179 protein-coding genes, 1 tRNA gene, 5 pseudogenes and 1 CRISPR repeat array (1 of these 186 cut by a window edge) are annotated in these 230686 nt (G+C 71.8%); of the genes and pseudogenes, 101 read left to right on the top strand and 84 right to left on the bottom strand.

What is annotated here, in order from left to right; genetic code table 11:
* A protein-coding gene (locus tag WMF22_RS00925; protein ID WP_438034537.1) for a hypothetical protein crosses the window boundary here: on the bottom strand, positions 1-1239 show its 5' portion. The gene continues 324 nt to the left of window position 1, outside the view; 1239 of the gene's 1563 nt are visible here — the first part of the coding sequence; its start codon is at positions 1237-1239; its stop codon lies beyond the left edge, outside the window.
* A 707-nt stretch (positions 1240-1946) separates the two neighbouring features.
* Between WMF22_RS00925 and WMF22_RS00920 the strand changes: the two genes are divergently transcribed.
* Positions 1947-2858 carry a LysR family transcriptional regulator gene (locus WMF22_RS00920; RefSeq protein ID WP_437297230.1) on the top strand — a complete coding sequence of 304 codons (912 nt, stop codon included), beginning with the start codon at positions 1947-1949 and terminating at the stop codon, positions 2856-2858.
* A gap of 95 nt (positions 2859-2953) precedes the next feature.
* Here the strand turns inward: WMF22_RS00920 and ilvE are convergent, their stop codons facing one another.
* Both ilvE and WMF22_RS00910 read right to left on the bottom strand, forming a co-directional pair.
* The gene (gene ilvE, locus WMF22_RS00915; protein ID WP_438034536.1) at positions 2954-3844 is read right to left on the bottom strand and encodes a branched-chain-amino-acid transaminase; all 891 of its coding nucleotides are present in this window, start codon (positions 3842-3844) and stop codon (positions 2954-2956) included.
* Positions 3845-3849: 5 nt separating this feature from the next.
* The gene (locus tag WMF22_RS00910) at positions 3850-4563 is read right to left on the bottom strand and encodes an IclR family transcriptional regulator (RefSeq protein WP_437297228.1); all 714 of its coding nucleotides are present in this window, start codon (positions 4561-4563) and stop codon (positions 3850-3852) included.
* Between the two features lie 248 nt (positions 4564-4811).
* Here WMF22_RS00910 and WMF22_RS00905 point away from each other — a divergent pair, with 248 nt between their 5' ends.
* From WMF22_RS00905 to WMF22_RS00895, 3 genes are all read left to right on the top strand, one after another.
* Positions 4812-5504 (top strand): alpha/beta hydrolase, encoded by a 693-nt coding sequence (locus WMF22_RS00905; protein ID WP_438034535.1) that lies wholly within the window; start codon positions 4812-4814, stop codon positions 5502-5504.
* A 210-nt stretch (positions 5505-5714) separates the two neighbouring features.
* On the top strand, positions 5715-6122 hold the full coding sequence (locus WMF22_RS00900; RefSeq protein ID WP_438034534.1) for a cupin domain-containing protein: 408 nt from the start codon (positions 5715-5717) through the stop codon (positions 6120-6122).
* A gap of 177 nt (positions 6123-6299) precedes the next feature.
* The gene (locus tag WMF22_RS00895) at positions 6300-6848 is read left to right on the top strand and encodes a hypothetical protein (protein ID WP_438034533.1); all 549 of its coding nucleotides are present in this window, start codon (positions 6300-6302) and stop codon (positions 6846-6848) included.
* Between the two features lie 96 nt (positions 6849-6944).
* Here the strand turns inward: WMF22_RS00895 and WMF22_RS00890 are convergent, their stop codons facing one another.
* The 8 genes from WMF22_RS00890 to WMF22_RS00855 form a co-directional block, all read right to left on the bottom strand.
* The gene (locus WMF22_RS00890) at positions 6945-8255 is read right to left on the bottom strand and encodes a hypothetical protein (protein WP_438034532.1); all 1311 of its coding nucleotides are present in this window, start codon (positions 8253-8255) and stop codon (positions 6945-6947) included.
* Positions 8255-8893, bottom strand: a complete 639-nt coding sequence (locus WMF22_RS00885) for a peroxiredoxin (protein WP_272097229.1) — start codon at positions 8891-8893, stop codon at positions 8255-8257. The genes WMF22_RS00890 and WMF22_RS00885 overlap by 1 nt, the downstream gene beginning before the upstream one ends.
* A gap of 161 nt (positions 8894-9054) precedes the next feature.
* The gene (locus WMF22_RS00880) at positions 9055-10377 is read right to left on the bottom strand and encodes a S41 family peptidase (protein ID WP_438034531.1); all 1323 of its coding nucleotides are present in this window, start codon (positions 10375-10377) and stop codon (positions 9055-9057) included.
* A 444-nt stretch (positions 10378-10821) separates the two neighbouring features.
* Entirely contained in the window at positions 10822-12189 is a 1368-nt protein-coding gene (locus WMF22_RS00875; protein ID WP_438034530.1) for an LLM class flavin-dependent oxidoreductase, read from the bottom strand.
* Positions 12186-12974 (bottom strand): ABC transporter ATP-binding protein, encoded by a 789-nt coding sequence (locus WMF22_RS00870; protein ID WP_438034529.1) that lies wholly within the window; start codon positions 12972-12974, stop codon positions 12186-12188. Before WMF22_RS00870 ends, WMF22_RS00875 begins: the two co-directional genes overlap by 4 nt.
* Positions 12950-13858 (bottom strand): ABC transporter permease, encoded by a 909-nt coding sequence (locus WMF22_RS00865; RefSeq protein ID WP_437297220.1) that lies wholly within the window; start codon positions 13856-13858, stop codon positions 12950-12952. Before WMF22_RS00865 ends, WMF22_RS00870 begins: the two co-directional genes overlap by 25 nt.
* Positions 13855-15231, bottom strand: a complete 1377-nt coding sequence (locus WMF22_RS00860; RefSeq protein WP_438034528.1) for an ABC transporter substrate-binding protein — start codon at positions 15229-15231, stop codon at positions 13855-13857. Before WMF22_RS00860 ends, WMF22_RS00865 begins: the two co-directional genes overlap by 4 nt.
* A gap of 102 nt (positions 15232-15333) precedes the next feature.
* Positions 15334-16254: a LysR family transcriptional regulator gene (locus WMF22_RS00855; RefSeq protein ID WP_437297218.1), complete on the bottom strand. Its 921-nt coding sequence runs from the start codon at positions 16252-16254 to the stop codon at positions 15334-15336.
* Between the two features lie 234 nt (positions 16255-16488).
* On the opposite strand from WMF22_RS00855, the gene WMF22_RS00850 reads away from it, so the two are divergent.
* Positions 16489-17289, top strand: coding sequence for a dioxygenase family protein (locus WMF22_RS00850; RefSeq protein ID WP_438034527.1), 801 nt, complete (start codon positions 16489-16491; stop codon positions 17287-17289).
* Positions 17290-17310: 21 nt separating this feature from the next.
* Positions 17311-17970, top strand: coding sequence for a YceI family protein (locus tag WMF22_RS00845; RefSeq protein ID WP_438034526.1), 660 nt, complete (start codon positions 17311-17313; stop codon positions 17968-17970).
* A 77-nt stretch (positions 17971-18047) separates the two neighbouring features.
* On the opposite strand, the gene WMF22_RS00840 is transcribed toward WMF22_RS00845, so the two are convergent.
* From WMF22_RS00840 to WMF22_RS00820, 5 genes are all read right to left on the bottom strand, one after another.
* A complete protein-coding gene (locus WMF22_RS00840) occupies positions 18048-19007 on the bottom strand; it encodes a protein phosphatase 2C domain-containing protein (protein WP_438034525.1) in 960 nt (319 codons plus the stop codon).
* A gap of 22 nt (positions 19008-19029) precedes the next feature.
* Entirely contained in the window at positions 19030-19521 is a 492-nt protein-coding gene (locus tag WMF22_RS00835) for a ClpX C4-type zinc finger protein (RefSeq protein ID WP_438034524.1), read from the bottom strand.
* Positions 19522-19536: 15 nt separating this feature from the next.
* Entirely contained in the window at positions 19537-20355 is an 819-nt protein-coding gene (locus tag WMF22_RS00830) for a hypothetical protein (protein WP_438034523.1), read from the bottom strand.
* Between the two features lie 113 nt (positions 20356-20468).
* Positions 20469-21080, bottom strand: a complete 612-nt coding sequence (locus tag WMF22_RS00825) for a hypothetical protein (RefSeq protein WP_438034522.1) — start codon at positions 21078-21080, stop codon at positions 20469-20471.
* Between the two features lie 152 nt (positions 21081-21232).
* On the bottom strand, positions 21233-21754 hold the full coding sequence (locus tag WMF22_RS00820) for a GNAT family N-acetyltransferase (protein WP_437297212.1): 522 nt from the start codon (positions 21752-21754) through the stop codon (positions 21233-21235).
* A gap of 200 nt (positions 21755-21954) precedes the next feature.
* On the opposite strand from WMF22_RS00820, the gene WMF22_RS00815 reads away from it, so the two are divergent.
* From WMF22_RS00815 to WMF22_RS00795, 5 genes are all read left to right on the top strand, one after another.
* Entirely contained in the window at positions 21955-23217 is a 1263-nt protein-coding gene (locus tag WMF22_RS00815) for an alpha/beta hydrolase family protein (RefSeq protein ID WP_438034521.1), read from the top strand.
* A 248-nt stretch (positions 23218-23465) separates the two neighbouring features.
* Positions 23466-24890 carry a M20 family metallopeptidase gene (locus tag WMF22_RS00810; RefSeq protein WP_438034520.1) on the top strand — a complete coding sequence of 475 codons (1425 nt, stop codon included), beginning with the start codon at positions 23466-23468 and terminating at the stop codon, positions 24888-24890.
* A 152-nt stretch (positions 24891-25042) separates the two neighbouring features.
* Positions 25043-25690 carry a lamin tail domain-containing protein gene (locus tag WMF22_RS00805; protein ID WP_437297209.1) on the top strand — a complete coding sequence of 216 codons (648 nt, stop codon included), beginning with the start codon at positions 25043-25045 and terminating at the stop codon, positions 25688-25690.
* 173 nt (positions 25691-25863) lie between these two features.
* Entirely contained in the window at positions 25864-26859 is a 996-nt protein-coding gene (locus tag WMF22_RS00800; protein WP_438034519.1) for a hypothetical protein, read from the top strand.
* 128 nt (positions 26860-26987) lie between these two features.
* Positions 26988-27755, top strand: coding sequence for a thaumatin family protein (locus WMF22_RS00795; protein WP_438034518.1), 768 nt, complete (start codon positions 26988-26990; stop codon positions 27753-27755).
* 13 nt (positions 27756-27768) lie between these two features.
* On the opposite strand, the gene WMF22_RS00790 is transcribed toward WMF22_RS00795, so the two are convergent.
* The 4 genes and pseudogenes from WMF22_RS00790 to WMF22_RS00775 all read right to left on the bottom strand — a co-directional run bounded on the left by WMF22_RS00790 (position 27769) and on the right by WMF22_RS00775 (position 30392).
* Positions 27769-28161: a hypothetical protein gene (locus WMF22_RS00790; protein WP_438037356.1), complete on the bottom strand. Its 393-nt coding sequence runs from the start codon at positions 28159-28161 to the stop codon at positions 27769-27771.
* A 195-nt stretch (positions 28162-28356) separates the two neighbouring features.
* Positions 28357-28782 (bottom strand): annotated as a pseudogene (locus WMF22_RS00785) (hypothetical protein); the annotation flags it as partial.
* Positions 28698-30245, bottom strand: a pseudogene (locus WMF22_RS00780) (RNA repair domain-containing protein); the annotation flags it as partial. The pseudogenes WMF22_RS00785 and WMF22_RS00780, both read right to left, overlap by 85 nt.
* A gap of 9 nt (positions 30246-30254) precedes the next feature.
* A complete protein-coding gene (locus WMF22_RS00775) occupies positions 30255-30392 on the bottom strand; it encodes a hypothetical protein (protein WP_438034517.1) in 138 nt (45 codons plus the stop codon).
* A 598-nt stretch (positions 30393-30990) separates the two neighbouring features.
* Here WMF22_RS00775 and WMF22_RS00770 point away from each other — a divergent pair.
* On the top strand, positions 30991-31992 hold the full coding sequence (locus WMF22_RS00770) for a DNRLRE domain-containing protein (RefSeq protein WP_438034516.1): 1002 nt from the start codon (positions 30991-30993) through the stop codon (positions 31990-31992).
* 525 nt (positions 31993-32517) lie between these two features.
* On the opposite strand, the gene WMF22_RS00765 is transcribed toward WMF22_RS00770, so the two are convergent.
* The 8 genes from WMF22_RS00765 to WMF22_RS00730 all read right to left on the bottom strand — a co-directional run bounded on the left by WMF22_RS00765 (position 32518) and on the right by WMF22_RS00730 (position 39448).
* Entirely contained in the window at positions 32518-34308 is a 1791-nt protein-coding gene (locus tag WMF22_RS00765; RefSeq protein WP_438034515.1) for a hypothetical protein, read from the bottom strand.
* Between the two features lie 409 nt (positions 34309-34717).
* Positions 34718-35356, bottom strand: a complete 639-nt coding sequence (locus WMF22_RS00760) for a hypothetical protein (RefSeq protein ID WP_437297201.1) — start codon at positions 35354-35356, stop codon at positions 34718-34720.
* 335 nt (positions 35357-35691) lie between these two features.
* The gene (locus WMF22_RS00755) at positions 35692-35835 is read right to left on the bottom strand and encodes a hypothetical protein (RefSeq protein ID WP_437297200.1); all 144 of its coding nucleotides are present in this window, start codon (positions 35833-35835) and stop codon (positions 35692-35694) included.
* 190 nt (positions 35836-36025) lie between these two features.
* Positions 36026-36202 carry a hypothetical protein gene (locus WMF22_RS00750; protein WP_438034514.1) on the bottom strand — a complete coding sequence of 59 codons (177 nt, stop codon included), beginning with the start codon at positions 36200-36202 and terminating at the stop codon, positions 36026-36028.
* 96 nt (positions 36203-36298) lie between these two features.
* Positions 36299-36865 carry a hypothetical protein gene (locus WMF22_RS00745; RefSeq protein WP_438034513.1) on the bottom strand — a complete coding sequence of 189 codons (567 nt, stop codon included), beginning with the start codon at positions 36863-36865 and terminating at the stop codon, positions 36299-36301.
* Entirely contained in the window at positions 36862-37764 is a 903-nt protein-coding gene (locus WMF22_RS00740; RefSeq protein ID WP_438034512.1) for a DUF692 domain-containing protein, read from the bottom strand. Before WMF22_RS00740 ends, WMF22_RS00745 begins: the two co-directional genes overlap by 4 nt.
* The gene (locus WMF22_RS00735) at positions 37761-38537 is read right to left on the bottom strand and encodes a hypothetical protein (protein ID WP_437297197.1); all 777 of its coding nucleotides are present in this window, start codon (positions 38535-38537) and stop codon (positions 37761-37763) included. The genes WMF22_RS00740 and WMF22_RS00735 overlap by 4 nt, the downstream gene beginning before the upstream one ends.
* Before the next feature lie 2 nt (positions 38538-38539).
* Positions 38540-39448 carry a hypothetical protein gene (locus WMF22_RS00730; RefSeq protein WP_438034511.1) on the bottom strand — a complete coding sequence of 303 codons (909 nt, stop codon included), beginning with the start codon at positions 39446-39448 and terminating at the stop codon, positions 38540-38542.
* 277 nt (positions 39449-39725) lie between these two features.
* Between WMF22_RS00730 and WMF22_RS00725 the strand changes: the two genes are divergently transcribed.
* The 5 genes from WMF22_RS00725 (at position 39726) to WMF22_RS00705 (ending at position 44408) form a co-directional block, all read left to right on the top strand.
* Positions 39726-40169, top strand: coding sequence for a hypothetical protein (locus WMF22_RS00725; protein WP_437297195.1), 444 nt, complete (start codon positions 39726-39728; stop codon positions 40167-40169).
* 141 nt (positions 40170-40310) lie between these two features.
* Positions 40311-40565 (top strand): YdeI/OmpD-associated family protein, encoded by a 255-nt coding sequence (locus tag WMF22_RS00720; protein ID WP_437297194.1) that lies wholly within the window; start codon positions 40311-40313, stop codon positions 40563-40565.
* 1 nt (position 40566) lies between these two features.
* Entirely contained in the window at positions 40567-41154 is a 588-nt protein-coding gene (locus tag WMF22_RS00715; RefSeq protein WP_437297193.1) for a hypothetical protein, read from the top strand.
* A gap of 223 nt (positions 41155-41377) precedes the next feature.
* Positions 41378-42490, top strand: coding sequence for a hypothetical protein (locus WMF22_RS00710; protein ID WP_438034510.1), 1113 nt, complete (start codon positions 41378-41380; stop codon positions 42488-42490).
* 49 nt (positions 42491-42539) lie between these two features.
* The gene (locus tag WMF22_RS00705) at positions 42540-44408 is read left to right on the top strand and encodes a hypothetical protein (RefSeq protein WP_438034509.1); all 1869 of its coding nucleotides are present in this window, start codon (positions 42540-42542) and stop codon (positions 44406-44408) included.
* Positions 44409-44429: 21 nt separating this feature from the next.
* Here WMF22_RS00705 and WMF22_RS00700 read toward each other — a convergent pair whose 3' ends face one another.
* Positions 44430-45446, bottom strand: coding sequence for a zinc-binding alcohol dehydrogenase family protein (locus WMF22_RS00700; protein ID WP_437297190.1), 1017 nt, complete (start codon positions 45444-45446; stop codon positions 44430-44432).
* Between the two features lie 524 nt (positions 45447-45970).
* Between WMF22_RS00700 and WMF22_RS00695 the strand changes: the two genes are divergently transcribed.
* Positions 45971-46333 (top strand): hypothetical protein, encoded by a 363-nt coding sequence (locus WMF22_RS00695; RefSeq protein ID WP_438034508.1) that lies wholly within the window; start codon positions 45971-45973, stop codon positions 46331-46333.
* Positions 46334-46391: 58 nt separating this feature from the next.
* Here the strand turns inward: WMF22_RS00695 and WMF22_RS00690 are convergent, their stop codons facing one another.
* Both WMF22_RS00690 and WMF22_RS00685 read right to left on the bottom strand, forming a co-directional pair.
* A complete protein-coding gene (locus WMF22_RS00690) occupies positions 46392-46901 on the bottom strand; it encodes an RDD family protein (protein WP_438034507.1) in 510 nt (169 codons plus the stop codon).
* Positions 46902-47231: 330 nt separating this feature from the next.
* A complete protein-coding gene (locus tag WMF22_RS00685) occupies positions 47232-49376 on the bottom strand; it encodes an FG-GAP-like repeat-containing protein (RefSeq protein ID WP_438034506.1) in 2145 nt (714 codons plus the stop codon).
* Between the two features lie 278 nt (positions 49377-49654).
* On the opposite strand from WMF22_RS00685, the gene WMF22_RS00680 reads away from it, so the two are divergent.
* The 4 genes from WMF22_RS00680 to WMF22_RS00665 all read left to right on the top strand — a co-directional run bounded on the left by WMF22_RS00680 (position 49655) and on the right by WMF22_RS00665 (position 56337).
* The gene (locus WMF22_RS00680; RefSeq protein ID WP_438034505.1) at positions 49655-51289 is read left to right on the top strand and encodes a DUF1552 domain-containing protein; all 1635 of its coding nucleotides are present in this window, start codon (positions 49655-49657) and stop codon (positions 51287-51289) included.
* Between the two features lie 239 nt (positions 51290-51528).
* The gene (locus WMF22_RS00675) at positions 51529-52392 is read left to right on the top strand and encodes a DUF6209 family protein (RefSeq protein WP_437297185.1); all 864 of its coding nucleotides are present in this window, start codon (positions 51529-51531) and stop codon (positions 52390-52392) included.
* A 55-nt stretch (positions 52393-52447) separates the two neighbouring features.
* Entirely contained in the window at positions 52448-54520 is a 2073-nt protein-coding gene (gene metG, locus WMF22_RS00670) for a methionine--tRNA ligase (RefSeq protein WP_438034504.1), read from the top strand.
* Between the two features lie 410 nt (positions 54521-54930).
* Positions 54931-56337 (top strand): hypothetical protein, encoded by a 1407-nt coding sequence (locus WMF22_RS00665; RefSeq protein ID WP_438034503.1) that lies wholly within the window; start codon positions 54931-54933, stop codon positions 56335-56337.
* 67 nt (positions 56338-56404) lie between these two features.
* On the opposite strand, the gene WMF22_RS00660 is transcribed toward WMF22_RS00665, so the two are convergent.
* The 3 genes from WMF22_RS00660 to WMF22_RS00650 form a co-directional block, all read right to left on the bottom strand.
* The gene (locus WMF22_RS00660; RefSeq protein ID WP_438034502.1) at positions 56405-58051 is read right to left on the bottom strand and encodes a glycoside hydrolase family 43 protein; all 1647 of its coding nucleotides are present in this window, start codon (positions 58049-58051) and stop codon (positions 56405-56407) included.
* Positions 58052-58163: 112 nt separating this feature from the next.
* Positions 58164-60002, bottom strand: coding sequence for an SLC13 family permease (locus tag WMF22_RS00655; RefSeq protein ID WP_438034501.1), 1839 nt, complete (start codon positions 60000-60002; stop codon positions 58164-58166).
* Positions 60003-60156: 154 nt separating this feature from the next.
* Complete coding sequence (locus tag WMF22_RS00650; RefSeq protein WP_438034500.1) at positions 60157-61158, bottom strand: universal stress protein; 1002 nt, start codon at positions 61156-61158, stop codon at positions 60157-60159.
* A 211-nt stretch (positions 61159-61369) separates the two neighbouring features.
* Here WMF22_RS00650 and WMF22_RS00645 point away from each other — a divergent pair, with 211 nt between their 5' ends.
* Positions 61370-61798: a MarR family winged helix-turn-helix transcriptional regulator gene (locus tag WMF22_RS00645; protein WP_438037225.1), complete on the top strand. Its 429-nt coding sequence runs from the start codon at positions 61370-61372 to the stop codon at positions 61796-61798.
* A gap of 30 nt (positions 61799-61828) precedes the next feature.
* On the opposite strand, the gene WMF22_RS00640 is transcribed toward WMF22_RS00645, so the two are convergent.
* Complete coding sequence (locus tag WMF22_RS00640; protein WP_437301513.1) at positions 61829-63046, bottom strand: cytochrome P450; 1218 nt, start codon at positions 63044-63046, stop codon at positions 61829-61831.
* Positions 63047-63860: 814 nt separating this feature from the next.
* Between WMF22_RS00640 and WMF22_RS00635 the strand changes: the two genes are divergently transcribed.
* The 3 genes from WMF22_RS00635 (at position 63861) to WMF22_RS00625 (ending at position 70514) form a co-directional block, all read left to right on the top strand.
* On the top strand, positions 63861-65711 hold the full coding sequence (locus tag WMF22_RS00635) for an OmpA family protein (RefSeq protein ID WP_438034499.1): 1851 nt from the start codon (positions 63861-63863) through the stop codon (positions 65709-65711).
* Entirely contained in the window at positions 65708-69859 is a 4152-nt protein-coding gene (locus tag WMF22_RS00630; protein ID WP_438034498.1) for a hypothetical protein, read from the top strand. The genes WMF22_RS00635 and WMF22_RS00630 overlap by 4 nt, the downstream gene beginning before the upstream one ends.
* A gap of 241 nt (positions 69860-70100) precedes the next feature.
* Complete coding sequence (locus tag WMF22_RS00625) at positions 70101-70514, top strand: PilZ domain-containing protein (protein ID WP_438034497.1); 414 nt, start codon at positions 70101-70103, stop codon at positions 70512-70514.
* A 63-nt stretch (positions 70515-70577) separates the two neighbouring features.
* Here WMF22_RS00625 and WMF22_RS00620 read toward each other — a convergent pair whose 3' ends face one another.
* The 4 genes from WMF22_RS00620 to WMF22_RS00605 all read right to left on the bottom strand — a co-directional run bounded on the left by WMF22_RS00620 (position 70578) and on the right by WMF22_RS00605 (position 75386).
* Entirely contained in the window at positions 70578-71273 is a 696-nt protein-coding gene (locus WMF22_RS00620; protein ID WP_438034496.1) for an acetoacetate decarboxylase family protein, read from the bottom strand.
* Positions 71270-72967: an amidase gene (locus tag WMF22_RS00615; RefSeq protein ID WP_437297176.1), complete on the bottom strand. Its 1698-nt coding sequence runs from the start codon at positions 72965-72967 to the stop codon at positions 71270-71272. The genes WMF22_RS00620 and WMF22_RS00615 overlap by 4 nt, the downstream gene beginning before the upstream one ends.
* A 172-nt stretch (positions 72968-73139) precedes the next feature.
* Positions 73140-73409, bottom strand: coding sequence for a hypothetical protein (locus WMF22_RS00610; RefSeq protein WP_438034495.1), 270 nt, complete (start codon positions 73407-73409; stop codon positions 73140-73142).
* 1401 nt (positions 73410-74810) lie between these two features.
* A complete protein-coding gene (locus tag WMF22_RS00605) occupies positions 74811-75386 on the bottom strand; it encodes a Uma2 family endonuclease (protein WP_437297174.1) in 576 nt (191 codons plus the stop codon).
* Positions 75387-75728: 342 nt separating this feature from the next.
* On the opposite strand from WMF22_RS00605, the gene WMF22_RS00600 reads away from it, so the two are divergent.
* From WMF22_RS00600 to WMF22_RS00545, 12 genes and pseudogenes are all read left to right on the top strand, one after another.
* Positions 75729-77282 (top strand): DUF2169 family type VI secretion system accessory protein, encoded by a 1554-nt coding sequence (locus WMF22_RS00600; RefSeq protein WP_438034494.1) that lies wholly within the window; start codon positions 75729-75731, stop codon positions 77280-77282.
* Positions 77283-77444: 162 nt separating this feature from the next.
* The gene (locus WMF22_RS00595; protein WP_438034493.1) at positions 77445-78905 is read left to right on the top strand and encodes a type VI secretion system Vgr family protein; all 1461 of its coding nucleotides are present in this window, start codon (positions 77445-77447) and stop codon (positions 78903-78905) included.
* Positions 78902-81607, top strand: coding sequence for a type VI secretion system tip protein TssI/VgrG (tssI, locus tag WMF22_RS00590; RefSeq protein WP_438034492.1), 2706 nt, complete (start codon positions 78902-78904; stop codon positions 81605-81607). The genes WMF22_RS00595 and tssI overlap by 4 nt, the downstream gene beginning before the upstream one ends.
* A 56-nt stretch (positions 81608-81663) precedes the next feature.
* On the top strand, positions 81664-84021 hold the full coding sequence (locus WMF22_RS00585) for a DUF2169 family type VI secretion system accessory protein (protein ID WP_438034491.1): 2358 nt from the start codon (positions 81664-81666) through the stop codon (positions 84019-84021).
* Positions 84018-86030, top strand: a complete 2013-nt coding sequence (locus WMF22_RS00580; RefSeq protein WP_438034490.1) for a pentapeptide repeat-containing protein — start codon at positions 84018-84020, stop codon at positions 86028-86030. Before WMF22_RS00585 ends, WMF22_RS00580 begins: the two co-directional genes overlap by 4 nt.
* A 44-nt stretch (positions 86031-86074) precedes the next feature.
* Positions 86075-86842 carry a DUF3540 domain-containing protein gene (locus WMF22_RS00575; RefSeq protein WP_438034489.1) on the top strand — a complete coding sequence of 256 codons (768 nt, stop codon included), beginning with the start codon at positions 86075-86077 and terminating at the stop codon, positions 86840-86842.
* Positions 86843-86854: 12 nt separating this feature from the next.
* Positions 86855-87268 carry a DUF4150 domain-containing protein gene (locus tag WMF22_RS00570; protein WP_437297167.1) on the top strand — a complete coding sequence of 138 codons (414 nt, stop codon included), beginning with the start codon at positions 86855-86857 and terminating at the stop codon, positions 87266-87268.
* Positions 87269-87298: 30 nt separating this feature from the next.
* Positions 87299-88174: a transglutaminase family protein gene (locus WMF22_RS00565; RefSeq protein WP_438034488.1), complete on the top strand. Its 876-nt coding sequence runs from the start codon at positions 87299-87301 to the stop codon at positions 88172-88174.
* Positions 88175-88682: 508 nt separating this feature from the next.
* Positions 88683-89666: a TauD/TfdA dioxygenase family protein gene (locus tag WMF22_RS00560; RefSeq protein ID WP_438037224.1), complete on the top strand. Its 984-nt coding sequence runs from the start codon at positions 88683-88685 to the stop codon at positions 89664-89666.
* Positions 89663-90514, top strand: a complete 852-nt coding sequence (locus WMF22_RS00555; RefSeq protein ID WP_438034487.1) for a dienelactone hydrolase family protein — start codon at positions 89663-89665, stop codon at positions 90512-90514. Before WMF22_RS00560 ends, WMF22_RS00555 begins: the two co-directional genes overlap by 4 nt.
* 284 nt (positions 90515-90798) lie before the next feature.
* Positions 90799-91611, top strand: coding sequence for a dienelactone hydrolase family protein (locus tag WMF22_RS00550; protein WP_438034486.1), 813 nt, complete (start codon positions 90799-90801; stop codon positions 91609-91611).
* 127 nt (positions 91612-91738) lie between these two features.
* Positions 91739-92181, top strand: a pseudogene (locus WMF22_RS00545) (alpha/beta fold hydrolase).
* 32 nt (positions 92182-92213) lie between these two features.
* On the opposite strand, the gene WMF22_RS00540 reads toward WMF22_RS00545, so the two are convergent.
* The 3 genes from WMF22_RS00540 to WMF22_RS00530 all read right to left on the bottom strand — a co-directional run bounded on the left by WMF22_RS00540 (position 92214) and on the right by WMF22_RS00530 (position 94698).
* The gene (locus WMF22_RS00540; protein WP_437743609.1) at positions 92214-92690 is read right to left on the bottom strand and encodes a DUF2059 domain-containing protein; all 477 of its coding nucleotides are present in this window, start codon (positions 92688-92690) and stop codon (positions 92214-92216) included.
* A gap of 123 nt (positions 92691-92813) precedes the next feature.
* Positions 92814-93632 carry an MOSC domain-containing protein gene (locus tag WMF22_RS00535; protein WP_437548563.1) on the bottom strand — a complete coding sequence of 273 codons (819 nt, stop codon included), beginning with the start codon at positions 93630-93632 and terminating at the stop codon, positions 92814-92816.
* Positions 93633-93714: 82 nt separating this feature from the next.
* Positions 93715-94698, bottom strand: coding sequence for a hypothetical protein (locus WMF22_RS00530; protein WP_438034485.1), 984 nt, complete (start codon positions 94696-94698; stop codon positions 93715-93717).
* A 79-nt stretch (positions 94699-94777) separates the two neighbouring features.
* On the opposite strand from WMF22_RS00530, the gene WMF22_RS00525 reads away from it, so the two are divergent.
* From WMF22_RS00525 to WMF22_RS00515, 3 genes are all read left to right on the top strand, one after another.
* Positions 94778-95434, top strand: coding sequence for a ferritin-like domain-containing protein (locus WMF22_RS00525; RefSeq protein WP_438034484.1), 657 nt, complete (start codon positions 94778-94780; stop codon positions 95432-95434).
* A gap of 372 nt (positions 95435-95806) precedes the next feature.
* Positions 95807-96145, top strand: coding sequence for a four-helix bundle copper-binding protein (locus WMF22_RS00520; RefSeq protein WP_437297157.1), 339 nt, complete (start codon positions 95807-95809; stop codon positions 96143-96145).
* Between the two features lie 199 nt (positions 96146-96344).
* Positions 96345-97466, top strand: a complete 1122-nt coding sequence (locus WMF22_RS00515) for a DUF4185 domain-containing protein (protein WP_438034483.1) — start codon at positions 96345-96347, stop codon at positions 97464-97466.
* Between the two features lie 448 nt (positions 97467-97914).
* Here WMF22_RS00515 and WMF22_RS00510 read toward each other — a convergent pair whose 3' ends face one another.
* Positions 97915-98835 (bottom strand): transposase, encoded by a 921-nt coding sequence (locus WMF22_RS00510; protein WP_437297155.1) that lies wholly within the window; start codon positions 98833-98835, stop codon positions 97915-97917.
* Positions 98836-99201: 366 nt separating this feature from the next.
* Between WMF22_RS00510 and WMF22_RS00505 the strand changes: the two genes are divergently transcribed.
* The gene (locus WMF22_RS00505) at positions 99202-100167 is read left to right on the top strand and encodes an AraC family transcriptional regulator (protein ID WP_438034482.1); all 966 of its coding nucleotides are present in this window, start codon (positions 99202-99204) and stop codon (positions 100165-100167) included.
* Between the two features lie 215 nt (positions 100168-100382).
* The gene (locus tag WMF22_RS00500) at positions 100383-101927 is read left to right on the top strand and encodes an IMP dehydrogenase (protein WP_438034481.1); all 1545 of its coding nucleotides are present in this window, start codon (positions 100383-100385) and stop codon (positions 101925-101927) included.
* A 124-nt stretch (positions 101928-102051) separates the two neighbouring features.
* Here the strand turns inward: WMF22_RS00500 and WMF22_RS00495 are convergent, their stop codons facing one another.
* On the bottom strand, positions 102052-102963 hold the full coding sequence (locus tag WMF22_RS00495; protein WP_438034480.1) for a LysR family transcriptional regulator: 912 nt from the start codon (positions 102961-102963) through the stop codon (positions 102052-102054).
* 231 nt (positions 102964-103194) lie between these two features.
* Between WMF22_RS00495 and leuC the strand changes: the two genes are divergently transcribed.
* The 3 genes from leuC (at position 103195) to WMF22_RS00480 (ending at position 107645) form a co-directional block, all read left to right on the top strand.
* The gene (leuC, locus tag WMF22_RS00490) at positions 103195-104604 is read left to right on the top strand and encodes a 3-isopropylmalate dehydratase large subunit (RefSeq protein ID WP_437297151.1); all 1410 of its coding nucleotides are present in this window, start codon (positions 103195-103197) and stop codon (positions 104602-104604) included.
* A 27-nt stretch (positions 104605-104631) separates the two neighbouring features.
* Positions 104632-105249, top strand: a complete 618-nt coding sequence (gene leuD, locus WMF22_RS00485) for a 3-isopropylmalate dehydratase small subunit (protein ID WP_437297150.1) — start codon at positions 104632-104634, stop codon at positions 105247-105249.
* A 122-nt stretch (positions 105250-105371) separates the two neighbouring features.
* Positions 105372-105643: direct repeats of the CRISPR family, unit length 25 nt; unit sequence AACCTCAACCTGGGTCGGGTCATCC.
* Between the two features lie 598 nt (positions 105644-106241).
* Positions 106242-107645 carry a hypothetical protein gene (locus WMF22_RS00480; protein WP_438034479.1) on the top strand — a complete coding sequence of 468 codons (1404 nt, stop codon included), beginning with the start codon at positions 106242-106244 and terminating at the stop codon, positions 107643-107645.
* A 194-nt stretch (positions 107646-107839) separates the two neighbouring features.
* Here the strand turns inward: WMF22_RS00480 and WMF22_RS00475 are convergent, their stop codons facing one another.
* From WMF22_RS00475 to WMF22_RS00460, 4 genes are read right to left on the bottom strand one after another with little or no spacing between them, the layout of a single operon-like run.
* Positions 107840-108583: a lycopene cyclase domain-containing protein gene (locus WMF22_RS00475; RefSeq protein ID WP_437297148.1), complete on the bottom strand. Its 744-nt coding sequence runs from the start codon at positions 108581-108583 to the stop codon at positions 107840-107842.
* Between the two features lie 14 nt (positions 108584-108597).
* Entirely contained in the window at positions 108598-109515 is a 918-nt protein-coding gene (locus WMF22_RS00470; RefSeq protein WP_438034478.1) for a prenyltransferase, read from the bottom strand.
* Positions 109512-110246, bottom strand: coding sequence for a ferrochelatase (locus WMF22_RS00465; RefSeq protein WP_437297146.1), 735 nt, complete (start codon positions 110244-110246; stop codon positions 109512-109514). Before WMF22_RS00465 ends, WMF22_RS00470 begins: the two co-directional genes overlap by 4 nt.
* Positions 110243-111202: a prenyltransferase gene (locus WMF22_RS00460; protein ID WP_438034477.1), complete on the bottom strand. Its 960-nt coding sequence runs from the start codon at positions 111200-111202 to the stop codon at positions 110243-110245. Before WMF22_RS00460 ends, WMF22_RS00465 begins: the two co-directional genes overlap by 4 nt.
* 252 nt (positions 111203-111454) lie before the next feature.
* Here WMF22_RS00460 and WMF22_RS00455 point away from each other — a divergent pair, with 252 nt between their 5' ends.
* Both WMF22_RS00455 and WMF22_RS00450 read left to right on the top strand, forming a co-directional pair.
* Positions 111455-115195: a UvrD-helicase domain-containing protein gene (locus tag WMF22_RS00455; RefSeq protein ID WP_438034476.1), complete on the top strand. Its 3741-nt coding sequence runs from the start codon at positions 111455-111457 to the stop codon at positions 115193-115195.
* Positions 115196-115271: 76 nt separating this feature from the next.
* Positions 115272-115898, top strand: a complete 627-nt coding sequence (locus WMF22_RS00450; RefSeq protein WP_438034475.1) for a Uma2 family endonuclease — start codon at positions 115272-115274, stop codon at positions 115896-115898.
* A gap of 365 nt (positions 115899-116263) precedes the next feature.
* Here the strand turns inward: WMF22_RS00450 and WMF22_RS00445 are convergent, their stop codons facing one another.
* Both WMF22_RS00445 and WMF22_RS00440 read right to left on the bottom strand, forming a co-directional pair.
* Complete coding sequence (locus WMF22_RS00445; protein WP_437297142.1) at positions 116264-116881, bottom strand: hypothetical protein; 618 nt, start codon at positions 116879-116881, stop codon at positions 116264-116266.
* A 418-nt stretch (positions 116882-117299) separates the two neighbouring features.
* Positions 117300-117827, bottom strand: coding sequence for a hypothetical protein (locus WMF22_RS00440; protein WP_438034474.1), 528 nt, complete (start codon positions 117825-117827; stop codon positions 117300-117302).
* A 154-nt stretch (positions 117828-117981) separates the two neighbouring features.
* Between WMF22_RS00440 and WMF22_RS00435 the strand changes: the two genes are divergently transcribed.
* Positions 117982-118830 carry a GNAT family N-acetyltransferase gene (locus WMF22_RS00435; RefSeq protein WP_438034473.1) on the top strand — a complete coding sequence of 283 codons (849 nt, stop codon included), beginning with the start codon at positions 117982-117984 and terminating at the stop codon, positions 118828-118830.
* 24 nt (positions 118831-118854) lie between these two features.
* Here WMF22_RS00435 and WMF22_RS00430 read toward each other — a convergent pair whose 3' ends face one another.
* Complete coding sequence (locus WMF22_RS00430) at positions 118855-119166, bottom strand: hypothetical protein (RefSeq protein ID WP_438034472.1); 312 nt, start codon at positions 119164-119166, stop codon at positions 118855-118857.
* A 602-nt stretch (positions 119167-119768) separates the two neighbouring features.
* On the opposite strand from WMF22_RS00430, the gene WMF22_RS00425 reads away from it, so the two are divergent.
* Complete coding sequence (locus tag WMF22_RS00425) at positions 119769-120770, top strand: N-acetylornithine carbamoyltransferase (protein ID WP_438034471.1); 1002 nt, start codon at positions 119769-119771, stop codon at positions 120768-120770.
* Positions 120771-120775: 5 nt separating this feature from the next.
* Positions 120776-122110: an acetylglutamate kinase gene (locus tag WMF22_RS00420; protein WP_437297137.1), complete on the top strand. Its 1335-nt coding sequence runs from the start codon at positions 120776-120778 to the stop codon at positions 122108-122110.
* 45 nt (positions 122111-122155) lie between these two features.
* Here WMF22_RS00420 and WMF22_RS00415 read toward each other — a convergent pair whose 3' ends face one another.
* On the bottom strand, positions 122156-122947 hold the full coding sequence (locus tag WMF22_RS00415; RefSeq protein ID WP_437297136.1) for a GNAT family N-acetyltransferase: 792 nt from the start codon (positions 122945-122947) through the stop codon (positions 122156-122158).
* 106 nt (positions 122948-123053) lie between these two features.
* Complete coding sequence (locus tag WMF22_RS00410) at positions 123054-123665, bottom strand: superoxide dismutase (protein ID WP_012232705.1); 612 nt, start codon at positions 123663-123665, stop codon at positions 123054-123056.
* A 347-nt stretch (positions 123666-124012) separates the two neighbouring features.
* Here WMF22_RS00410 and WMF22_RS00405 point away from each other — a divergent pair, with 347 nt between their 5' ends.
* From WMF22_RS00405 to WMF22_RS00395, 3 genes are all read left to right on the top strand, one after another.
* Entirely contained in the window at positions 124013-125839 is a 1827-nt protein-coding gene (locus WMF22_RS00405; protein ID WP_438034470.1) for an OmpA family protein, read from the top strand.
* Positions 125840-125852: 13 nt separating this feature from the next.
* A complete protein-coding gene (locus tag WMF22_RS00400; RefSeq protein WP_438034469.1) occupies positions 125853-130106 on the top strand; it encodes a hypothetical protein in 4254 nt (1417 codons plus the stop codon).
* A 190-nt stretch (positions 130107-130296) separates the two neighbouring features.
* Complete coding sequence (locus WMF22_RS00395; protein WP_438034468.1) at positions 130297-131163, top strand: Hsp33 family molecular chaperone HslO; 867 nt, start codon at positions 130297-130299, stop codon at positions 131161-131163.
* 46 nt (positions 131164-131209) lie between these two features.
* On the opposite strand, the gene WMF22_RS00390 is transcribed toward WMF22_RS00395, so the two are convergent.
* Positions 131210-131845, bottom strand: coding sequence for a TetR/AcrR family transcriptional regulator (locus tag WMF22_RS00390; protein ID WP_437297132.1), 636 nt, complete (start codon positions 131843-131845; stop codon positions 131210-131212).
* A 68-nt stretch (positions 131846-131913) separates the two neighbouring features.
* Positions 131914-133548, bottom strand: a complete 1635-nt coding sequence (locus WMF22_RS00385; protein ID WP_438034467.1) for an FAD-dependent monooxygenase — start codon at positions 133546-133548, stop codon at positions 131914-131916.
* Positions 133549-134056: 508 nt separating this feature from the next.
* Here WMF22_RS00385 and WMF22_RS00380 point away from each other — a divergent pair.
* On the top strand, positions 134057-134521 hold the full coding sequence (locus tag WMF22_RS00380; RefSeq protein WP_049876125.1) for an SRPBCC family protein: 465 nt from the start codon (positions 134057-134059) through the stop codon (positions 134519-134521).
* A 463-nt stretch (positions 134522-134984) separates the two neighbouring features.
* Here WMF22_RS00380 and WMF22_RS00375 read toward each other — a convergent pair whose 3' ends face one another.
* Positions 134985-135827 carry a hypothetical protein gene (locus tag WMF22_RS00375; protein ID WP_438034466.1) on the bottom strand — a complete coding sequence of 281 codons (843 nt, stop codon included), beginning with the start codon at positions 135825-135827 and terminating at the stop codon, positions 134985-134987.
* Between WMF22_RS00375 and WMF22_RS00370 the strand changes: the two genes are divergently transcribed.
* On the top strand, positions 135826-136221 hold the full coding sequence (locus WMF22_RS00370; protein ID WP_437297129.1) for a cellulose binding domain-containing protein: 396 nt from the start codon (positions 135826-135828) through the stop codon (positions 136219-136221). The genes WMF22_RS00375 and WMF22_RS00370 overlap by 2 nt on opposite strands.
* 353 nt (positions 136222-136574) lie before the next feature.
* Positions 136575-137711, top strand: coding sequence for a PLP-dependent aminotransferase family protein (locus WMF22_RS00365; protein ID WP_438034465.1), 1137 nt, complete (start codon positions 136575-136577; stop codon positions 137709-137711).
* 184 nt (positions 137712-137895) lie between these two features.
* Here the strand turns inward: WMF22_RS00365 and WMF22_RS00360 are convergent, their stop codons facing one another.
* The gene (locus tag WMF22_RS00360) at positions 137896-138636 is read right to left on the bottom strand and encodes a hypothetical protein (protein WP_049876124.1); all 741 of its coding nucleotides are present in this window, start codon (positions 138634-138636) and stop codon (positions 137896-137898) included.
* A gap of 216 nt (positions 138637-138852) precedes the next feature.
* Between WMF22_RS00360 and WMF22_RS00355 the strand changes: the two genes are divergently transcribed.
* From WMF22_RS00355 to WMF22_RS00330, 6 genes are all read left to right on the top strand, one after another.
* A complete protein-coding gene (locus tag WMF22_RS00355; protein WP_437297127.1) occupies positions 138853-139527 on the top strand; it encodes a dienelactone hydrolase family protein in 675 nt (224 codons plus the stop codon).
* Positions 139528-139647: 120 nt separating this feature from the next.
* On the top strand, positions 139648-141003 hold the full coding sequence (locus WMF22_RS00350) for a cyclic nucleotide-binding domain-containing protein (protein ID WP_437297126.1): 1356 nt from the start codon (positions 139648-139650) through the stop codon (positions 141001-141003).
* 278 nt (positions 141004-141281) lie between these two features.
* Positions 141282-142823: a protein kinase domain-containing protein gene (locus tag WMF22_RS00345; protein ID WP_437297125.1), complete on the top strand. Its 1542-nt coding sequence runs from the start codon at positions 141282-141284 to the stop codon at positions 142821-142823.
* An 8-nt stretch (positions 142824-142831) separates the two neighbouring features.
* Positions 142832-143824: a tetratricopeptide repeat protein gene (locus WMF22_RS00340; RefSeq protein WP_437297124.1), complete on the top strand. Its 993-nt coding sequence runs from the start codon at positions 142832-142834 to the stop codon at positions 143822-143824.
* Positions 143824-145512 (top strand): SBBP repeat-containing protein, encoded by a 1689-nt coding sequence (locus tag WMF22_RS00335; protein ID WP_438034464.1) that lies wholly within the window; start codon positions 143824-143826, stop codon positions 145510-145512. The genes WMF22_RS00340 and WMF22_RS00335 overlap by 1 nt, the downstream gene beginning before the upstream one ends.
* Before the next feature lie 527 nt (positions 145513-146039).
* Positions 146040-146660, top strand: a complete 621-nt coding sequence (locus tag WMF22_RS00330; RefSeq protein ID WP_437297122.1) for a hypothetical protein — start codon at positions 146040-146042, stop codon at positions 146658-146660.
* 161 nt (positions 146661-146821) lie between these two features.
* On the opposite strand, the gene WMF22_RS00325 is transcribed toward WMF22_RS00330, so the two are convergent.
* The gene (locus tag WMF22_RS00325) at positions 146822-150154 is read right to left on the bottom strand and encodes a lamin tail domain-containing protein (protein WP_438034463.1); all 3333 of its coding nucleotides are present in this window, start codon (positions 150152-150154) and stop codon (positions 146822-146824) included.
* 37 nt (positions 150155-150191) lie between these two features.
* Complete coding sequence (locus tag WMF22_RS00320; protein WP_438034462.1) at positions 150192-151442, bottom strand: hypothetical protein; 1251 nt, start codon at positions 151440-151442, stop codon at positions 150192-150194.
* Positions 151443-151597: 155 nt separating this feature from the next.
* On the opposite strand from WMF22_RS00320, the gene WMF22_RS00315 reads away from it, so the two are divergent.
* The 4 genes from WMF22_RS00315 (at position 151598) to WMF22_RS00300 (ending at position 157238) form a co-directional block, all read left to right on the top strand.
* Positions 151598-153295, top strand: a complete 1698-nt coding sequence (locus WMF22_RS00315) for a hypothetical protein (protein ID WP_438034461.1) — start codon at positions 151598-151600, stop codon at positions 153293-153295.
* 102 nt (positions 153296-153397) lie between these two features.
* Entirely contained in the window at positions 153398-154207 is an 810-nt protein-coding gene (locus WMF22_RS00310) for a hypothetical protein (protein WP_438034460.1), read from the top strand.
* Between the two features lie 44 nt (positions 154208-154251).
* On the top strand, positions 154252-155145 hold the full coding sequence (locus WMF22_RS00305; RefSeq protein WP_438034459.1) for a hypothetical protein: 894 nt from the start codon (positions 154252-154254) through the stop codon (positions 155143-155145).
* 146 nt (positions 155146-155291) lie between these two features.
* A complete protein-coding gene (locus WMF22_RS00300; protein ID WP_438034458.1) occupies positions 155292-157238 on the top strand; it encodes a CBS domain-containing protein in 1947 nt (648 codons plus the stop codon).
* A 189-nt stretch (positions 157239-157427) separates the two neighbouring features.
* Here WMF22_RS00300 and WMF22_RS00295 read toward each other — a convergent pair whose 3' ends face one another.
* Both WMF22_RS00295 and WMF22_RS00290 read right to left on the bottom strand, forming a co-directional pair.
* Positions 157428-157634, bottom strand: coding sequence for a hypothetical protein (locus WMF22_RS00295; protein ID WP_437297115.1), 207 nt, complete (start codon positions 157632-157634; stop codon positions 157428-157430).
* Positions 157631-157843, bottom strand: a complete 213-nt coding sequence (locus tag WMF22_RS00290) for a hypothetical protein (RefSeq protein WP_157906336.1) — start codon at positions 157841-157843, stop codon at positions 157631-157633. The genes WMF22_RS00295 and WMF22_RS00290 overlap by 4 nt, the downstream gene beginning before the upstream one ends.
* A 258-nt stretch (positions 157844-158101) precedes the next feature.
* Here WMF22_RS00290 and fadI point away from each other — a divergent pair, with 258 nt between their 5' ends.
* From fadI to WMF22_RS00235, 11 genes are all read left to right on the top strand, one after another.
* Positions 158102-159412, top strand: coding sequence for an acetyl-CoA C-acyltransferase FadI (gene fadI, locus WMF22_RS00285; RefSeq protein WP_437297114.1), 1311 nt, complete (start codon positions 158102-158104; stop codon positions 159410-159412).
* Positions 159409-161631: a fatty acid oxidation complex subunit alpha FadJ gene (gene fadJ, locus WMF22_RS00280; RefSeq protein WP_438034457.1), complete on the top strand. Its 2223-nt coding sequence runs from the start codon at positions 159409-159411 to the stop codon at positions 161629-161631. The genes fadI and fadJ overlap by 4 nt, the downstream gene beginning before the upstream one ends.
* 248 nt (positions 161632-161879) lie before the next feature.
* Positions 161880-162860 carry an SDR family oxidoreductase gene (locus tag WMF22_RS00275; RefSeq protein WP_437297112.1) on the top strand — a complete coding sequence of 327 codons (981 nt, stop codon included), beginning with the start codon at positions 161880-161882 and terminating at the stop codon, positions 162858-162860.
* Positions 162861-163074: 214 nt separating this feature from the next.
* On the top strand, positions 163075-163584 hold the full coding sequence (locus WMF22_RS00270; protein ID WP_437297111.1) for a GNAT family N-acetyltransferase: 510 nt from the start codon (positions 163075-163077) through the stop codon (positions 163582-163584).
* A 12-nt stretch (positions 163585-163596) separates the two neighbouring features.
* Positions 163597-164376 (top strand): lysophospholipid acyltransferase family protein, encoded by a 780-nt coding sequence (locus WMF22_RS00265; RefSeq protein ID WP_437297110.1) that lies wholly within the window; start codon positions 163597-163599, stop codon positions 164374-164376.
* A gap of 8 nt (positions 164377-164384) precedes the next feature.
* Positions 164385-165389 (top strand): agmatinase, encoded by a 1005-nt coding sequence (gene speB, locus WMF22_RS00260; RefSeq protein ID WP_438034456.1) that lies wholly within the window; start codon positions 164385-164387, stop codon positions 165387-165389.
* 172 nt (positions 165390-165561) lie between these two features.
* Complete coding sequence (locus tag WMF22_RS00255; protein WP_437297108.1) at positions 165562-166554, top strand: M14 family metallopeptidase; 993 nt, start codon at positions 165562-165564, stop codon at positions 166552-166554.
* Positions 166555-166680: 126 nt separating this feature from the next.
* Positions 166681-168096 (top strand): serine/threonine-protein kinase, encoded by a 1416-nt coding sequence (locus tag WMF22_RS00250; protein ID WP_437297107.1) that lies wholly within the window; start codon positions 166681-166683, stop codon positions 168094-168096.
* On the top strand, positions 168083-169090 hold the full coding sequence (locus tag WMF22_RS00245) for a tetratricopeptide repeat protein (protein WP_437297106.1): 1008 nt from the start codon (positions 168083-168085) through the stop codon (positions 169088-169090). The genes WMF22_RS00250 and WMF22_RS00245 overlap by 14 nt, the downstream gene beginning before the upstream one ends.
* Positions 169091-169219: 129 nt before the next feature.
* Complete coding sequence (locus tag WMF22_RS00240) at positions 169220-169927, top strand: hypothetical protein (protein ID WP_438034455.1); 708 nt, start codon at positions 169220-169222, stop codon at positions 169925-169927.
* Between the two features lie 159 nt (positions 169928-170086).
* Complete coding sequence (locus WMF22_RS00235) at positions 170087-171373, top strand: alkaline phosphatase PhoX (protein ID WP_437297104.1); 1287 nt, start codon at positions 170087-170089, stop codon at positions 171371-171373.
* 11 nt (positions 171374-171384) lie between these two features.
* On the opposite strand, the gene WMF22_RS00230 is transcribed toward WMF22_RS00235, so the two are convergent.
* The 5 genes from WMF22_RS00230 to WMF22_RS00210 form a co-directional block, all read right to left on the bottom strand.
* Positions 171385-172716 (bottom strand): RNA polymerase sigma factor, encoded by a 1332-nt coding sequence (locus WMF22_RS00230; RefSeq protein ID WP_437297103.1) that lies wholly within the window; start codon positions 172714-172716, stop codon positions 171385-171387.
* A 2-nt stretch (positions 172717-172718) separates the two neighbouring features.
* Complete coding sequence (locus WMF22_RS00225; protein WP_437297102.1) at positions 172719-173072, bottom strand: YciI family protein; 354 nt, start codon at positions 173070-173072, stop codon at positions 172719-172721.
* The gene (locus WMF22_RS00220; RefSeq protein ID WP_437297101.1) at positions 173069-173401 is read right to left on the bottom strand and encodes a hypothetical protein; all 333 of its coding nucleotides are present in this window, start codon (positions 173399-173401) and stop codon (positions 173069-173071) included. The genes WMF22_RS00225 and WMF22_RS00220 overlap by 4 nt, the downstream gene beginning before the upstream one ends.
* Positions 173398-174069: a glutathione S-transferase family protein gene (locus WMF22_RS00215; protein ID WP_438034454.1), complete on the bottom strand. Its 672-nt coding sequence runs from the start codon at positions 174067-174069 to the stop codon at positions 173398-173400. Before WMF22_RS00215 ends, WMF22_RS00220 begins: the two co-directional genes overlap by 4 nt.
* Before the next feature lie 190 nt (positions 174070-174259).
* Positions 174260-176806 (bottom strand): penicillin-binding protein 1A, encoded by a 2547-nt coding sequence (locus WMF22_RS00210; protein WP_438034453.1) that lies wholly within the window; start codon positions 176804-176806, stop codon positions 174260-174262.
* A gap of 143 nt (positions 176807-176949) precedes the next feature.
* Here WMF22_RS00210 and WMF22_RS00205 point away from each other — a divergent pair.
* Positions 176950-177096, top strand: a pseudogene (locus tag WMF22_RS00205) (hypothetical protein); the annotation flags it as partial.
* A gap of 169 nt (positions 177097-177265) precedes the next feature.
* On the opposite strand, the gene WMF22_RS00200 reads toward WMF22_RS00205, so the two are convergent.
* Positions 177266-178471 (bottom strand): serine/threonine-protein kinase, encoded by a 1206-nt coding sequence (locus tag WMF22_RS00200; protein WP_437297098.1) that lies wholly within the window; start codon positions 178469-178471, stop codon positions 177266-177268.
* An 86-nt stretch (positions 178472-178557) separates the two neighbouring features.
* Here WMF22_RS00200 and pgeF point away from each other — a divergent pair, with 86 nt between their 5' ends.
* Both pgeF and WMF22_RS00190 read left to right on the top strand, forming a co-directional pair.
* On the top strand, positions 178558-179370 hold the full coding sequence (gene pgeF, locus WMF22_RS00195; protein ID WP_437297097.1) for a peptidoglycan editing factor PgeF: 813 nt from the start codon (positions 178558-178560) through the stop codon (positions 179368-179370).
* Positions 179371-179379: 9 nt separating this feature from the next.
* A complete protein-coding gene (locus tag WMF22_RS00190) occupies positions 179380-180642 on the top strand; it encodes a bifunctional nucleoside/nucleotide kinase/histidine phosphatase family protein (RefSeq protein WP_272097082.1) in 1263 nt (420 codons plus the stop codon).
* Positions 180643-180700: 58 nt separating this feature from the next.
* Here the strand turns inward: WMF22_RS00190 and WMF22_RS00185 are convergent, their stop codons facing one another.
* The 3 genes from WMF22_RS00185 to rpoN form a co-directional block, all read right to left on the bottom strand.
* Entirely contained in the window at positions 180701-181699 is a 999-nt protein-coding gene (locus WMF22_RS00185; RefSeq protein WP_437297095.1) for a hypothetical protein, read from the bottom strand.
* 40 nt (positions 181700-181739) lie between these two features.
* On the bottom strand, positions 181740-182750 hold the full coding sequence (locus tag WMF22_RS00180) for a hypothetical protein (protein ID WP_438034452.1): 1011 nt from the start codon (positions 182748-182750) through the stop codon (positions 181740-181742).
* Positions 182751-182812: 62 nt separating this feature from the next.
* Entirely contained in the window at positions 182813-184333 is a 1521-nt protein-coding gene (gene rpoN, locus WMF22_RS00175; RefSeq protein WP_437297093.1) for an RNA polymerase factor sigma-54, read from the bottom strand.
* Between the two features lie 344 nt (positions 184334-184677).
* On the opposite strand from rpoN, the gene WMF22_RS00170 reads away from it, so the two are divergent.
* Positions 184678-185445 carry a Crp/Fnr family transcriptional regulator gene (locus WMF22_RS00170; protein WP_437297092.1) on the top strand — a complete coding sequence of 256 codons (768 nt, stop codon included), beginning with the start codon at positions 184678-184680 and terminating at the stop codon, positions 185443-185445.
* Here the strand turns inward: WMF22_RS00170 and WMF22_RS00165 are convergent.
* The gene (locus tag WMF22_RS00165) at positions 185399-186019 is read right to left on the bottom strand and encodes a response regulator (RefSeq protein ID WP_437297091.1); all 621 of its coding nucleotides are present in this window, start codon (positions 186017-186019) and stop codon (positions 185399-185401) included. The two genes, WMF22_RS00170 and WMF22_RS00165, sit on opposite strands and share 47 nt — an antisense overlap.
* Positions 186020-186562: 543 nt before the next feature.
* On the opposite strand from WMF22_RS00165, the gene WMF22_RS00160 reads away from it, so the two are divergent.
* The 5 genes from WMF22_RS00160 (at position 186563) to WMF22_RS00140 (ending at position 191780) form a co-directional block, all read left to right on the top strand.
* Positions 186563-186647 (top strand) — tRNA-Leu (locus WMF22_RS00160).
* A gap of 320 nt (positions 186648-186967) precedes the next feature.
* The gene (secA, locus tag WMF22_RS00155) at positions 186968-190003 is read left to right on the top strand and encodes a preprotein translocase subunit SecA (protein ID WP_437297090.1); all 3036 of its coding nucleotides are present in this window, start codon (positions 186968-186970) and stop codon (positions 190001-190003) included.
* 137 nt (positions 190004-190140) lie between these two features.
* Positions 190141-190791 (top strand): fructose-6-phosphate aldolase, encoded by a 651-nt coding sequence (gene fsa / locus WMF22_RS00150; RefSeq protein ID WP_437297089.1) that lies wholly within the window; start codon positions 190141-190143, stop codon positions 190789-190791.
* On the top strand, positions 190763-191407 hold the full coding sequence (gene ybeY / locus WMF22_RS00145; protein WP_438034451.1) for an rRNA maturation RNase YbeY: 645 nt from the start codon (positions 190763-190765) through the stop codon (positions 191405-191407). The genes fsa and ybeY overlap by 29 nt, the downstream gene beginning before the upstream one ends.
* A gap of 64 nt (positions 191408-191471) precedes the next feature.
* Positions 191472-191780, top strand: a complete 309-nt coding sequence (locus WMF22_RS00140) for an HU family DNA-binding protein (RefSeq protein WP_272097071.1) — start codon at positions 191472-191474, stop codon at positions 191778-191780.
* Here the strand turns inward: WMF22_RS00140 and lnt are convergent.
* Positions 191767-193542: an apolipoprotein N-acyltransferase gene (gene lnt / locus WMF22_RS00135; protein WP_438034450.1), complete on the bottom strand. Its 1776-nt coding sequence runs from the start codon at positions 193540-193542 to the stop codon at positions 191767-191769. The two genes, WMF22_RS00140 and lnt, sit on opposite strands and share 14 nt — an antisense overlap.
* Positions 193543-193654: 112 nt before the next feature.
* Positions 193655-194569 carry an outer membrane beta-barrel protein gene (locus WMF22_RS00130; protein ID WP_437297086.1) on the bottom strand — a complete coding sequence of 305 codons (915 nt, stop codon included), beginning with the start codon at positions 194567-194569 and terminating at the stop codon, positions 193655-193657.
* Between the two features lie 236 nt (positions 194570-194805).
* Here WMF22_RS00130 and WMF22_RS00125 point away from each other — a divergent pair, with 236 nt between their 5' ends.
* The 3 genes from WMF22_RS00125 (at position 194806) to WMF22_RS00115 (ending at position 198937) form a co-directional block, all read left to right on the top strand.
* Positions 194806-196005 carry a class I SAM-dependent rRNA methyltransferase gene (locus tag WMF22_RS00125; RefSeq protein ID WP_437297085.1) on the top strand — a complete coding sequence of 400 codons (1200 nt, stop codon included), beginning with the start codon at positions 194806-194808 and terminating at the stop codon, positions 196003-196005.
* A gap of 10 nt (positions 196006-196015) precedes the next feature.
* The gene (locus WMF22_RS00120; protein ID WP_438034449.1) at positions 196016-196864 is read left to right on the top strand and encodes an HAD family hydrolase; all 849 of its coding nucleotides are present in this window, start codon (positions 196016-196018) and stop codon (positions 196862-196864) included.
* Between the two features lie 183 nt (positions 196865-197047).
* Entirely contained in the window at positions 197048-198937 is a 1890-nt protein-coding gene (locus WMF22_RS00115) for a serine/threonine-protein kinase (protein ID WP_437297083.1), read from the top strand.
* 105 nt (positions 198938-199042) lie between these two features.
* On the opposite strand, the gene WMF22_RS00110 is transcribed toward WMF22_RS00115, so the two are convergent.
* Complete coding sequence (locus WMF22_RS00110) at positions 199043-199366, bottom strand: CxxC-x17-CxxC domain-containing protein (RefSeq protein WP_437301700.1); 324 nt, start codon at positions 199364-199366, stop codon at positions 199043-199045.
* A gap of 138 nt (positions 199367-199504) precedes the next feature.
* Positions 199505-199645, bottom strand: a pseudogene (locus WMF22_RS00105) (zinc-ribbon domain containing protein); the annotation flags it as partial.
* 368 nt (positions 199646-200013) lie between these two features.
* On the opposite strand from WMF22_RS00105, the gene WMF22_RS00100 reads away from it, so the two are divergent.
* From WMF22_RS00100 to WMF22_RS00090, 3 genes are read left to right on the top strand one after another with little or no spacing between them, the layout of a single operon-like run.
* Positions 200014-201435 carry a hypothetical protein gene (locus WMF22_RS00100; protein WP_437297082.1) on the top strand — a complete coding sequence of 474 codons (1422 nt, stop codon included), beginning with the start codon at positions 200014-200016 and terminating at the stop codon, positions 201433-201435.
* Positions 201436-201466: 31 nt separating this feature from the next.
* Positions 201467-203263, top strand: coding sequence for an ABC transporter ATP-binding protein (locus WMF22_RS00095; protein ID WP_437297081.1), 1797 nt, complete (start codon positions 201467-201469; stop codon positions 203261-203263).
* Between the two features lie 29 nt (positions 203264-203292).
* The gene (locus WMF22_RS00090) at positions 203293-205215 is read left to right on the top strand and encodes an ABC transporter ATP-binding protein (RefSeq protein ID WP_438034448.1); all 1923 of its coding nucleotides are present in this window, start codon (positions 203293-203295) and stop codon (positions 205213-205215) included.
* Between the two features lie 11 nt (positions 205216-205226).
* On the opposite strand, the gene WMF22_RS00085 is transcribed toward WMF22_RS00090, so the two are convergent.
* From WMF22_RS00085 to WMF22_RS00075, 3 genes are all read right to left on the bottom strand, one after another.
* Entirely contained in the window at positions 205227-205802 is a 576-nt protein-coding gene (locus tag WMF22_RS00085) for a hypothetical protein (RefSeq protein WP_437297079.1), read from the bottom strand.
* Between the two features lie 3 nt (positions 205803-205805).
* Positions 205806-206789, bottom strand: coding sequence for a porphobilinogen synthase (gene hemB, locus WMF22_RS00080; protein WP_438034447.1), 984 nt, complete (start codon positions 206787-206789; stop codon positions 205806-205808).
* Positions 206790-207017: 228 nt separating this feature from the next.
* On the bottom strand, positions 207018-207395 hold the full coding sequence (locus WMF22_RS00075; protein ID WP_438034446.1) for a DUF4339 domain-containing protein: 378 nt from the start codon (positions 207393-207395) through the stop codon (positions 207018-207020).
* Positions 207396-207598: 203 nt separating this feature from the next.
* Here WMF22_RS00075 and cobA point away from each other — a divergent pair, with 203 nt between their 5' ends.
* Positions 207599-209206, top strand: coding sequence for a uroporphyrinogen-III C-methyltransferase (gene cobA, locus WMF22_RS00070; RefSeq protein ID WP_438034445.1), 1608 nt, complete (start codon positions 207599-207601; stop codon positions 209204-209206).
* Positions 209207-209536: 330 nt separating this feature from the next.
* Here cobA and WMF22_RS00065 read toward each other — a convergent pair whose 3' ends face one another.
* Both WMF22_RS00065 and WMF22_RS00060 read right to left on the bottom strand, forming a co-directional pair.
* Complete coding sequence (locus tag WMF22_RS00065) at positions 209537-212359, bottom strand: ArnT family glycosyltransferase (protein WP_438034444.1); 2823 nt, start codon at positions 212357-212359, stop codon at positions 209537-209539.
* 97 nt (positions 212360-212456) lie between these two features.
* Positions 212457-213341, bottom strand: a complete 885-nt coding sequence (locus WMF22_RS00060) for a response regulator transcription factor (protein WP_438034443.1) — start codon at positions 213339-213341, stop codon at positions 212457-212459.
* Between the two features lie 299 nt (positions 213342-213640).
* Between WMF22_RS00060 and WMF22_RS00055 the strand changes: the two genes are divergently transcribed.
* Positions 213641-214600, top strand: a complete 960-nt coding sequence (locus tag WMF22_RS00055) for an RluA family pseudouridine synthase (RefSeq protein ID WP_438034442.1) — start codon at positions 213641-213643, stop codon at positions 214598-214600.
* Here the strand turns inward: WMF22_RS00055 and hrcA are convergent.
* Positions 214593-215636 (bottom strand): heat-inducible transcriptional repressor HrcA, encoded by a 1044-nt coding sequence (hrcA, locus tag WMF22_RS00050; protein WP_438034441.1) that lies wholly within the window; start codon positions 215634-215636, stop codon positions 214593-214595. The genes WMF22_RS00055 and hrcA overlap by 8 nt on opposite strands.
* Before the next feature lie 357 nt (positions 215637-215993).
* Here hrcA and WMF22_RS00045 point away from each other — a divergent pair, with 357 nt between their 5' ends.
* The 3 genes from WMF22_RS00045 (at position 215994) to WMF22_RS00035 (ending at position 218531) form a co-directional block, all read left to right on the top strand.
* A complete protein-coding gene (locus WMF22_RS00045; RefSeq protein ID WP_437297070.1) occupies positions 215994-216788 on the top strand; it encodes a hypothetical protein in 795 nt (264 codons plus the stop codon).
* Between the two features lie 70 nt (positions 216789-216858).
* The gene (locus WMF22_RS00040) at positions 216859-217920 is read left to right on the top strand and encodes a hypothetical protein (protein WP_437297069.1); all 1062 of its coding nucleotides are present in this window, start codon (positions 216859-216861) and stop codon (positions 217918-217920) included.
* A gap of 98 nt (positions 217921-218018) precedes the next feature.
* Positions 218019-218531 (top strand): Fur family transcriptional regulator, encoded by a 513-nt coding sequence (locus WMF22_RS00035; RefSeq protein ID WP_080598730.1) that lies wholly within the window; start codon positions 218019-218021, stop codon positions 218529-218531.
* Between the two features lie 51 nt (positions 218532-218582).
* Here the strand turns inward: WMF22_RS00035 and WMF22_RS00030 are convergent, their stop codons facing one another.
* Positions 218583-221030: an HAD family hydrolase gene (locus WMF22_RS00030; RefSeq protein WP_437297068.1), complete on the bottom strand. Its 2448-nt coding sequence runs from the start codon at positions 221028-221030 to the stop codon at positions 218583-218585.
* Between the two features lies 1 nt (position 221031).
* Positions 221032-222294: an aspartate aminotransferase family protein gene (locus WMF22_RS00025; protein WP_438034440.1), complete on the bottom strand. Its 1263-nt coding sequence runs from the start codon at positions 222292-222294 to the stop codon at positions 221032-221034.
* 275 nt (positions 222295-222569) lie between these two features.
* On the opposite strand from WMF22_RS00025, the gene grpE reads away from it, so the two are divergent.
* The 3 genes from grpE to WMF22_RS00010 all read left to right on the top strand — a co-directional run bounded on the left by grpE (position 222570) and on the right by WMF22_RS00010 (position 229233).
* Positions 222570-223154, top strand: coding sequence for a nucleotide exchange factor GrpE (grpE, locus tag WMF22_RS00020; RefSeq protein WP_437297066.1), 585 nt, complete (start codon positions 222570-222572; stop codon positions 223152-223154).
* Positions 223155-223341: 187 nt separating this feature from the next.
* On the top strand, positions 223342-225204 hold the full coding sequence (gene dnaK / locus WMF22_RS00015) for a molecular chaperone DnaK (protein ID WP_012232637.1): 1863 nt from the start codon (positions 223342-223344) through the stop codon (positions 225202-225204).
* Positions 225205-225315: 111 nt separating this feature from the next.
* Positions 225316-229233: a serine/threonine-protein kinase gene (locus tag WMF22_RS00010; protein ID WP_437297065.1), complete on the top strand. Its 3918-nt coding sequence runs from the start codon at positions 225316-225318 to the stop codon at positions 229231-229233.
* Between the two features lie 37 nt (positions 229234-229270).
* Here the strand turns inward: WMF22_RS00010 and dnaA are convergent, their stop codons facing one another.
* Positions 229271-230686, bottom strand: a complete 1416-nt coding sequence (dnaA, locus tag WMF22_RS00005) for a chromosomal replication initiator protein DnaA (protein ID WP_438034439.1) — start codon at positions 230684-230686, stop codon at positions 229271-229273.

Below are 230686 nucleotides of genomic sequence, written 5' to 3'. Positions count from 1 at the left end.
TGCGAGGTCGAGGTTGAACGCGGCGTTCAGCACGCGAAGGAACCGCCCGATCTTGATGATGTCGGTGTCGGGGAACTGAACGGGGCTGCCGAACCGCGCCTCGAGCTCCAGGCCGGCCGGCGAATCCCTGAAGAAGTTCGACACATAGAACGCCACCGCGCCCTCGATGTCGTTCCCGAAGGCGTTCGTGTGGAAGAACGGCGGCGTGTCCACGGCCTCGATGAGGGGCGGGGTGCTGAACGTGCCGTCGCCGAACCCGTTGAGAAAGCCGATGTCGAGGACATCGATGTTGGGCGAGGCCAGCCCGGAGCCGCCGAAGCCGCCGTCGAACGCGCCGATGGTGCCGGTCGCGGGGGCCTTCCGGGTGCCCGTGTCCAGGTTGCGGTTGCGCCCCGTGTCCAGGTGGTTCGCGCCCGCGTTCGAGTGGCACACGTTGCAGCGGCCCCGCGCAGGGTCGAGGAACGCCTGCCGCCCGTCGTTCGCCTCGGTATCGGCGAGGTTCACCTGCGTGAGGTCGAGCTCGTTCGTCCGGCCAAGGCTCATCTGGTAACCGAGCGTCAGATCGAGCTCCTCCTCCGTCGGGAGCCGGAAGGCGACCCCCGGCTCGCGGCCGAGATCCGTCGGGTAGTGCTGGGTGATCGCCCCGGTGAGGAACTCGCGCAGCGAGCCGGTGCCCGGGGCGCCGTCGCCCGACCAGCCCGTGCGATGGACCGGCGGGCTCGCTATCCCGTCCACCGGATCCGGCGTGATGCTCGTCGCCAGCGAGAGCGTGTGGGGGACCGCGCGCATCGAGAACTTGTTGTCGAGATCGTCGAAGCCGTCGATGTTCTCGCGGATCAGGCCGAGCGTCTTCAGCTCGGGCGTCTCGAGATCGGTCAGCCCCGGGTCCTGCTCGAAGACGAACAGCGGGTCGAGCGGGTTATCCACGAGCAGCGCGTCGATGAAAGGGATGTCAATCGTGAAGTTGTTTCCGACAGGATGGCACGTCCCGCAGGAGCGGCCGTTGCCCTCGAAGGTCTCGCGAAAGAAGATGTCGGCGCCCGCGCAGATCTCCCGCGTGACGAGCCCGGCGATCACGCGAGGATCCTGGTCGCACGCCGCGAGCCGCTGCTGAGCCGTGAGCGCGCTCGACGCCGCGCCGAGGGTTTCTACCTCGCCCTCGCCCTCCGGCGCGGACTCCGGCGCGGACGGCGCGCACGAGGCGAGGAGAGAAACAGAGACGATGGGAGCGAGGATCAAGGAACTCAATCTCGGACTTGGCATGACGCTCTCTCTTCCTGTTACGGGGTGTTCGACACCGATTTCGAACCACGGCGTTCATGGATGCGGCGCGCCGTTCGGCGGCAGCGCCGGGGAAACACAGGTGAAACCGACCTGGCGATACGCCGACGACCGACGACCGACGGCCGGCGGCCGACGCGCCGCCGGCGCTGCGGACGAGAGCCGGGGCGAGATGGCCGATCCAGGCCATCCGCGCGGCTTTGGAGGCACGCCGGAGGCTCGACGCCCGGTCCTCGCGCGCTCCATGCGACAAGCGCGCTCGGGCCGCTCCGCCTCGATACGACCCCCTGGCGGGGATCGCGCCACAGGCGATCTCAGGCGGCGATTACTTAGCGGACCGGACCAGACATGGCAACGTTCACAGACGTTCGCAGCACAAATCTGACTTCTTAACGAACCTTTACAAACAAGACCAAGAGACGACGTTCCCCGGCGGATCGGCCTGTGGCATCGCCGGGTATCGCCATGACGGCGGGCGGAGCGGGCGCGAGGAGGAGCCGTGAGCCCGGCTCCGCGGGCGTGCTCGGGAGATCGAAGCGGGACATGGGCGAAGGCCGGCGGCATCCCCCCACCGCTCTCGGTGAGGTCAGTGACCGTGCCGGCTCAATGGCCAACCTTTAGGTCGGCCGATGGCGCCCTTCCAACTCATTAGTAGCATGGGCCCCATGCATCCCGTGCATCTCGCTTCCATCGACCTGAACCTGCTCGTCGTCCTCGACGCCCTGCTGGCGGAGGGGAGCGTCACGCGCGCGGCGGCGCGCGTCGGGCTGAGCCAGTCGGCGATGAGCCACGCCCTCGGGCGCCTCCGCGTGTTGATCGACGATCCCGTCCTCGTGCGCACGCCGCGGGGGATGATCCCGACGCCGCGCGCGCAGGAGCTCATCGGCCCCATCCGCGAGGCCCTCACCAAGATCGAGGCGACGGTCGCGCGCAGCCCTCGCTTCGAGCCCGCGACGGCGCGCCGCTCGTTCACCGTCGCCACGGTCGATTACGTGGAGCTCATCCTGCTGCCGCGGCTCGTGCAGAAGCTCGTCTCCGAGGCGCCCTTCATCGACCTCGTCGCGCGCCCCTACGACAGCGAGATGTGGAGCGCCATGGAGACAGGCAAGGTCGATCTCGCGATCGGCCTGCTCCCCGCCTTGCCCGCGGGGTTTTACCGGCAAAGGCTCATCGAGGAGCGCTACATGTGCGTCGTGCGGAGGAGCCACCCCGCGGTCCGGGGCAAGCTCACGCTCAAGACGTACACGAGCTTGCCGCACGCGCTCATCAGCCCGCGCGGCGAGGGCGGAGGCCGGGTGGACGAGGTCCTCGCCGAACGAGGGCTCTCGCGCCGCGTGGCGCTGCAGATCCCGCATTTTCTGGTGGCGGCCCACATCGTGGCCCAGACCGATCTCGTGCTGACCGTGCCGGCGCGCATCGCGCGCGTGTTCGCGGAGATGGAGGAGCTGCACGTCATGAAGCCGCCCGTGGAGCTCGGCGGGTTCTCGGTGGATCAGGTGTGGCACGAGCGGCACGCGAAGGACCCGGCGCACACCTGGCTGCGCGGCGTCTTCGCGGAGATCGCCCGCGACAGCTGACGCGCTCTCCCGCGCGGCGGCCAGGCCTCGCGGGAGCACGGGCGAGCCGACGTGCCGAGCAGCGCAGCAATGAGCCGGTCAACCCGGGCTTCCGCTCAGCCCGGATCGCCGGGCGCGGCGATGAACGGGGCGCCCTCGGTCTCGGCGAGCTGCCGGTGGAGCGAGGTCAGGCGGGCCGTGACGGGGCCGCGCTCGCCGCGGCCGATCGTGCGCCCGTCGAGGCTCCTGACGGCGATCACGCCGGCGCCGGTGCCCGTCAGGAACGCCTCGTCGGCGGCGAAGAGGTCGAGCCGCCCGATCGAGCGCTCCACGACCGTGAGCCCGATGCCGCGCGCGAGCTCCATGACGGCCGCGCGGTTGATGCCCTCGAGGCACCCGTCGGTGGCCGGCGGCGTCGCGAGCACGTCGCCGCGGAGCGCGAACACGTTGGCCACGGTGGCCTCGGCCACGTGGCCCCGCGTGTTCAGGAGCAGCGCGTCGTCGGCGCCGCGCTGCCTCGCCTCGAGCTTCGCGAGCGCGGAGCCGAGGTAGTTCAGGCTCTTGATCCGCATGTCGAGCGCGTCCGCGTCGGGCCTCCTGTGGCTCGACGTGATGAGCTCGAGGCCGCGCCGCCGCTGCTCGTCGTCGAAGAGGCGGATGGCCCCCACGATGCAGAACAGCCCCGGCCGCTCGCAGGTCGTCGGGTCGACGCCGAGCGGGCCCACGCCGCGCGTCACCACGAGGCGCACGTAGGCCTCGGGCTGGCCGTGCGCGCGCGCCGTCTCCTCGACGACGGCGCGGAGCCCGTCGAGCGAGCGCGGGAGCGCGATGCCGAGCGCCCTCGCGCCGATCTCGAGCCGCGCGAGGTGGCGCTCGATCCGGAAGACGCGCCCCGCCGCGACGCGCATGCCCTCGAACACGCCGTCGCCGTAGAGCAACCCGTGATCGGTCACGTTCACGGTCGCGTCCGCAGCGTCGACGATCCGCCCATCGATCCATGTCTTCATGCCGTTCACCTCCTGCCCTCGCCCTGGAGGGCGCGCGCGACCCGCTCGGCGGCGTCGCGCGTGTGGTTCACCGCGGCGTCACGACGATCGCCGCGCAGGCTCTGGGCGGCCGCGGCGCAGGCGACGCAGCCGTGCAGGCCGCCGCGCGCGAGCACCGGGGCCGCGATGACGGTGAGCCCGTCGATCCACGCGCCCTCGTTGACGTCGTAGCCGCGCTTCGCGGCGCGCCGCGCGGCGCGGAGCGTGGCCGGGTCCGCGCCCGAGGCGCCCACGAGCTCGGGCGCGTGCGCGAGGTAGAGCCGGCCGCTCGCGGTGACGTCGATCGGCACCTCGGCCCCGACGGTGGGCGCCGCGCGCAGGAGGCCCGTGCCCTCCGCCTTGTCGAGCACGACGAGCCTGCCGGCGCGCGCGGCGACGAGGAAGAACGTCTCGCCGAAGGCGCGCGCCGCCCGCTCCAGCTCGGGCCTCGCGACGCGCGCGACAGCGTCGAGCCCCTGCGCCCCGAGCCCGAGCCGGATGAGGCCGACGCCGAGCCGGTAGCGCCCCTCCCCGTCCTGCTCCACCAGCGCGTGCGCGGCGAGCGACGCGAGCAGCCGGTGCAGCGTCGCCTTCGGCATGCGGAGCCGCTCCGCGAGCTCCGAGAGCGAAGCGCTGCCGCCCCCCTCGCCCAGCGCCTCGAGGGCGCGCACCGCCTTGTCGACCGTCCCGGATCGCTCCATGCTCGTTCCACTATTCGGAATTACGTTCCGATTATTGGTATACATCCATCCAGGGCCGCGGTCGAGGGCGCGCCTCGGGCGCGGCGCGGCGCCCCGGGATCCTCGCGGGATGGCGGGCGGAGGCGCGCGGGTGCCGGCGGAGGCGCGGGGAGAGCGGGCTCAGCGCTCGGGGCGACGCGCGCTGGTGTCGCTCGAGGGGGTCGGATAGCGTCTTCGGTCCCGCCGTGAGCTGCGGAGGAGAGGAGCACATGCGCAAGATCTCATCGGTCGTACTCGTCCACGGCGCCTGGCACAGCCCGTCCTGCTGGTCCCAGGTCGCGTGTCGGCTGCTCGGCAGCGGGCTCGACGTCCGGGTGCCAGAGCTGCGGAGCGTCGGGCCCACCGCGGGCGGCCTCGCGGCGGACGCGGAGGTGGTGCGGGCGGCGCTGGCCGACGCGCCCGGCGAGGCCGTCGTGGTCGCGCACTCCTACGGGGGGTTGCCGGTCACGGAGGTGGCGGCCCGCGCGGGCAACGTCGCCCACCTCGTTTACCTGTGCGCGTTCATGCTCGGCCCGGGGGAATCCCTGCTCTCGGCGATCGGAGGCCAGGAGCCGCCGTGGTGGATCACCTCCACGGATGGCCGGACGATGCTGCCCGACCGCGCGCGCGACATCTTCTACAACGACTGCAGCGACGAGGTCGCGGCCGCCGCGGCAGCGGCGCTGCGGCCTCAGTCCAGGGCGTCCTTCGCGGAGCCGCTGGGGGCCGCGGCCTGGCAGGAGCTGCCCTCCACCTACGTGATCTGCGAGCGCGACAACGCCATTCCGGTGTTCGCGCAGGAGGCGATGGCGCGGCGCGCGAGGGACGTGCGGCGCCTCGACGCGGGCCACTCTCCGTTCCTGTCGCAGCCGGACGAGGTGGCCGCGCTCGTGTGCGACATCGTCGCGGCCGCGGCCGGCTGAGCCGACGCCGGCGCGCGGCGACCACGCCGACGCGCGGCGACGTCGGGGCGGCGATCGCCCGCGCCCGGCCCCCGGAGCCGCATCGACATTTCGGCTCGGCCAGCGAAACGGCGGCGGAGGGCTGCCGTATCCAGCGAGCAGGGCGGCCTGTCGCGACGGCCTGTCGCGATGGGCAGACCCGCGCCCGACGCCGCCGTGGAGGATCAAGCCATGACTGTCCTGAACATCGCCTCGATCGAGAAGCTCAGCCTGCCCGGGCTCGCCCACCAGACCCTCGCCGGCCCTCGCGACGGCCTCCGGACGCTCGAGGTGTGGATGCAGACCGTTGCGCCGGGCGCGCAAACGCCGCGTCACCGGCACGCATGTGAGGAGGTGATCGTCGTCCTCCGCGGCTCCGGGACATGCGAGATCGATGGAGTGGCCCTCACGTTCGGCCCGGGCTCGACGCTCATCGTGCCGGCGGGCGTCCCGCACCAGATCGCGAACACGGGTGAGGAAGAGATGCACGTCGTCGCCGCGCTCGGCGCGGCGCCGGTCACCGTGGAGACGCCTGCCGGCGAGCGCATCGAGCTGCCGTGGGATCAGCACCGCTTCGCTCGCAAAAAGTGCGAGGCCTGACATTCATGCCGCTGCGCAGGCCGAGCCAGGCCGCACGCCGCGCTCCGGCGAGCTCGCCTGCCTCGCGCAACCGGGCGGGCGTGCAGCCTTGTTCTGCCCGGCCGCAGACCGCTGCCCGCACCGGAGCCATACGCGGTGTCCTGGCTCGTGGCACAGCGGTTGCCATCTGGCGCCGGCATGAAACCGAACACGCTCTTCAAGGTCCTTGCGCTGGTCGCTAGCTTCCCGTTCGCCGCCGGCTGCGCTCTCGGCTCCGAGGAGGAGGCAGCGCCCGAGCAACAGTCCCTCGGAGCTTCGTCCGAGGCCGAGGGGATCTGGCTCTCCACGAAATACTCCTTCGGTCTCTGCGCCGGCGAGTGCATCACGACGGTGTCCCGCGACGGCGCGGAGCTCTCGCTCACGGCCTGCACGCACGCCAAGAGCTGTCCCCGCTCGAACCTGGCGACGCTGACGGACGAAGGCGCGCGAAAGCTCGACGAGATCGAGGACGCGCTCTCGAGTGTCGCCCTCGACGACCGCTACGGCTGCCCTGACTGCGCCGACGGCGGCGCAACGTCGGTGCGCCTGCGCCGCGAGGGTCTCGAGACGTCGCACATCTACGAGTACGCCGGGGCGCCGGCGCCTCTTCTGGCGCTCGATCACCTGGTGGCCGACCTCCGGCTCGGCCTGGACTCCTGCACATCGGGACCGCTCCTGAAGCTCTCGTCGGGGTGCACGCCCAAGTGAACGCGCTCGACCGGAGGCTCCGCCGTGTGGGCTCGTCTGGGTGAGACCGCCGCCGCCGGAGCCGCGCCCGGCCAGCGCCGCCCGCCGGAGCGGGCGCTACCCGTCGTCCGGCAGGTAGAGCTTCACGTCGTCGAACTCGGCGGTGCCCTCGTAATAGTTGATGTGCGGATCACCGAAGAAGAAGTGATCCGGGTAGGCCGACCCCGCCGGCCAGGTCTCGAAGGTCTTGCCGAAATCGACGGTCTCGTTGGGGTGTTCCGCCTCGATCTCGTCGGGGCGCTGGTTGTAGTGCCACGTCACCGGCGGCTCGCGAAAATCCCTCCGCGCCGCGTACGTCGTGCGGCCGCCGTGGTGGAACCTGCCCGCCGCGGACATCGCATACCCCCGGCCGTCGCGCTCGACGGTGAAAAGGTAAGACTCCCTGTCGAGGTACTTGTCCACGAAGATGGGGCCGTCCTTCCACCCGCCGGCGGTGTACGACGTGAACCCATTTCCGGTCCACGGGCTCCCGAACGCGTCGCCGCGGAGCCAGATCATGCTCACATAACGTGATCCGTCCTGCTCGGCGCGGCCGGTCGAGGGGTTCCAGACCCGCGACCAGGGGCCGTCTTCGCCGAAGTTGCTGTCCGTGTCCATCACGACCTTCCGGTGGTGATGGATGAAGACGTTGTTGTGAGGGGCCGGCCGCGGATAATCGGTGATGCAGAGAAAGTAAACACCGTTACCGAACGTCGCCGACTGCGGCGCGGTGCTGCGATCGCTGAACCGCCAGGGGTCGGCCAGCTCGTCCCCGTCGTAGCCGTTGGTCTTGCCCCCGTGCGTCCAGCTGCCCTCGCGCAGGCCGCCGAAGTCGATGTTCGAGACCGTCACCTCCACGCGGTACCGCGCGGGCAGCGGCGCGGTCGAGCGGAGGATCGCGCCGTCGTAATGGCGGGTGGAGACGAGCCTCGCCTTGCCGCCCGCCGCCTCGAAGCGGCCGCCTGTCTCGGGGACGCCGTCGCGGTCGCTGTCGCGGCCATACAGCTCGACCGTGAGCCAGCCGCCCTCGCCATACGTGAAGAATTTCCGGAACGATCGGAACCTCCGCAGCCCTTCCCGGAACACCTCGCCGCCCCGCGCGGAGAAGAACTCACCATCTTCGTCGAAGACATCGACGTGATAGGGGCTCTCGTCGCCGTACCGATCCTCGGTCCACGCGGCGGGCTCCTGGAACGGCGCATCGAAGGTCTCGTGGTGGACGAGCTTCCAGCCGGCGCCGGCGGCCCGCGCCGCCGGCTTCGACCCGCCGCCGCTCGCCCCGAGCGCCTCGGGCGCGGGCGCGCGCGAGCACGCCGCCGGCAACACGAGGGCGAGCGCGGCGAGGCGTCGCGTCGACGCCTCGCGCGCGCGGGCGGCGCCACGCCGCATCAGCGGTTGGGCTGCGGGGTGAGGCGCAGGTACGGGCGGACGGCGTTGTACCCCTTGGGGAACTTCTGCGCGAGGACGGCGGGGTCCTGGAGCGAGGGGACGATCACCACCTCATCGCCGTCCTTCCAGTTCGCGGGCGTCGCCACGGAGTGGCTGTCCGTGAGCTGGAGCGAGTCGATGAGGCGCAGGATCTCGTCGAAGTTGCGCCCCGTGCTCGCCGGGTACGTGAACGTCGCGCGGATCTTCTTGTTCGGATCGATGACGAACACCGAGCGCACCGTGAGCGTGTCGCTCGCCTGCGGGTGGATCATCCCGTAAAGGCCCGACACCTTCCGGTCCACGTCGGCGAGGATCGGGTAGTTCAGCTTCGTTCGCTGCGTCTCCTCGATATCCACCGACCAGCGCTTGTGCGAGTCGACGTCGTCGACGCTGAGCGCGATGGGCTTCACGCCGCGCTTGTCGAACTCCGCCTTGAGGTTGGCGACCGCGCCGAGCTCGGTCGTGCACACCGGGGTGAAATCCTTCGGGTGCGAGAACAGGATCACCCACGAGCTCCCGGCCCACTCGTGGAATCGGATGGTCCCGTGCGTGGACTCTTGCTCGAAATCAGGCGCGATGCTTCCGAGTTGCAGGCTCATGACATTCCCTCCTGGCCGTAGCCTGGTCTCCGCTATGGCGGAGGAATCTCCGTCAAGCCGCTCAGCGTGTCAAGCCGGGAGCGGCGGTGTTTCGTGCCGGGACGCCGAAGGCGCGCTCTACCGCACCGCACCGCGCCGCGCCTGGCCGGCGCGGCCGCGCCTCAGAGCGCGCCGACCTCGCGCCGGAGGCCGCGCCACGGGATCTCCCGCGGCGGCGAGGCGCGGCGCTCGCCCGCCCCGTCCGGCTGCGCCGCGGTCGAGCACGCGCCGTGCTCCAGCAGGTGCAGGGCCTCGGCGAGGCACGTCTCGCCCGCGTCGCCGAGCTCTGCGCCGAGCGTGTCGTCGGCGGCGCAGTCGGGGGGGAGGCCATCGTAGAAATCGCCCTCTTCCTTGGCGTTGAGCACCCGGAACGCGATCGGGTGCACGACCATGTCGCAGTTGTCCCATCCGTACATGCCGACGGGCTTGCCGTGCGTGGTCGAGCCGACGATCTTCACGTCCATGTAGGCGCGCAGGCTGTTGATCAGCGACTCGCTCGCGGAGGCCGTCCCGCCGGACGTGATGACGACCAGCCGGGACAGGGGGAGCGGCGGCTGGTCGAGGTCGTCGAACGTCTCCCGCTTGTCCCAGTCGACGTGCCTGTCGTTGTGCGCGGTGATGTCGAGCAGCGCGCCGGGCTCCGCCGGCCGGTGGATCAGGCTCGCGAGGTGCCTCTCGACGGAGAGGCGCCCACCGCCGTTGTAGCGCAGGTCGAGCACCAGCTCGTCGACCTGGCTCTCCCTGAACAGCGCAAAGGCGCTGTCGAGCTCGCTCACCGAAGGCTCGATGAAGGTGGTGAGCATGAGATATCCGACGGTCGCGGACCCTGTTTGCAGGACACGCGGGCTCACGACCGTGGTGATGCCATACCACGCCTTCCGGAGCGCGACCGTGAAGGCCTCGACGTCCGCGCGCTCGATCGTCAGCGACATCTCGTACCCTTCCTCGTCGGGGCCCGCGAGCTCCTCCCAGAGGTCGTCGCTCACGACCTGCTCGACGTCGATGCCGTTGATCGCCACCACCGCGTCGCCCCGCCGGAGGCCGGCCTCTCCGGCAGGCGAGCCCGGCTGGATCAGCGCGAGCCGGAGGCTGGACTCCTGGTCGAAGCTCCACCGCATGCCGAACCCGAGGGTCTGCCCTTCCCGGAAGAACGCGTCGTCGACGCTCTTGGTCGAGATGTAGCTCCAGCGGTCTCGCGGCTCGGTGACGAGATCCACGAGCAGCGCCTCGGGCGAGGGGTACGCCCGGTAGTCCAGGTCGGGTACGCCGTCGTACCAGAGATAGGCGTCCTTCATCAGCTCGAACAGGAACTGGTTCTGTCCCTGCGGTGAGCAGTCTGCTTTTGGCTCTGCATCACCGTCCGAGGCGGTGCAGCCTCCCGTCGCGGCAGCGGCCAGCGCGAGGGCGCATGTGGAGAGGACCGCGACGAGCTTCGAGGCGACCATGCGCCTCAGCTCACCACGAAACGGAAAGGGCGAGCAACGGGGTTGGGTTGGCTGGCGGTTCGACCCGGTTCGACCCGACCGGGGTTGGGTTTGCCGGCATCCCGACCGGGGTTGCGGGACGATCCCCGACCGGGGTTGGGTTGGCTGGCGGTTCGGTTCGACCCGACCGGGGTTGGGTTTGCCGGCATCCCGACCGGGGTTGGGTTCGCGATCCCCGACCGAGGTTGGGTTCAGAGCGGCCTCGGTCCCCCGGTCCCCCGACCGGGGTTGCGGTCCACTGTAACCCATCTCACTCTGTCGCCGCGACCAGATCCCGACCGGGGTTGAGGTTTATCGGAGGTTTATCGGAGGTTTACCCCGACCGAGGTTGAGGTTTATCGACCGGGGTTGCGGTCCACTGGGTTGAGGTTTATCGACCGGGGTTGCGGTCCACTGTAACCCATCTCACTCTGCCGCCGCGACCAGATCCCGACCGGGGTTGGGGTTTGCCGGGTTGAGGTTTGCCGGCCGCGGCAGCCCATAGTTGTCCCGCAACGTCTTCCCCGCATATTCCGTCCGGAACAGCCCACGCTTTTGCAGGATCGGGACCACGTGCTCGACGAACGCCTCGAGCCCCGACGGCAGCACCGGCGGCATCACGTTGAAGCCATCGGCCGCCCCCTGCTCCCACCAGTGCTCGATCGCGTCCGCCACCTGCTCGGGCGCGCCGGCGAACGTCCGGTGGCCGCGGCCGCCGCCCAGCCGCCCGATCAGCTGGCGCACCGTCAGCCGCTCCCGCCGCGCCAGGCTCACGATCAGCGTGTACCGGCTCTTCGCCCCCTCGATCTGATCCTCGCTCGGAAGATCCCGCGGCAGCTCCGCGTCGAGGTCGAGCTCCTCCGGCTTCACCCGCAGCGTCTGCGCGAGCTGGCGCTTCGCATACTCCGGCTTGATGAGCCGATCGAGCTCGGCGTCGAGCGCGTGCGCCTCGGCCTCCGTGGCGCCGATGACCGGCACGATCCCCGGCAAGATCTTGATCGACCCCGGATCACGCCCCAGCGCGCGCGCACGCCCCTTCAGATCCACATAGAACCGCTGCGCGTCCTCCAGCGTCTGCTGCGCCGTGAACACCGCCTCCGCGTACCGCGCCGCCAGCTCCTTGCCGTCGTCCGACGAGCCGGCCTGCACGAGCAGCGGATACCCCTGCGGCGAGCGAGGCACGTTGAGCGCCCCCTCGACCTTGAAGTACCGACCCACGTGCCGCGGCGGGTAAATCTTGCGGTCATCGCCCCAGACGCCGTTCTCCTTGTCGCCGAGCGGCGCGTCGTCGCCCCAGCTGTCCCACAGCTTCAGCGACACATCGATGAACTCCGCCGCCCGCGCGTACCGGTCGCTGTGCGCCGGCAGCTCGTCCAGGTTGAAGTTGCGCGCTGCGTCCACGCCCGCCGTCGTGACGATGTTCCAGCCCGCCCGACCCCCGCTGAGGTGGTCCAGCGAGGCGAACCTCCGGGCCAGGTTGAACGGCTCGTTGTACGTCGTCGAGGCCGTCGCGATCAGCCCGATGTGCTCGGTCACCCCGGCGAGCGCCGCGAGCAGCACCGTCGGCTCGAGCGTCCCGGCCGGCCTCCGACCGACGTTGTTCCACAGCACCGGGCTGTCGGCGAGGAACACCGAGTCGAGCTTCCCCCGCTCCGCGATGCGGGCCAGGTTCTTGAAGTGCGCGACGCTCGTGTTCGCGAACGGATCGCTCTCGGGCAAGCGCCACGAGGCCTCGTGGTGGCCGACGCTCATGAGAAACGCGTTGAGATGCAGCTGTCCGGGTCGTTGGGTCACGGGGAACTCCGTTCCAGTTCAGGGTTCGCGTCAGGATCTCCGGCAGCGGCCGCGCCCGGCGCGACCCCCAGCGCCGAAAGCAGCGACTCGCGGTGGGCGAGGAACCGCGGATCGCGCAGCGGGCGCGGCGCCGGCAGATCGATCCGCCGCTCCTCGGCGATGCGGCCGCCCTCGAGCACCAGCACCCGATCGGCGAGCGCGATCGCCTCGTCGACGTCGTGGGTGACCAGCAGCACCGCCGGTCGGTGCCGCGCGCACAGCTCGCGCAGCAGGTCGTGCATGCGCGCGCGGGTCAGCGCGTCGAGCGCGCCGAACGGCTCGTCGGCCAGCACGAGCTCCGGATCGCGCACCAGCGACCGCGCCAGCGCCACCCGCTGCTGCTCGCCGCCGGACAGCTCGACGGGCCACGCGCGCTCCCGCCCGGCGAGCCCCACCTCCGCGAGCGCGTCCAGGCCGCGCTCCCGGGCCTGCGGCGCGTCGAGCCCCAGGATCACGTTGTCGAGCACCCGCGCCCACGGCAGCAGCCGCGTGTCCTGGAACACGACCGCCCGGTTGTCCGGCACGTGCAGCTCGCCCGAGCCGGTCACCTCGTCGTCCAGCTCGGCGATCGCCCGCAGCAGCGTGCTCTTGCCCGATCCGCTGCGGCCGAGCAGCGCGACGAACTCGCCCCGCTCGATCGTGAGATCGATCCCGTCGAGCACCACGCGGGCGCCGAAGCGGCGGATCAGGCCGCGGATCCGCACCGCGGGCGGGGCCGCCGTCAGCCGGCCAGGATGCGGCGCCATGACAGGGCCTTTCGCTCGATGAGCCGCACGGCCGAGTCGGAGGCCAGGCCGAACAGCCCGTACACGACGAGGCCGAGCAGGATGATCTCCGTCTGCCCGTACGAGCGCGCCAGCGACATCATGTAGCCGATGCCGCTCGTGGCGTTGATCTGCTCGACCACCACGAGCGCCAGCCACGCGCCGGTCACCGCCAGCCGCAGGCCCATCAGGAAGCCCGGAAGCGCCCCCGGCAACGCCACCTTCCGGATGAACTGCCACCTCGTCAGGCGGACCGTCTCGGCCAGCTCCACGTAGCGCGCGTCGATGGTGCGCAGCGCCGCGTGGGTGTGGACGTAGACCGGGATGACGACGCCGAGGGCGATGGTGAGCACCTTCATCTGCTCGCCGATGCCGAACCAGAGGATCAGCAGCGGGATGAGCGCCAGCGTCGGGATCGCGCGCTTGATCTGCACCGGCCCGTCGAGCAGCGCCTCGCCGACGCGCGTCAGCCCGGCGAGGAGCGCCAGCACCGTGCCCAGGCCGGCCCCGAGCGCGAGCCCCAGGAAGGCCCGCTGCGCCGACGTGAGCAGGTTGGACAGGAGCCGCCCGTCGGCGATCAGCTCGTGGGCCGTGGTCACCACGGTCCACGGCGCGGAGAGCACGCGCGCGTCGAGCGCGCCCGTCGCCGAGGCGGCGGCCCAGAGCGCGAGCAGCAGCGCCGGGCCGAGCGCGAGGCCGTACGGGATGCGCCGCCCCGGGCCCAGGCGGCGCCGCAAGCGGCGGCTGGACACGCGGCGGCCTGTCGGGGCGCCGGACGGCGGCGCGGAGACGTCCGCGCTCGCGGTGAGATCCGGGAAGCTGGCGAGGCGCGGCGAGCCGGCGCTCGTGGGCAGTGCGGTCGTCATGGAGTGCTCCTGTCGGCCGTCGCCGGCCGGTCCGTCGGTCCGGCGCCCTCGGCGGCGCCGGCCACCTCCGCTCCGATCGTCTGGAATCGGAGGTCGAAGATCGTCCTGGCCTCGAACCGCTTCTGGCCGGAGGCCTCGGCGAGCAAGTCGGCGGTCTCCTGGGTCAGCGCGATCGCCTCGGACCAGTCGCGCGGAACCTGCGGCTTGCCGGCGGCCTCGATGAGGAACCGCCCTTCCTTCGCCGAGAGGCCCTGATCCTTGACGTAATACGCCTCGATCCAGGCCTCCGGGTGCGCATAGGCCCACAGCTGGGCCCTGGCCCGCCACTTCGCGTAGTCGTACAGCGCGGCCGCCTTGTGAGCGTCCTTGAGCGCCTCGGCGCGCACATGAAGGAAGCCGAGGTTGTCGCGGACGCCGTGCGCGATCGACGAGGCGCCCTCGGCGCGGTACTCGTTGAGATAACGCATCAGGGTGACGCCGGCCAGCGGCGCGACGTCGACCTGGCGGCTGGTGAGCGCCTCCTTGAACTCGGTGCTCCCGAGCTGGACGAGCGTCACGTCCTTCTGCGACAGCCCGGCCTTCTTCAGCACGCGCAGGACGAGCGCGCCCTGCGCCTGCCCCGGCGAATACGCGATCTTCTTGCCGCGGAGATCGCCGATGGACGCGACCTGCGCGCCCGGCGCGGTGGCCAGCTCGTAGATGGGCTTCTCTCGCACCTGCACCGTGAGGATCTTCACGTCGACCCCGGTGAAGGTGGCGTGGATGGGCGGCGTGTCGCCGACCGCGCCCGCGTCGAGCACCCCGGCGCGGAACGCCTCGATGGTCTGCGGTCCCCCGCTGATGTTCTGCCAGTCGACGCGGAACGGCAGCCTGTCGATGTCGCCGGAGAGCTGGAGTTGCTTCTGCACCGTCGGATCACCGATGCTGAGCCGCGTCTCGCGCGGGATCTCGGCCGGGATCGGGGCGTCCGGGGCCAGCGTGGCAGCCGCGCTCGCCTCGCCGTCGCGCTTGCACCCGGACGAGGCAATCAGCGTAGAGAGCGCAGAGAGCGCGGAGAGCGCCGCGAACGTCGCGAGTGAGCGAATCCTGTCGATGAACGGGCGCAGATGGACCTCGGTGCGCGGCTGGAAGCGGTGCCGTTTCGCGGATGCCCGGGCGCCGCCCCGCCCGCCGCCCAGCCGGCGGGGAGAGGAGCGCTCGGGAGACGCCGGGATGGGCCTCGCGGAGCCGATGGCTCGCGGCCCGTCCTCGGGATCGTCTCGCCACGACGAGCAACGCCCATGCCGCCGCGCCGCTCGCCCGTGGACGGCGCGGTCCAGCGGCCCGCGCCCGCCGTCGCGCGGCGCCCGCCGGCCGCGGGACGGCCGGGCCAAGGCCGCGCTGCTTCCCCAGCAACAGCCGGTGGTGATCCGCTGCTCCGGCGCGAGCACGGCCCGCCTCCCTCCGGCGGGGGCAGGCGCGGAGGGGGCGGCCCGCTACCGCGCCGCGGCGGGGGCCTCGCGCCGCCCCTGGACGCCGAACGCGTCGAGCAGGTAGTCGCGGAAGGCGCGGATCTTGGACGGCAGGAAGCGCGTCCCGGGGTGGACGAGGTACAGGGAGGCGGCGCCGTGGATCGCGTAGTCCTTGAGCACGGGCACGAGCCGCTTCGCGTCGAGGTCGCCCCGCACGTTGATCGCGGGGACCAGCGCGATCCCGCCCCCGGCCAGCGCCACCTCGCGGCAGAACGAGAAATCGGAGGCCGAGATCGCCGCGCGCACCCGGAGCTCCGCGCGATCGCGGCCGTCGCGCGCCGAGAGCGCGATCGTCGCGTGCCCGCGCGCGGTCTGGGCGAGCAGCAGCCGGTGCCCCTCGAGGTCCTCGGGCCGGCGCACGGCCCCGTGCTTGCGGAGGTAGGACGGCGCCGCGAACAGGCCGACCTCGATGTGCTGCAGCTTGTGGGCGATGAGCGACGAGTCCGGGAGGCTCGAGGTCGCGCGCAGGGCCACGTCGACCTGGTGGGCGTCGAAGTCGAGGAGCGCCTCGGTGAGCAGCAGCTCCAGCGAGATCTCGGGGAAGCGCTCCGCGAAGCCGGCCGAGAGCGGCGCCAGGATGCTCAGCCCGAGATCGAACGGCGCCGTCACGCGCAGGTGCCCGCGCGGCCTCGAGCGCGCCTGCTGCACCGCCACGTTCGCGTCCTCCAGCAGCTCGAGCGCCCGGCCGACGCGCATCCGGTAGGCGAGCCCGTCCTCGGTCGCCTGCACGAGCCGCGGGCTGCGGCGGAGCAGCTCCACCCCGAGCGCGTGCTCCAGGCGCGTGATGCGGCGGCTGACGCTGCCCTTCGTCTCGCCCAGCGTCCTCGCGGCCGCCGTGATCGACCCGAGGTCGACCACCAGGCAGAAGGCCCGCAAATCGGTCACATCCGCGTCGACCGTTTCCGTTTTGGCAACCTGGCGTTTCATTGCAGGGTCATTGTACCACTCCCGGAAACGACCTAGGGTGGGCTCATCATGGATCGCCGGGCTGCATTGAGGCTCCTCCTTGCCGCGGGCGGGGCCGCACCGATCGCCGGCGCCTGCGGGCGCTCGACGCCGACCGCGCCCGGCGCGGCTCCTGCGTCGAGCGCCACGTCCGCCGCGGCCGAGAGAGGTTCGATGTCCGACACCCAGCACGAGGCGCGCGAGGGGCGCATGCCGGCCCTGTTCCTCGCGCACGGCTCTCCCTTCCTGCTCGACGATCGCGCGTGGGTCGCCGAGCTCGCCGCCTGGGCGCAGGCGGTGCCGCGCCCCACGGCGGTTCTCATGATCTCGGCCCACTGGGTGGACGCGCCGGTCACGCTCGGCGCCACCGAGGCCGTGCCCCTCGTCTACGACTTCTACAACTTCCCCGAGAAGTACTATCAGGTGACGTACCCCGCGCCCGGCGCCCCCGCGCTCGCGCGGCGCGTCCGGGAGCTGCTCGGCCCGCTGGGGCCGGTCGCCGAGGCGCCTCGCCGCGGGCTCGATCACGGCGCCTACGTGCCGCTCCTCTGCATGTACCCGGGCGCGGACGTCCCGGTGCTCCAGATCTCTTTACCGACGCTCTCTCCAGCGCCGCTCCTCGAGATGGGACGAGCGCTCGCGCCGCTCCGCGACGAGGGGGTGTTGATCGTCGGCAGCGGTTTCTTGACCCATAACCTCCGCGCGGCAGACTGGCGCGGAGATGCGGTCGCGCAGCCCTGGGCCACGGAGTTCGACGCATGGTGCGCCGAGGTCCTCTCGCGGCGCGACGTGGGCGCGCTCATCGAGTACCGCGCCCGCGCGCCGGGCGTGCGGATGGCGCTCCCGACCCACGAGCATTTCGTGCCGGTCGTCGCCGCCATGGGGGCGTCGATCGACGTGAGCGAGCCTGTGCAGTTCCCCATCACGGGGCTCACCTATGGCTCGTTCACGAGACGTTCTGTGCAGTTTGGCTGACCAATAAGGAGATTGTCTCTCATGTTCACCGCTCGTTTCGCTCGCATCGCCCTCCCCGCCGCGCTCTTGCTCTCGCTCGCGGGGTGCGAGGACCCGACCAAGGACAAGCCCAAGGCGACCATCTCGACCGCCGCGCCCGCGCAGACCCAGGCCGCCGCCGCGCCCTCGGGCCCCGCCGAGGCGCTGCCCCTCGACGCGGCCGCCTCGACCATCGGCTTCGTCGGCTCGAAGGTCACGGGCAAACACGAGGGCAAATTCGAAAAGATCTCGGGCTCGATCACGCTCGCCGGCGGCAAGGCCGCGGGCGGCAAGCTCACCGTCGAGGCCGACGCGTCGTCGGTGAAGACCGACGCCGAGAAGCTCGACGGCCACCTGAAGTCGCCGGACTTCTTCGACGTCGAGAAGTACCCGAAGGCGACGTTCACCTCGACCGAGATCAAGGCCGGCGGCGAGAAGGGCGCGACGCACACCATCACGGGCGAGCTCGATCTGCACGGCGTGAAGAAGACGATCACCTTCCCGGCGACCATCACCGAGGGCGCCGATGCCGTCTCGGGAAGCGCCGAGTTCGTGATCAACCGCAAGGACTTCGGCATCGTCTATCCGGGCAAGCAGGACGATCTGATCCGCGACGACGTGCTGCTGAAGCTCTCGCTCAAGGCGCCCCGCAAGCAGGGCTGAGCGACGGCCGGACAACCGGCGGTCGTGAGGGAGGACTATCCTCCCGTGATCCTGCCGCGCAGCGAAGCGGCGCCAGGTCAGCCGACGCGCTCGCCGAGCACCACCGCGACATCGTCCGGCAGGTTGCCGGAGGGGAGAGTCACCGCCTGGATCAGCGCCTCGACCGCCGTTTTCACGTTGCCCGTACCCGCAAGAGCGTTGATGGTCGCAAGCGACGTGTACTTCAGCAGGCCGTCGGTGGCGACCAGGAGGCGTCCCGAGAGCGGCTGGCGGGGAATGATCGCAGGCTTGCACGCGCCGCTGCCGACCAGCGGCTTGCGGCGCTGCCCCGCCGTCAGCTCGATCGGTCCGTCGGGCGTGACGAGGAGCGCGCCCGAGTCCCCCACGCTGGCGCCCCAGAGCTCGCCTCGGCTCACCTGGACCACGACGAGCGTCGTCTCGCCACATCTCGGCTCTGCTTCGAGCTCACGGTCGAGCTGGCTGAGGCGCTCGCACCAGCCGTCCGCGTCGAGCTCCCTCTCGGCGCCGAGCGCCGCCATCGCACTCGTCGCCGCGCGGGCGGCGGCCGCACCGCCCGACAGCCCACCAGCCCCGTCAGCGACGGCCACGGTCCACCGATCGCCGCGGCAGCTCAGCTCGAGGCGATCCTCGTTCGCGCTACCTGCCACGCGGCGTGACCAGAAGCGCATCCAGCCAGACGAAGGTTCGAGCCGCTCCCACTCGCCGCTGCCTTCCGAGAGCGTGATCTGTATCGCGTGAACAACGTTGTCCCGGAACCAGAGGGCTGCCCCCTCGCCGAGGCCGCAGTTCGAGCAGCCGCTTTCGACGAACCCGGGCACCGCGAGGAGTCCGCCCACGTTCTCGCCATGATCGCCGAGCGGCGCCGGGCGCCCCGGCGGATCGAACCAACAAATTCGGTCACCGAGCCTGTACTCGTGCTGCCAGCAGTAGCCGTACTTGTACTGGACGCGCCACTCCTGGGAATGTCCACAGCTGGGGCAGTCCGCGCGAGCGATGACGATGTCGAACAGTCCCATGACGCTTAGTTTGGCTGACTGATCACGGATGTCTCTGCACCAGCATCACCGTGTGCGCGCAGGAAACCAGCGCCAGCGCGAACAGGTGCACGATGCCGAAGCGCTCCAGATTCCCATCGAGCCCGCCGTAGGCCTTCCGGACCACGAAGAGGGCGATCGCAGCTACCGCGTGGACGCCTCCCAGGAGGCCGGTCGGGATTCGCAGCAGAGACCCGACGCCGAACACGGTGAGGGCGAGGCCGCACAGCAGGAGAACGCTGAGCCCGGTCCGCGTCTTGCTCGGCTCGCCGTCCTTCCAGAATCGCCACCAAGGGCGCCATCCGAGGACGTTACCGCGGCGAAGACGGCGGGCACACTCCTGAACGCACGCGCTGCAAATGCTGACATTCGCGGCAGCGATGAGGCGCTCGAGGAGGGCCACCTCGCGCCGGCAGAACGAACACTGAGAACGCGCGTCAGCGACGCCGTCGCTGGCTGCCACTCGATCCGACAGATCAATCCAGATGCCCGACATAACAGCAAGCTCTCATCACACCTCGAGCTGTAGCTTGTCGTCGTAGGGCCATAGATCGTCGTGCGGTTTCGTCGTAAAAATGAAACAGCGATTGGTGACCAACTCGACGCGCTCCTCCCGCGTCAGGCCATCGTCATCTTCGATCGTTGACTCCAGCGTGCCCAGATCGCGCTTACCGTCGACGTTGTAGTACAGCCTTGGGCCCACTCGATAGTCCCTGCGGAAGGCGGTACGCCACTGCGAGTTGCTGCCCCAGCCATCGGAAAGGTCCTTCTCGGGGCGGTTCTTCCGCCGGTACGTCCAGTACATGGTAGATGATTCGGCGATGTCCTTGCGGATGATATCGCTGCCGCCGCGCACGCGCGCTCCGGCCCGAGAGAAGAGCATGTCACCGAGCATCAGGCACGGCCAGGAGCAGCTGACGAGCGATACCGGCTGACGGCGGTCATCGGCGTACTCGACCTCGACGATCTCGTGATAGAACGGCGAGAACGAGGACGTCTCGGCGATGGTGAGCCCCAGCGCCTCCGCGAACGTTAGGTACTCGGCCTGCGAGATCAATGGCCCCGGCCAATCCGATCCGTCCGCCGTCCCGCGCTGAAACCGCAACAGCAATGTATCATTGACGCGACTCAATGCATACAGCCGCCACAGGTCCTCGACGTCCGCGGATGGAATGGGGCTCCCGCGCCGGGAAGCGAAGGAGCGGAGCCAGATCCGCTCGTCGGCATTCGCCGTGAGCCAGGGTACGAGCACATCCGGATAGAGCGAGCCACCGTCGTAGTCGAGGAGCGATTCATAGAGCTCACGGTAGGTTGCTTGTGCGCTGTGCATTGCGTTCCCCGATGGTCCTGACGATGCTGGCGTTCAGCCGCGGGTGCCAGACCGAGCATGTCGAGCGAGCGCGCCGTCATCCACCAACGGCTCGCTGGGCGGCGTCACCAGCGTCACGTCGGCTCCTGTCCTCGCGGGCGAAATACTTCGTCTATGCGGGCCTGGAGTAGCCTCTTGGCGTCGCCACGAAGCGGCTCACCATGAGCGCTGATGAGATGGTGAAACGGCAGGTCGGCGAGGCGGCGAAAATCGGAAACGTCGGGGGCGCACGCATCTCGCCAGGTCGCGGGGATGTTCGCTGCGCCGATCAACCCTTGGGCGACGAACAGCGCGCCCGTTTCTTCGGAGAAGAAGGGGTCGACGTGTGACCAGTTCTGGACAGCATCGCAGGTAATGAGGATTCCGCCCTCCAGCGGGAGCAAGACGGCCGCTTCCGGAAACCGCGCCGTCGTGAACTCGAATACGGAGCCTCCGTGCGCCGGGAACGGGCCCCCTGCTGCGAGCGCTCGGTCGGCAGGCCGGCCGTCGGCCGCCACCGCCTCGGGGAGCGCCCACAGGGTGGCGCCGTAACGGTCGCGATAGAAGGGATCATCTCGGCCGTGGAATGCTCCGAGCCGCACGATGTGGCGGACCTGGCCGAGGGCGTCGAGCTGGCGCAGCCCTTCCTCGGTCAGGCGCACGGTGTTCACGAGCGTGAGGTCTCGGTCCTGTCGGAGCACGGTCATCGTGCGGCTCGTCTGGAGATCGATCCCGGCGTGGTGAGTCCTGTTCGTACCCACGACATAAAAGACCTCTGGGAATGCGTCCTGTACCTCGCCATGCGGCCATGCGGGGCTGTGTTCGAGCATCTGGAAGGCTCCGGCGAATGATCTGGCGCTCAGCGGGGGCGCGAAGCGCTGCCCGATGGAACACCTTGTTGAACTGCGTCTTCGGTCAGGGGGGTCAGCTCCCTGGTCATCATGATCCGCGGCGAGACCTTGAACCCCTGCCCCTCATACAAAACGATCGCTCGCTGATTGTCCGGTCGCACCATGAGATGGACGGCGTTCACGCTGCGCTCCCGCAGGTGTTGTACGGTCGATTCCAGCAGGGTCCGCCCGAGGCCCCTCCGTCGGGACCCAGGCTCCACGAAGATTTCCGTCACGAAGGCATCACGCCCCGCGAACTCGAGATCATACCCGAACGTGGCCAGGCTATAACCGACGAGGAGGCGACGCGCGCCGACACGCGCAACCAGGATCAGCCCGAGGTCCTTGTCGTTGAGCACACGGTGCAGAGCGGGAATCATGGCCTCGGGCCTCCAGGGAATGCCCTCGGCCTCGTTGAAGGCGACCATCAACGGAAGGATGTCGTGCGCGTCTTCACTCCTGGCGAGCGCTATTTCTTCGGGCTCTTCCATGTTCGTTCACCCGCGCCGCTGTCTTGGTCCGCACGGCGCCGCGCCTCGGCCGCGCCTCCAGAGCTGCCCGCACGTAACCGATACTACAGGGATCTGCGGCTTCTGTCAGGCCGAGCCTTGCATCTGCCGAGCGCGGTCCTTCCGCGCCACGATCGTGCTCGCCGCGCCGGTCTCGGCCAGGGCGTGAGAACGATGCGCGCATGGTCCACAGCGACGTCTCTCGACACGCCCTCTGCCTGCTCGCAGCCTTCTCCGCCTCCGCGCTCCTCGCCGGGTGCAGCGATCACGACGCCGTGCCGCCGCACGAAGGCGATCCGGTCTGCGCCGGCTGGGGCGACGAGGCGCCCGCCGACGGCGTCCTCGAGCTGCCCCGCCCGACCGGCCCGCACCCGGTCGGCACGCAGATCCGGGCCCTCACCGACGGCGCGCGTGGAGAAGAGGCGACGGAAGATCCCGACGACCGCCGGGAGCTCATGGTGCAGCTCTTCTACCCGGCCGATCCTTGCGGCACAGGGCAGCTCGCGCCGTACCTGTCGCCGGAGGAAGGCGACACCCGCCGCACGACCGGCGGCCTCCCGGCCGAGGACGGCTTCGAGGCGAGCATCCTCACGCACGCGCGCGTGGGCGTGCCGCTCGCCGAAGACGGCGCGCCCTACCCGGTGCTCCTCTTCTCGCACGGGTTCGGGATGCTCCGCGCCGACTACACGAGCCTCCTCGAGGACCTGGCGAGCCACGGGTTCGTGGTGGCCGCCATCAGCCACACCTACGACACCGAGCTCACGGTGTTCCCCGACGGCCGCGCCGTGCCCTTCGGCTCGGTCGTCCTGACGCCGGCGATGGACGCGCCGCCGGAGGAGATCGAGGCCTTCACGCAGGCGATGGGCGAGCACGTCGGGGTCTGGGTCGACGACGCGCTCTTCGTGCTCGACGAGCTCACGGCCGCCGCGCAGGACGACCCGGGCGGCCTGCTCACGGGCCGGCTCGACCTCGATCGGCTCGGCGTGCTCGGCCACTCCTACGGCGGCGCGATGGCTGCCCAGGCGTGCGCCCGCGACGACCGCTTCGACGCCGGCCTCGACATCGACGGCAGGCTCTTCGGGCCGCCGGACGGCGCCGGCGGCAGGGGCCTCGCGCAGCCCTTCTTCATCCTGCTCGCGGCAGACCACCCCGACGATCCGAGCATCGACGAGACCTACGGCGCGCTGAACGGCCAGGGCTACCGGGCGCGGGTCGAAGACACCGCCCACCTCACGTTCTCGGACCTGCCGCTGGTCGTCGAGCACTTCGTCGGCGAAGGCGCCCTCCCGGAGCTGCTCGGCACGCTCGATCCGGCCCGCGCGGTCGAAATCACGAACGCGTACACGCGCGCCTTCGTCCAGGCGCACGTGCGCGGCGAAGCGGCCCCGCTGCTCGACGGCCCCTCACCGGAGTACCCGGAAGTGACCTTCGAGAAGCGGCCCTGACGCGAGGCGAACCTGCTGAGTCCGCCCGTCCGTCCACGCAACGCGCCACGTTCGCCCGCAGACCCCCGCGCCCGCCCGCAGACCCTGCGCCCACGCGCCGCGCCCGCCCGCCGGCCCCGCGCGCCTCGCCTCGGCGCCCTGGAACGTCGAAGATGTCAACCCCCCATGTCCGCGGTACACCCACGTCATGGGCGCTGTAGAGTCGGTCCCCGGAGACCGCCGCCGTCCTCAAGCCCCTGGAGAGGTTCATGCTGACGAAGCTCAACGAGCGTGAAGCCGTCGCGTCTTGCGAGCGCTGCTGGGAGCAGGAGATCGTCCCCGCGCTGCACGACTACATCCGCATCCCCAACAAGTCGCCCGCCTTCGACCCCGCCTGGCGCGAGAACGGCCACATGGACAGGGCGGCGTCGCTCATCGCGGCCTGGTGCGAGGCGCAGCCGATCCCCGGGCTCACGGTGGAGGTCGTGCGCATCGGGAACCGCACGCCGGTGATCCTGATGGAGGTGCCGGGCACGCGCGACGACACGGTGCTCCTCTACGGGCACCTCGACAAGCAGCCCGAGATGACGGGGTGGCGCGAGGGGCTCGGCCCCTGGGAGCCCGTGCGCGAGGGCGACAAGCTCTACGGCCGCGGCGGCGCCGACGACGGCTACTCGGCCTTCGCGTCGCTCGCGGCGCTGCGCCTGCTGCACGAGCAGGGGATCCCGCACGCGCGCTGCGTGATCCTCATCGAGGGCTGCGAGGAGAGCGGCAGCCCGGACCTGCCGGCCTACATCGACGCGCTCGCGGGGCGCATCGGCAAGCCGAGCCTCGTCGTGTGCCTCGACTCCGGCTGCGGCAACTACGACCAGCTCTGGACCACGACGTCGCTCCGCGGGCTGCTCCAGGGCACGCTCGACGTGAACATCCTGCGCGAGGGCGTCCACTCGGGCGTGGGCAGCGGCGTTGTGCCCTCGAGCTTCCGGATCCTGCGGCAGCTCCTGTCGCGCATCGAGGACGAGCGGACCGGGCGCGTCCTCGTGGACGCGCTGCACGTGCAGATCCCGGAGGAGCGCGCGGCGCAGGCGCGGGCCGCGGCCAACGTGCTGGGCGCGTCGGTCGTGAGCGAGCTGCCGTGGGTGAAGGGCGCGGGCCCGGTGACCGGCGACACGGCGGAGCTCCTCCTGAACCGCACCTGGCGCCCCGCGCTCTCCGTGACGGGCGCCGACGGCCTGCCGCCCATCGCGGGCGCGGGCAACGTGCTGCGCCCGTTCACGAGGGCGAAGCTCTCGATGCGCCTGCCGCCGCGCGTCGACCCGAAGAAGGCGGCGGCGGCCCTGAAGGAGGCCCTGGAGAAGGACCCGCCGTACGGCGCGGAGGTCCGGTTCCACGTGAGCGAGCCGTCCGCCGGATGGGACGCGCCGGCGACGGCGCCCTGGCTCGAGGCCGCGGTGCGCAAGGCGTCGAAGACGTTCTTCGACCGGCCGGCGATGGGGATCGGCGAGGGCGGGACGATCCCGTTCATGGCGATGCTGGGAGAGAAGTTCCCGGAGGCGCAGTTCCTGATCACCGGCGTGCTCGGGCCGCAATCGAACGCGCACGGCCCGAACGAGTTCCTGCACCTCGGCATGGGGAAGAAGCTGACCTGCTGCGTGGCGAGCGTGATCGCGGACCACGCGGCGCGGGCGCGCTGAGGGGCGCCGCGGCGCGCTTTGCAGACGCGCGCGACCGCGGGCGGGGGCGGTCGCGAACGGGAGCCCGCGCGCGCCGCCCGTTGCCACACTGTTGCCACACCGTTGACACACCGCCAAAATCGCCGTGTGCTGGTGCCGAGGAGAACATCGTGATGGCACAATTTCGATATGCCGCGCTCTGCCTCGCTGCGCTCTGCGCGGCAGGCTGCGGCTCGAGCGACGAGCCCGGAGATACTACGGGCACGCCGGGCTCGGGCGCGACCACCACGTCCCAGAGCTCGAGCTCGAGCGGCGCAGGCGGCGACCCAGGGGGGACGGGCGGCGGGACCGCGACGACGACCGTCGTGGTGAACGAGATCTCGGCCAAGGACGGCGACTGGATCGAGCTCGGCAACCCGGGCCCGGGCTCGGCCGACCTCGGCGGGCTCGGCCTGTGCGACTCCGACGACAGCGGGGAGCCCAACACGGCCGACGCGCTCAGGTTCCCCGAAGGCACGCAGCTCGCCCCCGGCGCGTACCTGCTCATCGTCGGCGACCAGCTGCCCGAGGACGGCCCTGGGCCCCACACAGCGTGCCTGCAGGACGGCGGCCCGAGCAGCTGCTTCTACACGACCTGGAAGGTGAGCTCCTCCAGAGGCGAGACCGTCTACCTCATCTCCGAGAGCGACCAGGTGCTCGCCGAGCTCAAGTACCCGATCGAGGCCGCAGCAGATGGGGAGACGTGGGGCAGGTTGCCCGACCTGACCGGCGAGGGCGCCGTCACGGCGCCGACCCCCGGAGAAGCGAACGCGGCGCCCTAGCTCGGCCCGCTGGGAATCCGGAGAGAGAGAGAGAGAGAGAGAGAGAGAGAGAGAGTCAACGCAAAGGCGCAAAGGCGCAAAAAGGAAAAGGAATGAGTATGGGACATCTTTGCGTCTCTGCGCTCTTGGCGCCTTTGCGTTCAACTCTCTCTCTGCACCGAACCGCGATGCGCGTGTCACTGACGTCCGCGATCGAGGTCCTCCGCGCCCCGCGGCCGCTGCCGGATCGCCTCCGGGCGTCCCGTCCGTGCGGCGGACCTGCACCAGACGCCTTGGCGCGCTGGGCGGCGCCGGCGCTCGCGCTGCTCCTGTCGGCTTGCGGCACCTCGGATCCGCCGGCGGTGCGGGAGACGGGCTGCCCTCGTTGCACCGGAGCCGCGCGGGTCGGCGCGCTCCCGAAGGGCGACATCGACGAGTGCTCCGGTGTCGTCGCCAGCGGGCTGCACCCGGACACGCTCTATGTTCACAACGACCACGGCGATGACGCCCGGTTCTTCGCCATCGGGTTCGGCGGCGCGCTGCGGGCCGAGGTGACCGTGGCCGGCGCGGCCGCGGTCGACTGGGAGGACATCGCGCGCGGGCCCTGCCGTTCGGGCGGGGGCAGCTGCCTCTTCCTCGCGGACATCGGCGACAACGACGGCGAGCGCGACAGCTATACGATCTACGGCGTGCCGGAGCCGGACACGCTCGGAGGAGGGCCGCTCGCCTCGAACGCCGAGGTGTTCGTGCTCTCGTACCCCGACGGACGCCACGACGCGGAGACGCTGCTCATCCACCCCGCCACCGGAGCGCTCACCGTCGTGACGAAGGTCAACAAGGGCACCTCGAGCGTCTACGAGCTGCCAGCGCTGCCCGCCGCGGGCGCGCCGGCGACGCTCGTCCGGACGGGCTCCATCGAGCCGCCCGCCGGGAGCGCGCGCTTCACCAGCGGCGACGTCCACCCGGACGGCACGGGCGTGCTGCTGCGCACCTCATCCCACGTGCTCTACTACCCCATGACACCGGATCAGACGGTGGCGCAGGCGCTGGCCGACCTGCCCTGCGTGCTGCCGTCGCCCGACGAGGAGCAGGCCGAGGCGATCGCGTGGGTGCCCGGCGGATGGGACTATATGACGGTCGGTGAAGGGAAAGAGGAGCCGATCCACCGCGTGTCCTGCCAGGCACCCTGAAGGACGCCCGAGGCGCCGAGTCCGCGCGGGTCGGCGCTCGCGGCCCGATGAGGACACGGCTTCTCGGTGGACGAGGCTTTCTGTATCCTCATCCTCCTCCCGCCACCGAGTCCGCAAGGAGGACCATCATGTCGCGACATGGGAAGACCGCGGCCGCGCTGCTCGCGATAGCGCTGCTCGACGCCGGCTGCGGGTCCTCCGAGCAGGACACGTCCTCCGGCGCGACGGGCGGCGGATCCACCTCGGTCAGCTCCGCGTCCAGCGCGACCGGCGGAGCGTCGTCGAGCGACGCCAGCAGCGCGTCGACAGGCCAGCCGCCCGTCAATCCGGGCGAGGTCGACTGCCGCACCCCAGGTGACGGGAAGTCCACCCTGGCCTTCGTCAACAAGTGCGACAAGCCGCTTCAGTTCCTGGGGAGCCTCATCGACGGCGGGGAGCTCGGCCCGGGGCAGTTCGCGTGCCGCGACGTGGGCACCAGCGAGGAGCCGCTGTCGTCCCTGCGCTACTGGGCATACGCCGGGTCGGACCCCGGCGGGGGCCGGCACACGCTGGCCGAGATGACCCTCAACACCGATTTCAACGACTTCGATTGGTACAACATCAGCCACGTGGACGCGCACAACCTCCCGATGGCGATCGTGCCCGTCGGCCTGCCGGACTGCCGGACGCTGTCGTGCCCGACGAGCCTGCTCGCGCAGTGCCCGGACGAGGGCCGCTACAAGGACGAAAGCGGCGCGACGATCTCCTGCGTGAGCCCTGACCGGGACGATCCCGCGACCCCCGTGGCCGCGTACTTCGAAGAGCAGTGCAAGGACGCGTATTCGTGGTCCGGGGACGACCAGGAGTCGATGGCCGCCTGCGCCGGGGAAGACTACGACATCGTGTTCTGCCCCTGATGTGCGGAAGCGCTCACGCGCCCTGTTCAGCGCGCAGCGTCGGCCCCCCGCCGCCCTCGACCCACGCGACGTGCACCCCGTGCAGGCCCGCAGCCCAGGGAGCCGCGAGCTTCTCGAGGGCCGCGGCCACAGGCGGGCTCTTGCCCAGCCCGATGGCATGGCGGGCGAGGCGCGGGCCCCTGTCGAATGCATGAGGCCAGGCCCGCAGATCCCTGACCCCGGCGCGCTCGAAGGACGAGAGCAGCGCGCGGATCCGGCCGCGCACCCAGCCGAGGCCGGAAGCCAGGCCCTCGGGTTCGGGCGCCTCGACGGTGATCACGGCCCAGGCGGCGTGGTGCCGGTGCAGCGGCGGGGGCGCGAGCAGATCGGGCAGCGGATCGCGGCCGTCGGCCAGGGCCGACTCCACGGCTTCCCAGGCGGAGTACAGCTCGTCGGACAGCGTCGCGAGGGCGGCGGCGCCGACGGTATCGCTGCACGAGCGCACGGGCGCCGTCGGCGTCGCGATGCGCACGGGATCCCCGGGCGTGCCGACCGCCGGAGCCGAAGGATCCAGCGCGATGGGCCGGCGAAAATCCCAGGCTGCCCAGGTGGCGAAGAAGCGGGACAGCAGGGGCCCGGGCTCCAGGTCCGGGGCGTCGCAGACGACCCGCGCGGCCAGGACGAGCCATGCGATGCCCGGCAGACCACCGAACGGCGCAGCGTCGATGCCCTTTGCGCGAGCCCATGCCTTGACGGCGCGGGCCAGCGCCAGGAATGCCTCGCGGCGCCGAGGAGCGGCGGAGGGAGCGGACGCCGGGGGGACGCGGCCGGCGCGGGCTCGGCCGCCCAGCGCACCGAGCCGCTGCCCAGCGCGATCGAGGCCCGCACCTGCATCGGCTCGGCGCCGCGCCGCGACAGCAGGACCAGCTCGCCGACCGCGGCCTCGCGGCGGCCGAGCTGCGCGGCCCAGCCGGGCTGCACGCGCGCCGGGTCGTCCGCGCGGCCCAGGGTCAGGTGGGGCGTATAACCCTCGGCGCGCCCCACGCACCGCGGAAAGCGGCGCGCCAGCGCCTGATGCAGCCGCGCCCACGGATCCTTGCCGCCCGCGGCGGGGTCGAACCAGACGGTGGCGTCCGCGCCGTGCCGGAACGAGCGCGTGCCCTCCAGCACCGCGGGGAACGGGCCGACCTCGCGCGCGGCGGCCGACAGGAGCGGGAGCGCCGCCTCGAAGCTCGACTCGGGCACGAAGCCGAACAGGAGGTTCACGTGCGGCGGCCAGCGGTCGATCTGCGGGTCGTGGAGCGCGCGGATGGCCTGGATCTCGGGCCAGAGCGGCTCGGGCGGTACCCACGCGAGGGCCGTGCGCGCGGTCGTCGCCACGTCGAGGACCTCGTCCGGCGCCTCGCCGGCGGAGAGCTCGACACGGACGCCGTAATGGTCGGACAGGAACAGGCCATCCGGCGGAAGCGGCGTCGTCCCTTCCAGATCGGCGGTGATCGGGCGCAGCGCCGCCCCGCGAAACATCACGCGATCCAGCCGGGAGGCGCGGCCGGTCAGCGACGAGACGGCGGCCAGCGGGTTGACGGTGGGATCGAACGTGGGCGCCTCGTCCCCGCGGGCCTCCAGCCAGGCGTCCACGAGGCCGAGCTTCGACGCGGGACCCGGCCCGCCGTCATTGAGGTCGCCCAGCAGCACCAGATCGCCCTCGACGGCGGAGAGGCCCACGGCGAGCTCTTCCAGCTCGGCCGCGCGTTTCCGTGCCCCCTCCTCCGCGTGGTCGCTCGTGAGGTGCGTGGTCACCACGACGAGCGGCTCTCCCGCGAGCGCCAGCGTCATCGCGACGGCGGCCTTGTACTTCCCCAGGGCGTGCCACCCCACCTCGAGCACGGGCAGCCGGCTCAGGAGCAGGAGGTGGCAGGTCTCGACGTCGCGCCCGCGCGGCCCGTCGCTGGCGGTGTAGCCGGCGCGGACCCAGCCGGCGCCGAGCAGGAGATCGAGCAGCGGCAGCTCGACCTCCTGCAGCGCGATCACGTCGGCGTCGGCGCGGCCGAGCGCCTCGACGAGCAGCGGCCGGCGCCGCGCGGTGTGGATGCGCTCGGCGTCGTGGCGGTCCCAGAGCGTGTTCCACGAGAGGACGCGCAGCCGCGCGCTCGCTCCCGGCGTGAACCGGGGCGCCGCGGCCTCGGCCGGCGCCCAGCGGCCCTCCGCCGCCTCCCAGCGCATGGCCGCGCGCGGCGTGAAGAACGGCGGCCGCAGCCGCTGCGGCGCGCGCACCCGGCCGGCCTGCGTCGTGTCGAGGGAGTCGAGGCCCGTCTGACGATCCCAGACCCTCTCGCCCTCGGCCTCGATGTACACGACCCGATGCCAGGGCAGATCGCCCCCCGGCACGAAGGCCGGCAGCGGGACGCGCTTGGGCTCCGCCGCGTGCACGTCGATGCCCATCACGAAGCGCGCGGGATCGAGGCGCGCATCCCAGCGGATGCGGTGGTAGATCTCCTCGCTCGTACGCATGGCGTTCTCTCAGGGCTCCTCGTCGAGGAGCTTGCCTTGAGCGTCTGCGATGCGGCCCTCGGCGTCAACGTCCCAGAGGCGGCGCGCCTCGCCCGGGCAGCGCAGCGCGAACCGCTCGATCTGCATCGCGCATCGCGCATCGCGCATCGCGCACCGCGCACCGCCTGCGCCGTGAGCAGCGCCAGGGAGATGGAGGGCCCCCGGGCGCTTTTCGCCAGCGCCGCGGGCCGCAGCGCGGGACGTGCCATGAACACGCGCCGTCGAAAGGCAATCGACGACTCACTCCGACGCAGACTCATCGCCTCACGACAAGAAGGCCGCTATTGGTTCGCCGTTCGCGACGCGACGGACCGACGGGGGTCTGGGAGGTCGCCTGCGAAGACCAAAGCGGCCTTGCGCGACCATCAGGGCGGCCCTTTCCGCGCCAGGCGGCGCCGTACACCGCTCCTGTCGGGCCGAGACATCTGCGGCTCGCGGCTCGCAGCTCGCAGCTCAACCGAACCGATTCCACCAGGTCGCGATATTAGCAGTCCACATGGATACACCCGTCGACTTCTCTCTCACGACGCCTCGACGTGCTCGTTGACACAGCGCCATGGGCGTTGGTACGTTGAATGTTGCCGCTCTGTGTTCCGTTCACGAATCTCGGCAATCGAGGTCGCGCGACATCGTTTGGTGTTCCGCGTCGGGGAGGCAGGCAGCGGCATCAGGGGACGGATCCGCCTTTGGGCGAAGGAGCGCTGGGATGAAAAATACCATCAAAATCACGATTCTCGGGGCCATTTCGACGCTGAGCCTCGCCGCGTGCGACGCGAGCACCGCCGGTGAAACAGCAGACTTCGGCGGCGAGCCCGGCGAGCGCGTGGGCCGGGCGACGCAAGCGCTGTCGGTGTGCGTGGACGTCCAGCGCGGGCTGCCCGGCAGCGCTGTCGAGGACACGTTCATCGACGCCGCGGCGCCGAATTACACGGGCGGCGCCGGCCTGCTGCTGTACAGCGGCCTGTCGAGCGGCAGCGAGAAGCGCTCGCTCCTCAAGTTCGATCTCGGGTTCATCCCCGCGGACTCGGTCATCGACTCGGCCACCCTGCAGCTCTACCAGGTCTGGAGGGACGGCGAGAGCGCGGTGCGCGTGCACCAGGTGACGGCGCCCTGGTCGGAGGCGACGGCGACGTGGGAGAGCTCGGCCAGCGGCTACGACGCGGCCGTCGCGAGCACGATCACGGCGCGCAGCCAGCTCGCCGGCTTCGTCACGGCCGATCTGACGGCGCTCGTCCAGGGCTGGTCCGACGCCGGCGACAACCATGGCATCGCGCTCGAGGAGGATCTGGTCCTGAAGACCGAGTTCAAGAGCAGCGAGGAGCCGAACGCGGCGAGGCGACCCCTGCTGAGCGTCTGTTATACGGCGCCGACCTGCGACGACGGCGTCCAGAACCAGGGGGAGTCCGGCGTCGACTGCGGCGGCCCCTGCGCCGCCTGTCCCCCGGAGGGCGTGATGATCACCACGCCAGGGGAGGCCTACGGGCATCACGGCATGTGTGAAGGCTGGAACGGCTGCGGCGACGCGGCCACGTGCGCGCTCTGGGCGTGTGAGGTCAACGGCTACTCCCAGCTCGTGTCGTACGGCGCGGACGCGCCGTGCACCGAGTTCGACAATTGCCACCTGTTCCACTACCGCGGGAGCATCGATCGGAACTGGGGCGACGGGTGCGCGGTCCGCGGCGTCACCGACGTCGTCTGCGCGAACTAGCGACCGCGAACCGTCGACCTAGCCGACCTGGCGCAAGGCCCCCTCTGACCGGGTTCCGGCGGGTTTCGGGGCGTGCTCCCCCGCGTCCAGCGCGACCGGCGGAGCCTCGTCGAGCGAAGCCAGCAGCGCGTCGACAGGCCAGCCGCCCATCAATCCGGGCGAGGTCGACTGCCGCACGCTCGGTGATGGGAAGTCCACCCTGGCCTTCGTCAACAAGTGTGACCAGCCGCTCCAGTTCCTGGGGAGCCTCGACGATCCCGCGAGCCCCGTGGCCATGTACTTCGAAGAGGCATGCAAAGACGCGTATTCGTGGTCCGGGGATGATCAGGAGTCGATGGCCGCCTGCGCCGGGGAAGACGACGACATCGTCTTTTGCCCCTGACGTGCTCCCTCACATCGCGTGCTGCACCCGCACGTCAGGGTCAGCGCACCGCGGATTGGCACCCGAAAGGCCGCTCAGAGGGTGATCCAGAGGGCCGGCGACTGCGTGCTGCCGCACCCCGACGCCGCGGGGCGCCGGGCGGGTCACGGCACTGCGTGGCCGTCGACCCGGAGCTGGAACAGGAAGTACGGCGGGATGCAGGCGCCCTCGCCCGAGCTCGTCCTGGCGCACACGTAGTCCTCGCGGCAGGGCGCCTCGCTCGAGCAGCGCCGCAGGCCCGCGGGCGTGACGTGGCGGCTCAGGCACTCGGTGAACACCGTCCCGCGGGCGAGGCAGCGGTTGAACGGGTCGAGCACGGCGATGGCGCCGCAGACGCCCTCCTCCGGGAGCGCGACGCAGCTGCTCGTGCACATGCCGCCGGGGAACCCGACGGGGCTCGTGTTGCACACCGCCGCGCGCGGGCACGCCCCGGGCTGCGCCGCCGCGGCGCGATCGCGGTGCGGGTCGGCGTGGGGGACGACGGCGCCGACCTGGCACGGGTCGCCGACCTCCGGCGCCGCCGGCAGGCAGACGCCGACGGTCGCGCGGTCCTCCAGGGGCGCGTCGTACGCGGAGCACACGAGCCCTTCCGCGCAGGCCCAGCCCGCGAAGCTCGGATCGCCCAGCCCGCAGCGCGCGCCGTACCCGCCGCGCGCGCCGTCGCCTCGCTCGGGATACGGCACCTCGTGGTCCGGGGCGGCGCCCCGCGCGATGGCCTCGACCACCGCCCGCCGGCGCGGGAGATCGCCCGCGAGGTGCGCGGACTCGACGGTGAACAGCGCGTCGTGGACGCGGCCGGGTGGCTCCTGCCCGAGCAGGTGGAAGCCGGCGACGGACCCGCTCTGGTGGCACCCGGGGCAGGTCATCTGGTCGAGCCGCCGGAGCAGCCCCTCCGGCGAGCGGACGCGCGAGAGGCCGCCGAAGTCGACGCCGGCGAAGTCGCGGGGCTCGAACAGGACGCGAAAGGGCCGGTTGGCGCGGCGCGCGAGCCCGTGGGGCGTCGCCGACAGCGCCTTCGTGGCGAGGAACTCCTCGGGCAGGAGCGCCGTGCCCTCGTCGAGGCGCGCGAGGTTCTCGGGGGCCGATAGCCAGGCGCGCAGCCGCTCGCGCCGCGCCGGGTCGCGCGAGAGCCGGGCGACGTCGGGGGTGTTCTCGAGGGCGAGCGGCGCGTAGCGCCCGGCGCGGGCGTCCCAGCGGAAGGCGCGGAGCACGTACTCCGCGTGCCCGCCGAGGTCCGGGCGCACGGTGGAGGGCCAGCGGACGCTCTGCAGGTTCACCACGAGCCGCGCGAGGTGCGCGCGATCCGTGGCCGGGCGCGCGAGCGGGCCGTCGCTCGAGGTGAGCCAGCGGGCGAGCGCCGGTCCGGAGAGCTCCGCGGCGCGCGACCAGGCCTGCGCGAGGCGGCGGCACGAGAGGGCGTCGCCGCCGGGCGCGAGCAGCTCGAACGACGCGGTCATCGGGAGGCGCGACGTGGCGGCGGGGGCGGGCGTTGCGGGGGCGGGCGTTGCGGCGGGAGCGCCCGCTGCGGGCGTGGCTCCCGCCGCGCCGCCCGGGGTCTTCGCGGCATAGGCCAGCCGGTACACGAGGCGGGTCTCACCACACGAGGAGGCGTGGAACGGGCCCCGATCCATCCGGTTCACCACGCCGATGAGCTCGAAGCGGGCGCTCTCCGCGGAGAGCCACCGCTCGTCGAAGAGGCGATGCGCATGGCGGGCGATGCTGGTCCCGCTCCTCGGATCGGCGCGCTGGACCTGCCGCAGATCCTCGGTGAGCACCCGCGCGACCGAGGCGAGCTCGGCGGTGCGGGACAGGGCGGAGAGCGGGGCCGGCGCGCGCGGCGCCCCGGTGAGCACCGAGCCGAAGTCGAGGCCCGCGGCCTCGAGCTCGGCGAGCACGGCAAGGTCCGTGATGAGCAGGAGAGGCCGCCCTGGCGGCGGGGTTTCCTGCGGCGCAGCGGCAGGCGCCGGCGCGCCCGCGGCCGAGCCGGCGGAAGAGGCCGCGGAGGACGACGGGGCGGACGGCCCCCCTGCCCTCCCGACATCCTGGCGCGGCGCGGAGGGGCCCTCGGACGGCCACCACGAGCACCCGGCGATTCCGGCGCTGGCCGCCAGCGCGGCAAGGGCGAGGGCATGACGGAGGCGGCGGGCGCACACGCTGCCAGGCTACACCAGCGCGCGCGGCAGCGCGCAGCGCGGCGTTTGGGGCAGCCAGCACGCTGAAGCGTGGAGCGACGGGTCGTCGACGCGTTCCACCTGCTCGTGGGCGTGCCGTAGGCCCCGCGGAGATCATGACGACAGCGGAGCGTCAACGCACCGGCTCGTACTCGAATGTGGCTGTTGAACCAGCGGCATTATACGAATCACCCAGCACCCGGAGTCGGTAGAGCGCAGCATGCTCAGCATCCCACACCAGCAACCCGAGCCCGATGCGGTACGACTCGTCGTTCTCATGGGTCGATATATGACTCAGATTTACGAACGGCCACCACTCGGAGCAAGCTGTCGCGTCCGTCGGGACGTCCGCCAGCTTGGCAAAGGACTCTCCCACCGTACAGACTGACCCGTCCACCGGAGACCGAAGACGAACAAACCTCGTAAATTCGACACCAAGGTCTCCAGCATCAGAGACGGCCCCATCTGAAAGGCGCACCTGTTCGCCGACCTCACCCATGTTCTGCACCGCCAACGTGACCGTCTTTGGCCACACGCCAATATCAGAGGGTGATGTCGCCCCGGCATCGTCCTCTCCCATGGTCCCGGTATCGTCCTCTCCCATGGTCCCGGTATCGTCCTCTCCCATGGTCCCGGTATCGTCCTCTCCCATGGTCCCGGTATCGTCCTCTCCGATCACGGCCCCTCCACACCCCACGGTCACCGCCAGCAGCGCGAGGCATGCGCCAGTGCACAGCCGTCTGGCGTATGGCCTCAAACCGGGTTTCATCATCGGCATCTCCATTTCTCTTCAGGACAGCTCGGTCCGTCCAGGTTTGTTGGTGGTGACGAAACAAACACAGCCTTCGCATGGGCCCCGGGTCCGGGGGCAGCACGCGAGGAGAGCGCTACGTCGAGCTCCGCCCCCATCGCGTCGTTCCGCGACGACGCATCGCATCGCGGAGAGACAGCGTAATGGACGGCCGCCCCGCACTGTCAAGGAGACCAGCACAGTTGCGTACGGCCTACACGCCGAGCGATCGCGCGGGCGGGCCCTCGGTCCCCTGACTGGATTACAGGGCCGGCCTCGGCCTGAGCTCGACGAGCACCACCAGGCAACGCGGCGCGCTAGCCCGCCTGGTCAAGCAGCGCGCTGGCCCTGGCCAGGCCGAGCCGCGCCCAGTCACCGGCCGCGACGACCTTTGAATTGCGCCATCGAACGTGCGCGTCGCACAGCCCCGTCGCGTCCGCCGCGCGGCTGGTGCCGTTCATCGACTCCTGGAGGGGCTAGGAGATCCAAAAGCGATCCGAAATCCAAGCTCCTCGAGGTGGCCGTCCCACCGTACAGCCACGCGGCACGCGCGAGACCCGGGCGGGCGAAAGGATCGCGGTCGTGCTGCCATTCCGCGCCCACCTTCCCTCACTCCAAAGATGGGCAGATCCCCGGACGGCCGGACCGCCGTCACCCTTGACGCTTGTCCACCTGGTTGCCCTGCTTCGTGGTGCGCGGCGGCATTTGCACCGGCGCCCCGCCCGGATCGCGCACCCTTCGGACCAACCCCGCGAGCGCCTCCGCGGAAGGAGCAAGGTTGCCTCGAAACAACAGCTGCCCGACCTGGTTCTTCAAAGAAGACGCCATCCTAAGCAATCGCGTCATAGCGTAAATTTGAATTGAGGGCTGGCTCCGCCGCGCCAGCGGGCGCCGCTGCGCCCGCGAGCCTCTGGACGACGGCATTCAAGGCGAGCTGCATCTGCCCGGGGTCGACCTGCTCGGCAGGCCGGATTGCGCCTCGATCCAGCCGCGGAACAGGCGGGCCTCGCCCGGAGGGAAGAACGCCGTGGGCGGCACCTCGGCGTGGTAGCGCCGGAACGCGGCGCTGAACTCCGCAGGATCGCGGTCGAACCACGCCTCCGCCTCGGGCGATCCGCGCAGGAGCCGCTCGAAGCGCAGCCGCGCCACGAGCAGCGCCGACATCCTCACGCCGTCCTCGTCCGCGCCGAGCAGCGCCTTCCGGAGCGCGGACGGCAGCGCCGGATCCTCGGCCGCGGCGCGCAGCGCGGCCACGGGATCCTCGGCGGTCATCGCGCGGGCCACGAGCGCTTCGTAACGCGCGTGCGCCTGCGCCGCGCTCAGCCGCGCCGGCCGCGCCGCCGCGCCCTCCGCTGCCCCGCCGCGGGCCTCCGCTGCCCCGCCGCGGGCCTCCCCGGCCCCGCCGCGGGCCTCCCCGGCCCCGCCGCGGGCCTCCCCTGCCCTGCCACGCGCCGCGCGCCCGCCGCCCCCGCCCCGGGCCGCGCGCGTCACCCGCGCCTCCCGCGCCGGCCGAGCGCGCGCCGCGCGCGGCGGAGCTCCTCCCGCACGGCGGCCGCGTCGTCCGCGCCGTGCACCGTGCCCTCCATGCGCTCCAGGGTCACCCCGCGGAGGTTCGGGCAGCGCGGCGCGACCTCGTCCAGGAGGCGCCACACCGGCTCCGGCACGGCGTCGTCGTGGCCGTCGAGCCGCAACACCCGGCCCGAAGGCAGCCAGCCCGGATCGCTCGGGCCGCCACCCGAGAGGTGGATCTCGATCACCCGGGCGAGATCGAGCCGCGCCACGTACTCGGCCGGATCGAAGCCGAAGTTCTCCGCCATGGTGTGGACGTTGTGCAGGTCGAGCAGCAGGTGCGTCCGCGGCGCCCTCAGGATGCGCTCGAGGAAGCGCGGCTCGTCCAGCGGATCGCCGAGCACGAAGTAGCTGACGCTGTTCTCGACGCCGACGTCCTCCACGACGGCCTGCATCGCCCGGAGCGCGCGGCGGGCGACCGCGGCGCCATGCGCGCTCATGGGCATCGGGAGCGGCAGCCCGGTCGAGAGCCCGGCGGGCGCGCTGATCCCGAGGTGATCGGTGTACCAGCGGAACTGGAAGATCGCGTTGTCGCGCCGGAGGGCCGCGAGCCAGCGGGCGCGCCGGCCCGCGTCGGCAGCCGAGGCGCCGCCAAGCGACCAGCCGACGCCGTGGGCGACGAACGGCCGGTTTGACCGGCGCGCGAGCTCGGCAAAGCGGCGGTGAAAGCCGTTCTCCTGGAGATCGGCCTCGGCGGCGTCCGGCGCGCGCCAGAGCGTCTCGGGCGCCACCTCGTAGTAATCGGCGTCGCGCAGGATCACCTCGGCCAGCAGGTCGAGGAACGCCGCGTCGGGCTGGAGCGTGAGGCCGACAGGGATCAACGCGTGGATGCCCCGCGCCCGTCGACCGAGAAGAAGTACAGGAAGCGCCGTGACTTGGAGGGCACATGCCCCATGCCGCAGGCCATGAGCCCGCTGTCCTCGGCCCCCTCGACGTCGATCCCGCAGCCGCTGGCGATCGCCCAGCGCGCGCCCGCGGGCGGCGCCTTCACGAGCCGCGCGCGCACGCTCGCGGCGCGGGCCTCCACGTCGCGCGCGTCGGCGCCAAGGCCCTTCCGGAGCAGCGCCCCGAGCGCGCCGATCCGCTGCGCGGCGACCTTGTCGTCGTGCTTCAGCTGCTCCTCCCGGCCGCCGCCCGCCATGCGGCGCATTCCGTCGTAGCTCGGGATCGCCACGTCGAGCTGCGTCGCGACGACAGGCACCTTGTCGGTCCTGACCACCACCAGGAGCGGCTCCCCGGTGCCGGCGCCGGGCACGAGCTTCTTCAGATCGGCCATGGTCGCGCAGACGACCTCGACGCCCGCGAGCGGGGCGAGATCCCCGTCCGCGCCGAAGTTGAGCAGCTCGCCGAACGCGTGGCCGCGCTCCCACTTGGCGCTGTCGTCGGCGGGGATGACGAAGACGAGCAGCGCCCTGCTCGCCTGCCGGGCGCGGCGGAACGCGGCCGAGACCTGGACCAGCGACCCCGCGGCGGCCGCCGGCTTGCCCGTCTCGTCGCACGCGGCGCCGTCGCCGAACGCGTCGCGGATGAACGCGGGCCACGCGGTGGCCGCGAGCCCCGCTGCAGTCGCTCCCAGCAAATGCCTGCGCTTCATGGTCACTCCTCACCGCCGTTCCCGAGCAGCTCGCTCTCCGCCTCGCCGCGCCCCGAGGGCTCGGGCGCGAGCGGCACGAAGGCCTCCCAGCCCAGCTGCATCAGCCTATCCCGATCCCGGCCCAGCACGATCGGCGCCGCCCCCGCGGATCGCAGCATCACGCGATCGCCCGCGGCCGAGTACTCGCCCGTCGCGACCACCTCCCCGGTGCAACGGTCCTCGAGCGTGAAGCCCCCGGACGCATCCAGGAGGAGCGTCCGCGGCCCCGCGGCGTAGAGGCCGACAAGCTCTGCCTCCGCGCTGCCAGGCTCCAGCGCGCCGCCTCTGGCGGCCGCTGGCACCGCGGCGAGCGCGTCCAGGGCGTCCTGCGCCGCCGAGAGCGCGAACGCGGCGGGATCGCCGGGATCGCGCCGCGCGTCGGGCAGGGCCTCGATCACGCCCTCGGGCGGATCGAGGAAGGAGCCACGCTCCAGCAGATCCGGCGCTGTGAGCGTCCACATGCCGTCGCGGCGCGGGGAGATCTCGCCGCCGACGAGCGCCGCGAGCGCCGCCGCGGCCGCTTTGCTCGCGTGCAGCGTCAGGCGGTCGTCCCGCGCCTCCTCCCCCAGCGCGAGCCATCGGATCTCGCCCTCGGCGCCGCGGACGTGCGCGAGCATGCCCCCGCGCAGCGCGATCCGCTCCGCGCCCTCGGGGCCGCGCAGCACGGCCGTCTCTTCCACGTCGAAGGCGACCGGCAGGATCGGCGCGCCTTCCCAGCCGTCGCTGGCCACGGTCCAGCGAGCGCGCGCCGCGGGATCGAGCAGCACGTACGCGGTCGCGCCCGGAGCGTCGATCGGCTGGGCACACCCGGCGGAGAGCAGCGCCGGGCAAAGAAGGGAGAACGTAAACAAGACACCACGACGTCGGAGCATCGGGCGGAACCTCCGGGGAGCTGAGACGCCCCAGGGCGGTGAAAGTTTCATCGACCACCCCGGGCGCGTCCGACCGGGGTGTCCCTCGGGCATCGGCCCCACAGGTGCGCTCTGCCGTGTTCTCCGCGGGATGTCAGCGGCGGCGGTGGCCGCGCATAGACCCGAATCGACAGCGGCGAGGTGCCCGGGGCGAGCCCGGAACGGCGCGAGCCGACCGATAGCGCTCGTGGAGCCGTGCATCACACGCCAGCGCGGTACACAGAAAAGGACAGACCTCATGAAGACCATCACCAGCATCGCACTCATGGGAGCTCTCATCAGCGCTTCCGCCGTCGCCGACGCGGCGGTCCAGAACCACCACGGCGGGATCTGCCGTGCCCAGGCCCCCGAGCACGCCAATCGGGTGTACTATCCGGCCATGGGCATCGAGGCGCTGCAAGGCGTCAATGTGGCCTGCCCGCTCGTCACCACCGGGAACAAGATCAATGATGTCGAGGTCAACGTCAGGGACACCACCCGGCCCGCCACCCTGTGCTCCGTGACGGCCACCAACTGGGATGGCACGGAGCTCGGCAACCTCAACTTCACCATCGCCCAGGGCGCGAACTGGAAAGCCGTGACGGTGCCCGACTCCATGAAGGGCTCGTACGTATCGTACCTGGTCACCTGCTCGCTCCCGAAGAATCAGATCCTCACGAGCATCAACGTCGGCACGCCGTGAGCGTCGGGGGCTGCGGCCCTCGATCCCGCTCCCAGGAGGGCCCGGCCGCGACCTGCGCGGCCGGGCCCTCGCGCGACGAGCCCGACGGGCGCCCCTGATTCGCTTCACCTCCACGCCGGGCGCCGGTATAACGAGGAGGCCATGAGCGCCGATTCGTCAGCCCTGAGGCGGCCCAGGTACCCGATGCCGGATTTCATCGAGAGCGCGCTGAACGAGCGTGGCTTGATGGACGCTTACAAGCAGCGCCCTGCCTACCAGCAGAACGATTACATCGGGTGGATCAACCAGGCAAAGCGCCAGGAGACCAGGGAGAAGCGCCTACGCCAGATGCTGGACGAGCTCGAGGCAGGCGGTGTTTACATGAACATGAAGCACCCGGCGTCGGAGAGGGCCTGAGATGCTGGCCTACGTGTTCTGGCACTGGAGGCAGCCGCAGGCCGCCGCGGGCGAGTACGAGCGCCGGCAGCGCGCCTTCCACGCGGCGCTCGCCCGAGCGCCCGCGCCGGGCTTTCTCCGGTCGTTCAGCGTCGGGCTCTCCGGGGCCCCGTGGGCGGCCGGCGGCGGCGACGTCTACGAGGACTGGTATCTCGTACAGGATTTCGGTGCGCTCGGCGCCTTGAACGAGGCCGCGGTCTCCGCCAGCCGCTCGGCGCCGCACGACGCGGCCGCCGCGGTCGCCGGCGGCGGGGCCGGGGGCCTCTATCGCCTGCGGGGCGGGGTTGCGCTGGACGCGCCCGGCTACGCCCACTGGTTCGGCAAGCCCGACGGCGTGTCCTACGGTGAGCTGTTCGCCCGGCTCACGCCGATCCTGGAGCAAGCGAGCGCCGGCCTGTGGATGCGCCAGATGGTGCTCGGGCCCGGCCGGGAGTTCTGCTTGCACGCGGCGACCTCCGTATCGCTGCCCGCGCCGTTCGATGCGCTCGTCCTCCCGCTCCGGCCAGCCTGGCCGGCGCTCGACGACACGGGCATGACCCCGGCGCGCTGAGGCCCGCGCCCGCCGCAGACAGGGTGCTCATGCGAGGCGGCGTTCGATCGCGTCTGGCTCGAGCGCTTCTCCCTCGTGCGGCCGGCCCTTGTCGACCTCGGCATGCCCGAGTCGCTCGTCGCGCTGGCCCGCTGATGCGACAGCGCCCGACAGCAGCGATCGGCACGAGCGCTCCGAGGCAGGCTTGCCGACGTGCTCCCGCGTTCCGTGTACACTACGCGCCATGAACCGCTTTCTCCTGATGAGCGTGCTTGCTTTGTCCGCGTGCAGCCCCGAAGCTCGGGACTTCGCTCCTGGGAGCTCCGACGCCACGAGCTCGGGGACCTCCGGCGGGGGCGGAGGCGGCGCCGTGGCCGCGGCGGGGACCGGAGGCGACGACGCGCCCGGCTGCCAGGACGGCCTGTCCTTCTGCGGCGGCGCCTGCGTGGACAGGACGTCCGATCCGGAGCACTGCGGCGCTTGCGGCCATTATTGCCTGGGAGCGCCGTGCGTGGCGTCGCGCTGCCAGCCCCTCCTCCTGGCGTCGGGCGGCGTCGAGCCGACGGACATCGCGGTCGACGACACCACCGCGTACTGGGTCGATCCCCTCGCTCGACAGGTGATGACGGTGCCTGTCCGCGGCGGCAATGCGGAGTTCCTCTTCATGGGAGACCCCCCCTTCGCCCCCCAGAGCATCACGCTCGACGCCGCTGGCCAGATCTATTTCACCGACTCCGGCCTCGAGATCATCATGCAGGCGACGTACGAGGGCGATTCCACGATCCTCGCGGACAGGCAGACATACGCCATGGGCATCGCGGTCGACGCCGAGAACGTCTACTGGACGAGCGCCGACCAGGGCACGGTCATGAAGGTGCCCGTCGCGGGAGGCGCGCCGGTCGCGCTCGCGGAGGGGCAAGACTCCCCGCTCGGCATCGCCGTCGACGCGACCCACGTCTACTGGGTGAACGAAGGAGGCACGGTGATGAAGGTGCCTGTCGCGGGCGGCGCCCCGAGCGCGCTCGCGGACGAGCAGGTCAGGCCGCAGGACATCGCCGTGGACGCCGCCGCCGTCTACTGGACCAACGACGGAGGCACGGTGATGAAGGCCCCGCTCGAGGGCGGCACCCCCGTCGCGCTCGCGGAGGGGCAGCGCAACCCGCGGAAGCTCGCGATCGACGCCGAGAGCGTGTACTGGACGAACGACGACGGCACCGTGAAGAAGGTGCCCATCCGAGGCGGCGATCCCGAGACGCTCGCGACGGGGCAAGATCATCCGCTGGGCATCACCGTGGACGCGACAAGCGTCTACTGGACGAACAGCGCCGCAGGCACGGTGATGAAGCTCCCGAAGTAACACCCCGCTTGCCAGGGGCCCGGTTCGAGCGCGACGATCGGCGCCCTCCATGAAGCGCGCCGCCCTCCTCCCCATCGCCCTCCTCACCGCGTGCGCCGGCGCCCCGGCTCCCCAGCGTGCTCCCGTCGCGTCGCTGCCCGTGGCGCCGCGCCCGGCCGCCGCCGCGCCCGCGGTCGCGGCGGCGCAGCCCGCGAGCGCACCGGCAGAGCTCGCCTTCGTGCTGAGGATCGCCCATCCGAAGCGGACCTGGGCCAACGCCGCGCAGCTCCTGCCGAGCAGCGCGCTCGTGTTCACCATGGGCTCGACGGACCCCACGAAGATGCTCGAAGCAGCGGTGGGCCCGGACCTCGCCGAGATCGTCGATCTGGACAGGCCGATCGACGTCGCCTTCCTGGGCACCACGGGCGATCACGTCGTGGCCTCCCTGTCGGTCGCGGAGCAGGAGGTGCCGCGGCTGGCCGATCGCTTCGTGCTCAAGGAGCTCGAGAGGCACCCGGGCCTGCTGCGCGTCGAGCGCGCGCGCAACGCCGAGCCCGACGAGGAGGCGCCGCCCTGGGCCTGCGCGTTCGATCCGGGCGAGCGGCGGGACGGCGCGCGCCTGCTCTGCAGCGCGGACGTGGAGGACATCGAGACCGCCGCGGCCTACCTCGTCCAGGTCGTGGCCCGGGAGCCGCTCGACGCGGACGCGCGGATCGAGCTCTCGGAGCGGACCCTCCGCCAGGCCGTGGAGGAGGCGAGCGCCGCGGGCGACGCGGACGAGGACGACGGCCGCGCGGGGGCGCTGGGCGAGGAGCTCGCCGCGGGGTTCCTGCGCGACATCGAGCGGTTGAACGTCGACCTCACGTGGGGCCGCGCGGACGTCGAGGTCGGCCTCACGCTGCGCTTCGCGGGCCGGCGCTCGCCCCTCACGCTGGCCCTCGCGCCGGCCGCGGCGCAGGACGCCGCGCCGCCGCCGGCGTTCTTCCGCCTCCCGGCCGACACGGCGGTCGCGTTCCACACGCAGGGCGCGTCGCGCGCCGAGCTCACCCCGCTGCGGGAGGCCGTCTTCAAGGCGCTGCGCGACGACATGATCGACGACGGCTACGACGAGGCGCGGCTCGATCAGGTCCTCGATCGCCTCGAGACGCTGGTCCTCACGGGCGGCCCCCTCGTCGTCGGCGCGGGCGCGAAGGGCGCGGCGGCGGAGAAGGCGCTCGCGGCCTACCAGCGCGACATGGGCGCGCCGCGCGCGCGAAAGGCGGCGCGCCTCGCGCTCCAGGGGTGGGTGCTGGCCTCGGTCGAGGAGCCGGCGCAGACCTGGATCTCCGGGGTGAAGGAGCTCCTCCAGCGCGGCGATGAGCTCGACAGGTTCAAGCGGAGCGCGCCGAAGGACGGCGCTCGCAAGGACGACGACGACAAGCAGAACACGACGCACGCGATCGTCCGCGCGCCCGCCTCGCTGCCCGCGGGGACGCTCCATGTCGAGCTCCGCTCCAGGCCGCTCACGAAGGACGCCCCGCCCGCGCACACGACCCACTTCTATGTCGTCCCCGCCGGCCAGCGGACGTGGCTCGGGATCAGCGAGGACGACGCCGCCCTGGTGGCCCGGCTGCGCGTCGCGGTGGATCCGGGGCGCGACGAGGGCACGCTCGGCGCGGCGCCGGACATGGACGTGCTGCGGAGGCGCGGGGCGCTGGCCGGCGGGCTCTTCTCGCTGGCTGGCTTGACGCTGCTCGCGGCGAACGGCGACGCGCCGGAGGCGCTGGACGAGGCCGCCAAGGACCTCGCCGCGCTCGCGGCGCTGCCGGCGCGGGGCGGGGTGGCGATCCCGCTCGCCGTCACCTCCGAGGTGCTCGGCTCCGGCGGGGCCCGCGTCGACGTCCGCGTACGGCTGACCCACGCCGGGATCCAGGACGCGATCGCGCTCCTCGCCCGCTGACGTGCCCGGCGCGCCTCGCGGTCAGCCCCACCCCTCCAGCACCAGCTTGCCCACCGCCTGCCCCGACTCGATGCGGGCGTGGGCGGCGCGCAGGTTCGCCGCGCTGATCCGGCCGAGGTGCTCGCGGCGCGTCGTGCGGACCCGCCCCTCGTCGACCCACGCCGCCACGCGCGTGAGGATCGCCCGCTGCGCGGCCATGTCCGCGGTCTCGTAGAGGGACCGCGTGAACATCAGCTCCCACGCGAAGGTCGCGCTCTTCGACATGAGCCTCCCGAGATCGAGCGGCGCCTTCGCCTCGACGATCCCCACGATGCGCCCGCGCGGCGCCACGAGATCGGCCATCGTGTCCCACCACGCCTCGGTGCTCTGCGTGTCGAAGATGAGCTCCACGTGCTGTATCCCCGCGGCCTCGAGCTGCGGCCGGAGCGGCGCGCGGTGGTCGACGAGGACGTCCGCGCCGAGGGAGCGCGCCCACGCCCGGCTCTCCTCGCGCGAGGCGGTCGCGACGACCCGCAGCCCTGCGGCCTTGGCGAGCTGCACCACCATCGAGCCCACGCCGCCGGCGCCGCCGAGGACGAGCACGGAGCTCCCCGCGTCGCGCCCCTCGGGGTCGACGCCGAGGCGCTCGAAGAGCCCCTCCCACGCGGTCAGCGAGGTGAGCGGCAGCGCCGCCGCGTCGGCGAACCCGAGCGACCGCGGCATCGGCGCGGCGAGGCGCTCGTCGACGAGGTGCACCTCCGCGTTGCTGCCCGGCCGCGCGATGCTGCCGGCGTAATAGACCTTGTCTCCCGGCCGAAACACGGTGACATCCGCGCCGACCGACTCGACGACGCCGGCGGCGTCCCAGCCGAGGATGCGCGGCGGGTTCTCGACCCGGGGCTTCGGCGCGCGGACCTTCACGTCGACCGGGTTCACGGCCACCGCGCACACCCGCACGCGCAGATCGCGCGGCCTCGGCGCCGGCTCCGGCAGCTGGAGATCGAGCAGGCTCTCGGGGTGCTCGATGGGAAGGTAGCGGTGGACTCCTACGGCATGCATGGCGTTGCTCCTCTGCGGGACCGGCAAGAGGCCCCGTCACGCGCCGCAAGGTGACTCTCGCCTGCGCGACGGACAATCCACGCGCGGCGACGAAGATCTGTGAATGCCGTTCACAGCTCGACCCGGTCGCAACCTTGTCACTGCCACTCTCCGCAGGTTGCGTCTGTTACTTCTACGGCATGAGAAGAGGCTTACTCCAGTTTCTCTTGTTCATGAGCGCTGGCCTCGCGTGCCAGCCGCGGCCGACGGCGGCACATCGCGCGAGGTCGATGATCGATCTCACGCCTAGAGCGACAAACGGGTCAAAACCACGAGAAGAAGCAGAAATTTCACAGGGAGGCGGGGAGGCGGGGAGCGAGCGACGCCGAGAGGGAAAAATTCATTTCTTCTTCCTCCCCGCCTCCCCGCCTCCCTGTGAAATTCTCCGGGTTTCAACGTGCTCGGTGCTCTAAGTTCACCGGCACGTGACCGAGGCGGCCCTGTCTTCTTCCTTGCATGTGAAAGCCGCCACAACGTACTTCTTGGTGCGAGAGCCGTCTCCGCTCGAACAGCTCGAGGAGATCACCATGCCCTGGTATGTCTATGTCGCGTACTTCTTCGGCGGGGCGTTCCTCGCCAATGCGCTCCCCCACTTGATCGCCGGCGTGTCCGGCCAGCCGTTGCAGACCCCGTTCGCGTCACCGCCGTTCAAGGGGCTGTCGCCGCCGCCGGTGAACGTCGCCTGGGCGCTGGCCAACCTCGCCGTCGCGTACCTCTTGCTTGTGCGCGTCGGAGCCCTCGACCTCCGGAGCTGGTCTGACGTCGGTGTCTGTTTTCTCGGGTTCGGCGCCATGGTCCTCCAGTGCTCTCGCTCTCTCGCTCGCATTCGCAAGCAGGCCGTCCCCTGACCTGCCCCGTCGCGAGGCGACCACCGCTCGTCCCTACAGGGGCTCGGCGCACCGCCTCTCAACGTGCGTCGTCAGCGCCGCGCACGAGGATGACGCGCGTCTTCGACAGCCGGTCGTGCAGACCCACGGGCGCGCCGCCCCGCCGCGTCAGAAACGTGAACGCCTCGAAGGGGATGAACCGGCACAGCGTGCGGATCGCGAGCCGACCGAGGCCGGCGCGACTGCCGTCCTCCATCACGACCCGCGTGCCCGTGACGAGCTTGCCCAGCGTGGCGCCGAAGAGCGCCTCCATCGAGACATAGTACGCGAACATCATCACGAGGCCGAGCAACGTATCGTTGGCCTGCTCGAACACCTCGGCGGCTCCGAGGAGCCCGAAGACCACGCCCACGAGGAACGTGAACAGCATCAATCCCACGTAATCGACGACGAGGTTCGCGAACCGCCTGCCGCCGCTCGCGAGCCGCAACCGCGAGCGCTCCTCCGGTTGCAACGCCGCGGGTGCGTCTGCCTTGGGTGCTTCGTAGGGGTTGTAGCTCTCGGCGGGCTGGGCGGTCGGAGAACTCATGAGACCTCTCGATGCGGGTTGGGTGACGTCTCGGCGCAGCGCTCGAGGGCAGGCTGCCCTGGAGTCGACGCGCCCTGGCACATGCTACGCCCCGCAGGCGGCGGCGTGAAGACAGCCCATTCGGCCCGGCGATGAAGGAACGATCAAACTGGACACGCTTTTCGGAGTGTGGACGGATCGCAAGGGCGACCGGTGGCGCGGCGCCGGATCGAGCTCACCGCCGAGCACGAAGTCGACGCTCCACGTTGCCTTCGCGTCTCACACGGCGCCCCGGCCCGCCGAGGGCACGAGCTCGTCGGCCTCGCGGATGGAAGCAGCCAGCCTGCGGCTTCAGAGATCGACGACCAGCATGGTCACGGCTTCGCCGTCGTCGTACACGATGTCAGGCCTTTCGTCCCCGTTGAGGTCGCCGACACCGAGCGACAGCCCCTCCCGGCTGTTCGCCTCGTCGAAGGTGTGATCTTCGCCGAACGCCGTCCCCGCGCTGACGACGAGGTGGATCATGCCGTCCATGGCCCAGTTCGCGACGACATCGTCTCTCCCGTCGCCGGTGAAGTCGGCCATCGCGGTCCTCGCATGGTGATTCGCCGACACCTGGTGCTCGGGCCCCTGGGTGAAGCCACCCGCGCCGTCGCCGACGAGCACGCGCAGCCTCCCGTCGATCATGGCCACGACAAGGTCCTGGTCGCCGTTGCCGTCGAAGTCCCCGACGGACACCGACGACGCCTTGGAAGGCATCGCGAAGGAGGTCGGTGAATCGAGGCCCCCCGCCCCGTCGCCGAGCCAGACGCTGACCTTCTTCTGGTCCCAGTGGGCCGCCGCCAGATCCGCGTTGCCGTCGGCGTCGAAGTCCCCCACGGCGAGCGCAACCGGAGAGTCGGCGGGCACCGTCGCTGCCGCCACGAACCCGCCCGCGCCGTCCCCCAGGAAAATGGTCACGCCCGAAGCGCCGCCGGAAGCGAGATCTTGATGCCCATCCCCGTCGAAATCGGCGGTCGCCAGGCAGAGCGCGCTCGCCGGATCGATCTCGACCGCGGGCAGAAACGTCGCTCCCGGCCCCCCCAGGGCGAGCGACAGGCCCCACACCTCCGCCGCGACGTCGGGATCGCCATCCTCGTTGAAGTCGGCGACGACCGCCGCGGGATAATAATCCCTGGGTGGCAGCGCCCAGACGGGCTCTTCCAGCCGCCCCGTCCCCTTGCCGCGCAGCACGCCCAGCCCCTCGCCCGAACCACCGCCGACATTGCCGACGATGACGTCGGCGCGGCCGTCCTGATCGGCGTCGCGGACGAAGATCGCGGTCAGGCTGCCGCCCTCGAGGGGCTCGGAGACGCGGACCTTCTTGACCGAGCAGACCGCGTTCAGCGGCGACTGGCTCGGGTTCGGTACGAGGCGACAGGTATCCTCGGCGTCGTAGACACCGTCCCCGTCCTCGTCGAAGAACCTGTCGATATCCGGCACCTCGGCGGTCGAGCCCAGCTCCTCGATCCGCTCGCCGAGGAGATCTTTCACTTCGTAGCGATCCAGCGCCGAGGCCGCGCCGGCGAGCTCCGCGACGAGCGCGGGGTCGAGCGCGCCGTCGCTCGCCAGGTCGAGCGAGAGCTGGTTCACGAGCTCCTGCACCGCCGCGTCGACCGAGCCGTGCTCACCCGCCTCGAGGAGGGCTGCCTTGAGCACGACGGCGCCGACGGCGAGGAGGTACGCGTTGGCGTCGCCATCGCCCCCGAGCGCGTTCATCTCGACGCCGCTCGCGTGGGGGTCGAAACCTGCCGGGCCGATGCCCAGCGCGGCGCGGAGCTCGCCCTCTGCCTGCTCGACCGCAGCCGTGAGATCCCCGCTGCCCTCGGCGAGCCGCCTGGCCCGCTCGTAGCCGAGGTGCGTGATCAGGTTGACGTACGCGGTCTGCTCCGGTGCATTGCCGGCGACGTCGAACAGCGCGCGCAGCGTCAGCGGGGCGTCCGAGAGGCGGCCGGTGACCTCGTTGTAGTAGAACCCTTCGCTCACGATCGAGACCGGACCGGGGTGGGCGAGAGCCACTTCGAAATGTCCAAGGTCGTCGTCCGTCGCCGTGATGAACGTCTGTCCCGTCGGGGTCAGATCATGACCGAGGACCGAGATCACCACCGATGAGCCGACCACGAACGGCCCCTTCTCGACGGCTCCCGTGAGCTGCACAGACCCCGCGCCGCCTGTCCCTCCCCCCGTCGCGCTGCTGCTCGCGTCCGCGCCGCCCGTGCCCGCCGCGCTGCTGCTCGCGTCCGCGGCGCCTGTGCCCGCCGCGCTGCTGCTCGCGTCCGCGCCGCCTGTGCCCGCCGCGCTGCTGCTCGCGTCCACGCCGCCTGTCCCCGTACCGCCGGCGGGCGAGCCCGTCGTCCCGCCCGCCTCCGGGGTGGAGGGCGCTGTTTCCCCACCGCATGCGCCGAGCAACGCAGAGACGGCAACCGCAAACAGGGCGCGACTCGACCTCATCGTCATGGTCTCAACCTAGCACCACAGGCAGCGAGGCGTCGCGATGGGCGCCAATTGCCGCCGCCTCCCGCCGCGCAACGAGCTCTTTCCCGGTGCCGCTGTCGCCCGTGACGCGCGGGGCACCCTTCCGCTCGACGAACGCTCCCGGCCGGGCGAAATCCAAATACGTTCACGCGCCCGCGGGCATTGTAGGGGTGACGGAGACGTGGCGAACGCGGGCATCCGGAGGGCGTTCCGAGTGTCAGCCGGGCGATCATCTCCACTGAGGTAGGAAAAATACGATCATGGCAAAGCGCGTGAACCGAAGAATTTTCCTCCGGGGGCTGGGCGGAGCTTGCGTCGCGGCCCCGTTCCTCGGCTCGATCCTCGACCGCTCCGTGATGGCGCAGCCGGCCACGCCGCCGAAGCGGCTGATCGTGATGTACACGCACTATGGCTGCATCACGACGCGGTGGTTCCCGAAGAAGTCGCACGGCCGGCTCACCGCCGCGGACCTCGAGTCGACGACGCTCAAGCACCTGGCGCCTTACGTCGACAAGCTCCTCATGCCCCGGGGCATCCGCGCGATGAACGAGTGGACGGCGACGATGGTTCGGGGGCAGGGGAACGATGAAAACACGCAGGTGAACGGGTCGTACTTCACTTGCCACCCGGTCACTCCCAACAGCAACGACCCGTTCAGCTTCAACACGGCGACGAAGTTCAACGCCATGCCGACCGGTCCCTCGCTGGACCACGTCATCGCACGACAGCTCAGCCCGCAAGGCACTCCGTTGCTCATGAACACGGGCGGTCAGAATGACAACTCTCAGTCGGCGATCTCCTACTCCGCCGCCGAGACCCTCTTCAGGGGCCTCAACGTGTCGCAGGCCTTCAGCAGCCTCACGGGCCTCTTCGAGGCGGGGAAGCCGACGTCTCCGGACACCTACGCGGCGACGCGCGGCAAGAGCGTCCTCGACATCGTGAAGGATGATCTGCAGAGGCTCGAGCGGTTCGACATGAGCCGTTCCGACAAGCAGAAGCTCGCAGCCTGGAAGGAGCTCATCCACTCGACAGGAAACGTGGTGGCTTCTGCGCAGTGCGACACGTCCCTCGCTACGGCGCTCGGCGTGACGCAAGAAAACATCGACCTGGCGAGCACAACCCCGCTCGGCGAAGACCGGCTGATGCAGCGAATCTCGGACAGCCTGGACGGAGCGGACCTCTTTTCGAACCTCGCCGTGCTCGCGGCGGCGTGCAACGCGAACCCCGTCATCTTGCTGAAGTACCCCGGGAACTACAACTTCAAGGGGCTCGGCCTGACGCAGGAGAGCGCCGGTCTCGCGAGTCGCTTGCCCCACGCGGGCATGACGGGCACCTGCGTCCCGGGGGTGATCGACATGCTCCTCAAGATCGACGACTACTATGCGAGGAAGTTCGCCCACCTCGTCGGGCAGCTGAACGGTATCGACGAGGGCGACGGGACGCTCCTCGACAACTGCGCGGCCGTCTGGTTCCAGGACGCGTCGGACGGCTGCGCCCGCAACCTCAACAACATGCCGATCGTCCAGGCCGGCAGCGCCGGCGGCTATTTCAAGACCGGCTGGGCCGTGAACGTCGATGACGGCTCGCCCGATCTCACGACCGGCAACAGCGAGATCACGTGTGCCGACGGCACGTCGGACCAGGTCGACGCGATCTCCCAGGAAACGGGGACCGATCCGTCGCTCGCCAACGCGCCGATCAACAAGTACTTCTGCAACTTGATGAACGCCCTCGGGGTCAAGGCAGGCGCGGATGGTTTCCCGGCACCGGGCGGCTCGGCGCCGGTGACCCACTTCGGCATGTACGACCGGACGGAAGACTTCATCGGTGGCGGGACCAATCCCCCCACCATCCACGATCCAGGCGAGTTCACCGCGCTCAGGGCGAGCTCCTGAGCGCTCTCGTCCCCCGAGCCTGTCGCGCGCCCGGGGCGAGCTGCCCAGGCCCGGGGCTTGACAGCTGGGCCCGGTCTGGGTCCGCGCCGTCCGAGGGGGCGCGATCCGCCGTCACACCCCCCTGAAACCGCGCACGCGCGATCCGCCGACGCGCGATCGGCCTTCACGCTGGCCGAAACGTCGTCCCGCTTGCATCGGCTGCCCATTCCTGGCTACCCGTCCATGCAAGGAGGGTCCCGATGGCAACGACCGCTGTTCTCCAGTTCCTGCCTGACTGGCAGCACGCGCAGCAGGGTCCGATCGAGCGCGGGGGGAAGCTCAGGATCGAGTATGAGCTCAGCCGCCTGTCGCGCTGCTTCACGACGTGGCGCGGCGCCGAGATCGGCGACATCACCGCCTACGTCCGCTTTCACCCGCGCGGCGCGATCGTGCAGGGGAGCGTCGTCGAGGAGGTGCGGGCCCCGGGGAACCCGCCCGGGCACGTCGTCGCGCACAGGCCCGCGGCCCTGGAGATCTCGGTGCCCGACGACGCGACCCAGGCGGAGATCTGGTTCCACGGCTTCTCTCAGACAAGCCGCCGGTGCGAGGCGTGGGACTCGCGCTTCGGCGACAACTACTGGTTCGACGTGGGCGGCCCGCCGCCGCGGATCCCGGCGCAGCCGGTCCTCTACCGCGCGGGGGCGCAGCGGCGCCCTGACATCACGAACGTCCGGGCCTTCCGGGTCTCGAAGGTCTACGCGTTCCCGAGGCCCGCGCAGGGGCCGAGCGCGGGGACAGACATCCAGATCCACCTGGACCTCGACGCGTGGGTCAGCCATTCGGCGTGGGGCGCCAGCGCGTGGATCGATGTCCACGTGTTCGACGGCCACGACGCGCTCGTCCACGCCGAGACGATCCCGCTCTCGTATACCGGGTGGGGCCCGAACCAGCAGTTCAGCTTCGCCGGCAAGATTTTCCAGGGATCCACCGCGACGCCGGGCTCGGTGTCGCCGCGGCCCGACGCGCGCAAGGTGCAGCTCCGGCTCTATTACGAGATCGACGGCCAGGTGTTCACGGATGGAGTCCTTCACCAGGCCGAGCTCCCCGAGGACGCGCTGATCTGATCGGCGCCGCGCCGGCTCGCCGCGGGAGAGCGCCCCATGCTAAGAGGGCGTTGCCATGGCGAGCCGCTTCTACGTCACGACGCCCATCTATTACATCAACGACGTCCCGCACCTCGGCACCGCGTACACCACGATCGCCGCGGATGTGCTGTGCCGCTACCACCGCTTGCGCGGCCACGAGAGCCGCATGCTCACCGGCACGGACGAGCACGGCCTCAAGATCCAGCGCGCCGCCGAGGCGCGCGGCGTCGCGCCGGGCGCCCACGCCGACGAGATCGCCGCCGCCTTCCGCGCCACGTGGCCGAAGCTCGGCTGCGCTCCCGACGACTTCATCCGCACGAGCGAGCCGCGCCACAAGAAGGGCGTGCAGGAGCTCTGGAGCCGGATCAAGGCGCGCGGGGACATCTACCTCGGCCACTACGAGGGGCTCTACTGCGTCGGGTGCGAGGCCTACACCACCGAGAAGGACCTGGAGCAGCCCGGGAACGTCTGCCCGCTGCACAAGAAGCCCGCCGAGAGCGTCAAGGAAGAGAGCTACTTCTTCCGCCTGTCCAGGTACGGAGACGCGCTGCTCGACTATTACAAGCGCAACCCGACCTTCGTGCAGCCGGCGAGCCGCCTGAACGAGGTGGTGAGCTTCGTGCGCGAGGGGCTCCAGGATCTGTCGGTCTCCCGCACCACGTTCGAGTGGGGCATCCCCGTCCCCGACGACCCGAAGCACGTCATGTACGTCTGGTTCGACGCGCTGGCGAACTACATGACCGCGCTCCGCGAGCCGGAGGACAACACGCGCTTCTGGCCCGCGGACGTGCACCTCGTCGGCAAGGACATCCTGCGCTTCCACGCCGTCTACTGGCCCGCGTTCCTGCTCTCGGCGGGCTACGGCGAGGCGGAGCTGCCGCGCCAGGTCTTCGCCCACGGGTTCCTCACGTACAGCGGGCAGAAGATGTCGAAGACGCTCCGCAACACCATCAGCCCCGTCGAGGTGGCGACCGCCCTCTCCGAGGCGGCCGCGGCGGCCCTGCCCGGCGGCCCCGGCGCGGCGGCCGGCGCGCCCCTCGTCGGGGTGGACGTGGTGCGGTATTGCCTGATGCGCGCGATCTCGTTCGGCCAGGACGGCGACTTCAGCCTTCAGGACGTGCTGTCGCGGTATGGCTCGGAGCTCGGCAACGCGCTCGGCAACCTGCTGAACCGCGTGCTCCCGTTCGCCGAGGAGGTCCCCGCGAAGGGGGCCTCGGGCCCGCTCGAGGAGGAGCTCGCCGGGGCGCAGCGGCAGGCCGCGGCGGCCGCGGCGACGGCGTTCGACGCGAACCAGCCGACGCGCGCGCTCGACGCGATCTGGACGGTGATCGCCGCGGCGAACCTCTACATCGACAGGGCCGCTCCGTGGGTGGCCAAGAAGACGGACCCGGCGCGCCTCGGGACGATCATCGCGACCTTGATCGAGCAGCTCGAGGCGATCAGCGTGATGATCTCCCCCGTGATGCCTGTCGTGGCGGGCAGGATGCGCGAGCAGCTCGGGCTGCCGGCGATCGCGTTCGAGGAGGGCAGCGATCGCTGGCCGATGGCGCTCCCGTCGCGAGCGCCTGGCGAGAAGCTCCGCAGGGGCTCGCCCATCTTCCCCCGCCTCGAGAAGGAGAAAGAGGCCGAGCTGCTCGCCCGGTTCGCCCCGCCACGGCCGGACGCCGAGCCGGGGAAGGCCGATGTGAAGGTTGGCGCGAAGGCCGCCCCGGAGGCGAAGGCCGCGCCCGGGGCGAGCGGCGGCGCCGAGGTGGCCGCCCCGCCGGCGCGCCAGGGCAAGAGCCCTGTGGCGTTCGACGATTTCGCCCGGCTGGACCTCCGGATCGGGGTGGTCACGAGCGCTGAGCGCGTGAAGAAGAAGGACCGGCTGCTCGATCTGCGCGTCGACACCGGCGACGGCGCTCCGCGGCGCATCATCTCGGGCATCGCGGCGAGCTACGCCCCGGAAGAGCTGGTGGGCAAGCGGATCGTCGTCATCTGCAACCTGCCGCCGCGCGACTTCGGCAAAGGGCTCGTGTCCGAAGGCATGCTGCTGACCGCCGAGGTCGAGGGGCGAGTCCGCACCATCACGGTCGAGGATGCCGCGCCGGGCACGCCGGTGCTCTGATACCGCACGCCGGCACGCGATTTACAGCGCAACGACACCACCGGAGCGCGACAGCGGCCTCTGGTGGTGGGGGACTTTGGCCGCAGGTGGGGTCTTTTGAACCGCCAAGTCGCCCAGAGGACGCCAGAAGACGCCAGAAGACGCCAAAAGACGCCAAGAAAAACACAAATAATTCTGGCGTCTTCTGGCGTCTTCTGGCGTCTTCTGGCTACTTGGCGGTTCCATCATTCCCGCAGGGTGGAACAATGCCCTCACCCCCGGCCTCCCCGGCCGCGCGGCGTGCTCGCGGTCGCCGCGCCGCGATCGTGCTTTTCACGCCGGTGGGCGGGGGGACCACCGGGGATGCCGGTCCGCGCGCCGGAGGCGTGCTAGAACTGGCCAATGCGCGCTTGCCTTGACACGAGGAGGCGGTGAGCATCTCCCTGCGGGGGCGCGATGCCGTGGCCCTGGCCATGGCGGTCGCGGCGCACGCCGCGATCCTCGTCGCGCCGACGCCGGAGCGGCCTCCAGAGGGCCCTGCCGAGCCGTCCGCGATCGTGGATGGCATCGATTTCGAGCTGGAACCACCGGCTTCCCAGGCCGCAACCGCGGCGCCTGCCGGGGGCGAGCCGCTCGCGGACGAGCCGCAGGCGGCCGGCGAGATAGGCAAGGCCGCTCCGACCGAGAAGGCGCAGGCGCCCGCGCCGGGCACCGCAGCGGCCAAGGTCGCCTCGGTGGAGCGCGCGAGGCCGGCGCCGGCAGCCCCCGCCGCCGAGCCGAAGGCCGCGCCTCCGGAGACGGCGCCGCCCGCAGCCGAAGCCGCCGCCCGGCATGCGACCGAGGCCCCCGCGCCCGCCGTCGAGGCTCCCGGGGCTCCTGCGCCCGCCGCCGAGGCCCCGGCGCCCGCCGCCGAGGCCCCGGGGGCCCCGGCGACGGCGCCGCCCGGCGATGAGTACGGCGGGGCACCGCCCGCCGAGGGCGGGGGCATCGCGCTCGCCCCAGGGCTCGGGACGCCCCTCTGGACCGTGCCCGGCGTGCTCCCCGGCCCCGACGCGCCGCGCGCCGCCCCGACGGCCGCCCCGCGCGCTCGCCCCGTGGATCCGGCTATCGCGGGCACGGTCCTGAACGAGACGCTGCACGGCAAGGACAAGAGCGTGGGGATCAGCGTCCCCGCCGCGGGCGCTGTGGCGAGCACCCTGGCGGACATGGTCCGCTCCTCGGCCGCGCCCCTCGACGCGCGGGCGACCTTCGAGGTCAAGCTCGGCGCCGACGGCCAGGTCCTCGGCGTCCGGCTGGTGAGCGCGTCGGCCGGGGACGGCCCCACGTGGGATCGCATCGTGGACGGGGCCAAGGGCGCGCTCGCGGGGAGCGCGCTGCAGATGGGGCCGGACCGGCAGCCGGTGACCGTGACGGTCAAGGTCCAGTCCAAGGTGCAGTATCCGTCCGGCAGCAAGAAGAAGCCCAAGCCGGAGCTCGTGTGCGCCGAGGAGGTGCTCGAGCAGCTCCAGCTGGCGATGGAGGATCCGAGTCGGCTCGGCCAGCTGCGCGGCCCGGGCGACGGGGCGCCGCCGGGGGGCGACATGGATGAAGAAGAGCGAAAGAGGCGGTTCTGCATCCCTGTCGGGCTCCGCGCCAAGGGCGATCTGTCCGACCTCGGCGCGCACAGGATCAACGTGGTCTCGGCGTCGTTCGCGGTGAAGCGCGAGGGCGAGCGCGCCCTGCCGCACGAGGACATCCTGCCGATCGACACGCGCGTCCCGTGGGCGCCCAAGGACCCGAAGAAGACGAAGCTGCCGCCGCCAAAAAAGAAGAAGTGGAAGAAGAAGAAGGAGCCTTGAGGGCCACTCCAGCGACCCGCGGTCAAAAACGAGGCTCTTTACCCGCCTCCCTCGTGGGAGAGTGACGCTACGGGCGCCTGGGGTCGATCAGGTACTCGCGCTCGCGGTACTCGAAGTAGTCGAAATCGGCCGGGCGCCCGGTGCCCGACATGTCCTGGCACGCCATGCCGACGAACGCACCGGTGAAGTTGGGAAGGCCGGGCGCGGAGGCCTCGTCCGAGAGGATGCTGGCGTCCAGGTGCTCCGGGAACCAGCTCCAGTCCGCACCGTCGAGGCTGTAGGCGAAGTAGAGCCGGTCGTGGTCGAGCTCGGCGCGCAGGTGCACGGGCGCGGTGCCCGGGATGGGGACCGGTGCGGTGAAGGCGTCCGCCATGACCCCATCCGGGATCGCCGACATGATCCGGATATAACGCCCGACCGTCTCCTCGTGCGAGATGTGCAGGTAATGGAACTTGCTCGTGTTGTAGTAGCAGATGAGCCCGGCCATCTGCTGATACTGCTCGGGCGCGAAGTCGACCGACGTGACCGCTGTGTAGCAGTGCGCCTGCTGGCGGCGTGCGACGAGCGACTGGCGGAACAGGCTGCCGAGCGTCTCGCGGCCGTAGAGCCGGAGATGACCGGGACGTGCGGTGAGGCTGAACAGCTCGTCGGGGTAGGGCGAGCGCAGCCACTGGAAGTCGATCGGCAGCTGCGGTGAATCGAAGTCCTCGCGCGCGGCCCGGGCGGGGAAGGGATGCGCGGGCAGGCCGGGGGCTGGGACCTCGACGCGCGGGATACCTTCACCATCGGCCGTGCGAAGCCAGCCGTCGTCCGACCAGACCATCCTCTGGATCGCGGTCTCGCGGCCGAGCGTCGAGCGCCCGCGGTTCGGGATGGGGCGGCTGCACAGGTGGACCATGTACACGTCGCCCGACGGCGTATCGCACAGGTCAGCGTGGCCCGCGCGCTGCAGCGCGACGTCGGCGCGAGCGCGCGAGGTCAGGATGTACGTCTCGGGGTGCAGCTCGTACGGGCCGGTGAGGTCACGGGAGCGCGCCATGGTGACGGCGTGGCCCTGGTACGTGCCGCCCTCGGCGGTGATCAGGTAGTAGTAGCCGCCGCGCTTGTAGATGTGCGGACCTTCGGTGTAGCCGATCGACGTGCCTTTGAAGATGTTCGTGGCAGGCCCGATGAGCTTGCGCTCGGCGTGCGAGTACTCCTGGAGCACGATGCCGGCAAAGCGATTGCGGCCGGGCCGGTGGTCCCACAGCATGTTGCTCAGGTACTTGTGGCCGTCTTCGTCGTGGAACAGCGAGGGGTCGAAGCCGCTCGAGTTGAGATACACGGGATCCGACCACTCGCCGTCGGCGGTGGGGCTGGTCACCAGGTAGTTGTGGAAGTCGCGCATGGACGCGCCGGACGCGCCCCCGACGGTGGTCCGGCCGTAGCGCTTCACGTCGGTGTAGATCAACCAGAACAGGCCATCCGCATACGTCAGGCACGGCGCCCAGACGCCGCACGAATCGCCGTCGCCGAGCAGGTTCAGCTGGCTCGCGCGGTTGAGCGGGCGCGAGAGCAGACGCCAGTGCACGAGATCGCGCGAGTGGTGGATCTGCACGCCGGGGTACCACTCGAAGGTCGAGGTCGCGACGTAGTAGTCGTCGCCGACGCGGACGATGGACGGATCGGGGTTGAAGCCGGGCAGGATCGGATTGCGGATGACGGGTTCAGGCATGGATGAATGGCTCGCCGGTGATGGTCCAGGGGACGATCGCGCCGAGGATATCGAGGAATGGGGGGAAGGAAAAGTGAAACGATTCGAGGAGTTCCAGGGCGAATCGCCGCGGTCAGAAGCCCCACACGAGCGGGACGACGATGACGGTGGTCGCGAGCACCAGGAGCTGCAGCGGCAGCCCCACGCGCGTGAAATCGTTGAAGCGATAGCCGCCTGGCGCGATCACGAGGACGTTCACCGGAGAGGCGATCGGCGTGGCGAACGCCGCGGAAGACGCGAACGCGACGCCGATGAGGAATGGCTCTGGCGCGAGGCCCAGCGCGCCGGCCAGACGAACCGCGAGGGGGGCCATGAGCAAGGCCGTCGTCGTGTTGGAGAGGACCATTCCGAGGGCCGAGGTGAAGAGGACGAGCAAGCCGAGGACCACCGTGGGCCGCGCCCCGGTCAGGAGCGCCTCGACCGCGGACACGGCGGCCCCCATCGCCCCGGTGCGCTCCAGCGCCGTGGAGACGGGGATCATCCCCGCGATGAGCACGACGCTCTCCCAGTTCACGGCGCGGTAGGCGTCCGCCGGGCGCACGCACCGCGCGAGCACCAGGAAGACCGCGGCGAGCAGCACGGCGACCACGTTGGGCAGCCACCCGAACGCCATGATGACGAGCATACCCAGGGTGACCCCCACGGCGGCGAGGGCGCGCTGGCGATCGACGAACACCGCGCTCGGCGCGTCAGGCTCGGCGACGAGCACGAGATCCCGCCGCTCGTCGCGGAGGTTCCTCAGGTGCTTCTGCCGCCCTTTCACGAGGAGCGTATCGCCGGCGCGGAGCTTGAGATCGCGCAGCTCGGGCGTCGCATGGAACACCGGCAGCGATCCTCCGCCCCGGCGGATCGCGAGCACGTTCGCGCGGTAACGATCGCGGAACTTGGCTTCCCGCAGGGTCTGTCCCGCCAGCTGGGAGCGCCGCGGGAGCACGACCTCACACATGGACTCTTCGTGGGGCAACGAGAAGGCGGGGCGCTCCGGGAGCGCTTCGAGCGCGAAGCGCTCTGCGAGCGCGGCGATCGCGCTGTCGCTCCCGAGCACGCGCAGCTCGTCGCCGACGGCGAACACCGCTTGCGGGACGACGCGCTGGGCCAAGCGGCCACGAGGCCCGTCATGCGTGATCCCCACCACGGTCACGCCGAAGTCGGCGCGGAGGTTCGCGGCGCCGAGCGTGAGGCCGGCGAGCTTCGAGCGCGCGGCGACGCGCAAGGCGCGCAGCGACGTGTCGAGCCCGTAGTCCGTCGCGAGATCGTTCAGCGTGAGCGAGCGCGGCGCGCCCGCGTCCGCCGCGTCCGCCTTGCCAGGGAGCATGCGACGACCGAGCGACACGACGTAGGCCACGCCGATCACGAGCACGGCGAGGCCGGGAACGATGAAGCTGAAGAAGCGAAATGGCTCGCGCCCCGCCTCACGGAGGGCGTCGCTCACGAGCAGGTTCGGCGGCGTGCTGATGAGCGTCAGGTTGCTCCCGAGGTGCGCGGCGAACGCCACGGGCATGAGGAGCCTCGCGGGCGCGATTCCGCGCTTCAGCGCGAGGGTCCCGACCACCGGCAGGAGGATCGCCACGGTCCCCGTGGAGCTCATGAAGGCGGACAGGAGCGCCGTCGCCCCCATCACGACCACCATCACCCTCGCCTCTCCCGATCCCGCGACGCGCTCGAGGCGGTGGCCCAGCCAGTCGGCGACGCCGGTGTCCGTCAGCGCGGCCCCCACGATGAACAGGCCAGCTATCATGAGCACGGCCGGGTTGCTGAACCCGGCGAGCGCGTCCGAGACCGTGGTGACGCCGGAGAGGGTGAGCGCGAGCAAGGACATCATCGCCACGACGTCGAGCCGCAGGCGATCGCTCACGAACAGGACGATCGTGGCTCCGAGGATGGCCAGCGTGAGGGCAGCTTCCGGCATCATGCGACGGCGGAGCCTAGCCGAGGGGGCCGCAGCGCCAACCCCCTATCGTCTCACCGTCTCACCGGCGCTCACGCCGTCTTGCCCTCGGCGGGTCGAGTCGGCGCGCGCGTCCAGGCGCCGCGCGCCGCCGGGGCACGCTTCGCCGCCGCGCCGCTCAGGGCAGCTCCAGCACGAACGAGGAGGGGCGCGCGACAAGCACGTCGCACGGCGCCGAGCGCATGACCGACTCGGCCACGCTGCCCAGGAGAGCGCGCGAGATCCCCGAGCGCCCGTGCGTGCCCATGATGATGAGATCGGCCTTCCACCGCGCGGCTTCGCGGACGATCGCGCGCCTCGCGTCGCCGCGCCGGACCGACGACTCCCACGTCACGCCGAGCCCGTCGAACGAGTCGAGGAGGCGCCGGAGGCCGGCGCGCGCGTCGTCATGGTATCGCGCCTTGTAGGCCGCGAACTCCATCGAGGGGAGGGCGAGCGCCATCCTGTCCTCGAAGGGCACGTGGTAGGCGTGGATCGCCCGGATGCGGCTCACCTCGGGGTCGATGACCTTCGTCGCGAGCGCGGCGCTCCGGAGCGCGACGTCCGAGAGCTCGACGGCGAGCAGCGGCCGCCTGTAGGCGCCGGCGGGGGCTCCTTGTACGACGAGCACGGGCGTGTCCGCGTGACGGACGGTGAGCTCGGCCGTCGACCCGAGCAGGAGATCGAGGATCGGGCGCTCCCCGTGCCTGCCGAGGACGATCAGCTCCGCGCCGCGGCTGCGCGCATGACGGATGATCTCGACGAACCCTCTGCCGACGAGCACGCTCGGGGCGACCTGCAGACCTGCGTTCCCCGCGCCTCGGGCGACGTCGAGGGCGCGGGCCGCGATCTCGTCGAGCGAGCGGCGCGCGGCCTGCTCCGCGCTCTCGCCCTCCGCGGGCGAGGCGGGCGCCGGCAGCACGTGAACGAGGTGCAACGTGCTGCCCGCCGCGAGGGGGAGGCGCGCGGCGCGCTCGATCGCCGCGAGAGCGCCCGGCGAGAAATCGGTCGCAGCGAGGACGTCGCCGAGGCGAGCCTCGCGGCGCGGTGGGCTCGTCGTCCGGCCGTCGCGCTGGGGGGCCGGCTCCGCCTGGGCGGGCGAGCTGGGCGGCGTCGTGGGCGTGGCGTTGGTGCGGCGCATCGGCTCGTCGCGCAAACATAACAAACATAGCAAGCCGCGCGCCAGGCGTCGCGGCCCGCCCTGCGCAGGGCGCACGTGCCGTTGAGGGCCCGCGAGGCACCGAAGACGCGGAAATGTGTATCATGCATACAACTGCGCCCTCCAGAGCGTCAAGGAATTTGTGCAAAATACACGCATCACAAAAAAGAAGCTCCGCGAGCTCCACGGAGCCATGGTCGACCTGACGGCGCTCATGAACCAGCCGCAGCGCGATCAGGCGCTGATCGCGGAGGCAGGCATCTCCCTGGATCAAGCCCTCTTTCGGCTGCTGGTGGGGATCGAGCGCTTCGGGCCGATCGGCGTGGTCGAGCTCTCGAACCGAGCCGGCCGCGATTACACGACCGTCAGCCGCCAGGTCGCGAAGCTCGAGAGCCTGGGGCTCATCGAACGTCGGCCGAGCCCGGCCGATCGTCGCATCCATGAGGCGGTGATCACCGACGAGGGGCGGCAGATGACGGACGCCTTGGACGCCGCGCGTCAGAGGCTCGCGGCCCCTATCCTCGCCAGGTGGAGTGAGGAGGACCTCAGCGATCTGGTGCGCCTGATGCGCCGGTTCGCGGACGACTTGATGGCGCAGTCGAGCGGAGCGGACAGGACCTGAGGTGGTCGCAGGCCTCGTGCGGCGCCGCCTTCACCCGGGGCACGGCGTGTGCGCGCCCGCGGCGTGCACCGCGGCGCGCCTCCCCGGCTCGAAGCGGATCGGCAAGCGCGCCGGACCGTGCACGATGATCGCCTTGCGCGGCTCCCACGGCTCGTCGCTCGCGCGCCGGAGGCCCTTCAGACGGCAGAGGAGATCCGGCAGCGCGATCCGCGCCTCCAGGCGCGCCAGCGCCGCCCCGATGCAGAAGTGGATGCCGTGGCCGAACGCGACGTGCGGGTTGGGGTCGCGCCCGATGTCGAAGCGGCCAGGGTCGTGGAACTGATGCGGATCCCGGTTCGCGGAGCCGATCACGGGCAGCACCAGCTTCCCGGCCGGGATCACCTGGCCGTGCACCTCGACGGCGCGCCTCGTCTCGCGGAACACCATCTGCAGCGGCGAGCGGTGGCGCAGGACCTCCTCGATCGCCGAGGGCAAGAGCTCGGGCGCCGCCCGGAGGCGGAAGAGCTCCGCCGGGCTCTCGAGGAAACACAAGATCGCGTTGTCGATCAGGTTCGTCGTCGTCTCGGTGCCCGCCGCGAGCAGGAACTGGAAGAAGCTCAGGATGTCTCCCTCGGTCAGCCGCTCGCCGTCCACCTCGGCCTCGACGAGCCGGGTCAAGAGATCCTCCGCCGGCGCCCTCCGGCGCGCCTCGATCAGGCCCGCCAGATACGCCTTCATCTCTTCCTTCACCACGGCGTGCTCGCTCACGGCCCTCGCCGCCTCCTCGCCGCCGGAGATCGCGTGGCTGAGGTTCACTATCACCTCGCTCCAGCGCAGCAGCCGCGCCCGGTCCTCGGGGGGAATGCCGAGCATCTCCGCGATCACCATCGTGGGCAGCGGACCCGCGTAGTCCGCCGCGAGGTCCATCTCCCCGCGCTCGATCCACGGATCCAGGAGATCGCGCGACAGCTCCCGGATGCGGGGCTCCAGGCCCGCGATCGAGCGCGGCGTGAACGCCCGCAGGACGATGGATCGAAGCTTCGTGTGGCGCGGCGGGTCGGAGAAGACGATCCAGTCCGGCGCCTTGCCGGTGGGAGGCGTCACCGCGGAGCTGAAGGCGTCATGATCGGTCAGCGCGCGCTTCACCCCGTCGTAATCGAAGACCATCCAGAGATCGAGCGGAGCGACATGGAACACGGCAGAGCCGGTCCGCAGCTGATCGTAGAGGGGATAAGGATCACGCCGCATCTCGTCCGGAAAAAGGTTCATCGTCGAAACCTCCGTCGCCTGGAGTCGCCGGTGGCAGCCGCCCTTCGGCGACGATGGTAGTCGATGCACCCACGAGATGGATCGCTGGAACGCGCCTCCCGCGCGGAATGCGCCAGTCGACACGACCCGGACGGACGCGGCGAGGAGCTCGCCCTGCGCGACGAGCCCGGCCGAGTCGACCTCACCGATCGACGCGCTCCGCTCGCCGATGCTGGCCGTCACGCCAGGATCCAGGTTCACCGCCGTTGGCAAGATCGGCTCGAACCCTGGCATCTTTCAATTCAGCGGCGCCCTCCGAACGAACTTTTGATCCCACGGTGAACCCGGACCTCCGGCAACGCAGCGCCGGGGCCGCGAGCATCGCAGAGCCCGCCAACCGGGCGCGACGGCGCGCCCCCGGCCCGATACCGCTCGATACCGCTCGATCCCGCTCGATACCGCCGCACCGAGGCCGCAGTGCTGATGTCTGTAGGCCTCAATCGGCCCGCCGCAGCGCCGGCTGGAGCCGCGAGAGCCCCGACAAACCACCCGCCCCACGCGACGGCGAGGCGTGCACACGCCTTGCATAGACCGCGCTGCGACGCGCTGCGAAGGCCGGCTCGCAGGAGAGCCGCCCTGTCGAGGCCGATCCGAATTCGGACGGCCGCGCATCGAAAAGTCCACCGGTAGCGTCCTGCGAAGCCTATAAGACGGCCCGGGATTTCGAGGATGCTCGCCGATCCTCCTCGTCGAGCACGCCGCGTTTCCCCCAACTTGCCTGCGCGCCGGAGCAGTCGACGGCCGCTCGCCCAAAGCACCCAAGGTGATCCTGCGCATGAGAGCCCCCTTGCCCCCTCGATGGATCTGCGGCGCCGCCGCCCTAGCCGCGGCGGCGTGGGCCGCGCCAGCGTCCGCTCAGGAAGCGGGACCGGCGCGCGGCCTCGCCCTCAACCGCTTCAGCCCCGCGCCCGCCGGCGACCGGATGTTCGGTGTGCCGTCGCCGTACGCGGCCTCGCCGAACCAGGACGGCAGCGCGACGCTGCACGTGATGCTGCTCGGCGACTACGCGCACAACCCGCTCGTGCTCACGCGGCAGGGCAGCGACGAGCACCTCGGCGCGATCGTCGGCCACCAGCTGTTCCTGCACCTGAACTCCTCGCTCACGCTCTGGGACCGGCTGCACGTCAACGTCGACCTGCCGCTCGCCGTGCTGCAGCAGGGCGACAGCCCCGCGGCCGAGGGCCTCTCGTTCAGGTCGCCGAGCGACGTGCAGCTCGGTGATCTCCGGGTCGGGCTGCGCCTGCGCCTCGTCGGCGATTACTTCGACCCGTTCCAGCTCGCCGTCGGCGGCTTCGTGTGGGTGCCGACCGGCGACCGCGACGGCTCGTTCGTGGGCGAGGAGTCGGTCCGCGGCCTGCCGCAGATCCTCGCCGGCGGCCGGATCCCGGGCTTCGTCTGGTCGGCCGCGGCCGGCGTCGATCTGCGCCCGGCGCAGACGTTCGCGCAGGTGCGGCAAGGCCTGATGTTCAACGGCGGCGCGGGCGTCGGCCTGCTGCTGGGCTCGGAGGAGCAGCTCCAGATCGGCCCCGAGGCGACCGTGTCGACGGTGCTGGAGGACCCGGGGGCGCGCAACACGAACGTCGAGGCGCTGCTCGGCCTGCGCTACCGCTTCGCGCCGACGCTCCGCGACTTCGAGCTCGGCGTCGCCGCCGGCCCCGGCTTCACCTCGGGCATCGGCACGCCGGATTTCCGCGCCGTCGCGATGCTCGCGTACTCGCCCGAGGTCCGGCGCGCGGACCCGGACCGCGACAAGGACGGCATCGTCAACGAGAAGGACGCCTGCCCCGACGTGCCCGGCGTCGGCGACCCGGATCCGAAGAAGAACGGCTGCCCGCCGTCCGATCGCGACGAGGACGGCTTCCTCGATCGCGTCGACGCGTGCCCGGACACGCCCGGCATCGCGAACGACGACCCGAAGAAGCACGGCTGCCCGCCGCCCGGGGACCGCGACAAGGACGGCATCACGGACGACGTCGACGCGTGCCCGGACGAGGCCGGCCCGGCGAACGAGGATCCGAAGAAGCACGGCTGCCCGCCGCCGCCCGACAGGGACGGCGACGGCGTGATCGACGCGGAGGACGCCTGCCCCGACATCCCCGGTATCCGCACCTCGGATCCGGCGACGAACGGCTGCCCCGGCGACCGCGACGGCGACACGGTGCGCGACGACCAGGACGCCTGCCCCGACGAGAAGGGCAAGCCCGATCAGGATCCGGCGAAGAACGGCTGCCCCGTCGCGGTGCGCGTCACCGAGCAGGAGATCGTCATCCTCCAGCAGGTGCAGTTCGACACCGGCAAGGCGACCATCAAGAAGGCGAGCGACGAGCTCCTCGATGAGGTGGCGGGTGTGCTGAAGGAGCACCCGGAGATCACCAAGATCGAGGTGCAAGGGCACACAGACCCGCGCGGCGGACGCGCGTACAATATCAAGCTCAGCCAGGCGAGGGCCGAGTCGGTCACGAAGGCGCTGGTCCAGCGCGGCATCGAGGCCGAGCGGCTGGCGTCGAAGGGCTACGGGCCCGACGTCCCGATCGCGGAGAACGACACCGACGAGGGACGCCAGAAGAACCGCCGCGTGCAGTTCAAGATCCTCGAGAAGAAGCCGAAGCAGCAGGAGGCGCCGTGAAGAGACGTTGGATCCTAGGTAGTCTTGTCGGGCTCGCCTGCGTGGGCGGGCAGGGCAGCGCCGCGCACGCCGCGCCCACGCTGCGCGTGGAGGTCAGCCAGCGGGGCGACTTCCTCCTGATCGGCAACACGCTCGGGTACGAGTGCGGTGGGGACCTGGAGCCGGCGACGCCCGTGGTGGGCAACGCTAACCCTGCGCAGTGCGGGAGCAGCGGGCTCGGCGACAGCTCGCCCGACGTGTACTGGAAGGCCGATTCGCCCGGAGAGGGCGAGGCGGAGGCGAACACCACCATCACCGCGAGCGAGGCGCAGAGCACCGCCTGGCTCGAGGTCCCGGCCGGAGCCACGGTCACGCACGCCTACCTCTACTGGGGCGCACACATCTCGTCCGGCGATCCCGTGGACACCACGGTGACCCTGGCCCGCCCCGGCGCGGGCGGCTTCGAGGAGGAAGTGAACGCCGTCGCCCCGCTCGGGGGGTCGTTCACCCCGGACCCGGACAGCACGACGACGGAGTACTACCAGTCGTTCGCGGACATCACCGCGATCGTGCAGGAGCACGGGACCGGCGCCTACCGGGTGGGCGGCGTCCACAGCAAGGACTTCATCGCTGCCCCCCCCGCCAACTTCGACCACAACAACTTCGCCGGTTGGTGGATGGTCGTGTTCTATGAGCTCGCCTCCGAGCCGCCGCGCCATCTCGCGCTCTTCCACGGGCTGGACGCGGTCAACACCCCGCGCATCGGCCAGCCCAACCAGAGCGTGCAGGCGTTGCTCTCGGGGTTCGTGGTGCCGAACGCGGGCTACGACGCGAAGATCGGCATGGTCACGTTCGAGGGGGACGCGTCGATCGACGGAGACCGCTTCCTCTTCAACAACGAGGTGCTCGAGAACACGCTGAACCCCTCCGACGACTTCTTCAACGGCACGCGCTCCTACCTCGGCACGCCGGTGTCGAATGCCGGGGACTTGCCGCAGATGGTGGGGCTCCCGGGGGCCATGGCCGGCATCGACATCGACGTCCTCGACATCACGTCCCTGGTGAGCGCAGGCCAGACCTCGGCGCCCATCGAGGCGGCGACCGACGGCGACCTGTATTTCCTCGCCGGCTTCGTCACCTCGATCTCGACGTTCAAGCCGGACTTCACGTCGTCCACGAAGACGGCCGTCGACGTGAACGGCGAGCCGCTGCTCGCGGGCGACGTGATCCGGTACACGGTCGAGGTCGTCAACACGGGCAACGACGCGTCGGTCGACACCGTGCTCACCGATCCGCTGCCCCCGGGCGTGACCTACGTGCCGGGCTCGCTGGCGATCGAGTCGGACCCGAAGACGGACGCGGCCGGCGACGATCAGGGCGAGTACGACGCCGCAACGCGCACCGTGCGCGTGCGGCTCGGCGGGGGCGCGAGCGCGGCCGAGGGCGGCACGCTCCCCGCCGTCAACGGCGCGACGACCGTGACCTTCCAGGTCACGGTGGACGCCGGCGCGGAGGGGCTGATCTCCAACCAGGCGATCGTGACCGCCGCCGGAGAGCAGGGCTCGCCGTCCGAGGAGACGCCGACCGACGGCAACGGCCCGGCCGGGGGCACCCCGCCGACCGACGTCATCATCGACGGGTGCGCGACCGACGCGCAGTGCGCCGCGCCGACGCCGTACTGCCAGACGGAGGCGACGCCCAACGAGTGCGTCGAGTGCCTCACCGACGCGCACTGCGGGCCGCTGGCCCCGCAGTGCGATCCCGACGCCAACGCCTGCGTCTGCGTGCCCGAGGCGACCGACGTGTGCGGCGACGGGATCGACAACGACTGCGACGGGGTCATCAACAACGGCTGCGACTCGGACAACGACGGGATCGACGATCCCACCGAGATCGCCGCCGGCACCGACCCGAACGACGCGGACAGCGACGACGACGGCGTGCTCGACGGCGATGAGCCGGACTTCAACGAGGACTCCGACGAGGACGGCCTCATCAACGCGCTCGACCCCGACAGCGACAACGACGGGCTCTACGACGGCACCGAGCTCGGCCTGCCCTGCGACAACGCCGCCACCAGCGCCGCCGCGGGCCATTGTCGCGCCGACGGGGACGCCGGCGCGACCAAGACCGATCCGCTCGACGCGGACAGCGACGACGGCGGCGTGCCCGACGGGAACGAGGACATCGACCTCGACGGCGTCGTCGACGCGGGCGAGACCGATCCGAACAACGGCGAGGACGACGTGCCGCCGACGGACACCGACGGCGACGGGCTGAGCGACGACCTCGAGGAGACGATCGGGAGCGATCCGAACGACGCCGACACCGACGACGACGGCGCGCTCGACGGCCAGGAGCCGAACCCCGCCGACGACACCGACGGCGACGGCCTCATCAACGTGCGCGACGTCGACAGCGACAACGACGGGCTCTTCGACGGCACCGAGCTCGGCCTGCCCTGCGACAACGAGGACACCGACGGCGACGCGGGCCACTGCCGCGCCGACGCGGACGAGGGGGCGACCAAGACCTCGCCGGTCGATCCCGACACCGACGACGGCGGCGTGCCCGACGGCCAGGAGGACCTCGATCTCGACGGCGAGATCGACGCGGGCGAGACCGATCCGAACAACGGCGCCGACGACGGGACGCCGGCGGACACCGACGGCGACGGGCTGATCGACGTGATCGAGGAGGAGATCGGCACCGACCCGAGCGACCCGGACAGCGACGACGACGGCGTGATCGACGGCGACGAGCCGAACTTCAGCGACGATCACGACGGCGACGGCCTCATCAACGCGCTCGATCCCGACAGCGACGGCGACGGCCTGTTCGACGGCACCGAGCTCGGCCTGCCCTGCGACCGCGAGGGCACCGACGCGGAGGCGGGCAAGTGCGTCGCGGACGCCGACCCGGCGACGACGACGCACCCGCTCGACGCGGACACGGACGACGGCGGCATCTCCGACGGCGCCGAGGACGCGAACCACAACGGCGCCATCGACGAGGGCGAGACCGATCCCAACAACGGCGACGACGACGCGGTGGACGAGGATCGCGACGGCGACGGGCTGCCCGACGCGGAGGAGGAGGCGATCGGGAGCGATCCGGACGACGCCGACACCGACGACGACGGCGTGCCCGACGGCCAGGAGCCGAAGCCCGGCGAGGACACCGACGACGACGGCCTCATCAACGTGCGCGACGTCGACAGCGACAACGACGGGCTGTTCGACGGCACCGAGCTCGGCCTGCCCTGCGACAACGAGGGCACCGACGCGGAGGCGGGCCACTGCCGCCCCGACGGGGACGCCGGCGCGACAAAGACCGACCCGCTCGACGCCGACACCGACGACGGCGGCGTGCCCGACGGCCAGGAGGACGTGAACCTGAACGGCGTCGTCGACGCGGGCGAGACCGATCCCAACCTCGGCGAGGACGACGGGACGCCGGCGGACAGCGACGGCGACGGGCTCATCGACGTGATCGAGGACGAGCTCGGCACCGATCCGAACGACGCCGACAGCGACGACGACGGCGTGATCGACGGCGACGAGCCGAACTTCAGCGACGATCACGACGGCGACGGCCTCGTCAACGCGCTCGACCCCGACAGCGACGGCGACGGGCTGTTCGACGGCACCGAGCTCGGCCTGCCCTGCGACAACGCGGCGACCGACGCGGGCGCGGGCACCTGCATCGCGGACGCCGATCCCACGACGAAGACGAACCCGCTCGATGCGGACACGGACGACGGCGGCGTGGCCGACGGCGTGGAGGACGCGAACCACAACGGCGCCGTCGACGAGGGCGAGACCGATCCCAACAACGGCGACGACGATCAGTCAGCGTGCCGGCAGGACAGCGATTGCGGCGGCGCGACGAGCGGGATGATCTGCGAGGATCACGCCTGCGTGGCGGGCTGCCGCGGCACCGACGGCAACAGCTGCCCGTCCGGCGAGGTGTGCAGCTCGACCGACAGCACGGCGGGCACCTGCGCGCCCGAGAGCGAGAACGACCCGACCGGCATCTTCGCCGAGGGCAACGGCTTCTGCGCCGCGCGGCCCACGCCCGCGGGCAGCACCCGAGGCGCCGCCGCGCTCCTGCCCATGCTCGCCGCCCTCGCCGGCCTCGCCCTGCGCCGGCGCCGCGCGGGCCGCTGACCGGCGGATAGAGAGACCCACGGCCGCGCGCCGCCCCGCCCACCTGGCGGGGCGGCGACCCCTCCAGCGGCCGCGGGCGCCTCTCGCCGCGAGCACCCTCAGGGGCGCCGAGCCCCCCCACCCCCTCCCCTACCTGCTACCCGCGTTCGCCCTCGCCACCTGCGGCGCGGGGCGCCGCCGTGTAAGTTTCTTGTCCACCTGTAGCCCTCCTCCGTAGCGTACAGCGCCAAGGAGAACGACCATGGAGATGCTGCTCGCCAGCGAGCGCCGCGCCACGCGCCGCGCTGCGATCGTGGAGTGCCAGGCCGTGCGCGAGCGGGGCTTCCGGCTGCTCGGGACCCGGGCGATCGACCTGTCGATCGACGGCATGCTCGTGCTGACGAGCGCTCGCCCGCTCACGGGTGAGCCGGTGATCGTCTCGTTCCGGATCCCGGACACGAGCGTCTGGATCGACGCGACGGCGACGATCGCGCGCACGCTCCACGGCCGGCGCCTGGGCGACCCGGGGCGCGCGGTGGGCCTGCGCTTCGACCCGCTCGACAGGGCGTCGAGCCGGCGCCTCCGCGCGGCGCTCGAGCATTTCCCGCCGACGTACCCCTACCGCGCGCGGCGCGTCGACTACGCGGCGACGGCCGCGATGATCGCGCTCAGCTGATCTGCGCGCTCGAGCGACCGAGCGGCCCCGACGCCGCTGCGGGCAGCTCCCCGCGGTGAGCGATCAGAGCGAGCCGGGGGGCTCGACGTCGGCGGCCGGGAACTCGGCCTGAAAGCCGGAGAGCCGGACGGCGAACACCACACGACCCTCGTCGACGCGCGGCATGCGCGCCGGATCGACGCGCGCCTCGAGCAGGCGCGCGTGGCGGGCGCTCCCGCGCGCGGTCGGCGCGCAGAAGTAGTCGTGCCCGTCGCGGTGGTGCACCAGCCGGCGGAGGCGCGCAGGCACGAGCGCGCTCGAGGCGGGCAGGCTCGGGCCCGCGGCCGCGAAGCGCAGATCGGCGAAGACGTCGCCGCCCTGCGACGCCCGGAAGCGCTCGCTCCCGTCCGCCTCGCGCGCGATCTCGAAATCGGCGTGCTCCTTGGGGATACCCCAGTTGCGCTGCCCGTTCACCACGCTGTCCCACGAGCTGACGTAGATCTTGCTGATGGACCAGCAGAGGCCGCGGCGCGTGCGGAAGCGCCCGGGGATGAACAGGAGCTCGCGATAAGGCCCCACGTTCGACGACGTGTAGTCGAGCGCCATCAGCAGGCTGTAGCGCCCCTCGAAGCGGGGGCGGAGCGCCTCCGGGATGAAGCTCTGCTCCTCGAGCAGCCGCTCCGGGAGCTCGAGCATCACGATGGTCGCATCGCCGGCCAGCGTCCACGGCGCCGGCGCCGGCTTCACGTCGGGAGGATGACCTCCGGCGCTCTGGCTCATCGCGACCGCTCCCTGGGCTCGATGGGATCGGGGACCTCGAGCAGATCGATCGCCCCCGGAGGGCGCCGCGCGCTCGCGAGCTCCGATCGCTCGAGGTGGGCGAGGACGGCGAGGACGGCCGCTTCGTCCCACGCGTCGCCGAGGATCTGCAGGCCGATGGGCAGGCGCTCGGCGTCGACGCCGACGGGCGCCGTGCCGGCGGGGAGGCCGGTGAGGTTGCCGAGGAAGGCGAAGCGGCACATGCCGTCGAGGGCGATGGGATCCAGGAAGGCGCGGCCTTCCTCGGCCTGCGCGTAGCGGGGCGCGGTGATCGCCGTCGTCGGGAGCGCGAGGACGTCGACGCCGGCGAGGGCGCGCGCCACCTCGCGGCGCATGCCGGCGCGGAGCCGCGCGGCGTCGATCTGCTCGAGCGCGGTGACGCCCGAGAGGAGGCTGAAGGTGACGCGCAGGTCCTCGCTGATGAGGTCGCGCTGCTCCCTCCAGGCGCGCTGGAACGCCGCGAGCGACTCGGGGCCGATGACGAGGTAGCCGATGGAGGCCGCGTGCCTGGCGAGGGGGATCGTCACGTCCACGAGGGTCGCGCCCTCGCGCTCGAGCGCGCGCAGCGCCCCCCAGCACACGCTCGCGACCGGGGTGGAGGCGTCGCGCCACTCCGCCTCGTCGACGCCGATGCGCAGGCCGCGCACGCCGGCGCCGAGGCGCGCGCCGAAGCCTCCGGGGGGCGGCGGGGGCGCCCACGCGGTGAGGTCGTCGTCGGGGTCGGGCTCGCTGGCGACGGCGTCGAGGAAGCGCGCGAGATCGGCCGTGCTGCTGGCGATCGGCCCGGCGTGGGCGACCGAGCCCTTGAAGCCGTCGCCGGCGCGGCTGACGCGGCCGAAGGTCGGCTTGATGCCGAAGACGCCGTTCAGCGCGGCGGGCGCCCGGATGGATCCGCCGCCGTCGCCGCTGGCCGCGAGCGGCGCGAGCCCGAGCGCCACGCCGACGGCGGAGCCGGTGGAGGAGCCGCCCGCGGCGCGCTCCCTGTGGTGCGGGTTGTGGGGCATGCGCTGGTGGACGCTGTTGCCGATCGGCGACATGCCCCACTCGGTGAGCACGGTCTTGCAGAGGAACACGGCGCCCGCCTGCCGGAGCCGGGCGACCACGGCGGCGTCGCGCGGCGCGGGCGGCTGGGGGCCGCAGGGCGAGCCGAGCGTGGTCGGCAGGCCCTCGACGTCGAACTCGTCCTTGACGAGCAGGGGCACGCCGTCGAGCAGGCCGCGGGGCCGCCCCGCGGCGTGGCGCGCGGTCGAGGCGTCGGCGTCCCTGAGCGTCGCCTCGCGCGAGGTGGCGACGGCGATGTTCATGCACGGGCGCTCGGCGGCGAGGGCCTCGAGCGCCGAGAGCGCGCGCTCGGCGACGCGGAGCGGGGTGGTGGCGCCCTTGCGGTAGGCCGCCGCGTAGGCCACCGAGGGCCTGGGCCAGTCGCGGACGGGGGGCGCGCCGAGCCCGGCGTCCTCCCAGCGCCGCGGCGGCGCGGCCTGGAGGGGGCGCGCCTCTGCGGGGACGTCGTCGCGGAAGGCGTCCGGAAGCGAGGCGAGGCGATCGATGCCCAAGCTGCGCTTCATCACCTCCCGGAGCGCGGCGGAGGATCCGGGCGCCTCGGCGGCGAGGCGCGCCGCGGTGAGCGCGCGGCCGGTGAGTCGGGGGACCTTCATGCGGCGCAGCTTACTCGACGGGCTGGGCGGCGCGGCGCTCATGGTCAGGGTGCTCCGCGAGTCGGCGAGATCACGCCGTAGCTGCGTGTCGTCGGTGGCGGGATCGCTCGTCGTTCCTCGTCGATCCACGCGCGTGGAAGGGCATGGGACGTCGGCCGCCGCGCCCTGGAGCTCAGGCAGACGAGGTGAGGTCGTCCCAGACAGGCACCGCCTCGGGGCGCAGCTCGCGCAACCACGTCACTGCGCGCCCCTCGGACAGCCTCCGCTCGAACACCAGCGCCGCGTCGCCCGCGTAGAAGGTGCCGGTGGAGTCGGTCGCCTCTTCGACCTGGTCCAGGCCGAGCGCCTGCGCGAGCTCACGACCGTGCGACGACCGCGAGACATGGACCGGCACTTCTTTGGGGTGTCCCCACAACGCAATGCGGGAGACGAAAGCGCGCACCGAGTCGCTCGTTCGCTCCCACTCGTCCCAGCCGACCCATAGGCCCACATCCTGCCGTCCTCCGTCACGCATGCGAGGGTGTCAGGGTTGTCGATGTCTCGCGGGCTCACCAGGATCGCGGGGCCGTCCGGCGTCTGCTGAAGCGGCCACTCGGCCACGCTCCCTTCAGCGAGGGCTCGATCGAGCATCTGGATCCCGCCGAAGCGCTGGATCCGGTCGACGCTGCGCAGACCACCGAACGAGCGCTCGGCGTCAGCGACCGTCCTGGCGAGCGCCTCGCTACCGCCGTTCTCCAGCACCCACGAGGCGAGCCGCGCGGGGTCGCCGGGATCGTGCAGCCGACAAAGCCAGCGCGATGCTGCCTCTCTCACGCGGGGTGACAACGGAAGCGTCCTCGACGCTGGATCTACGGTCGCGCAGAGAAACCCGACCACGCTCTGCCGACATCGCTTATCTGGTGCCGCAAGCGGGAGATCCAGATGCCAGGCTTCGTTGTCCAGGGCTGCTCGCCCGGTCGCATCGACGAGATCGTCGCGAAACTCTATCCAGCCAGACTCCGGCGCGATAGGCGGCTTGTCGACCGCTCGCACCACCGGAAAGACGCACTGTAACCGCAAGGCCGCGCACTCTTCGAGCCAGGGCCGCAGGCTCGTTGCTGTGGGGCCCAGCACGCGCAAGAACACGTCGTCGCGCAGTGCGAGCACCCCGTCGCAAACATGCCACACGAACCCGTGCAGGCGAGACAGGCGGCTCGCCTGCCCGACCCGGCGAGCAACGCCCTTGACGAGAGCGTTCGTCTTGTCGAGCGCGGTGACCCGTCCCGTCTCGGGATAGAAGTTCCCGAGATCGACGCGCGCGCGCAGCTCGAAGTGCGGAGCACGCCACGGCTCGAGCCTTTCCGCCACCTCGTTCAGCTGCGCCAGGGAGGCCGTGAGCTGCTTGGCCCCGCAGATGGATCGGAGCTGCGGGCTGAACATACCTTTCTCGATGGCTCCGAGAAGAGGATGACTGAATCGAGTTTTCACGTCGGCCCCCGATCGTTGTTCTCCCCGGTGCCTCCGAAGACATCCGGCGTCATTCCGGCCCCGCGGGGATGTTCGGAACCGGAGCTGTGCGCGCCATGATGCGATGGTCGCCCAACGAGCCACGGAGTCAATACCCGCTGCCACGCAGAAATGTGCTGGGACGGCGCAGCCCATGATGGGTTGACGGAGCGTGGCGTCCCTGCGCTCGGCGCCTGAATCCGCCATGAGCTCGATGGGTGAGCGCGAGCCGAGATTGCCTCGATAGAGGGCCGACGATCGCATTCCAGAGGCGGAGAGGCAATCACGGCTCACGGCGCGTGCGCGCCCGAGCGCTCGACCGCCAGGCTGTCACCACGTCCTGTCGATAGCGCCCTACTCAGGCCCCCGGCTCGGCCGCAGCCTCGTACAGCTCGCGGACGTCGAGCCGGGCGCCGATCGACGCGAGGAGCGCGACGTCGCCGTCCCGCGCGATGGCAGACGTGAAGTCGCCGTCGACGTCGCGAGTCCACACCTCCACGCTGCGCTCCCGGTGCGACACCAGGACGTACTGGCGCAAGGAGGCGAGGCTCTTGTAATGCTCGAACTTGTCGCCTCGGTCGTACTCTTCGGTGCTGCGGCTCAGCACCTCGACGATGAGCGTGGGGTTCGTCACGGCTTGCTCGTCCTGGGCGTCGCGCTCGATCGGCCCGCACACGACCGTGACGTCGGGGTAGGTGGCGAGGCCTGTCGACGGCACACGCACGCGAAGATCGGCGTCGTAAGCACGGCATCGACCTCTGCGAAGCTCGGGGAAGAGGAGGCCGATGACCGCCGCAGCGAGCGCGGCATGCTCGGGCGTGCCTCCGGCCATCGCGTAGATCTGGCCGTCGAGGTACTCGTGCTTGACGTTGCTGGACGCCTCGAGGGCCAGGTACTCGGCGTACGTGTAGTGGATGCGATGTGCCGGAGCCACCGTGGCCGCGCAGTATGGCACAGCGCGCGGCGCTCGCCGCGGGCGGCGGGCGCTCGGGCGCGGCCTCCGCGTCCGGCGCCGCAAGGCGGCGTCTCCGGCGCCCTCGATCGCGGCCGAGCCGAACGGCTCACGACGACCGCCCGGCAGCACCTGGTTCAACGGCTCGCAGGCTCCGCTCGGTGCGTCGATGACATCGAATCTCCCGCAGGGAACGCCGATGCGCGGACGCGCGGATTGAACCGGTGATCGCTGCGCCGCGCGACGGCCACAATGGCTTGACAGCAGCGCCGGAGGGCGGGTCTCATCGCTGGTGGATCCATGGCGACGAGCAGCCCTCCGCATATGAGCGCGACGCCGATCGGCGCTGCGACCGCCGCCGCCATGGCCTGGAGGTTCAAGGGCAAGCTCTGGGTGACCGCGATGGTGAAAGCCACCTTCGGGTTCGCCAGCGACACGATGATGCAGCGCATCGCGCCGCAGGAGATCCTTAGGGAAGACGTCCATCACGGCGGGCTCCCCTCGCGGAGCATCCGATTCACGACCGATCTGGTCCCTCGCCTGCTCAAGGCCGACGTGCTCTTCACGGGCCATGCGCATGCGCCGCACGGCCGCCCCGTCGAGGCGGCGCATGTCCGGCTGGGCGTCTTCTCGAGCAGCTGGACGCTGCTCGACAAGACGCTGATGGTCCGCAAGCGGGGCGGCTTCGTGCGGCTCCCCATCGATTACGAGCACGCTTTTGGCGGGATCGGCTTCCCGGACAACCCGTTCGGGGAGGGCCATCCTCAGGGCTCGGGCGAGCCGAATATCCTCGATCCGGTCGACGCGAGGCGCGTGGCTGGCTTCGGCCCGATCTCGAAGGCCAGCCCCGCCCGCCGGCGGCTGCTCGGGGCGACCCCGCGCGCCCTGCTGGAGCGCGGTATACGCGAGATCCCGGACGATCTCAGCTGGGACTATTTCCAGGCGGCGCCGCCGGATCAGCGCACGCACTTCCTGCGCGGCGACGAGTGGATCGTGATGGACGGCCTGCACCCGAGCGCGCCGCGCATGCGCATGCGCCTGCCCGGCGCGCGCGGCTTCGCGCGCATCCACGGCCTCGCGGGCCTCGGCCTCGCCGAGCACCAGGAGCTCCCGCTGAGCGCCGACATGCTGCGCATCGACGGCGACGAGCAGCGCTGCACGGTGACGTGGCGCGGCAGCTTCCCCGTGCCCTCGGAGGACGTGCTCCCGCGCATGTGCATCCTCGCCGGCGTCGAGCTCCCGGGCGAGCCGATCGCGTGGCCCGCTCCGGGCGCCGTGGTGAGCAGGGCCGGAGCGACGGCGCCCCGCGCGGGCGCGGCGGGCGACGAGGATGGCGCCGCCCTCGAGTCGACCGTCGCGCTGTCCGCCGCGGCGAGCATGAGTCCCACCGGGACGCTGGACATCGCGCCGAACGGGGCGCTTGCGGTCCCGGCGACGCTGCCGTTTCGTCCGGCCCCCGCAGGCGCCTCGCCGTCGCCGCCGAAGCGGCCTGCACCATCGCCGCCCGAGGCTCCGCTCGGCAGGTCGGGGACGATGCAGATGCCGAAGGACGCCGGAAGCCATGCGGCGCGCCAGCCGGCGACTCCTTTCACGGCCGAGCCGCCACGCACCCTGCCGGCCGAGCCACCACGCGCCCTGCCGGCCGAGCCGCCACGCGCGCCGCCGGCCGAGCCGAGCGCTCCCACCGCAAGCGCGGCCGCGCCCGCGGTCCCCACGCCAGAGCCGGCGAGCCACGCGGCCGCGGGGGGCACCTTCGCCTGGGCGACGCCGCCTCCCGAACCGCCGCCCCCGGAGCCGCCGCCCCTCGGAGCGCCGAAGCGCCCCGCGAAGCTCGATGTGCGGGCGCTCCTGTACGGCACCGGCAAGGGGCGAGGCTGACGCTCCGATGCCCGTGAAACCCCGAAGAGCGAGCCCTGGTGGCGCAGGGTGTCAGCAGCCCTCACGCGGCCATCCCGGCGCCCACGCGGCGCGCACGCCCACGCGGCCTCTCCACCTTTCCGGTGCCCCAGGGAAGGCCGCGGCGGAATCGGAGAACGAGCGATGAAGGAAGCCTCCGGGACGTTGAGCGTTCGCATCGAGTCGGAGCGGGGACCGTGGGACCACGTGAAGGTCCGCGAGCTCTCCGGGCGAGAGGCGATCTCGCAGCTCTTCTCGTTCGACCTCGACGTCGTGATCGACGAGGGCCGCGAGCTCCCGGCCGACGCCGCGCCCGGCGCCGAGGTCAGCCTGGTCTTCGAGGCCGACGGGGAGGAGATCCGCCGCGTCTCGGGCATGCTGGGCCCGATCCGGGACCGGCTGGAGCCGCTGGCCGAGCGCGCCACCTGCCGCCTGCGCGTCGTGCCGCGCGCGTTCCGGCTCACCCTCGTCGAGACGCAGGAGATCTACCTGGACCGCAGCGTTCCCGACATCCTCCGGAGCAAGCTCGAGCGGCACGGCCTGGGCTCCGAGGACGTCGAGCTGCGGCTGCTCGAGAGCTACCCCGAGCGCGAGTTCGTCGTGCAGTACGGCGAGAGCGATCTCGCGTTCATCAGCCGCCTGGCCGAGCACGTCGGCATCAGCTTCTTCTTCGAGCACGAGGGCGGCCGCGACAGGATGGTCTTCACCGACCACCCGTCCGGCTTCCGCCCCGCCGCGGGAGCGGAGACGGTGCCCTTCCGCGCCCGCGGCGAGGCCGCGGGCATCTTCGCCCTCGAGGTGACGACCGACCTGGTGCCCACCAGCTACGTCGTGCAGGACTACAACTACCGCGCACCGCAGCTCGACCTGACGGCCTACGCCACCCTGGGCTCGGGCGACGGCGGCGGCGTGGTCGAGTACGGCAGCCACGTCAAGACGCCCGAGGAGGCCGGGAAGCTGGCGCAGATCCGGGCGGACGAGCGGCTGTCGCGGCAGCGCGTGTACGAGGGCAAGGCCAGCCGCGCGGCGCTGTCCGCCGGGCGGCGCGTGACCCTGATCGAGCACCCGCGCTTCCCGGAGCCCGAGGAGCTGCTCCTCGTCGCGGTGGAGCACGAGGCGAGGTTTCCCGCGTTCAAGGACGCCGGCGAGCAAAGCCCGTTGTACAGGAACGCGTTCCGCGCCATCCCGGCGCGCGTCGCCTACCGGCCGCCGCGCCGGACGCCGAGGCCGCGCATCCCCGGCGTGGTGACGGGGATCGTGCAGCCGGGGCACGGGGGGAAGACGAACGGCGTCGCTCAGCTCGACGCGGAGGGGCGCTACACGGTGCAGCTCCACTTCGACACGGCGGAGCCGGGCGAGCAGAAGGCCTCGCGCCCGGTCCGGATGGCGCAGCCCTTCAGCGGCGTGGGCCACGGGATGCACTTCCCGCTGCGCCCGGGCACCGAGGTCGTCGTGGCGTTCGCCAACGGCGACCCGGATCGCCCGGTGATCCTCGGGGCCATGTTCAACCCGCTCGCGCCGTCGCCCGTGACGGCCCGCAACGCCAACCAGAGCCGCATCACCACGGCGTCCGGCGCCATGCTCGAGATCTCGGAGAAGCGATGACGAAGCCCACGACGGTCGGGATCCACTTCCGCTCCGAGGCCGCCCCGGCCGGGGCGTTCACGGTGCTGGGGCTCCGCGGCGAGGAGGCGCTGTCGCGCCCGTACCGCTTCGAGATCGATCTCGCGTCGCCCGATCCCGCGCTGCCGCTCGACGACCTCGTCGGCGCGGCCGGGGAGCTCGATCTCGCCGGCCGCGCGGTCCCGGGGGTCGTGGCCGAGGTGGAGCAGGGCGGCGCGCTCGGCGGCGATCGGTACGCCTACCGGGTCGTGCTCGTGCCGCGCCTCGCCCTGCTCGGCCTCGCGCGGCAGACGCGCATCTACCAGCGGCTCAGCGTGCCGGACCTGGTGGAGGCGGTGATCGCCGCGAGCGGCCTCGGGATCGAGGTGGAGCGGCGGCTCGAGCGGGCGTATCCGCCGCGCGCGCACGCCGTGCAGTACCAGGAGAGCGCGCTCGACTTCGTGTCGCGGCAGCTGGAGCAGGCGGGCGTCAGCTACTTCATCGAGCCGCGCGGGGGGGCGGAGCGGCTCGTCCTCTGCGACCACCCCGAGGGCTTCCGGGGCGCGGTCGAGGCCGCGATGGGGGAGGCCGGAGGGGTGCGCGCGCTGCGCTGCCGGCGCCGGATGTCGCCGCGCGCGCTCGTGCTGCTCGACTACAACGAGCGCACGCCCGAGGTGCCGCTGGAGGCCGAGGCCGAGGTCGACGCGCGCGGCTTCGGGCTGCTCGTCGACGAGGGCGGCTCGTTCGCGGCGCCCGAGGAGGGCGCCGCGCTCGCCGCCGTGCGCGCCGAGGAGCTGCGCTGCCGCGCGACCGTGTACGACGGCGCGATCGGCGCGCCGCTCGCCGCGGGCGAGCGCCTCGGGCTCTCTGGCCATTTCCGGGCCGACTGGAACCGCGATTACCTGGTGACGCGCGCCGTGCACCGCGCCGGGGCGGGCGACGGGCCGTGTTATGCTTGCGAGTTCGAGGCCATCCCGGCCTCGACGCGCTACCGCCCGCCGCGCGCCACGCCGAGGCCGCGCCTCGAGGGCGCGATGGTCGCCCACGTCGACGCGCGCGGCCCGGAGGGCGTCGCCGCGGTCGACGCCGAGGGGCGCTACCGCGTGGTGATGCCGTTCGATCTGAGCGGCGCGGCCGAGGCGCAGGGCTCGGTGCCGATGCGCCTGGCGACGCCCTACGGCGGGGCCGACGAGGGCATGCACTTCACGTTGCGCAAGGGCGCCGAGGTGCTGTGGACCGGCGTCGGCGGAGACCCCGAGCGGCCGGTGATCACCGGCGTCGTGCCCAACGCGAAGAGCCGCGTGGTCACGAGCGCCGACGAGGGGCGCGGCCGCATCCGGATGCCGAACGGGGCGATGGTCGAGATGGGAGGCGGCTTCGGGCGCGCGCGCGGTGGGCTCGCGACGCGCGCCGGCGCCGAGGGCGCGCTGCCGATGGAGCAGCAGCTCGGCCAGGACGACATGACGACCACCGCGAGCAGCGCGGAGGACTGGATCCGCATCGCGGTCCCTCACAGCGACGGGAAGTACAGCTACCTGCGCTACGGCGAGCGGGCGACCGCGTCGGCCGGCACGTTCACCGAGTCCGCGCGGCTCGATCCGACCGACGGTTTCGGCAGCAGCGGCTGGACGTGGTCGAGCCTCGACGACGGCTACGACACGAGCTCGGACGCAAGCGACAAGGGGAAAGCGGCGCACTTCGGCTGGGCGGCGAGCGACGGGGTCTACGATCACACGGACGGCAGCCGCACGGTCGTGACCCAGGGGGACTACCAGTCGGTCACCACGGGCAACCGCACCGACGTCGTCCTCGGGAACTACCGGCTCGTCATCCCGAACCGGACGCTCGGCGTCTTCGACGTGGACTTCTACTCGATGACGTTCAGCAACGACTGGCAGGGCTGGCGGAAGACGACGCGCAGCCACGTCTCGACGGTCAACCTCACGTACGGCGACAACTCGAATTTCTTCACCGGCATCAACTTCGGGGCGAGCCTCGGCGGGAACTACGGCATCGCGGCGGGCGTGAACGGCAACGTCTTCCTCGGGCTCAACACGGGGATCACGGCCGGGATGAGCTGCAACATCGCGTACGGCCCGGTGCTCGAGTTCGGCAGCACGAAGAAGCTCACCACGGCCGACGAGCAGGACATCAAGGCGCGCTCCAAGGTGCACCTGCGCGTGCGGAGCACCGACGCCCCGACGGTCGACGCCGCGAAGCCGTGGGCAGCCGCCGTGGCCGCGGGCGCCCTGGGCGCGGTGGCGGGCCCGCTCGGCGCCTCCGCGGGCAAGGACGATCTCGAGAAGGGCGGCGGGCTCACGGGCGCGACGTGGGGCATCGCGACGCTCGGGGCGCTGGTCGGATCGTACCTGGTCCACAAGCTCGCCCACGCGAGCCCGCTGAACGACGCCGAGCTGATCATCGAGCCGACCCAGATCCTGCTGCGCTGCGGCGGGCTGGCCGGCGCGTACATCAAGATCGGGCCCGCCGCGATCGAGCTCGCCTGCGGTCTCTCCAAGCTCAAGCTCGGCGCCGCCACCGGGATCACGCTCGAGACGAGCCCAGCCGCCCAGATCGTGGCCGAGACAGCCATGGCCCGCCTGGTGCTCGACAACCAGAACGCCTCCCTGCAGTTCAGCGCCAACAACGTCACGGCCGACGCGCTGGGGATCGTCGTCAAGGGGGCGCAGACTCAGCTCATGTAGGAGGCGCCCGTTCGGCGGGCGCGCGGGCTCACGGCCTGCGCGCGTCGAGAGCTGCCATGAAGATCATCAACCACACCCCCACCACGTTCGCCGCGGTCGCCTGGCAGATCCGGCCCCCGCAATGGGCCCTGTGCCTGATCGCGAAGGGCACCTACCGCCTCGTGCCCGGCGAGCCGGCGATCCCCGCCGACGCCCCGGAGCCGCCGCTCGGCGACGTGCACGAGGGCGACGATCCGCGCGGGGCGCTTCTCCATGCGTCCGACTTCGCCCCCTTCAAGCCGAAGGCGGATCTCCTGCTGACCGGCAAGGCCCACGCGCCCGGCCGCCGGCCCGTCAGCTCCCTGCCGGTGAGCTTCGCCGTCGGCAAGACGTCGCTCGCGCTGCAGGTGACCGGCGACCGGTACTGGACCGACCCGGCCGCCGGCAAGCGCACCGACCCGCAGCCGTTCGTCGAGATGCCGCTCGGCTTCGACCGCGCCTTCGGGGGCCCGGGCTTCGCGGCCAACCCGGTCGGGTGCGGCGTGTTCGACCCGGGCGAGCGCGATCTCCGGCGACGGCCGCTGCCGAACATCGAGGATCCGCGCGCGCCGGTCGACTCGCCCGCGGCGCGGCCGCCGCCCGCGGGCTTCGGGCCGCTCGCCGCCGCCTGGGCGCTGCGTGCGAGCAAGCTCGGCACCTACGACGAGCGCTGGCTGAAGCAGCGCTGGCCCTTCTTCCCCGACGATTTCGACTGGAGCCACTTCAATGCGGCCGTGCCGGCGCTCCAGGCCGAGTACGCGCGCGGCGACGAGGACATCGTCTGCCACAACCTGCACCGCGCGCGGCGCGAGTACCGCGCGCGGCTCCCCGGCGTCCGGATGCGCTGCTTCCTCGACGAGCTCGCGGGCGGCGCGGAGCGCTTCCGCGAGGTGCAGCTGCACCTCGACACGGTCCGGGTCGACATGGAGGCCGAGGCGCTCACCCTCGTGTGGCGCGGCCATGCGCCCGTCTCCGCCGAGGACCACCCCGAGGTGCGGCACGTGCTCCTCGAGAGCGAGCCGCTCGGCGAGGGCCGCGTCGCGGCCGCGCGCTACCGCGAGCGGCTCGCGCTCGCGCTGCTGGAGGCGCGCCCTGCCGTGGCGGAGGCGCCCGCCGCGGCGGCGCCGCCGGGCAACGACAACGACGGAGCGTCTCCCCTGGCCGGCGTCGACGACGCCGAGCTCCTCGCGCAGATCCGCGCGACGCTCGAGCGGGGCGGCGCCCCCGCGGCGCTCGTGGCCTCGCTCGGCGCCTCGGTCGATGACCCGCGCCCGCCCGGCGCGGAGCTCGAGGCGTGGCTGGGCAAGCTCGGCGGGGATCCGGCGCAGCTCGACGAGATCCAGCGGAAGAGCCGCGAGCAGATGAAGCAGGCGCTCGAGGCCGGGGGGCACGACCCGGCGCAGCTCGACGCGCTGGACCGCGAGGACGAGGCGCGGGACCGGGCAGCCACGGAGCGCGCGGCGCCGTGGACGCGCGAGCGCGTGGAGCTCTGCCTGTCGATCCGCGAGAGCATGGCGGGCGCCGATCTCTCGGGGCTCGACCTGTCGGGGCTCGACCTCAGCGAGGCGAGCCTCGCGCGCGCCTTGCTCGTCGGCGCCGACCTGAGCGGCGCCCGCCTCGCCGGGGCCGATCTCGAGGGCGCGACGCTCGCTCGCGCCAGGATGGCGGGCGCGTGGCTCCCGGCGGCCAGGCTGAACGACGCCGACCTCTCCGGCGCCGACCTCTCGGGCGCCGACCTGACCGGCGCGGCGCTCGGCAAGGCGCGCCTCGACCGCGCGGCGCTGCGCGGGGCCGTCCTGACCGGCGCGGCCGCGGCCGGCGCCTCGTTCCTCGAGGCCGACCTCACCGGGGCGCGGCTCGACGGCGCGCAGCTCGCCGGCGCCCGCCTCGCGCGCGCGGCGCTCGACCGCGCGTCCTTCGGCGGCGCGGCGCTCGAGGGCGCGAGCCTCGAGGGGGCGCACGGCGAGGCGGTCGACCTGCGCGGCGCCGACCTGCGCGGGCTGCGCGCCTCGGAGCACACCCGCCTGCCGCGCGCCCAGGCGCGCGGCGCCCGCGCCGACGGCTCGCGCTGGATGCACGCCGACCTCACGGGCGCCGACCTCGCGCTGTCGAGCCTGCGCCGCGCGGATCTCGGCCGGGCCGAGCTCGGCGGCGCCGACCTGCGCGGCGCCGACCTGGCGGGCGCCGATCTGACGCGGGCGCGGCTCGGCGGCGCCCGCCTCGAGCGGGCGAACCTGCACGGGGCTCGCCTCGAGGCCGCCGACCTGCGCGGCGCCGACCTGCGCGGCGCCGGGCTGTACGAGGCCGCCCTGTGGCAGGCGCGGCTCGAGGGCGCCGACCTGGAGGACGCGCAGCTCGCGTCCACGCTGCTCACGAGCGATCGAGGCGCGACGTGACGGGCGCCGCCGCCTCCTCCGCGGGCTTCGCGCGGGACAAGGAAGATCTCCTCGCGCGCCTCGACGCCGGGCCGCTCGATCCGCCGATGATCATCGGCCTCGACCTGCGCGGCGTCGACCTCGCGGGCCGCGATCTCTCGGGCGTGCTCTTCAACGGCGTCGACCTGAGCGACGCGCGGCTCGCCGGCGCGCGGCTCGCCGGCGCCGTCTTCCTGGCCGTCACGCTCCGCGGGGCCGATCTGTCGGGCGCGCGCCTCGAGCGCGCGGTGCTCGCGCGCCACGCGCGGCTCACCCGCGACGCCGCGGCCGCGACGCTGCCGCTCGAGGCCGATCGCGACCTCGGCGCCGAGTCCGTCGAGGCGCTGCGCGCCGCCGGGTACGCGGGGTATGCCGCCGGGGCCACGTCGCTCGCCGGCGCGTCGCTCCGCGGGGCCGATCTGTCGGGCGCGCGGCTCGAGGGCGTGGACCTCGCCGGCGCCGATCTCTCGGCCGCGACGCTGACCGGCGCCGCGCTCGCGGAGTGCGCCCTCGACGGCGCGCGCCTCGACGGCGCGACGCTCCGCGAGGTCGAGCTCGACCGCTGCGCGCTCGCGGGCGCGAGCTTCATCGACGCCGAGCTCGCCGCCGTGACGCTCATCGGCGTCGCGCTCGGCGCGCTCGACCTGTCGCGCGCGCGCCTCGTCCGCGGGCTCCGCGCTCCGAACCAGGACCTCCGCGGCGCGGCGCTCCCGCGCGACCTCGCCGGCGGCGACCTCACGGGCGCGAACCTCGCCGGCGCGGACCTGTCCGGCTTCGACCTGCGCGGCTGCAAGCTCGACGCGGCCGATCTCGACGGCGCGCAGCTCCCGTCCGCGGCGCTCGGCGGCGCCTCGCTGCGCGGCGCCTCGCTGCGCGGCGCGCGCCTCGCCGGCGCCACGCTGAGCGGGGCCGACCTCGAGGGCGCCGTGCTCGAGCGCGCGAACCTCGACGGCGCCCGGCTCGACGGCGCCGGCCTCGAGGGGGCCGACCTCACCGGCGCCAACCTGTCGGGCTGCGATCTCTCGGGCGCGCGCCTGCGCGGCGCCCGCCTGCGCGGCGCGCTGCTCGCGGCCGCCGCGCTGCGCGGGACCGAGCTCACGGGCGCCGATCTCGCCGAGGCGTCGCTCCAGGACGCCGCGCTCGACGGCGCGGATCTGCGCCGCGCGCGCCTCCCGGGCGCCCGCCTCGCCCGGGCCGAGCTCACCGGCGTCGATCTCTCGGACGCCGACCTCACGGGCGCCGATCTCTCCGAGGCGCGCATCGCGGGCGGGCGCCTCCGCGGCGCGAACCTGGCCAGCGCGCGCCTGCACGGCGCCACGCTGAAGCGCGCGCAGCTCACCGGCGCCGCCCTCTCCGGCGCGGATTTCGGGGGGGCCTCGCTCGAGGGGACCTCGCTGCTCGGGCTCGATCTCCGGGGCGTGCGGCTCGCGGGCGCGCGGCTCGCGAAGAGCTCGCTCGTCGAGGCGAAGCTCGGCGGGATGGATCTCTCGGGCGCGGTGCTCCGCGACTGCGACCTGTCGCGCGCGGACCTCCGGGACGCGCGGCTCGACGGGGCCGATCTGGTGCAAGCGAGCCTGGCCGGCGCCCAGCTGGGCGGCGCCTCGCTCGTCTCGGCGCGCCTCGGGGTCGCGAACCTGACCGGCGCCAGCCTGCGGGGCGCGCGGCTCGCCGGCGCGGATCTCTCCCGGGCGTGCCTTGACGGCGCCGCGCTCACGCGCGCCGATCTCGGCGGCGCGCGGCTCGACGAGGCGATGGCGCGCAAGGCGGATCTGAGCGGCGCGCGGCTCGAGGGCGCCTCGCTCGTCGGCGCGGATCTGTCGCACGCCGACCTGTCGGGCGCCGACCTGTCGGGCGCCGATTGCCGCGGCGTGAACCTGCACCGGGCGACCACCGCGCACGCGCGCTGGGACGGCGCGAAGCGCGAGGGCGCCCGCGGGACCGATCCGGATCGTGCCCGCGCCGAGGACTGGCGCCCGCCCACGCTGTTATGAGCGGCCGACGACGGCCGCGAAGCCACGACCCGAGGACCACCGCCATGCCCACCGCTGCCCTCCCTGCTCTCCCCGTCGAGCCCCCGCCCTCCGACGCGCGCCCCGAGGGGCTCCGCGACGGCGCGCCGTGCGCGCCGTGCGCGCCGTGCGCGCCGTGCGCGCCGTGCGCGCCGTCAGAGGAGCGCCCGCTGCGCATCGTGGCGCGCGGGGGCGCGTCGGCGTCGATCGTCGAGCGCGACGGCCACGAGGTCGTCGCGGTGCACGACCGGGCCGGCCGGCTGCTCTTCGAGTACGACGCGGAGACCGGTCGGGGCAGCCTCGTCGCGGCGGGCGGCCTCTCGCTCGCGGCGCCCGGGGGCGACATCGATCTCGTGGCGGGCGGCGCCATCCGCTGCTGGGCGGCCGGCGAGGTCGCTATCGCGAGCCGGAGCGGCGCGACCCTGAGCGCGCGCGCCGGCGAGCGCGGCGCGACGGTGCAGGTCGCGCCCGGGCGGGTCACCGTGGCCGGGGAGGCGCTCGCCGCCGTCGCCGAGCGGGGCGACGTGCGCATCGCCGAGGCGCGCTACGAGGGGCGGGCGCTCACCGCCGTGCTGGAGCGGGCGCACACCACCGTGGGCAAGATCGAGTCGATCGCCGGGCGGGTGATCGCGCGGGCGGGGGATCTCTTCCAGGAGGTGCGCGAGCTGCACCAGCTCCGCGCCGGGCGGGTGCGCGCGCTGGTCGAGGACGTGATCGAGCTGCGCGGGCGCGAGGTATCGGTGGACGCGCGCGAGGACGTGAGCATCGATGGCCAGCGGATCAACCTGGGTTAGGAGGGCGCGGCGATGTTCCCTGTGACCACGACGCAGGCCGGGATCTGCCAGGCCATGCCGGACACGTGCAAGACCCCTGCGCCGCCTGGTCCGCCGGTGCCGCTGCCGTACCCGAACGTGGCGATGTGCAACCAGGCGCTCCCGAGCACCTGCGCCCTGAAGGTGCTGGTGGAGGGCAAGCCGGTGCTCACGAAGCAGAGCGAGATCCCGATGTCGACCGGCGACGAGGCGGGCGCCGCCGGCGGCGTCGTGAGCGGCAAGATCAAGGGCGAGGCGATGTTCCGCAGCTTCTCGGCGAAGGTGAAGGCCGAGGGCAATCCGGTCGTGTTCCACGCGTGCGCGGTGGCGCAGAACGGAAAGAGCCCGAACATGCCCATGGGCGTGCAGGTCGCGCCGTCGCAGGCGAAGGTGATGGTGGGCGGCTGAGGGGCCGCGCGGCTGGCGGAGGGGGTCCACGTGGCGGCGCGTCGTTACCGCGTGGTTCACCGCAGCCGGTACGAGCTCGGGGCCGAGGGCGCGGTCGCGTGCCGGCTGGAGGCGCACCTCACCCCGCGCGCGCTGCCGCATCAAGCGGTCGAGTTTCACCAGCTCGTGGTGCGGCCATTGCCACGCTCGAGGCGGGTCGAGGAGGACGCCTTCGGCAACCTTTGCGCGCGGATAGAGATCTGCGGGAGCTTCGGCGCGATCGATGTCACGGCCCTCAGCGTTGTGCGCCTCTGTGAGGAGGAGGCGGGCGGCGCCGGCGATCTCGGGGACGACTGGCGGGCGGTGGCGGCGCGCACGGCGGCCGCCGCGACGGAGGACCCGGCGCTGCGCGCGCTCGTGGAGGGCACGGCGCGCGCGCCGCGGAGCGGCGCGATGGCGGACTACGCGCGGGGGTGCTTCCGGGAGGGCCTCCCGCTCGGCGGCGCGCTGGAGGGGCTGGTCGACCAGATCCGACGGGATTTCACCTTCACCCCGGGCGTCACCGCCGCGGACACCGGCATCGCCGTCTTCTGCGAGCTCCGGCGCGGCGTCTGCCAGGACTTCGCGCACCTCGCCGTGGCGTGCTTGCGATCGATGGGCCTCGCGGCGCGTTATGCGAGCGGCTACGTGGCCGGCTCCGCCTCGGCGCCGGCGCGCGCCTCGCACGCGTGGGCGTCGGTGTGGTTGCCGTCGGGCGGCTGGCACGACCTCGATCCGACGCTCGGGCGCCTGGGCGCGCCCGGGCATATCGTGCTGGGCTATGGACGCGACTACGATGACGTCGCGCCCCTCAGGGGCACCGCCGAAGGCGCGCGCGGCGTCCAGCTGCGGACGGAGATCGTTGTGGCGCCGCAGGGAAGCGAATGACGTAGCGCCGTTTGCACGGGGCACACCCATGTCGTTCAAACGCCTGGATCCCTGTCCGATGTTCGACGGAACCGCCGAGAGGGCCATCAGGCTCTACGAGAGCGCGCTCGGGGCGAAGCGTGAAGGCGTGATGCGCTTCGGCGATGTGCCGGGCGACAACGCATCTCCCGAGAGCAAGGACCGGATCATCCATGCCACGCTGCACATCGGTCCTGGCGTCATCCTGGTCAGCGACACGATGCCCGGCACGCCGACCGCGAAGGGGAGCAACACCGAGGTAAGCTTGCGCTTCGGCGATATCGCGGAGAGGACGAAGGTGTTCGACGCGCTCGCCGCGGGCGGCGACGTCACGGTGCCCCGGCCACCTCGGTCCCCCGCCAAACGAACCTCCGCACGCGCGCCCCGCCCCGTGTGTCCTCACGCGTACGCCGCCGCTCGCTCCCTGGCACGGCGCCCGCATACCGACCGTCGCGAAGGACGTGGCGGGGGGACCACGCGGAGGAGACCCATGAGCCAGAGAGCATCCGATCAAGCCATCCAGGTGAAGCCGCTCGCAGGGCACATCGGCGCCGAGATCCACGGCGCCGACATCTCGAAGCCGCTGCCCGACGAGGCCGTGGCGGCCATCCGCGCGGCGCTGCTGAAGTGGAAGGTCGTCTTCTTCCGGAACCAGCCGCTCGGCCACGCCGAGCAGATCGCGTTCGCCGCGCGCTTCGGCGAGGTGACCTATGCCCATCCGCACGAGGACGAGCCGTTCGACGAGCACCCGGAGATCCTCGCCATCGACAGCCGCCGCTACGATCGCCGCTACGGCAGGCGCTTCAGCTACGAGAACCGCTGGCATACCGACGTCACCGCGGCCGTGAACCCGCCGGCGGCGTCGATCCTGCGGGCGCACATCCTGCCGCCCTACGGCGGCGACACGACCTGGACGAACCTCGTGGCAGCCTACGAGGGGCTGTCCGCGCCGGTGCGCGCGCTCGTCGATGGCCTGCGCGCGGAGCACCGCTTCGGGCTGCGGTTCGCGCCGCAGGACCAGGACAGCCCGTACCTGCGCAAGGTGCGCGAGAACCCGCTGATCTCGATCCACCCCGTGGTGCGCGTCCACCCCGAGACCGGAGAGCGGGCGCTGTTCGTCAGCCCGGGCTTCACAAGCCACATCGTCGGGCTGTCGCCGCGCGAGAGCAGCGCGATCCTCGACCTACTCTTCGAGCAGATCAGCCGCCCGGCGTACACGGTGCGGTTCCAATGGGAGCCGGGCAGCATTGCGTTCTGGGACAACCGGGCCACGGCGCACCTGGGGCCGCAGGACCTCGGGCACCTCGACGTCGAGCGCGTCCTCTACCGGGTAACGCTGACCGGAGACATCCCGGTGGGGGTCGACGGGGTCCGCTCCGAGATCGTGGCCGGGGAGCCGTTCGGCAAGCGGCCTCCGAGCAAGGTAAAGCCCGCCCGCAAGGACAAGGCGCCCGAGGCGGAGGTGCAGGCATGAGCGTCGCGAGCGCGGGCGTCGAGAGGACGTCGTTCGAGGGGCCCCACGGGCCGGTGGAGGCGGTGCAGGTCCGTCCGGCGCCGGGCGGGCGCTCGCCGGCGCCGGCGGTGCTGATCCTCCACGAGGGGCTGGGGCTCACGGTCCATACGATCGAGCTGGCAAGGCGCTTCGCGCAGGAAGGGTACCTCGCGTTTGCGCCGAACCTGTATTCGCACGACGCGACGCACCGGACCTTCACCGAGGCAGAGGTGGCCCGGGGGGTGAGCCTGCTGCGCGCGGCCGACCGCGACGAGGTGGTCGCGCGGTTGCCGGCGAGCGAGCAGGAGCGGCTGAAGAAGGTGTTCGCCTGGTTCGGTAGCCGCGACACGTCGACGTACCTGCCCGACGCGAGGGCGGCGGCGGCGCACCTCGTCGGCCGGTCGGACGTGCGGCCGGGGGGCGTCGCCGCCGTCGGGTTCTCGCTGGGCGGGGGGCTCGTGGGGCAGCTCGCGGTCGCAGGCGTGGCGCTCGCGGCGGGCGCGGTGTTCTACGGGCAGGCGCCGGCTCTGGAGCAGGTGAAGAACGTGCGGTTTCCGCTGCAGGTGCATTATGCCGAGGAGGATCCGGCGATCACCCCGAGGGCGCGAGCGGTGGGGGAGGCGTTCAGGGCTGCGGGGCGGGAGCTGATCTCGTTCGTGTACCCTGGGACGCGCCACGGGTTCTTCAACGAGACGCGGCCGGCGTACCACGCCGACGCGGCGCAGCTCTCGTGGCGGCGCACGCGGGAATTCTTCGCCGAGCGCACCGGCAACGTCGCGCAATGGCGGCCGCAGGCCGTCGCCGGCGAGGGTGCGCGCGCTGCAGGGTAGCTGCAGCTCCGTCGCTGGTACCTCAACCTGGTACCTCAACCTGGGTCGGGTCGGCAGCACCTCAACCTGGGGCACCTCAACCTGGGTCGGGTCGGAAGCTCCGGAACCTCAACCTGGGGCACCTCAACCTGGGTCGGGTCGGAAGCTCCGGAACCTCAACCTGGGTCGGGTCGGAACCTGGTCGGAACCTCGTCGAACCTCAACCTGGGTCGGATCGGAACCTCGAACCTCAACCTGGGTCGGGTCGGTCCCGCCCATGGCACGGAGCCTGCTGGGCGCGCGCCATGACCGCCTCCACGCCCATCGCCGAGAGCAACGCTCCGAAGCCCATCCATACCGATGACGCCGGACTCATCGCCGGCGCAATCTCCCTTCCCGCGCCCGCCGGTGATCTCCCCGGCTACCGCGCCCACCCCGCCTCCGGTGGCCCCTTCCCTCTGGTGCTGGTGATCCAGGAAATCTTCGGCGTCCACGAGCACATCCGCGACGTGGTCCGTCGCTTCGCGCACCGCGGCTACTACGCCCTCGCCCCGGATCTGTTCGTTCGGCAAGGCGACCCGAGCCACCTCCGCACCGTCGACGAGTTCCGGGCTCTGGCGGGCCGCGTGCCCGACCGGCAGGTGCTCTCGGATCTCGATGCGAGCGTGGCCTTCGCCGAGGCCTCCGGAAAGGCCGACGTCCGCAAGGCGGCCGCGGTCGGCTTCTGCTGGGGCGGGCGCATCACGTGGCTGTACGCCGCGCACAACCCGGCGCTGAAGGCGGCCGTGGCCTGGTACGGACGCCTGACCGGCGATCGGACCGAGGCCCAGCCCAAGCACCCGATCGACGTGGCGAGCGCGCTGCAGGCGCCCGTGCTGGGCCTCTATGCCGGACAGGACCAGGGCATCCCCCTCCCGACCGTCACCGCGATGCAGGAGGCGCTCCGTACCGCCTCCGAGACCAACAGCGCGCCCGGCGCCGCGCACGCCGAGATCCGGGTCTACCCTGACGTCCCGCACGCCTTTTACGCCGACTACCGGCCGAGCTACCGGCCGGAGGCCGCCGCCGACGCCTGGCAGCGCCAGCTCGACTGGCTGGCACGACACGGCGTCGCCTGACGGCGACCGGCCGCGACAGCGCCCCGGCGATCCCTGCTGCCCCGGCAACAAGCTGCGCCTCCACTGCTACTCCTCACGCACCCCACGCCCGCGCCACCGCGCCCCGCCGATCGGATACCCTGACGCGGTGCGCGCCAGGATCCGAGACACCGAGCTCTACTTCGACGTCGAGGGCATGGGCCTCGTCCCCGACGGCCCGCGATGCGCGAGAAGCCGGTGATATTCGTCGTACATGGCGGACCTGGCGCAGATCACTCCTCGCACAAGGGCGGGATGACGCCCCTCGCCGACCAGGCGCAGCTCGTCTACTTCGATCATCGCGGACAGGGCCTGGAGGGGTTCATGCGGAGATTCGATTTCACGCCGCGCCTCCCCGAGATCGCGGTGCCCACGCTCATCATCGCCGGCCGACACGACTGGATCTGCCCACCCGATCTCTCCGAGGAGATCGCGCGGCTCATCCCGGACGCGGATCTACGTATCTTCGAGCGCAGCAGCCACTGGGTGCGCGCTGATGAGCCACGGGCGCTGCTCGACGCCGTCGCCGGCTTCCTGGCCCAGAGGCGGTAGCGCGCAAAGCGCACCGCCGAGCGCCGCGCCCTTTACTGGATACCGGCCTTCTTCATCGCCGCGGGCATCCGCTGGACGATGACCGTCCCGACCTTCTTCCCCACCTCGCCGCTGATCTCCGGGAGGAGCTTCGCGGCCTTCTTTCCGACCGGCGTACCGTAGAACTTGATGAGCTCCTTCAGCTCATCGGCGGTGAACTTCCCCGCATAGATCTCGACGTTCCACTGGACGAGCTCGTCGTACGGCAGCACCTCGGCGACCACCGCCTTCAGCTTGCTGGCGTCCCTGGCCGAGATCTTCGCGCCCGCTTGCTGCATCGAGGCTCCCATGTTGGTCATCAGCTGATCGAGGAGCGCGTTGTAGACGTCCTTCGGCATCACGAGGTGCGTGAGCTCCAGGGCGAGCTTCTTCTCCGCCTCTCCGGCGTACGCGCTGCCGAGCGACACGAAGGAGAGCAGGGTCACAACGGCGAGCGAGACGATCCATGAACGAAGCGCGTGCTTTCTCATGGTCCCTTTGTATCACGACCGCGCCGCGATCCGCGCCGCGCAGGCGGGCCCGCCGCATCCCCTCTCCGGAGCCGCCGCATCCCATCTTTGGAGCCGCCACGCAGGAGCCGTTCGGGCGCTCGGTCACACGACCGTCACCTCGTCCCCCACGCGCAACGTGCCGGCTTTCGTCTCCTGGATGTAGTTCTGTCCGAAGTTCACGTCGCTGGGCTTCTGCGCATCGCGCCGGTACGTGGCCAGCGTGCGGAGCGGCTCCGGGCCGCGCTCTGCGGTGCGCTGGTCGGTCGTGGTGACGACGCAGCGGGCGCACGGGCCGCCGGCGCGGAGCACGAGGTCTCCGATGCGGACGCGGCCCCACCGGTCCTCGTCGAAGGCAGCGCAGCCGCTCACGACGAGGTTGGGCCGGAAGCGATCCATCGGCAACGGCGCGGCGCCCCGGCCCTCGAGGTGAGCGTTCAGATCGGCGAGGGAGGCCTCGGAGATCACGAGCAGCGGGAACTCGTCGGCGAACGACACGACGTCTTCCGGGCCTGCCACCGAGGCCTTGAGGACGGGCCGCCGGAACGCCTCGCCGATGCGGACGAGACGCGCCGGGTGATCCAGGACGCCGCTGAGCCACGCGGCGGCTTCGTCACCGCAATCCTCGGCCAGGAGGCCGCTGCTGCTCCAGACCTCGACCGTGAGCAGGCGCGCGCCCTCGGCCCTGCGCGGCACGGAGATCGGCGGCCGGCCGGCGAAGCCGAGCGTGAGCGCGCTCTCGGAGAGCTGCGTCTCGATGAGCGCCATGCGCGGCAGCGGGCGCTGCGTGAGGGGCTTTCCCTCGGGGTCGACGATCATGAACCGCCGATCGCCCGCGAGGCCGAGCGCGTCGACGGCGGCCGCGTCGACCGCGAGGCCCCGGCAACCTTTGACGGGATAGATGTGGATCGCGGAGAGTCGCATTCCGGAGCTTATAACACCCCTCGGGCGCTCGACGCCCGGAGAAGCGCGGCGCGCGCGTTCCGAGCGCCCGCGCTCCCCGTCGTCATGCCACGGCGCCTCCCTCCGCCGGTATCCCGAGCACCTGCCGCAGGTCCATCCCCACGACGACGTCGGCGTTCTGCTGCACCCAGTCGACGAGCGCGGGGCGCAGGGCGCGCGCGATCTCTTCCTTGACAAGCCCTTCCACGGCGCTCGGCCCGAGGCGCTGCGGGTCGAGCGCGACGCCGCCGCCCGCGACCAGGGCGCCGAACAGGCGCACGAGCGACTCGGCGCCCGCTGCCTCTCGTGCCGCGCCGAGCGGTTCGACCTGCTCGACGGCGATCTCGCCGCCGCGCTTCACGACGAAGCGACGGACGTCGGCCTGGTCGACTCCCCCCTTGTGGAGCACCGCCGAGGAGCAGTCGACCTCGATGCGCTGCACGCGCGGCGCGGTCTCGATCTCCTGCCGCGTGCCCTCGATATCGACGCTGGCCGCGATGGTCGCGCCGGCCGGAATGCGGAACCCGTCCGAGCCCACCCCGCCTGCGAGCTCCTGGCGCAGCGTCAGCCGCGCAGACAAGCGGGCGCCCCGCACGGCCGTGCTGCCGCCGGCCTCGAGGTTCGAGAGCACCTGACGCACCGTCACGACGAGATCGGGATCGCTCGTGGGGTCGTACGGGGGCATGGCCATGGGCGTCGACGTGACGAGCTCGCGCATGAAGGTGCGCGCCTCGTCCTCCGCCGATCCCTTTCCGACCTGGACGAGCCCTCCCGTGTAGAAGACGTTGGGCGTCATCGTGCCTGAACGGAAGTCGTACTCGACCTGCTGGAGCCCCATGTCGCCGAGCGGCGGCGGCAGGTCGATGACGAGGTACGGCTCGAAGGTGATCCGCAGGAGCGCCGGCGCGAGCGTCAGGCGGAGCGCCGTCGCGCTCGACGTGGCGAGCGCGGCGATTCCGGTGCGCTTCAAGACGGTGCGAGCGGGGAGGTCGAACGAGATCGAGACCGACTCGAGATCGATCCACGACGGCAGGAAGCACCAGGCCATTCGACGAGGGTACACCCACCTGGCCGCCGGAGGCGCGGCCTATTGACCCGCCGCACGGGGCGCGCCCATCATGTCCCGCATGAAGCCAGAGCAATTCCTCGACGAGCTCGACCGCAAGGTCGGTGAGCGCCTCGCCCACATCGGCGCAGTGGCCCGCGCAGCGGAGCCGGCGAGCGGCGTCGGCATCCCGGCGCTGCTCGCGACCGCGCTCAAGAAGGAGCTCGAGGCGACCGAGGAGGCTGCGCTCTGGCTCACCACCGAGACCGACGTGGAGGTGAAGCTCGCCCTCGCCCGCCAGTGCGGCGACGAGGCGAGGCACTACCGGCTCATCGCCGACCGGCTCCGCGCGCTCGGCGTCGACCCCGCCGCGATCCCGGCGAAGTTCGGGCCGCCCACGCCGATGTTCGGGTACTTGAAGGGGCTCGGCTCCACGGTCGAGCGCGTCGCAGCGGGCCAGTTCACGCGGGAGGCGCTCGCGAAGGTGCACAACCAGGCGTTCATCGATTACTGCGAGTCGCAAGGCGACGCCGAGACCGCGCGCCTTTACCGCGAGGTCATCCAGCCGGACGAGGGCCATCACCACGAGATGGGCCGGCGGCTCCTCACGCGCCTCGCGGTCACCGAGGAGGCCCAGGCGCTCGCGCGCGCCGCCGCGATGCGCACGCTCGAGATCGCCGAGGAGCTCCAGGAGATCGCCCGCCTGAAGATGGGTATCTGCCGCGCGCCTGGGTGCTAGTGTTCAGGCACGGTCCTGACGGACCGCCACGATGCTCGATCCAGCCGCTCCGATGCGGTTCGCCGATCTGACCGTCGACGTCCGGGCGTCGATCGCGAGCTAGCGTGTCGCGCTGTCGCGCAGAGAGAGCGACCAGGGCGGGAACAGCCGTTCGGGGGGCATTCGCGCATGTCTCGCGGCGTCCCGGCTGTTCGCGAGGCGCGTTCAGGGCACGGCGGTCTCGGCGTCGGTCGCGGTTCCGAGGCCTATATGCGGGATGGCCCGACATGCGAAAGCCATCGAATCCATGCACCCTCCAGATACCGAAGTTGCCGCCTTGTCGCGAGGCTTACTCGCGGCGAGAGGCGGCCAGCTGGGTCAAGGGGGGTTCTCATGATCAAGTTTCCGGGGGACAGATCGTTCCGGGAGGTGGCTCGGTTCACCCAGGATTGTGGTTCGATCTGCACGCACGCGGCGCAGTATTGCCTCGAGATGGGAGGCTCTCACGTGAGCGCACCGCACATGCGGCTGCTCCAGGACTGCGCCGACATCTGCGAGGCGACGTCGAAGCTCCTCCTGCGCAGCTCGCCGCAGATCACCCAGATGATGAGCGTGTGCGCGAGCCTCTGCGAACAGTGCGCGGCGAGCTGCGATAAGCTCACGGGTGATACGCAGATGAAGACGTGCGCTGACGAGTGCCGCCGCTGCGCTGCCGCCTGCCGGCAGATCTGAGCGCGGCGGAGACATGGTGTTCCTCCGGACCGGGAGCCGAGCAGCGGAGTAGCTCTCCTCGCCTTTGCGGATCGCCGCGCTCCTCCCGGCCAGAGCCCTCGCGCGCGGTGGCCCGTCGGCGCCGCGGTCGCGTGTGGTCCGGGGGCGGAGCGACGCCGACGGCGGCGGCGTTCTGGCTCCCCATGGTACCCTCGCGCGCATGCGTTATCGAAGGACCATGGGAGCCGCCGGGTTCGCTCTCCTGTGCGCCGGGTGTGGCGGGGACGCGCCCGAGGCTGCGGTGCGCGCGGTGCGCGACCTGGGTGCGCTGGAGTTTGTCCCGGCGATTCGAGGGCGGGACGGCGGCTACAGCGCGCGGTGGGGCGACCGATCGGTGTGGGTGTTCGGCGACACGACCCTGGAGATGCCGGGGGAAGACGGAGCGCTGTGGAGGTCGAGCACCTTCTGCGCGACCGACGATCTGGATGCGTCGGATGGGCTCTCGTCGCTCACCGAGCCGCTCGACGCGGCCGGCGCGCCGCGGGAGTTCCTGCCGTTCACCAAGGAGGAGCTGGCGTTCAACCTCGCGCACTCCGACCCTCGGGCGGAGGAGACATGCCAGGAGGACTGCGGAGCGCGCTATGCGCTGTGGCCGGGCCCCATCGTCGTCGATGAGGCGGCTGGCCGTGCGCTCGTCTTCTACAGCAAGGTGACGGGGCGGCTCGGGGTGTTCGACTTCAACATGATGGGTTCGTCGATCGCGGTCTGGGAGGGCTTCGATGCGCCCCTCGCACGCCCGGAGGTGCGCCCGGGCGCTGCGGATCCGACGCTCCTCTTCGGTGCGGATGAGCCATCACTCACGTCGGCGGCGCTCGTCCGCGAGGGGATGATCTACGCTTACGCCTGCGCGTGCTCGGGTCTCACGTGTCCGTGCCTCGTCGCGCGAGCCGCGCTCGCGGAGGCAACGGAGCGCGACGCGTGGCGGTTCTTCTCGGACGGGCGCTGGGTGGAGGGTCATCAGGAGGCGGAGCCGGTCATGGCGGGGGCACCGATGATGTCGGTGCATTGGAACGAGCACGTCGGCAGGTACGTCGCGCTGTACAGCGAGCCGGTATCGTCGGAGATCTCGCTCCGGACGGCGCCGGCGCCGGAGGGGCCATGGTCGGACAGCGCGGTGGTTTTCACCGCCGAGGTCCCGCCTACCCCGGAGGCGTGGCCCTATGCCGGGCTCGTGCACGCGGAGCTCGCGCGGGAAGGAGGGCGGGTGGAGTACGTGACGTACTTCCGGGAGACGGGGTTCCTGGAGGGAGAGATCCGACTCGTCGAGCTGGAGCTCGAGTAGACGACCCGACGCAGACGACCCGACCCAGGTTGGGCCTGAGGCGACCCGACCCAGGTTGAGGCCTGCGGGTTGAGGCCTGCGCCGACCCGACCCAGGTTGAGGCCTGCGGCCTGCCGGAGACCGGCCGACCAGGTGAAGAGGGTCAGCTGAAAATGGTCGAATCGTTGAGACGACCTGGCTCGGTCGACCTCCGCCGTGAACCTAACCCGAATGGCCCCGGCCGGATCGCTCCATCGGTTGGGCAGGTCTACTTTACCGGCACCCGAGGTGCCATTCGCTCAGACGCAGCCAACCACAACCTTAACCCGGCTTCGCGCGAGCCCAGCGCGTCAATCCATCCCAGCGCCACGTGAACGCTGCCGCTCGCTTCACCTTCCCCAAACGGACCTTCCCCACGACGGCGCCTTAGCCCGCCCTGCTGTGGCGCTGTAACGCACCGCCGAGGTGCCTACATCGTGAGCACGACGTCCGCCACGCTGGCGCCATGATAGATGCGCATCCACCACGTCCCCGCCGGAAAGACGGCGCTTCGTACCCCGGCACGCCATCGTTCGAGCGCCGCACGGTATGACGCACGAAACGCTCGCACAGCGGCACCAGCGATTCGCCATGCATCGCCCTGGTTACGGCCGACGGCAAACGTCGGATTGCGATCGCGCAGCGCCTCGAAGCTCGTCGCGCGGCTGTAAGGGGAGACCGTACTGGCGGCTTTGATGCCCAATAATCGGGGCCCTTGCCGCTGCAACTCTGCATGGGCTTGCGCTTCCTGCTGCTCAAGCTCGGCCGCGATTTCACGGCGAAATCCTTCTGCGTTGTCGTGCTCGATGGCGGGTGGTAGCGCGAGCGAAAGCGTTACTTCCTCCGGCCACTGCCGATTCTCTGGATCGAGATACACGTCGGGACGCACTGCACGGAGCACGCCGCCGCCGAGCTCGCTCACATCCGACTTGGCCCCCGGCCACTGGTGCGCGTGGCGGACGAGGCCAGCGGCTACGGGGTTGGCGAGGACGTAGGCGATCTTCTCCACCGTAGCCGCGCGCGTCAGCAGCCGCACCACGCTCGTCGGTTCGTGGTCCCACACCGGTCCTTCCCACGTGCGGAGGACCTTCGTTCCAAGCGCAACGATGCGGTGGAAAAACTGCAAGAAGCGCGGCAAAACGCCTTGCACATCGGTCACGACGAGATGCAGATGCGTTGACATCGCGCAAAGAGCGTGGACTTCGATGCCAAATCGACGGGTCGAAACGGCGAGAGAGTAGATCAGGAACTGGGTGAGGGCAGCATCCGGGCGGAGAAGGAGATGCCGGCGCAGGACGCGGCGGGTGATGAGGTAGGTGGCGCCGGGAGTGATCTCACGAGGCTGGCTCATGGCCGGGCATATGAACAAATGCCGTACCAGGGATCGTGAGCAATGATTTCAATGACTTATGCCGACGCGACGGGTACGACGGGTGGCGGCCGCCAGGTGCTCCGCCACCTGGACCGCGGTCGCTGCGCCGGCTGCTAGCCTTGGCGCCATCGGTTGGGTAGCGGAACCTCCGGCTCACACAAACCGAGGCGCGCGCTCTGGGTGGGCACGCCCAACCTGGGTGCGGTCGCCTGGCCTCGACCACGATCACCTTAACCTGGGTGCGGTCGTGCCCCCCTCAACCTGGGTGCGGTCACCGCCTCAACCTGGGTGCGGTCACCGCCGAGGCGCTTTTTTCTGCCACCAGCCATCAGCTACCCTCCGCCTGTGGCAACGTCCGACAGGAGCCGCGCCGAGTACCAGCGGCGGGTCAACCGCGTGGTCGACTACATCCAGGCCCATCGCGCGGAGGACCTCTCCCTCGACACGCTGGCGGCTGTGGCGGCGTTCTCGCCGTTTCACTTCCACCGCGTGTTCAAGTCCATGACGGGCGAGAACCTCCGCGAGTTCATCCAGCGAACGCGCCTCGAGACCGCGGCGAGCCACCTCGTGCAGCGGCCGCGCGCCGACATCCTCGAGATCGCCCTCGAGAACGGCTTCAGCTCGGCGAGCGCCTTCGCGCGCGCCTTCAAGGAGCGCTTCGGCATGAGCGCCTCCGCGTGGCGCAACGGCGGCGCCACGGACGCGCGCAACGCGCGGCAAGCGGATCGCAAGCCGGGTCAAGTCGAGCGCAATCCGTGCAAAGCAGCGGCCTGCGCGCCCGACCAAGATGCCTCCTCGTCGGGCACGGATGCCCGCCAGGACGAGGAGGAGATCATGAACGTCACCGTGAAGACCCTGCCGAGCTACCACGTGGCCTATGTCCGAACCGTCGGCCCCTATGGCCCGGAAGGGAGCGTCGGCGAGGCCTGGCAGCGGCTCATCCGCTGGGCCAGCGCGCGCGATCTGTGGACCCCGGACCGCATCTGCCTCAGCGTCGCGCACGACAACCCCAAGGTCACCGAGCCTGCCAAGTGCCGCCTCGACGCCGCCATCGTGATCCCGCAGGACTTCAAGGCGGACGGCGACGTCAACGTGACCGACATCGCCGGCGGCAAGTACGCCGCGGGCGCGTGGGTCGGCGACGCACGCACGATCGGCTCTGCCTGGGACCAGCTCTTCGGGAAGTGGCTCCCTGAGAGCGGCTATCAGCCCGACCATCGGCCCTGCTTCGAGCTCTACCAGGGCGAGTTCCGCGATCCCAAGACCAACAACTTCCGCTGCGAGCTCTGCTTGCCGGTGCGCCCGCTCTAGCAGCTCCGAGCCCCAGGGAGCCCGGTCCTCCTGCCCGGGCTCCTGCACCGCCTCGCCGCGACGCTGGCGGGCGGCCGGGCCCCGGTCGCCTCGCCCCTCGCGTCGCCCTTCAGAGCCCGCCGTGGCCCACGCAAGCCATCGATATTACACGACTTTCATGAGAGAGCGGCGCCGCTCGCGTTTGACAGCCGGGGATCCTTGCACTAGGAGCCGACATGGCATTCATCTACGATGAGCCGAGCAGGACGTTTGGCGAGTACCTGCTCGTCCCGAATCTGACGACGAAGGACTGCGTCCCCTCGAACGTCGATCTCACGGCCCCTGTCGCCCGGTTCAAGGCCGATCCGGGCGCGACGCCGCCGGATCCGAGGCTCGCGCCGCTCACGATCAGCGTGCCGATCACCAGCGCGATGATGCAGTCGGTCTCGGGCGCCGAGCTCGCGATCGCGCTCGCGCGCTGCGGCGGCCTGTCGTTCGTGTACGGCTCGCAGGGCATCGAGGAGGAAGCCTCCATGGTGCGGCGCGTGAAGAACTACAAGGCCGGGTTCGTCGTGAGCGACTCGAACCTGCGCCCCGACGCGACGCTCGGCGACGTCCTCGCGCTCACCGATCGCACGGGCCACTCCACGATTGCGATCACCGAGGACGGCACGCCCACGGGCAGGTTCGTCGGCATCATCACGAGCCGCGATTACCGGCTCGGCAAGACGCCGCTCAGCACGCCGGTGCGCGAGATCATGACGCCGTTCAAGTCGATCCACTGCGGCAAGGTCGGCCTCGATCTGCAGGAGGCGAATGAGCTCATCTGGCGTCACAAGCTCAACACCCTGCCCGTCATCGATGAGCGACAGCACCTCCAGTACCTGGTGTTTCGCAAGGACTACGAGTCGCACCAGGCGCACCCGCTCGAGAACGTGGATCACGAGAAGCGCCTCATCGTCGGCGCCGGCATCAACTCGCGCGACTACAGAGAGCGCGTGCCGGCGCTCGTGGAGGCGGGCGCCGACGTGCTCTGTATCGACTCGTCGGACGGCTACTCCGAGTGGCAGGGCGACACCATCGCCTTCGTGAAGTCGCTCGGCAAGCCGGCCTATGTCGGCGCCGGCAACGTCGTCGATCGCGAGGGCTTCCTCTACCTGGTCGAGGCCGGCGCCGACTTCGTCAAGGTCGGCATCGGCGGCGGCTCGATCTGCATCACGCGCGAGCAGAAGGGGATCGGCCGCGGCCAGGCGTCGGCCGTGATCGAGGTGGCCAAGGCGCGCGACGAGTACTTCCAGCGGACCGGCGTCTACGTGCCGATCTGCTCCGACGGCGGCATCAGCCAGGACTACCACATCACCATCGCCCTCGCGATGGGCGCCGACTTCGTCATGATGGGCCGCTACTTCGCGCGCTTCGACGAGTCGCCCGGGCGAAAGGTCCGCGTGAACAACCAGTTCATGAAGGAGTACTGGGGCGAAGGGAGCAACCGCGCGCGCAACTGGCAGCGCTACGACCACGGCGATACCAGCAAGAAGAAGGATCAGCTCGAGTTCGAGGAGGGCGTCGACAGCTACGTGCCGTACGCCGGCAAGCTGAAGGACAACCTCGACGTCACCCTCGCCAAGGTGCGCTCGACGATGTGCAACTGCGGCGCCACCTCGCTGCGCGACCTGTACATGCGCGCGCGCCTGACCGTCGCGTCCGCGGTGAGCATCCACGAGGGCGGCGTCCACGACGTGATGCTGAAGGACACGCGCGGCAACACGCGCGAGCCCTGAGCCACGCAGGCCGGCCGCGCCGACCGTCGCGCTGGCGCCCCGGGGCGCGCGCTCCGGTCGACGAAGCGAGCCCTCGTGTCGCGCCCCCGTCCACCTGACGGGCGGCGGCGCGCCTCGCGCGGCGTCAGCCGCCGAGCAGCGCGCGCGTCCGCTGCTCCGCGCGGCGCCCCTCGGCGGCGAGCCGCTCGACGAAGCGCTCGACGATCGGATTGCGCCGGAAATTCTCGCGCGTCATCAGCTCGACGGGCAGCGGGTCGACCTCCGCGATCTCGACGTCGAGCCGCGAGCGCGCCACGTCGGTCAGCGCGAGCGCCGGCGCGAGGCCGATGCCGAGCCCGCCGGAGACGTACGAGACGAGGAGCGACACGCTCGACACGTCGATCGTCGAGATGGGCCGGATCCGCTCGCGATCCAGGTACGCGTCGAGCATCCGCCGCCCCACGCTGCCGGGCGCCAGCCGGAGCAGCGGCTCGTGCCGGAGCCGCTCGCGCAGCGCCGGCGCCGAGCCCTTGAGCCGCGGCCCCACCCAGAGGAACGGCTGCACGAACAGCGGCTGCTTCACGAGATCGCCGCCCGCCGAGGACGCCGACGCGAGGCCCAGATCCACCTCGCCGCGCTCCACCCCCCGCGCGGCGTCGACCGAGTTCGCCGTCGTGATCGCGAACCGCACGGGCGCGCGCTTCTCGAGCATCTGGCGGATCACCGGCACGAGCAGCCCCTTGCCGAGGTAGTCGCTCGCCGCCACGCGCAGGGTCGTCGACGGCTCCCCCGCCAGCTCCGAGAGCAGCTCGAACACCCCCTCCGCCTGGTCGAACAGCCGCGTGATCGCGCCGAGCGCCGCCTCGCCGGCCGGGCTCAGCCGCACGCCGCGCCCGTCGCGCTCGAACAGCGCCACCCCGAAGCGCTCCTCTACCCGGCGCACCTGCTGGCTGATCGCCGACGGCGTCTTGTGCAGCCGCCGCGCCGCCTCGGCGACCGAGCCCGACCGGGCCACCATCAGCACGTCCTCGAGCGCGGGGAGCAGCGACGCGTCCATGTAGCTTTACTTAATCGATCGTGAAAAAAGTTTCATTCGACTTAATCCTCTCGCGCCCGCATAGTCATGCCGCCCGCCCGACGTTGCACCGCCAGACCGGCGGCGGCCGGCCGCCTTCGAGGGAGGCGCGCTGGCGCGCCCCGGCGCCGGCGTCGGGCCGGTCCGCTTCGCTTCGCACGCCGTCCCCTTCACCCCCCTTCACCCGATTCCAGCGCACCGCGAGAGGCCATCATGGGTAAGAGTCTCTATGACAAGGTTTGGGACCTCCACAAAGTCCGCACGTTGCCGAGCGGCGAGGACCAGCTCTTCATCGGCCTTCACCTGATCCACGAGGTGACGAGCCCCCAGGCGTTCGGGATGCTCCGCGATCTCGGCCTGCGGGTGAGCATGCCCGAGCGGACGTTCGCGACCCTCGATCACATCGTCCCGACCGACAACCGCAAGCGGCCGTTCAAGGACACGCTGGCCGAGGGGATGGTCGACGCGCTCAAGAAGGCGTGCACCGAGCAGGGCGTCACGTTCTTCGATCTCGAGTCGGGGAAGCAGGGCATCGTGCACATCATCGGCCCGGAGCTCGGCCTCACGCAGCCGGGCATGACGATCGCGTGCGGCGACTCGCACACGTCGACGCACGGCGCGTTCGGCGCGATCGCGTTCGGGATCGGGACGACGCAGGTGCGCGACGTGCTCGCCACGCAGACGCTGAGCCTCCAGCGGCTCAAGGTCCGGCGGATCCAGGTGGAGGGCAAGCTCGGGCCGGGCGTCTACGCGAAGGACATCATCCTCGAGATCATCCGCCGGCTCGGCGTGTCCGGCGGCACGGGCTACGCGTACGAGTACGGCGGGTCGACCATCGAGGGGTTCTCGATGGAGGAGCGGATGACCCTGTGCAACATGTCGATCGAGGGCGGCGCCCGGGTCGGCTATGTCAACCCGGACCAGGCGACGTTCGAGTACATGAAGGGGCGTCCGTACGCGCCGAAGGGCGAGGCGTGGGAGGAGGCGCTCCAGTACTGGCGCTCGATCGCGTCGGACGAGGCCGCGCGTTACGACGACGTCGTCCGGATCGACGCGAGCGAGATCGCGCCGACGGTCACCTGGGGCATCACGCCGGGGCAGGCGATCTCGGTGAAGGAGAAGGTCCCGGCGGCCGAGGACGTGGCGAACGAGTCCGAGCGGGCGCTGATCCGCGAGGCGCTCGAGTACATGCGGCTCGAGGGCGGCAAGCCGATCGAGGGGACGAAGATCAACGTGGCGTTCATCGGGAGCTGCACGAACGGGCGCCTCTCGGATTTCCGGGAGGTCGCGCGGCGCATCCAGGGGCACAGGGTCGCGCCGCACGTGCGCGCGCTGGCCGTCCCGGGGTCGATGGAGGTGGCGCGCGCGGCCGAGGCCGAGGGGCTGGATCGGGTCTTCCGCGAGGCGGGCTTCGAGTGGCGCGAGCCGGGCTGCTCGATGTGCCTGGCGATGAACCCCGACAAGCTCATCGGGGATGAGCTGTGCGCCTCCTCGTCCAACCGCAACTTCAAGGGCAGGCAGGGGAGCCCCACCGGGCGCACCGTGCTCATGAGCCCGGTGATGGTCGCGGCGGCCGCCGTCCGCGGCGAGATCGCCGACGCTCGTGACGTGTTCGGAATCTGACGACGCTCGCACCCGAGGGAGATCCCAATGGCACTCGATTTGATTCAATCCGTCACCGGTCGCGCCGTTCACGTTCCGGGGGACGACATCGACACGGACCGCATCATCCCGGCGCGCTTCTTGAAGTGCGTCACCTTCGACGGCATCGGCGAGCACCTCTTCCGGGACGTGCGCTTCGACGAGCGCGGCGAGAAGCGGGAGCACCCGCTGAACGACCCGCGCTTCGCGGGGGCCACGGTGCTGATCGCCGATCGCAACTTCGGCTGCGGGTCGTCGCGCGAGCACGCGCCGCAGTCGATCGCGAAGGCGGGTTTCAAGGCCGTCATCGCCGAGAGCTTCGCCGAGATCTTCTTCGGCAACTCGACGACGCTCGGCATCCCCTGCGTCTCGGTGAGCCGCGAGGACCGCGCCGCGCTCGTGGCGCGCGTGAACGCCGACCCGACGACCCCGGTCACGGTCGACCTGCAGGAGCAGGTCGTCCGGGCGGGGAGCGATCTCACGGTGCCCTTCACGATCAAGCCGGGCGCGCGCGAGTCGCTGATCCGGGGCACCTGGGATCCGATCGCCCAGCTGCTCGAGGGGGCCGCGGAGGTCCGGCAGGTGGCGGCGCGGCTGCCCTACGTGCGGCCCGCCTCCGCGCAGTAGCTCCGCGCTCGATCGGGGCGCTGCCCCAACCTGGGTCGCGCGAGCACCTCAACCTGGGTCGAGCACCTCAACCTGGTTCGGTATCCCGACCCGGGTCGCCTCCGCCCCCGCGAACCTCCGCGAACCTCAACCTGGATCGGGTCATCCCAGCCGAACCCCGACCAGGATCGCGCGCGAACCTCAACCTGGGTCGGGTCATCCCAGCCGAACCTCAACCTGCGTCGGGTCATCCCAGCCGAGCCTCAACCTGGGTCGGGTCACCCTCCCGCGTCCGTTGGCGCGCGAACCTCAACCTGGGTCGGGTCATCCCCACGCCCATGCCCACGAGCACCTCAACCTGGGTCGGGTCATCCGGGGTCGGGGCATCCAAACCTCAACCTGGGTCGGGTCATCCAGGTCACCCAACAAGAAAATTCCCCCATCCTTCCATCCGCTTGCCTGCCGCCCCCCCCGTGGCGCCGGTTGGCTCAACGTGACACGTAGGCAGCGCTCCACGTCACACTGTGGCCCTGTCTCGCTGTGAGGCTGCGCGCAGCGGGCGCCGCGCGTCCGCGAAAAGCCGGCCGATACGCGTCGGTCCGTGCGGCCGGCGGCGCCACCGAGCAGGCGGACGCGCCTGGCATGTCCAGTGCTTTATCTCTACGCGAGCTCTCCGAGTCGGCGCTGAGACGCCGCGCGCAGCAGCGCTCGCATGCCGCGACGCAGAGCCATCGTTCCTTGATCGCGTGTCTCGCACAGGCACGCAGGATGGAGTACCCCCCATGCGTTTCGCGATCTTCTCCTCTCTTATCTCGCGTTCGTCAGCCGCTCGCTCCTCTCTCCAGGGTCTGATTGCGCTCTCCGCGCTCGTTGTGCTCACCGGCGCCAAGGGGCAGGGCTGTGGGGGCGTGGACGAGCCATCACCGCCGCCAGAGCCCGACTGCGGACCTGGCTTTCACTGGGAGACGGTCTGTTCACCGTGCGAGATCGGCGAGATGTGCGAGGAGCAGTGTGTGCCCGACAGCATCTGTCCTCCTGACTGGAGCGAGCAGACCATCTGCAGCGGCGGCACCGCCTCTTCGGGCCAGGGTGGCTTCGCCGGCGGCACCGCCATCCCCGTCGATCCGGGCCAGTGCTGGACCGAGTGCATCCCGCCGCGGCCGTACTGCCCGCCGGGCACGATCGAGCAGACCGTGTGCGGCGGCACCACCACGGTCGGCGTCGGCGTCGGCGGCACCGGTGGCTGGGACGCTGGCGGCATGCCGATGCCGTCCGAGCCGTGCTGGACCGAGTGTGTGCCCGTCGGGCCCTATTGCCCGCCGGGCAGCACCCTGCAGACCTTCTGCGACGAAGGCACCACCGTTACCAGCAGCAGCGCCGGCGTCGGCGGCTCGGGTGGCTGGGCGGGCACTGCCGGCGCCGATGCGGGCGCGAGCCGGCCGTACCCCGGCGGCGGCTGCTGGACCGAGTGCGTGCCCACCGAGCCCTACTGCCCGCCCGGCACCACCCCGCAGACTTACTGCGACGGCGGCTCCTCCGTGACCAGCAGCAGCGTCGGCGTCGGCGGCTCGGGCGGCTCGGGCGGCTGGGCGGGCACCGGCGGCGCTGGCGGCGCCGGCGGCGCTGGCGGCGCTGGCGGGGGCATCGGCGGCTCCGATCCGGGCTTCGCCGCGCCGCGCCCCCCCGGCGGCAGCTGCTGGACCGACTGCGTGCCCACCGAGCCCTACTGCCCGCCGAACAGCATCCCGCAGACCGTCTGCAGCGGCAGCGCCGTCTCGGTCGGCAGCTCGGGCAGCACCGGCACCGGCTACGGCGGCGCCGGCGGCGCCGGCGGCGCCAGCCCGTACCCCGGCCAGGAGTACTGCTGGACCGAGTGCGTGCCTGTCGAGCCCTACTGCCCGCCGGGCACGACCCAGCAGACCATCTGCGAAGACGGCGAGCCCGTGCCCGGCACGAGCAGCAGCGGCACCGGCATGGGCGGCATGCCCTACCCCGGCGGCGGTTGCTGGACCGAGTGCGTGCCCACCGAGCCCTACTGCCCGCCGAACAGCATCCCGCAGACCGTCTGCGGCGGCGGCAGCTCCGTCTCTGTCGGCAGCTCCGGCAGCACCGGCACCGGCGCGGGCGCCATGCCCTACCCCGGCGATTGCTGGACCGAGTGCGTGCCCGTCGAGCCCTACTGCCCCCCGGGCATGATCGAGCAGAAGGTCTGCTCCGGCGAGAGCAGCAGCAGCAGCAGCACCGGCACCGGCATGGGCGGCGCCGACGCGTACCCGCCCGGCGATTGCTGGCTCGAGTGCGTGGAGGGAGCCACCTGCCCCCCCGGCGCGATCATCCGGACGATCTGCGAGGAGCCGAGCGGCGGAGGCGCCGGCGGCCCGGTCTGCCGGACCGAGTGCGTCCTGATGCTGCCGTGACGCGACGGACGCGGGCGATCCCCCCGACCGCGGGAGGTTTCGCGAGCGAAACGCCGCCGCCCGTGCCCTGGAGCGCCGCCGCTCCGATCGAATGACGAAGGCGCCGGGAGCGCCAGGGGAAGCACGACCCCCTGGCGCTCCCGGCGCGTCGGCGTTCCAGGACGGCGCCTCCCCGGCGTTGCGCGGCCCCGGCGTCAGCCCGCGCGCGACCCGACCGGAGGCGCCTTCGCGTACCTGAACCCGAACGCCCACGCCGGGAACACCGTGGCCGCGAAGCCCGCGCCGAGCCCGTAGAGGACCTCGTCGAGCGGCACGCCGAGCAGCGCCCTCCCCGGCAGCAGCACGCTGGGCCGCCACGTGCGCTCGAACACGCCGGGCACGAGCGCCGCGAAGACGAGGCACAGGCCGAGGTAGAGCGCCGCCGACAGGAGCGCTCCGAGCAGGCCCGGCACGAGCAGATCGCGGCGCGCCCCGACGAGCGCCGCCGCGAACGCCGCCATCGTCGCCACCGCGGCGTAGAGGACGGGCACCCCCGCCGCGACCAGCGCCCAGGCCGCGGCGAGCGCGAGCGCGATCACCGCCGCGGCCCGCAACCACGGTCGCGCCCCCGCGCGGAACCACGGTCGCGCGCGCGGCGCGCCCTGCGCCGCGCAGGGCACCGGCGCGCGGCGGAACACAACGGCATAGACGGTCGAGGAGAATCCGCTGAGCCCGACGACGAACAGCACGTCCTCGATGCCGAACCCGATCCGATCGGCCAGGTCGAACACGAACTTCGGAGCCCAGTACCTCGGGTAGAACAGCCGCTCGGTCGCCGCGAACGGCAGCGAGGCGAGCGCCATCCGCTTCATCAGGGGGCGCAGATCCGGGCGCGCGAGCCAGATGACGCCTCCTGGCAGGAGGAAGAGCAACGAGAGCAGCAGGAACTCGTGCGACATCGCGCCCTCGCTCCTCAGCGCGCGGCGAGGGCGATGACGGTCGAGCCGACCAGCGACAGCGTCGCCGCGCCCGCCGCCGCGACCCGGACCAGCAGCAGGCGCGAGCCCGGCGGCGCTGGCCGGGCCAGCAGCACGACGAGCGCCGCCGCCGCCGGCGCGAGCAGGCCCGCCCCCGGGCTCAGGCCCACAGCGCCCAGGCCGACCGGCGCGAGCGCGAGCGAGAGCCCGTTCAGGAGGACCACACACCGAGCCGCCCGCTCTCCGCCCACGCGCGCGGGCAGCGTCCGCTTGCCGCTCGCGCGATCCGAGGGCTCGTCCGGGAGCGCGGTGGCGATCGCGCAGCCGAGGTGGCTCGGCAGCAGGAACGCGAGCAGCGCGAACGGGAAGCGCGCCGGGTCGCCCCCCTGGGCGATGTAGCCGTAGAGCGGCAAGACCGCGCCGACGCCGACCATCTGGAGCAGCTCCCCGCCGCCGCGGTACGACAGGCGAAGCGGCGGGTAGCTGTAGGCCCAGAGCAGCACGAGCGCCGCGATCGCCAGGAGCACGAGCAGCGGCGCGGCGGCCGTCGCCAGCGCCGCGGCGAGCGCCGCCGAGACGGCCACGAGCGCCGCGGCGCTGGCGACGGCCGCGGCGCCGAGCGCGCGGGGCGAGAGGCGCCCCTCGACCAGCACGCGCGAGCCGCCCGAGAAGGGCGTGGCGGTCCGGTTGCGGCGATCGGTCTCCTGGTCGGCGACGTCGTTCGCGTAGACGATGAAGAGCTGGTCCAGCAGGCCGAACAGCTGGACCGCCGCGAGCGTCCCCACGTCGAGCGGTCGGCCGGCGGCCCGCGCGCCGACGAGCTGCCCGAGCAGCAGCGGGAGGGCGATGCTCGGCTGCGAGGCCAGCCGAGACGCATCGAGCCACGCCCGAAGCGCGCCCGGCCGGACGCTCATCGCCCCTCGCCCCGCGACAGGCCGAGGCGATCGGCCAGCTTGGCGCGCAGATCGGTGAAGGGGAGGTCCCAGCGGCGCTCGCCGTCGAGGCGCCAGGCCTTGAGCGGGATCAGGTCGACCTGGGCGAGCAGGCAGTGGAGCTGCGACTCCTCGGGCGGCTCGCGGATGAACGAGAAGGGGTTGCGGTACTCCCGGCCGTTCAGCTGCGAGTACTTGCGGTCGTTGCTGGCCACGAGCTCGACGAGCGCCCGCTGCCGGCCGTCGAGGTAGTCGAAGAACGAGACGTCGAAGGGCCCGATGCCCGCGCGCTCCTCCGGCTTGCGCATCACCCAGCGAGCCCAGTCGTAGCCGTAGAGGAAGTCGTGCGCGTAGCGGAAGCGCAGCTTCGACTTGTTGCCGAAGCCCAGGCAGAGCGACACAACGCGGCGGGCGAAGTCGCCGATCGCGGGCGCGCTCCCGGCCTGCCACAGGCAGCAGGCCAGGTAGTCGAGATCCCAGAAGATGTTGTCGGGGAAGTTGTCGGCGACCGCGCAGATCACCTCGCCGAGCCCGCGGGCAAAGGCGCGCGCCCGCTCGGCGTCCTCGCTGCCGTTCGCGATCTGCTCGACCAGGGCGACGGGGGTGGGCGCGCACGGCCGGTCCGGCGCGACCGAGGCCCGCGCGCCCAGGAGGGGCGTGAGGCGCGCGAGCGCGTCGCGCTCCTCCGGGGGGATGACCGCGACGCCCGTCATGTCGGCCCTCCCCCGGCGCGGAGCCCGGCGGCGAGCACGGCCGCCGACAGGGCGGCGATGCCCCACTGGATCGCGCGGTGGAGCTCGCGCTTGTAGGCCGCCTGCGCGGCGAAGGCGTTCGTCACCGCCTCGGGGCTCTTCTCGAGGAGCCGCGCCCTGAAGAAGAGCGCCACGGCCGCCGCCGGCGCGACCGACCAGAGCGGCGGCGCGTCCTCGGCGAGGAGGGACGCCGCGAGCCAGAGGAGCGGGCCGAGGCCGGCGAGGGCCTCGATGACCCGGCGGGTGGCCGCATTGCCGAGCAGCGCGGCCACGGTGCGCTTGCCGCCGGCGCGGTCGCTCTGCTCGTCGGACAGCCCGCTGGCGAGCGCGCTCGCCAGCGCGAGCAGGAGCAACCCCGGCAGGAGCGCCACGAGCCACCCCGGCGCCAGCACGCCGCACTGGGCATACGCGTGCAGCACGGGGAGCACGCCGCCGACGCCGGCCATCTCGAGGAGCTCGCCGCCGCCGCGGTAGTTGAGCCTGATCGGCGGCAGCGTGTACGCGACGAAGACGAGCTGGCCGAGCGCGGCCAGGGGAAACAGCAGCGGGCGATCGAGCGCGACGCCCGCCCCCCAGGCCATGAGCAAGGCGGAGACACCGGCCCCGAGCCCGGCGAGCAGGAGGGCCTTGGCGGGAAGGATGCCGTCCGGGATGGTCTTCGGCGAGCAGCCATCCGGGAACATGCGCCGCTTGAGGGCGTCCACCTCGCGATCGCCCCAGTCGTTCAGGAGCACGACGAAGGCGACGTCGGCCATCATCCACAGCGCGCCGAAGGCGAGGGCCCCCGCGGACAGCCCGCCGGCGACGGCCGCGCCCACCGCGTGCCCGTAGGCGGCCGGGACGAGCACCTTGGGCCAGCTCGCGGGTTTGAGCGCGTACGCCCACCGCGCTCCAGGGCTCATCGACTCGAGGCGCATGGATCAGCTCCCCCTGCTGCTAGCACAAGAACATCCACGCCCAGCGGCTACATGAGCCCGTCCGGAAAACGGACCGCCTTTCCGCCGGGCACGGCAGCGTTTCCTTCGACGCCGATCTGAGCCACCTTACTTCCCCCCGACAGCCTCCCCACGCGACCCAGTGCGGCACGTCCTCCTCCCCTCCCCGAGCCTGGCCGGCGCGCTCCTGCCGCGCGCCCCCGGGCAGCGCCACGAGCCCGCGCGGAGGCGCGCGTGACCGCCGACGCGACCCGGCCGCGCGGCGCGCGGGAGCTCGCGGATGAGCCCGCTCGCCGCCGCATCCGCGACGATCTGCGGACGACGCTCGTCGTCGAGGCCGCCGCGGGCACCGGCAAGACCACCGCGCTCGTGTCGCGGATCGTCGCCGTGCTGCGGAGGGCGCCCGAGGAGGGCGGCGGGACGCTCGATCGCATCGTCGCGGTGACCTTCACGGAGAAGGCGGCCGGCGAGATGAAGCTGCGCCTCCGGGCCGAGATCGAGCGGGCGCGCAGCGACCCGGGCGCAGGCCCGGCGGAGCGCGCGCGGCTCGACGAGGCGCTCGCGCACCTGGAGGCGGCGCGCATCGGGACCATCCACTCCTTCTGCGCCGACCTCCTGCGCGAGTGGCCGGTCGAGGCGCGCGTCGACCCGCTGTTCCAGGTGGCGGCCGCGGATCAGGCCGAGGCGCTCTTCGACCAGGCCTTCGACGCCTGGTTCCAGCGCACCCTGAACGATCCACCCGAAGGCGTGCGGCGGATCCTGCGCCGGCGCCCGCGCGACGGCGCGCAGGGCCCGCGCGACCTGCTCCGGAGCGCGGCGTGGAGGCTCGCCGAGCACCGCGACTTCACGCGCCCCTGGCGGCGCGATCCGTTCGACCGCGAGCGCGCCATCGACGAGATCCTGGACCGCCTCGCGGCGCTCGCGGACCTGGGCGCCGAGGCCGACCGAGAGGGCGACTACCTCGCGCAGAGCCTCCGGAACCTCGACCGCTACCTCGCGGAGCTCCGGCGCCGCGAGGAGGTGACGGGCGGGCGCGACCACGACGGCCTGGAGGCCGAGCTCGGCGACGTCGCGCGCTGGAAGGAATGGCGCTGGAAGGGCTCAGGCAAGGCGTTCGGCGGCGATCTCACGCGCGCCGAGGTGCTCGCGCAGCGCGACCGCGTGAAGGTCGAGCTCGACGCCGTGCTCACGGCCGCGAGCGCCGATCTCGCCGCCTGCCTCTCGCGCGAGCTCCGGCCGCCGATCGAGGCGTACGACGCGCTCAAGGCCCGCGCAGGCAAGCTCGACTTCCTCGACCTGCTCCTCTGCGCCCGGGACCTCCTCCGATCGAGCCGCGGCGTGCGCGAGGAGCTCAACCTCCGCTTCTCGCACCTCTTCGTCGACGAGTTCCAGGACACCGACCCGCTCCAGGCGGAGATCCTGCTCCTGCTCGCGGCCGACGACCTCTCCGAGGCCGACTGGACGCGGGCGCGCCCGGTGCCCGGCAAGCTCTTCGTGGTCGGCGATCCGAAGCAGTCGATCTACCGCTTCCGCCGCGCCGAGGTCGCGCTCTACGAGGCGACCAAGGCCCGGCTCGTCGCGTGCGGCGCGAGCGTCCTGTACCTGTCGACGAGCTTCCGCAGCGCCCCATCGATCCAGGAGGCCGTCAACGCGGCGTTCGCGCCGCTGATGCAGGGAGGCACCGCCGAGGGCGAGCGCGCGGCGACCCAGGCGCGGTACGTCGCGCTCGAGCGGTTCCGGGACGATCCGCCGGAGCAGCCGACGGTCATCGCGCTCCCGGTGCCGCGGCCTTACGGCGACTTCGGCAAGATCTCCGATTTCCGTGTGCGGCAGTCGATCCCGGACGCGGTCGGCGCCTTCGTCCACCACCTCATCCACGGCGGCGCCGGCGCGGCGCTGGACGGTGGCGGCGCGCGGCGCTGGACGGTGACGGAGCGCGAGCGCCCGGGCCAGCGGGTGCCGCTCGAGGCGCGGCACATCTGCCTTTTGTTCAAGCGGTTCCAGACGTTCGGGGAGGACGCGACCCGCGCCTACGTGCGGGCGCTCGAGGCGCGGCGGATCCCGCACGTGCTCGTGGGCGGGCGGTCGTTCCACGATCGCGAGGAGGTGATGGCGGTGCGGAGCGCGCTGCTCGCGATCGAGTGGCCGGACGACGAGCTCAGCGTCTACGCGACGCTGCGCGGGCCCCTCTTCGCGCTGACGGACGACGTGCTCCTGCTCTACCGCGACCGGTTCCGGCGCTTGCACCCGCTGTTTCAGCCGCCCGATGACGGGGCGCTCGATCTCGCGGTGGAGGGCGGCGCGCGGCCGCTCCGCGAGGTCGCGGAGGCGCTCGCGGTGCTCGGCAGGCTGCACCGCGAGCGCAACCGGCGGCCGATCGCGGACACCCTCGGCGGGCTCCTCGACGAGACGCGCGCGCACGCGGGCATCGCGATCTGGCCGACGGGGGAGCAAGCGCTCGCGAACGTGCTGCGGGTGATGGATCTCGGGCGGCGCTTCGAGGCGGCCGGCGCGACGTCGTTCCGCGCGTTCGTGGAGCGGCTCGAGCTCGACGCCGAGCGGGGCGAGGTCGCGGAGGCGCCGGTCGTCGAGGAGGGGACGGAGGGGGTGCGGATCATGACGGTGCACCGGGCCAAGGGGCTCGAGTTCCCGGTGGTGATCCTGGCCGATCCGGCGTCGCCGGCGGTGCACCAGCTCCCGTCGCGGCACGTGGATCCGGAGCTCGGCCTGTGGGCGGAGCCGATCGCCGGCTGCGTGCCCGCGGAGCTCGTCGAGCGCCGCGACGAGGTGCTGCGCCGCGATCGCGAGGAGGCGGTGCGGCTCGCGTACGTGGCGGCGACGCGGGCGCGCGAGCTCTTGGTCGTGCCCGCGGTGGGCGACGCGCGCCCGGGCGACGGCACGAGCGACGGCTGGCTCGACGTGCTGCACCCCGTGCTCTACCCGGCGCCGCGCGAGCGACGGAGCCCTCGGCGTTGCGAGGACCTCGGCTGCCCTCCGTTCGGGACCGACACGGTGCTGGAGCGCCCGGCGCGGTGCGAGGCCGACGAGCGGGACGCGGTCGCGCCGGGGGAGCACGCGCCGATGGCGGGCTCGCACCGCGTTGTGTGGTGGGATCCTGGCGCGCTGGATCTGGATCGCGAGCCGGAGGCGGGGCTGCGCCAGCAGCGGATCCTGCAGGCGGACGCGGGCGGCGCGACGGCGGGCGTGGCGGCGGCGGGCGCCGGGCCAGCGAGCGGCGCCGGGGTCCTCGGGAGCGGCGGGGCGACGGCGAGCGCCGTGCTCGGAGGAGAGCTCGGGCAGCGCGGGCACGAGGTGTGGTTGGAGGCGCGGCAGCGGGCGATCGTGGACGGCGCGGTGGCGGCGTTCCGCGTGAAGACCGCGACGGAGATCAGCCACGAGGCGGCGGATGCGGCAGCGGCGGCGGATGCGCAGACGAGCGGCAGCGGGGCGGCGCGGGGAGAGCGGGCGGACGCGCTGCCGGTGATCTCGTTCGAGCAGACGGAGATCGCGCGCGAGGGCCGGCCCTACGGCAAGCGGTTCGGGACGCTGGTGCACGCGGTGCTGGCCGAGGTGGACCTCCGGGCGGGCGAGGACGAGGTGCGGACGGTGGCAGCGGCGCAGGCGCGGATGCTCGGGGCGCCGGCCGAGGAGGTCGACGCGGCGGTCTCGGCGGCGGTGGCGGCGCTCGATCACCCGCTGCTCCGGCGCGCAGCGGAGAGCGCGGCCCGCGGCGCGTGCGAGCGGGAGACGCCGCTGCTCCTGCGGCTCGAGGACGGGACGATCGCCGAGGGCATCGTCGACCTCTCGTTCCGCGAGAGCGTGGGCGACGTGGGGATCTGGACCGTGGTCGATTTCAAGACGGGCTCCGACGCGGGCACGGCGCACGCGGCGCAGGAGGCGCAGGTGCGCCTCTACGTACGAGCGATCGCCGAGGCGACGGGCGAGAGGGCGAGAGGGGTCGTGCTCAGGGTGTGAGGGGCGCCGCCGGACGCAGAGGGAAGCCCGTGGGTGGCGCGTCGCAGGGAGCCCGTGCGGTGGTACGATGGGTGCCATGGGTTCGACAGCGACAGCGGAGATCCTCCGACCTGAGCCGATGACGCTGGAGCAATGGGCCGACATGGAGGAGGACCAGCCGGGTGAGCTCCTGGACGGTCGTCTCGTGGAGGAAGAGGTGCCGACGACGCTGCACGAGGCGGTGGTCAGCTGGCTGATCGAGGTGCTGCGCGGATGGGCCCGACCGCGGGGCGGCTGGGTGTTCGGCTCGGAGTACAAGCTCGGTGTCTCGGCGCGACGCGGGCGCAAGGCCGACGTGTGCATGTACGCCCCGGGCGCGCCTCTCCGCGGCCGCGATGCGCTCTCCCGGATCCCCCCGACCGTGGTGGTCGAGGTGCTCTCGCAGCGGCCGCGCGACGTGCGGCGCGACCGGATGGAGAAGACCCGCGAGTACGCCCGCTTCGGGGTGCGCTGGTACTGGCTCGTGGATCCGGACGCGCAGCTCGTCGAGCTGTACGAGCTCGGCCCTGACGGGTACTACGTGCAGCGGTTGCCCGCCTCGGAAGGGAAGGTGCGCGTACCGGGGCTGGACGGGCTGGAGCTCGATCTGGATGCGCTGTGGGCCGAGGTGGCGCCGCTCCTGGACGACGACGAGCCGGAGCGGGGCGAGAGCGGCGACAGGTGAGCCGGGGGCATCAGGCCTCTCCGACGGTTCCGTCGGGATTGTGGACGGCTGCCGCGACCCCGAAGCCGGAGCTGCATGCGGGTCGGGCGATCCGGTCCGGGAGCTCCTCGCGAAGCTCGCGGCCGAGACGCGGGACCCGAGCGGATTCCGAATCGAATTCGTAGGCCTCACCCCCCACACGCGGATCACGACCGAGGGCTCGTGAGGCTCCTGGGCGCCGCGGCGAAGTTCTGGCCATCGAGGCCGCCAGCGCGAGCAGGTGAGGCTCTACGTTCAGGCGATCGCGAAGGCGACGGGCGAGAGGGCGAGAAGGGTGGTGCTCAGGGTGTGAGGGGCGCCAGCGCCAAGCGCCTGCGATAGGCGGCTCAGTTCGGCTCCCACACCGTACGGATCCTGAACTTCCGCGTCGGGAAGGCGCTGCCATTGCCGGTTCGGGCGGTGGCGACGACGCGGTAGCTGTGGGTGGCCACAAAGGGCGTATAGAACTTGAGTCCATGGCTGAGACCGACGTTGCAGCCGCTGCCGGCGACGTACTGGCCGCGTCTCTGCGCCATCTCCACGGGGACCATCACCCCGTCATCCTCGTGGTACAGGGTAGCAGCCATGTACAGATCGCGGCACGCCTCCGGGTCCGTCGGCAGGGTGTCCGCCCAATCCACGTACGTATTCAGCTCGTGGTTGGGACCGGGCGCCGCAGGGAAACCGGCCTCGTAGCCGACGACGTCGACCGCCTGGCTCTTGTAGCAGCCCGTCGTGGTGTACGTCTGCGGCGAGTAGTAGTTGTATCCACCGATATAGGTCGTCACCGGAGCGACGGTGGCGCACGTCGCCTCGCTGTACGCCTGCTCCACCTCGGCGACGTCCTCGTCGCCCGGATCGACCCCGTCGACCTGATCGTCCTGCATCTCCACGGCGCAACCCGTGGCGGCCATCGCGACCATCGAAGCGAATAGACACCCCACCGCGGCATAAGTTCGGCTCATCGTGCCACTCTCCATGTGTAAAGCGTATGAGTACGGCGTCTCGACATTCATCGGGGGGACCGCGGAGCTCATGCTGCGCTGGTTCACCCAGCCAGAGGAGTGGAGGCGAATCGCCTCTTCAGCAGCGCATTCCCTCGCCCGGCTCATCGTCGCCGCAGGGGCGCTTCGCAACAGAGATGCCAGCCCGGCCCCCTCTGCTTCAACGTCGTCACCGAGCCCCCGAGCCCGGACCGGCGCAGCTCCTCGACACGAGAAATCCAGCCCGATGCGAGCTCCTCGCGTCGCGCCAGAAGCCGGAGCGCTGCCCGCGCGAGCAGCTGCAACGTCGTGACATGTCACGCCACGGACCGTGACATGTCACGCCACGGACCGTGACATGTCACGCAGCGGGTCGTGGGCGCCGGGGTCCGGCGGGCGCTCACCGCCGGCCGGGGGTCCGCACGAACCGCTCGTCGTCCACGGCGGTGGGGAAATCCTCGGCGTCGACGTGCTTGTACAGGCCGCCGTCGCGGATCTCGTAGCGCATGTACACGACGGGCTCCTCGATGGGCTCCTCGACTCCATCCTGCAGGATGCGGGTGTACTCGAGCGCGATGTGGCCACGCTCGGTGTCGTACGAGGTGACGCGCGCGTAGAGGTCACGCGGAGCGCCCATGTACGGAAAGCGGAGGTGGAAGCTCGTCGCGCTCAGCTCGAGGAGCGAGCCGTCGTCCTCGCTGACCCACGTGCCCACGAAGGGCAGGCGCTGTGTCTCGTCCCTCCGGGACTCCGGCTCATCCGCCGCCAGCCTGGGCTCGGGCGCGCCAGGGCGCGCGGGCGGAAGCACGAGCTCGACCGGGGCGGCGGCCCCAGACGACAGCCGAGCTGGCGAGGGACCGCAGCCGATGGTGTAGAGCGTCGCGAGCGCGAGGGCGGCGCAGGTCGCGCACAAGCCACGTCGGTGCATAGGACGAGTCTACACCCGAGCGGCGGAAGTCGGCCCCCCTCGACGCGCGATGTCCGGCGGGCGCCGGCGACGCTCGGCGCCAGCACGGAAAAGCCTCTCCGAGGGGCCCGGCGTTCCTCGCACCGGCGCGCATCCCGTGACACAATCGCGGCCCGTGAGCGCTCTCCTCGCCGTCATCGAGCGGTTTTACGATGCCGTCCCTCGCTGGCGCGCTGACGCAGAGGATCACGGACCGCTGACGCTCTTCGTTCGCCGCGGCGACGGCTGGCCCTACTATGCCCGCCCCGCCCTCGGCCATCCCGGCCCCGTATCGGTCGAGGACGTGGCCGCGGTGCGCGCGCGCCAGCGGCAGCTCTCGATCCCGGAAGCGTTCGAGTGGGTGCTGGAGACCACCCCTGGGCTCGACGCCACGGCCGAGGCGGCCGGCCTGCACGTCCGGCGCTGCCCGCTGCTCGTGCTCTGCGGCGAGCCCCACCAGACGCCTTTGCCAGAGGACGTCTCGCTCTCGATCCTCACCGCCCAGGACCCGGATCTCGCCGCCGTGCAGGCCGTCGCGCACGTCGCCTTCGGCGCGCTCGACACCGCGGTCGGTTCTGCGGGACCGGCCGAGCGGGAGGCCGCCGCGGCCGTGCTCCCGGCGGGACAGGCGGCCGCATGGCACGCGTCGCTGATCGAGGGGACGCTCGTGCACGCGGCCGCTCGGGGCCGCGAGGGAGCGCTCGCTGGTCCGCTCTGCATCGGCAGCTACCAGCACGTGCGGGACGTCGCCGAGATCGTCGGCGTGGGGACGCTGCCGGCCGCCCGGCGGCGCGGCCTCGCCGCCGCGGTCACCGCGGTCCTGGCCCGCCACGCCCTGGACGCCGGCAGCCGCACCGTGTTCCTGTCCGCGCAGAACGACCACGTCGCGCGCGTCTATGAGCGGGTCGGGTTCCGGCGCGTCGCCACCGCCTGCGTCGCCGAACCGCCCGCGCGAGCCGAGAGCGGCAACGTCCTCGAGACGTGACGCAGCGCCGTACCGCGGCGCCGGTCAGGCAGGGCCGGCGTGGTAGTCCGGCCCCTCTTCTCCAGGCAGGATCTCTGTGTGGACGACCGACGCGTCCCGCAGATGCGCCACCGCCCCGAGCTCGGCATCGCGGCGATACGCCGAGAAGGCGTGTTCGTCCGGAAAGGTGACGATGTGAATCTCCTTGAAGGTGAGCCCAGCGCCGTCGGGCGCGGTCACCACGGTCCGCTCGATCGCGCCGCCGTACCGCGCCATCACGGCCGCCGCCCTCCTCTCGTACGCGCGGAACGCGTCGAGCGCCTCGCACCGCACCGTGAGGATCACGACCAGCGTCACGGGAACACCCGCTCCTTCACGCCACCGCAAAGCACAAAAAAAAGAGCGCCCATTCGACGGTGGGGGGGAGACCGTCACGGGCGCTCTGCCCTACCTGATTAGCAGGATGCGGGCCAAGGCATGTCCCCTCACCTTCCGCGCGTTTTCCCTAGGGGATCGACGTACTTCTTTCGTTCCTGAAACCAGCGACTTCAATCGTGATATCCCCGACGCTGCCGGAGCCCCCTCCAGGCGTGGTGCGGCCGGCCGACGTCGGACGCGTGAGGCACGAACGACGCAACGAACGATGCAACGAACGACGCCGACGAGCGCCGAAGCGCGCTCGCGACACACACGCATCATGGGTCCGCGCAACAACTGACATCGCGGCCCGCCCGTGTCGTCGGGCACCGCAGAGGAGAGCGCACCATCGCGGGCTGGCCGCGGAGCGCATCAGCCCGCCGCTGGACGACGCGTCGCGCAGCGATCCCGGCCCGCCGGGGGCGAGGGGCCGCCGCTTGAATCGCCCGCGCGCGGCGCGCCCATGAGCGGCGTTGACATCACGGCCAGGCTTGCTCCAATGCGAACGCCCGCTCCGCGCCGTTCAAACGAGGAGGCATCCGATGCGGCACTTCCTGACCACGATGGACTACACCCGCGCAGAGATCGAGGGCCTCCTCGAGCGCGCGCAGCGCTTCAAGCGGCGGCCGATCGAGCCGCGCCTCAAGGATCGCACCATCGCGCTCGTCTTCTTCAACCCATCGCTGAGGACGCGCACCTCCTTCGACGTCGGCATCCGCGAGCTCGGCGGCCACGCCGTCGTGCTCGAGCCTGGCCGGAGCGCCTGGCCCATCGAGTTCGAGGAAGGCATCGCGATGGATGGCGAGCCGGAGGAGCACATCCAGGAGGTCGCCCGCGTGCTCTCCCGCTACGCCGACCTCATCGGCGTGCGCGCGTTCCCCAAGTTCCAGCGCTGGGAGGACGATCGCCAGGACAAGGTGCTCCAGGGCTTCGCCCGCCACGCCACCGTGCCGGTCGTCAACCTGGAGACCATCACCCACCCCTGCCAGGAGCTCGCGCTCGCGCTCGCCATGAAGGAGCGCCTCGGCCGCCTCGACGGCAAGAAGTTCGTCCTCACCTGGACGTATCACCCGCGCCCGCTCAACACCGCGGTCGCCAACTCGGCCGTCCTCATCGCGTCCAAGCTCGGCATGGACGTCACCCTTCTCTGCCCCAGCGAGGAGTACCACCTCGACGCGCGCTACCTCGACGCAGCCAGGAAGAGCGCCGAAGGCAACGGGCAGAAGCTCTCGATCACCTACGACATCAAGTCCGCCTACGAGGGCGCCCACGTCGTGTACGCGAAGAGCTGGGGCGCGATTCCCTACTTCGGCCGCTGGGAGCAGGAGAAGCCCATCCGCGACAGGAACAAGCACTTCATCGTCGATGAGCAGAAGATGTCGCTCACCGCGGGGGGGCTCTTCTCCCACTGCCTGCCGGTCCGGCGCAACGTGAAGGTCACGGACGCGGTGATCGACTCGCCTGCATCGATGGTCATCGACGAGGCAGAGAATCGGCTGCATGTCCAGAAGGCCGTGATGGACGTGCTGGCCAACGGGTGGTGACAACGATGGGCTCGACGCAAGACGTCATCGTCCGCCTGCTCAGGAACCTCGGCAGCCGCAAGGAGGTCGAGCAGTACCTGAAGCAGTACGCGGCCGTCGATCAGCAGAAGTTTGCGATCATCAAGGTCGGCGGCGCCATCCTCGACGAGGACCTCGAGGCGCTCGCGACCTCGCTCGTGTTCCTCAACCAGGTCGGGCTGTACCCCGTCGTCATCCATGGCGCGGGGCCGCAGCTCGATCGGGCGCTCGCCCAGGCGGGCATCCCGACGGAGCGGGTCAATGGCCTGCGCGTCACGACGCCCCGCATCCTGGAGATCGCCCGCCGCGTCTTCCTCCGCGAGAACCTGCGGCTCGTCGAGGCGCTCGAGGAGATGGGCACGCGCACGCGGCCGATCACGGCGGGCGTCTTCGAGGCGTCGCTGCTCGACGAGCCGCGCCTCGGGCTGGTGGGCAAGGTGGAGCGCGTCCATGTCGACGCGGTGAGGTCCAGCCTCCGCGCCGGGCACCTGCCGATCCTGGCCTGCCTCGGGGAGACGCCGGGCGGGCAGATCCTCAACATCAACGCCGACGTCGCCGCGCGCGAGCTCGCGCTCGCCACGCAGCCGTTCAAGATGATCTTCCTCACGAGCACGGGCGGCCTCCTCGACGAGCACGGGCGCATCATCTCGGCCATCAACCTCGAGGAGGATTTCGCGGGCCTCATGGCCCAGCCCTCGCTGAACGGCGGCATGCGCCTCAAGCTGCAGGAGATCAAGCTCCTGCTCGACGGGCTGCCGGCGACCTCCTCGGTCTCGATCACATCGCCGGATCACCTGGCGAAGGAGCTCTTCACGCACACGGGCTCTGGCACGCTCGTCCGCCGCGGCGAGCGGATCCTCCGGCACGACACGCTGGACGGCATCGACCGCGACCGGCTTCGCGATCTGCTCGAGGCGTGCTTCCTGCGGAAGCTCGACGAGCACTACTTCGACAAGAAGCCTTTCTATCGCATCTACCTGTCCGACTCCTACCGGGCGACGGCGATCCTCACGCTCGACCCGGGCGGGAGGGCCCCGCTCACTCCGTACCTCGACAAGTTCGCGGTGACCTCGGAGGCGCAGGGCGTGGGGATCGGCGGCTCGCTCTGGACGCGGATGAAGAGCGAGAACCCGAAGCTGTTCTGGCGCGCCCGGAACGGCAACGAGATCAACCCCTGGTATTTCCAGCAGGCCGAGGGCAGCTACCGCAACGAGAACTGGACGGTGTTCTGGTACGGCCTGTCGAGCTTCGACGACATCCGCGCCTGCATCGATCACGCGCTGTCCTTGCCGGCGACCCTGCGCCAGCACGGCACGATCTGACCCGCCCTCACCCGCCGTGGCGAGGGCGCCTCGCCGCCCTCGCGCTCACGGCGGGTCGCCGCCGCCGTCGTTCTCCGCCTCGTCGAGCGGATCGATCGCCTCGTCCGTCGCGGGGCCCGGCGGGCGCGACGCCGGCCGCGGGCGCGACGCCGGCGGCGGGGCGCTCGACCTCTTCTCGCCGCCGCGCGCCTTCAGCGTCCGCCGCGGCGCTCGCTTCGGCTTCGCGGGCGCGCCGAGCGCCTCCGGGTTGCGGGGCTTCTTGAGCGCCCGAGGCGGCAGGAGCTCCGCGTCGACAGCGACCTTCTTCGCCATGAAGATCGCGGCGTCGAGCCGGTAGAAGCTGCGCTTCCGGTAGAACTTGAGGGCGCCGTCGTTGTTCTCGGCCACCTCCAGCACGAGGTGGGTGCAGCCGTGGATGCGCGCGAGGTGCTCGAGCTGCTCGAGCATGAAGGCGCCGACGCCGCGGCCCTGGTACTCGGGGTGGACCGCGAGCTCCTCGACGAACAGCGGGCGCATGTCGTGCTTCGTGAAGTAGCGCTCGTTCATCCAGTTATCGGTCCCGGTGATCTCGAACGCGCACTCCGCGTAGCCGACGATCTCCTGACCATGCGCCGCCCGGACCTCGAAGAGGAGCTGCTCGACCCCTTCTTCTTCGTAGACCTCGAGGAACCGCTTCTTCGAGCGAGGCCGCTGGTATTCGACCGTCTCCCGGTTGACGTCGCGGAACACCTTCTTGAGGAATTCCCAGACCCGGTTCAGGTCGCGCCGGTGGATCCGGCGCACGTAGATGAGGCTCTCTTCCCCGGCGGCGCGGGTGCTCGACTCGGCCTTGCTCATCGCCGCGCCCAGTCTACAGGACGAACGCGGCCGGGGCACATGGGGTAAATGGCTCGCGGGGTGGTGGGGCGGCGGGGGCGCGCGCCCCCGCCGTGCAACCAAGGGACTAACCCTGCTGAGCGTGCGGCCCGATCTGCGCGAGGCGCGCGTTGATCACGTCCCAGTTCAGGCCCGAGAGCACGTTGGCCACATAGTCCGCCTTCTTGGTCTGGTAGTCCGCAAAGTACGCGTGCTCCCAGGCGTCGATGGCGACCATGATATGCGTGTTCGCGAACAGACCGACATCGTGCTCGGTCCGGACGAGGTTATTGAAGAGCTTCTGCTCCTGGTAGTCGTACACGAGCACCGTCCAGCCGTGCGCGCTCAGGAGCGACGCCTTCGCGTCGGCCAGCCAGGCGTCGAAGCTGCCGAACGACGCCTCGATGAGCTTCTTCGACTGGGCGCTCGGCTGCGTCGAGCCGTTGCCGATGTTCTCGAAGTACAGCTCGTGGAGCACCGTGCCGTTGAAGGCGACCGGCTCGCGACGCTTCAGCTCGCTGTACGCGTTGTACGAGTAGTTCGGCGCGCTGCGGTCGGCCTTGCCAAGCTGCTCCCAGATCTCGTTGAGCTTCTTCACGTAGCCCTGGTACAGCGTGAAGTGCGCCTTGAGCTGCAGGTCGCTCAGGCCCTTGGCGTTGCCGCCGAGGAGGTTGTCGAAACTCTTGGGTTCGCGGGACATGGTGCCTCCTGAACGAGTACCGCAAGCAGTGCGTGCCGCGGGGTCAGGTGGCCGCTCTACCGCCGCCGCTCTCTGGTAGCAACCCTGCCGTGCGACGTGACACACCGCCAACTCACGACGCCATCGGGCCTGACCTTCCACGCAGGAAACTCCGGACGCCGGCTCGAGCCGCGCCGTGATCCCGCGCAGGACGCCACGCCCCCCGCGCGCTGCAGGGCGCCGCGCCCGAGCTGGCCCGATCGGCCGGCGCGCGCCCCAAAAACCTCGTGAAACGTTGAACGCCGCCGCCGTTTCGGTCGATACTCCTCGTGCTTGCTGTTCCTTCGCGCAGGGAGGCGACCTCGTTCATGCCGGCTCGTACACAGGGGACCCATCCGACGGCCGCGCTCGCGGCGGCGCTGTGCCTGCTCGGCGCAGCGGCGCGCGCCGAGGCGCAGGAACCCGCGAGACCCGAAGGCTTCGCGCTCGACAGGTTCCAGCCTGCACCCGCCGGCGACAGGATGTTCGGAGTCCAGTCCGCCTACACGGCAGGAAGCGCCGCACCCCACATCATGCTCCTCGGCGATTATGCCCAGGATCCGCTCGTGTTGCGGCGGTTGTCGGGGAACGAGGAGCTCGGCGACGGCAAGGTCGTCGGCAGCCAGCTCCTGCTCCACCTGAGCGCCTCGCTCTCTCTGTGGGAGCGCCTCACCGTGAACATCGATCTGCCCATCGCGCTCCAGTCGGGCGACGGCGGCGCCGCCTCCGGCGCCTTGCTGCCGCCGCCGACCAGCAGCGCCCTCGGGGATCTCCGGCTCGGCGCGCGCGCGACGCTCCTCGGCGGCTACTTCGATCCGTTCCAGCTCGCCCTCGGCGGCTACGTGTGGCTGCCGACCGGCGACCCCAAGGCGTATTCGGGCGACGGCAGCGTGCGCGGCGGTCCGCAGCTCATCCTCGGCGGCCACCTGGATCGCGCGGTGTGGTCGCTCGCCGCGGGGCCGGAGTTCCGGTCCACGAAGCAGTTCGCCAACGTCGAGCAGGGGATGACGGTGCACTGGGGCGCCGGCGTCGGGCTGCTGCTCGACGACGAGCGACGCCTGCAGATCGGCCCCGAGATCACCGGCGCGATCACGGTCACCGACGTCCAGCAGCGCACGACCAACCTGGAAGCCCTGCTCGGCGGGCGCTACCGCTTCGCGGACGACTTCGAGGCCGGGCTCGGCGTGGGCCCCGGCCTCACCCCCGGCGTCGGCACGCCCTCGTTCCGCGCGGTGGCCATGGTCGCCTACTCGCCCGAGGTGAAGCCGCCCGTGAAGGACCAGGACGCCGACGGCATCGCCGACGTGGACGACGCGTGCCCGCACACCGCGGGCGTCCGCAGCCCGGATCGCACGAAGAACGGCTGTCCGCCGCCCAAGGACGCGGACCACGACGGCATCACGGACGACGTCGACGCCTGCCCCGCCGTGACCGGCGTCGCCTCGCCGGACCCGAAGAAGAACGGCTGCCCGCCGCCAGGGGACCGCGACAAGGACGGCATCACGGACGACGTCGACGCCTGCCCGGAGCAGGCCGGCCCGGCGAACGACGACCCGAAGCAGCACGGGTGCCCGCCGCCGCCCGATCGCGATGGGGACACGGTCCCCGACGCGTCGGACGCCTGCCCGGATCTGCCCGGACTCGTCACGACCGACCCGGCCACGAACGGCTGCCCGGGCGACACCGACGGCGACGGCATCCGCGACGACAAGGACGCCTGCCCGAACGAGAAGGGCAAGCCGAACGAAGATCCGACGCAGAACGGGTGCCCTGTCGCGGTCCGGGTGACCGAGACCGAGATCGTCATCCTGCAGCAGGTGCAGTTCGACATCGGCAAGGCGACCATCCGTCCGGTGAGCAACGAGCTGCTCGAGGAGGTCGCCGGCGTGCTCAAGGACCACCCGGAGATCCTCAAGATCGAGGTCCAGGGCCACACGGACGACCGCGGCACGCGCCAGTTCAACACGAAGCTGAGCCAGGCCCGCGCGGAGTCGGTGCTGAAGGCGCTCGTCGAGCGCGGCGTCGCGGCCCAGCGCCTGCAGGCGAAGGGCTACGGCCCCGACGTCCCGATCGCGGAGAACAAGACCGAGGCGGGTCGCCAGAAGAACCGGCGCGTCCAGTTCAACATCATCGAGAAGGAAAAGAAGCAGCCCTAGGCTGGAGGCGTCGATGACAAAGCGATTGGCATTCACGGGGCTCACCGGCGCCGCGCTGCTCGGGGCGCTCTCTGGGACCGCGAGCGCGGCTCCAGTCCTGCGGGTCCAGGTGGCGCAGCGGGGTGATTTCGTCCTCATCGGCAACACGCTCGCGCACGATTGCGCGCAGTCCACGCTCGCGCCGCTTTTGGGCACGGTCGGGACGTGCGGCACGCCCGAGACGCTGGAGGACTCGGCGCCCGACGTCTACTGGTGGGGCGACAGCCCCCTCGCAGGGCAGGCCGAGGCGAACAACAACGTCGATCCCGCGGCTGCCCGCAGCACCGCGGTCCTCAGCCTCCCCGCGGGCGCGCGGGTGACCCACGCGTACCTCTACTGGACGGTGAGCCGCGACAGCGGCACCTCGGCCGATCTCACCGTGACCCTGGATCGGCGGAGCGGCCCCACTTCTACCGTGACCGGTACGCTCTCGGGCCAGACGGAGATCTTGGGTCTCGCCCACGCCCAGGTCGTCGCCAACGTCACGTCGATCGTGCAGGCGCGCGGCGCGGGGGCGTATCGCCTGAGCGGGATCTCCAACGGGACCGATCTGGACAGCGTGAGCCAGCAGGCCGCGTTCGCCGGCTGGTGGATGGTCGTGCTTTATGAGCTGACGACCGCGCCCGCGCGGAACCTCGCCGTCTTCGACGGGCTGGATCAGGTGATCACCGGCATGCCGGTGCGGTGGAAGGTCTCGGGGTTCGTCGTCCCCCCGGTCGGGGGCCAGGCGAAGGTCGGCGTCATCGGGTACGAGGGAGACAGCTCGACCGGCGACGCGATCGAGTGGAACGGGACCGCGCTGTTCGACGCACAGAACCCGGCGAACAACTTCTTCAACAGCTCCCGCTCGTTCCTCGGCGCGCCGATGTCCTCGGTGGGCGATCTGCCGAGGCTCACCGGCGGGCCGCTGAGCATGAGCGGCATCGACATCGACGTGACGCAGGTGCCGGCCAACCTGCTCAGGGCCGGCGACACGGAGGCCAATGTCGGGGCGGTCGTCAACGGCGCCGACAGCTACCTGTTCGGCGGCCTCATCACGTCGGTGCCGACGCGCCTCCCGGATCTCTCCACGTCGACCAAGTCGGTCCTCGATCTCAACGGCGGCGGCGTCACGCCTGGCGACACGCTCGAATACACGATCCTCGTCGCCAACACCGGGGATGACGACGCCGCGGTGGTCGTGCTGAACGACCCGCTGCCCGCCGGGGTCACCTTCGTGCCGGGCTCGCTGGAGATCGCCTCGGGCCCGAACATGGGCGGCATGACCGACGCGCCCGGCGACGACGAGGGCGAGTACGTCGCCGGATCGAGGACGGTCCGCGTCCGGCTCGGCGACGGCGCCGACGCGGCCCAGGGCGGGTCGCTCGGCGTCAGCGAGACCACGACGGTGCGGTTCCGCGTGACCATCGATCCGGGCACGGGCGGCGAGATCGCGAACCAGGCCATCATCACAGGGCGGAGCCCCGCGGGAGGCGCTGCCCAGGACTACCCGACGGACGGCAACGGCGCGGAGCCGGGCACGCCGCCCACGGAGATCCTCGTCGACAGCGACGGCGACGGGCTGAGCGACGGCGACGAGAACTTCGCCGGCACGGACCCGAACGACGCCGACACGGACGACGACGGCGTGAGCGACGGCGACGAGCAGCTCTGGGACCGCGACACCGACGGCGATGGCCTCATCAACGCGCGGGACGTCGACAGCGACGACGACGGGCTGCTCGACGCGACAGAGATCGGCTTGACGGACTGCGATGGTCCGGGGACGGACGCGCGGGCGGGGCACTGCGCGCCCGACGGCGATGCCGGAGCGACGACGACCGACCCGCTCGACGCGGACACCGACAACGGCGGCGTGCTCGACGGCTCGGAGGACGCCAACCTGAACGGCGTGCTCGACGCGGGCGAGACCGACCCCGCGGCCGGGCACGGCGCCGACGACCAGCGCGCCGACGCCGACAACGACGGGCTCGGCGACGATCTCGAGGAGACGCTCGGCACCGATCCGAACGACGCCGACAGCGACGACGACGGCGTGCGCGACGGCGACGAGCCGAACCCGACGGACGACAACGACGGCGACGGGCTGATCAACCCGCTCGACGTCGACAGCGACAACGACGGCCTCTTCGACGGGACCGAGCTCGGGCTCGGCTGCGACGGCCCGGGCACCGACGCGACGGCGGGCGACTGCGCTGCCGACGGCGACGCGGGCGCCACGAGGACGTCGCCGCTCGAGGCCGACACGGATCGCGGCGGCGCGAGCGACGGCTCCGAGGACGTCAACCTGAACGGCGCGCTCGACGCGGGCGAGACCGACCCCCGTTCCGGTCATGGAGACGACGATCCGCAGAACACGGACACCGACGACGACGGGCTGAGCGATGCTCTCGAGGTCTCGCTCGGCACGGACCCGAACGACGCCGACACCGACGGTGACGGCGTCCGCGACGGGCTCGAGCCGAACCCGGCGGACGACACGGACGGCGACGGGCTCCTCAACGCGCTCGACGTCGACAGCGACAACGACGGCCTCTTCGACGGGACCGAGCTCGGCCTGGACTGCAACGGACCTGGCACCGCGCCGTCGCGGCGCTGCGCCCCGGACGAGGACGCCGGCGCCACGAAGACGTCGCCGCTCGACGCGGACACGGACGGCGGCGGCACGAGCGACGGCTCCGAGGACGCCAACCTGAACGGCGTCGCGGACAACGGCGAGACCGACCCGACCCGCGGGCGCGGCGACGACGACGGCGACAACGACGACGCGGACGAGGACGGGCTGAGCGACGATCTCGAGGAGACGCTGGGCACGGACCCGGACGACGCCGACTCGGACGACGACGGCGTGCAGGACGGGCAGGAGCCGAACCCGGCGGACGACGCGGACGGAGACGGGCTCATCCACCCCCTCGACGTGGACAGCGACGACGACGGGCTCTACGACGGGACCGAGCTCGGCCTCGCCTGCGAGGGCCCCGGCACCGACGCGGACGCCGAGCACTGCACGGCGGACGGGGACAGCGGGGCCACGAAGACGTCGGCGCTGAGCCGTGACAGCGACCGGGGCGGCGCGACCGACGGCTCGGAGGACGCCAACCTGAACGGCGTGCTCGAGGCCGGCGAGACGGACCCGACCGCCGGCCACGGCGACGACGACAGCCAGAACGCCGACGGAGACGCCGACGGGCTGAGCGACGATCTCGAGGTGTTCCTCGGTTCGGATCCGGAAGATCGCGACACCGACAACGACGGCCTGCTCGACGGCGAGGAGCCGAACCCCAGCGACGACGGCGAAGGCGACGGCCAGGCCGACGTCCTGGACGCGGACAGCGACGGCGACGGGCTCTTCGACGGCACGGAGGCGGGGAAGGACTGCGCGGACCCGGACACCGATGCCGTGGCCGAGAGCTGCACGCCCGACGCCGACGGCGGGACCACCACGACGAGCGTGGTGAATCCCGACACCGACCGCGGCGGCCAGAGCGACGGCGAGGAGGACCTGAACCACGACGGCAAGGTCGACGAGGGCGAGACCGATCCGAACGACGCCGGGGACGATCTCGGCGATCGCGACGGCGACGGCCTCTCGAACAGCGAGGAGACGGCGCTCGGCACCGATCCGGACGACGCCGACAGCGACGACGACGGCGTGATCGACGGCGAGGAGGTCGAGCCTGGCGTCGACACGGACGAGGACGGGAAGATCAACGCGCTCGATCCCGACAGCGACGGGGACGGGCTCTTCGATGGGACCGAGCTGGGCAAGGGCTGCTCGCACGAGGACACCGACGCCGACGCGGCCACCTGCGTGCCGGACGGCGACGACGGGGCGACGACGACCTCGCCGACGCAGGCCGACACCGACGGCGGCGGGGCGAGCGACGGCGAGGAGGACACGGACCACGACGGGGTGGTCGACGGGGGCGAGCGCGATCCGAACAACCCCGCGGACGATCAGCCCGCGGAGTGCGAGCAGGACAGCGCTTGCGGCGCCGGGATGGTGTGCGACGAGGCCACGCAGGAGTGCGTCCCGGGTTGCCGCAACCCCGACAACACGATCGGCCCGTGCACCCCACCGCTCCCCGGTGAGGGCGTCGTGGTGGAAGGCGGCGGCTGCGCCTGCACGGTGGGCGCAGAGGGCGACGGCAGCCGCTCGGCGCCGTGGGCCCTGCTCGCGGCCGGCGCCTGCGCCGCCGTGCTGCACCGGCGCCGCCGGCGCAGCTGAGCTCTCCCCCCGGGCGGCGCCCCCCGCGCCGCGCAGGAGGGGGCGCCTGTGCTACAAGTCAGCGGAATGATTATGCTTTTATGCGAGGCGCGCCCGCCTGCGGGGCGCCTCCGCCTGCGACGACCGATGCGCCGCGGGTTGCCATCGGCCGTCCGTGGCCTAACGATGTTTTCCCACGGGAGAGTGCATCTTGCCCCGACCTTCTGATTCCGTCGTCCGCGCCATCACGATGGATGGCGCTTTTCGCGTCATCACGGCGCTGACCACCGAGACCGTGCGGGGGGCCATCGCGGTGCAATCCGCGACCGGCGCGACCGCGCAGCGGCTGGGAGAGCTGATCACCGGCGCCATCCTCGTGCGCGAGGCGATGGCGCCGAACCTGCGGGTCCAGGCGATCGTCAAGGGCGCGGCCGGTCACGGGACCCTGGTGGCCGACTCGCACCCGGACGGCACGAGCCGCGGCCTGGTCAACCTGGGCAAGGGGGCCACGGCGGAGAGCGCGGTGGAGATCGGCGGAGGGTCGCTGCTGCAGGTCATGCGCACGCTGCCGAGCGGCATGCTCCACCAGGGGGTCGTCGAGATCCCGACCGAGGGCGGCATCTCCGCGGGCCTGATGACGTACATGCAGGAATCGGAGCAGGTCGTCTCGATGATCGCGGTGGCGACGCTGATCGGCGAGGACGGCGTCGGCGCTTCCGGCGGCTACCTCGTGCAGCTGCTCCCGGAGGTCGAGCGCGGTCCGCTCATGGTGATGACCGAGCGGCTCAAGGACTTCGAGCGCCTCGACGAGGTGCTGGCGCACGAGGGAGCCTCGGCGGACGTGCTGCTCGGGGAGCTGCTTTACGGCATGCCGTTCTCACGGCTCGAGGACTCTCCGCTCAGCTTCAGCTGTCGCTGCAGCGAGCTCCGGGTGATGGCCACGCTGGCGAGCCTGCCGCGGAGCGACATCGAGGAGATGGTCACGGACGGGAAGGTCCTCGACATCCGCTGCGATTATTGCGGCAAGGATTACCAGCTGTCGCCGTCGCAGCTCCGCTCGCTGCTGACGACGAGCTGAGCCGCCGCGCCTGCGCGGCCGGCGGGCCGCACACCCACGCACGGGGTCACGGGGGCTCGCGAGGCGAGAGGCCGCGGATCACGAAGGCGATGACCCGCTCGATCTCCGCCTCGTCGTCCCACGCCGCATCGGGGGCGATGTACACGCGGTGGACGATGTACCCCACGAACGCCGAGGCGACGCAGCGGATGACGAGGGGCGGCGGCCACCCGACGATCTGCCCTTCGCGCTGGAAGTGCTCGATCAAGGTGATCCCCTTCTCGAGGAGCGGCCCGAAGACCCTGCCGGCGATGCCGAGCCGCAGCTCGGCGTCGAACGGCAGCTCCTGCGCGAGGATGCGCACCAGCTGCGGGTGCGCGCGCACGAAGGCGATGCGCTCGGCGAGGAGCGCCCGCAAGAACGCCTCGAAGGTCGGGTACGTCGCGTCGAAGAGCGGGTCCATGGAGCGCGCCAGCGCGGGCCCGACGAGCCGCTCGACGGCGGGACCGATGACGCCCAGGAGGAGGTCCCGCTTGCTCGGGAAGTACTTGAAGATCGTCGCCTCGGCGACCCCTGCGCGCCGCGCGATCTCCTTGGTCGCGGTGCCGTGGAAGCCCTGCTCGGCGAAGGCGGCCACCGCAGCGTCGACGATCTTCTTCTGCGCCTCGGTCAACGTGTCGTGCGGGCGCGGGCGTCGGCTCATTCGTGTCCTCTCTCCTCGACATCTAGCAGCGCCGCGCGGCGGCTCGGGCGCGCTGCGGGCGGCGCGCCCTAGGCGGCCTCGGCCCTGCGGGTGAAGAGCCGGTCGAGCGCCTGCCGGAGCTGGCGCTCGTCGAGCGGATCGCAGCGCACGCCGACATAGCCGTCCGGCCGGACGAGGACGGCGGCTGCCGCCTCGACGCCGTACGCCGCGTGGGCGCGCCCGCCCGGATCTGCGTACCCTCCGGCCTCGGGCGCGCTGATGATAAGCACCTTGAGATCCGGCCGGCCGAGCTCCGCGGCGAGCCGCCGGACGTGCCCGTGCGCCTCGGCGTTCGCGCGGCCCTGGGGTGGACCGGCGAAGAGCAGCAGCGTGGATTCGACGCCGCGCATCAGCTCGAACAGGTGGACCTGCTGTCCCGCCGCGCCGCGCAGCGAGGCGTCTGGCGCGCGATCTCCGGCGCGGGGCCCGCGCTCCGGCGGGTGCCCGATCTGGATGGACAGCGGGCTCTTCCGGTATCGGATCTTGAGCTGCGAGACGAACCCCAGCATCCGGCGTTGCACGGCAGCGACGCCGATGGCGCGGGTCATCAGGCGCGGCGCGACGACGCGCAGCGCCCGGCCCATGAGACCGTGTCCGGCCATGAGCCCGAAGAGGCGGTCTGTGAAGTCGATCAGCCGGCGCGCGACGGGCAGCCGCTCCATCTCGTAGGTGTCGAGCAGCCACGCTGGCATCCTGCCCTGCTCGACGGCCGCGAGCTTCCACGCCAGGTTGTACGCGTCCTGGATTCCGGTGTTCATCCCCTGCCCGCCGGCCGGGCTGTGGATGTGCGCCGCGTCGCCGGCGAGGAACACGCGCCCCTTGCGCAGCCGCGTGGCGACGCGGTGGTGCAGCCGGTAGCGCGAGAGGACGATCGCCTTCTGTACCCTGAAGGGCGTGGGGATCATCGAGCGCATCACGCCTTCGAACTCCTCGAGCGAGAGCGACGCGCCGCGCGCCGGCGACGCTTCGGGCAGGATAAGGACGATCCGGAACCGGTGGCTTCCGGGCACGGGGAAGGCCGCTGCGAGGCCCCGGCGCGAAGGGCTGATATAGATGTCGCCGTCCGGCAGCGGCCAGTCGATGACGAGGTCGCCGAGCATGCAGTGATCGTCGTAGGTGTCGCCCTCGAAGGCGATGTCTGCGCCCTGGCGGACGGCGCTGCGCGCGCCGTCGCAACCGAGGAGCCACGTCGCGCGCACCACCTCGGTGTTCCCGTCGACCCTGCGGAGAGTGCATGTGACGCCGGCGCTGTCCTGGGTATAGGAAGCGAGCTCGACGCCGCGCTCGACCGTCACGCCCAGCTCCGAGAGGCGCGACTCGAGGACGCGCTCGGTGTCGAACTGCTGGATGACGAAGATGCCCGGAACGGGCGTGGAGAGCTCCGGGAAGTCGAAGATCGGCAAGCGTGCGCGCTGGCCGTTCGAGAGGAGGACGTTGAGCCCTCCGACGCGCGTGGCGCGCGCCATCGCGGCGTCTGCGATCCCCATGCTGGTGAAGATCTCCATGGTCCGCGTCTGCACCACGAGCGCTCGCGAGTGATCCGGCGGGGGCTCCAGTGCCTTGTCCACGATCCGCACTGCGAGCCCGCGCCGAGCAAGCTCTCCGGCCATCGTCAAGCCCGTCGGACCTCCACCGACGACCAGCGCATCCACAGCTTCTGTCATAGGCCGCCTCCGGATTGGTGAGTGAACATTCACTCACCTTATGTGAGGGCCCCCTTCGGTTGGCAAGGCATCAAGGCAAATATGTCTCACATCGGCACACATTCACACAGTCGACCGCACCGAGGTTGAGCTGCCGACCGAGGTTGAGCCACCGACCGACCGAGGTTGAGCTGCCGACCGAGGTTGAGCCACCGACCGACCGAGGTTGAGCTGCCGACCGACCGAGGTTGAGCTGCCGACCGACCGAGGTTGAGCTGCCGACCGAGCGAGGTTGAGCTGCCGACCGAGGTTGAGCTGCCGACCGACCGAGGTTGAGCCGCCGAGGTTGAGCCGCCGACTGGGGACCAACGATCGCACCCTGGTTGAGTTCAGCGACGCGACGCCGCCATATTCAACAGGAACGGATCCTGAAGCCCACCAGCGAACTCCCCGCTCCCCCGCCCTGCCCTCGCTCGGCAGACCGTGCCCGCGTGCTCGCTCGGCGAGGTCTTCGTGCGATGGTCGCCGCATGCAAGAGGTCCACGTCAACGTCTACATCCACGCCCCGGTCGAGCGGGTCTTCGACGCGGTGGCTGACCACGAACGCTTCCTGCGCTCCGGGGACGGCACCCACACGAAGGTTGTCCGGCCAGGGCTCACCGAGCACAACGGCCTCGGCGCCCTCCGCGAGGTGCGCGTCGGGAAGCGGATCCGCTACGTCGAGGAGATCACGGCCTTCGAGCGGCCGTCCTCGTTCGACTACCAGATCGTCGAGAGCACGCAGCCGCTCCGGCACCAGGGCTCGCGTCTCCGCTTCACCCCGCGCGGCGAGGGCACGGAGATCGACTGGACATCGCGCTTCGACATCCCGCTGCCGCTCGTCGGCAAGCCGCTCGGATCGCTCGCCAGGCGCATGTTCATCGCGGCGTTCACCGAGCTGCTGCTCGCTGAAAAGGCGCGGCTCGAGGCCTCGCAGCCCGCGCGCGCCACGTGACCCCCTCGCGCGCTCACCGACAGGCAGCGCCTGGTTTCATGCCCTTCCCCTGGACGTGAGCTACGGCTGGGCGGACCGATCCTCTCGCTGGAGCGCGCCCTGCACAGAGGACAAGGGCGACGCGTTCTGCGGTTCGGCGCTCTCGTTGGGCGACGGGGAGAGACCGGCGCAGTGGTCAACGCGGTTCGTGGCGGGCTCCGCGTTCAACTGGCCCACGCGCCGCCTCCGCGGAAGGACGCGCAGCGCGGCCCCGTCACTTCACCCGACTGACGCCAGGGACGCCACACCGGCGCCGCTGGCGCGGCGTGGCGCGGTGTCCGCAAGACACATGAAACGTCGTCCAGTGTATGGCCAGCATTCATTCGCCCTATCCGAGGGCAATGCATGTAGACGAATACCCTATCAGCTACGACATCGACAGAAAGTTCGCATGGCAAGCCTCTTGCTGATACCAGGCGGTTCTCTATAAGCTGTTGACCTCAACTTCCTTCCGTTCGGCCTTCGGACTTGGTCGAGCGGTCGCAGGGGTGTTCAAGATGCGACCGATGGCAAGGTGTGCGTCGCAGCTCGGCCCGATGACCTCGGGAGCAGCTCGTATCCGGGGTTCCAGGGGGAAGGTATCGACGAGGGCAGGAGCGCCGCCGCAGCTGGGCAGTCGCGGCAATCGGGTCAACCGAGTCAACCGATCGAGCTCCAGGCTGAAGGGAACCACCGCGCTCTGTGCCATCTCGTTCCTGACGCTCGTGGCATGTGCCCAAGGCTCCAGCCTGGACGGCGAGAACACAGGAGCCGGAGGCGGCGCCGCCGCCAGCTCGGGTGGGGCACCTTCGTCCAGCTCAGCCGGCGCTGGCTCCACCGCATCTGCGACGAGCGGCTCGACGAGCTCCGCAACGAGCGGCTCGTCCAGCGCTGCGGGCGATGTCACGAGCGCGACGGTGAGCAGCTCGTCCGGCTCAGGTGGCGCCGATGGTGCCGGCGGCGCTGGGGGTCTGGGCGGCGCTGGCGGGGACGACGCTGCGAGCGCCTCGGCCAGCTCCTCGGCGAGCAGCTCGACCAGCTCCACGACGAGCGCCTCGGCCAGCTCCACGACGAGCGCCTCGGCCAGCTCCACGACGAGCGCCTCGGCCAGCTCCTCGGCGAGCAGCTCGGCCAGCTCCACGACGAGCAGCACGACAGGCACCGGCGGCGGTAGCGCCACGAGCTCCACCACCGCGAGCTCCACCACTGGCGGCGTGACCACACCGGCGCTCGAGCTGCAATATGCTGCGAGGGACACCACCGTCGAGTCCCAGCATCTGTCGTTCATGGTACAGGTCAAGAACACGGACGATGCGAGCATCGCGCTCGGCGATCTGACGATTCGCTACTGGTTCACGGCCGACGTCGCGAAGGTGGATCTCAAGAGCGAGTGCGACTTCTCGTCGATCCCCGGCGGATGCGCCAACGTCACAAGGACGTTCGGCGAGGCATCGGGCACGAAGGCCGATCACTATCTCGAGCTCGGTTTCCTCGCCGCCGCAGGTAGCATCGCCCCGAACGTCACGTCCGGAAATGTGCAGATCCGCATCTACAACGGCGACAACTACGACCGAATGACGCAGACCGACGACTACTCCTTCGGCACCAACACCACCTTCATGCCTTTCGAGCGGGTCACCGTGTACCACGACGGCGAGCTCGCCTGGGGAACAGAGCCTTGACTGGCCACGAGAACGAGCTCCACGTCCTGCGGGAGCAAGCTCCACATCGATAGCCGCCCCGGGCGAACGCGCGCCTCTCCACGCCCTTCGATGCCCTGTGGCGGCCTGACTCGCCGCGCGCGCACGCCACACCCCGCAACATGCCGTTACACGCCCTGGCCCGTCCCAGGTTGCCGCGATGTAACCAATTTTCCATGGAGTTCCGTCCCGCGATGGGACGCGAGCGCTTCCGCTCCATCTGGAGACGGGCAGCCCGGGCGGCACCATCCTTGAATGGCCTCGCTCGGACCCTGAACTCTATGGATGCCACAGCGCGCGCAACGCCTCCTCCCCCGTCGTCTCACACCCGGCCTGTGCAGGCCCCGATCTCGCGTGATGCGCCGCGGAGCGGACCGCGGCTCGGACACGGCCTCGAGCGGTTCGACCCCCTGAAGCGGCGCGCCGCGGACACACCTGGTCTCATCAGCTTCGCGGGCGGGCTGCCCGCCCCGGGCGAGTTCCCGCGCTCGAAGCTCGCGGCCTCGTTCGTTCGCGCTCTTCAGAACCCCAGCCGCCCGGCGCTCCCGTGGTGCTGGCCCGAGGGCGACGAGGACCTCCGCGCCTGGATCGCCGGGCAGCTGCGCCGGCGCGGCGCCCAGGTGGCTCGCGATGACGTCATCGTGACCCGTGGCGCACAGCAGGCCGTGTCCCTCGCCGCGCAGCTGGTCCGCGGATCGCGCGCCAGGATCGGCGTCGACCGCGAGAGCTCCCCCGGCGCGCTCGATCGGTTCCAGGAGCTCGGCGCGACGGTCGTCGACGGCGGCGGCAACGTCGATGCCTATTATCTCATGCCCGCCGTCTCCAATCCGCGTGGACGCACGCTGTCGCGCAGCGATCGAGCCAGGGTCCTCTCGACCCTCCGGCCCATCATCGAGGACGACGCTTACGCGGATCTGTCCTTTGACGGCGCCGCCCCGCGGCCGCTCCTGGCCGAGGCGCCCGATCGCGTGTTCCACGTCGGCACGTTCTCGAAGACGCTCTGCCCCGGCCTCCGCGTCGGCTGGCTCGTGCCCCCGCGCTCGCTCCGCGCCGAGGTCCTCCAGCTGAAGCAATCCGCCGATCAGCAGGCGGCCAGCCTGCCGCAGGCCATCCTGGAAGACTACCTCCGCACGGAGGACTTCGATCAGCGGCTCGTGCGCCTGCGGGAGTTCTACGGTCGCCGCGCCGCCCGCATGGAGCGGGCGCTCCGAAAGCACCTGCCCGGCTGGCGGTTCGACCCGCCCGCCGGCGGCTTCGCGATCTGGGTCGAGCCCGACGCCGAGCCGAACGAGGCCTTCTTCCTGGCCGCCGCCATCGAGCACGGCGTCGCCTTCGACCCGGGCTCGCTGTTCCGGGCTCACGGCGCCGTGAGCCCATTCGCCCTCCGGCTCTGCTTCTCCTCGGTGGCGTGCGACGAGGACCTGGACGAGGGCGTGCGCCGCCTCGCGCGGTGCTGGGCCGAGGTCGCGTAGCCTCGCCGGCGGGCGCCGATTCACGAAAGCGCCCTGCGCGACCTCTCTCCCTCTCTCCTGACTCCCTCTCTCCTTCGACTCCCTCTCTCCTTCACTCCCTCTCTGCTCTCTTCTCCTCCTCTCCGATGACAGCACCGCGGCGGCGGCCTGCGCGCACGCCGCCGACCCCGCGCAGGGCGCGGCCTCACTGCGCCAGCGGCCCGCCTGGCTTGTGCGGGACGGGCGGACGGCGATCGAGCAGCTCCCGCGCCGCGGCCCGGACGACCGCGGGCACGTCCGCCGCCGCCGCGAGCCGCAGGAGCTCGGGCCGCAGGAGGAGGCGCACCATGGGCACCGCGATCTCCTGCGGCGCGCCCGGGTTCTGCACGATCGCCATGCGCACCCGCGCGCGCTGCGGCCACTCGGGGTGCTTCGCGATCTCCGTCAGGACCTCCGCGTTCGCCGGGCGGCGCGCCGCGAGGCGGACGACGTCATCCTCGGTCAAGCGCGGGTTGGCGAGCAGGTTGCGGATGACCAGCGGGTGCGGGTCCCGGAGCAGGGCGTCGAAGGCCGCGCGGGTCGGCCGCCGGGCCAGCGCGCGCCGCTCGCCGAGCGTGAGCGCGCGACCGGCGCTCGACGTGGCGACGAGCCGCTCGTCGGGCGCCGGCGAGGCCGGCTGCGCCTCGGGCCGCCGCGCCTTGCGGCGCAGGAGGCGCGAGAGCGGCAGCAGGGCATGGGAGGACGCGAGCTCGCGGAGCTGCTCGACGCGCTCGGAGAGCGCAGGATCCACGAGGACCGGCACGACGGCGCCCAGCACGTCGCGCGCGAGGGGGTTGGCCTGCTCGGCGTCGCGGCAGAGGTCGTCGAGCGCGCGGGCGACGGAGGGCAGATCGGCGCGCAGCACCTCGCTCCGCAGGAACGCGACCCGCAGCCGGAGCTCCTTCAAGGACGAGACGGCTCGCCTCCATCGTCCCGCCAGCGCATCCACCCCGTCAATCTACATCGCCGGCGTCCCGGCGTGGAGCGCGTGCCAGGCAGTTTGCGCTACGCAACGTGCGCGGGGCGGTTATCCTGCGCCGCGCCATGAGGGGACGGTGGAGCCGATCCCCGATTGCTGACGAGGACGGTGGAGCCGATCCCCGTCTCGAAAGGGAGGAGTCGCATGTCCGAAAAGGTTTCGTTCCCCGCGAAGGACGGGTCCTCGGCGACCGGCGAGATCGTCTGGCCGAAGCAGGGGGACAGGTCGCCTGCCGTCGTCCTGATCCAGGAGTGGTGGGGTGTGAACGACCACATCCGCTCTCTGCTCGACCGGCTCGCCGCCGCCGGGTTCATCGCCCTCGCGCCCGACCTCTACCACGGCAAGACCACGAAGGACGCCACCGAGGCCAGCCGGCTGATGACCGAGCTCGACAAGCCGCGCGCCCTCGAGGAGATCGCCGCCGCCGCCCGCTTCCTGTCGGCCCACGAGCGGTCGACCGGCAAGGTCGGCGTCATCGGGTTCTGCATGGGCGGCGCGCTGAGCTTCGCCGCCGCCGCGATGATCCCCGAGCTCGCGGCCGCGGTGCCCTTCTACGGCGTCCCGAGCCCCGCGCCCGATTACACGCGCGTCAAGGCGCCGATCCTCGCCCACTTCGCCGCGCGCGACGGCTGGGCGACGCCGGCCGCCGCCGAGGCGATCCAGAAGGAGCTCGCCGCCCGCGGCCAATCCATGGAGCTCCACGTCTATGACGCCGACCACGCGTTCGCGAACGACACGCGCCCCGAGGTCTACGCCCCCGAGGCCGCGAAGCTCGCGTGGGAGCGGAGCATCGCGTTCCTGAAGCAGCACCTCGCCTGAGCACGACGCATTGGTCCTCCCCGGGGGATCCGCGGGGCGCGCGGGGCGCGCGGGACGCGCGGGACGTCAACCAGGCGCGTTCTTTGCCACCGCGCAATGAACCCTGATATACACGCAACCATGGCCCTCCCCCCGGTACTCCCGGGCTCGATCCAGCAGGCGGAGTCGCCGATCGACCGCGCGCTCTCGCTGGCGCTCGCGGGAGAGCGGGACGCCGCGCTGCGCTGGGCCGCTGCGCTGGTCCGGCACGACCCGACGATGCCGTCGGCGCTCTGCCTCTGCGGGCGCCTCCTCGGCGAGCTGAACCGGCACGAGGCCGCGCGCGAGGCGTGCTCCACCGCGATCGCCCGCGCGATCGACCTCGAGAACCTGCCGCTCGCCGTGGCGGCCGCGCGCGAGAGCGAGCGCTTCGGCGGCGATCCCGGGCCCGGGCTCGACCTGATCGCCGAGGCCTTCTGCCGGGACTCGCCGCGGCTCGGCGAGGGCGCGCCGCCGCCGCCGCCCCTGCCGGCCGCCGAGGCGTTCCAGCCGCTCGCCTCCGTGCTCACCGGCGCGCTCCTGCTCAACAAGGCGACGGAGATCATCCACGACGCCACGCGCAGGCTGGCCGCCCAGGCCGATCACCCCGGGATCGCGCCCCAGCCGGTCTTCTCGTCCGTCGGGCGCGACGCGCTCCGCGCCCTGTGCGCCGCCTTCACGCCCGTCTGGGTGGCGGCGGGGACGACCGTGATCGAGCAGGGCGCTGCGCGCAGCGAGGCCTACTTCGTCGCGCGCGGGGAGCTCGAGGCGCGGCGCCGGCGCGGGGACGAGGAGATCCTCCTCGCCCGGCTCGCGAACGGCGCCATGTTCGGCGAGATGGCGCTGCTCTCCCGGGCCCCGCGCACCGGGAGCGTCATCGCCACGCGGCCCTCCATCGTGCTCGAGGTGAAGCGCGACGCGATCGACGACATCGCGCAGCGCGAGCCCGAGGTGAGCCTGGAGCTCGCGGCCTACTGCCGGGACCGCATGGTGGAGAACCTCGTCCGGATGAGCGACGTGCTCCGCGTCGTGCCCGAGGCCGACAGGCCCGCGCTCGTGAAGCGGTTCCGCACGCGCACCTTCGAGAAGAACGAGCGGCTGCTCGTCCAGGATGAGCGGCCCCCCGGCCTGTTCCTCATCGCCTCCGGAGAGGTCGCCGTCGTCCGGCGCGACGCGGCGGACGACGCCCGCGTCGAGCCGCTCGTGCTCTCGACGCTCGGCCCCGGCGACGTCGCCGGCGAGATCGCGATGGTCCTCCGCCGCGCGACGAACGCCGATGTGATCGCCGTTCACCCCACCGTGACGCTGTACCTACCGGCCACCGAGTTCATGGGTCTGGTCGAGGATCACCCGGCCGTGCTGGCGCAACTCTACAAGCTCGCCGTCCTGCGCGACGAGGAGACCACGAGCATCATGGCCGAGGAGGTCTCCGTGGCCGAGGACTTCGTGTTGATCTAGGGTACCGGACCGATCGAAAAATTGACGAAACGAACCGCGGATGCGCGGAGGTTTTGTTGTTGTCGCTTCTGTGTCTCTGTGGTTCAAACTCTCTCTCGCGCGCGGCGTTTCAACCTGTTCGGTGCTCTGGCGACGCCCCGCGAGCACGCGGCGGGTGCACCGATTGACGCTCCGCGCCACGCCCCGTAGGCTTTCCGTCTACCCGTTGTCGTCGTTGACCAGCACTGAACAACCACCAGCGTAGGGAAGGCCACGCGCGCACCACAGGTCCTGCGACAATGACGACGAACGCGTTCGGGCTGGAGGGACAGGTGCTGGTCGGCCGGTATCGGCTGCTCCGCCCTCTCAGCTCGGGCAGCATGGGCACCGTCTGGCGCGCGGACGATCTCACGCTGGGCTCGCCGGTCGCGATCAAGATGCTCGGGCCTCTCTATGCGAAGGACGAGACGGTCCGCGCGCGCTTCTACCAGGAGGCGCAGGCGGCGGCGGCGCTCCGCAGCCCGAACGTCGTGCAGATCCTCGATCACGGCGTCGAGAACGACGTCCCCTTCATCGCGATGGAGCTCCTCGAGGGCGAGGACCTCGCGCACCGGCTCGAGCGTGTCGGCGCGCTGGAGCCGGCCGATACGGCGCGCATCTTCGCCGACGTCGCGCGCGCCGTGCGCAAGGCCCACGACGCCGGCATCGTCCACCGCGACCTCAAGCCCGACAACATCTTCCTCGCCCGCGACGACGACCGGGAGGTGGCCAAGGTCCTCGATTTCGGCGTCGCCAAGACGCGCCTGTCCGGCAAAGAGGGCATCGGGACGCAGGCGGGCGTGCTGATCGGGACGCTGCCGTACATGAGCCCTGAGCAGGCGCAGGGCGCGACCGTCGATTACCGGTCGGACCTCTGGGCGCTCGGGGTGATCGCGTTCGAGTGCGTGTGCGGCCGGGCGGCGATCACGGCCGAGGCGCCTGGCGCGATGATCCTCGAGATATGCAGTGATCCGCTGCCTGTCCCCTCGAAGGTGGCGTCTGTGCCCGTGCCGCCGGCGTTCGACGAGTGGTTCATGCAGGCGTGCAGCCGTGACCCGAACGGGCGGTTCGCCTCGGCGACGGCGATGGTCGACGCGCTGCGCGACGCGCTCTTGCCGCCCAGCGACGCGCAGGAGGGCGGGCGGGCCTCGGTGAGCTCGATCCCCGGGGGCGCGGGCACCACGTCGCCCTCCGTCCCGCCGCTCTCCGCCGCGCCGCTCTCCGCCGCGCCGCTCTCCGCCGCGCCGCTCTCCGGTCCGCCGATCTCCACCTCCCCGCTCTCCGTCTCGCCGGACGGGAGCGTGGCCTCGCCGCCGGGCCTCTACGACGAGGCCGGGGCCGACTCGAGACCTCGCCGCAGGATGCCGGTCCCGGCCGTCGCGCTCGGCCTCGCGGCTTCGGTCCTCGGCGGGGCGCTCTTCATCGGCTGGCGCGCGCTCGGGGACGACCCGATCCCGCACGCGCCGCCGCCGTCCGGCGCGGCCTCGCCGCCGGGGGCGCTCGAGACACCGCCTGTCGCCGCCCCCGCGAACAATCCGCCGGCGGAAGCGAATTCGCCCAGGGGGGCGCCCGAGCTCGCGCCTCCCCAGGAGACGACGGCCGCGGCGACCTCGACGCCTGCGCCCCGCGCCGGCTCCGCGCTGGCGGCCAGCGCTCCGGCCGCGGCCGCCTCCTCCGCCCAGACGGCGCCCGCTCGCCCGGGCAGGGCCGCGTCCTCCTCGCCGCGGCCCAGGCCCTCGTCGGGGGCCCCGCCCGCGGCCTCCAGCGCGACGCGCCCCAGGTCCGACCGCCTCGGCTTCTGAGGAGACGAATGCGCGCGCGATCGAGGGTCTCGGGCACCGCCACCATCGCGTTCGCGCTCGCGCTCGCGCTCGCGACCACCGCGCGGGCGGCCGACGTCGACCCCGCCACCATGAACGCCGCCCGGGCCCTCGCCGAAGAGGGCCTCGACCTCTTCGACAAGGGCCAGTACGCGGCGGCGCTCGACAAGTTCGGGCGCGCGGACCAGCTGGTCCAGGCGCCGACGATCGACCTCTATGCCGCGCGGTGCCTCGAGCAGCTCGGGCGCCTCATCGAGGCCTCCGAGCGCTACCTGCAAGTGAGCCGCACCTCGCTCGACGCCTCGGCCAGCGACGTCTTCAAGGCCGCGGTCGCCGACGCGGGGAGAGCGTACGACGACCTCAAGCCACGGATCCCCAGGCTCTCTGTGGGGGTGCGCGGCGCCCCGGAGCGCGAGGTGCAGATCACCATCGACGGCAAGCCGATGCCACCCGCGCTGGTGGGGGTCAGCCAGCCTGTCGATCCTGGCAAGCACGTCGTCGAGGCCACGTGGGCGGGGCGTGTCGTCCGGCGGGAGATCGCGCTGCAGGAGCGGCAGGAGGCGGCGCTCGCGCTCGAGTTCCCCGTCGGTGTCCGCCCGCCCATCGTCCTCCCCCCGCCCGCCGGCCTGGCGCCGGGCACCACGCAGCGCGTGCTCGGCTGGACCGCCGTCGGCACGGGCGCCGCGGCGCTCGTCGTCGGTGGGATCACGTTCGGCATCACGAGCGCGCGGCGCAGCGAGCTGATCGATCTCGGGTGCACCGAGGACGTCGTGTGCCCGGATACGCCGAAGACGCGCGACAGGCTGGGCTCGTACAACGACCTGCGCCTCGTCCCTGCGCCGGCGTTCATCGTGGGCGGGGCGCTCGCCGCGGGCGGCGTCGCGCTGCTCCTCACCGCGCCGTCCGCGGCGGCGGGGCTCAAGGGCGCAGCGGTCCGACCGTGGATATCGCCGTGGGGTGCCGGGATCACGGGGGTGTTTTGATGAGACGCAACGGCTTCATGGTCCTTTGCGGCGCGCTCGGCGTGGCCGGCGCGCTGGGCGGGTGCTTCGATCAAGGCGTGCTCATGCCGGGCGCCATCAGCGGCGGCGGCACCGCGCAAGGGGGAATGGGCGGCGTGGGCGCCGCGGGCGGCGCCGGAGGCACGGGCGGCGTGGGAGGCGCGGGCGCCGCGGGAGGTGCGGGCGGCGCGGGCGCCGCGGGCGGAGGCGGGAGCGAGCCCTGCGAGCCTTGTTATACAGGCCCCGAGTCGACAAGGAGAGTCGGCGAGTGCAAGGACGGCTGCCTGCGCGGCGGCACGTGCGTCGACGAGGTGCTCCCCAGGACCGAGGCCTGTACGAAGGCGAATGACGAGAGCTGCGACGGTGTGGCGGAGTGCACCGGAGCGCACGAGTGGAGCATTCAGCTCGGAGTGAACGGCGAGCAGATCGGTCATGACGTCATCTTCGACAGGGAAGGCAACATCCTTGTCGCGGGTGCCTTCAGCACCAGCCTGGATTCCGTCGGCAGCCAGGGAGCGTCCGACGGCTTCGTCGTCAAGCTCGGCCCTGGCGGCGCGAAGGAATGGTCGAAGGCGTTCGGGGGGAACGGCTCCGATTCTTGCAATCGCGTCGCGCTCGACAAGAACGGCGGCGTGATCCTGGCCGGGACCTTCGAAAATACACTTAACTTCGACGGGACGCCGCTCACGAGCAAAGGCAGCTCGGACGTGTTCGTGGCGAAGCTCGACGCAGAGGGCGCCCTGGACTGGATCAAGACCATCGCCGGTCCGAGCGTCGATAGAGTTTACGGGCTCGCGGTGGATCCGGACGACAACATCGTCGTCGCTGGCAGCTTCACCGACTGGGCCGACGTGCTGGGCGGGCGGCAGATGGGCGGGGACCGCCTGACGAGCAAAGGTGGAGAGGACATCTTCGTCGCGAAGATGGACCCCCTCGGAAACTTCGCCTGGAGCAGGAACTTCGGCGATACGACCGCCGAGGTCGCGAACGACGCTGCCGTCACGCCCGAAGGAGACGTGGTCCTGGTCGGCCGCATCGCCGGCGAGGTGTACTTCGGAACGACGCTCCTCGATGCTCAGGGCGATGACGCCTTCATCGCGAAGCTCAACGGGGGCGGGACGCCGCTCTGGGCCAAGATCTTCGGCGACACCATGAGCCAGGAATTTACGGCGGTCGCGGTGGACGCGAAGGGGGACATCGTCGTGGCAGGGAGCACCGGGGGAACGATCAATTTCGACGGAGCGCCGCGGAGATACGCCGGAGGAAACGACGCGGTCGTCGCCGCCTTCAACGAGGAGGGCAAGCACCTCTGGAACCGTCTGTACGGGGATGCGGAAGATCAGAAGGCGCTGGGGGTGGCGGTCGACCAGGCGGGCAACGTTATCGTGGTCGGAGAATTCGAGAGCTCCATCGACTTCGGCGCCCCGAGCCCGCGGCTCCAGGCCCTCGGCGGCACCGACGCCTTCTTCGCGAAGCTCACGCCGAACGGCGATACGGCCTGGGCCAAATCGTTCGGCGACGCGGCGGAGCAGCGCGCCCGGGCCGTCGCCGTGGATGAGCTGGGAGCCATCGCGCTGACGGGCAGCTTCAGCGGCAGGATCGATCTCGGGGGGGACCCCATGATGAGCTCCGGGGGCGCCGACGCCTTCGTCGCCAAGCTGAAGCCCTGACGGCCACCTCGCGACGAGGCGCGCTCGTCCTCGGATCCCGCGGCGGCGCGGCGGTGGCCGGACTGCGGCCGCAAGTGGCCGGACTGCGGCCGCAAGTGGCCAGACTGCGGCCGCAAGTGGCCGGAATCGTTGGCTCGATCGGGACACTTCCGGTCGCTGCCCCGAGGCGGCGCTCCCTCCGCGCCGACAGCCCCGTGTCGCCGGCGCGTGGTGCAGGACCTCCATCGGACCAGGGGACGCATCGAGGTCCGGTGAGCGATCCATGCACCAGAACAAGTGATCCACCCGGATCTCGCGCGACTCGCCTCGGGGGCGCCTCGAGAGCCCTCATTTTGCGGTGTGAGTCCTCGTTTTGCGGTGCGAGCCGCCCGCTTTGCGGTGTGAGTCCTCGCGTTGCACCGCCGTTTGCTTCACGGACGATGCACACGGCGCCAAGTCGAGGCGCGCTCACCTGGCATCACACTTGCTTGGAGGCCCCCCCACTTGCTTAGAGGAGGAATGGCTCACGCAGGAGGAGGTCGCGCGCGATGATGAACACGCAACAAAGCCCGGGAGTGCTCTACCAGGGGACGAGAGGGCCCGCCAGCATCGCGCCGGTGGCTGCCAGCGTGCCGCCCATGTCGGGCTCGGGGGACCTTGAACGCGAGCTCGAGGCGATCGCCCACGGCGTGCGGCAGAAGCGGCGGGGTCGGTTCGTGTTCGGGGTGGGTCTGATCGTGGCGGCCGTGGCCGCGGTCGCGGTGACCACCTTCGCCGGCAAGGTGAAGCAAGCCGAGGCGGCGCAGGCCGAGGCGGTGGCCGCCCGCGTGGCCGAGCAGGACAGGATCGCGCAGCTCAACCTCCAGCTCGACGAGCGCAACCGGAAGATCACCGAGCTTACCCTCGCGCTCGACGCCGCCAAGAGCGACGCCGAGAAGGCGCAGAAGGCGTTCGCCGATTACAAGGCGACGGAGGCGACCAAGGCGCTGGCGCAGGGCGAGGACGTGGCCAGCGCAAAGACGTCGACCACCAAGGGGGCCGCAACCCTCCGCGGCCGAGCGGCGACGTCCGGCAGCAAGGCGGCGCGGGGCGCCAGCGCGGCGGCGCCGGCCAAGAAGGGCGGAAAGTGCGTGTGCAAGGCGGGCGACCCGCTTTGCGGCTGCCTGTGAGCCCCCGCTCGCGGCCCATTCCTCCCTGATTCTCTTCACTCTCTCCGGGCACAGCCGACAGGACGAAGACACCGGCGCGCGCGGCGCGGACCGCGTGGCGCCGGGCGAACCGCGAGCCGTCGAGGTGCGCTGCGCCGAGGAGCGCAGCGTCTCGGCCGAGCTCACGGCACGTTCGCCGCACCAGGGGTGATCGTCGCGGAGAGCGCCCAGTCGGCGGCGGCCCGGTTCGTGTCCGCCCCGTCGGGCAGGCGGCAGAGCGAGCCTGCCGCCATGCCACCGTCCGCCACCGTGGCCGGCAACGCGTCGCCTTCGACGAGGCTCACGCTGGCGCCCCCGATCGTGACGGCGGGGATGCTCCCCTCGTAGGAGAGCGCGTCGATCACGGCCCCTGTCATGGTGTTTATCAGCGCGATCCCGTCGGGAGCCCCGTTCTGCATCCGGTCGGTCTGCGCGCCCGAGAAGGCGATCGTCACCGCGCCTTCCGCCACGACGCCTGGCATGGTGTCGGTGCCGACCACCGCCGTGCTGCCGACGACGAGGAACTGGCCAGCCGCGAGCGTACCGGCGGAGCTCAGATCGAGCGTCCTGTAGGCGGAGGGCGCGCTGCTGGATCCATCGACCAGCACGAGCGCATGGCCCGTGAGATCCACGGGCGCGCCGGCGCCATTGTAGACCTCGATGAACTCGGCGCCATCTCCGCCCGGCTGATCGTAATCCACCTCGTTGATCACGAGCCCTGCCGTCGCGGCCACCGCCCCGAGGGTCGTCACGAGGTCCTCGACGCCGCGCGGCTCGACCTTCGAGTCGCCGTTCCGGTGGGTGAGGATGCCGCGGATGCTCGCGAAATGGTCGCCTTCCGCCGGGAAGGGGTTGGCCCGGTACAGGAGGTCGTCCACGCGCAGATCGCCTGTGACGATGAACTCATGAACTGCCGTGTCGAGCCCGATCACCGAGATGTCCCCCATTTCGACGAGGACCCCCTCGAGCTCGGCGGCGCGCGCGCCGCCCGTCGCGATGTCGGCCGGCGCGACGGGCTCCGGGGCCGGCGCCGCCTCGCCGAGCGACGCGATCACCTCGACCACGGCGGACCCGAGCTGGATCTGCCCGAAGTAACTCGCGATCACCGCGCTCGGGATCCGCACGCGATCGCCGACAAGCACCGTGTTCTGCGGGCTGTACACGTAGACGCCGGAGTACGCCGGCCCCGCGTACCCCGGGTCCCCCGGCTTCGCCTGGACGAAGAAGCCGCTCGCGTGCTTCCCGGTCACGAGCACGTTCTCCAGGGCCACCGTCTCGCCCGCCGCGCGCGTGCCGTCCTTGATAGCGTAGATCGCCACCGTGCAGCCCAGGGGCCCTGGGTTCGCCTGGTCCGGGCACAGATCGCACGGGTCGCCCTTGCCGTCGCCGTCCGCGTCGGCCTGGCCGGGGTTCTGGAGGTTCGGGCAGCTGTCCGCGCCGTTCGGCGTGCCGTCGTTGTCGGCGTCGTTCGGGTCCGGCGGCGAGCAGAGCGTGCTGCCCGCGTCGAGCGGGCACGCGTCGCAGGCGTCGCCGTCGCCGTCGTTGTCGAAGTCGGCCTGGCCCCCGTCGTCGAGCGGCCGGATCGGGTTGAAGACGCTCGGGCAATCGTCCGCGCCGTTCTCGATGCCGTCGCCGTCGAGATCCGCGTCCGTCGGCTGCCCTGTGTAGACGGTCGAGCCGTTCACCGAGGCGTTCAGGGGCGCGCTCTCCACGCGGGACGGGGTGCAGAGCGGCTCGCCCTCGGGCTCGCCGCAGAAGAAGGCCGGGTAGATCTCGCCCGCCTGCTGCTCGAGGTCCTCCAGCGTCATCCCGATCTCGTCCCGCAGACAGACCTGCTTCGACACGCCGCACACATCGACCGCGTCGCATGCGCCCGCGCCCCGGACCGCGGACACCACGGCCGCGTCGCCATACAGGACCTTTCCGCCGCGCATCACGAGGACGACGTCCTCGGGATCGGCGGCGACCACCGCGCGGTGGCCCTCGCGCTCTCTGCCGTCGAAGATCGCGATGTCGGCGACCTTCCCCGTGGACAGCGCGCCGATCACGTCGTCCGCCGCGGTGACCGCGGCGGCGCTCCCGGTGACCATCCTCCACAGCTCCTCATCGGTGAAGAAGCCGTCGTAATACGCCTCGTTGAGCGCCGCCGCGCACCGGAGCTCGCGCAGGAGGTTCATCGATCCGGTCGCGATCCAGTCGGTGCCGAGCGCGATCTGCACCCCGAGGCGGGCGGCGGCGGTGACCACGGCGGTGTCGCCGTAAAGCGTGATGTTGGAGCGGGGAGACCAGATGAGCGCCGTGCCCTCCGCCGCCATCGCCGCGTAGTCGGGCGCGGTCAGGCCGATCCCGTGGATGAACGCGCTCTGCGGCTCGAGCACGTCGTTCGGCGCCGCCTTCAGGCAGACGAACTCGTTGCGCGCCGACGCGTCGATCCCCTCGGCGACGTGCGGGCAATAGGCGTCCTCTCCCTCGACGTCCTCCCCCGTCACCATGTCGGCCGAGTAGCCGCAACCGCTCACGAGCTCACGGCCGCCCGTGTCGTCGAGCGGGAACGTGTCGAGACGGACCGCGCTCTGGCCCAGGCCCTCCTGGTCGGCCCGGTCCAGGTTCCGGAGGAGGCCTGGCGCGCTCCCCGAGCCCACGATCGAGGTCGCGCCGCCCATCAGGAAGCGGAGCTCGCCCCAGCGGATCTGCGCCTGGCTCGCCATGCCGGGCGTGTCGATCCTCGTGTGTTTGTTGTTGCCGGTGCGCCAGTCGTGCCGGTGCTCATAGCGCTCCTCGGTCGGGGTATACGGGCTGTTCTGCGTGTACGTGATGTGATCATGCGTGTTGATCAGCGCCGGGGAGACGACGCCGGTCGGGCACCGGATCTCCGTCGCGCCCGCCGCCTCGCAAGCGCAGCCGACGCACGCGATCGCGCCCCGCTCGTCCACGAGCACCCGCCCGCCCCGGTACACCCTGCCGGGGGCCAGCACGACGCCCCGGATCAGCGTCGCGCCCGCGCCGGCGGCCACCTCGCACGTCCCCTGCGCGAGCGGCAGAAGCTCCTCGCAGACGGTCTCCTCGGCCGGCGTCTTCGTGCAATCGGCCTCGCAGCCGTCGCCCGTCGCGACGTCCCCGTCGTCGCACTGCTCCCCCGGATCGATGGCGCCGTCGCCGCAGCGCGGGGGCACCTCGACCTCGCACGCCGCCGAGCAGCCGTCCCTGGCCGCCGTGTTGCCATCGTCGCACGCCTCGCCCGCGTCGAGCGCGCCGTCGCCGCAGCGGGGCGCCGCTGGCTTCTCGCGCTGGCACGTCGGCGAGCAGCCGTCGCCCTCCGCGGTATTGACGTCGTCGCACACCTCGCCCTCGTCGACCACGCCATCGCCGCAGACGCCGGAGCGACCGCCCGCGCCGTCGTGCCCGCAACCATTGAAGAGCAAAAGTCCGACGTGCACGGCCATCCGCCGCGCGAAGCGCGCCGAGCTGTGAGGCATGCCTCCCCTGTCGGCGACGAGAGCGCTCGAGTTGCCTTCAAATGACGCGGCGGCAACGCACCATCGCGATCGCGCCGATCGCGAACAATGCGAGCCAACCCACATCTGACCGCGTTCCGCCTCCGCTGGTTGCGCCCGCGGCATAACTGCAGGAGCTCGCGCGCCGCTTTCCGTCGATCGGCCGCCCCACCTGTCCGCTGGTGCCGGGCGGCGAGCCGGCCGCGACGCCGCCGCCGCTCGATCCGCTCCCCCCGCCGCCGCTCCCCGACCCCCCGCCTTGCGCCGCCGGCTCGCAGTTGTCGGCCGACTCGCTGAACGCGGCGAGCGCGAGCTTTTCCACGCCGGCCTCGTCGACGAGGCCGAAGGGCTGCTCGTCGAGCGGCGCGTCCTGGAAGCTGGCCCAGACCACGCCGGCGACGTCGTCGCGCTCCGAGAGGATCTCGAACGACGTTGTCAGGTTCGCCGCCTGGAGCTCCTCGCCGGCGAGCGCGCTCGACCACGCCATCCCGGTCACGGCGAAGGGGCTCTCGTCCCCCTCGTCGTCGGCGAGGTCGCGCAGCGCGTCGAGATAATCGTTGAGCGTCACCGGATCGACCTCGGTGCGCTGATGGAAAAACAGCTGTTGGCCGAGGCGAGACCACGGCGTCCGCTGGCCGAAGCGCGCCTCGAGATCGTCCCACGCCGGCTGCGCGTAGAGCTCGCGCAAGTAATCGACCCCCGAGAACGGCGCGGCGGCGTCGTCCGAGGCGAGCAGGCCGCCCGTGGTCAGCGACAGCGCGTCGACGTTGAAGAGCGCCTCGTTGCGGATGCGGATCTGGGCGAGGATCTGCGCGAGCACCCGGGGCAGGATGAAGGTGCAGCCGGCGTGCTCCGGGTCGAGCGCGGGGTCGGGGAGCTCGGAGCAGTTCGGCTGACTCCAGATCTCCCACTGGACGACGTCCCCGGCGTACCTCGTCATGAGCGCCTCTGCCGTCTCGGCGAACGCCTCCACGTACGCATTGTCGCCGTCCCGGTCCGGATCGTCATTCCAGACGTCCTGTCCTTCTCCGATCGTGCGGTGAGAGAGGAGCCCGACCGGCTCGAGGCCCGCGGCGCGCGCCGCGTCGATGATGGCGTCGTACTGCTCGAGCTTGTCGTCGTCCCACGCGTCGGCGTCATCGAGCAGGAACTCGACGCGCACGGCGCCGGCGCCCGCGCGCGCGAGCCGCTTCGCGTGATCCTCGTCGAGGATCACCTCCCCTGCGTCGACGGGCGCCCCTGGATCGATGCCATAGAAGCCGCACGGCACGCCTCGGGCACCGAGCGCCGGGGGCGCGACGAAAAGGGCGGAGGAGGCGGCAAGAGCGACAATGGCTGCACGCATGTCGCGAGGATAGCTTGGATGAGGGCCTCGACCAAGAAACGACCCCGACATGAACCATCCATGGTAGGGAGAGGCTTCACATGGCTTTCCTGGAACCGCAAGAAGCAGAGCACGGGCAACTCGGGGTCGCCCCTCCGAGCGGCGAGGCCGACGGCGACATGGAAGCGGCGGGCGACGACGTCGTCGGAGGCGCGCCCCCGGCCCGACGCCTGCGCGACTGGGTGCGAGGCGCGCCGCTCTCCGAGCGCCTGCACCTCGCGTTCGGCCTCGTCTTGCCGGCGTTCCTGCTCGTCGTGAACATGGTGCGCGTGCGCTCGTTCACGATCGACGACGCGTACATCTCGTACCGGTACGCGCGCAACTTCGCCCGGGGCCTCGGGCTCGTCTACAACGCCGGCGAGCGCATCGAGGGGTACACGAACTTCCTCTGGACCGTGCTGCTCGCGGGCGGCATCAAGCTCGGCCTCGACCCCGACGTCGTCGCCAAGGTGCTCGGCGGGCTCGCCGCCTGCGGCTCGCTCGGCGCGCTCTACCTGCTCTCGGCCCGGCTCCGCCCGCACGGCGCGGTCCCTTGCATCGCCACGTGGCTGTTCGCGAGCTCGATCGTGCAGAGCGGATATGCCGTCTTCGGCCTGGAGACGCCGCTGTTCGTCCTGCTCGTCCTCGCGGGCACCGAGATGATGTTCCGCGAGCGCGACCGGGGGACCGGCTTCCCGTATTCGGGCCTCGTCTTCGGGCTCGCCGGCCTGACGCGCCCGGAAGCGCCGATGTTCATCGGCATACCGATGCTCTTCCTCGGCCTGCGCTTCTTCGGGCGGCAGAACCTCCTCCGCGGCGTCGTCTTCGCCGCGCCCATCGCGTGCCACATGCTCTGGCGGCACAGCTACTACGGCACGTGGCTGCCGAACACGCTGAGCGCCAAGACCGGCAGCCTCGCGGAGCAGCTGGCCGGGGGGCAGCGCTACCTCGCGGAGTACGCGGAGCACACGTGGCCGGCGCTGCTGCTCGGGCTCTTCGGCCTCTGCGTGGCGATCGTCGCGCGCCACCGCGACGCGCTCTGCGTCGCGGCCCTCGCGCTCGCGGTGGGCGGCTACGTGCTCCTCGTGGGCGGGGACTGGATGCCGTACTACCGCTTCATGAGCCCGTTCGAGCCGTTCTGCTTCCTCCTCGCGGGCCTCGGCGCGCGCGCGCTGCTCGAGCCGCTGCTCGCCCAGCTCTCGGCCCGCGCCGCGGACGCGCCCGAGGGCGGGGCGATCGCCCTCGCCGCGGGGGCCGGCGTGCTCGCGCTCGGCTGCCTCATCGCGCTGGGCGCCTTCCGGGCGCAGCGGATCGAGCGCGCCCAGCACCGGATCCTCGACGACGAGAAGCGGTTCTGGGACAGCGCCGCGGGCGGCGTGGCCAACTGGTTCGTGGAGCACGGCAAGCCCGGCGAGGTCGCCGTGGGCGACATCGGGTACATCGGGTATGTGACCGACTACCCGGTGCTCGATCTCCTCGGCCTCGTCGATCCCGTGATCTCCAAGCTCCCGGGCGGCTACACGCGCAAGACGGGCCCCGGCTACGTGCAGCACGTCTTCGACAAGATGCCGCGTTACTTCGTGTTCGTCGGCGGCGCCGACACGTGCGACAAGCTCCCGTTCCCGGCGCAGGAGAAGCTCCGCAAGGACCGGCGTTTCCGGGGCGTGTACCAGGTGGCCGGGATGGTGCGCCACAGCAAGAACGGCTACTGGTGCGTCTTCGAGCGGCCGGACGACGCCGCTCCGGCCCCCGCGCACTGAACCTCGCCGCGAAGCGGCGGGGTTCGCCACGACAGCCTCGCAGCTTCGCGGGCGCGCGCGACCCCACCGCAGCTCCGCGAGGTTTGCTAGCATCGCCGCCCCATGCCCTGGCTCTGGTACGTAGGTCCCCTTGCGTTGCTCGTCGTCTGGTTCCTGACCGGCTTGCGCGGTCGGCACGAGGCGCGGCGCGACCGCGAGCTCGCGCGCTGGCGCGCCCTGATGACCCCCGAGGCGGCCCCGGCCCGCCCCGGCGCGAAGCCGGGCGGCCGAAAGGCCGACACCGTCGCCGACGGCCCTCGTCCGGTGCGCTCGTTGCCGTCCAGCCTCCAGCACACGCTGCAGGAGACGGGCGGCGGCACGGTCCTCGCCCGCTACGAGCTCGTCCCGAAGCTCGCCTACGTCGCGGTCGTGGGCCCGGACGCGAAGAACGGCAGCGAGTACCAGGTGGTCCTCACCAAGCTGGCCAAGGCCGCGCCCCGGCTCACCGTGTGCCCGCTGCCCATCGTCGATGGCAGGCGTGTCCCCAACACCGGCGTCCAGTTCAAGAAGGACCCGGAGTTCATGGAGCAGTTCCTTGTCGAGGGGCCCGAAGCGAAGGCCATCGGCCGGTGGCTCTCGAAGAGCATCCGCGACGCCCTGCTCGACTTCCCCGACGCGTGGCTGTTCGTGCAGGATCGCACCATGGCGCTCGCCGTGTACGGCCCCGCCGACGCCGACCGCATGGAGGAGCTCGTGATCGCCGCCGACGCGATCTTCGCGGAGCACGGCAACGAAGGCGCTCCCTCCCTGCTGTTCGACGGCGACGATGACGCTGACGAGGACGAGGACGACGAGGACGAGGACGAGGACGAGGACGAGGACGAGGACGACGAGGACGACGAGGCCGCGGGCGCCGAGGGCGCCGTTCGCTGACCACGGCCGAGCCGAGCCATGGTAGTCCTCGCAGGTGGGCCTGAGTGAACGCGAGATCGCTGCTCTCCTCCGCTCTCCTGCTCTCGCTCTGGCTCACGGCACCCCCTGCCGCCCCGGCAGAAAAGAACAGCTGGGCTAAATCCCAGGGATCGCGTGCGGAGCTCGAGCTCGACGTCCTGAGCAAGTCGGCCTCCTGGGCCATGGACGATGTCACGTCCGAGGTGAGCACGTTCGGGCTGACCTTCGATCTCCGAGGTCAGCTCGCGTGGTTCGGCCGGCTCCACCTCGACGTGGATCTCCCGCTCGCTTATGGCGACGTCTCCGCCTCGTTCCGGTCCACCCGGCTCGGCGTCGACGAGAGCAGCAGCGCGGGCAGCCTTCTCTTCGGCAACCCCACGGTCGGCGCCCACTATGCGCGCGCCCTCTCGCGCAAGCTCACCGTCTTCGGCGGCGGCGCGCTCTCGATCCCCGTCCTCAGCGCCCCCGACGCCGACGCCCGCGCCACGCTGCAGGCGACCGCCCCCGCGCGCGCCTCCTTCGACCTGCACCGACTCACCGCCGGGCACCTGCCCCTGAGGGCCCGCGGCGGCGTCGAGGCCGAGCTCGCCGCGCGGCTCTTCTACCGCGCGGACACCGCGGTGATGTTCGCCCTCCCGACCAGCAAGGCCGGCGTCGAGCTCGTGGTCGAGCAGGGCGACGAGCTCGAGCTGCGCGGCCGAGGCCCCTACGGCGGCGGGCTCCGCCTCCAGGCCGCGCTGACGCTCACCCGCGACGACAGGATGCAGCTCGCGATGGAGCCGTTCTTCACCTACACGCTGAAGCAGCCCGGCTTCTACGCCCGGGCAGGGCTGCTCGTGGCGCTCGACGCGCCGCTCGGGTTCGGCCTCGCGGAGGACAAGGTCGCCACCCTGCGGCTCGCTGCCGGCCGCAGCTTCTGACGCGTCGCCCGCCTTCGCTCGCCGCCGCGCCGCCCGCGCCGAGCCAGCCGCCCGCCGTCACGCCGGGGGGGATCCCCCGCGCCCCCTGCCGCTCGCCGTCGTAGGCTTCCCTGGCGCGGGAGCGAGCGAAAGGCGGGGCGATCACCATGGGCGAGCAGCACGTCTCCGAGCAGGCGAGCGACGAGCAGCACAAGGCGTTCATGCGGGCGCTGCTCGACGACGTGGCGGCGCTCGAGCGCCTCCTCCTGGAGGATCGCATCGAGTCCGGCGTGCGCCGCATCGGCGCCGAGCAGGAGATGTTCCTCGTCGACCGCGCGCTCCGGCCCGCCCCGCTCGCGCTGGAGGTGCTCGATCGGGCCGCCGACGCTCGGCTCACGACCGAGCTCGCTCGCTTCAACCTGGAGGCGAACCTCACCCCGCTCCCGTTCGGCGGCGACTGCCTGCGGCGGCTCGAGGCCGAGCTCTCGGAGGTCATCGGGCGGGCGGCCGAGGCCGCGCGCGCCGCCGGCGCCGACGTCCTGCTCACGGGCATCCTCCCCACCCTGCGCGCCGGCGACCTCCGCCTCGAGAACCTCACGCCGGCGCCTCGCTACCACGAGCTCAACCGCGCGCTCTTGCGGCTGCGCCAGGGCGACTTCCGCGTCTCGATCCACGGGCTCGACGAGCTCGAGATGACCCACGACAACATCCTGCTCGAGTCGTGCAACACGAGCTTCCAGGTCCACCTCCAGGTCGGGGCGCGGGAGTTCGCGTCGCTCTACAACCTCGCCCAGGCGGTGACCGCGCCCGTCCTCGCCGCCGCGGTCAACTCGCCGCTGCTCCTCGGGCAGCGGCTCTGGCACGAGACCCGGATCGCCCTCTTCGAGACCTCGGTCGACACCCGCCCGAGCGCGCTCGAGGGCCGGCAGCAGAGGCCTCGCGTCCACTTCGGCGACGGCTGGGTGCAGGGCGGCGTGCTCGATCTCTTCCGCGAGGACATCGCGCGGTTCCGCGTGATCATGACCGCCGATCCCGGCGAGCCCCCCGCGGCCGTGCTCGCGCGCGGGGAGGCGCCGGACCTCAAGGCCCTGCGGGTCCACAACGGCACCGTCTACCGCTGGAACCGCCCCTGTTACGGCGCCCTGGCCGGGGTCGCGCACCTGCGCATCGAGAGCCGCGCGCTGCCCTCGGGGCCCACGATCCTCGACGAGGTCGCGAACGCCGCCTTCTTCTTCGGCCTCATGACCGGCCTCGCCGCCGAGCACCCGCGCATCGACCTCGAGATGCCGTTCGAGGACGCCAAGGCGAACTTCTTCGCGGCGGCCCGCCACGGCCTCAAGGCGCAGCTCACGTGGCTCGGCGGCCGGAGCCTCCCTGCCCCGGAGCTCATCCTCTCGCACCTCCTCCCCGCCGCCCGGGCGGGCCTCTCGGCCGCGGGCATCGACGCCGCCGACGTCGACCGGTACCTCGGCGTCGTCGAGGAGCGGGTCCGCCGCGGCCAGACGGGCGCGCAGTGGGCGCTCGGCTCGCTCGCGGCCATGGCCGGGCGGGGCACCCCGGAGCTGCGAAGCCGCGCCCTCTGCGCCGCGATGCTCGCCCGCCAGCAAGAGGAGGCCCGGGGTGGCGGGGCCGGGCGCCCGGTGCACGCGTGGGAGCCCGCCGCGCTCGAGGACGACCTGGACCTCGTGCGCGACAGCTACCGGACCGTCGGCCAGTTCATGTCGACCGATCTCTTCACGGTGCGTCCCGCCGACATCGTCGACTTCGCGGCGAGCGTCATGGACTGGCGGCACGTGCGCCACGTCCCGGTCGAGGACGAGCAGGGCCGGCTCGTCGGCGTCGTCTCCCACCGCGCGCTGCTCCGGCTCGTGGCCCGCGGCGCCGCGGCGGCGCCGAGCGGATCCGCGCCGCCCACGGTGGCGTCGATCATGCGGCCCGACCCCGTGACCGTCGCGCCGGACACGCCGACGCTGGAGGCGATGCGGATCATGCGCGAGCACCGCGTCGGCTGCCTGCCCGTCGTCGCGGGCGAGCGGCTCGTGGGCATCGTGACCGAGCGCGATCTCCTCGACGTCTCGGCGGCGCTGCTCGAGGCCTTCCTGCGCGAGGCGTGAGCGCGCCGGAGTGGCAAAGAGAGAGAATGAAACGCAAAGACGCAAAGGCGCAAAGACGCAAAGAGAAGCGAGAAAAATTCTTCTCGACGCCTTTTTGCGTCTTTGCGTCTTTGCGTCTTTGCGTCTTTGCGTCTTTGCGTTTTTTATTCTTCTAGGAACCCTGCGAGGAGCAGCGCTCCCGCGCGGAGCTCACAGATCGCTGATCTCGACGCACGTCATCGCGTCGCCCTTGGCCTGGCAGTCGAACACGGTGCCGTACGCGTTGAAGAAGCCCTGCTTCGTGCGCGTGACGTGGTACCGCGTCCCGTCGATCTGCCGGATGCTCGTGTAGCTCCCCTGACAGCCGATCACGCCGAAGCTCGCGAGCAAGAGCCCGAAAATCAAAGAACGCTTCATTCGCCTGCCTCCGTCGTTACCTCGACCTCGGTGCACTCCGCCTTGCCCGGCGCGTCAGGGCACATCCACATCGCAGGCTGGTTGTTCTTGTGACCGGCCACATACACATAACCCGGCGCCGCCGGCGCCGAGTCGCTCGCAAACGTCGCACACCCCGCGAGCGCCGGAGCGCCGCAGAGCAACGCACTGCATAGAATGAGTTTCCGCATGGCCAACCACGCTAACGGCAAGCTCAAGCGTGGGCCAAATTAGCGCCCAGGCTGTCCCAACCGTTCTTCCTCCACGTCGCTTTCTCGCGGAGCGCCTCGCCACCTGCGACGCACCCGCCGCCCACGGTTGACACGCCGCGTTAGCGCACCTAAGGGAATACCTCCAACCGGTGTGCGCTGGCACGCCGGGATCCGGGGGGCTGCGCGGGGCGCGCGGGGCGGGCTCGCGATGGGCTCTCCGGCAGCAGAGGAGTCGACATGGCTTCAGGCAAGAATGGGAAGGGCGGCAAGGACCGGGTGGCGGTCGTTGCCGGGCTGCGCACGCCGTTCACCAAGGCGGGGACGGCGCTCAAGGCGCTGCGCACCGTCGATCTCGCGGCCACGGTGGTCAAGGAGCTCCTCCAGAGGAGCGAGGTGACCCCGCGCGACGTCACGCTGGTCGTCTACGGCCAGGTGGTGCCGACGCTCGACTGGCTCAACATCGCGCGCGAGGTCGTGCTGCGCACCGGCCTGCCCAAGGACACCGACGCCTTCAGCGTCTCGCGCGCGTGCGCCACGTCGCTCCAGGCCATGACGAGCGCCGCCGAGGCGATGCTCGCCGGCCAGCACCACGTCGCCCTCGTCGGCGGCGCCGACAGCATGAGCGACGTGCCGCTCGGCGTCTCCCGGAAGCTCGCCTCCGCGCTGGCCGATTTCCAGAAGGCCAGGACGCTCGGCGCCCGGCTGGAGATCGTCTCCCGCCTCTCGCTGAAGGACCTCGTGCCCCCGATCCCGGGCTTCTCGCGCGAGCCGACCACGGGCGAGCAGATGGGCGAGGCCGCCGAGAAGATGGCGAAGCAGAACGGCATCTCGCGCGCCGAGCAGGACGCGATCGCCCACCGCTCGCACACGAACGCCGCGCGCGCCTGGCGCGACGGCACCTACGCCGCCGAGGTCATGCACGTGATCCCCCCGCCTTACGACAAGCCGGTCGAGCGCGACAACGTGGTCCGGGACGACTCGACCCTCGACGCCTACGCGAAGCTGTCGCCGGCCTTCGATCGGCGGCACGGCACGATCACCGCGGGCAACGCGTCGCCGCTCACCGACGGGGCGAGCGCGCTGCTCCTGATGCGCGAGGGCAAGGCCAAGGCGCTCGGCTACCAGCCGCTCGGGTACGTCAAGTCGTGGTCCTACGCGGCGGTCGACCCTGGCTGGCAGCTCCTGATGGCCCCGGTGCTCGCCGTGCCGCGGGCGCTCGAGCGCGCCGGCCTCTCGCTCGCCGACATGGACCTCGTCGACATGCACGAGGCCTTCGCCGCCCAGGTCGCGTCCAACCTGAAGGCGCTCGCGTCGCCGTCGTTCGCCGCGGAGAAGCTCGGCCGGTCCGCCCCCGTCGGCGAGATCGATCCGGAGAAGCTCAACGTCAACGGCGGCTCGATCGCGCTCGGCCACCCCTTCGCGGCCACGGGAGGACGCATGGTCCTCTCCACGCTCCGAGAGCTCAAGAAGCGCGGCGGGCATCACGCGCTCCTCACCGTCTGCGCGGCAGGCGGCCTCGGCGCCGCCGTCGTCCTGGAGGCCGCATGACAACGACCTCCGCCGCCGCCACGCCGGCCCCCGCTGCCGCGAGCCCGCTCTCCCTCGAGGTGCGCCCCGACGGCGTGGCCGTCGTCACCTACGATGTCCCGGGCGAGGCGGTCAACACGCTGAAGCCCACGTTCACCGGCGATCTCGAGCGGATCGCGGGCCAGATCGCGAGCAACCCGCTCATCAAGGCGGCGATCCTCGTGTCCGGCAAGGCCGACACGTGGATCGCGGGCGCCGACATCGAGATGCTGAAGGGCGTCGCCACGGCGGCCGAGGCCGAGGCGATGTGCCGCGCCGGCCACGAGGCGATCCTGCGGATCGTGCGCTCGCCGAAGCCGATCGTCGCGGCGATCCACGGCGCCGCGCTCGGCGGCGGCCTCGAGGTGGCGCTCGCCTGCCACGCCCGGGTGCTGAGCGACGACCGGAAGACGGTGCTCGGCCTGCCCGAGGTGCAGCTCGGCCTGCTCCCCGGGATCAACGGGCTCCAGCGGCTCGCGGAGCGCGCCGGCCTGAAGGCGGCGCTCGACCACGGCCTCACCGGCAAGAACATGCGCCCCTCGAAGGCGCGGCAGCTCGGCGTCGCCGACGACGTCGTCCCCGCGGCCATCCTGAAGGAGACGGCCGCGGCGCTCGCGCTCGAGCTCGCTGCGGCCGGCCCGCCGTTCCGGCCCAAGCCCAAAAGCGCGCCGAGGCTCGACTCCGCCGCGCTCACCCGCGCTGCCCTCGAGGGGAACCCGATCGGCCGTGCCCTGCTCTTCCAGCAGGCAGCGCGGCAGACGCGCAAGAAGACCGGCGGGCACTACCCGGCGCCCGAGCGGATCATCGACGTGCTGAGGACCCATGCGGAGAAGGGCTTCGAGGCGTCGAAGGAGGTCGAGGCGCGCGCGTTCGGAGAGCTCGTCGCGTCGAGCACGGCGCACCGGCTGATGGAGCTCTTCTTCGCGACGAACGCGATGAAGAAGGACACCGGCGTGGACGACCCCGCCGTGCAGCCGAGGAAGGTCGAGAAGATCGCGATGATCGGCGCCGGCCTGATGGGGGCCGGCATCGCCTATGTCAGCCTGAACGCCGGCATCTCCGTGCGGCTCCGGGACCGCGACGACGCGTCGATCGGCCGCGGGCTCAAGTACGTGGCCGACATCCTCGGCGAGCGGGTGAAGAAGAAGCAGCTCACGCCGCTCGAGCGCGACGAGAAGCTCGCGCTGCTCACCGCGACGACGGACGGCTCGGGCCTCCGCAGCGCCGATCTCGTGATCGAGGCGGTGTTCGAGGATCTCGCGGTGAAACAAGCGGTCCTGCGGGACGTCGAGCAGCACGGCAAGGACGGGGTGATCTTCGCGTCGAACACGTCGTCGATCCCGATCTCCCGGATCGCGGCCGCGTCGAGGCGGCCGGAGAACGTGGTCGGGATGCACTACTTCAGCCCTGTGCACAAGATGTCGTTGCTCGAGGTCATCCGGACCGAGGCGACGTCGCCCGAGGTGGTCGCGACGGCGGTCGCGGTCGGCAAGCGCCAGGGCAAGACGGTCATCGTCGTGAACGACGGAGTCGGCTTCTACACGAGCCGGATCCTCGGGCCGTACATGAACGAGGCGAGCTGGCTGCTCGCCGAGGGGGTCGCGGTCGAGCAGGTCGACGCGGCGCTCGTCGCGTGGGGCTGGCCGGTCGGCCCGCTTGCGCTGCTCGACGAGGTGGGCATCGACGTGGCGGCGCACGTCGGCCCGATCATGCTCGAGGCGTTCGGCGACCGCCTCGCGCCGCCTCCCACGATGGCCAGGCTGGTGTCCGACGACCGGAGGGGCCGCAAGAACGAGCGCGGGATGTACCTGTACGGCGCTGCGGCGAAGAAGAAGGGCAAGGGCAAGCACGCCGACGAGAGCGTCTATGGCGTGCTCGGGCTGCCGGTGCCGAGGGCGAAGGACGGCCCGCCCGTGCCGGTCGAGGAGATCCAGCTGCGCTGCTCGCTCCAGCTCGTGAACGAGGCGCTGCACTGCCTCGGCGAGGGGATCCTCCGGAGCCCGCGCGACGGCGACATCGGCGCGATCTTCGGCCTGGGTTTCCCGCCGTTCCGCGGCGGGCCGTTCCGCTACGTCGACAGCCTCGGCGCCGCGGAGGTGCTCCGCCGCATCGAGACCTACGAGCGCCGCTTCGGCAAGCGCTGGACGCCCGCCCCGGCGCTCGTCGAGGCGGCGAGGACCGGGAAGCCGTTCTACGGCTGAAGAGAGAGAGAAGAAAAAACGCAAAGGCGCAAGGGCGCAAAGACGCAAGGGAGAGAGAAAGATTTATTTCTTCTTCTCCTTGCGTCTTTGCGCCCTTGCGCCTTTGCGTTTTAAATTCTTCATCCCTCCACCACGCTCCCCGTTTCAATCGAGCTCCGCGGCCACATCCGACCCGGCCCCCGGCCCCTGATGGCCCGCGCCTTGCTCTCCTCTCGGCGACGGACAGACAGCGCGGGAGGGGGCCAGTCATGCGGAAGTGCATTCGCGACGCGGTGGTCGTTATCACCGGGGCATCTTCGGGCATTGGCAGGGCGGCGGCGCTCGCGTTCGCGAGGCGCGGCGCGCGGGTCGTCATCGCCGCTCGGAACGAGGCGGCCCTCGAGGCGGTCGCCGCCGAGTGCGCCAGCGTCGGCGCGCCGGCGCTCGCCGTCCCGACGGACGTGAGGGACGAGCACGCCGTCCGAGCGCTCGCCCGCGCCGCCGTCGAGGTGTTCGGCAGGATCGACGTCTGGGTCAACAACGCCGCCGTGTTCCTCTACGCGCGCGCGGACGAGGCGCCCTACGAGGCCTACCGCCAGGTCATCGAGACGAACCTGCTCGGCTATGTGCACGGGGCGCGGGCCGTGCTGCCCTGTTTCCGCGCGCAGGGCGCCGGGGTGCTCATCAACAACGTCTCCGTTCTTGGGAAATTCGGCGCGCCGACGATGAGCGCCTACGTGATCTCCAAGTTCGGGGTCCTCGGCCTCACGTCCTGCTTGAGACAGGAGCTCTCCAGCACGCCGGACATCCACGTTTGCAATCTCCTGCCCGCGACGATCGACACCCCGATCTACCAGCACGCCGGCAATTTCACCGGCCGCGCCGTCCAGCCGATCCGGCCGATCGTCGACCCCGAGCGGGTCGCGGCGGCGATGGTCTCCCTCGCCGAGCGGCCGCGGCGCGATGTCTACGTCGGCGCCGCCGGCCGCATCACCGCCGCGGCGTTCGTCGCCTTCCCGGGCCTCATGGAGCGCCTGCTCGCGGCGTACACGCTCCGCGCGACCTTCCTGGATCGCGCGGCGCCGCACACCGACGGCAACCTCTTCGTGCCCATGAAGCACTGGACCGGCGTGACCGGCGGATGGCGCGCGTCCTCGGGCCTCGCCGCGCTCCTCGACACCGCCCGGGCCTTCGCCGGCCTCGCGCTCACACTCCCGTCCACGGCGGCAGAGCGCCTCAAGCCACGATGACATTGCCGCCCTGGCACCTTCCGTACGCGATTCCCCAGCCATCTTGACGCGCCATCGCCCCCGACGTGTCTCTCAACCTCGGGGGTCCTGTGACGTGTTCTCCACGGAGCCCCGGCATGCTGCGCCCACAGCAACGATTCAATTGAAATGAGGAGGCGCAACAATGAGCCGTTATGTGGCGCGCACGCTCCGAGGCGATGACTTTTCGACTCTGATGGAACTGGAGACGACCCTCTTCGGCGGCGCGGGCGAAGGGGAGCTCGGGCGGTATTACATCCGTCTTTGCTGCGACTTCTTCAAGGACTCTTGTTTCATGGTCGAGGCCGCGGGGAGGCCCGCGGGCTACCTGCTCTCCTTCACGCGCGGCAAGGAGGTCTACTGCACGACCCTCGCCGTCCTGCCCGAGTATCAGGGCTCCCGCGCGACGCACACGCTGCTCCGCGCGTTCGTCGGGTCGATCCTTGGATGGGCCGAGTCGTGCTGGTTCACCGTCGAGGAGGACAACCACGCCGCGCGGGCGCTCCACGCCATGCTCGGCGCCAAGGAGATCGAGGTGCGCCCCGATTTCTATGGCACCGGACACCCGCGCATCATCTCGCGCATCGATCGCGACGCGTTCATGGCGCTCCGGGCCCGCTTCGAGAAGGTGGGGCTCGTCGATCGCCAGGCCGACGCGAAGGAGCCGCGCGCGGCGGAGAGCGGCGGCATCGCCGCGGTGGCCTGAGGCCGACGGACCATGACGACCACCGCTCCGCTCGACCACGGCCGCCGCGCGCCGGCGGCGGGCGACCGGCCCTGGACCGAGGCGCTCTCCGTCGCCAGCCGGGTCTCCGGCGTGATGGGGCTCGCGCTCGACACCGTGTTCCGGACCAGCCTGCTGCCCACGCTGCCCGCCTCGCGCCGCCGCGAGAGGGCGCGCCTTCTTCACGGTATCGCGCGGGACCTGTGCGCGCTGCACTGCCTGCGCGTCCGCGTGACCGGCGCGCTCCCCGCGTCCCCGTTCGTGGTCGTGGCCAACCACGTCAGCTACCTCGATCCGATCCTCCTCGCGTCGCTCACCCCCTGCACCGCCATCGCGAAGCAGGAGATCGGCAGCTGGCCGATCATCGGCGATCGCGCGCGCGATCTCGGCGTGCTGCTCGTCGATCGGCAGCGCCCGACGAGCGGGGCGCGCGTGCTCCGGAGCGCGCTCCGGGCCCTGCGCCATGGCGTCCCGGTGCTGAATTTCCCGGAGGGCTCGACCACCCGCGGAGAGAAGGTCCTCCCGTTCCGGAAAGGCATCTTCGGCGTCGCCCGGCTCGCGGGCGTCCCCATCGTGCCCGCGGCCATCACCTACGATGATCCGGAGCTCTGCTGGGCGGGCGACGACACCTTCCTCCCCCATTTCCTCCGCTTCTCCAGCCGCCGAGAGGCGAGCGCCCGCGTCGCCTTTGGCCCGCCGCTCGGCGATCACGGCGGCGCGGCGGATCTCGCGGACCGCGCCCGCGCCGTGATCCTGGACCTCTTGAGCCTGTAGGAGATCTCATGTCCCAACAACGAGCAGCCGCGTACCTGCGGCACGGGCAGACGCCGTTCTTTCGCCTCCCGACCGCGGGATTCCACGAGGCCGGCGCGTCCGCCTATTCCGGCGCCGACGCCGTGCTCCTCGGCGTCCCGTGGGACGGGAGCGTCACGTACCGCCCGGGCACACGCTTCGCCCCCTACGAGCTGCGCCGCGTGAGCGCGCTCGTGCAGTCGTATCACCCTGGCCACGGCGTCGACGTGTTCCGCGCGCTCAACGTGCTCGACGGGGGCAATGTGCCCTTTCCCCCGTTTCACGCAGACTCCGTTCGCGAGCTGATCCAGGCCTCGGTCGACGAGGTGCTCGCGGCCGGCGCGGTCCCGTTCGTCGTCGGCGGCGACCACTCGATCGCGCTCCCGGTGCTCCGCGCGCTGTCGCGGCGCCACGGCCCCGTCACGGTCGTTCACGTCGACGCGCACCTCGACACGAGCACCTCGGAGGTGTGGGGCGAGCCGTTCCACCACGGCACGTCGTTCCGCAACGCGATCGAAGAGGGGCTCATCGGGCGGAGCGCGCTCCACCAGATCGGCATCCGCGCCACGTGGGGCCACCCGGAGGAAGGCGCCTTCGCGGCGCACGCCGGGGCGACCCTGTACGGCATGGATCGGATCGACCGCGACGGCGCTTCTGCGATCGCCGCCGCCATCAGGGCAGCCGCGGGCGAGTCGCCCGTCTACATCTCCTTCGATATCGACGGCATCGACCCGGCCTATGCCCCGGGCACCGGCACGCCCGTGCCCGGCGGGCTCACCTCACGCGAGGCGATCCAGCTGCTCCGCGGCCTCGCGGGGATCAACCTGGTGGGCATGGATCTCGTCGAGGTATGCCCCGCGCTGGATCACGCCGACATCACCCTCCATCTCGGCGCGCACCTCCTGTTCGAGGGCCTGGCTCTCCTCGCGACGCGAAACGGCGACCAGCGCGACCAGCGCGACCAGCGCGACCAGCGCGACCAGCCGCGCGGATGACGTGAATCGACGTGAATCGACGTGAATCGACGTGAATCGACGTGAATCGACGTGAATCGACGTGAATCGACGCGAATCGACGCGAATCGTGGAACCGCGGAATCGGGACACATGAATCCGCTCAATCCGCTGGCGCCCGCCGCCATTCCGGTGTCACATAAGAGACGCTGGGATGACACGCACGCCCGACCTATGCGGCCGCTACGCCGAGCTCCCGCAGCTCGATGATGCCTGGGCGCGCCTCGCGCGCACCTACAGCGGACGGGAAATAGCGATCGGGACGTCCGCGAACGGAAGACCCTTGCGGCGCTACGACTTCGGCAATCCGCTGGGTCCGACGTTCCTGCTGACGTCGCTCATGCACGGGGTCGAGGTGATCGGCGGGCTCGCGCTGCTCGATGCGGTCCGGTCGATCCTGGCGAGCGGACGATGGGGCGCGGCGGCGCGGGCGCGGCTCGTCGTGGTGCCGGTCGTCAACCCCGACGCGTTCGCCGACAACCTGGAGCGCCTCCGCGGCGAGCGGCGAGCGTCGCAGCGCTGCAACGCCCGCGGCGTGGATCTGAACCGGAATTTCGCGCCGCTGTCCTCGTCGCGGCCGCTGCACCCGTTCGCGGGCTCGCGGCTCCGGTGGTCGCCGCACTACACGGGGCCTCACGCGTTCTCGGAGCCCGAGTCGCGCGCCCTGCGCGACGTCGCGCTGGAGACGCGGCCTGCGCTCGCGATCGGCTTTCACAGCTGCGGCAACTTCCTGCTCTATCCGTGGGCGCACACCGACATGCCCAACCCGCGCGAGCCGCTGTACCGGGCGCTCGGCGACGCCTTCTGCCGGGCTCTGCCGCGCGAGCGGTACGAGATCCGCCAGGCGGCGCACTGGTACCCCACGGTCGGCGACATGGACGACTGGCTCGACGCCAACCTCGGAACGCTCGCCTTCACGGTGGAGGTCAGCCGTCCTGCACGCTCCTTCCGCGACCTCCGCCGGCTGCTGAACCCGTTCTGGTGGCTGAACCCGCGCGAGGCCGACGAGGCGATCGCCAACGTCGTCCCCGGCGTCGGCGCGCTCCTCTGCGACGCCCTCGACCGCGGCGTGGGCGGCGCGGCCTCGCGGGCGGCCCCGCCGATCGACGCGCCGCCTGCGGAGCTCTTCGCCGACGCCGCCGAGTGAAATGGCCGCGCTCGCGGCGGGATCGCGGCTGCCTCTGGCCGCCATCCCGCGCTGGCCAGAGGGCGACGGCGGCGAGGGCTGTCGAAAAGTGCCAGTCCCGCGCGCGGCATCCACTATCCTTCGGGCGTGGACGCCGCCACGCCCCGCATACCGCCGACCGTGCGGATCAGCCCGAGCGCGGCGGCGCGTCAGGCCGGCGCCGACGAGTCGGACATCTGGCAGCACACCCCCGACGAGGTCGTCGACGGCAAATACCGGCTGGTCCGACCGCTCGGGCGCGGGGGCATGGCCGAGGTCTGGCTCGCCGTGCACGTCACGCTCAAGACCGAGCTCGCCGTGAAGTTCCTCAGCGCCTCGCTGACCGGCGACGCGGAACGGAGCCGCACGGTCCTGGAGAGGTTCCGGTTCGAGGCCCAGATCTCGGCCCGCCTGAGCGCGCGCACGCGGCACATCGTCGCGGTCCACGACGCAGGGGTCCACGACGACATCCCTTACCTGGTGATGGAGTACATCCCGGGGCGAACGCTGTTCGCCGAGGTGCGCCACAAGGGACCGATCGAGCCGGTGCGCTTCGGGCACATCCTTGATCAGATCGGGGACGCGCTCACCGTGGCGCACGACATGGGCATCGTGCACCGCGACCTGAAGCCTTCGAACGTGATGCTCGTCGGCACCCCCGGCGCGGAGCTGACGGTGAAGGTCGCGGATTTCGGCATCGCCAAGGCGCTGCACGGCGATCTCGGCCTGGATCGGCCGCAGGAGACGGAGGCCGACGTCATGCTGGGCTCGCCGAACTACATGAGCCCGGAGCAGCTCGCCTCGCCGCTCGCGGTCGACGCGCGGGCCGATGTCTGGGCGCTCGGCGTGCTGGCCTACGAGGTGCTGACGGACTGGACGCCTTTTCAGGGCAACAGCATCGCGGAGATCATCGTGGCGGTCAGCACCCGCGATTTCGAGCCTGCCACGGAGGTCCGGCGGTCGCTTCCCCAGGGGCTCGACGCCTGGTTCTCGCGCGCCCTCGCGAAGGGGCCGGCGCAGCGGTTCGCCTCGATCCGCGAGATGGTGGAGGCCTACCACGCCGCGCTCTCGGCGCCGCCGCCCGAGCAGCCCGCGGAGGTCGCGCCGCCGCGGCGGCGGCCTCGGGTCGCGCCCGCCGTGGCGCTGGCCTGCCTGACCGCGCTCGGGGGGACGGCCGCGCTGGCGGCGCGCCTGCTCGATCGGCCGCGCCTGGAGCAGCCGGCGCGGCTCATAACCCCCGGCGTGCGGGGCGCCCTCCAGGCGGTCGCGCTGCGCTCGCCGCCCCCGCCGCAGCAGCCCGCCGCGGCGGAGCCGCCGGCCACGGCCGAGCCGCCCGCCTCCGCGGCGGCGCCCGCGCCGCCTGCCTCCGTAGCACCTGCGCCGCCTGCCTCCGTAGCACCTGCGCAGCCGCGCTCGTCCCAGCGCCGCCCCGGGGCTGACAGGGCCGCCCCACGCGCGACGGCCACCGCCGCGCCCACGGTGCCCCGGCGCCGCAAGGAGATCGACAAGAGTGAGACCTTCTGAGCGACGGCTCATCACGCTCTGCACCGTCGCCATGCTCGCGGCGGCGCCGGCGCGCGCGCTCGCCATCGGGGCCGAGGAGGACGCGAAGACGCTGTTCGCCCGGGGCCGCGAGCTGCGGAGCACCGGACAGTGCGAGCAGGCGGTCATCGCCTTCCGGAGCGCGCTGGAGATCTACCCCGAGGGGCTCGGCGCGCTCCGGAACATCGCCGAGTGCGAGGAGGAGCTCGGCCGCTATGCCTCGGCGAGGCGAGACTGGTGGGATCTCCGGCGCGCCGCGCTCCAGTCCAACGAGGCGAAGTACGCCGGGTGGAGCGATGACGCCGAGGCCCGCTACCGGGCGCTCGGCAGCAAGGTCGGGACGCTGACCGTCCGGCTGAAAGGCGCCGAGGGGCGGCCGCCGGTCCGGGTGGTGCTGGACGGCAAGCCCCTCGACCCGAGGCTCCTCGGCGTCGAGCTCGAGCGCGATCTCGGCGCCCACACGGTCGAGCTGTTCTACGGCGGCGCCGCGCCGATCGCGGAGCGCGCCGAGCTCACGCCTGGCGCCCGCCAGGTCGTGACGCTGGCCGTCCCCGCGCCGCTCCCGGGGCGCGACGCGCTCTCCGCGCCGAGCGCCTCCGGCACGCCCGCGAGCGGCATTCGCATGGGCGGCTACGTCGCGCTCGGCGTCGGCGGCGCTGGCGCGATCGCGACCGTCGTTGCGCTGGCCGTGCGCGCCGGCGCTCTGTCCGCGGTCGAGGACGGGTGCTCCCCGGCCGGCGGAGGCGCGTACGCGTGCCCGCCGTCGCTCCAGGGCGACTACGACACGGGCAAGACCACGTCGATGCTCGCCGGTGTCTTCGCCGGCGTCGGCCTGGTCGGGATCGGCGCCGGCGTCACGCTGCTCCTGCTGAGCCCTTCCGAGCCCACGGCGCCGTCCCCTGGCAAGCCGGCGGCGGAGCTCGTCCTCACGCCAGCGCCGGGCGGCCTCGGCTCGCGCCTGCTCGTGAGGTTCTGAGGTCCGGCGATCGGGCGCGGCCGGCGCGGAGACGTGGCGGCGCGGGAGCGCGCGTCGCTGAGCTTGTCTTTCCGCACCCGGGCGCTACCCCATGATCGGGGTGAGGGCGCGCGAGGCGGGGAGGTCGAGATGAGCTCACAGCGAAACAAGATCCTTGGTTCGATCGCAGGGAGCGGCGCGGTCGCCGTCCGCGGGGCGGCGGAGGCGCTGTTCTTGGCGGCGGGCAAGAGGCTCCTCGACGAGGGCGCGCGGGAGGGCCTGCGCCGCGTGATGGTCGAGAACACGACGGCGGTCGTCGACGCGCTCGCGCCCGGGCTCTCGCTGGGCGCGCAGACGACGGCGAAGATCATCGCGGATCAGGGCGGAACGCAGGCCGCCGCGATCGTCGCGCGGGCGGCGGGGCGGCACGCGGGCCAGGCGGCGCTCACCGACGGCGTCTCGGGCGCGGTCGCGAAGGGGCTGGCCCGCGAGGCGATGATGGCTGCGGGCCGGGAGGTCCTGAAGGGCGCGGGCAAGGCGGCCGGCATCGGCTTCGTGATCGACGGCGCCTTCGGCGCCTACGAGGGCGTCACGGCCTACCAGCGAGGCGAGATGACGAGGAAGGAAGCGCTCGCGCACGCGGCGCAGGAAGCCTCGACGGGCGCCGTCGCGACCGGCGCCGGCGTGCTGCTCGCGGCGGGCCTCGTCGCGGTGACCGGCGGCGCCGCGGCGCCTCTCGTCTTCGCGGTGGGCGCAGGCGGCGCGATCGGCGCGAAGCAGGCCCTGCGGCGGCTCGTCGGCCGGGTGTCCTCGAAGGTCCTGGCCCGTAGCGTCGCTGACGAAGGCCTGGTGGGATGACGCCGCGAAGGTGGCGCGTGTCACGGCCAGCGCGATGACCGACTCGACCTCTCCTTGCGCGCGGCCCTGCGTTCCTCTCGTGCATCGGCCCCGCGCCGCCCATGTGGCAATTGCCTTCCGTGCCTTTCGCGAGACGGTGTTCCGACGTAGATCATCTCCATGCGACGACGCATCCCGAGGCGTTCATTCCTGCGCGTCGGTGGAGCAGCAGCCGCGACGCTGACCCTACCGTTCTCGCTGATCTTCTCGCGGAGGACGCAGGCGGCCGGCCGGTTCGGGCCGCTCGTGCCCGATCCCGCGGGCATCCTCGACCTCCCTGAGGGCTTCACGTACCGGGTCCTCGAGCGCACCGGCGGCGAGATGGACGACGGGTACCGAGTTCCCGGCCGGCCGGACGGCATGGGGTGTTTTCCTGGGGCCGACGGCGCCGTCGTCCTGCTCAGGAATCATGAGAACTCGCCCACGGACAAGGGAATTGGCCCGTATCGATCCGGCCAGGGCGCGCCGGCGGAGGCGTACGACGCGGCCAGCATGGGCTGCGTCACGAGGCTCGTGCTGGACGCTGCGACGTTCGAGCGCCGCTCGAGCAACCTCGTGCTCGCGGGCACGAACAGGAACTGCGCGGGCGGCTCGAGCCCTTGGGGCTGGCTCAGCTGCGAGGAGAATGTCGACGCTCGCCACGGCTACGTCTTCGTCTGCGCGGCCACCGCGTCCAGGGTGGAGGCCCCGCGCCGCCTGGCCTGCTATGGCCGCTTCCATCACGAAGCGGCGGTCGTCGATCCCACGACGAGGATCGCTTACCTGACCGAGGATCGCCCGGACGGCTGCTTCTACCGCTTCAAGCCGGCGGACCCCGCGGCTCCGTTCGAGGGCAAGCTCCAGGCGCTCCGCGTCGTCGGGGCGCCCAACGCCGAGACCTCGGGCTGGGAGCTCGAGGCGCCGCGCGAGATCGCGTGGGTGGACATCGACGAGCCCGATCCGCGCGACGACACGGTCAGGAGGGAGGGCCGGGCCAAGGGGGCCGCCATCTTCAGGCGCGGGGAGGGCGTCTGCCTGTCGCAAGGCGTCGTGTACATCTGCGCGACGAGCGGCGGCCCGGCCGGGGCCGGGCAGATCTTCCAGCTGGTCCCCGACGGAGACGGCGGCACGCTCGAGGTCATCGCGCAATCGACGGCCAGGAACGAGCTGGACGCTCCCGACAACATCACCATCGCCCCCTGGGGAGAGCTCTTCATGGCGGAGGATGGCTATCGAGAGAACCACCTTCGAGGCGTGACGCTGGACGGGCAGATCTTCGATTTCGCGCGCAACGCGCGGAGCATGAGCGAGCTCTCCGGCGTGTGCTTCTCGCCCGACGGCAAGGCGCTCTTCGTGAACCTGCAGGAGGACGGCCTCACGCTGGCGGTCATGGGCCCGTTCCCCGAGGTGGGCGCCCTTCGCGAGTGAGGCGCGCTCGTTCATTCCGACTCGGGGATCCGCGCTGCGCGATCTCCGCGCGCGGCCATGGCCGCGCGCGTCGTGTCAGGGGCTGGCGCGGTCGCGCACAGGGCCCGCGGCCGGAGCGCGTCGATGCGCTGCTCGATCTGCGCGCGCTCTCGGGCGTTGGCCGCGCAATCGCGGGCTCGCTCGAGGGCCGCCAGCGCTTGATCCACCCTCCCCGTCTCCTCGAGCAGGACGCCCTGGACGAGGTGTGCATAGGGGTAACGCGCCAGCGCCGGGTGATCGATGGCCGTCGCGATCAGCTTCAGCCCTTCCGCCGCGCCCAGCGCCCGGGCGACCGCGAAGGCACGGTTCACGCGCACGATCGGGCCCGGGCGGTGCTGCTCGAGCGACTCGTAGAGGATCGCTATCTGGAGCCAATCGGTGTCCTCGGCGCGCGGGGCCGAGCAGTGGACCGCCGCGATCGCGGCCTCGATCTGGTAGGGGCCGGGGCGCCCCCGCTCGAGCGCCTCCCGCAGCAACGCGCAGGCCTCGTCGATCGCGGCGCTGTCCCACTTCGATCGGTCCTGCTGCTCGAGGCTCCGGGGCTGCCCTTCCTCGTCGGTGCGGGCCGGCATGCGCGCCGCGTGCAGGAGCAGCAGAGACAGCAGGCCCTGCACCTCGGGTACCCGTGGCAGCGTTGCGTCGAGCGCCCGGGCCAGGTGCATCGATAGCCGGGTGAGGCCACGGCGTATCGGCGCCTCGTCGCCACGGGACCAGTATCCCGCGTTGAAGACGAGGTGGATCACCGCGAGCACGGCGTGAAGCCGCTCCGGCGCCTCGTCGAGCCGCGGAACTTCGTAGCGCTTGCGCCGCTCCCGGAGCCTCTCGCGCGCCCGGGTCAGCCGGCGCTCCATGGCCTGCGCGCTCACCAGAAACGCATGCGCGATCTCGTCCGTGGAGAGCGCCGCGACCGTCGACAGCGCCAGCGCCGCCCGCTCCTCGAGGCCGAGCACGGGATCGCAGCAGGTGACGACGAGGCGCAGGACATCATCCGGCCACCGCGCGGCGTCCGGCGCCGAGAGCAGCGCCTCGGACCAGGGACATCGCGCCGCGAGCGCCGCGAGCGCGGTCGCGTGCCGCTGCTCTCCGCACCGCCGCCGCAAGCCGTCTCTGTGGATGTTCGTGGCGACGCGCACGAGCCACGCCTCCGGCGCGTCGGGCACGCCCCGCTCTGGCCACGTCGCGAGGGCCCTGGCGACGGCCTCCTGCACCGCGTCCTCCGCCGCGTGCAGATCCCGCGTGTGGCGCAGCAGCCGCGCGAGCACGGGCGCATACGCGCGGCGGAGCAGCGGGGCGAGCCCCTCCATGACTACGGCGTGCGCTGCCAGGTGACAGGCCTGATCTCCACGGATCCATCCGCCGGGCAGATCTGCTGCGCCCGGGCCGCGGCGATGGTCTCATCGGCGCACTCGATCAGGTAAAAGCCGACGAGCCACTCCTTGGTCTCCATGTAGGGCCCGTCGGTGATCGTCGCGGTCGCCCCCTGCACGCGCACCGTGCGCGCCTTGTCTCGCCCGTCGAGCCTCGCCACGGCGAGCAGCTCGGCGCGCGCGGTCGCCTCTTGCTGGAGGGCGCGGTGACGGTCCAGCACCGCGCGCTCGTCCGCCGCGGGGAGCGGATCGCCCTCGGGGCGCGCGCTGTGGATCAGCAAGGCATAGATCATCCGGTATCTCCTCGCGCGAACGCGTACGACGCCTGCAGATACGACTCCCACCGCGCGGCGTGCTCGAGCGGCACCGCGAGCCACTCACGAAAGATCCTCCCGTTCGGCGCGAACACCGCCCCCTCACCGGCGGCGATCGCCGCAGCGACACGCGCCGCCGGGAGCTTGACGACGAGGTGCCTCCCGTCGCGGTCGATCGACGCGAAGAACCGGCCTTCCACGCGCAGGCACGGGAAGCCCATCATCGTGCTGCGCGCGACGCTCGGCTCGAGGACCCACCGCTCGGAGAGCCGCGAGAAGAGCTCGGCTCCGCCCGTCCTTGTCGTCACGCTCCTCCGCGCTCCGAGCGATGCGCCGCCTGCTCGAGCGCCTGCGCCATCGCAGCCGGCATCGCCGTCGCGCGCCACGCTTCCCGCTCGTCGAGCCGGGCGAGCCACGCGCGGAGGTTCGGGAACGGCGCCAGGTCGACGCGGCCGAGGGCGGCCAGGGGCAGCTGGCACCCGAGCGAGAAATCGGCGAGCGTCACCGCGTCACCGGCCACGAATGCGCGCGCCTTCAGGTGCGCCTCCAGCAGCGCCGCGTACGGCTGGAGCTGCTCGAGGGCGCGCTCGGCGACCACCTCGTCGGGCTGCCCCCCCATGAGCGGCTTGAACAACCGCTCGAAGAGCACCGCTCCGAGGGCGCGCCCGAAGTGCGAGATCTCCCAGCACTGCCAGCGAACCACATCGATGCGCCGCCTGGGGTCGCGGGGAAACAGCGACGTCGCGCCATCAGCATCCGCAAGATACTGCATGATCGCGTTGGACTCCCAGAGACGCAGATCTCCGTCCACGAGGCTCGGAACCAGGCCGTTCGGGTTGATCGCGAGGTAATCCTGGCTCTTGTGCGCGCCTGTGGCGAAGTCGACGAGGATCGTCTCGACGGGCACCGACAGCTCGTGGACGACGGCCTGGACCTTGCGACAGTTGGGCGATCCCGGGACGACGTAAAGTTTCATGAATCGGCTCCTTTCGGAGGCTGGCGAGCCCCGCCCGCCGCTTCCTGGAGCGAGACGTCGAGCGCTCCGCATTCCGGACAGGAAAAATGCCGCGGTCGCGCTTTCCTCGTCCGGCGGTGTCGCCGCCCTCGACCTGGGGGATCACCGTCGCTCCTGACGCCCCTCCGAGCCCTCCGATCTTGTGCGCCGCTCAGAACGGCGGCGGCGCCGTCTCGAAGGCCGGCAGCGGGCCCGGCTCCGGCGCGTGCTCCGACTCGACCGGCGCTGGCGCGGCGCCTGGCTCCACCGGCCGCGGCCCCTCGCCTGGCGCCGGCCGGGTGCCCTGCTGCTCGGCTGGCGCCACGCCGTCCGCCGGCTCTGCGCCCGCGTCCGCCTCGGGGACCTGCGCCTCCTCGGTCGGCTCCGTCCCGGCGACGAACACCTCCTCGATGGCGTCTTCCTGCCCCTCGCGCGCGAGCAGGCCCGTCAGCGGATCGATCTTCACGCGCACGACGCCGCTCGGCACCGGGAAATCGGCGGCCGGGCGCTTCGCGTGCGCCTGCTTCATGAAATCCACGAACGCCGGCAGCGCCGCCATCGCGCCCGTCTCGCCGCTGCCGAGCGGCGCCGCGTCGTCGTAGCCGGTCCACACGGCGCACGCGATGTCGGTCGAGTAGCCCACGAACCAGGTGTCCTTCGACTGGTTCGTCGTCCCCGTCTTGCCGGCGATCGGGCGCCCCAGAGAGCGCGCCTGCCTGGCGGTCCCGCTCTGCACGACCGACGTCAGCACGCTCGTGAGCACGTAGGCCTCCGCCTCCTCCATCACGCGGTGCCCCGGAGGGCGTGGCGGCAGCGGGATCTCCACCCCGCCGGGGCCGACGATCTTCGTGATCAGGACAGGCTGCTCGTGGACGCCGCCCGCGGCGATGCTCGCGTACGCGGCGGCCATCTCGCGCGGCGTGACCTCGTAGGCGCCGAGGGCGAGCGACAGATCTGCGCCGAGCTTCGACTGGACGCCGAGCGCGCCGGCGAAGGCGACCACGTTCGAGGCGCCGACGCGCGACAGCGCCGACACCGCGGCCACGTTCACGCTGTGCGCCGCCGCCTCCCGGAGCCGCGCCGGCGACTTCCCCTCGCTCTCGTCGTAGTTCTGCGGCTTGTACCCGGCGAAGGCCAGCGGATCGGTGTCGAGGATCGTCGCCGGCGTCAGCGTGCGCGCGTGGATGCCGTAGCCGTAGACGAACGCCTTGAACGTCGACCCTGGCTGCCGCCGCGCGAACGTCGCCCGGTCGAGCCCGCCGCGCATCGCCTCGTAGCTGCCGACGAGGGCGACGATCTCGCGCGTCCGCACGTCGATCGCGACGAGCGCCCCCTCGGGTCCGAGCTCGAGCCGCAGCGGCACCGGGGCCGCGGGCTTCCCCGGCTTGCCCGCGGGCGCGGCGCGCCCTGCCTCTCCGGCGGCGTCCTCGTCCTCTTCCTGGCCTGCGGCGGCCGCTTCGACGACCGGCTCCGGCGCGGGGCCGATCAGGCTGACGCGCACCACCTTGTCGACGTCGGCGAACTTGCTCGGCGGGAGCCCGCTCGGGTTGTACCGCTGCGCGCCGCGGAGCGTGACCGTGCCTTCCAGCGTGCCCACGCGCACCGAGAGCGTCCCTCGGGCGTCGTCGGCGCCCGTCACGACCCCCCGGAAGACCTTGTGGCCGGAGGGCGTCCCGTCGAAGGCCGGCGGCTCCTTCTTGCTCCGCGCGAGCGGGCCGAGCAGCTTGTGCCGCTTCGCGTAGGCGTCGAGGTTCTTGCGGACGGACGCGCGCGCCGCCGCCTGCATCGCCGGATCGATCGTGGTCGTGATGGTGTAGCCGCCTTGCTGCGCGGCGGGCCCGACGAGCTCACGCAACAGGCGCTGCGCCTCGGCGACCACCTCGGGCGCGAGCTCGGCGAGCGACTCGGTCTCGATGGCGAGCACGACCGGCTCCTGCTTCGCTTGCGCCACCTGGATCTCGTCCGCGAAGGCCTTGCGCTGCATCTGATCGAGCACGAAGTCCCGCCGCGCCACGGCGCGCTCGAGGTTCACCCGCGGCGAGTACACCGACGGCCCCTTCACGATGGCGACGAGCAGCGCGGCCTCGGCGAGCGTCACGTCGCGCACGCCCTTCCCGAAGTAGTAGCGGCTCGCCTCCTCGACCCCGTAGCGGCCGTGGCCGAAGTAGATCTTGTTGAGGTAGAGCTCCAGGATCTCGTCCTTGGTGAGCTCCTGCTCGATCTTGCGGGCGAGGATGATCTCGCGCGCCTTGCGGTTGAAGGTCCGATCCGGCGTGAGCAGGACGTTCTTCACGACCTGCTGCGTGATGGTGCTCGCGCCCTGCCGGGCCCGGGTCGAGCGGAGGTTCACCGCGAGGGCGCGGAGCATGCCGAGGTAGTTCAGCCCTGCGTGCTCGTAGAAGCCCGCGTCCTCGGCGGCGAGCGCGGCCAGCTTCACCTGGCTCGGGATCTCGCCGATGCGCACAACGGTGCGCCGCTCGGTGAAGACCTCGCCGAGGCGCGTCCCGTCGCGCGCGAGGATGCGCGTCACCTGCGGGGGCCGGTAGTCCTTGAGCTCGTGGGTCGAGGGGAGATCTGCCTCGTAGTGCCGGATGACGAGCGCGATCGTGGCGGCGGCGAGGACGAGCAGCGCCGCGAGCGCGATCCCGATGCGCTTCGCCCACGTCGCGATCGAGGGGCCTCTCTCCTGCGGGGGCGCCCCGTCCGGTCGGCTGGGCAAGCGCTGCGCGCCCTCGAGGTGCGGCGCGCTCGCCGGCCGCGTTGCTCCGCTGATCCGCTCCGGCGGCTCGCTCCCTCGCCCCGGCGGCCCCGACCGCCGCGCCGGCGGCTCCGACGCCTGACGCAGCGGGTCCGACGCCTGACGCAACGGATCCGATGCCTGACGCAACGGATCCGACGCTCGGCGCAACGGCTCCGACGCTCGGCGCAACGGGTCCGATGCCTGACGCAGCGGATCCGACGCCTGACGCAGCGGCTCCGACGCCCGATCCGGCGCATCGGTCTTCCTGACCGGATCGTTCTCGTTTCCCCCTGGGTTCCGTGATTGCTCCGAGGCCATGACGCCGTCCCCGTGAACGCTGGCGCAGGCGATGCGCATCCAGAGCGCCCGGCGCGCCGGCGCGCCGACGCTAGCACGCCCGCGGAGGCCCGCCTCGATCCGGGGCGCGCTCGCGGAGGATCAGCCCTGGAACAGCCGCATGGCCACGATGGTGATCAGGATGCCCGCGATCAGGCAGCCCGCCGCGATGCCGACGAGGAGCAGCGGCTTCGCCTCCGCCTTGACCGGCGCCTTGGTGTGCTGCTTGGCGAGGGGCGCCGGCGCGGGCGCTGGCTTCGCGGACGGCGCCGGCGGCTGCTGGACCATCTTCACCGTCTTCGCCGGCGACTTGAACGCGGACGACGCGGGCGCCTTGTTCGCCTGGAGCGCGGCGGCGTGCTGTTTCGACGCTTGCTCGAGCGCCGCGTTCGCCTTCTTCGGCATCATCGCCGTGTAGCCCTTGCCCGCGCCGCCCGCGAACGGCTTGAGCGCGTCCGCGAACTCCGCGGCCGACTCGAACCGATCCTCGGGCCGCTTCTCGAGCGCCTTGCCGAGCACCGCGCCGAGCCCCGGCGGAAACTGCTTCCCGGGGACGCGCTCGTCGAGCGGGATCGGGTTCCTCGTCACGTGGTGCTGGATGTACTCCATGGGCGTCCGCGCCTCGAACGGCAGCTTGCCCGTGAGCACCTCGTACAGGATCGTCGCGAGCGAGTAGATGTCGCTCCGCGCGTCGAGCACCTTGCCCTGCGCTTGCTCGGGCGACATGAACTCCGGCGTCCCGAAGACCATGCCCTCCTGCGTGAGCATCACCGACCCCGGCCTGAGCTCGCGCTCCGTCACCTTCGCGAGGCCGAAGTCGAGCACCTTCGGGTAGTCCTTCAGCCCGCCGTTGGTCGACAGGAAGATGTTCTCGGGCTTGAGATCGCGGTGCACGATCCCCTGGATGTGCGCCTCCTGCAGCGCGCCGCAGACCTGGATGAGGACAGGGATCGCGCGCTCGACGGGCAGCGGCCCTTCCTTGCGGACCACCTGGTTCAGGTTCTTGCCCTCCAGGTACTCCATCACGATGTACAGCGAGCCGTCCTCGAGCTCGCCGTAGAGCAGCACCTTGACCGTGTTCGGGTGCGTGAGGTGGCTCATCGCCCGCGCCTCGCGGCGGAAGCGGGAGACGAGATCCTTCCGGTTCGCGAGCTTGGGGTGGAGGATCTTCACCGCCACCATCCGGTTCATCGCCGGCTGCGCGGCCTTGTAGACCGACCCCATGCCGCCGGAGCCGATCTTCTGAAGGATCTGGAACTGCCCTCCGAGCAGATCTCGACCGATATTCGGGTCCGGACCGGCAGCCATGCGTGGAGCCGGAAAATACCACGCAACCCACCCGTATCGTCTATGACCGAAGCAGCCGACGCATCGGATCCCGCCGTGGAGCCAAAATGACCGTAAAAATCGACGACCCCGGGGCCGCCGAGGCGCTCGAGAGCCCGCTCCTCGCCGCCGCCGGCTTCGCGCACGCCTTCTTCACGCGGCGCGGCGGCGTCAGCGCCCCCCCGTGGGACACCCTGAGCTTCGCCATCGCCCTCGGCGACGACCCCGCCGCCGTCCGGGAGAACCTGGAGCGCGCCGCGCGGCGCCTCGGCATCCCGGCCGCGCGGCTCTATTTCCTCAGCCAGGTCCACGGCGTCGAGGCCCGGGTCCTCACCGGTGAGGAGGATCGCGACGCCGTCGTCCGCGAGGTCGGGGACGTCACCCTCTCGCGTGTACCCGGCGTCGGCTGCGGTGTCCGCAGCGCCGACTGCGCCCCGATCCTCCTCGCCGATCGCCGGACCGGCGCCGTCGCCGCGGTCCACAGCGGCTGGCGTGGGACCGTCCGCCGGGTCGTTGTCGAGGCGGCCCGCGCGCTCCGCTCGCTCGCCGGCCCGGACGCGGATCTCGTCGCGGCCATCGGCCCGCACATCGAGGCCTGCTGCTTCGAGGTCGGCGACGACGTCGCCGCCGATCTCGCCGCGTGCTCCAGCGCCGGCGCCGCCGCCGTCGTCCGCGGGGCGCCCGGCGCGCGCCCGCACGTCGACGTCCGGCGCATCCTCAAGGCCCAGCTCACCGAGGTCGGCCTGGACGCAACCTCGGTCGAGGACGTCCCTGGCTGCACCGCGTGTGACCCCGCCCGCTTCTTCTCGTACCGGCGCGACGGACAGCGCAGCGGCCGCCTGCTCTCCGTCATCGTCGCCGGCCGTACCGTCATCGGCTAGAACGCTCCCATGGTCTCGCTCGCGCGCGACTCCTCGCCGATCGTGCTCGCCATGGTGGGCCTGCCCGCCCGCGGGAAGACGTCCATCGCCCGCAAGATCGCGCGGTACCTGTCGTGGCTCGGCCACCCCACGCGGCTCTTCAACGTGGGCAACTACCGCCGCGCGCACCTCGGCACCGCGCAGCCGCACCAGTTCTTCGACCCCAACAACACCGAGGGACGCCAGGCGCTCCTCGGCATGGCGATGACCGCCCTCGACGACCTCATCGGCTGGCTCAGCTCCGGCGGCGAGGTGGCGATCTACGACGCCACGAACAGCACGCGCGCTCGCCGGAACCTCGTCACCGAGCGCTGCCAGGCGCACGGCTTCCCGGTCGTCTTCATCGAGTCGATCTGCAACGACGAGTCGATCATCGAGACCAACGTCCGCGAGACGAAGCTCCGCTCGCCGGACTACCAGGGCGTCGACCCGGAGGCGGCGCTGCGCGACTTCCGCGCGCGCATCGCGCACTACGCCCGCGCGTACGAGCCGCTCGGCGAGCCGGAGCGGAGCTACATCAAGATCATCGACGTCGGCCGCCAGGTCGTGCTGAACCGCATCCACGGCTACCTGCCGGCGCGCCTCGTCCCGCTCTTGATGAACATGCACCTCACGCCGCACCCGATCTGGCTGACCCGCCACGGGGAGAGCGTGTTCAACGAGAAGGGGCTGCTCGGCGGCGACTCGGATCTCAGCGCGCGCGGCGACGAGTACGCGAAGAACCTCTCCGCGTTCATCCGCGAGCGCGCCGGCGACGAGCACGTCAACGTCTGGACGAGCACGCTGCGCCGCACCATCCAGACCGCGCGCCCGATGACGCAGAACCACGTCGCCTGGCGCGCCCTCGACGAGATCGACGCGGGCGTCTGCGAGGGCATGACGTACGAGGAGATCCGCCAGCAGATGCCCGAGGTCTTCAACGCGCGCGCGGCCGACAAGTTCCGCTACCGCTACCCGCGCGGCGAGTCGTACGAGGACGTCATCCAGCGCCTCGACCCGCTGATCATCCAGCTCGAGCGCCAGCGCTCGCCCGTGCTCGTGATCGGCCACCAGGCGGTGCTGCGCGCGCTCTACGCCTACCTCGTCGATCGCCCCGCGCCCTCGTGTCCGACGCTGCCGATCCCGCTGCACACCGTCATCGAGCTGACCCCGACCGCGTATGCCTGCGAGGAGCGCCGCTTCCAGCTCGCGCCCGCCGTCCAGGGCGGCGACTCGAGCACCGCGCACCCCTGAGCCAGGCAGCGCGGCCGCGCTCGGGACGCCGGCCGCGCTGCGGCGGGGCCGCGCCGGCTCAGCGATCCCGGCTGATCAGCTTGCGGAGGAGCTCCAGCGGGTGGAACGGCAGCATCGCGGCCATGTCGCTGTCGGTCCCGGCCCGCTCGAGCACCGCCCGCACCGCCGGCGCCACGATCCCCATCGGGTCGATCCGCTCCACGAGCGCGCGGAGCGCGCTGAGCGCCGCGCGCCCCGCGTCGATCCCGAGCGGGATGGCGAGGGCCGCCGGCACCGGCGCGAGGATCACGTCGCGCACCGCCACCGCCCTGGCCCAGGCGCCCGGGCTCGGATCGACCTCGAGCTGCCGGATGGTCTCCGCCTCCGCGAAGCAGCCGAGCGACAGCTCCCCTGCCCGCTCCTCGATGGCGCGCGAGAGGTGCCGGTAATCGCGGCGCCAGTCGCCCGCGAGCAGCCCCATGTCCTCCCGCACCTCGTCCGGCCCGAGGATCAGGTTGATCCCGCGGGCGTCGCGGCGGAGCGCGACGCTCGTCCAGAGCTCCCCGCCTTCGAACAGGCCGATCACCACCGTCTTGCCGACCCCGGCGAGCGACTCCAGCGTGCCGCGCACGACGCCCGCCGAGGGCATCGGCACGCCGCGCAGCCTCGCCGGCCAGAGATCGATCCTCCCCGCGAGGAGCTCCTCGCGCGCGAGCTGCAGCAGCAGGAGCGACTGGCCGATGAGATCGTCACCGCGCCGCGCCCGCGCCCCGAACCGCTCCACGATGGCCTCGAGGACGCCGGCCTCGATCACGGCGGCCCAGCTCGCGTGGTGGCCCGCGGCGAGCTCCTCCGCGGAGAGCGGGAGGGCGCGCTGCGCGTCGTCGATCCGGAGCCGGCCCGCGTCCGTGTGCACGAGCTTCCTCAGCTTGCCGCCCGCGTGGACCGCGACGACGCCTCCGCGCGGACGGCCGACCTCGCGCTCCTCGATGCCCGTGCGCCTGGGCCGGAACAACGACAGCACGCGGACCCAGTCGGTCGCGGTGAACCCCTCGAAGCGGACGTCGGGCGAGAGCACGGGGCGAGCCTACCGCCGGCGCGCTCGGTGCGCGAGCCGGCTACGCCCCCCACCAGAGCATCTCGTGCACCTGGCTCTCGCCGCGCACGGACACGATCACCCGGATCTTCTGGCCCTCGATCTGGACCACGTGGGCGGGGAAGCTGTCCGCCGGGTAGTAAAGCGACTTCACGAAGCCGCTCGCGTCGAGCCAGAGCAGGTGCACCCCGTCCGCTGTCGCCCCGTGCATGAGGAGCATCCGCCCGCCGCCGAGCAGCGCGAACTCCATGCTCTTGAAGCCCAGCTCCTCGAAGCGCTCCGGGGACGGGAAATCGTCGCCCACGGACCGGAGCTCCGGCAGGTGCGCGCGGAGGTGCTTGTAGAGCGTGTCGTAACGGACCTTCGCGAGCTTCGGGATCCGCCGGTCGCCCGCGGCGAGGATCGGCAGCCGCTCCGCGTCGAACGTCGGCACCTCCACGTGGGTGCGGTAGCGATCCACGAGCCTGCCGCGGCCGATCTCCTCGTCGCTGAGCGCCTTGAGCCACCACTGGAAGATCGCGAGATCGCCCGTCCCTGCGCTCGACTCGAGCCGGACCAGCGACTCCCACAGCGGCCTCCGGACCTGCCATGTTCCGCCGTGATTCTTGACGACGCACGCCCCGACGTAGAGCGCCCCGTGCGTCACGAGGGTGACGAGCATGGGGGGCTCGCCGCCCGCGCTGGCCGCCGGCGCGCCGCTCGATCCACGCGTATCGGAAGGGCCGCGCGCATCGGAAGGGCCGCCTGCCGGCGCGAGCCAGGCGTCGCGTCGCTCGCGCGTCAGCGCCGCGCCCAGCCGGTGGACCGACGCATCGGAGAAGTCGAGCCCGAGATCGGGCGCGCCGAGCGCCGCGGGCGCGAGGCGGGCGAACACCTCGGCCGCGTGGTCGATCTGGGCCAGGATCGACGGGTTTCCAGCCGGGTTCGCGTCCGTGGAGCGCACGCCTGCCAGGTCGGCGAGCGCGTCGGGCGGGTAGTGCGGCGCGAAGAAGCGCTCGAAGATCTGGGCGGCCGTGATCGGTTCGGCGGGCATGGCTCGGGGCCGTGAGGATCGGCGTGGCGGAGGGGCGGGCGACCGCGGCCGGCCGCCGCGGCTCAGAACATCTTCTTGCGCTTCGACGAGCTCAGGATGCCGAGCATCTCGCGGTACTTGGCCACGGTGCGGCGGGCGATCTTGATGCCGTCCGTCTCCTCGAGGATCTTGACGATCGCCTGGTCGCTGTAGGGATTCGACTTGTCCTCGGCCACGATGATCTTCTTGATCGCCTGCTTGACGCTCTCCGAGGCGATGTCTTCGTCGGCGACCCGGTGGATGGATGAGTTGAAGAAGTACTTCAGCTCGAAGAGCCCCTGGGGCGTGTGCACGTACTTGTTCGACGTCACGCGGGAGATGGTCGACTCGTGCATGCCCACCGACTCGGCGACGTCCCTGAGGATCATCGGCTTCAGGTAGCCCACGCCGCGCTCCAGGAACTCGCGCTGCTTCTCGACGATGCACTCGGTCACCTTGATGATCGTGCGCCGCCGCTGCTCGATGGCCCGGATCAGCCACTGCGCGCTCCGGAGCTTCTCGCTGATGAACTCCTTCGCCTTCGGGTCCCTGAGCATCCGCTGGGCGAGGTTCTCGTTGATGTAGAGCCGCTGGAGCCCCTTGTCGTTGTCGGTGACGACGAACTGGGTGCCGTCCTTGATGACGTACACGTCCGGGGTGATGGCGATGGTCTTCTCGTCGACCTCGGCGAAGTTGCGCGCCGGCACGCTCTCCAGCTTCTGGATCTCCTGGACCGCGTCGTAGACGTCCTCCAGCGGGATCTTCAGCGCCTTCGCGATCGCGGGGAAGTTGCGCCGCTCCACGTTGTGGAGGTGGTCCTTGATGATGGCCATCTCGATGTCGTCGAAGCCGAGCACCTCCGCCTGCACCCGCAGGCACTCCGACAGGTCGCGGGCCGCGACCCCGACCGGATCGAAGCGCTGGATCATCGACAGCACCTCCTCGGCGTCCTCGGGGTGGAGCTCCGCCTCCCGCGCCAGGTCCACGAGGCTGATGTCGGGCCCCTTCGTGCCGTCCGGACGTTCGCCCCCCTTGAGGTCGAGGTACCCCTTCTCGTCGAGGTTGCCGATGACGAGCAGCGCGAACTGCCGCTCGTTCTCGACGAAATCGCTCATCTGGAGCTGCCAGAGCAGGTGGTCGCGCAGGTTCGACGGCTTGGTCAGGTTCTGGTCGATCGGCGGCAGCTCCTCGAAGCCGCCCCGGTGCGCGGGCATGGCCTGCTGGAGCTGCCTGTTTTCCAGGAACTGCTCCCAGTCCACTTCCTTGACCCGCTTCTCCGTCTCGCGCGCCGCGATGTCGGTGTCTCGGTCGAACCGCTCGCCGTTCTCGAGCCGCTGCTCCGTCGGCAGGTCAGCGTTCCTCCCCCGCTGATCCCCCTTGTCGCCGTCCCGCGCCTTCGGGTCGGTCATGTCGTCCGCGAGGACAGGGTTGCCGTCCAGCTCCTTCCTGATCTCGTCGACCAGCTCGAGCCGTGAGAGCTGGAGCAGCCGGATGGCCTGCACCAGCTGCGGGGTCATCACAAGCTGCTGCGACAGCTTGAACTGGAGCTTCATCTCCATGCCCATGAGGAGCTCCTTCTCTCAGTTCGCCGCCAGCGCCACCCGCCGAACGGGGGCCGGGGCATTGCGCGAGGTTCGTGCCATCGAGTGTCTCATTGGTGGCCTCACCCCCAACGTAGCATCGAACGGGGCAGCGGCCCGGGTCTTGCTTTCACGTCTGCACCAAAAAAATAGCGCAGGGCTTGCATCCTACACCGCTGAACATGGTTTCAGTCTTCGCCGCGGAAGATTTTTCGCCCCGCGCGGAGCGCTGCCCGTAGCCAGTTCGGATTGGCCCCCATCTGCCGATCGTTGCACTATCGGCCGCCGATCGGGAGGCTTGAAATCCCGAAAGGTTGGGCGAAGGCGCGATGGGAAAGCCGAAGGTGCGCGGACCTACGCGCGGGCACGGACACGGGATGGAGGCGGAGGGCGTGCGCGGCGGGGCTTCGCAGGATGCCGAGAAGGAGCGGATCCTGTCTCGCTCGCCCCTCGCCTCGCTGCCCTCACCGAGCCGGCGTCTGCTGTTCGAGCTCGGCAGGGTCGAGCGGCTCACGCGCAGGCAGTGCGTTTGCCAGCAGGGTGCGCCGCCGAGGCACCTGTTCCTGATCGGGGCGGGTCGCGTGAAGGTCGAGCGTGTCGCCGACGGTCGGGTGGTTCCGCTCGGGCACCGCGGGCCTGGCGACCTCGTCGGCGAGGGCGCGCTCGCGGGCGCGACGGTCTCCTCCGAGAGCGCGACGGTGCTCGACGAGGGGCACGCGCTCGTGGTGCCGCTCGCCGGTCTCGAGCGGCAGCTCGCCTCCGACGCAGCGCTCCGCGGCGCGCTCGCGGCGGCGCTCGTGGCGCGCCAGCTCGAGACCGAGGCGCGCCTCGGCTCCCTGCTCCTCTGCACGGTCGAAGCGCGCCTGATCGAGTTCCTCCGCGCCGCTGCGCGGCGATGGGGGCAGCCCCACGCCGCCGGCCAGCTGGTGTCGGCCCCGTTCACGCACGCGGACATCGCGCTGCTGATCGGGTCCACCCGCGAGACGGTCACCCTGCTGCTCGGCAAGCTGAAGCGCGCCGGCCTGATCGCGTTCGACCGGCGGCGGATCGTCATCCGGGATGGCGAGCACCTCGAGGCGCTCGCCGCGACGGCCTGAGCGTCCGCCCGGAGGGGCCGCTGCGCGGCCTGCGCTGGAGCCTGTACACCGCGGCGCCGTTCGGCTCGATGAAGGTGCGCCGCTCGGCGGGGTGGCCTCCCACGCCTTCCACGCCCGCCGCAGCGCCACGCGCGCTCGGACGGCTCCCTTCCAGGTCGGCGTGTTCGCCCTGGACCAGACGGAGGCGAGGAAAGATCCCGGACTGCGTGGAGGGCCGGGGGCTGACGTCGACGAAGATCGTGCTGAGCAGCCGACCGAAGGCGTACGGCTTGAGCAGGACCTCGCTGACGTCGTCCGTGCCGTCGCACGAGACCGGCTCGTCGGCGCAGAAGATGACCCGCCGGGGCATCGTGCCCTCGCGCCGCAGGCGGCCCAGGATCTCCCGGGCGCCTTTCGTTCCGGGGGCGAGATCGATCAGCGCGACGTCGTAGACGCGCTCGCGGGAGAGGGAGATCGCTTCCTCCAGGGTCGCGGCCGGGCTGACGAGCGCGCCGCGGTTGCAGAGGAGGAGCGCCGTGGCCCTCCGGAGGACATGGTCCTGATCGAGGAGGAGAACGTTCGGTTGGTACGTCATCGGGTATCCCTGCGGCTTGCAGTCGAATTGCGCCGCATCGACGAGGACGGCGACGAGCGCGCCCCTCCGTCGTTCAGCGGCAGCATCCGCGTCCGCGGACGGTCCCCCCTTCGCAACGCACGTGCCGAAGGCGAGGCGCCGCCGCCGCCTGGGCCTCGTTTCCCCTGTTCTCGGCGGCAACGCGCTCGTGCGAGCGTCGCTGCCGGTGAGGCTGCCTCGCCGACCCCGGGGCCGCCGCTGTGCCCATTTCGCGCTCCCTCCGCGGCGCCTCTCCGCCCCGACGAAGAGCGCCCCCCCACCCTGTCGGCTTACCCACCGCGTCGCTGGCCGTCGGTGGGCGGTTCGTGCGCACGGGCCAGCCCAGGTTTGCGGCCCCGCCAAGGCGGTGCGGTCCGCCGATCCGCCGGTTGCTCCAGGTCCGACGTACCGCGGGCCACATGTCCGGGCCGCTCGCGCTGCCCCGCCCTGACGCGTTCGGCGCAACGCAGCAAACTGATTTTCCCGCTTGATGAGGCTGGCGTAGGGTGCCACAAGCGTCCGCGCGCACGAGTGGCGGAATTGGTATACGCACCGGTTTTAGGTTCCGGCGCCGGGAGGCTTGGGGGTTCGAGTCCCCCCTCGTGCACCACGGCTTGACGCCTGGAGACTGGGAGGACTCGACCACCTCGCGGCGTGACGCGCCGCCCCGGGGCGCCTCCCCCGGTGGCCCGGGACGGTCGTGGTCCGCTGGGCGCGCGGCGCGGGAACGAGCGTTCGCCCGCGCGCGGCTCCGACGACGAACGCGCGACGGGCCCCGGGCTGCAGAGCCTCGGGCGGATCGCGTCGGCGGCGTCGTCGACCGCGCGCGCGGTCCTGGAATTGCGCGACGCCCGCGGCGCGACTACGTTCGCGTTCCTCGGCCGGACCCTCTCCTCCCACCTGACCGCCGCGGAGCCAAGGCACGTAAAGATGTTCACTTGGGCGATGAAGAAGATTTTCGGCACCTCGCACGAGCGTGCCATCCGCCGCATGCGACCCCGGGTCGAGGCGATCGGCAGGATGGAGCCGGAGTTGCAGAAGCTCTCGGACGCCCAGCTCCGAGCAAAGACGGCGGAGTTCAAGGAGAAGCTCGCCAACGGGGCGACGCTGGACGACATCCTGGTCCCGGCGTTCGCGGTCTGCCGCGAGGCGTCGAAGCGCGCGCTCAAGATGCGCCATTACGACGTGCAGCTCATCGGCGGCATGGTGCTCCACAACGGCTGCATCGCCGAGATGCGCACCGGCGAGGGCAAGACCCTGGTCGCGACGCTCCCCTGCTATCTGAACGCCCTCGAGGGCAAGGGCGTCCACGTCGTCACGGTGAACGATTACCTGGCGCGGCGCGACGCCGAGTGGATGGGCAAGCTGTACGGCTTCCTCGGCCTGTCGACGGGCGTGGTCGTCAACCAGCAGGGCGACGCCGAGAAGCGCGACGCGTACCGCTGCGACATCACGTACGGCCAGAACAACGAGTTCGGCTTCGACTACCTGCGCGACAACATGAAGTTCTCGGCGCTCGAGTACGCGCAGCGCCCGCTGCACTACGCGATCGTCGACGAGGTCGATTCCATCCTCATCGACGAGGCGCGGACTCCGCTCATCATCAGCGGGCAGGGGGAGCGCTCGAGCGACAAGTACCGCACGATCAACGAGGTGATCCCCCAGCTCCGGAACGAGGAGCATTACGCCGTCGACGAGAAGGGGCACTCGGTGACGCTGACCGACGAGGGCGTGGAGACGGCGGAGCGGCTGCTCGCCTCGCTCCAGGTGCTCAAGGGCACGAACCTCTATGATCCGGTGAACCTCGAGACGCTGCACATCCTGAACCAGTGCTTGCGCGCGCACACGCTCTACAAGCGCGACGTCAACTACATGGTGCGCGACGGCAAGGTGCTCATCATCGATGAGTTCACCGGCCGCGTCCTCGCGGGGCGCCGGTGGTCGGACGGCCTGCATCAGGCCGTCGAGGCGAAGGAGAACGTCCGGATCCAGGAGGAGAGCCGGACGATGGCGACGATCACCTTCCAGAACCTCTTCCGGCTCTACAAGAAGCTCTCCGGGATGACCGGCACCGCGGACACGGAAGCGGCGGAGTTCCACAGCACGTACAAGCTCGACTGCGTCATCATCCCCACGAACAAGCCGGTGGTCCGCGTCGATTACGAGGATCTCGTCTACAAGACCGAGAAGGAGAAGTTCACCGCGGTCATCAACGAGATCCTCGAGAAGCACGAGCTCGGCCAGCCGATCCTGGTGGGCACGACGAGCGTCGAGAAGAGCACCGCGATCAGCCGGATCCTGGCGAAGCGGGGCGTGAAGCACAACGTGCTGAACGCGAAGCACCACGAGAACGAGGCCTACGTGGTCGCGCAGGCGGGCCGCAAAGGGGCCATCACGGTCTCGACGAACATGGCGGGTCGCGGGACGGACATCATCCTGGGCGGCAACGCGGAGATGCTCGCCAAGCTCAAGTTCAAGGAGCAGAACCGCCAGCCCGAGGCGGAGCCCGAGGCGTACGAGGCCCTGGTCGACGAGCTCAAGAAGGAGTGCTCCGCCGAGGGCGACGAGGTGCGCGAGATCGGCGGGCTGTACATCCTGGGCACCGAGCGGCACGAGTCGCGCCGCATCGACAACCAGCTGCGCGGCCGCGCCGGCCGCCAGGGCGACCCCGGGACGTCGAAGTTCTACCTGTCCCTCGAGGACGACCTCATGCGCATCTTCGCCGGGGATCGGGTGAAGAACCTGATGGAGCGGATGGGCATGCCCGACGACGAGCCCATCGAGCACCCGTGGGTGACGAAGAGCGTCGAGAACGCCCAGAAGAAGGTCGAGGAGCGCAACTTCGACATCCGCAAGAACCTGCTCGAGTACGACGACGTGATGAGCGCGCAGCGCAAGACGATCTACGACATGCGCCAGTCGCTGCTCGTCGGCCGTTACTCCCCCGAGATCCTCGACGAGGAGGGGAAGCCGACGGGCGAGAAGCGGACGATCAAGCCGCTCGCGTCCATCGCGGAGCTCGTCCGTCCGGACGTCGGCTACCTGCTCGGCATGTTCGCGAACGACCCGGTGATGCCGCTCGACGCGGACGGCAACCGGCGCGAGATCGTGCGAAAGGACTTCGAGAAGACGGAGCGGTTCGTCGAGCTCGAGAACATGCAGCGCGAGATCTACACGCGCTGGGGCGTGAAGATCGAGCTCGAGACGCGTGCCGACAAGGCCCTCGAGATCTACGACGAGTGCTCCGAGCTCATGCCCCTCGCGCTCACCGAGCAGCGCGAGCGGCTGCTCGATCTGATGGACCGGATCATCGGCGCGATGGTCGAGGAGTCGTGCCCGGCCCGCAAGCCGCCGGAGGACTGGGACTGGGGCGGCATCTTCCAGGGCTTCCGCGAGCACTTCGGCGTCGAGCTGCCGGACGACATCGCGCACATCGGCGACCAGGAGACGCTGGCGCGGGAGCTCTACGAGCGCGCCGAGAAGGCGTACGAGAAGCGCGAGGAGGAGATCGGCGTCGAGCTGTCGCTGCGCATCTTCCGCCACCTCTACCTGGAGGAGCTCGACAAGGCCTGGGTCGACCACCTGACCGACATGGACCACCTCCGCGACGGCATCGGCCTGCGCGGCTACGGGCAAAAGGACCCGAAGCAGGAGTACAAGAAGGAGGGCTACAACATGTTCGTCAACATGGTGGCCCGCGTCTCCTCGAACGTGGTCACGAAGCTCTTCAGCGTGAACGTCAGGCGCGCCGAGCAGGAAGAGGCGCAGATCGAGGCTGCGGATCGCGAGCGGCACGCCGCGGCGCTGCTCGACGCGGTCGCGCAGCACGACGAGTCCCTCCCGCTCGGCGCGAACCCGGCCCCCGCGCTCCCGCAGCCTGCCGTCATGCAGGAGCAGGAGTGCCCCTGCGGCAGCGGCAAGCCGTTCAACAAGTGCCATGGCGGCGAGGACGAGGCGACGGCCTGAGCCGGCGCCCCCTGCCCGCCCCGCCTGACAGCCAGAACGAGGCAGCGAGGGCCCCTGTCAGGCCCTTGCTCCTCGGCATCTGACCCCAGCATGAACACCGCCGAAGGGCCGATCCATCGGTTCCCGGAGGCAGCATCATGAAGGTGTTCATCGATTCAGGGGATATCGCGGAAATCAAGGAAGCGCAGTCGATGGGGGTCATCGACGGCGTCACGACCAACCCGTCGCTCCTCGCCAAGGCCGGCAAGCCGACGAAGCGGGCGATCGCCGAGATCTGCGAGGTGGTCGACGGCCCCGTCTCGGCCGAGGTGGTGGCGGTGGAGAAGGACGCGATCCTCCGTGAGGGTCGCGAGCTCGCGAAGATTCACCGGAACGTGGTGGTCAAGGTGCCGCTCATCGACGAGGGGCTCAAGGCCGCGCGGATCTTCGCTTCCGAGGGCATCAAGACGAACGTGACCCTCTGCTTCTCGGCCGCCCAGGCGCTGCTCGCGGCCAAGGCGGGGGCCACGTACGTGTCGCCGTTCGTCGGGCGCGTCGACGACGCCGCGGGGGACGGGATGGATCTCGTCCTGCAGGTCGTGACCATCTTCAGGAACTACGGGTTCTCGACGCAGGTGCTCACCGCGAGCGTACGGCACCCCGTCCACTTCGTGCAGGCCGCCATGATCGGCTCGCACGCCGCGACGATGCCGCTCAAGGTCATCAAGCAGCTGACCAGGCACCCGCTCACCGACGTCGGGCTCGCGCAGTTCTTGGCAGATGCGAAGAAGATCCCCGAGCTGGTATAGCGATCCCGTGGCCGAGAAGCGCAAGGAGAGCCCGGGGACGAAGCGCCGCGGGAGCCGCCCGGCGGCCCCCGCGGTCGTGTCCGTCACGACGCAGGGAGGGCCCTTCAAGGGGGTGTCGACGGCGGTCGTGCGCCGGCGGGCGGGCAAGATGCTCTCCCACCTCGCGTTGCAGGGCGTGGAGCTCTCCGTCGCCCTGGTGAACGATGAGGCCATCCACGAGCTCAACCGCAGCTACCGGCGCAAGGACAAGCCGACCGACGTCCTCGCCTTCCCGATGCTGGACCAGAACGGGGCCGACGCGCGCAGGCGCGGCCGGCGAGGTCCCGTGGATCCGTCGGTGTGGCGCGGTCTCCTCGGCGACGTGATCGTCTCGATCGACACGGCCGCGCGGCAGGCCGCCGAGCGCGATCGCCCGCTGCTCGACGAGATCACGATGCTGCTCGGGCACGGCCTGCTCCACCTGCTCGGCTACGACCACAAGACCGACGCAGAAGAACGGGAAATGACGGATTTGACCCGGGAGCTCGAGGTCGCGGCGGCGTCACGAAGCAACAGCATCACTGTAATCGATCCGCGTCGCAGCACCGCGAGGCAAAAGAAGACGGGGGCGCGATGAGTTATCGCTTGCGATGCGAAACCTCGCTTGTTAAACGGACGCCCCCTTTCGACTTGGAGGAGACATGCCCGGTTCGAACAAGCTGACCAAGGCGCAGATGATCGTCGGTCTTGCCGAGGCCACCCACCTCGACAAGAAGTCCGTGGCCAGCGTGCTCGATGCGCTCGGCGAGCTGGTGAAGAAAGAGCTCGGTCCGGAGGGGCCGGGCGAGGTCACGGTTCCGGGCCTCGTGAAGATCAAGGCGAAGGAGATCCCGGCCACGCAGGACCGGGAAGGCGTCAATCCGTTCACGAAGCAGCCGATGACCATCAAGGGCAAGCCGGCGAGCCGCAAGCTCCGCGCGGCGCCCGTCAAGGCGCTCAAGGACGGCTGAGCGGCGCGTCCGTGGCCGCAGCTTGCGTCGCCGCATCGGGCGGCGCGAGCTCCGGGGGCCCCGCAGGCGGCCGCGCCCCCGAGCCGACGCCCCGGGCTTGCCGCGGGGCCTTCGCTGTGGAGCGTCGCGCCCGGAGCGCGCAAGCGACGCTCGCGAAGGCGAGCAGCAACGCCATCGGGGCGTCGCCCAGACGGGTGTAGAGCGTCAGCGGCGTGTCCCTGACCGAGGGGGTCGCGAAGGTCACCCCCGGCGCAGCGCTCTCATCGCGGCTGCGCACCACGCCCCGGGCGTCGATCCATGACACGACGCCGAGGTTCACGGCCCGCACGAGATCACGGCGCAGCTCGATGGCGCGCATGACCGCGAGCCTCGCATGCAGCTCGGGCTCGGCGCTCCCGGTGAACCAGGCGTCGTTCGTGATGTTGACGAGGAGGTTCGGGGCGAGCGCCCCGGTGATCCGCCGCCCCACCCCGGTGAGCGTGTCCTCGTAACAGTTGAGCACCCCGATCCGGAGCGCCGGCCCGTGCTCTCGGGGCAACGTGAGGGCGCGCGGCTCCGCGCCCGGGACGAGCCCTCCGCTCTTCTGGAAGATGCGCCGCAGCCAGGGCAGGTAAGCGCCGCCCGGGACCGTCTCGCCGAACCAGAGCAGCTGCAGCTTGTCCTGCGTCGGCTGCATGCTCCCATCGGGGAGCACGAGGGTCGCGGAGTTGTAGCTGTTCCGTTCCTCGACGCCGTCGGCGGCCTTCACGGGCGGCGCCTGGGTGATGAGCCCCGCGAGGATCGGGCCACGGATGCCGGGCCCCACGATCGCGCGACCGCCGCGCGGCGCCTGCCGGGCGCTGTGCGAGAGAGGGTAAGGGTACGCCGCCTCCGGCCAGAGGGTGAGCTCTGCGCCGCCGGCCTCGGCCTCCCGGGTGAGCTCGTGCAGGGTTCGCAGGATGCGCGGGTGGTTCTTCGCCTGCCAGCGCTCGTGAGGCCCGACCGCCTGGTTGACGAGCGCGACGCGCGCGGTCGGCAGGCCGGCGCCGGCGCGCTCCACCGCGGCCATCCGCAGCGCGCCGTGAGCCGCGAGCAGCCCGAACAGCGCGACGCTCGAGAGCGCCGGGTAGAGGATCGCGCGGGACGACCGAAGGCGGGTGGACCGCGGCTGCTGCGCGGGCGCACGCTCGAGCGGCCGCCCGCCCGGCGCTCTCCCGGAGGCGGCCAGGCCAGCGCGGGTGAGCAAGGCCGCCCCGACGGCGAACAGCACGGAGACGCCCCGCTCGCCGATGAGGTCGGCGAGCTGCACGAGCGCCGGCCAGGGGCTCATGAGACCCGCAGGAGTCCAGCCGAAGACGGTCGGGATGGCCACGGCGGCGAACACGCCGGTCGCAAAGGCGAGCTCGAGGGGAGCGCGGAGGCGCCGGATGAGCGCGCTCGTGATGCCGCCGCAGATCGCCCAGACCAGCGACTGGGCGGCCGCGAGCAGCACCAGCGCGAGGTACGAGGCCGCCGAGCCGAGTGGCGTGAACCGCTGGATGACCTCCGGCACGAAGCGCAGGCCCACGACGCCCGCCGCCGTTCCCCAGACAGCGCCGCGCCCGAAGGCGCGCCAGATCGTCGGGGCGTCGTGGACGGCGGCCGCCAGCAGAGCGAGCCCAACGATGACAGCGGGGACCAGATCCGTCGGCGGCGCCGTGAGGGCGAACGTCGCGCCGCCAGCGAGGGCGAGCAACAGCGGGGCGCGGCCGCGGAGCGCGCGCATGATCGAGGCCTGGGGCACGATGCGTGCGTTATACCGCGTGGAGACGGTCCGGACCGCGACCGCCTGGTCGAGAGCAGAACGGACGCGAACACCGCGCGGTCAGGGTGGACGGGAGGCTATGACGAGCCGCTCACCAGTAGATGCTGAGCCCGCCGCGGAAGAGCCCCCCGCCCGACGTGTTGGTCGTCCGGCCGGTGTCGGGATCCGTGAACTCGGGAACGAGCCCACCGTCCGTGCGGCTGCGCACGAAGCCAAGCGCATCGACGTTCAGGGCGATGCGGGGCGAAAGCCGGAACTCGAGGCCGATGCCGCCGTGCGCGCCGAAATAGTCGTACTCCGTGTCCGGAGCGAACTCGGCGCCGCCGGCCGCGGCCTCGCTCGAAGAGCGATCGACCTCGGCATGCGCGATGTTCAGGCCGCCCATGAAGTAGAACTGGGTGCGGCTGCGCGGGTTGACGAACAGCATCCCGCTCAGCGAGAGCGGCACCTCGGTCCGCTGGTCGCCGTTGTAGTCCGTGCCCGCGAGGAAGTCGGCGCCCGCATCGATCGCGAACGCCGGGACAGGCCGGTAGCGCAGGCTGATCCCGACGCCTCCCATGCCAGCGTCCTCCGCTCCGCCGTGCTCGCGCCCCAACATGACGCCCTCCATGCGGAGGTTGATCCCCCAGTGGCGCCGCCAGCGCCGCTTCACCGGCGGGGGCGGCGCCGGGGGCGCCACGCGGCGCACGATCACGCGCGGCGGAGGGGCCGCCCCAGGCGTCACGACGATCACCTGGGGAGGCGAGCCCGCCGGCGAGGTCTCGTAGACGACGACCGGCGGGGCTGGACGGGCGGCCCCCCTGGGCGGGGGCGGGGGCGGCGGCGCCTCGGCAGGCGCGGCCTCGGCAGGAGCGGCGGGCGGCGGTTCCGCGACGGGATCGCGAGGCGGCTCCACTTCCTCGCAGAACCACGCGCCGGGAGGACAGTTGCTGTCCTCCTGCGCGAACGCGCTCATCGGCGCGGTCATCGCCACCGCAACAAGGGCATGGGTCAAGCAACGGCGCATCGGGCGACTCCTCTTCGGTGCAGGGAAGTTAGCAACCGGGATGCCATCGACCATCTTGCGGGATCGTCGTCACCATGGCCACGCAGCACGCCGGCGTGCATCGGCCGCCACGGCACGCTGTGGCGGAAGGTTCACACGCGCGCCGTTCCGCAGGGTACTAGCTCCCAAGGCAAAGGTCACGGCGCGGTCGCCCCCGTCGGGAGCCCTGCCACCATCGAGACCAATCGGATTCCACCATGCCTACGGTTACGTTGAAGCAGGGTCATGTTCGGCCGGTGTGGTCGGGGCATCCCTGGGTGTTCGCTCAGGCGATCGCGCGCATCGAGGGCGGCGCGGTGGCCGGGGACGAGGTCGTCGTCACCGACCCCTACGGCAGCGTGCTCGGGCGCGGGCTCTACACCCCGCGCTCGGCCATCCCGGTGCGCATGTACACGCGCGAGGACAGGCCGATCGACGCGGCCCTGTTCCGGCACCGGATCGAGCGCGCCATCCTGCACCGCCGCGAGCTCGGCCTGCCCGCGCGGGCGCCTGGCCATGAGACCGACGCCTTCCGGCTGATCCACGCGGAGGGGGACGGCCTGCCCGGGCTCATCGTCGATCTGTTCGGCGACGTGGTGGTCGTGCAGCTCGGGACGATCGGGATCAAGCGCCGCGAAGGGGTGATCTTCGATGCCCTCCAGGCGGCGCTCTCGCCCCGCGCGATCGTGGACAGGACCCCGGAATCCCTCGCGAAGCTCGAGGGGTTCACCGCCGACGCGGGCGTGGTGCGCGGCGACCCCGCGCTCGATCAGCTCCGGTTCGTCGAGCGGGGGCTGCGTTACACGATCCCGCTCGCGCTCGGCCACAAGACCGGGTTCTACCTGGACCAGCGGACGCTGCGGACCCGCGTCGAGCAGCTCGCCCACAACCGGCGCGTGCTCGATGCCTTCTGCTTCGTCGGCACGTTCGCCATGGCGGCGGCCCGCGGCGGGGCGAGCGAGGTCCTCGCGATCGACGAGAGCGCGACGGCGATCGAGGTCGGGGCGGAGTGCGCGCGGGAGAACGGGCTCCTCGACCGGATCAAGTTCACGCGCGACGACGCCCGCAAGGCGCTGCAGAACGCGTCGAGGCAGGCGGGCTACGATCTCGTCATCTGCGACCCTCCGAAGCTCGCAGGCACGCGCGCCACCAAGGACACCGCGCTCACGGCGTACAGGCGCCTCGCGGCCGGGGCGTGCCGCGCCACGCGCCCGGGCGGCGTCCTCGTGCTCTGCTCCTGCTCCAGCGCCGTGACCCTCGACGATCTGACCCGGGTGCTCGCGCTCGGCGCGCGCGACGCGCGCATGCAGGCCGCGGTGTTCGACCGGCACTTCCAGGGAGGGGATCACCCCGTCCCCGCCGCCTTCCCCGAGGGGCTCTACCTGAAGAGCCTCATCGCGCGCATCGACGCGCTCTGACGATCGCCCGATGAAGCCGCTCTCCCTTCTGCCTCCCGACGTCGCGCGCGCCCTCGCCGGGGTGATCTTCGATCTCGACGACACCCTCCTGGATCACGGCGCCCTCACCGAGGCGGCGTACGCAGCGCTCTTCCGTCTACGCGAGACAGGGCTCTCGCTGATCGCCTGCACCGGCAGACCCGCCGGCTGGGGCGAGGTGCTCCAGCGGCAGTGGCCGATCGACGCGACGATCGTCGAAAACGGAGCCGTCGCACTGGTCCGCGAGGAGGAAAGCGACGCCGCCGGCCATCGAGAAGGGCAAGCCCCGCGCGCGAGCCGCGTCATCACGCTCGATGACCTGGACCGCGAGGCGCGGCGAGCCCGTCGAGCCGAGCTCATCGGGCTCGCCAATGACATGGTGCGTCGTTTTCCGGCGGCGGCGCTCGCGGACGACAACGATCTGAGGGTGACCGACGTTACCATCGACATCGGGGAGCACCGGCATGTCCCGCCCGAAGACGTGCGGAAGATGCGCGCCGAGCTGCGCGAGCGGGGGGTGAGGACGCTGCTCTCGAGCGTCCACCTCCACCTCACGCACGACCCGTCCGACAAGGCCACGGGGATCGTGCGCCTGCTCTCCGCTCGGTTCGGTGAGGATCCCACCCGGGCGCGGCACCGCTACGCGTTCATCGGCGACAGCGGCAACGACGGCGTCGCCTTCGCCGCGTTCGTGCTGACCTTCGGGGTGGCCAACGTGCGCGCCCACCTCGGGAAGCTGTCCGTACCGCCGCGGTTCGTGGCGTCCCTCCCCATGGGCCGCGGGTTCGCGGAGATCGCCCAGCAGATCGCCGAACTGCGGAAGAATGCACCCGAACCGTGATCTTGCCGCGCGCAAGTCGCTTCGCGCTGCGATCCGCCCCACACCTGATGCAGGTAACCTAGCCGCGGCGTGCACTGAAGGAATAGGATCGGTCTTTCGGGAGGGCCGTGCCTCCCAACCCTTTACAGGGGCGCGTGTTCTCGGGGACCATGACGTTGGTCCCTCGCCCGCCAGCGGCAGCAGATGGCGTTTCGACCCCCGACCCCCGGCCTCCTCGTCGACAACAAGTACCGCCTCGCGGAGCGCATCGGCGGGGGCGGCATGGGCGACGTGTTCCGGGCGGAGCACGTGCTCGCAGGTCGCGCCGTTGCGATCAAATTCCTCCACCCGGAGCTGGCGGACAACTCGGAGCTCTCCCACCGCTTCTTCCAGGAAGCGCAGGCGGTCAACCGGATCCGCCACCCGAACATCGTCGACGTGATCGACGCCGGCGTCGGCGAGCTCGGTCCGTACATCGTGATGGAGCACCTCGACGGCGAGTCGCTCGGCATGGCGCTCGCGCGCTTCGGCCGCCTCGACATGGAGGCCGCCGTCGGCGTCGCGATCCCGGTGCTCGAGGCGCTCGACGCCGCGCACCGCGCGGGGATCATCCACCGCGATCTCAAGCCCGAGAACATCTTCATCGCCTTCGATCCGAGCCGCGGCTCGGCCGTCGTCCGCCTGCTCGACTTCGGCATCGCCAAGGTGCTCGACTCCGATGGCCCCTCGCCGCGGACGCGCACGGGCGTCGTGTTCGGGACGCCCGACTATCTGTCGCCCGAGCAGGCCACGGGGGAGTCGCCGCTCGACGGTCGGAGCGATCTCTTCTCGGTGGGCGTGCTGCTCTACGAGGTGCTCACGGGCACGCGGCCGTTCCGCGCGCCGACCGCCGTGGCGACCGCGTTCCGCGTCGTGCACGCCGAGGTGCCCACGCTCGCCTCGGCGGGCGTGACCGTCGACCCGCGGCTCGAGGCGATCGTGCAGCGGCTCTTGCAAAAGGATCCCGCGAAGCGGTTCCAGACGGCCGGCGACGTCGTCCGCGAGCTCGAGCGCGTCGCGCCCGATCCGCCCCGGCGGACGACGGCGCTCGGCAGGCTGATCAACGTGCAGCGGCGGATGGCCCTGAGCCTGGGGAACGCTCCGGAGAACGAGCGCGACCGCCTCTCGTCCTCGCGCGATCGATCGCGCCCGGGGTTCGACGTGAACCCCCCGCCGCCGATGCGCATCTCGCCGTCGATCGTGCCGGGGGGGCGCGTCACCGAGGCGCCGCCCGGGATGCGGCCGTCGTCCTCGGAGCCAGCGAAGCCCGCGCCCGGCGTGACGCTCTCGAACGCGCTGCGGAGCCGCGGCTCGGAGCCCACGATGCTCTCGCAGCGCGGCGAGTCGTTGCCCACGGTGCGCAGCGCCGACCTCGGGCACCGGGCCGAGCCGACCGTCCGCAGCGCGGACTTCGGCGCCTTGATGAACCGGACACGCGACACGCGGCGGCCCAACGTCACCCCGGTCCGGCCGCTGCCGGCGCGCTTCGCCGGGCAGTACCAGGTGCGCGGCCCCGTCCTGCGGAGCGTCGATCGCACCATCGTCGATGAGTACGGGAGGAGCGCGCGCGACGAGGTCGTCTCGCAGATGCCGCTCCGCTACGCCGACGACTTCAAGCACGACTCGATCAACGCGCTCGTCGGGTACGAGCTCGAGGCGCTCGACGCCTACATGGAGCTCGCGACATCGCTGGTCCTGCGCGATCTCGAGCGCTGGCGCGACATCGGCAGGCTCGGCGTGGGCGGCGAGCTGCACAGCCTCGTGCGCACGCTGTTCGCCCGCCCGCTGACCGACATCGCGTCGCTCATGCGCCGCGGGACCTCGATCTGGTCGCGGCTCTTCACGTTCGGCTCGTGGCGCGTGGCGACGGGCCCGACCGGGCGGGTCACGCTCCACATCGGCGACTTCGACCCTGCTTCGCTGCCGCTCCGGCTGTGGGTCGTGGGGATGGTCGAGGAGACAGCGCGCCGCGCGTCCGGCGGCGGCGTGAAGGTCACGATCACGCTCGGCGAGCTCGGCTTCACCTCCGAGCTCGCCTGCGAGATCAGCCTCTAGCTCCGCCCGCCCGAGGCGCGGCCGCGCCGCGCCGGCCGCACGAGGAGCGACCGGCGCTCGGGGGTGTGCCGCAGCGCGATGGCTGCGCGTCGCTGGAGGCGTCTCTCAGGAAGGCTTGCGCGCGCGGTAGCACGCCTGACAGAACACGTCGCGGCCCTCGACCGGCTTGAACGGGACCTCGCCCTCGGAGCCGCACGACTTGCAGGTGATCGAGAACGTCGGACGAGTGCGCGGCGCGCGAGGCTGCTGCGCCGGGCCGCGGCTCGGCGCGGCAGCGCGGCGCTCACCGGCGAACGAGGGGGCGCGGTAGTTGCCGTCATCTCGGAAGGGCGCGCCGCCGCGCGGGCGGCTCGGGTAGTGGCTCGGCGCCGCCCATGCGGGCGTCAGCCCCGAGTACGCGTCCTGCATCGGGCTGCGGTACTCGTTCACATCACCCGTGTAGCGAGGCTTCCGAGGCTGGCCGTCGGCGCGCGCCAGGCCGCGATGCCCCCCGGCACCCCGGGCCGGGCCAGGGCGCTGGCGCTCCGCTGCGCGAGCCGGCGATCCGCTCTCCCCTCGATTGTCCTTGCGCGCGCGGCGGCAAGTCCGGCACCGCTTGGGCGGGGCCGCGAGCTTCCGTTCGGCGTAGACGGCAGCTTCCGCAGCCGAGAATAGGAACGACGTGCCGCAGCTCGCGCAGACAATGTGCTCGTCTCGATGCTGTTCCATGATTCCTCTTTCGTCAGGCCGACGGGCCTCGCAGGCTCACGGGCTCGGGTGACTCGGATGACTCGGGTGACTGGAGCGCCCGGGAGCTGCCCCGCTGCGCTGGAGAAGCGCGATTTACGCGGGGTTCTACGTGATATCGGTGGGATCGCCCTCTTGATGGGGCACGGGAGTGCCTACGGTGACATGCTTGTCATGGCGGTCAAGCGTGCCGCCTCCACGCAACGCCAGGATCGATCGCGCGGCGCGGAGCTTTGATTTCGAAGCTCCTCACGATACCATCCGCGCGACTTTCACGAGGAGCACAGCTCCTTCCGTGACGGACCACGAGCAGCATCCGCCCACGCCGCGCATCGCAACCAGTCGAAGCAATGAGCCATCCCTCCCTGCACCTCACCGCTCGTGACTTCGACGCGTACGCCGCCGAAAAAGCGACCTCGAAGGCCTACTCACGCCCCCGCCTCGAGGTGAAGCAGCGCGCGCTCGCCTGGGCGCGCGGCGTCGTCGCCCGGCTGGCCGAGCTCGGCATCTCGGTCGACGTCCATGGGTCGGACGAGCACCCGTCGATCCGCAACAAGCACCGGGCCGACTGCCAGTGGGTCTTCTTCTGGCGCGACCAGGCGGCGCGCGACGAGCTCGATCGCCTCCTCGACCGCGGCCGCTCGATCTCCGACGCGATCGACGACCCGAGCCCCTTCACGCGGCACGCGTTCCTCGCGCTGCGCATCTCGGAGAGCGAGGTGCAGGTGTGCTTCGCGGTCCACCCGGACGCGAAGGTGGACGTCGACAACCTCCGGGCTCGCCTCTCGGCGACCGAGGAGGCGACGGGCGCGCCAGCCTCGCCGCTCTCCGCCGAGCTCACGAGCGCGCTCCACGCGCTCCCGGAGCAGTTCTCGTTCGGCGCCGCCGGCGGCGATCGCGTGGCCTGCAGCGCGGCCACCTCGGACGCGATCGCCGAGATGCTCCGCCGCGCCGCCGACGGCCAGGTGCCGCTCTGGATCGGCTGGGCGGTCCCGCGCGAGACGGCGGTCGAGCACGCCGACATCCTCGATGAGCAGCTCGAGGACGCGCTCGTCGCGCTCGCCCCGATCTACCGGCTCGTCGCGTGGTCGCGCGAGAACGACCGCATCGCGCTCGACCGCAAGCTCGAGGGCATCGAGCAGGAGCGGGCGCGCGCCCACGCCGAGATCGAGGCCGAGAACGAGCGATGGCGCTCCGAGCAGGCCCGAGCGCGAGAGCGCTCGATGGAGCAGGCTCGAGCGCGCGGCGATGAGCGCGTCGAGGCCGCCCTGCCCGCCCGCCGGCCGACCCTGGCGACGCTGTTCAAGTCGCCGAACAACGCCGGCGCCGGAGCTGGCCGCGGCGGAGAGCCGCGGCCAGCGCTGAAGCGGGTCGGAGAGGGCGGCGCGCCGGCCCGGCGAGCGCCGCACGGCGAAGCGGAGCCGCAAGCGAAGGCCGAGGCTCCGCAGAGGCCCTCGGCCGATCACGCGCCGCGAGCGCAGCGTGGTCCGTCCGGCGAGCCAGAAGCAGCCGCGAAGGTCGCGCCCGATCCCGCCAAGGGCGGCGTGCTGGAGAAGGGCAGCCGCGTCCGCGTGCGACGAGGCCCCTTCGGCGACAAGATCGGCGTGGTGAGCGAGCTCGATGGGCGCGGCGGCGCGCGCGTCCTGCTCGGCCTGCTCTCGACGAGGCTCGAGCTCGACGATCTCGAGCTCGTGGTCGACGGAAGAGATCGGCCCGCGCTCTCGACGTCGCACCGCAAGCCGCTCGCGCCGACGCCGCGCAAGGCGCGCTGAGCGTCGCCGCGCGGCCCTCCCCCCCCACGCAATGCTCAAGCGCGATCCCTCAACGTACCCCGTCGGCCTCGGCGCGCAGTTCCGCCACAAGCTTCCGCTCTACCTGACGGGCGCGGCGCTGCTCGCTGCGCAGCAGTTCCTCATGGCCAGGCGAGATTTCCTGGTCAAGGACGCCGTCGACGCCGCCGTGAAGGCGCAGTCGAGCGAGGCCGCGCATGCGGCGCTCCTCATGCTCGCGGTCAGCGTGGGCGCCGCGATCATGCGCGTGTTCTCGCGGGTCACCATCTTCACGGCGGGCCGCAACGTCGAGTACGAGCTCCGGGCGATCCTGCTCGCGCGCCTGCACAAGCTCGGGCCGGCGTTCTTCCGCAAGATGCCGACCGGCGACATCATGAGCCGGGCGACGAACGATCTGACGCAGGTCCGCCTCCTCCTCGGCTTCGGCCTGCTGAACGTCGTGGGCTCGATCTTCGCGTTCACGAGCGCCCTGTACGTGATGCTCCACATCTCGAAGAGGCTCACGCTCGCGGCGCTCCTGACGATGCCCGCGCTGATGCTCGTCACCCGGTCGTTCTCGACCAAGCTCTTCGTCCGCACCCGCGACAACCAGGAGGCGATCGGCGCCATGAGCGACCGCGTCCTCGCGAGCCTCGCCGGGGTCAGGGTCGTCCGCTCGTTCGCGCTCGAGGCGTCCGAGATGGCCGCGTTCACGAGCACGAACCAGGGCTACCTCGAGAAGAGCCTCGCGCTCGCCAAGCTGCGCGGATCCATGGCGCCGCTCATGGGGGCCATCAGCTCCGTCGGCGTGCTCATCGTCTTCTGGTACGGCGGGCGGCTCGTGCTGGAGCAGCAGATGACGCGGGGAGACTTCGTCTCGTTCTGGCTGGCGCTGTTGCGGCTGACCTGGCCGATGCTCGCCCTCGGCTTCGTCGCCGCCATCGTCCAGCGCGGTCGCGCCGGCTACGACCGGCTCAAGGCGATCTTCGAGGCCATCCCCGAGGTCGTGAGCGGCCCGATGCCCTCCCCCGAGGTCGTCCACGGCGCCATCTCCGTCAAGGACCTGACGTTCTCCCACGGCGCGAGGAAGGTGGTCGACGGCGTGAGCTTCGAGGTCGAAGCGGGCAGCTCGCTCGCCATCGTCGGGCGCACCGGCTCGGGCAAGAGCACCATCGCCACGCTGCTCGCCAGGCTCATGCCCACGCCCCGCGGCGCTGTGCTCCTCGACGGCGTCGACATCTGCGACCTGCCGCTCGACACCGTGCGCGCGAGCATCGGCTACGCGCAGCAGGATGCGTTCCTCTTCTCGACGACCGTGGCCCGCAACATCGGCTACTCCCTCGACGATCCGGATTCGCCGGCCGCGTTCGAGACGATCCGCGCGGCCGCCGCGGAGGCCGAGGTGCTGAACGAGGTGCTCTCGCTCCCCGACGGCTTCGATACGGTGGTCGGGGAGCGTGGCGTGCAGCTGTCCGGCGGGCAGCGCCAGCGCGTCGCGCTCGCGCGCGCGCTCGTGCGCGAGCCGAACGTCCTCGTCCTCGACGATCCGCTCTCCGCCGTCGACGCGAAGACCGAGCAGGCCATCCTCGAGGCGATCGAGCGGCAGGCCGCGCGACGGACCGTCATCCTGATCACCCACAGGGTCGCGGCCGCGCGGCGGTGTGACGCGATCGTCGTGCTGGAGCAGGGTCGGGTCGTCGAGCGCGGCACGCACGACGACCTCGTCCGCGCGGGCGGGATCTACGCGTCGTTCGCCGAGGAGCAGCAGCTCGAAGAGGATCTCGCGACCTTCGAGGCGTCGCCGTCCTCGCAACCGGTGGGGCTCTCGTGACACAGCCGGCTCACGGAGACAGCGCGACGATGCGGTCGAAATCGAGCGGCGCCTCGGCCGCGGGCGAGGCGGGCGCGGGCCCGCGGCGGCAGCCGCAGGCGGCCACGGCCAAGGGCCGCGGGGCGGCGAAGGCGAGCCGCACGGAGGACGTGCTGAGCCGGTTCCACGAGGAGTCACGGCTCGGCGAGGCGTACGACGCGCGCATGCTGCTGAGGCTGTGGCCGTTCGTGCGCCCGCAGGGCACGCACCTCGCGCTGTCGCTGGCGCTGCTCGTCGTCACGGCGCTGCTGGCGCTGCTGCGCCCGCTCATCATGCGCGACGCGCTCGACGCCTTCGACACGCCCGGCGGGCTCGATCACCTCACGCGCAGCGGCCTGTTGCTCACGGGCGTCATGGTCCTGGAGCAGTCGCTCGCCTTCCCGCAGCTCTACCTGATGCAGCTCGCCGGCGCGCGCGCGATGGCCGACCTGCGCGTGCGCGTCTTCGGCTTCTTGCACACCCGCCGCCTCGGGTTCTTCGATCGCACGCCGGTCGGCCGGCTCGTCACGCGCGTGACGAACGACGTGGACGCGATCGGCGAGATGTTCGCGTCCGGCGCGCTCAACGCGTTCGGCGATCTCCTCCGGCTCGCCGTCATCGTCGCGGTGATGGTGTCGCTCGACTGGCGCATGTCGTTGCTCGCCTTCGCGGCGGTCCCCCCTGTCGCCCTCGGCGTCAACTGGACGCGGCGGCGGATGCGCGACGCGTTCCGCGAGGTGCGGGCGAAGACGGCCCGGATGAACGCGTACCTCAACGAGCAGGTGTCCGGGATGGCCGTCGTGCAGGCCTACGCCCGGGAGGAGCGCTCGGCCGAGGAGTTCGACGAGATCAACGCGGCGTACCGCAACGCGAACAACCGCTCGATCGTGCTCGACGCGACGCTCGACGCCGCCATCGAGATGGTCTCGAGCGTCTGCATCGCCGCGGTGCTCTGGTACGCCGGCGTGAACAGCCTGAAGGACGAGATCTCGTTCGGGACCTTGTTCGCCTTCGTCGCCTACATCGACATGTTCTTCGTCCCGATCCGCGATCTCTCGGCTCGGTACACGCTGCTGCAGTCCGCGATGGCCGGCGCGGAGCGCGTCTTCGAGCTGCTCGACAACAAGGACGAGGACGCGACGGCGGCGGCGACGAGCGGCGGCGACGCGGCGAGGGCGGCGGACGAGGGCGTCGCGTTCGAGCTCGACAACGTCGGCTTCGGCTACAAGCCGGGCGCGCCTGTGCTGCGGCACGTGTCGATCGCGGCGAGGCGCGGCGAGAAGGTCGCGCTGGTCGGCGCGACCGGCGCCGGCAAGAGCACCGTGGCGTCGCTGCTGCTCCGCCTCTACGACGTGGACGAGGGCGTCGTGCGGGTCTTCGGCCGCGACGTCAGCGCGTACCCTCGCGACGAGCTGCGCCGCCAGTTCGCCGTCGTCCCTCAGGACGTGTTCCTGTTCCCGGGCACGGTGCTCACCAACATCGCGGCCGGCGACGCGATCCCCGATCGGGCCAAGGTGGTGAGCGCGCTGAACCGCATCGGCGCCCTCGACCTCTTCGAGCGGCGCGAGGGCGGGCTCGACGCCCCCGTGCTCGAGCGCGGCAGCAACTTCAGCGCCGGCGAGCGCCAGCTGATCGCCTTCGCCCGGGCCCTCTACCGCGACCCGCCGCTCCTCATCCTGGACGAGGCCACGGCCAACGTCGACAGCGACACCGAGGCGCGCCTCCAGCGTGCCCTCGAGGGAGCCATGGAGGGGCGCACCGCGTTGATCATCGCGCACCGCCTCTCGACGATCCGCGCCGTCGATCGCATCGTCGTCTTCCACAAGGGCTGCGTCGTCGAGCAGGGCACGCACGAGGACCTGCTCGCCGCGGGCGGCGTCTACAGCAAGCTCTACCGGCTGCAGTTCGCCCGGCAGGCAGCGGCGCACGCCTAGGAGCGCGGGCCCTAGGGCTCCGCGCTCCCCCCGCCGGGATCGGCGCCGTCGCCGAAGCACCTGCCGACGACGGTGCCCCCGGCGGCTCCCATCCCATCACCGTCGGCGCCGGTCGCGCCTCCCGCGGCGCCGGTCGCACCGTCATCGGCGCCGATCGCGCCCCCGGCGACCACCCGCAGCCAGTACTCGGAGCAGCTGCCGTTGACGACGATCAGGTGCTGGTCGTCCACGCAGGGCACCTCGGCCTGGTTGCCAGCCGCCTGCGCCAGCGTCCCGCCGCCCTTCGTCCCGTCGCGCTCGAACGACAGGTACAGCTGCCACCACCGCGGGCGCGCGCCGAGGTGATGCTTGAGCGCGTACCGCATGCCGCCCGGGAAGAAGAGGAGCTCGCCGTCCGGCGCCGAGGTCTCGTAGATGCCCCCCTCCGGTGTGGCCTCGACGAACTCGATCGGCGGGTTCGCTTCCTCGGATCGGTCGCACCTGTTCGGCGAGCACCCCGCCGCGAACGCCATCGACGCGCCCATCGCCCAGGCGACGGCCCATCTCAAGCGCTGCGCGGCGTTCCCGCCGGCGCCCTGGCTCCGCATCGCTCAGCCGAGCCAGCGCGCGGCGTCGAGCGCGTGGTAGGTGAGGATGAAGTCCGCCCCGGCGCGCCGGATCGACGTCAGCAGCTCGAGCACGGCGCGCTTCTCGTCGATCATCCCGCGCTCCGCGGCGGCCTTGATCATCGCGTACTCGCCGCTGACGTTGTACGCGCCGAGCGGCAGCGTCGTCACCTCGCGCACGCGCGCGATGACGTCGAGGTACGCGAGCGCGGGCTTGACCATGAGCATGTCGGCCCCCTCTTCCTCGTCGAGCGCCGCCTCGCGCAGGCCTTCGCGGGCGTTCCCGGGGTCCATCTGGTAGCCCGCCCGGTCGCCGAACTTGGGCGCGCAGTCGGCCGCCTCGCGGAACGGCCCGTAAAAGCCGGACGCGTACTTCACGGCGTAGGAGAGGATCGCCGTCCCCGTCAGCGACTCGGCGTCGAGGGCGCGCCGGATCGCGGCGACCCGGCCGTCCATCATGTCGCTCGGCGCGACAACGTCGGCCCCCGCCCTGGCGTGGACCACCGCCGCCCGCGCGAGCACCTCCAGCGTCGCGTCGTTGTCGACGTCCACCGCCCCTGACGCGTCCTGCCGGAGCAGGCCGCAGTGGCCGTGATCGGTGTACTCGTCCACGCACACGTCGGTGATCACGAGCAGCTCCGGCACGGCCTCCTTCATCGCCTTCACGGCGCGCGGCACGGGCCCGTCCGGGTCGTAAGCGCTCGTACCCGACGCATCCTTGGAGCGCGGGAGCCCGAACAGGATCGTCCCGCCGATGCCGAGCTCCTTGCAGAGCCGCGCCTGCGCTGCCGCGGCGCTCACGGGCAGCTGCGAGACGCCCGGCATCGTCCCGACCGGCCGAGGCGCGTCGAGCGCCTCGTTGAAGAAGAGGGGGAGGATGAAATCTCCCGGATGGATGGTTGTCTCGCGCACCAGGGCGCGGAGGGCGGGCGAACGACGGAGCCGGCGCGGTCTCTTCGTGGGGAACACGGCGGCGGAGCATAGCAGCCCTGCGCCCGCGTGAGCCGCTCCGGTCCAGAGGAGCGCGCGATCCGTGGATCGCCTGGGCGCTGCGAATCGGTTAGTGTTCGCAGTGTTCGCAGTGTTCGCCCGAAACCGCCAGCATGAGAACGGCCCTCCACTTCCCGTTTTCCGGCCGCGCTCGCCCCGCGGCGCGCGCAGCTCGCGCCGGGCGCGGTCCGCGCGCGCAGCCATCGCTCAGCGGTGAGCCGCTCCAGAGCGCGCGGCCGAGCGCGCAGCCGGGCCGGGGCGCGGCGTCCTCGGCTGGGGCGTCTGCTGGGACGACAGGGGAAGCGTGTCGTCGTCGTCATCCGCCGCCGAGCCCTCCTCCGGCTGCTCCGCAGGCGTCGCCGTGGCGGCGACCGTGACCGTCGCAATGTCGGACAGCGGGCACCACACGGTCCACGCCTCATTGCGGACGAAGCTATCGAGGGGGACCACGCCGCTCTCGATGCCGCGCGCGAGCTGGTCGAGCTTGACCGGCCCGACCGAGCGCTCCCCATTGGTGACGTACCATCGGTCCGGAAAGCCGCGCTCCGAGCTCAGCAGCTCTTCGACCAGTTTCACCGATCTCATCGAATGGACTCCAGAAACCGCCGGACGTTGAATCGACCGGATGCGATTCTAATCCCATAACGCACCGGGTCAACATCACTGCAGAATCGCTATGACAATCAACGTCTGCCATGCATGAACGAGAGAATGACGGGAGTTTGACTGTGTTTCCGAGGCGTAACAATCCTTCCGAGGAGGGCCCCGGCGCGGCGGCCGCGGGGGCAATGAACGACGGAGCGCCGGGCGCGGCGGCCAGGCCAGGCGTCGTGTACCTGGTCGGCGCCGGCCCGGGGGATCCGGGGCTCCTCACGTTGCGCGGCGCAGAGCTCCTCGCCACGGCCGACGTCGTCCTGCACGACGAGCTCGTCCACCCCGCGCTGCTCGACCGCGTGCGGGAGGGCGCCGACGTGCGCTCGGTCGGCAAGCGCGGCGGCGATCGGGTGGTGAAGGACGCGAAGCAGGCGGAGATCGACGCGGAGCTCGTCGCGCTCGGCCTCGCGGGCCGCAGCGTCGTCCGCTTGAAGGGCGGCGATCCGTTCCTCTTCGGGCGTGGCTCGGAGGAGGCGGAGGCGCTCGCGCGGGCCGGGGTGCCGTTCGAGGTGGTGCCGGGCGTCTGCTCTCCGCTCGGCGCGACGGCCTACGCCGGCATCTCGCTGACGCACCGGCACATCGCCTCCAGCGTGATGATCGTCAGCGGCGTCACCCGGGCTGGCAGATCCTTCGACTGGAGCGAGCTCGCCTCCGTCCGCGGGACCATTTGCGTCCTGATGGGCATGCAGGCCCTCGACGCGGTGGTCGAGGGCCTGATGGGGCCGGGGCGCCGCGATCCCGCGACGCCGGCGGCGGCGATCCAGTGGGGGACGCGGGCCGACCAGCGCGTCGTCTCCAGCCGCCTCGACGACCTGCCTCGCCGCGTGAAGGAGGCAGGGATCGAGAGCCCCGCGGTCATCGTCGTCGGCGCCGTCACCGGCCTGCGCGACACGCTCCGCTGGTTCGATCGGAAGCCGCTCTTCGGCAAGCGCGTGCTCGTGACCCGGCCGCGCCACCAGGCGCGCTCGACGTCGAGGCTCGTGCGCCTCCGCGGCGGCGAGGCGGTGGAGCTCCCGACCATCGAGATCCACCCTCCCCCCGACCCCGGGCGCATCACCGAGGCTGTCCGCGGCGTCTCCGGTTACGACGCCGTCGTCTTCACGAGCGAGAACGGGGTGGCCTGCTTCTTCAAGGAGATGGAGCGGCTCGGCCTGGACGCGCGCGCCTTCGGCCCTGCGCGCCTCGCCGCGATCGGCGCCGGGACCGCCGCCGCGCTCGCCGCGCGCGGCGTCCGCGCCGACATCGTCCCGCGGGAGTTCCGCGGCGAGGAGCTCGCGGATGCCATCCTCGCCGACCCCGCGCTGGCCGGACGCCGGGCCGCGTCCCCTCGAGTCCGCGTGCTCCTCGCGCGCGCGCTGGTCGCCCGCGAGGTGCTCCCCGAGCGCCTCCGCGCCGCCGGTTGCGAGGTCGATGTCGTGCCTGTCTACGAGACCCGCCCTGCGTCGGCCGGTCGCCGCGAAGAGCTGCTCCGGGCGCTCTCGGCGGGCGCGATCGACGTCGTGCTGCTCACCTCGAGCAGCACCGTCGATAGCCTCTGCGATCTCCTCGGCGAGGGCGCCGCAGCGCGCCTCGAGCGCGTGCTCCTCGCGAGCATCGGGCCGATCACGACCGCGACCGCCGAGAAGCGGGGGCTCCGGATCGGCGTGACCGCCGAGGTGAGCACCACAGCAGGTCTCCTGGACGCGCTGGATCGACATTTCACTGCATTGCAAGCTGCCCCTGGGGGCGCCAGGAGCGAATGAGCTGGTCGCACGATGTGCGGCCGGCGCAGCTGCGGAAATAAAGAGAGCGTCGCAGCGGACCTGGGGGGGGAAGGTCTCCGCCGCGACGCTCGATCCCAGCGGAGAGCAGGGCGCGTGCCTGCGAACTCTTCAAGTCGATTCAGGTACTTAGGACGTCCCAGCAGGAGTCTCCTTGCGCTGCTGCGCCGCCACGGCGACAGAGATGCAAGGACACGCCTGATTCAGCCTTACCGTCGGACATCGACAGCGCCCTTCCCCGGGCCGGAGCGGGCGTGCAGCGTCACAGCCGGACAGCGCTTGTGAGATGAGCGCCCTCCGGTGCCGTTCGGCTCACTCGAACGTCGCTCGCACCACGAGGAACTTGTTGTTGAGCTCGATGGACGTGAGCTTCTCGAAGATGCGAGGGCTGCCGAGCTCGTTCGACAAGGAGCCCGTGCGTCCATGCTCGGTGACGAAGTAGAAGGTCTTCACGCCCTTCTTCTTCTGCTCGTTGATGTAATCCTGGAACTTCTTGCCGCTCGACACGAAGGCCGCCAGCCGGTTGCCGGCATAGAAGTTCTCGCCCTTCCAGTTCAGCTGGTAAGCGACGAGCGGCCCCGGGATCTGCTGATTCGCGCGCACGTAGGCGAGCAACGTCTCGCGTTGCCCCCAGTGAGGCGACGTCCGCACGAAGTACACGTCGATGCCCCACGCCGTGAACACGACGGCGAGCGAGAGGAGCGCGTAGACGACCAGGCGGCGCCAGCGCGCGACCATCAGCAGCAAGCACAGGGCAGCCGCGGCGGCGGTGAAGGCCCACAGGGTCGCGGAGAAGTCGAGCGACTGCGGCCAGGGGCGCTTGTAATTGTACGTGAACAGGTGCAGCAGCCTGGCCTGGCTCGGCTGTCCCTCGCGCACCATCGCGAGATCGCGCCCGACGAGGAACACGAGCAGCGCAGCGCCGAGCGCGACGGCGCCGAGCATCGCGCGCTCGTAGCTGACCACCGCGGTGGAGCGCGCCGACAGCGCCGGCGAGGAGGCGCCGATCGAGCGGCGCGCGAGCCCTCCCGCGCGGCCGTCGAGGCGCAGCATGTCGTCGAGCAGGATCCCCGTGAGCATCGCCGCCGGCGGGACGGCCGGCAGGATGTAGTGATGGAACTTCGTCAGCATCAGCGAGAACAGCGCGAAGCCGAAGAGGAACCACATCGCCAGGAACACCGAGGCGTCGCCCTGGCGGACGTCGGCCGAGCCGCGCTCCCCGGGCGCGGCCCCCTCGCGCCGCCTGAGCCACCACACGAGCGACGCGGGCACGAGCCCGGTCCACGGGAACATCGCGTAGCCGAGCTGCCACACGTAATAGCGGAAGCTCACGTCGTCGCCCTCGTTCGTGTCGTGGACGTGGGTGAAGGCGCGCTTGAACATGTCGTGGAACAGGAGCCTGTCGGTGAACGGCTGGCCGTGCCGCGCGTACATCGCGACAAACCAGGGCAACGCGACGCACGCGAGCACGAGCAGCCCGACGGGGATCTCCATCTTGAGCACGTCGCGGTACCGGCGGGAGACGACGACGTAGCCGAGCGCGCAGAGCACCGGGAGCCCGAAGCCCGCCGGGCCCTTGGCCATCGTGGACAGGGCAGCGAAGAACCACGCCGAGAGGAAGAGGAGCCGCTGGACGCGCCGCTCGCCCCAGCTGGCGTACAGGACGATCCCGAGCGTCTGCGCCCAGACGAGCGCCTGGAGCGCAGGCTGAAGGCCGGGGAGCACGGGCAGCACCGACCGGCAGGCCTCGTTGCCAGGGAGACCGCAGTTTCCCGGTGAGCCCGAGCTGAAGACGTCGCCGCGGAAGTGGAGGCCGAAGGGCGAAAGGCCGATCTCGACGTGACGCGACAGCAGGTAGAGGATCTGCGGCAGCGCGCAGGCGAGGATCGCCCCGAGCACGAGGTGATAGGCCGAGAGGCCCACCTTGAGCGGGCCGAGATCCACCTCGTAGACGCGCGCCTCCTCCGCGTCGTCGGTGTGGATGCCGAGCAGCAGGAGCGCCATCGCCGCGGCCATCGTCGCGACGAACGGCATGTCGGTCATGGTCTGGTGGGAGACCAGGAACCACTGCGGCATCGTGGCGAGGACGAGCCCCGCGAGCAGCCCCGCGCGGCGGCTGAAGATCCGCGAGACGGCCTTGTAGAGGAGATAGACGGCGATGAGCGTCAGCGCGAAGACGGGGAGCCTGACGGCCCACTCGGGCCACGGGGCGCGCCCCTCGGCCGCCGCCGAGAGCATCTCGCCCGAGCGGTAGCGGACGCCGAACGCGGCCATCGCGAGCGCCTGCATCCAGAAGTCGAGCACCGGCTTCGACCAGAACCAGCCGTCCTGCGCCCACCAGAGCGAGATCCAGTCGTTCCTGGCCAGGATCTCGCGCGCGACCTCGCCGTAGTGCGTCTCCCAGGGATCGGCGAGCGAGTGGCTCCCGAGCATGGGCAGGTAGAGCAGCGTGACGACGGCGACGAGCCAGAAGCCGTGCCGCCGGCCGAGGGGGCGCGGAGCTCCCGCCTCGTCGACGCGGCAGGGGCCGAGGCGCTCGCCGAACCGGAACGCGCCGATGACCGCCGTGAGAAACGCGGCAGGGACGGCGACGGCGGGCACCGCCAGCGAGAGCAGCGTCGGCGCGCCGTCCGACGAGGGTGGGCTCGGCGAGAAGAAGCCCGCGACGCTCAGCGTGATCAGGACGAAGAGCGCGACGAGCCCACCCCCGAGCAGCGCGAGCGGGCCGAGGAGGTCGCGGATCCCGACGCGCGTGGCGACGCGCTCGGGGGGATCGTCGAACGTGCCGAGCAGATCGAGCAGGCCGATCGCCGCGATCGCGACGCCGAGCGCGCCGATCGGGACACCCCAGCGCAGCTGAGGCGCGAGCGCCATCACGACGAACGTGAGGAGGGCGCCCGCGGCGGACACGGCAGCGCCACGCCAGCGGAGCGGGTTGCCCTGCGGCACGAGGCGAGCCTCCTCGGCGTCGGCCGCGGCCCCGGCCATCCCGACCATGCCGTCGCTCTCTGCCAACCCGTCACCGGCGGAAGGCGCGCGTGGCTCAGGAGCGCTTGAGCTCTCCAGATCGCCCGCGGCCGTCCCGTCGCGGGCGTCCGCGGGCGCACCGCTGCGTTTGTCGTGTGTGTCGTTCATGGCTGCGCCGACCGCGGAGCGAGGCGCGGCCCTGGCGTAGCAACTCCAGGTCGCCGGACAAAGCAGCCACGGCCAGGCAGGGGCCGCGGTGGGCGGCCTACTTCGTCAGGCGCGCGATCTCTTCCTTGATGATCGTCTCGGCGAGCACCGGCACGACCTCCCACACGACGCGCTCCACGACGTCGCGGGACAGCGCCATCACGGCCTCCACCTGCTCGGAGGTGAGGCCGAGGCCCTCGAGCTTGCTCGCCATCTGGCCGTTGACCTGCGCGGAGGCGGTCGCGGCGACGGCGGCAGGCCCCGTCGCGGTCTTCGGCACGCCGGACACCGGCGTCGGCGAGAAGGCCATCGTCGTCGTGACCGGCACGTTCGCCGAGCCGCCCGGCGCCGTCTTGACCGAGGCCTGGGCCGGCGCAGCGCTCGTGGCCGGCGCGTTGGGCGTGTAGATGAGGGTCTTCGCGCGCTGGAGCGGGCTCGCTGCCGCCTGCTGCGCGGCGGCCGCCTGCTGCGCGGCGGCCGCGGGCTGCGCGGCGGCCGCGGGCTGCGCCGCAGGAGAGCGCGCGGGCGCGGACGCCGCGGCGGCAGGGGCCGCAGCGGCGGCGGCGGGCTTCGCTTCGCCGCGCGACGCCAGCAGCTTCTTGACCTTGTCGATCATCTGCTGGGTGTCGAACGGCTTGTCCATGTGATCGTCCGCTTGCGCGCCCGATCCCTTCGCGGGGTCGAACGGGTTCTGCTTGGACGACAGGATCAGGACGGGCGTCGCCGGTGAGGCCTGCTTGATCGCCTTGCACAGCTCGTAGCCGTTCTTCGGCTCGAGCGTGACGTCGGCGATCACCAGGTCGGGTTTATCGCTCTTGAGCTTCTGCAGCGCAGCGTCGGCGCTGCTCGCCGTCACGACGCGGAAATCCTGACCCGCAAAGGTGATTTCGAGCACTTTGCGCATGGTCACGCTGTCGTCTACGGCGAGAAGGGTGCTGGCCACGAACGGGTCTCCTCTCAGATGGCGAGAAAGCGATGACGGCTCTGGATATCTTCGGCCCCCGTCGCGCGATGTGTCAACATTCGCGGTGTAATTCGCCCCCGCGGGCCCCGCGGAGGCGCGTTTTTCCGCGCCGGTAGAGCCCGGTCCCACGCTGGTGGGCGGAGCCGAGGCGCCCCGGTGAGCTCTACATGCGTCCGCTCCGACCCGCCACTCCGCCGAGCCACGAAGACAAATCCGCCGAAACGACCGGCGTCCACCCGGCCGCCCAGGTGCGGCCTCCGCAGGATGGCCGCTGGACGGTGCCCGCCGAGCTGGATCGGCGCCCGCTGGACGGGGCCGTCCGTGCGCTGGCCGAGGTCTCGTGGTCCGACGCGCGCCGGTTGATCGAGACCGGCAAGGTGCTGGTCGGGAGCGCGGTGGCGACGAGCGCCCGCCGGCGGGTGCTCGGCGGGGAGCTGATCGAGGTCCGCCTGCACGCGCCGAGGCCCGAGACGGTGCGGCGGCGCAAGCTCGAGGGCGAGCTCGTGGTCTACGCGGACGCGAGCGTCGTCGTGGTGAACAAGCCCGCCGGGGTGAGCACCATCCCGTACGGCGACGAGGCCCCCGCGGAGCAGGCCGCGACCCTCGACGCGCTGGTGCGCGAGGTGCTGGCCAGGCGCGACCGCCTGCGCGGGCGCGCGCCGCTCGGCGTTGTGCAGCGCCTCGACAAGGGGACGAGCGGGCTGCTGGTCTTCGCGCGGACGCTCGCCGCGAAGAAGCACCTCGCGCAGCAGCTCCGCGTCCGCGCGATGCACCGGCAGTACCTGGCGCTCGCGCACGGCGCCGTCCCGCGCGGCACCTACCGCAGCTACCTCGTCGAGGATCGGGGCGACGGGCTGCGCGGCTCGGCGCGAGACGGGCGGCGCGAGGGGCAGCTCGCGGTGACGCACGTGGAGCCGATCGAGGTGCTCCGAGGGCCGCCGGAGGGGGCCGGCGCCGGGGGCGTGACGCTCGTCGCATGCCGGCTCGAGACGGGACGCACGCACCAGATCCGCATCCACCTCGCGGAGGCCGGGCACCCGCTCGTCGGCGAGACCGTCTACGTGCGGAATTACCGAGGCACGAGGGTCCCGGCCGCGCGGCTGATGCTCCACGCGGCCGAGCTCGGCTTCGACCACCCGGCCGACGACCGGCCGATGCGCTTCCAGGCGCCGCCGCCCCCGGACTTCGACGACGTGCTCGAGCGGCTCCGCGCGCCGCAGCGGAAGGGCGCTACTTGACCTTGCCGCGGACCTCGGTCATCGCCGCGGCCGTGGCGTCGACGAGCGGCATGACCTTCGCGTAGTCCATCCGCGTCGGGCCGAGCACGCCCACGGTCCCGGCGACGCGGCCGTTCTCCATGTACGGCGCGGCGACGAGGCTGAGCTGGCCTCCGCCAAGGTCGCCCGCCTCGCTGCCGACGAACACGGTGACCTCGCCCGCGCCGGCGGCGAGCGTCCGGTCGAGCAGATCGACGAGCTCCTCGCGCTCCTCGAGCGCCTTCATCAGCTTCTTGAGCCGGTCGACGTCGGCGTACTCGGGCAGATCGATCAGGCGGTTCTGCCCCTCGATGACGACCTCGCTCCGCGGGGTCACGTCGGCCGTCGCCTTGCTGCCGAGCTCGAAGGCGCGGCGCCTCAGCGCGTCGATCTGGAGGCGCTCGTCCGCGAGGCGGCGGGCGAACAGGTCCCGGATCTCGCCCAGGGTGCGCCCCTCGATGACGTCGGTGAGCAGGTTGTGGATCCGGGTGAGCTCGCCCTCGTTGATCGTCTCGTCGGCCGAGATGAAGCGGTTCGCGACCGAGCCGTCGGTGAAGACGAGCACCGCGAGCAGCTGCCCGGGCTTGGTCGGGATGAAGCGCAGCTGGGCGAGGGCGCGGAGCTCCGCCCGCGGCGCCGCGACGACCGCCGCGGCGCCGGACAGCTCCGAGAGGTAGCGCCCGGTCTCGCGGAGCGGATCGTTCGCCCCCGCGTAGATCTCGGTGAACCTGGCGCTCAGCTCGGCCTGCTGCTCGGGCGACAGCGACCGGAGCTCGACGAGCGCGTCGATGAACAGCCGGAGCGCGCGGTCGGTCGGGATCCGCCCGGCAGAGGTGTGCGGCTGGTGGAGGTACCCGGCCTCCTCGAGGTCGGCGAGCACGTTGCGGATCGACGCAGCCGAGAGATCCAGCCCGTACTTCCGGGCGAGCGTCCTGCTGCCAACTGGGTCGCCCGTTGCAATGAACTCGGTGACCGCGGCGAAAAGGATCTTTCGAGCTCGGTTGGAAAGATCACCCATGTCAGTTGCATGCAGCGTACAAGCGCGCCGCCGTGGCTACCTGGACAGGGACCGCCCGGACCGGGAAGCCATGCGGGCCGGACCTTCGCTCCCGTACGTCAAGCTGCGCGTGCGGGCGCTTGACCCACGGACACGCATGCGACCCATTTTGAGGGGATCGCGCGGCCCGGTCAAATGTCGCGGTAGGATCGGGCAGCAGCCACCCCGCGCACGGGGGGCCCCGCTCCGCCGGATGGCGGCGCGGCCGGCCACTCGGCCACCTCGATCATCTCGATCACCTCGATACACGTGCACGTGATCACTTGGCCCCCCGAGAGGGTCGGCCTGCCTTGCTTCGCACGAGGATGTACCGCAACGATGCCGCCTGCACGCCACGCCGCCGCTGCCTGCGCGCTCGCCCTCGCGCTCGGCCCCCTCGCCGCCGCGCCGAGCGCGCAGGGCAAGCCGAAGGTCAGGTACCACCAGGACTGGGCGAAGCACCCGTCGGCGCGCTACGCGGCCATGAGCGCGGAGCAATGCCGTGCGGCGCTCACGCAGCGGAAGATCGCGTTCCAGCCGGTGCAGCGCGCGCCGGGCGTGCTCGCTCCGGTGCGGTTGATGCAGGGGGTCGGCGGGGTCCTCTACCGGACGGCGCTGCCGGCCCATCAACGCGCGGGAAACCCGCACGACGTCTTCGACTGCCGCCTCGCGCTCGCGCTCTCGGACTTCAGCCGGATCCTCCGCGCGCACGACATCGACGAGGTGCTGATGTTCTCGGCCTGGCGGCCTCCGGCCAGGATGTGGCCCGAGGGCAGGCTCGCCACGAGGCACCCCGGCGGGCTCGCGATCGACCCCTACAGGTTCATCAAGGAGCGCGTCGGCGGCGGGTTCGCGGAGGACTGGCTCGAGGTGGAGCGCGACTTCGTCGGCAGGCGCGGCGCGCCGGTCTGCGGCGAGGGCGCCGGCCCGACCGGGCGGCCCCGCCGGGCCGGCAAGGGGGCGGGCAGCGGCCCTCCAGCGGACGCGGCGGCGCGAGAGCTGCGATCCATCGTGTGCGAGGCCCTGGACCAGCACATCTTCACGTCGATCCTCACGCCCAACTACGACCGGGCGCACAAAAATCACCTGCATCTCGAGGTGACCCCCGGCGTCCAATGGCATCTCGTGCGCTGATCCGGGAGGGGCCGTCCCCCCGCGCGCAAACCCGCTCTCCCTCCGAGGTCGACCCGCTATGTTAGCCCGCGTGCCCGCACGAAGACCCCCGCTCTCCCGCGCGTCCGCCGCGCTGGCGCTCGCCGCTGTCGCGCTGTCGTTCACGTTCGTCGGCTGCCCCTGCGTCAGCGGCCCCGTGAACGCGAGCCCCGCCCTCCGCTGGTTTCTGTTCTCGAACTTCGGCGCCAGCAAGATCTGCCCCGAGATGCTGAAGAGCGGGGTCTCGCTGCGCCTGCAGGACCGATCGGCGTCCATGGGGCGGTTCTTCCCGATGCAGTGCTCGTACGACGTCAACGACGCGGCCCAGACGATCACCGTCCACATCGCCGGCACGGGCTACGGCTACATGCAGCCGGCCAAGCGGGTGGGCTTCTCGCTCACGACGTCCGTCGAGTACCGACCCGACTTCCAGATCGCGGACGACAACGTCTACGTGTGGGGACGGCTGAACCGGATCGTGCAAGGCCCGAGCTTCCAGCTGGGCTACGTCGAGAACCCGGTCATCGACGTGATGGCCAACGTCCCGCCGTTCGGAGGGCTCGCCAACCTGCTCGGCAACCAGATCGTCGCTGGCGAGCTGACCCGCGGGTTCACCGTCCTCTACAACGAGGAGACAGGGAAGGACTTCACGCTGGGGATCCTCATGCCGCCCCAGCGACCGCACCACCCGTTCGAGGCGGAGGACGAGGAGCGGTACACGTTCGCGAACGAGACCGTCGAGGTGTACGCGAACCAGCGCGACTACCTCGGGCCGTTCGAGATCGCCGACCCGGACCAGGCGCTCTACCTCAAGGTCAGCGCGCAGGGCGCGCCCGTGGACCTCATGATCGTCGACAAACCCACCGGCGACGCGTGGCGCGAGGCGTACCAGACCGGCAAGCCGCTCGGACCCCCGCCAGGCCCGGTGCAGGCAGGCGGCCCTCTCCAGCCCGGGATCATCGAGACCCGCCGGTACGCGCTGCGCCCGGGCCTCTACTACGTCGTCATCGACAACACGGCGGCGGCCGGCCTGGTCGCGCCTCCCATCACGCTGCTCAGCCCCCTCGGAGGTTCGGCGGCCCAGATCAGCTACATGGCGCAGGTCGGCGAGTAGCGCCGACGGGCGGGGCACAGGCAGCGTCGGCGAGGTCGCGCCACGTGGGCTCGGTCACCGGCCTTGACGCGGTTCGCCGCGAACGGGATAAACTTGCCATGGCCGTCATGGAGAGAGAGGGGAGCGGCGCCAGCCACGTGGACCAGATTGCCCTCGACCGGCTCCGCGCTCGCCTCCAGGCGTACATGGCGAAGAAGGGGCTGAGATCGACCGCGCAGCGCCGGCTGATCGTCGACACGTTCTTCTCCGGCGCCCCGCACATGACCATCGAGGACCTGCTCGCGGAGGTGCGCGCGCACGACCGAGGCATCGGGTACGCGACGGTGTACCGCACGCTCAAGCTGCTCGCGGAGTGCGGCGTCGCCTCCGAGCGCCGGTTCGGGGACGGCCTGAGCCGCTACGAGCTGGCGGACGACGCCAGCGCGCACCACGACCACCTGATCTGCGTCAACTGCGGGAAGATCATCGAGTTCGAGGAGCCGCGGATCGAGGCGCTCCAGGAAGAGATCGCCGCGAAGTACGGCTTCGAGGTGACCTGGCACAAGCACGAGATGTACGGCGTCTGCGCGGACTGCCGCGACGCCAAGGACACGACGCCCGACGTCTCGTAGCCCGCCCCGGCGCGGCGAGGAGCCCCGCGCCGGCGAGAGCGCGCCCGGCGCTCAGCTCTTCGCGTCGAGCGCGCGGGCGTGGACGACGGCCATGACGCCGCCGAGCAGCGAGGCGATGGGCGCGTAGGCCGGCGGGAGCACGAACGCGGCGATGACCGCGGCGCCGACGAGCGCCGGGGCGACGCTGAGCGCGAGCCCGACGCGCGCCTCGAGGCGCGTGCGGTGCGCGAGCGCGAGGGAGAGCGCGGCGTCGCGGACGTCGTCCGACGCGAGGACCGTGGAGAAGTCGGCGGGCGCCGAGCCGGCGGCGCCGAGCGCCACGGAGACGTCCGCGGCGCCGAGCGCGGCGTCGTCGACGCCCGCGTGGCCGAGGACGGCGACGCTCGTGCCCGCGTCGATCAGGCGACGCACCTCCGTGCCGCGATCCGCGGGGAGGATCTCGGGGCGGATGTGATCGATGTCGAGCGAGCGGCCGATCGCCTCGCACGTCTCGCGCGCGTCGCCCGACATCAGCACGGGCTCGATCTGCGCGTCGAGCAGGTGCTGGATGGCGGCCCGCGCGCCGGGGCGCAGCCCGTCCTGCAGGCCGATGATGCCGACGAGGCGAGCGCCGACAGCGACGAGGACCACCGTGCGCCCCAGCGCCTCGAGCTCGGCGACGCGGCTCTCGGCCGCGGCGATCGAGATCCGCTGCTCGAGCATGAGCGCGCGGTTGCCGACGCAGAGCTCCTCGCCGGACGAGGTGACGGCCGTCACGCCGAGGCCGGGGTGGAAGTTGGGGTTGCGCACGCCGTCGGGCCGCAAGCCGCGCGCGCGCGCGGCGCGGACGATGGCCGTCGCGACGGGGTGCTCCTCGGTGCGCTCCGCCCCGGCCGCGAGCGCGAGCACGTCGCTCGGCTTGAGCTTCTGGCCGGTCGCCTCCAGCTCCGCGAGCTCGGGCTCGCCGAGCAGCAGCGTGCCGCGGGCGCAGAACACGGCGACCGAGGTCTTCCCTGCGCGATCCCAGGCGTCGGCGCTCTTGTAGACGATGCCCCGGCGGAGCCCGAGCAAGATGCCCCGCGCGACGTGCACCGAGGCGATGGAGGCCGTGATCGCCGTGGACAGCGCGGCGAGCACGGCGGCCGCGGTCATCGCGATCTCGACCGGAGCGCGTCCGGCGACGAAGGCGGAGAGCGCGCCGATCGCCGCGGCGCCGATCGCCCAGCGCTCGGTCAGCGCGCGGGAGGCCTGCGCGATGGGCGCGAGGGCGTCCGCGCGCCGGCGGGCGTCGAGCAGGACGCGCGCGACCGCGCGATCGCCCCCGGAGAAGGTGCACGCGCCGACGAGGCGACCCCGGACCACGGTGGCCCCGGCGACGACCGGGTCGCCGTCGCGGCGGCGGGTCGGCGTGGTCGCGCCGATCCAGGGGAGCACCTCGACGTCGCCGCCCGTGACGACGAGGTCGACGGGGACGATCTCCCCCGCGTCGACCTGGACGCCCTCGCCCGGTCGCAGCTCGTGGAGCTCATCCCCGGCGCCCTCGACAGGACCGCCGTCGCCGCCGCGCTGAGGGGCGCGGTCGGCGGGCGCCTGGCCCTGCGCCCACGCGGAAGGCGGCCGGCGCGCCGGGGTCGAGAGCACGGATCCGATCCACGCCCGCTCCGCGAACACGCGGTGTCGTGCGCTCTCGATGAGCCACGCGCTGATCGCGCTGGCGGTGGCGATCACGCCGGCGAGCGACGCGGCCTCGGCCGCGAGGGCGCGGTCCTGACCGAAGAGGGCCCAGACGGCGGCGACGAGCCCGCCAAGGACGGGGGCGAGCATCGGCGCAGGGTGCGGATCGGTGGCGTCGCGCGCGGTCGTGGCCGCGCGGCCGAGGAGCATCCCGGCGCTCACCGTGGCGAGCACGATCCGCGCGCCGATGACGAGCTTCGCGTCCCCGGCGAGGGTGAGCGCGACGGCCAGCGTCCCCGCGATGATCGCGAGCACGAGCAGGAGCGCGCCGATGTCCCGCGCCTCGACCGCGTCGTAGCGCTGCGGCTCCTCGCTCAGGATGGTGTTCCCGATGGGCTCGAGCAGCGCGCGATCGTCGTCGAGGACGGGCAGATCGGGGAGCTTCTCGTCGAGCGACACGGGGGGGAACGCGTCCACGATCGGCGCGTCGAGGTCCGCGACGCGCGCCGCGCCCTCGTCGGCGCTCGCCCGCGCGGGCTCCGCGCGCGGGGTGCGCGGGGTGGAGGCGTGGTGCCCGCCGGCGCCGGGCGGCGCGCCCGACGGGAGCCCCCGGGGAGGAGGGCCGGCGAAGGGCGCGCCCGACGCCGCGAGGCCCGCAGGCCGGCCGTCCCCCGGCGCAGGCGGCGCTTCACCGAGGAAGGCGTGGCGGCACCGCGCGTTGCAGAAGTAATGGAAGCGCTGGTCGAAGATCGCCACCTGCCCCGCGCGCAGGGGATCGATCAGCTTGCTGCAGCCCGAGCACGGGACGGGTGCGACGGCGGGACCCGCGGCGCGCGATGCGACCACCTCAACCTGCAGCCGGCGTCTCGGAGAGCGCGGCCTCGACCTCGGCCAGCGCCTCGTCGATCTGCGCCTCGCTGACGATCAGGGGCGGCGTGAACCGGAGCACGCTGCTGCCAGCGATCGTGAGCAGCACGCCCCGATCGCGCGCGCGGCCGAGGGCGGCCCGCGCGTCGACGGTCGGCGCGAGGATGAGCCCGCGGAGCAACCCGCGCCCGCGCTCGCCGAGGCACACGCCCGGCAGCCGCGCGGCGATCGCGGCGAGGCCGCGGCCGAGCTGCTCGCCGCGCTTCACGGCGGCCTCGCACAGCTTCTCTTCCTCGATGACCGCGAGCACCGTGCGCGCCGTGGCGGAGGCGAGCGCGTTGCCGCCGTAGGTCGAGCCGTGCGAGCCCGGGGGCAGCGCGCCGTTGAGCCGCTCCCGCAGCACCAGCGCGCCGACCGGGAACCCACCGCCGAGCCCCTTCGCGAGCGCCGCGGCGTCCGCCTGGACGCCGTCGTACATCGCGCCGAGCCAGTGCCCCGTGCGCCCGATGCCGGTCTGCACCTCGTCGGTGAGCAGCAGCGCGCCGTGCTCGTCGGCGATGCGCCGCAGCTCGGCGAGGAAGCCGGCCGGGGCCGGCAGCACGCCGCCCTCCCCTTGCACCGGCTCCACGAGGATCCCCGCGACGTCCGGGCCCATGGCCGCGCGCACCGCCGCCGCGTCTCCGTACGGCACGTGCGTGACGCCGTCGAGCGAAGGGCCGAAGCCCTCGCGGTACTTCGGCGTCCCGGTCAGGGCGACCGCGCCGAGGGTGCGGCCGTGAAACGCGTTGTCGAACGCGATGATCCGGTAGCGCCCCTCCTCGCCCCGGTTGAAGAAATGGCGGCGCGCGAGCTTGAGCATCGCCTCGTTCGCCTCCGCGCCCGAGTTGCAGAAGAAGGCGCGGTCGAAGCCGGTCTTCGCGCAGAGCTCCTCGGCGAGGCGGAGGTTCTCGGCGTTGAAGAAATAGTTGGAGACGTGCATCAGGCGACCCGCCTGCTCGGCGATGGTCGCCACGAGCCGCGGGTGAGCGTGCCCGAGCGAAGCCACCGCCACCCCCGCGCACATGTCAAGGTACCGGCGCCCCTCCGTGTCGAAGAGCTCGCACCCCCTGCCGCGGTCGAGGACGAACGGCGGCTGGCGGTAGTTGCCGAGCAGGTGCTTCTGCGCCGCGAGGAGCGGCGCGCTGGCCGGCGTCGAGGCGTTCGCCGGAGGAGGTTCGGCGGCGGGGTTTGTGGCGATGCTCATGGGGGGCGATCTAACGCCGGGCGGGGGGTCGGAGCAAACGCTCGATGCAGCGCCCGCAGCGGATCGTGGAGACCCGGGCAATCTGAGCATCCGGAGCGCGGCCGGAGCGCGGCCGGAGCGCCCGCGCGCCTCCCCCCCGCGGGCGTCCTGGGCCGGCACGGCGGCGAGCGCCGGCGCGCTCGGGCGGCGGCGCTCGCCTGCGGCGCTCGCCTCCGGACCGACCATGGGCCTGGCGATTGCCAGCGGATCGCGGCTGGTTATAGTGCCGCCGTCCTATGAGCGATTCGGAACAAAATGGGTCGAACCAGAACACGGGGGAGACGGCAGAGGCGCACGCGGAGCGCGCAGAGGCCGCGGAGCAGCAGGCCTCCACCCCCGAAGACAAGCTAGGCGAGGCGCAGGCCGAGGCCGCGCGGATGCGCGAGCAGCTGCTGCGCACCGCCGCGGATTTCGACAACTTCCGTAAGCGCTCCCGGCGCGAGGTCGAAGAGGCGCAGCGCCGCGGCCGCGAGGCGATCCTGAAGGATCTGCTCCCGGTCTTCGACAACCTCGAGCGCGCCGCCAGCCACGCCGAGAGCGCGCCGGACGTGAAATCGGTCGCCGAGGGCGTCCGGATCGTGACGAAGCAGTTCGTCGACACGCTGGAGCGCATGGGCATCAAGCGCATCGCCGCGGTCGGCAAGCCCTTCGATCCCAGCGTGCACGAGGCCATCCAGCAGCTCGACTCGACCGAGCACCCCGCCGGCGTCGTGATCGCGGAGGTCCAGCCGGGATACATGCTGGGCGATTACCTGATCCGCGCGGCCATGGTCGTCGTCTCGAAGGGCTCGCCCGCCGAGCCGGCGCCCGCGGCGAACTGATCCTCCGCGCGGCGTCGCGCCGGCTCCCTCGGCGCACACCTCCGGCACGGTGCGCATCCTGGCGGTGATCGTGTCCGGGATCTGCCGTGCCCCGCTACCTCGCCGCACGATCTCCCCAAATATCGCGGGCGCCCAGGTCGTCTCCCCACCCGGCGAGCATCCAGGCCTGTAGTATCTTTCGCCGCATATGGGGAAGGTGATCGGCATCGATCTCGGGACGACGAACTCGTGCGTGGCTGTCGTCGAAGGGGCAGGCGTCGCCTCGGCCAACGACGTTCGGGTGATCCCGAACGCCGAGGGCGCGCGCACCACGCCGTCCGTGGTCGGCTTTCCCGCGAGCGGTGAGCGCCTGGTCGGGCAGGTCGCGCGCCGCCAGGCGGTCACGAACCCGCAGAACACCATCTACGCGGTGAAGCGGCTGATGGGCCGCAAGTTCACCGCGCCCGAGGTCAGCAAGCAGATCAGCCTCGCCCCCTACAAGATCGTCGAGGCGCCGAACAGCGACGCGTGGGTCGAGGTCAAGGGGCGCAACTACTCGCCGCCCGAGATCTCCGCGGTGATCCTCGGCCAGATGAAGCAGGTCGCCGAGCGGTTCCTCGGCGAGCCCGTGACGGAGGCGGTGGTCACCGTCCCCGCCTACTTCGACGACGCGCAGCGACAGGCGACGAAGGACGCAGGGCGGATCGCCGGGCTGGACGTGCGCCGGATCATCAACGAGCCGACCGCCGCGGCGCTCGCCTACGGCCTCGACAAGGTGAAGGCCGAGACGATCGCGGTCTACGATCTCGGCGGAGGCACGTTCGACATCTCGATCCTCGAGATCGCGAGCGGGGTCTTCAGCGTCAAGGCGACCGGCGGCGACACGCACCTCGGCGGCGAGGACTTCGACCAGCGGATCATCGACCTGCTCGCCGACGAGTTCGAGGGCAAGAGTCGCATCGATCTGCGCCGGGACCGCATGGCGCTGCAGCGGCTCAAGGAGGCGGCCGAGAAGGCGAAGCACGAGCTCTCGTCGTCGCTCGAGACCGAGATCAACATCCCCTTCATCGCCGTCGGCCCGGGCGGCGGGCCGCTCCACCTCGAGCGGACGATGCGGCGCAACGAGCTCGAGATGCTCTGCGAGGGCCTCATCCGGCGGACCATCGACGTCTGCCGCGCGACGCTCGGGGACGCCAAGCTCCCCGTCTCCGCCGTCAACACGGTGGTCCTCGTCGGCGGCATGACCCGGATGCCCGCGGTGCAGGCGGCGGTGCGCGAGTTCTTCGGCCGGGAGCCGAACAAGGGCGTGAACCCCGACGAGGTCGTCGCGGTCGGGGCCGCGCTGCAGGGCGCCGCGCTCTCCGGGCAGGTGGACGAGGTGCTGCTCCTCGACGTGACGCCGCTGTCGCTCGGCGTCGAGACCGGCGGCGGCGTGAGCTTCAAGCTCATCCCGCGGAACACGACCATCCCCACCGAGCGGAGCGAGATCTTCACGACGAGCGTCGACAACCAGAGCTTCGTCCCCGTGCACGTGCTCCAGGGCGAGCGCGAGATGGCCGCGGACTGCCGGAGCCTCGCCCGGTTCGAGCTCACCGGCATCCCCCCCGCGCCGCGCGGGCTGCCCAAGATCCAGGTCACCTTCCGCATCGACGAGAACGGGATCGTCCGCGTCGAGGCGCGGGATCTCGGGACGGGGCGGGTGCAGGAGATCCGGGTGACCCCCACGAGCGGCCTCACGCCGGACGAGGTCGAGCGGCTCGTCTCGGAGGGCGAGCGGTTCAAGGAGACCGACGCGCTCCGGCGCGATCTCGCCGAGCTCCGCAACCAGGCCGAGACCCTCGTCTACACGACCGAGCAGGCCCTCGAAGGTTACGGCGATCTGCTCGACGCCGAGCTCCTCGGCGAGGTCCACGCCGAGTGCGCGGCGCTGCGGAAGCTGCTCGAAGCCGGCGGCGACCTCGACGCGCTCCGCGACGCGTACGCGCGTCTCGAGGGGGCGGCGTTCCGGATCGCGGAGTCGATGTATGGAGGGGACGATGACGCCGGCGCAAACAAGGCCGTCGAGACATGACGCGCGGCTAGTCGACGCGGCGGCGCCGGCTCGCGCGCCGAGCGCGGGCCGTCCCCTCCGGAGCGCCGCGCGCGCCAGAGGCGCGAGGCTGCGCGGGGCGCGGGCGGGGCGATGCTGAGCGAGACCTTCGGGCGGTATCGCCTGCTCGAGCGCCTCGGCGAAGGCGGCATGGCCGAGGTCTTCAAGGCGAAGAGCTTCGGCGTCGAGGGGTTCGAGAAGGTCCTCGTCATCAAGCGCATCCTCCCCAAGCTGGCCGAGCAGGGGCGCTTCGTGGACATGTTCGTGCACGAGGCCAAGCTCGCCGTGCGCCTCTCGCACGCGAACATCGTGCAGGTGTTCGACCTCGGCCGCGTCGACCATCCGAACGGCGATCCGACCAGCTACTTCATCGCGATGGAGTACGTCCCCGGGCTCGACCTGGCGACGCTCCTCGCCCGCTGCCGGAGGGCCAAGAAGCCGATCCCCCTCGCCATGGCCGTCTTCATGACGGCCGAGATCGCGAAGGCGCTCGATCACGCGCACCGGCGGCGCGACGAGCAGTCGCGCCCCCTCGGCATCGTCCACCGCGACATCTCTCCGCAGAACATCCTGCTCTCCTGGGAGGGCGAGGTGAAGGTCACCGACTTCGGCATCGCGAAGGCGACGCAATCGATGACCGACGAGGAGGTCGGCGAGAACCGCGCAGGGAGGATCCGCGGGAAGCTCGCCTACATGAGCCCCGAGCAGTCGCGCGCCGGCGCGATCGACGGCAGGAGCGATCTCTTCTCGCTCGGCACGGTGCTCTACGAGATGCTCGCCGGGTCGAACCCGTTCGCGGCGCCGACGGCGTTCGAGATCATGCGGCGGCTGCAGGCGAGCGAGTATCCGCCGCTCGCGCTCGTGCGCCCCGACGTGCCCCGGTCGCTCGTCGACGTCGTGAGCACGATGCTCGCGAGGGACCCGGAGGATCGGTTCCCCGACGCCGGGCGGCTGCACGAGGCGCTCCTCGGCTTCTTCTACGCGACGGCCGAGCGGTTCGGGGCGAACGACCTCGCCGATTTCCTGGAGCCGTTCCACGAGGAGAAGAGCGCCGAGATCCAGGCGGGCGCCGTGCTCCAGGAGGAGCCGAACGGGGCCAACGAGCGCACGCCCGTCGAGGTGCCGCACACGACGAGCACGCGCAGCCGCTCGGCGTCGGGGCTCCTCCAGCTGCTCGAGAAGGCCGACAGCGGCCCGGCCGCGCGCGGGCTCGGCGAGCGGCGCGAGGTCACGGCGCTCGTGCTCATCTTCACGGGATCCGAGGACGACGCGGCGAGGCGCATGGCGCGCGCCCGCGACGTGCTGGCGCGCTACGGCGCGCTGCTGCTCGAGCAGGAGGCGTCGCAGCTCGTCGCCGTCTTCGGGCTCGGCGACGCCGACGGCCGCGACACGGAGGCCGCGGCGCGCGCCGCCCTCGTGATCCTGCGCTCGCGCGGCGGGGGCGCCGCGGTCTCCGCCGGCATCCACCTCGCCCGCATCCTCGTCGACAGCGCCGGCGCCCCGATCCGCGACGAGCGGCTCACCTCGCTCATCGCCTCCGCCCAGGCGCTCGCCCGCGCGACCGAGTCCCAGGTCGCCGTGTCGAACCTCACCGGGCGCGTCCTCCGCAACGCGTTCGCGACCGAGGAGCTGCCCGGCGCGGGCCGGACAGCGCCCGAGGGGGGGCGCGTCGTCACGTCCGCGCAGCCCCCGGACGGCGCGCACGGCCGCTTCATCGGCCGCCGCGACGAGCTCAAGCAGCTCGGCGACATCCTGGCCGACGCCACGAGGAAGCGCGCGCAGATCGTCGTCATCCAGGGCGAGCGCGGCATCGGCAAGACGCGGCTGCTCGCCGAGATGGAGCGGCGGCTCTCGAAGGGCGACTACAACGTCGGCGTCTACGTCGCCTCGTGCCCGCACAACGGCGCCGACGTCCCGTGGAGCGGCCTCACCGCGATGCTCCAGGTGCTCTGCGGCATCCAGGAGGGCGACGACGAGGAGCGCATCCGCGCGGTGCTGCCGCGGCTGCGGGCGCTCGGCCTGCGCGACGACGAGTCCGCGGCCGTGCTCGGTCAGCTCGGCGCGGCGCTCGCCGAGACGCGGGCGCCGCAGGGGACGACCGCGATCCTGCGCACGGCGTTCCCGCGCATGGTGCAGAGCCTCTGCGAGGATCGCCTCCACTGCTTCGCGTGGGACGACGCGCAGGCGATGGACCAGCTCACCGCCGAGGCCCTGCTCGCCACCGCGGGCCGCGCCGGCGGGCTCCGCGCCGTGCTGATGCTGGCGACGCGCAGCGACCCGCCGCCGCTGCTCGAGGCGCACCCCCACTTCTACCGGCTCAAGGTCGGGGAGCTCTCGGACAGCGACGGCGCGCGCCTCATGTCGGCGCGCATCGGCGCGAGCTTCCTGCCGCCCGACGTGGTCGCCTTCTGCCGCGAGCGCGCGGGCGGCCACCCGCTCTTCCTCGAGGAGCTCATCAAGGAGCTCCTCGACTCCGGCGCGCTCAGCGTCGTCAGCGGCGTCGTGAAGGCGCGGCTCGACGGCGCGTCGGCGGTGCCGCGCTCGCTGCGCACGCTCATCGCGACCCGGGTGCGGCGGCTCGATCCGAGCGACCGCGCCGTGCTCCAGGCGGCGGCCATCCTCGGCGATCCGGTGCCGACCGAGGTCCTCGCGGCGCTCCTCCAGCAGAAGCTCCCCGCCGTGAACCGCGCGATCTCCGGGCTCGCGACCCGCGACCTCTTGCGGCTCAAGGGCCCCGCGCAGGCGAGCTTCGCGTCGCCCATGCACGGGGAGATCGTCCTCGACGCGATCCCGCCGGAGCTCCGCCGGGAGCTGCACGCCGCGGCCGCGGCGGCGTACGTCGCCGTCGTCGGCGAGGACGGCGCCGAGCACGCCGAGCGCATCGGGCAGCACTTCTACCAGGCCGGCGATCGCGACCGCGCCGCCACGTTCTACGCGCGCGCGGCGCTCCACAAGATCCGCGCGAGCCAGCTCGATCCGGCGCTCCGGCTCATCTTCCAGGCGCTCGATCTCGGCGACCACGCCCACCGCTCGCCGGCGGAGCTCGCCGCGTGGCTCGGCTCGCTCGCCGACGTCGTCGTGCGCGTGCGCTCCGCGCCGGATCTCGCCGACGTCGCCGCCCGCGCGCTGCGGCGCATCGACGAGGCCGGCGCGCCGGAGCAGAAGCTCTCGGCCCGCGTCGACCTGGCGCGCGCCCTCGGCGCGGTGGATCTCTTCGCCGACGCGTACGCGAGGCTCGAGGAGGCCTACGCCCTCGCCGGCGATCGGGAGGACCTCCGCCGCAAGGCGCTCGCGTGCGAGACGGAGATCGGCGTCCGGAGCGGCGACTTCGCGCGCGCGGAGCGCGCCGTCGAGCAGCTCGAGGCGACGGGCGCGATCGACGATCCGAGGCTCTTGCTCGCGATCTCCCAGACGCGCGCGGCGACGGGCGACATCGCGGCGGCGCTCCGCGCCCTCGATCGGGCGGAGGCGCTCGGCGATCCGGGCGACCTCGCGGCGGCGAGCGAGCGCGAGAAGCAGCGCGTCCTCGTGCACGTGTTCCTGCGCGACTTCGACGCGGCGGTGCAGAGCTCCGCCCGCGCCGTCGACCTCGCCCGGTCCGCGGGCCTGCGCTTCGAGACGGCCGCCGCGCTGCACAACCTCGGCGACGCGAGCCGGCGGCTCGGCGATCTGCCGCGCGCCTACGCGTCGCTCACCGAGTCGAAGGAGCTCGCCGAGGAGAGCGGCCACGAGCGCCTCGCCTCCATCAACCGCGCGCACCTCGCCTACCTGGACGGGCTGAGCGGCGCGGCCGGCGCCGGCGAGCTCCTGCGCGAGCTCGCGCGCTACGCCGACGCGCGCTCCTACCGCACCGACGCCCTCGAGAGCCGGTACCTGCTCGGCGCGCTCCTGAAGCAGCGGGGCCTGGTCAAGGAGGCGCGGCGCGAGCTCGCCGAGGTGCTCGATCTCGCGTCCGCGTACGGCAACAAGCTCGTCGCGGACGACGCGCGCTCCGCGCTGTCCGAGCTCTGACCCCGCGCGCGCGTCTCCCGCGTCACGCGCGCGCGGTTCACTCGTCGGCGAGCTTCTTCTCGAGCGCCTCGAGGTGGGCGCGGACCTGCGGATCCGAGTCGCGCTGCGCCTCGATCTTGCGGACGGCGCTCATCACCGTCGTGTGATCGCGGTTGCCGAAGGCGCGCCCGATCTCCGGGAAGCTGCACTTCAGCCGCTGCTTGCAGAGGTACATCGCGACGTGGCGCGCGAAGGCCACGCTCTTGTGGCGGTCCTTCGAGGTGAGGTCGATCGAGCGCAGGTGGAAGTGGTGGCACACAGCGCGCTGGATGTCCTCGACGCTCATCATCTGCGCGCGCGGCGGCGACGTGGCCGTGATCTCGGCGCGCGCGAACGGGAGGTCGACGGGGCGGCCCGTGAGCGAGCTCTTGGCCGCCAGCCGGATCAGCGTCCCCTCGAGCTCGCGGACGTTGGAGCGGACCATCTGCGCGAGGTAGAGCGCCACGTCGTCCGTGAGCGCGATGCCCTCGAGCGCCGCCTTGTTCCGCACGATCGCGACGCGCGTCTCGAGCTCCGGCACCTGGATGTCGGCGACGAGCCCCCAGGAGAACCGCGAGACGAGCCGCTCTTCCATGCGCTCGAGGTTCTGGGGGTACTTGTCGCTCGTCACCACGATCTGCCGGTCGAGCGTGTGGAGCGCGTTGAAGGTGTGGAAGAACTCCTCCTGCGTCTGCTCGCGTCCGGCCAGGAACTGGATGTCGTCGACGAGCAGCACGTCGCAGCTCGACCTGTACCGCGTGCGGAACTCGTCCATCCGGTGGTGCTGGATGGCCGTGATGAAGTCGTTCGTGAACTTCTCGGCCGAGACGTAGATGATCCGCGCGTCCGGCCTGCCCTCGAAGACGCGGTGCGCGATCGCGTGCATGAGGTGGGTCTTGCCGAGCCCCGTGCCGCCGCAGATGAAGAGCGGGTTGTAGCGGCGCCCCCCGCCGCCCGCGGCCGCGATCGCGGCCGCGTGCGCCAGCTGGTTCGAGGGGCCCACGACGAAGCTCGCGAAGGTGTGCTTCGGGTTGAGGTCGTCCGGCATCGACGGGACGCGCCGGAGCGTCGGCTCGGGGCGGGGCGCCGGCGCCGGCGCCGCGCTGGTCGGACGCACGACGAGCGCCCGCGGACGCACCGGGGTGAGCTCCACGCGCTGCGCAATGGGCGCGTCGAGGTTCTGATCCACCGTCCACGCGACCTGGACCGACCAGCCGGTGAGCTCTCGGATCTTGTCCGTGAGCGCTGGCAGGAAATTGTCCCTGACCCACTCGAGGACGAACTCGTTCTGGACACGCAGCGTCAGGACGCCGTCGGTCAGATCATCGAACTGAACTCCCCCGAACCACTGATCGAAAGTGGCCGGGGAAAGCGCCCGCGTATGCTCGATCGCCCGATCGAAGACCTCGCGCGGCTCGTGTTTCGGAATCGTCAT

It is taken from the genome of Sorangium sp. So ce204 (assembly GCF_051526795.1).
Classification (GTDB): domain Bacteria; phylum Myxococcota_A; class Polyangia; order Polyangiales; family Polyangiaceae; genus Sorangium; species Sorangium cellulosum_B.
Note: the sequence above shows the minus strand (reverse complement) of the source record. Positions and strands in the feature narration are given on the sequence as shown.

Coding starts and splice junctions, on each gene's coding strand:
- WMF22_RS00165 (WP_437297091.1), bottom strand. CDS start 186,019: ATGACGTACCAACCGAACGTTCTCCTCCTCGATCAGGACCATGTCCTC.
- WMF22_RS00300 (WP_438034458.1), top strand. CDS start 155,292: ATGGGCGAGCAGCACGTCTCCGAGCAGGCGAGCGACGAGCAGCACAAG.
- tssI (WP_438034492.1), top strand. CDS start 78,902: ATGACGAAGCCCACGACGGTCGGGATCCACTTCCGCTCCGAGGCCGCC.
- WMF22_RS00760 (WP_437297201.1), bottom strand. CDS start 35,356: ATGATGAAACCCGGTTTGAGGCCATACGCCAGACGGCTGTGCACTGGC.
- WMF22_RS00325 (WP_438034463.1), bottom strand. CDS start 150,154: ATGCCTCACAGCTCGGCGCGCTTCGCGCGGCGGATGGCCGTGCACGTC.
- WMF22_RS00025 (WP_438034440.1), bottom strand. CDS start 222,294: ATGAGCATCGCCACAAACCCCGCCGCCGAACCTCCTCCGGCGAACGCC.
- WMF22_RS00720 (WP_437297194.1), top strand. CDS start 40,311: ATGAGCGCCGATTCGTCAGCCCTGAGGCGGCCCAGGTACCCGATGCCG.
- WMF22_RS00710 (WP_438034510.1), top strand. CDS start 41,378: ATGAACCGCTTTCTCCTGATGAGCGTGCTTGCTTTGTCCGCGTGCAGC.
- WMF22_RS00515 (WP_438034483.1), top strand. CDS start 96,345: ATGCGTTATCGAAGGACCATGGGAGCCGCCGGGTTCGCTCTCCTGTGC.
- WMF22_RS00255 (WP_437297108.1), top strand. CDS start 165,562: ATGACACGCACGCCCGACCTATGCGGCCGCTACGCCGAGCTCCCGCAG.
- WMF22_RS00550 (WP_438034486.1), top strand. CDS start 90,799: ATGACCGCCTCCACGCCCATCGCCGAGAGCAACGCTCCGAAGCCCATC.
- WMF22_RS00410 (WP_012232705.1), bottom strand. CDS start 123,665: ATGTCCCGCGAACCCAAGAGTTTCGACAACCTCCTCGGCGGCAACGCC.
- WMF22_RS00190 (WP_272097082.1), top strand. CDS start 179,380: ATGGTCTCGCTCGCGCGCGACTCCTCGCCGATCGTGCTCGCCATGGTG.
- WMF22_RS00650 (WP_438034500.1), bottom strand. CDS start 61,158: ATGCGCCGCACCAACGCCACGCCCACGACGCCGCCCAGCTCGCCCGCC.
- WMF22_RS00835 (WP_438034524.1), bottom strand. CDS start 19,521: ATGTCGGGCATCTGGATTGATCTGTCGGATCGAGTGGCAGCCAGCGAC.
- ybeY (WP_438034451.1), top strand. CDS start 190,763: ATGCGAAGAAGATCCCCGAGCTGGTATAGCGATCCCGTGGCCGAGAAG.
- WMF22_RS00660 (WP_438034502.1), bottom strand. CDS start 58,051: ATGCCTGAACCCGTCATCCGCAATCCGATCCTGCCCGGCTTCAACCCC.
- WMF22_RS00140 (WP_272097071.1), top strand. CDS start 191,472: ATGCCCGGTTCGAACAAGCTGACCAAGGCGCAGATGATCGTCGGTCTT.
- WMF22_RS00645 (WP_438037225.1), top strand. CDS start 61,370: ATGGTCGACCTGACGGCGCTCATGAACCAGCCGCAGCGCGATCAGGCG.
- WMF22_RS00180 (WP_438034452.1), bottom strand. CDS start 182,750: ATGCCCGCCGAACCGATCACGGCCGCCCAGATCTTCGAGCGCTTCTTC.
- WMF22_RS00340 (WP_437297124.1), top strand. CDS start 142,832: ATGCGCGCGCGATCGAGGGTCTCGGGCACCGCCACCATCGCGTTCGCG.
- WMF22_RS00385 (WP_438034467.1), bottom strand. CDS start 133,548: ATGACAGAAGCTGTGGATGCGCTGGTCGTCGGTGGAGGTCCGACGGGC.
- WMF22_RS00215 (WP_438034454.1), bottom strand. CDS start 174,069: ATGAAACTTTACGTCGTCCCGGGATCGCCCAACTGTCGCAAGGTCCAG.
- WMF22_RS00475 (WP_437297148.1), bottom strand. CDS start 108,583: ATGTCGCACGAGTTCCTGCTGCTCTCGTTGCTCTTCCTCCTGCCAGGA.
- WMF22_RS00725 (WP_437297195.1), top strand. CDS start 39,726: ATGAAGACCATCACCAGCATCGCACTCATGGGAGCTCTCATCAGCGCT.
- WMF22_RS00675 (WP_437297185.1), top strand. CDS start 51,529: ATGGCAACGACCGCTGTTCTCCAGTTCCTGCCTGACTGGCAGCACGCG.
- WMF22_RS00375 (WP_438034466.1), bottom strand. CDS start 135,827: ATGAACGACAGATGCTGGGACTCGACGGTGGTGTCCCTCGCAGCATAT.
- WMF22_RS00370 (WP_437297129.1), top strand. CDS start 135,826: ATGGTACAGGTCAAGAACACGGACGATGCGAGCATCGCGCTCGGCGAT.
- WMF22_RS00115 (WP_437297083.1), top strand. CDS start 197,048: ATGGCGTTTCGACCCCCGACCCCCGGCCTCCTCGTCGACAACAAGTAC.
- ilvE (WP_438034536.1), bottom strand. CDS start 3,844: ATGAAGACATGGATCGATGGGCGGATCGTCGACGCTGCGGACGCGACC.
- WMF22_RS00575 (WP_438034489.1), top strand. CDS start 86,075: ATGCCCACCGCTGCCCTCCCTGCTCTCCCCGTCGAGCCCCCGCCCTCC.
- WMF22_RS00615 (WP_437297176.1), bottom strand. CDS start 72,967: ATGAAGGTCCCCCGACTCACCGGCCGCGCGCTCACCGCGGCGCGCCTC.
- pgeF (WP_437297097.1), top strand. CDS start 178,558: ATGACCGTAAAAATCGACGACCCCGGGGCCGCCGAGGCGCTCGAGAGC.
- WMF22_RS00680 (WP_438034505.1), top strand. CDS start 49,655: ATGGCAAAGCGCGTGAACCGAAGAATTTTCCTCCGGGGGCTGGGCGGA.
- dnaK (WP_012232637.1), top strand. CDS start 223,342: ATGGGGAAGGTGATCGGCATCGATCTCGGGACGACGAACTCGTGCGTG.
- WMF22_RS00085 (WP_437297079.1), bottom strand. CDS start 205,802: ATGCGGAGCCAGGGCGCCGGCGGGAACGCCGCGCAGCGCTTGAGATGG.
- WMF22_RS00770 (WP_438034516.1), top strand. CDS start 30,991: ATGAAAAATACCATCAAAATCACGATTCTCGGGGCCATTTCGACGCTG.
- WMF22_RS00685 (WP_438034506.1), bottom strand. CDS start 49,376: ATGACGATGAGGTCGAGTCGCGCCCTGTTTGCGGTTGCCGTCTCTGCG.
- WMF22_RS00425 (WP_438034471.1), top strand. CDS start 119,769: ATGCGGCACTTCCTGACCACGATGGACTACACCCGCGCAGAGATCGAG.
- WMF22_RS00885 (WP_272097229.1), bottom strand. CDS start 8,893: ATGAGCCTGCAACTCGGAAGCATCGCGCCTGATTTCGAGCAAGAGTCC.
- WMF22_RS00635 (WP_438034499.1), top strand. CDS start 63,861: ATGAGAGCCCCCTTGCCCCCTCGATGGATCTGCGGCGCCGCCGCCCTA.
- WMF22_RS00470 (WP_438034478.1), bottom strand. CDS start 109,515: ATGAGCGTCCGGCCGGGCGCGCTTCGGGCGTGGCTCGATGCGTCTCGG.
- WMF22_RS00130 (WP_437297086.1), bottom strand. CDS start 194,569: ATGCGCCGTTGCTTGACCCATGCCCTTGTTGCGGTGGCGATGACCGCG.
- WMF22_RS00355 (WP_437297127.1), top strand. CDS start 138,853: ATGTCCGAAAAGGTTTCGTTCCCCGCGAAGGACGGGTCCTCGGCGACC.
- WMF22_RS00350 (WP_437297126.1), top strand. CDS start 139,648: ATGGCCCTCCCCCCGGTACTCCCGGGCTCGATCCAGCAGGCGGAGTCG.
- WMF22_RS00690 (WP_438034507.1), bottom strand. CDS start 46,901: ATGAGTTCTCCGACCGCCCAGCCCGCCGAGAGCTACAACCCCTACGAA.
- WMF22_RS00595 (WP_438034493.1), top strand. CDS start 77,445: ATGAAGGAAGCCTCCGGGACGTTGAGCGTTCGCATCGAGTCGGAGCGG.
- fadI (WP_437297114.1), top strand. CDS start 158,102: ATGGCTTCAGGCAAGAATGGGAAGGGCGGCAAGGACCGGGTGGCGGTC.
- WMF22_RS00445 (WP_437297142.1), bottom strand. CDS start 116,881: ATGAGCCGAACTTATGCCGCGGTGGGGTGTCTATTCGCTTCGATGGTC.
- WMF22_RS00805 (WP_437297209.1), top strand. CDS start 25,043: ATGGCACAATTTCGATATGCCGCGCTCTGCCTCGCTGCGCTCTGCGCG.
- WMF22_RS00520 (WP_437297157.1), top strand. CDS start 95,807: ATGATCAAGTTTCCGGGGGACAGATCGTTCCGGGAGGTGGCTCGGTTC.
- rpoN (WP_437297093.1), bottom strand. CDS start 184,333: ATGGGCATGGAGATGAAGCTCCAGTTCAAGCTGTCGCAGCAGCTTGTG.
- WMF22_RS00625 (WP_438034497.1), top strand. CDS start 70,101: ATGGAGATGCTGCTCGCCAGCGAGCGCCGCGCCACGCGCCGCGCTGCG.
- WMF22_RS00065 (WP_438034444.1), bottom strand. CDS start 212,359: ATGAACGACACACACGACAAACGCAGCGGTGCGCCCGCGGACGCCCGC.
- WMF22_RS00820 (WP_437297212.1), bottom strand. CDS start 21,754: ATGGAAGAGCCCGAAGAAATAGCGCTCGCCAGGAGTGAAGACGCGCAC.
- leuC (WP_437297151.1), top strand. CDS start 103,195: ATGGGTAAGAGTCTCTATGACAAGGTTTGGGACCTCCACAAAGTCCGC.
- WMF22_RS00865 (WP_437297220.1), bottom strand. CDS start 13,858: ATGACGACCGCACTGCCCACGAGCGCCGGCTCGCCGCGCCTCGCCAGC.
- WMF22_RS00310 (WP_438034460.1), top strand. CDS start 153,398: ATGCCCTGGCTCTGGTACGTAGGTCCCCTTGCGTTGCTCGTCGTCTGG.
- WMF22_RS00525 (WP_438034484.1), top strand. CDS start 94,778: ATGAAGCCAGAGCAATTCCTCGACGAGCTCGACCGCAAGGTCGGTGAG.
- WMF22_RS00535 (WP_437548563.1), bottom strand. CDS start 93,632: ATGCGACTCTCCGCGATCCACATCTATCCCGTCAAAGGTTGCCGGGGC.
- hrcA (WP_438034441.1), bottom strand. CDS start 215,636: ATGGGTGATCTTTCCAACCGAGCTCGAAAGATCCTTTTCGCCGCGGTC.
- WMF22_RS00755 (WP_437297200.1), bottom strand. CDS start 35,835: ATGAACGGCACCAGCCGCGCGGCGGACGCGACGGGGCTGTGCGACGCG.
- WMF22_RS00275 (WP_437297112.1), top strand. CDS start 161,880: ATGCGGAAGTGCATTCGCGACGCGGTGGTCGTTATCACCGGGGCATCT.
- WMF22_RS00230 (WP_437297103.1), bottom strand. CDS start 172,716: ATGGAGGGGCTCGCCCCGCTGCTCCGCCGCGCGTATGCGCCCGTGCTC.
- WMF22_RS00510 (WP_437297155.1), bottom strand. CDS start 98,835: ATGAGCCAGCCTCGTGAGATCACTCCCGGCGCCACCTACCTCATCACC.
- WMF22_RS00415 (WP_437297136.1), bottom strand. CDS start 122,947: ATGAGCAAGGCCGAGTCGAGCACCCGCGCCGCCGGGGAAGAGAGCCTC.
- WMF22_RS00700 (WP_437297190.1), bottom strand. CDS start 45,446: ATGCATGCCGTAGGAGTCCACCGCTACCTTCCCATCGAGCACCCCGAG.
- WMF22_RS00840 (WP_438034525.1), bottom strand. CDS start 19,007: ATGGGACTGTTCGACATCGTCATCGCTCGCGCGGACTGCCCCAGCTGT.
- fadJ (WP_438034457.1), top strand. CDS start 159,409: ATGACAACGACCTCCGCCGCCGCCACGCCGGCCCCCGCTGCCGCGAGC.
- WMF22_RS00010 (WP_437297065.1), top strand. CDS start 225,316: ATGCTGAGCGAGACCTTCGGGCGGTATCGCCTGCTCGAGCGCCTCGGC.
- WMF22_RS00265 (WP_437297110.1), top strand. CDS start 163,597: ATGACGACCACCGCTCCGCTCGACCACGGCCGCCGCGCGCCGGCGGCG.
- WMF22_RS00405 (WP_438034470.1), top strand. CDS start 124,013: ATGCCGGCTCGTACACAGGGGACCCATCCGACGGCCGCGCTCGCGGCG.
- WMF22_RS00795 (WP_438034518.1), top strand. CDS start 26,988: ATGTCGCGACATGGGAAGACCGCGGCCGCGCTGCTCGCGATAGCGCTG.
- metG (WP_438034504.1), top strand. CDS start 52,448: ATGGCGAGCCGCTTCTACGTCACGACGCCCATCTATTACATCAACGAC.
- WMF22_RS00235 (WP_437297104.1), top strand. CDS start 170,087: ATGCGACGACGCATCCCGAGGCGTTCATTCCTGCGCGTCGGTGGAGCA.
- WMF22_RS00715 (WP_437297193.1), top strand. CDS start 40,567: ATGCTGGCCTACGTGTTCTGGCACTGGAGGCAGCCGCAGGCCGCCGCG.
- secA (WP_437297090.1), top strand. CDS start 186,968: ATGTTCACTTGGGCGATGAAGAAGATTTTCGGCACCTCGCACGAGCGT.
- WMF22_RS00775 (WP_438034517.1), bottom strand. CDS start 30,392: ATGCGCGATGCGCGATGCGCGATGCAGATCGAGCGGTTCGCGCTGCGC.
- WMF22_RS00495 (WP_438034480.1), bottom strand. CDS start 102,963: ATGGACGCGTCGCTGCTCCCCGCGCTCGAGGACGTGCTGATGGTGGCC.
- WMF22_RS00585 (WP_438034491.1), top strand. CDS start 81,664: ATGAAGATCATCAACCACACCCCCACCACGTTCGCCGCGGTCGCCTGG.
- WMF22_RS00810 (WP_438034520.1), top strand. CDS start 23,466: ATGCTGACGAAGCTCAACGAGCGTGAAGCCGTCGCGTCTTGCGAGCGC.
- WMF22_RS00825 (WP_438034522.1), bottom strand. CDS start 21,080: ATGACCGTGCTCCGACAGGACCGAGACCTCACGCTCGTGAACACCGTG.
- WMF22_RS00090 (WP_438034448.1), top strand. CDS start 203,293: ATGCGGTCGAAATCGAGCGGCGCCTCGGCCGCGGGCGAGGCGGGCGCG.
- WMF22_RS00910 (WP_437297228.1), bottom strand. CDS start 4,563: ATGGAGCGATCCGGGACGGTCGACAAGGCGGTGCGCGCCCTCGAGGCG.
- WMF22_RS00400 (WP_438034469.1), top strand. CDS start 125,853: ATGACAAAGCGATTGGCATTCACGGGGCTCACCGGCGCCGCGCTGCTC.
- speB (WP_438034456.1), top strand. CDS start 164,385: ATGTCCCAACAACGAGCAGCCGCGTACCTGCGGCACGGGCAGACGCCG.
- WMF22_RS00850 (WP_438034527.1), top strand. CDS start 16,489: ATGTCCGACACCCAGCACGAGGCGCGCGAGGGGCGCATGCCGGCCCTG.
- WMF22_RS00880 (WP_438034531.1), bottom strand. CDS start 10,377: ATGGTCGCCTCGAAGCTCGTCGCGGTCCTCTCCACATGCGCCCTCGCG.
- WMF22_RS00450 (WP_438034475.1), top strand. CDS start 115,272: ATGGGTTCGACAGCGACAGCGGAGATCCTCCGACCTGAGCCGATGACG.
- WMF22_RS00075 (WP_438034446.1), bottom strand. CDS start 207,395: ATGAGATCGGTGAAACTGGTCGAAGAGCTGCTGAGCTCGGAGCGCGGC.
- WMF22_RS00120 (WP_438034449.1), top strand. CDS start 196,016: ATGAAGCCGCTCTCCCTTCTGCCTCCCGACGTCGCGCGCGCCCTCGCC.
- WMF22_RS00380 (WP_049876125.1), top strand. CDS start 134,057: ATGCAAGAGGTCCACGTCAACGTCTACATCCACGCCCCGGTCGAGCGG.
- WMF22_RS00750 (WP_438034514.1), bottom strand. CDS start 36,202: ATGGCGTCTTCTTTGAAGAACCAGGTCGGGCAGCTGTTGTTTCGAGGC.
- WMF22_RS00870 (WP_438034529.1), bottom strand. CDS start 12,974: ATGGCGCCGCATCCTGGCCGGCTGACGGCGGCCCCGCCCGCGGTGCGG.
- fsa (WP_437297089.1), top strand. CDS start 190,141: ATGAAGGTGTTCATCGATTCAGGGGATATCGCGGAAATCAAGGAAGCG.
- WMF22_RS00540 (WP_437743609.1), bottom strand. CDS start 92,690: ATGAGAAAGCACGCGCTTCGTTCATGGATCGTCTCGCTCGCCGTTGTG.
- cobA (WP_438034445.1), top strand. CDS start 207,599: ATGAACGACGGAGCGCCGGGCGCGGCGGCCAGGCCAGGCGTCGTGTAC.
- WMF22_RS00330 (WP_437297122.1), top strand. CDS start 146,040: ATGATGAACACGCAACAAAGCCCGGGAGTGCTCTACCAGGGGACGAGA.
- WMF22_RS00390 (WP_437297132.1), bottom strand. CDS start 131,845: ATGAGCCGACGCCCGCGCCCGCACGACACGTTGACCGAGGCGCAGAAG.
- WMF22_RS00315 (WP_438034461.1), top strand. CDS start 151,598: ATGGCTTTCCTGGAACCGCAAGAAGCAGAGCACGGGCAACTCGGGGTC.
- WMF22_RS00900 (WP_438034534.1), top strand. CDS start 5,715: ATGACTGTCCTGAACATCGCCTCGATCGAGAAGCTCAGCCTGCCCGGG.
- WMF22_RS00830 (WP_438034523.1), bottom strand. CDS start 20,355: ATGCACAGCGCACAAGCAACCTACCGTGAGCTCTATGAATCGCTCCTC.
- WMF22_RS00225 (WP_437297102.1), bottom strand. CDS start 173,072: ATGATCTATGCCTTGCTGATCCACAGCGCGCGCCCCGAGGGCGATCCG.
- WMF22_RS00730 (WP_438034511.1), bottom strand. CDS start 39,448: ATGCTCCGACGTCGTGGTGTCTTGTTTACGTTCTCCCTTCTTTGCCCG.
- WMF22_RS00845 (WP_438034526.1), top strand. CDS start 17,311: ATGTTCACCGCTCGTTTCGCTCGCATCGCCCTCCCCGCCGCGCTCTTG.
- WMF22_RS00890 (WP_438034532.1), bottom strand. CDS start 8,255: ATGCGGCGTGGCGCCGCCCGCGCGCGCGAGGCGTCGACGCGACGCCTC.
- WMF22_RS00570 (WP_437297167.1), top strand. CDS start 86,855: ATGTTCCCTGTGACCACGACGCAGGCCGGGATCTGCCAGGCCATGCCG.
- WMF22_RS00295 (WP_437297115.1), bottom strand. CDS start 157,634: ATGAAGCGTTCTTTGATTTTCGGGCTCTTGCTCGCGAGCTTCGGCGTG.
- WMF22_RS00655 (WP_438034501.1), bottom strand. CDS start 60,002: ATGATGCCGGAAGCTGCCCTCACGCTGGCCATCCTCGGAGCCACGATC.
- WMF22_RS00035 (WP_080598730.1), top strand. CDS start 218,019: ATGGCCGTCATGGAGAGAGAGGGGAGCGGCGCCAGCCACGTGGACCAG.
- WMF22_RS00100 (WP_437297082.1), top strand. CDS start 200,014: ATGAGCCATCCCTCCCTGCACCTCACCGCTCGTGACTTCGACGCGTAC.
- WMF22_RS00045 (WP_437297070.1), top strand. CDS start 215,994: ATGCCGCCTGCACGCCACGCCGCCGCTGCCTGCGCGCTCGCCCTCGCG.
- WMF22_RS00440 (WP_438034474.1), bottom strand. CDS start 117,827: ATGCACCGACGTGGCTTGTGCGCGACCTGCGCCGCCCTCGCGCTCGCG.
- WMF22_RS00815 (WP_438034521.1), top strand. CDS start 21,955: ATGGTCCACAGCGACGTCTCTCGACACGCCCTCTGCCTGCTCGCAGCC.
- WMF22_RS00290 (WP_157906336.1), bottom strand. CDS start 157,843: ATGCGGAAACTCATTCTATGCAGTGCGTTGCTCTGCGGCGCTCCGGCG.
- dnaA (WP_438034439.1), bottom strand. CDS start 230,686: ATGACGATTCCGAAACACGAGCCGCGCGAGGTCTTCGATCGGGCGATC.
- WMF22_RS00420 (WP_437297137.1), top strand. CDS start 120,776: ATGGGCTCGACGCAAGACGTCATCGTCCGCCTGCTCAGGAACCTCGGC.
- WMF22_RS00920 (WP_437297230.1), top strand. CDS start 1,947: ATGCATCCCGTGCATCTCGCTTCCATCGACCTGAACCTGCTCGTCGTC.
- WMF22_RS00465 (WP_437297146.1), bottom strand. CDS start 110,246: ATGACGGGCGTCGCGGTCATCCCCCCGGAGGAGCGCGACGCGCTCGCG.
- WMF22_RS00555 (WP_438034487.1), top strand. CDS start 89,663: ATGAGCGTCGCGAGCGCGGGCGTCGAGAGGACGTCGTTCGAGGGGCCC.
- WMF22_RS00270 (WP_437297111.1), top strand. CDS start 163,075: ATGGAACTGGAGACGACCCTCTTCGGCGGCGCGGGCGAAGGGGAGCTC.
- WMF22_RS00600 (WP_438034494.1), top strand. CDS start 75,729: ATGAGCGCGACGCCGATCGGCGCTGCGACCGCCGCCGCCATGGCCTGG.
- WMF22_RS00530 (WP_438034485.1), bottom strand. CDS start 94,698: ATGGCCTGGTGCTTCCTGCCGTCGTGGATCGATCTCGAGTCGGTCTCG.
- WMF22_RS00735 (WP_437297197.1), bottom strand. CDS start 38,537: ATGAAGCGCAGGCATTTGCTGGGAGCGACTGCAGCGGGGCTCGCGGCC.
- WMF22_RS00705 (WP_438034509.1), top strand. CDS start 42,540: ATGAAGCGCGCCGCCCTCCTCCCCATCGCCCTCCTCACCGCGTGCGCC.
- WMF22_RS00620 (WP_438034496.1), bottom strand. CDS start 71,273: ATGAGCCAGAGCGCCGGAGGTCATCCTCCCGACGTGAAGCCGGCGCCG.
- WMF22_RS00095 (WP_437297081.1), top strand. CDS start 201,467: ATGCTCAAGCGCGATCCCTCAACGTACCCCGTCGGCCTCGGCGCGCAG.
- WMF22_RS00500 (WP_438034481.1), top strand. CDS start 100,383: ATGGCATTCATCTACGATGAGCCGAGCAGGACGTTTGGCGAGTACCTG.
- WMF22_RS00345 (WP_437297125.1), top strand. CDS start 141,282: ATGACGACGAACGCGTTCGGGCTGGAGGGACAGGTGCTGGTCGGCCGG.
- WMF22_RS00460 (WP_438034477.1), bottom strand. CDS start 111,202: ATGCGCCTCGAGTCGATGAGCCCTGGAGCGCGGTGGGCGTACGCGCTC.
- grpE (WP_437297066.1), top strand. CDS start 222,570: ATGAGCGATTCGGAACAAAATGGGTCGAACCAGAACACGGGGGAGACG.
- leuD (WP_437297150.1), top strand. CDS start 104,632: ATGGCACTCGATTTGATTCAATCCGTCACCGGTCGCGCCGTTCACGTT.
- WMF22_RS00905 (WP_438034535.1), top strand. CDS start 4,812: ATGCGCAAGATCTCATCGGTCGTACTCGTCCACGGCGCCTGGCACAGC.
- WMF22_RS00125 (WP_437297085.1), top strand. CDS start 194,806: ATGCCTACGGTTACGTTGAAGCAGGGTCATGTTCGGCCGGTGTGGTCG.
- WMF22_RS00240 (WP_438034455.1), top strand. CDS start 169,220: ATGAGCTCACAGCGAAACAAGATCCTTGGTTCGATCGCAGGGAGCGGC.
- WMF22_RS00640 (WP_437301513.1), bottom strand. CDS start 63,046: ATGAACCTTTTTCCGGACGAGATGCGGCGTGATCCTTATCCCCTCTAC.
- WMF22_RS00170 (WP_437297092.1), top strand. CDS start 184,678: ATGGGAAAGCCGAAGGTGCGCGGACCTACGCGCGGGCACGGACACGGG.
- WMF22_RS00335 (WP_438034464.1), top strand. CDS start 143,824: ATGAGACGCAACGGCTTCATGGTCCTTTGCGGCGCGCTCGGCGTGGCC.
- WMF22_RS00560 (WP_438037224.1), top strand. CDS start 88,683: ATGAGCCAGAGAGCATCCGATCAAGCCATCCAGGTGAAGCCGCTCGCA.
- WMF22_RS00200 (WP_437297098.1), bottom strand. CDS start 178,471: ATGGCTGCCGGTCCGGACCCGAATATCGGTCGAGATCTGCTCGGAGGG.
- WMF22_RS00895 (WP_438034533.1), top strand. CDS start 6,300: ATGAAACCGAACACGCTCTTCAAGGTCCTTGCGCTGGTCGCTAGCTTC.